Below are 230686 nucleotides of genomic sequence, written 5' to 3'. Positions count from 1 at the left end.
TAGGATCGTCACTGTGGAGGCTACCGCCAACTTGGTATCTCATGTGCAAAGTGTGATTAGAAAAGGAAGAGATAAAGAAGGAGTCAGAATTCAGAATTCAGGATTTAGAATACTATATCCATGCGACACTATCCCGTTGCGAAGTGTCTTGTAGAGTAATTACCAACCTCCTCTTTCTTGACCAGAGGCAGAGCCTCTTGGAATTCGTTCCCAGTCTTCAGACTGGGAACAAGGTTATGTTAACCAAAGTCAGTGGGTTGATTAAATCCGCCAAATTTATCAAAGCAATTTCGTCTTTGTCTAACCATCGCTAACCTTGACCCGGAAAACATGGCAGATTACTTGAATAAGTACCAAAAGTCTGATAGGAAAACCATACTAATGAGAATTTGGACTACTACTGCTGTGCTAGCTGCTTTTTGGCTAATATCTGGGGTCATCGGTTCTAAGCCAATCAACGCTACTTCTGTTTTGGTAGAAAACGCCATATCATCTCCGGCGCCAACGAATGCAAAACAGATTACTGTCAGTAACACCGAGTTTGGTCTGAAGAGAGTTGACTCCAAAGGAAACGTTACCATTTTTCAGACAACAAGAGTGCCACTTCAGGAAGGAAATACTTACGGGTGGCGGATTAAACTCAAAAACTACCAAGGTGAAGTGAAATGGCGTGAAGTCTTGTATTTACCAAAACCTCCAGAAACTTGGGGTACAGATAATGGTGAAGATTTCTCAATATCAGCAGACGGCAAGACATCTGTAACACGTCGCACACAATCGGCTCCAGAAGGTGTAATTGAGAATTTTTGGACAATCGCCGCTGGCGATCCCGTTGGTAAGCATAGAATAGAAGTCTATATTGATAACCGTTTGATCGGTACTTTCCAGTTTGAAGTTATTCCAGTTAAGTAGAAATGAAGGGCACAAGAGGCAGGGGAGCAGAGGGGCAGAGGGGCAGAGGTGCAGAGGAGAAAAACTGACTGTAACTTCTTTCTTGCTCCCCTGCTCCCCTAAAACTGAGGAGTATCTTAGAAATAGAAGTTTAATTCTTGTTGGGTGGCGATCGTGAATACAGAGGAATTCCTGCGATTGATCGAAAAGCAGCGCCCATGTCCTCAGACACTACCAAAAGGGCTGCAAGCAATGTGGTATGACAACAAAGGTGATTGGAGCAAGGCTCATGAAATAGTTGCAAATGCCAGTGATGCTGACAGTGCTTGGGTTCATGCTTATCTGCACCGCAAAGAAGGCGATTTGAAAAATGCCCATTTCTGGTATCAACGCAGTGGTCAGCCAGTATTTTCAGGAGAACTAAGCCAAGAATGGAAACAAATAACTTCTGTATTGCTAAAGAAGGTGAACGCGACGCATGAATGCTGAAGAATTAAAAAGGCGTTTTGCCGCAGGAGAAAGATATTTTCCAGCCGTCAACTTGAGTGGGGACAAGCTGATTGGAGCCGATTGCTCTGGAATTAATTTATGGGGATCTGACTTGAGTGGAGTTAACTTAGCTAAAGCTAAACTCTGGGGAGCAGATTTGAGTAGTACTAATTTAGCCAAAGCGAATTTGACCAGAGCTAATTTGAGTGGTGCCAATCTCAATGAAGCAAATCTTCGAGGAGCAAAACTCAACTATGCCAAGTTGTATGGAGCTAATCTAACTGGCGCTTACTATGATGAAAGTACGCGCTTTTCTAGAGGTTTTGACCCCATCAGTAGAAATATGCGGAAGGTGTAGGGAGCAGGGGAGCAGTAAGTTTTTCCCCTCTGCCTCTTGTCCCGCATTTCTCACAAGCTCAAGGCGTTTGATGGAGCAGAGGAGAAGTAATGAGTAATGAGTAATGAGTAATGAGTAATGAGTAATGAGTAATGAGTAATGAGTAATGAGTAATGAGTAATGAGTAAAAACTTCTTACTTCTTACTCATTACTTCTTACTCATTACTTCTCCCCGGCACTTGCGTAGGCTTTAAGAGGTGTGGTGAGAAATCAGGGTTGTGCCCAATCCCCAATCTCCTTTAAATAACTGATAAATGTTGATGTGAACCATCCAACACAGACGATATCAACATTTGTTCAAAGACTTTGGAAAGAGCAGTTTGAAAACGCTGACGATGCTTGATTTTGAAAAAGGTCGAACTATTTCTGCGTAGGCGTAGTCTGCACTTCGGCTGCGCCCTTCTCTACGAGAGGCTGCGCCAACGGCTACGCTCAGGACAGGCTCAGTGACCGACGTAGGCATCGTACCCTTGCCTTCTCGGTTATCAATAACTCTAATTGCCCGCAGAGTCCCTAACTGGATTTCTTTTTTACCATCAACTCAGAAATTCCAGTTGCACCTACGCCATTTTCAATCGCGGCTTTTGCCATCTCACCACTGGTGAACACTAAAATTACATTCAGGTCGCTGAGGTTTATCCCCCAATTTTGCAACGCTTCCTCAAATCTTTGTTGTGTACCAGATTCCCGCACCCGCATCACCCACGGAGTTTGAGTTAGTTGGCTTAAATCAATTTCTCCCCACTCAAACCAAGGGTGTTTTTGACCAACTACAATTTGCAAGCGATCGCTCCCCACCATTTCATAGTCTAAAGTATTCTGAAGTGCTGGCTTCACATCTCCTTCCACCAAACCTAAATCAAACTGTCCCATCGCTGTACCGACACAAATCGTTTCTGCATTGGCAAGAGTACAGTCAATCTGGATACTCAGGATATTGGCTCTTAAACTCACTAATTTTACTTGGTAGCCAATAGTTACCAATAGCAGTCAGACTTGCGACCCTAATTTCAATTCACTCCCCGTTGCAGATTGTTCAATTCTCGCAATCCCCTTTCTGTTAAGGAAACTTGATCGAGAATTTTCTGCGCTTCCACTTGCAGTAATTTACCCGCTTCAGCAATCTCAATATGGCGACCAATCCGATGGAATAGTTTCACTCCGTATTCTTGCTCTAAGTTGTGAATCGCTGCACTGACGGCAGGTTGTGTAATATAAAGCTCCTCTGCTGCGCGAGTAAAGTGTAAGTTGTGCGCCACAGCCAAAAATATTTTTAGCTGCTCAAGCGTCATTCCTGCCATTTATCGTATCCCTAAGACTTGATGTCAAAATTTTAATCACTTTCATTTATCATTTTGACAAATAAAAGCATTTGATTCTATCGGTTAGTTTGACTAAAGTGTAAATCAAAGCTTCGGCACGGACTTAAACGCTCCGAAGTAGAGAGCAGAGGGAAATGCCAAATGCCCAAGCATGAAAATAAGGACATCCATAAATGAGCGATTTAGCAACTGCGATTACCACAGGGATTACCGCATTCACTGCTACCAACATCGATGATATTGTCATTCTGACGTTACTTTTTTCGCAAATAAGTAAAACGTTCCGCAATCGTCACATCCTTGCTGGTCAGTATCTCGGCTTTGCGGCATTGATCTTTGCTAGCCTTCCCGGTTTCTTTGGTGGACTGTTTATACCAGAGGACTGGATTAGACTACTTGGTTTAATGCCAATAATCATTGGTATGAGCAGTTTACTAAAACGCGAAGAGGATTCACCAGAGGAAGCTGAAGAAGAAACCGAGCCGTCTTGTCCCTCTATCGTTAAGAGTTTTCTCTCTGGGCAAACTTGCAATGTCGCTGCGATCGCCTTTGCTAATGGCAGTGATAATATCAGCGTCTATGTGCCCCTGTTTGCCAACTCAGAATTAGACAGTCTGCTGGTGATTATAAGTGTATTCTTTACCCTAGTAGGTGTATGGTGTTATACCGCTTACAAGTTAACCTACTTGCCTGCGATCGCAACCTTTTTAACTGAAAATGGTAATACTTTTGTCCCTTGTATATTGATTGGTTTGGGTGTATTTATTGTTACAGAAAATGTCATTTGGACTCTTCTATCTGTAGTTTCTAGTTATATATTCTCATTAATTTTAGGTTTCAATACTCAGCCATCGAGTGAAGAACAAGAAAAATTAATTGTCTAAAATGAAGTGCATGATGAATTTTGTCACCAAAATCAATTCCCAACTGCAAAATATCTTACTTATCAACAGGAATCAAAACATGAAAATCTGGAAATCTCTGCTAATTGTCTTAATGATTGTCGCTAATTTCGCTTTTGCTCAACCTTCTTTTGCTGATAGACCAAAATTTAGCAAAAACCCTGACTATATCGAAGTCATTAAAGCTCTTAACGAACTCTCTCAGACCAAAGATACCCAAACTCAAGTTGAAAGTCTTACACCAGAAGAAATTAAAAAGAGAACCGAGGAATTAACACTGCAAAAATATGCTTTAGAGACGGGAATTAACTGGGGTCAATGTAATAACCAAACAGGTAATACCATAGCAGTTTACGGCAAAAGACCAAATGATGAAGACAATGAAGATGCCGTATACGAAAATGGTTTGTATTTTCTCGCTAATGGTCAGTCTACTAAAAAGAACTGGGATTGTGATGGCATCTATCTAGCGAATGATGCCAAAGTAGAAAATTTTACTTCTAGCCCTAATGGGCAAGGTCAAGAATTGACAGGCCCGGTTGCTCTCAAGATACTTGATGGAACTCAGTTGGTGATTAAGAAGAATCCAGATACTGCTGCGATTGAATTGAATGTTCCGACTGTGAAAGTTCTTAACAGCAAAGAGGCTAACTGGTTTATCCCAGATATATCACAGGCTCTCATAGATACACGAGTTCCTAATGCGCCTAGCAATCAGTCTTGAAATAGAAGTCCATAGTCTATTTTTGAATGAGTTTTCTAAATTTAAATAGGGTAACAGCCAAAATCAGAGGATAAACAGGATAAGCACTGATGAAAAACCTCTCCGATCTTGGCTGTTTTTTTAACGACACCTTATTACTTACACTTGCTCTATATCATCAATTACGAATTACGAATTATTCTGTCAGGCTTGTTTTATTTACATATCTGCATTAAAATAAATTTTGAATTTGAAAAAAATGTACAATCACAACAAGTATATTTCAGTAGCGCAACTATTGCGCTGGGTGCAAGTAATCTGGAAAGAGATTTCCTACTACCTCCGCATTTTTTTGATCAGAGCCGCTTTGGGGATAAGGGTATTATTGATGCAGTTAAAATTGAAACCTACAGAAGAAGATAAAGATAAAAAAAAGCCAGGACGACTGAATCCGTCCAGAATCCGAGATCACTTGGCAAATGAGCGTACCTACCTTGCTTGGATGCGAACAGGGATCGCTCTTTTAGGCTTTGGTGTTGTTATTGTACGTTTGCGTGCCTTCCATGTACCTTTAGTACCGCGTCCTGGCAACGGCTGGAAGTTAGGTTTAGTCTTCTCGCTGGTGGGTTTAATTACAGTGTGGCTTTCAACGTCACACTATTTTGCTGTTCGTCGTGATATTGAAGAAGATACTTATGAACCAACAGACCGTTGGGTGTTGCTGTTCAGTCTCGCTGTGATGATTCTTGGAACTGGGGTAATCTATTTTGTTTTTACAACTTCTTTAGATCCATTAAGTCCACTTATCCCTGAGTAATAGTATTTTTAAAATCGCACCTTATACAACTCGAATAATTCCCCTGATTTCTGCGTCATTATTTTAGCACCAGCCGCCTTAATCGTTTTTTCCCACTTAGCCAAAGGCTCTAAAAACACTTCAGCTCCCAAATAGGTTTCTAGAACTGCCCAATCTTCTGCTAAAGGCTGTTCTGGGTTGAGAACGTCAAACACAAAATGTCCACCTGGCTTTAACACCCGCTTGACTTCTGCTAGTACAGCATTCCAGTATTCGAGTGGAAAATAGCAGCTGAATCCTGTGGCGATCGCTAAGTCAAATTGCTCTGGTGGATAGTTTAACTGATGGGCTGCTCCCAACTCAACCCCTTTGAACAGCTTAGAATTCAACTGTGGCCCACGAGAATTCAGGGTATCGCGTGCCACATTACTAATTTCTTGCCCATGAAAAAATGCTTGCCAATCCCGCCAAGGATAGATTAAAAAGCTGATCCCACAGCCAATATCTATACAGTGTTGGTTTTTTTGAGGTTTAGCAATTTCCCAAAAAGGGGAAGCAATTCTCCCTGAGAAACTTCCAGCAATCCACTCGGCAAATATTGGCATCGCCTGTACTTCTGCTGGAAGTTCAAAGGTTTCACGTTGATATTCTCGGTTAAAGCGATAGGCGATTTGGGCTAATCTTTCGTCCCAGTTGCTTGATTTGGGTGAACTAAAGAGATTTTGAAACTGAGAATCGGACTTTTTAGACATTAGATTTTTGCTACTCTTTCTAAGAATTGTAGTCAAATTCGCCAAGCGATCGCCAACGTCAGGCGGGTACGCCATCGCACCCCCATCCAATCTCCTGCTAAGATTTGTCATTGGTCATTGGTACTAATGACAAATGACCAATGACAAATGACTACTACTCAACTTTTTCATACCAGATACCTACTTTCTCAAAAGCACCATAAGCAAGCTTCAAAAAATTCACTATTCTCTGTTTCCCAATTATTCCAAATTCTTTATACTCTCTAGCCTCTGCAAAAGTTAGGCGATTTTGGTCAATGATGTTTCTTTCTCTGTATGCTAACTTCGGAAAATCTATAACTTTTATCTGATATTTATTTACTATGTTCTGATAGTTTGAGTCTGACTCTAGATGCTCCCAATCATCACACAGCCCTAAATTCCTCACCAGAATATGAGGGATTTTATCACCGTAAGTATTCACTGATTGAGCAAACAGGTTGATGCTGTCGTATCCTCCTGTCGATACAAACCATTTGCAAAACAGAACTCCCTGCGAACTTCCTAGTTCAAGTAATTGATTAGATTCAATCCACCCTTGTACTGCTCTATGGGATTGTGCGGCTAAATTCACAATTACTGGTTTCTCTATCGCCCACTCAAATATTCTATCTGCCTTATTTGCCTGTCGTTCATTCTCACTAAACACAGCATATTTACATATCTCCTTATATACCCCTGCTACATCTGGATTCGATCTATCTGTCTCCACGGGTACAAATGGAATTCTCTTATCCAAACAATACTGAATCATTGTCCTGGCAAAGAGAGATTTTCCTACCCCGCCTTTTTCACCATCCACAAAATGAATCGTCGGCATTACAGCCACCTCTAATAGTTATTAAAGTCTGATATATCTTTCCCAAGCTAAGAACTTTTTGGCCATTGCCCCCAAATATTTTGGTGGTTTTATGAGAAAGTATAACCGTGATTTGGATATAGTTTTCCAACAGTCTCATTTTACACAGGCAAAGTCCGCACTTCGGCAGGCTCAGTGACCATCTGCGCGGACTAAGACAAAACAAGGGGCTTAAGCCCCTTGTTATAACCTGCTTCCGCAGGTTTTGTTTATTTAGACGCGGTTTTTAAGCGCCCTTTTAGCTGCAATATTAGCCTAAATCGAAAAGCAAGATTTCGCCGCCGATGTTGGTGCTAATTTCTAGCTGTTCTTCGCCGTTGATTTGTACACCATCACTGGCTCTGAGTTCTTCACCATTTAAGTTGACTATGCCTTGCGCTACTTGTAACCAGGCATAGCGATCGCTTTTGACTTGATGATTAACAACATCACCTGACTCTAAAACAGATGTGTATAAATCAACATCTTGGTAAATTGTCACAGCACCATCGCGCCCATCTCTAGCAGCAATTAAGCGGAGTTTGCCGCGCTTTTCTTCTAGAGGAAAAGCTTTTTGTTCATATCTCGGTGCTAACCCTTCTCGTTCGGGAAGAATCCAGATTTGTAGCAGGTGTAGTGGTTCAGTTGGTGAGGGATTAAATTCACTATGGCTGATTCCAGTTCCAGCACTCATAATTTGGGCATCACCAGGGCGAATTACTGAACCTGTACCCAAGCTGTCTTTATGCTCTACAGCACCTTCTAAGACATAGGTGAGGATTTCCATGTCACGATGGCTGTGGGTAGGGAATCCGGCGCCGGGGGCGATGCGATCGTCGTTAATTACCCGCAAAGAGCGAAATCCCATGCGGTTGGGATCGTAAAAACTACCGAAGGAAAATGTGTGATAACTATCGAGCCAGCCCATTTTAGCGTGACCACGAGAATTGCGATCGTGAATTAAGTGGGTAATTGTATTTTGAGACATAAATTTACCTCTTTGTTAATGAGTATTTAGTTAGAAAGCACTCAAGTTTGGATTTTAGATTTTAGATAGCAGAGGTTTTTTGGATTGCAGGAAAAATCTAAAATTGGCAGAGTTTGAAATCAAAATGGAATTAGCATACTTTTTCAGTAATCTAATAACTTCTTCAAGTTTAAGTATTGATTTTTATGGAGAACTTGTAGAAGATATTTGAAATTTTTTGACTTCGTTTTGAACTATTTCAATAGTAAAGTATATACATATAAATGAAAAGTACGCACTTAAAAGTGGCGTACTTACTAAAAAGATACTATTAGATTTAAGAAAGACGACTTTTCTCAAAAGTGCTTATTTTACAGCAGCAGGGGTCTTTTGAGTTTTAGTAGTACCTGCTTTGCCATTGCCATTCTCTGCTTTAATTTCTGCTACTTGCAGATGAGCTTCTAAGAACCAGAGTCGTTTGTCAATGGTGCGAGAAACTTCGGTGTAAAGATCGGCGGTATCAGCATCGCCTAATTCATCAGTTTTAGCGATCGCTTCTCTAATATGTTTAGCATAGATTCCAAAGCGGTCTGACAACGCTGTTACATGGTCTTTACCATCCAAAATATCTAAGGGATATTCTGGCAAAATGGAATTACTAGCTGCGGCGCGGGCTGTTCCGAAAGCGTATCCGCCTAAAGCTGTGACGCGTTCAGCTACCATATCGACGTACTCTTCCAATTCTCCAGCTAGTTCATCAAATAATTCGTGTAACTGGTAGAAGTCAGTACCTTTAACATTCCAGTGTGCTTGCTTTGTTTGGGTTTTTAGATCCAAAGTAGCTGCTAAGGTTTGGTTGAGAAGTACCACGATTTGCACTCGCGCTTCAGCGGGAATGTCAATACGAGTGGGGTACAAACGTGATGTAATGGTGTTGTCGCTCATAGTTCTACGTTAATGCCTTTTGCATCTAACTTTACAGATTTTGGTTGGCTGTGCGAAACTCTCTGACGACAGATTATATTAATGGCTGAATGTGTTACTGTTTATGACTATTGGTCAGATACGATGGTTTTCTATGGTATTGAATGTACCACCGAAAAGGCGATCGCGAATTACATCATTCTGCAAAAAGTCATGGGGAAAACCCACTTCAATTTGACTCACTTCATCTAAGCGTTGCAGATGTTCTGGTGAGAGGCTGACTTTTATTGAAGCTAAGTTATCTTGAAACTGCGTTAACTTACGTGCGCCGACAATCGGAATAATCACACCACTTTGAGCGCGTAACCAAGCTAATGCTACCTGTGAAGGTGTATGGCCAATTTCTGCCGCAACTTGACTAACAACTTGGGCGATTGCTAAATTCCGTTCTGAAATACTTCCTAACGCTGCATTTGCGAATCGTCCTTGTTCATCACCTGCTTGAAGAGGCTGATTATACTTACCTGTCAGCACACCACCACCCAAAGGCGACCACGGGGTTACTGCTAAATCAAAGGCTTTTGCCATCGGTAGCAAGTCCCGTTCTGGTGTCCGCTGAATTAAACTATACTCAATTTGCAGGGCGACAAACTGCGTCCATCCTTGGAACTGGGCAATGGTATTTGCTTGAGAAACGATCCAAGCGGGTGTATCAGAAATGCCGATATAAAGTACTTTACCTTGACGCACTACATCATCAAGCGATCGCAATACTTCTTCAATCGGTGTTGTAAAATCCCAAGCGTGCAACCAGAATAAATCAATGTAATCGGTATTCAGCCGTTTCAAACTACCTTCCAAAGACTGAATTAAATTCTTGCGATGGTTTCCACTGGCATTAGGGTCGCCCTTTTTGTCATTCATCCGCAAGGGAAAGGAATATTTTGTCGCAACTACAAAGCGTTCTCGTTCTTGTGCGATCAACTCACCGACAATTTTTTCACTGCTACCATCGGTATAACCGTTAGCGGTGTCAATGAAATTTCCCCCTGCTTCTGCATACGTGTCAAAGATTTTCCGACTTTCGTCAACAGATGCACCCCAACCCCAATCTTCACCAAAGGTCATGCTTCCCAAGGAGAGTTCAGAGACTCTTAACCCGCTTTTGCCCAAGAGTTTATATCTCATGAATATTTTCTCATTAATGAAAAAACTAAGCAAATACCATTCCAAAGGCATGATAACTGGAAACTGGGTGTGATGTTTGACTTAATACATCGACCTGTTATGTTAATACATCGACCTGCTATGCCAATACATCAACCTGTTATGTTAATACATCGACCTGCTATGCCAATGCATCGACCTGCTATGCCAATACATCAACCTGTTATGTTAATACATCGACCTGCTATGCCAATACATCGACCTGCTATGTTAATACATCGACCTGCTATGTTAATACAGCCTCGTTTTACTTCGCACTGGTTGAGTTAGACAAGAGCGATGCCTACGCAATTAATTCGCCACCTCATGGTAGTTTTGCTTGATAATACCTTCGTTACAATAAGCCTACGTCAAGTCAAAACAAGACATAATGACCTATACCTCGCCCAAGCTACTCACCTTTGAGGAATTTCTCGCCCAATATGGTGACAATACACGCTACGAATTAATCGACGGGCAATTAAGAGACATGGAACCTACAGGGCCACACGAAGCTATTGCAGGTAGTATTGCAGGTAGAATCTATGTCGAAATTTTTAATTCTAATTTCAACTGGCTAGTTCCAAAAACTTGTCTGATAAAACCACCTGCTGCTGAAGCGACAGCACTGCGTCCTGATGTAATTGTTTTAGATAAAGCCGAACTTAGTAAAGAACCGCTTTGGCAAAAAGAACCGATTATTTGTAACGGCAGTACTATTAAGCTTGTTGCTGAGGTTGTGAGTACTAATTGGCAAGACGATTATGCCAGAAAGGTGGAAGAATACGCTTTTCTTAACATCCCAGAATATTGGATTGTGGATTTTCGGGGCTTGGGTGGTTTGCAATTTATCGGCAATCCTAAACAACCAACCTTTACCGTTTGTCAGTTAGTTAACGGTGTGTACCAGCAACAACAATATCGTTTAGGAGATACTATTTCTTCTGATGTCTTGCCAAATTTACAACTTAAGCTAGATGACATTATGTATATTTGAAAAATAAAATTTTGCGCCCAGATCCCCGACTTCTTAAAGAAGTCGGGGATCTAAATCCAGCGATTCACTACAGTTTTCTAAGCTAGAATACCAAAGTTGTATTTATACACATCTAACAACTCAATTATTTTTATGAATTACTACGTAATCTACGACGGGAATTGTAATCTCTGCGTTACCTTAGTGCGATCGCTAGAAACCTTAGACCAAGGAAAGTTATTTCGCTACGCTCCCATGCAAGATGAGCAGACACTTTTACAGTGGGGAATTACAGCCCAAGATTGCGAACAGGGGATGATTTTAATTGATGGCAATGAACCTCAAAGACGTTGGCAAGGTAGTAATGCAGCAGAAGAAATTGGGCGGTTATTGCCAGCAGGAAGTATATTTGTAGACGCTTATCGAGCATTACCGGGGATGAAATGGGCAGGCGATCGCTTTTACGAACAAATCCGCGATAACCGCTACACCATATTTGGTAAGCGTTCTAATACATATCAATCGGCATACTGTGTTGATGGTAGCTGCAAGCTGTAGGGTAGCTTTAAAATCTCATTTCCAGCCTCTGGCTGGAAATGCAAGTCAAAAGCGGCTCTCATCTTCCATCCAGTCAAATGCCTGCAATTAACCACTAAGTGCTTAAGATTTACTTCAGAAATGTTTTCAACGTTATACCTACACTATTTTAAAAGCACTGGTCTACACAAAATGCTATTAAACCGACATTCCCACCAATAAGTAGTGCAAGGCAGGGGGCACATCCAACGCCAAAAGTAGCAGTACAAGCGACAGCACATGCAACGCCGATTAGCGCAACTACAGCCGCGGGTAATCCCAGATTTGAGAAGCAATTATTAAGGCATACAATTGGTGATGCATTGGCTTTGCTGGAGTCTAAGAAAGAATTAGTTTTACCCTGTTTCGAGTTTTGGTAACTTAGTTGTTCTATAAATTCGTTAACAGCTTTCTCACCTTGTGCAACGAAGTTTTTACCGATCAGATCAGTTCCAGCCAATTTTTCATCGAATACCCAGGCATAAGTCACCGTTCCTTGATCGTTAACGGTAATATTTGCCATCAACTTACCGTTATGCCAAAAGCGACCCTGGACACCGCTAAGAGTCTCTTCAAAGCTAAAAGCAGTTGATTCTAAAACATTTTGATTTTTGTCTATAATTTGGGTGAAAGCAGAAGCATTTTCTTGTGATTTACCTGGGTAAGTAATTGGCATAGAGACAAGTATTTCACCGCTTTTTTTCTAATGGCAATTGTTTTTCCTTCCACAAAGCCTGATTTTAATTGTGTTTTAAAAATCTTATACTCATTGAATCCGGTAACTACTCGATGAAAGCGTTTAGCTTCTTCTGGTTCTAGAATAGATAAATTAGATTCAGATTCATCCTTGTTTATTCCTTGTGCAATAAGTGCTTTGAAGTTTGGAAATCCAGAACCCACACAAAACAGAGTGCCAGCAAATATTCCGGCGTTCCTTAAAAATTTTCGTTTGCCAGAAGAAAATTTTTGCCTTCCAGATGGAATTTTCACTCCATATCGTTTAGCTAGGTTATATACTTGCCACCCTTTTTTGAAACCCAATAGCATTCCGAGTTGCAAAGCCATTTTATAACCCGTTGACACTGAGACTTTATCTTGCTTAACAGTCACAAAATAGGGCTGGTGTTCCCAACCATTTGGAAATACCTGTTCTAGTATTCCCTTAGCTTCTTCAGACGCTATGCTAAGAGTCTTTAACTTTCCCTCAGCTACTTTTTCGATAGTATGAGCAAGTGAGCTACAACTAGAACAGTAGGAATCAAAAATGAGATACCGTTTCATCAGAAACCTCCTATGCAACAAGTAATTAAATACTATTCAGCGATGATATATGTTTACTAAAACAGGAATATCGTTATCTAGTTCTTAGTTTTAGGCAACAAAAAATTTTATACAAAACTAGCTATTGAGTTACAAAGATTTTTGAGCGTTACAGTTTATACGCTGCATTACTCACGCCTTTTAACAATAGTTGATTGGAACTAGAAAAAGCAATTTCTATAATCAAGCAGATATGCTGATTTTTGAGAAATATTTCACAATCGCACTGCTATCCCTGCTTAATCCGTGTTTTCAGAGCAAACACATCTAAATTACTTTTGATCGCAACCAACGTTTAAGACCAACAAAAAAATGAGCATTTCTCGTTTGGTTTAGTTTCCAAGGCTCAAAGCGATGTTTACAAAGGGTTACACCTACGCTTAAATATTTATTTGTCAATAAACAAGCCTTAATGAGATTAAATTTGATTCTATTAAAAATACAGTATTTTTATTGAAATTATGTGACCACCTTGTAAACAAGGGAAACCACTCACAACTAATATTTGTCATTAGACTGAATTTATTCTGGTCAAAAATCCGCCTCCAGATGCTAGCAAAAAGTCTGGTAGACGAACCATTATGCTATCTGGCGTGTTTGTAAACATTGTGCAATTAATGACATTTGCGATCACCTCCGGTGGGCGGGTACGCCATCGCCACCGGAAAGGGCGGGTACGCCATCGCGCCGCAATTCGGCACAACAAACTGGAACTGATGGGAGGATACTGCGTGAAAATAGGTGCTAACTACTTGGGCAACGGAGAGTGTGAATTTACAGTTTGGTCTCCGCTATTAGATAGCGTCACAGTAAAAATTTTGACGCCAGAAGAGCAGTTAATTCCGCTCAAGCCTCAGTCTGAGGGATACTGGCACACGAAAGTCAACGATGTGTATCCGGGGACGCTTTATCGGTATGTCTTGAATGGCCAAGACAACTTTGCCGATCCGGCATCGCAGTATCAACCGGAAGGGGTACATGGGCCGTCGCAAATTGTCGATCCTTCTTTTGAGTGGACTGATGAAGGGTGGACTGGGATTCCTGTGGAGTCGATGATTTTCTATGAAGTTCATGTTGGGACATTCACCCCGGAAGGAACTTTCACCGCCATCATTCCCCGTTTACCAGAACTGCGGGAACTGGGAATTAACGCCATTGAAATCATGCCCATCTCCCAGTTTCCGGGAGACACTCATGTTGAAGCTGCTCTGACATATCGCAACTGGGGGTATGATGGCGTTTATCCTTATGCTGTCCAAAATTCCTACGGTAGTCCAGCCGAACTCAAGCAACTGGTAAATGCTTGCCATCAAAATAATATCGCCGTTGTGCTGGATGTGGTGTACAACCACTTTGGGCCAGAAGGCAACTATATGAGTCAGTTCGCGCCCTACTTTACTAAAACCTATAAAACGCCGTGGGGCGAAGCGCTGAATTTCGATGACGCCCATAGTCAGGGTGTGCGAAATTATTTTATCGAAAATGCACTTTACTGGTTGGGCGAATTCCACATTGATGCATTGCGGTTGGATGCCATTCAAGCAATTTATGACTTGGGGGCGAAGCATTTTTTATGGGAATTGGCGGAAGCAGTTCATCATTTCTCACAACAAGGGCAAAGATGGAAACGCCATCTAATTGCTGAAAGTGACTTGAATAATCCGCAAATAATTCGTCCAGCAGAATTGGGTGGATATAGTCTTGATGCTCAGTGGAGTGATGATTTTCACCACGCATTGCACACACTGTTGACAGGCGATCGCCAAGGATATTATCAAGATTTTGGGAAATGTGCTGATTTAGCAAAAGCTTATAGCGATACTTTTGTCTACGATTGGAAATACTCGCCCGATCGCAAACGATTTCATGGCGTATCTTGCCGCGATCGCCCTTTGTCACAGTTTACAGTCTGCATTCAGAATCACGATCAAATCGGCAATCAAATGAAAGGAGAACGCCTCACTCAGCGGATCTCTTTTGAAGGATTAAAGTTAGCTGCTGGCGCTATGCTGCTATCGCCCAACTTACCCCTGTTATTTATGGGAGAAGAATACGGCGAAACTGCACCCTTCATTTACTTTGTCAGTCACTCCGATCCCGATTTGATTCAAGCAGTTCGAGCCGGGCGCAAACAAGAGTTTGAAGCATTTCACTATGCAGATGATCCCCCAGATCCAGAATCGACAGAAACTTTTCTCAAGTCTAAACTTAATTGGGAATTACGCAATCAAGGAAAGCACAAAGTTCTCTGGGATTGGTATCGTCAGTTAATTAATTTACGGAAGACACATCCAGCCCTTTTAAATCAAGACCGCAATTTCATCCAAGCGAGTAGCGATGAAGAGAAAGAAGTGGTGATCGTGCGGCGTTGGTGCGAATCGAGTGAACTAATATTTGTGATGAATTTCAATTCGTCGNNNGTGACAGTGGCTCTGCCGTTTGAGCAAAATGCTAATAAATTGTTAGACTCTGCTGATACCTCATGGTCTGGGCATGGTTCTGAAGCTGCTGAACATCTGTCTGTGGGTCAAGAAGTGAAATTGCAACCTACTAGTCTAGTACTCTATGAAAAAGGATAAGAGGGAGAGTTAGAACTTAAAGTTTCAGCTTCATAACCTCAAGTTTCAAGCTAAAAGCCTCAACTTCCGAGCAAAAAGCCTCAACGTTCGAGCTAAAAGACTTAACGTTTGAGCTAAAAGACTTAACGTTCGAGCTAAAAGACTTAACGTTCGAGTTAAAAAGTTGTTTAAAAAATGGTTGGCTGTGATTTTAGGTACTTATCGATCCCCCCTAACCCCCCTTAAGAAGGGGGGAACCGGAATCAAAGTCCCCCTTTTTAAGGGGGATTTAGGGGGATCTAGAAGTTTCACTACCGTGAAGAGGACTTTTAAAAAGCTCAACGTTCAAGCTCAAAACCTCAAACTCCCTCATTTCCCTTACTCTCCACTCCAAAAAAATATGCGAATTCCCACCGCCACTTATCGAATTCAGTTTACACCTCAGTTTGGCTTTGACAACGCTAAAGCGATCGCAGCTTATTTAGCAGATTTGGGTATTTCCGATTTATATGCCTCCCCCATTTTCAAGGCACGATCCGGGAGTACACACGGCTACGATATAGTAGATGCCACTCAACTTAATCCAGAATTGGGAACAAATGAATCCTTTGATGCATTAGTTGATGAAATCCAATCCCTTGGTATGGGCTGGTTACAAGATATTGTGCCCAACCACATGGCCTATAGTAGCGAAAACGATTACTTGATGGACATATTGGAACACGGCCCAGATTCCAGTTATACCGACTACTTCGACATTTCTTGGAATACACCCTTTGGCGATCGCCAAGAGCGAATTCTCGCGCCACTACTGGGAGATTTCTATGGTGCATCCCTGGAAAACGGACACATTCAACTGCAATACGAACAGAACGGTTTAACTGTCAACTATTACAGCTTGAAATTGCCACTCCGCTTAGAATCTTACACAAAATTTATCACCTATAATTTAGGAAAACTCACCCGTACATTGGGACGCAATCATCCCGATTTTATTAAGCTATTGGGGATTCTCTACATTCTCAAAAATGTCCCTTCAGAAGTTGCGGGTAAACAGCGACAAGACCAAATTGCATTTATCAAAGGATTAGTTTGGGAACTTTACACTACAAACGATGCCATCCGCGAGTTCATTGACGAAAATATCGAAACTTTCAACGGAGAACCCGGTAATTCCGAAAGCTTTAACCTCCTAGATGAATTACTAAAAGACCAGTTTTACCGTCTCGCTTTCTGGAAGGTTGGCGCAGAAGAAATGAACTACCGCCGTTTCTTTACTGTCAACGAACTGATTTCTGTGAAAGTTGAAGAAGTGCGGGTTTTTAATAATACTCATAGCCTAATTCAAAAACTGGTTGAGGAAGGTAAGTTTACAGGTTTACGCATCGATCATATTGATGGACTTTATAACCCAATCCAGTATCTCGAAAGGCTGCGAGAAAAAATGGGTGATGTTTATATCACTGTTGAAAAGATTTTAGAAATTACTGAAGATTTGCCAAAAGATTGGAAAATTGAAGGAACATCTGGATATGACTTTCTCAACTATGTAAATGGCGTATTTTGCCAAACTGAAAATGAGTCATCCTTCGAGAAGATTTACCAGAACTTTATTGGTTCACGAGTAGATTATGCCTCAGTAGTCAAGGATAAAAAACACCTGATCCTAGAAAAGAATTTAGCAGGTGACATTGACAGTTTGGCTCTTTTATTAAAAAATATCTCCAGCAAATATCGCTATGGCAATGATTTTACCCTGAATGGATTAAAAAGAGCGATCGCTGAAGTTTTGACACTGTTCCCGATTTACCGTACCTACATTACGCCCGATGGAATTGGAGATAGCGATCGCGCTACCATTCAAGAAGTCATTAGCCAAGCCAAAGAACAAACGCCCCTATTGCAGCACGAACTGACCTTTATTGAAAAGTTAATGCTGCTAGAATTTGATAACTCTCTGACTCAAACAGAACGCGAACAGTGGATATATTTTGTCTTGCGAATGCAGCAATACAGCGGCCCGCTAATGGCAAAAGGCGTCGAAGACACCACATTATATGTATACAATCGCTTGCTGTCGTTGAATGAAGTTGGGGGTAATCCCGGTCATTTTGGGATTCCAGTAACTAAATTTCATGCCTTTAACAAGCAGCACCAAGCAACCTGGCCCCACACAATGAACACCACCGCCACCCACGACACCAAACGCGGCGAAGATGTGCGGGCCAGATTGAATGTCCTCTCAGAAATCCCCGATGAGTGGGATCAGCAGGTAAATACTTGGAGTGCCATTAATCGCGGACATCGTAGCCATCGCCACGGCTTCGCTATACCCGATCGCAACGATGAGTATTTTCTCTATCAAACCCTAGTAGGGGCGTTTCCTTTTGGCGAACACGAACATGCATCCTTCGTGGAACGAGTGAAGGACTATATAATAAAGGCAATACGAGAAGCGAAGGTGCATACAGCCTGGTTACGACCTGATAGCGAGTATGAAGAAGCTTGTACCTCCTTTATTGAGAAAGTACTCGATCCTGCTATATCCGGGGAATTTCTAGAAGCCTTTCGTCCATTTCAACAGCGAATTGCCGACTATGGAATCTTTAATTCCCTTTCCCAAACTCTACTAAAGATTACCGCCCCCGGCGTACCCGATTTGTACCAGGGAACGGAACTTTGGGAATTGAGTTTAGTCGATCCAGATAATCGCCGTCCCGTGGATTTTGAACAGCGACGTACTTACTTAAGCGCCATCCGCGAACAGGTAAAAACAGACATACTCGGATTAATTCAGGAGTTACTAAACGACAAAACAGACGGTAGAATCAAACTGTTTTTAACGGCTCAATTACTCCAAGCCAGAACGAACTATGTCTCATTATTCCAGGACGGCGATTATTTACCGTTAGAAGTTCAGGGAACCTACGCCAATCATATTATCGCCTTTGCACGGCGAGAGGGGAATCAAACAGCGATCGCGATCGCACCCCGCTTTTTAACCAGCCTCATCCAGCCAGGAGACAATCCCTTGGGCGAGTCAGTTTGGCAAGATACGCACCTGCAACTACCCCCCGGAACTTCCCCCACCTGGAAAAACATCCTAACTCAGCAACCCTTACACACCACAGAAACCCTATCTATCGCAACAGCCCTCACCCATTTCCCAGTTGCCCTATTAGTTAGCAGCGCCGAGTAAAAACAAAAATCAATCCTACGCAGAGAGAACCCTGTAAAACCTCAGCGTTCCTCTGCGCTTCCCTTCGCGACGGCAGTCGCTCATGGGGGAAACCCCCAAGACCGCGCTACCTCTCCTTTGCGTTTAAAAAATTCTAAATATGACCACTCCCCCAGCACTGACCACCGCACAGATAGACGCTGTGCGCCTCCACATCAAAAAAACGTGGAAAACCTTAACGCGATCGCACGAACACTTATTACAATCTGCAAAGGATACCAAACTAGACCACAAAAAAGACACTCCTTGGCTCGTCTACATTTCCCCCTCAGAAGATTGTCCCAACATTCAAACTGTGTTAGAGCGATCGCTATCTCCAAAAGATATGCAACAGCTAGAAATTCGCACTTTGCCATCAGAAGTAGAAGCAATTAAACAGCATGGGTTACTATACCTACCAGGCCCTTATGTCGTACCAGGTGGTCGCTTCAACGAAATGTATGGCTGGGACAGCTACTTTATATTACTAGGACTTTTGCACGATGGAGAATTGGAGCTAGCACAAAGTCAAGTCGATCAATTACTCTACCAAGTGCAACATTACGGCACTATCCTCAACGCCAACCGGACTTACATGCTGTCGCGATCGCAGCCTCCTGTACTTAGTATGATGGTTTTGGCGTTATTCCAGCACACCAAAGATGAAGAGTGGTTGAAAGCAACCGTACCGCTGCTAGAGCAATTTTACTATTACTGGGTAGTACCGCCACACCTAAATGCTGCAACCGGCTTATCCAGATTTTATGCCTTTGGGGAAGGCCCCGCGCCAGAAGTTTTGTTTTCCGAGCGAGATGAAGAGGGAAAAAGCCACTACGATCGCGTTAAGGAATATTACCAAACCTTTGAGGTTGAGGATTACGATGTCAATCTTTATTACGATCGCGAGAAAGACGAACTGACCAATTTATTTTACAAGGGCGATCGCACCATGCGCGAGTCCGGTTTTGATATTACTAACCGATTTGGCCCTTTCAGTGCTGATATCCTCCACTACGCTCCTGTATGCCTCAACAGTTTCCTGTATCAGGTGGAACGAGATTTAGCACAAATTAACCATATTTTCGGGAACGAAGAACTAAGACAACAATGGAGCGATCGTGCAGATATCCGCCGCGATCGCATCGATGAATTTCTCTGGGATGAAGAACAAGGATTATATTTCGACTATCATTTCCAGAGTGGAAAACGCCGTCGCTACGAATTTGCTACCACGTTCTATCCTCTCTGGCTGGGAATTGCTTCTCCAACTCAAGCCAAACGCGTCGTCAAAAATCTCTCTTTGTTTGAAGCCCCAGGCGGAATTTTTACCAGTACTCATGTCACGAGCAACCAGTGGGATGCCCCCTTTGGCTGGGCCCCATTGACATTAGTTGCTGTCCTGGGACTTCACCGCTATGGGTATCATGCAGAAGGCGATCGCATTGCCAACAAGTTTCTCGCTATGGTAGTTAAAGAATTCGAGCGTCACAATACCCTAGTTGAGAAATATGATGTTGAACGCTGTTCTGCCAACGTTTCCGACGAAATCACCTTTGGATATAGTTCTAACGAAGTTGGTTTCGGCTGGACAAATGGAGCGATTCTGGAACTCTTAGCAATGGGCGATCAAAAAGTTTAAATAAAAAGGCGTGAGTTTTTTTCTCACGCCTCGATCTGATCTATTGATGAATTTATTAGCCATTACGGTGAGTGCGATCGCTATGAACTAATTGATGGTGAATTAATTGAGATGGAACCAACCGGGCTACACGAGCAAGTATCTGCATTGATTGGGCGAAAGCTGAATATAGAAATTGATCGTCAGGATCTAAGCTACTTTATTCCCCATCGCTGTCTAATCAAACTCTTAGCAACAGAAATAGCTTTTCGTCCCAGCTTGGCTATAACTGTGGAAACTCTTAATTGTAGCAGCTTACATAATCAATATCTGCCAGACCGCCGCGATAAGTAGTCCAAGTAACCGCACAGGTTTTTCTTGAGGAATAACTCTCACGAAGTAAATCACTAATTTCTTGATACAAAGCATTATCTTTCCACAAACATAGCCAACCACCACCAGTTGGTAATGTAGGGTTCATTTGAATACATACACCCCTTCCTGCTACCTGAGGATTTAGATGATATTCCCGAATTGTACCAGATGCACTGTCAGCCAAAGCTGATGTATTACCCAGCATAACTAAAGCACAGGGTAAACCCAAATACTTGAAAAGTTGTGCCTTCATGAACTTTCACTCCTTTGCTATATGATTAAATGTCTAGAATAGACAAAACAAACATGTAATCTTAAACCCAAAGTAGTTTTGGTTACTCTTTTCTAATACCAAGCACAAATATAGCGTTGCGGCTTGAATTTTGAACGCCTAATGAGACTAAAACTCTGATTGATATATGATTTTTGCAAGATATCTATTCATCAGGAGCCAGAATGCAGAATGAATTGGATAGTGGCGTATTGCAATACGCCACTACTTTTGAATAAAAGGGTTTAAGTACGGAGCTAAATCTACAATTTCCTAGTTTTCTATTATATGGTTTGCCTGAATTCTCCAGTAATTACCCCCGCCTGAATTCTGAATTTTAACTCCTGTATTATTTATTAACGCCGTATCAGCACCTAATTATTATCATCTTTACGCTTATCGTAAGGTTCACCTGTAAAAGGTTGTACGCCTGTCGCAGGATAAGCGTCATCATTAGGCCCAAAAATCCGCATTGCAGCTTCAGAAATATACTTGGTTATGTTCGCAATGATGTTGGAAATAGCCATAATATTGGACTCCTTATTTTCGAGTCGCTTTAATTGTGCTACCTATACTCTAATACTGATATTCAAGCCTTGCTCATATTCTCAATATATTGAGAATATATGCAATGTTTATTCAGATAACTTTGCAATACTTTAGCTTGTCGAAAAGTCAAACTTTTCTCTTCGATTCTAATCGTAACATAGTTGTTTCTTTCAACCCATTTGGGAAAATAGCGAAGCAAAACAAACTTTCTCTGACAGGATATTGTTTTCCTTGATTACCCACCCGCTCTAATTAACATTATTGCGCACTATCACTATTAAAGAATATTAAGTATTTGATGAAGTTAGTATTAAGCTACCGATAAATCTACTGTTCTACGGCAATCTCAGACAATATACTTGCAGGGAGTTGACATTATTTATGGTAAATATTACCATAAATAAAAGAAGCATCTTGTAAGGAAGCTCTTGCATGACAACTTTGCCAGATTTGGACTATGTATATAAACAGCAAAGCCAGCAGAACGAGGAACTAAACCTTTCTGCCGATGACTACAGCTTGCTGACCGACCTTTACCAGTTAACAATGGCAGCTTGTTACACAGGCGAAGGTATAGAACAACGACGGGCCAGCTTTGAATTGTCTGTCAGACGATTGCCAGAGGGTTTTGGTTATTTGATTGCAATGGGGCTAACGCAAGCATTGGAATATTTAGCCAAAATCCGCTTTAGTTCCGCGCAAATTGCGGCATTACAAGCAACCGGAATTTTTGCTCATGCTGGCGATCGCTTTTGGTCACTTTTAGCTGAGGGAAAGTTCACGGGTGATGTTTGGGCAGTACCAGAAGGGACGGCTGTGTTTGCCAATCAACCACTGTTGCGGGTGGAAGCACCTCTTTGGCAAGCCCAACTAGTGGAAACTTACCTTTTAAATACGATTAATTACCAGACTTTGATTGCCACAAAAGCAGCCCGGTTGCGGGATGTCGCGGGGGAAAAAGCAACACTTTTAGAATTTGGTACAAGACGGGCATTTAGTCCCCAAGGGTCTTTATGGGCAGCACGGGCGGCGTTGGCGGGTGGGTTAGATTCCACTTCCAATGTGTTAGCAGCGCTACAACTAGGACAAAAGCCAAGTGGTACGATGGCACACGCCTTAGTGATGGCATTGTCAGCAATAGAAGGCACTGAAGAACAAGCTTTTAGTGCATTTCATCGGTATTTTCCGGGTGCGCCATTACTAATTGATACTTACGATACCATTGCTGCTGCCCAGCGCTTAGCCGAAAAAGTAAATTCCGGGGAAATGCAATTAACAGGAGTGAGATTGGACTCAGGAGATTTAGTTACCTTATCAAAACAGGTGCGATCGCTCCTTCCCGGTGTGCCAATTTTTGCTAGTGGCGACTTGGATGAGTGGGAAATTGCCAGATTAAAAGCTGCTGGGGCGCAAATTGATGGTTACGGGCTGGGAACGCGACTAGTTACAGGTTCGCCCGTAAACGGAGTCTATAAACTTGTAGACATTGATGGCATCCCAGTGATGAAGCAGTCTAGTGGTAAAGTTACTTATCCAGGACGCAAGCAGATTTTTCGCTCGTTTACGGGAGGTAAGGTAAAAGCAGACAGATTGGGACTCTTAGGTGAAATTCCTCAAGAAGAAGAACCTTTGTTGCAGTTAGTAGTGCAAGAAGGTCAACGGGTGCAGCCGTTAGAGTCTTTGGCAACAATTCGTCAACGTACCGCAGCCTCAGTTGCTAGTTTGCCACAAGAAACACGACGTTTGGATCGTCCTGTAGGGGTGCAGGTGGAAATTTCTACCGCACTGCAACAGTTGACAGAGGAAACTAAGAAACGAACCGCATACCCCTTCGGGGAAGCAAGCTACGCGCAGCGTCTCGTAGAGAAGGACGCAAAGTAAGATGATGAAAATTGCTTTGTTTGGAACGAGTGCCGATCCACCAACTGCGGGACATCAAAAAATTCTGAGTTGGTTGTCTGAGCGTTATGATTGGGTAGCAGTTTGGGCAGCGGATAATCCGTTTAAGTCTCATCAAACACCCTTAGAACATCGGGCGGCAATGTTGCGACTGTTGATTGCGGATATAGACGCGCCACGGCATAATATTGCTTTGGAACAAGAATTGAGTAGCTTCAGAACGCTGGAAACAGTGGAAAAAGCCAAGCTTGCTTGGGGTGAAGACGCTGAATTAACGATGATCATTGGTTCAGATTTACTGAGTCAGCTACCACGTTGGTATCGCATTGAAGATTTGTTACAGCAAGTGCAACTACTGATTGTACCGCGACCCGGATATGCAATAGATGAATCTAGTTCAGAGGTAGTGCAAAAGCTGGGAGGGAAAATTGCGATCGCTAGTCTGATAGGTCTAGATGTTTCCTCAACAGCGTACCGCGAACATGGAGATCCCCAAGCCCTCACAGCCCCTGTAGTTGCCTATATTAATCGAGAGCATTTGTACGAATGCCAGGACGTTCACCAAAAAAGATACCAACTCCGTTAAACCAACAACCTTTGGCCGATTTCAAGGTTGGTGTTGATAATGTAATTTTTTCTGTAGATACTGTACAAAATCGGCTGTTAGTTCTACTCGTAATGCGACAGCAAGAACCATTTTTAAATCATTGGAGTCTTCCCGGTACTTTGGTACGTCCAGGAGAGTCTTTAGAAGATGCCGCTTATCGCATTATGGCAGAGAAAATTAAGGTCAACAATCTCTATTTAGAACAACTGTATACATTTGGCGGGCCGAATCGCGATCCACGGGAAGCAACTGATAGTTATGGTGTGCGTTATTTATCAGTTAGTTACTTTGCTCTAGTGCGATTTGAAGAAGCCGAATTGATTGCCGATCGCATGACTGGCATCGCTTGGTATCCGGTAAAACAAGTGCCGCAATTAGCTTTTGACCATAACGAAATTCTGGCTTATGGACATAGGCGGTTACGAAATAAATTAGAGTATAGCCCAGTGGCTTTTGAAGTCTTGCCAGAAATGTTCACCTTGAATGATTTATATCAGTTATACGCCACAGTTTTAGGTGATAACTTTTCCGATTATTCTAATTTTCGAGCGCGTCTACTCAAGTTAGGTTTTTTATGCGATACCGGAATTAAGGTATCACGAGGTGCTGGTCGTCCAGCTAGTTTGTATAAGTTTGACGCCGAAGCTTTTGCTCCCTTAAAAGATAAACCCTTGGTGTTTATTTAATGCACTGTTACGTTGAGTTTAAGGTTCAAAGTCAAAGCAATTAATTTAACTCTTTACCTTAAACTCCTAACTCCTAACTCCTAACTCCTAACTAAAATGAAGATTGCGATCGCTCAAATTAATCCGACAATCGGTGATTTGCTTTTAAATGCCCAAAAAATCCTGGAGGCGGCACAACGAGCAGCATCTAGCGGTGCGCGTTTGTTGTTGACACCAGAACTTTCTTTGTGCGGCTATCCACCAAGAGATTTATTACTAAATCCTAGCTTTGTGGAAGCGATGGGCATCACTTTACAAAACTTGGCTCAGGATTTACCACCAAATTTAGCTGTGTTAGTAGGAACTGTTGAACCGAATATCCAAGCACATATTAGTGGTGGTAAAAGTTTATTTAACAGCATAGCTTTGTTAGAAAATGGCAAGGTTAAGCAAGTTTTTCACAAGCGACTTTTGCCTACTTACGATGTCTTTGATGAACGTCGCTATTTTGAAGAAGGCTTGCAAGCTAATTATTTCACTCTCGATGATATCCATATTGGCGTAACTATTTGCGAAGATTTATGGAACGATGAGGAATTTTGGGGCAAACGTAGTTATACAGTGAATCCGATTGCTGACTTAGCAATTTTGGGTGTAGATTTGATTGTAAATTTGTCTGCTTCCCCCTACACGGCTGGCAAGCAGCAGTTCCGCGAAACTATGCTCAAGCATAGTGCAGTACGTTTTCAACAACCGTTTATTTATGCTAATCAGGTTGGGGGAAATGACGATCTAGTTTTTGATGGGCGGAGTTTTGCCTTAAATCGTCAAGGTGAAATTATGTGTCGCGCTCGTGGTTTTGACACTGATTTATTAGTAGTAGAATTTGATGAAACACAGCGTGATTTGCAGTTGGGTTCTGTAGCACCTGTGTATGAATCGGAAGATGAAGAAATTTGGCAAGCGTTAGTTTTGGGAGTACGAGATTACGCCCGCAAGTGTCGTTTTTCTAAAGTAGTGTTGGGTTTAAGTGGCGGGATTGACTCGGCAATAGTAGCTGCGATCGCAACTGCTGCACTTGGTAAAGAAAATGTCCTCGGTGTCCTCATGCCCTCCCCCTATAGTTCAGAGCATTCCATTAGTGATGCTGTGGCGTTAGCCGAAAATTTGGGGATTAAGACTAATCTTTTACCAATTGGCGAGTTAATGCAAGGCTTCGATCAAACATTAGGTGATTTGTTTGCGGGTACTGAGTTTGGACTGGCTGAAGAGAATATCCAATCTCGGATTCGCGGTAATTTATTAATGGCGATCGCTAATAAATTTGGCTATCTGCTTTTATCTACTGGTAACAAGTCAGAAATGGCAGTTGGTTACTGTACTCTCTACGGCGATATGAATGGCGGGTTAGCAGTGATTGCAGATGTTCCTAAAACCCGTGTGTATTCACTTTGCCATTGGTTAAATCGCACTAATGAAATCATCCCGCAAAACGTCTTGACTAAAGCACCCAGCGCCGAACTCAAACCAGGACAAGTGGATCAAGACTCTCTACCGCCTTACGAAATTTTGGACGATATTTTGCAACGCCTGATTCACAACCACCAATCAGCAGCGCAAATTGTTGCAGCCGGTCACGATTCGGTAATTGTAGATAGAGTAATCCAAATGGTGGCACGGGCTGAATTTAAACGGCGACAAGCACCCCCCGGATTGAAAATCACCGATCGCGCCTTCGGAACTGGTTGGCGAATGCCAATTGCTAGTAACTGGGTTGGTGTCAAAAAGGCTTACCCGGCTAAAACTAAAGCTACGCTAACCTTAGTTTGTTGTGATGGACAAGATGCTCATCCGCAAATCAAGTAATTAGCACTGTTTTGCCACTCTTGGAAAACAATAATCTCAGCAAGATTCTGAAACTTTGATTCAATCAAGCTTTGAGCCTTTGTTTTCTAACAGTAACTAAAATTTATAACCACAAACTTAAAACTAAAGCTCCGAAAGGCTTTCAGCGATAGGCTTCTCCCAAACTGACAAAACAGGGTTATAACGGATGGCTTTTTAAAGGGGGTTAGGGGGGATCGAGGTTTCAGATTTTCAATGCGTAAGTCCTGGTTTATTAAAAACTTCTAAAATCTGTCTGCAAATCTGTTTGAGCTTATCCTCGATTTCATCAGAAGGCGAAGATGCGCCGACAACACTCCAGTTTTCTACCGTAGAAAGTCGCCACGCTTCGCCGCGATGATCGAATCCAGCCACCTCGACACCGATCGCACGGCGGGAATTATTGATGGGATCTTGATAAAATCGGATTTGAATTAAAATACTACGACTTCGCCAAGATTTGCTAATACCAGGAAAGTGAAAGCCAATATCTATAGAATCTGGATCGACTAATTCCCTAGTTTCCGGGTCATTTTTCCAGGGTTTTAGATCAGATTTGGCATCAGGAAACTCGAATTTGAACAAATTAACTACCGTGGCAATGTTGCTGGCGAGTTCAAGGTTCGTTGCCTGTTCAGCTGCGTTCACTAAAAAACACTCCTATATCGCATCGGCATCTTCGGGGATGTGAAGACAGAAAAACCGCCAGAAGGCTTATACGGACTGGTGTTTCAGCTTATCAAGACCTTGGAGATTTAGCAACTCTAAATCATACTTCCCTAACAATTTTCGCTACTAACAGAAGCCAAAAATCGCTTCTTGTTGGGACTGCCTAACACCTATTAAGTAATTGTACTTAAAAATTCCTCAAAAGCAGACGGAACTCTGCTCTTTGGAGAAAATATCAAGATTTTCTGCAAAATCCTTGGCTGACAAGAACGATTGACTGCGCTAGCGATCTAAAATGACACTGTGAATTGGTAAACCAAAAGCAATTAAGTTCAATATATGGTGCGTCAACGCTCGATTTTTTCATTTTTCCTAGTACTATTGGCCACATTCCTGATTAGTTGTGGCGGCCCTGGTGTTGCGGTGGCACCTCCGACTTACACAGCAGTACAACTTGAAAAAATTCAGGCTTATGTTCCTGAAATTCAGGCTGTACGCGATCGCTCAGAAGAATTGACAACTCTGATTAAAAAAGGTGATTGGATCAATGTGCGTAACTTTATACATGGCCCGATAACAGAAGCAAAGCTGAATCTGACTTATGTCACTCCCAACCTTCTACCCAAAGACCAACCCACAGCACGTCAAATAACGCGAGATTTTTTTAAAGACCTGGTTAAACTCGATAAAGCTACTAGTGCTGGCAATCCTTTAGTTGCCTTGAACCAATCCCAGGCTGCTTTCGCAGACATTGACAAATTCCTCGACCTGCTTCCGAAAACAGAAAAGAGTTAGGAGTTAAGAGTTAAGAGTTAGGAGTTAGGAGTTAAGAATTTTTAACTTCTCACTTCTAACTTCTAACTCCTCACTAAAGCAAAAGTCATGAATGTAGTTATTATCGGTTGTGGTGTAGTAGGAGCTGCGATCGCTTACGAACTGAGTCTAGTAAAAGGGCTGAAAATCACAGTTTGCGATCGCCAACCACCAGCACAAGCTTCCACGGGCGCTGCACTTGGCGTTTTGATGGGCGTAATCAGCCAAAAAATCAAGGGCAAAGCTTGGCAGATGCGACAAACTAGCATCCAACGCTATGAAACTTTGATTCCTGAACTAGAAGCTTTAACAGGTCGCAAAATCCCTTTTAATCGTCAGGGAATTCTCATGCTTTTGTCTGATTCTTCCCTAGAGGGAATGTCAGCATGGGAAAAACTAGTAGAAATTCGCCACTCTCAAGGGTGGGATTTAAAAATTTGGGATACTGCTAAACTCCAGAATATCTGTCCTCAAGTTGACCAAGAAAAAATTACTAACGCTATCTATTCTCCCCAAGATCGCCAGATCGATCCAACTGCCCTCACGTTAGCTTTAGTTGAGGCTGCCCAACAAAATGGTGTAACTTTCAAATTTGGCGTGACTGTTTTGGATGCCCCAACCTCAACACCTGAATTTTGCAATCAACTTGAGACTACAGAAGGAAAAATAACCGCAGATTGGTTTGTAATTGCAGCAGGATTAGGTTCAACACCGCTAACAGCAAAATTAAATCAGATAATTGATATCCGCCCCGTACTTGGGCAAGCGTTGCAAATGCGTGTGGGGCATCCATTAGGTAATCCCGATTTCCAGCCAGCGATAACGGGTAATGATGTCCATATTGTTCCTGTGGGCGGGGGAGATTATTGGATAGGCGCAACAGTGGAATTTCCTAGCAATGGCGATGAGATACCGCCAAATCAAGAACTGCTGGAATCTATTAGAGAACAAGCGATCGCATTTTGTCCAGAATTAGCCACAGCAAGCATTCTTCGCACTTGGTCAGGGTTACGTCCCCGCCCTGAAGGACGCCCAGCCCCAGTTATTGGTAAGTTGCCAGGGTTTAGTAACATCCTCCTAGCTACCGGACACTATCGCAACGGCGTTTTACTAGCACCCGCTACAGCTTATGCGATTCGTGAGATGATTATTTCTCAGGGAATGGGAAGTGGGGAATCGGGAAGAAGCAAGGGAGCAGGGGGCAGGGGGCAAGGGGGAGAATAAAAAATTAAAATACCTCTCTTTCCCCTCTGCTCCCTGCTCCCTGCCCCTCTGCCTCTTCCCAATGCCCAATATAGGAAAATAGCGTGTCAATAACAGAACATAAAATTAATGTAGATTCACTGGAATGGTTTTATCGGGAATCTTTACCAATCGGCAGAAGTGACTTAGCGCCTGTGTTGTTGCTACACGGCTTAGTTTCACAAAGTTATAGTTGGCGTCATATTATACCTGCTTTGGCGAATCAGGGGACAAGAGCGATCGCTCCCGATTGGATTGGTTACGGCTTTTCTGCTAAACCAGAAAAACGAGATTTTGCTTACACTCCCGATGCTTTTATCACAGCTTTAGAAGGATTTATTAAAGCGCTAGAACTTGAACATTTTTCTCTAGTTGTCCAAGGTTTTTTAGGTTCTGTAGGACTACAATATGCCTTGCGTCATCCAGAACAAATTGCTAATTTAGCTATCTTAAATACACCAATTTCAACTGCTGCTAAATTACCTTGGAAAATTAAACAAATGGGTTTACCTTTAGCAGGTGAAGTCATGACCCAAGACCCCTTATTAGTCGATCGGACACTAGAAGGCGGAAGCCGTTATCGCATAGAAGATAAGGATTTAGATGTTTATCGAAAACCATTTTTGAAAAGTTCTTCGTCTGGTCGAAGTCTCTTAGCAAGTATTCGCAATTTACAGCTTGATTCAGCTATGACAGAAATACAAACTGGCTTTAAAGAATGGCAACAACCAATTCTGATTCAATGGGGTATGATTGACCCTTGGCTACCTCTAGACATTGCCGAAACCTTTACCAATTCCGTACCAAATACTGAATTAATAAAACTTAATAACGTCGGACATTATCCTCAAGAACACTACCACGAGGCGATTTTGGAAGACCTTTTACCCTTTGTGCGTCGTAAAGATGCTCATTGAGAATATAGCTCTGGCAAAAATCGATATTATAAAAATGAATGTCAGGATTCAGGGTCAGAATCAATTAGTAGAGGGCGCAAAATCGTCACTGTAGTCCACTAAATGGAAGATTGAGTGGCAGAATTAAAATGTTGTTTCTTGTTAAAACTCATCCTTTAACGGGTGGAATATTCTGAATTCAGAATTCTGGCTCCTGACTACTTTTTATTACCATTACAAGTAAAGGAGATTATGATTCATGGCTTATTCATGGTTTAAAGCTTTTCATATTGTCGGATTTGTAGTTTGGTTCGCTGGTTTGTTCTACTTAGTACGTCTTTTTATCTATCACGTTGAAGCGAACGTTGAACCTGAACCAGCACAAACAATACTGAAAAATCAGTATCAAATTATGGAAAAGCGCCTTTACTATATCATCACTAACCCAGGAATGTATGTGACGATCGCAATGGCCATCGGTTTAGTAAGCACTGAACCAGATATTTTAAAAGAGGGATGGTTGCATATCAAACTGCTGTTTGTGGCTATTTTAATTGGCTATCATCATTACTGCGCTCGGCTGATGAAGAAATTAGCAGTAGATGAATGTCGCTGGAGTGGTCAGCAATTACGTGCTCTAAATGAAGCGCCTACAGTTATGTTAGTAGCGATCGTGTTGCTGGCTGTGTTTAAAAATAATCTACCTACAGATATAGCTGCTTGGGCTATTTTCGCCATGATTATTTTGATGGCAGTCACTATTCAACTTTACGCCAAAAAACGCAGGCAAGATAAAGAGAAATTGACGGCACAAATAGGGCAACCACAAGAACAAAGTTAGACAAAGTAAGGTAGCACAACTGTGCTACCTTACTAAACCTAGCATCACAACAATAAATGCTACCAATTAACCATTACCTCATCCTGGAAACTTTTACAGTAAATCATCCCCAGGAATTACGGTAGTGTAGAAAACATATTTGCGATTAGCGACATAACGTCGGTCTTGTTTAATAATTGCCATAAACTCTCTATGTCCCTCACGGCTACGTCCCACTAAACAACCTGCACTAGCAAGACGAATATCATTCTGGGGAAAATCAAAGCCGTAATGTTGATTCACATAAAAATTATCACCTGTATCAAGTTTGTCACCAGTCCGTTTAAAATCTTTATTGAAATCTCTACAAACAGTTATATCTCCAACTTGCACTAACGCTTCGTGAGGCTCGGCTGTGCCATGAGTACCAACAGCCCAAGCTTTGTATTGTCCAAACTGAATCCTCGCTGCTCCTTTGGAATTCATGGGTTTATAAGTGTAGTACTTCCCTGGTTCTGTAGTAGCTTCCCAGTGATCTACGATTTTGGGAACACCATTTACTACTTCAATGACAATCCGCCGATCGTTAAATTGATTGGGTGTATCACTGTTGAGAGTCCAGTCTCCATTGATACCCTCTACATAAACAATGTTATATTCTTTGGGATTGGTAAATACCTGATAACCTTTGGCTAGCATATATTTCACAATCTTACTAGCGATGTCATTGCCTAGTTTTAAGGGGGGTTTAGGAAGATCGTCTATTTTGGTTTCAATTAGTTTCTTGGCTGTGACTGCTCCTAAAAAGCCACTCTCTTCAGTCTTTATTAATTCTTGAAACTTTTTGAGAGATATCACAGAAACAGGGCCAAATTTCCCATCGGCTGGGGGTTCTAGCAAACCTAAGCCAATTAACAATATCTGAATCTGACGAGCCAAGTCTGCGTCATCAGCGATCGCCTCAAATCCCCATTTCTCATCTTTTCCCAAGAAATCTTGTAGTTTCATTATGCACCTGCTTTCATTTATTGAGTTCTAAGTATAAACATCATTTTAAAAATTGATGTCGTCTAAAACTATACTCTAAGCTGAAATATGATGTCATCTGGAGTCTGCCATGTCTACGATGACGCACATTGCCTCAATGCAATACTTCATACAGGCTACATTATTAATTAGCTCAATTGGGTTCTATATCGAAGCTCTGGCGATCGCACAACAACGGTTGGGGGCAAATCATCCCAATACAATAACCATTCGTAAGAATCTGGAAGACTTGCAGCGGAATCGTCACCCTTGATTCAGGAGAATAGTTGCTTTTGTCTCCCGTTGGTTTCAGTAATTTAGGTAATCTGCACCGACTGCATTACCCGCCTGGGATTCAAATCCTAGTCTAATAAGTAGGCAACATAATTAATTACACAATATCATTGCAAATACAGTGAAGCAAAATAATGCGATCGCAACGCCTAGAACTACTTCTCTAAGATATGCTTTGGGAATGGTGCGATCGTAATAACTGTAAATTTTTTTTGTTTATCTGCTAAATGAGTATTTGAACTCCGTTAACGAGGCTTTTAGCTCCATTAATGAGTATTTTATGTTGCTGTTAACTTCATGTTTAATTACCTCGATTGATTGTGTAAGTTAATCAAATGAATTTACTTTAAGGCGGGCAAGATGCCCACCCCACAAAATTGGATAAGGCTTACCAGTTACCTACAGATTGAGCAGTAGCACCGAGCATTGATGGATCAATTGAAATGCCTAACCCTTCAGCTACACGACGACCATAAGAAACATCTGCCCGGAAGAAGTGGCAAAGTTGGCGCATTTGGATATCTTCTCTAGCTTGAGACAGACTACCGACAATATTTTTAGCAAGACGCTCTTGCTGTTCAGGAGTTAGTAACCGATAGAGATCACCTGCTTGGGTATAATCGTCGTTTCCTTCACGATGATTGTAACGATCGACTGTGACATCACCCAAATGGTTAGGTGGCTCTGCATAAGCTGGATTTTCTTTGGGCGTACCCTCAGCACTATTCGGTTCATAGTTAGGAACGCTACCGTAGTTGTTCCCCGGTGCCATAAAGCCATCTCGCTGATAATGCATCACTGGACATTTGGGCTGGTTAACGGGTAGTTGCTGATAGTTACCACCCAAGCGATAGCGTTGAGCATCTGGGTAAGAAAAAATTCGAGCTTGCAGCATTTTGTCTGGAGAGAAGCTAACGCCCGGAACCACTGCACTAGGGCTAAAAGCGGCTTGCTCTACTTCGGCGAAATAATTCTCTGGGTTACGATTTAACTCTAATATCCCGACTTCAATTAAAGGATATTCTGAGTGCTTCCAAACTTTGGTTAAGTCAAAAGGATTGTCAGGATGTTTTTGGGCTTGCTCCTCGGTCATCACCTGAATACACATCCGCCATTTGGGATAATCTTTGTTAGCGATCGCTTCAAACAAATCATGAGTAGCATGATCGGGATCTTCGCCCTTAATCTTAGCTGATTCTTCCTCAGTTAAGGTTTGATGCCCTTGCAGCGTCTTAAAGTGAAATTTACACCAAACGCGATCGCCTTCAGCATTAATTAAACTGAAGGTGTGGCTACCAAAACCGTCCATGTGTCGATGGGTTTTGGGAATTCCCCGATCTGAAAAGAGGATCGTCACCTGGTGAAGCGATTCTGGACTGAGTGACCAAAAATCCCATTTTGCATTCTGGTCTTTGCAATTGGTTTGGGGATTGCGCTTTTGGGTATGGATAAAATCAGGAAACTTGAGGGGGTCGCGGATGAAGAAAATAGGGGTATTGTTACCTACAAGATCCCAGTTACCCTCCTCAGTATAAAACTTGAGGGAAAAACCTCTAGGGTCGCGCTCGGCATCTGCTGAACCCTTTTCTCCGCCAACTGTCGAAAAGCGCAAGAGAACTTCCGTTTTCTTGCCAATTTCAGAAAAAAGTTTGGCTTTACTGTAGCGGGTAATGTCATTGGTAATAGTCAAAGTACCATGAGCAGCCGCACCTTTAGCGTGAACAACTCTTTCAGGAATACGTTCTCTGTTGAAATGAGCCAGCTTTTCTATGAGGTGGAAATCCTGCATTAATACAGGGCCACGCGCTCCAGCAGTGAGTGAGTTCTGATTATCGCTAACTGGAATACCGTCAGCAGTTGTCAAGTTTTGGGGTTCAGTCATGGGTTAAGAAGCTCTCCATGTAAGTTAACTCAGATTGCCCACAGTACATTTTAGTCAGTAGATGGATACCTACTGATAGAACAATCTAATTCATAGTCATAACGAGTTTATATAAAAATCATACTCGATATGATTATGAATTACCATAAATTTTTTTGTATTTTGGTAAGATGCAGAGGCGATATATCTTTTCTATACTGCCTTTCAGGTATTTAAATGTTTGAGAATCAACGAGCAAACATCTGTCGCCTCAATTTGATGTTCATCAACTAGGTGAGTTTGATGAGTGATAAATAGAGGCCCTTCATCTGGAGAAGTGGTGATATTACCGTGAGAGCCACGCACCAGGGAAGCATCCAAAGGAATTACATCCATTAAGTAGCGAAAACCTAGTTGTTTCTTAAGTAACTTGAGAGCAATTTTTCCTTGAGGAAATTTTATTTGCGGATCGAGGAAAAGCTCTACAGGATCGTAACCAGGTTTGCGGTGGATATCTACAGTTCTAGCAAAATCAGGCGCTTTTGCATCATCGAGCCAATAATAATAGGTAAACCAAGCGTCAGATTGTGCGATCGCTACCAACTCACCCGATCTAGGATGATCGAGATGGTAGGCTTGTTTACCCTCTTCATCCAATACTTGCGCTACGCCTTCAGTCGCTTCTAAAAGCGATCGCACTTTCGGGATATACGCCGGATCATTCACATATACATGAGCAATTTGATGATCGGCAACAGCAAAGGCAATGCTAGCACCAAAATCGAGTAGTTCTCGCCCCAATTCCTCCCGCACAGCAATTAAACCATTTTCCCGTAATACGCGGTTTAAATCCACAGCTTTAGAAACTGGCGTAATGCCATACTCAGAAAGAATAATTACCTGAGTATTGCGTGCTTCAAAATATTTAATTAAATCCCCACAAACAGCATCAATTTCTCGTAAATCTGCTTGAATCTCTGTTTGATTGTTACCAAATTTTTGCAGACAGTAATCTAAATGTGGTAGATAAACTAGTGATAATGTCGGGCTGTAACGTTCCTCAATCCATTTTGCGGAATTGGCAATCCATTGACTAGAACTAATGGAAGTTTTAGGCCCCCAGAAATCGAACAGAGGGAAGTTTCCTAAATCAGATTGAATTTGCGATCGCACATCACTAGGATGTGTATAAATATCAGGTAATTTTCTCCCATCTGCGGGATACATTGGGCGCGGCGTAATCGCATAATCTGCTGTCGAGTACATATTGTACCACCAAAAAAGGTTGGCACAAGTGAAATTTGGATCGATTGATTTAGCTATTTCCCAAATTTTAGGAGCTTGTACTAGCTTATTAGATTGCCGCCAAAACTTCACTTCACACTCATCGCGGAAGTACCAACCATTAGCGACAATACCATGTTCATTAGGCAACTTTCCTGTTAAATAAGTAGCCTGAACAGAACAAGTCACAGCAGGTAACACTTTTTTGATGGGAACCACTTGCCCTTTATCAGCCCAAGAAGATAAAAACGGCGTATTTTCTCCTAGTAAACTGGGCGTTAATCCCACGACATTTAGAACAACTGTTTTCCGCATAGACTTAATCCTCTCTTATACCAATTTGAAAAAATAACTAGAAATGCATCATAATGCATCTCTACAGATTTAAACTCAAAAATCTAGTTCCAATCTTAATTAATTACGAATTACGAATTACGAATTACGAATTCTTTTAATACCCACTCATACTCACGCTGAATAGAAGTCGCTAAATCTATCTTCATTTCTAATGGCAATACATCCCAAGTATAAGTTTCTATTTCTAAATGTGAGCAAGCATTATTTGTCTGAAGTAAGTTTAAAACAGTCGCAATATCATCTTGCGTAGACTGCAAAATTTGATAATCATGAATAAAAATTGGGACGTGAAAATGAGTGCGCCATTCTTCAGCTAGAGATTGTTCTAAATGTGGTAATGCAGCTATTAAGTCAGGATAGTGATGGAGTGTACCATCAGTGCGACGTTCTATTACTTGGTGAAGATAAGTAGATTCTGCAAAGGGGCGTAAGCGTTCAACTATTAAGCTACGCTTTTCAACATCAGCAGGTATTTTTACTTGAATTGCTGCACTGATTTGAATTTTGCCAATCTTAATTCCTGCCGATTGCAAACGTGCAAATACAGATTCCGGTTCCTCATATTCAACTGAAAAATGGCATGTGTCATAGCAAACCCGAACGTGTTCTAGTAATTTAGTTTCTGCTAAATGTTGCTCAATATTTAAGTTTTCTGATAAATAATTACCGCCAATGGGCAATAAGCAATTTTGATAAAAATCAATTACTTCTGAGGTATTTTCAATTAATCCATCAGGCTCAGGTTCTAAATCAAGATGTAGTATCTTACCTGTTGTTTCGTGGATGCGAATCATTTCTGCAACAACTGATGCTATGTTCAAACAACTCTTTTTCAGAACCGTTTCAAAAGTTGTTTGGTCTTTTACCCACCAAGGCTTATAGGATAATGGTAGTGTAGAAATTCCACCATCAAGTCCTTGGGGTAATAGACTAGCTAAAATATGTGCCAAGTTTAATGTATAATTAACCCGTTCTTGTGTAGACCAATCTGGTGCATAAACTTGATCTTTTACCACCTGTCGATGAAATCCGCCATACGGGAATCCGTTTAAGGTGAAAACATATAAATCTTGTTGAGTCAGCCAAGCTTGAAATTGAGCTAAATTATTACTTTCTAAAAGTTGTTTTGCAGCTACATCTGATAACCTTAAGCCAATACCAAAAGGTTCTGTAGGTGATAAACGTGACTTGAGTTCGGGAATATAGTTTTCTAAATTGGCGAAAACCTCTAGCCAACTTTCACCAGGATGAATATTGCTGCAATAAGTTAAGTGAAAATTATTGTTTTTTGTAATTTTCATTTTCTCGCTTTATCCCTTGTATATGTAATCTGTTTTCTTTGACTTAAACTATTTCACAAAATACTTGCCATATATTCATGGATAAGGTCGCAGATTTATCATTGGTGTCAACTTAAGCCAAAAATAGCGTACTGATTAGGTGTTGTTCACCCGCCAGGGAATATAATAAGAGACTAATTGCTCAAGTCTACTCAAGTAGACTAAAAATTTTCGCGCTCTTTAGTCCTCTTCAGAGGACTTTAGCTATGAGACAGGGATTTACAATCCCTGGCGGACGTGAGGTTTCGCGTTAAGTTGACACCAATGCACATTTATACGCCCCTACAGCCGATTAATGGTATTACTGGGTGTGTACATTAAACTTCAAGTAACAGCAAATACTTTTGCTAACTTCATTGAAATTGGTAGCAAGATTAGAACTAATAAACCGTAATACAACCCAGCAAAACCAGATGCAACGGTTGCATCTAAAACTATTAGAGATAAAACGCCTATTTTCACGGCATTGCGGATGTTTTCGGCTATCGGTTCCCGCGCAGCTTTGATAAAGTTAGGTAAGATTCTGATAGCTAATAAAATAGCAAACGGTAGTGCTGCGATCGCAGTGTACCCTTCTAATAATCCTAAAGCTAAAACTGCCGTCAAAACTATTGCAATTAGCAGTAATGCGAGTACTCCTGTAATCTTCTTACCTCCATGAACTTCACCCTGACTAATTGCGGTGATCGCAGCAATGTAAAGAACAGGAATTAGCGCTAAATACCAACGTTCCCAAACTATTGCAGGTACTGCACTTACACCTAATAATAAGTTACTGCCACGACACAAACCCATATTTAAAGGACCAAAAAAAGGATGATGTTTGGCAAGTGAATCATATAAAAGGGATGAAAGAGCAATAAATATAGCGATCGCAGTACTCAACCAGGATACTTGAAAAGCAGCTATAATCCCGATGGCAAATAGTGTACTCCCCAATAAAGTAGCATTTTGACGAGATACGCGTCCACTAGGAATTGCTCTATTTGGTCGCTCTTTTGCATCTAAGTCTGCATCGAAAACATCATTAAAAACTATACCGCCGCCATATAAGCCAGTGGTAGCCAATAACAACCAAGCTAATGGAATTAGTATGGAAAAACTTGCTTCTCCATTCATTAATTGAACAAAAATAATCCCAGAACCAGAAGCAGCAAAACCTAGAAGAATATCCGCCCAAGCAGTAACAATATTAGCAGGACGCATCAATTCCAGATAACCCCGCCAGCTTTGAAAGTTTAAGCTTGCAACATTCACTTATCTGCCTCCGTGCCTATTAATTTCTCAAAACAAACCCGCATATTACAGATGAATAACCGAGAGACTCCATGAGTTACATTGACAACGCAAAGATGAAAATCTATCTTGCAATGCCCAATCCCCAATTCCCAATGCCCCCTTATAATTTTCTACTCAATCAACACAAAATCTGAAACTGATTTGATTCCTGGTTCTTGTCCCCGTAGCACAGAATTACCACTGAACAACTGACGCTGATCAACAGATTGGGGATTGAGCCAGTCTGAAGCTTTCATCTGCCCAGTTTGACTGTAAGCAGCAAGGGCATTTTCATAACAAACTGCTCGTACATGTTCTTCAGGAATGCCCCGATCTAACATCAACTGAGCCGTTTTCGGGACTGCCAAAGGATCGCTGATACCCCAATCAGCACTACTATCTACAATGATGCGACGAACGTTATCACGTCCCGCTACGCTATCGCATCCATACTTACGGACAACTTCTACCATCCTGGCGTTACCCATCTTCGTCTGTGGGTAAATCGTGAAAGCTGCCCAAAAACCTCGTCCTAATACTTCTTCAACGGTTTCTTCGTTATTGTGATCGATAACTACTTGTGAAGGATCTAAACCATATTCAATACAGCGATCCATACTCTTACTAGCACCTTCCTTTTTATTGCGGTGAGGAGTATGAATTAGTACTAACATATCGAGTTCTTTAGCTAATGCCAACTGTTGACAAAAGTACTTATCTTCTGCTTCTGTCATATCGTCATAGCCAATTTCACCAATGGCAACAACACCTTCTTTACAGGCATAAAGTGGTAGCAGTTCCATAACTTCAGCTGCTAGCGCTTCATTGTTAGCTTCTTTGGGATTTAGGCCGATTGTGCAGTAGTGTTGGATGCCAAACTGACTAGCACGAAACCGTTCCCAACCCACAAGACTACTGAAATAGTCTTTAAAGGAGCCAGCATTCGTTCGGGGTTGTCCTAACCAAAAGGCTGGTTCAATAACGGCGACAATTCCATATTCCCGCATTACTAAGTAATCGTAAGTAGTACGGGAACACATGTGAATGTGAGGATCGATAAACATCATGGTTTTAATGGTTGGGCATTGGGATTAGGGGAAAGGTGACAGGTGACAGGGAATAGGGAATAATCTGTAACCTATTCCCTTCTTCATTTGTGAACTGACAAGCGTTAGCATAGCTCGCACTTCGACAAAGCTCAGTGACCACCGCAGGAATCGCGGCTAAAACTGCTCCAAGTCAGATTACCTTGTTGAATGGATGACTGTAAATCTGGGTAATGAGAAAGTAATGCTTGCGCTTGGGGTAAAGGAGACTCAGCACAAGCTAAGGCTGCTGCTTCTTGATCGTGTATATCCCCATTAGCCAATACTTTTTCCAAATCTGTGATGATGGCGCTATCCGCAAACCGCCCTACAGGTCGCCAAAGTTCTGGCGTAACTGAGCGTTTAGCTGCCCAACGTTCATGGGCATAGTCTGCCAACATCCTCGCCAATTCTGGGTTAGCACGCCGATCTAAACCCCAAATTAGATGCAACGGACTGCCGACAAACACAGCCTTCAGCACCATCTGATTCCAAGCAGCATTATCTAAGTAATTTGCTGGATAAGGGTTACGTAGTGCTATAGCTTGGAATACATTACTCATATTGCTGCGGATTCCCTCAGCAGTACGGTGGCGATGTAACTCTGGATGTGGTAAAAGCGGCAAACTTTGATAAAGGGCAACTAACTCCCCCATATCGGCAGTGGAGAAGACTCGATCGAGCGATCGCACATAGCCCTCAGCATCATCGTGGGGCAAAGCTAAAAGCAAGAGTGTCCGACCTGCTTGATCTACACTCCAATTACCAGGATACCAGCCGGGAATCAGATCCTCTGCTGCTTCCAAGTCTTGAAATGTTAGCTGCAAATCCTGTTTACCTAGATAACGCGGCACAGCACTAAAAGCCGTAAAAAACACTCGTTCAGCAGCGCCGCTAGCAATCTGTGCCTGCTTCTGTTCCAACCAAGTAAAAGCTTTCTCTGAAACAGACTTTAACAGCCAGTGATGCAGTAATTTGTTTACTTTACTCATGATAAATTCAGGATAAGTTGCCCAACTTCTTTGTGACAACCAAGTATAAAATATAGCATTAAACTTGATATTTTGGGTTTGAAGCAGTGAGATAATATCTTACTGGGATCGTAACTTCATTGAATCTATAAAAATCTCATGATTTTAAATAAGATACTGTAAAGATACCATTTTGATTAGATAAATCATAAAATTATCTTACGGAAAAAAATTAGAATTTTATGTAATAATGATCTCTATTACTAACCTCAGATATCAAACACAGACATTAATATAAATTGTAAATTCATGTTAATTTGAACTTTATCTGTTAGGCAAAGACACTTCAAAAGTATGATTAGTTTATTGAATAGATTTACCTAGTAATTCATTTCAAAATTAAATTAAATAATGGATTCGTTTTGTCTATACTGCTGTTAACTTTAATTGCAATATTGTATATATTTACAGGTACTTAGAAAGTAATAATATTCAAATGGCTATTCAACAAAAAAGCGCTCTTAATCTACAACCAATTAACCAATGTGTCCGTGTTACCTTCAATTATGATGTTCACTTCACTAGAGGTCTGTTTCAGTTAGATAATCCTTTACTTGCACAAGCGATCGCCGCAGATGGGGAGACAACCCCAAAACAAGTACTAGCGGTGGTAGATGCAGGATTTTTACAATATCAAGATGGGCTATTAAAAAAATTATCAGCTTATGCCCAATGTTATGAAGATATATTAACACTGAGTGGTGAACCGATAGTAGTTCCAGGTGGAGAAGCAGTCAAGAACGATTCTAGATTTATAGAGCAAATTCATCAGCGGATCAATGCAGCTGGATTGTGCCGTCACTCCTACGTTTTAGCAATTGGAGGTGGAGCCGTCCTAGACATGGCAGGATACGCAGCAACAACGGCTCACCGAGGAATTCGGCTCTTACGAGTACCAACAACAGTATTAGGGCAAAATGATTCGGGTGTAGGAGTCAAAAACGGAATCAATGCCTTTGGTAAGAAAAACTTTTTGGGTACATTCATGCCACCTTATGCTGTCTTGAATGACTTTGATTTTCTTACTAGCCTCGACGATCGAGATTGGCGATCGGGTATTGCAGAAGCGGTAAAAGTAGCGCTGATTAAAGATGCAGATTTCTTCGATTTCATTATGACTAATGCCGATAAATTGGCTAATCGAGACATGGACATAATGGAAAGGTTAATCTATCGTTGCTCTCAGTTGCACTTAGAGCATATTGCTGGTAGCGGCGATCCCTTTGAAATGGGTTCATCGCGTCCTTTGGATTTTGGACATTGGGCTGCTCACAAACTAGAGCATTTAACTAATTACAGCCTACGTCACGGTGAAGCTGTTGCGATCGGCATCGCTTTAGATACAACCTATTCATATTTAACAGGGCAACTCTTGCAATCAGAGTGGCAAAGGGTTCTAACTACACTCAAAAAATTAGGCTTTACTTTGTACGTATCGGCATTAACAGAGCAATTAGATCAACTAGACCATCCGCATTGTCTGTTTAGGGGGCTTACAGAATTCCGCGAACATTTGGGAGGAAAATTGACAATTACCCTTCTACAAGGAATCGGAGAGGGAATAGAAGTTAACCAGGCGGATTTGTCTTTGTATAGAGATGCTATTTTTATGCTGCAAGATTGGGAACTTTTGCATTAATTTTCCCTTGGATGCAATCAGCAGAAGCGATGTTTAGCAACAAGCCCAGAGGTGGAGAGTAAGATTTTCTTCACCTTTGCCCAATAGCGATTATTTTATGCAAATATACTGCTTAATTTTTAAAGCGATCGCAACTTCGTGCTTCTAAATTGCAAAATACTTTTTAGTTCCTCTTCTTCGTCGTTGATAACGTGGTAAATTTCTCAACTTTTCTACTAAATTAAAATTATCGTGAGTTAAAAAAGTTATGATGTCTTCGCTTCCCGTCAACGACGCTCAAAAGAATTTGCAAGAGATCATCGACCAAGTTGCAGAGCAGGGGAAACCTGTGATCATTCGAGGCGATCGCGGTAATGCGATTCTGCTTGCAGAAAAAGATTGGTCTGCAATTCAAGAGACTCTTTACCTATTATCTGTCCCTGGAATGCGAGAATCTATAAAAGAAGGACTAGCAACCCCGATCCAAGAATGTGATGAGGAGTTGGATTGGTGAGTCAGCAAGCTTCTGAGGAGCCACTTGCAAACCCCGAAGCCGCGAGTTGGAGGTTGATTTACACAAGATAAGCGCAAAAAGACGCGAAGAAATTAGCTTCTAGTAACTTAAAGGAAAAGGCCGAAGAATTACTCGCAGTCCTTAAAGAAAATCCTTTTGAAAATCCTCCACCTTATGAAAAGCTGGTTGGTGACTTATTAGGTGCTTATTCTCGGAGGATAAATATACAGCATCGGTTGGTATATCAGGTCATCGAATCCGAGCAAGTAGCCAAAATAATTCGTATGTGGACGCATTACGAGTAAGTTATCTCCTCAACCCCCTTGGTGTTCACAATGAAAACCTCGATGCTCCCAAGCTTGCATATCTACATCAGTAAGTTTTGTGACATTTGAGCATTGCGGTTGAATAATTTGACTTAAAATCGCCCACAATAAGCTGCGCGTTATATCTAATCCAGTTTTAGTCCAAGATTCCCGATTACCAGGAACACCCAATTCTTGAACAATTTCTGGCTCTACCCAAATACCATGAGCGCCCAAAAGAATCTGTGCCATCCATTTAGCTCTGGGTAAATGACTGGGCGAGGTAATCAACATGACTTTATGCACTCCCCAACGGCGCAGAATTGGAATACCATAATAAAAATTTTCAAAGGTAGAATTCGCGCAGTTTTCTAACCAAACGTTTTGTAACTCTGCTAATTCCGCCTCAAAAATTAACCGTATACAGGGATCTGGGGAACCATGAGAAATTAAAATTGGGGTTTGTGGGTATTGTTTTGCTAGTTGGGCAACATAAGTTTCTCGACGAATACTGCCACCTAGCACAAAGAAGGCATCTATCGGCTGCGAAGAAGCAAAAACTAAGGTTATAGTAGTGAAAATCAGCCAAACACCCAGGACAACATACAATCCACCACTGAGTTTTTGTAACAATTGCCACAGATTAGCAGATTTTTTTTTAATAGAAATTAATGATTTGATGGTAAATTTGCGTTTCATGACTTAAGTAAGAAAAACTGATTTTATTACTGTCTAACAGTACTGCAATTCAGTGAGCAAAGTGCTATCTTATAAAAGTAATCTAGAATGCAAACATGACGCTAATTAAAGTGTCACATGCTCAGTATAGCCTTCCGGAGAAGACTAACAAACTGAGAAATCGTTGTTAATAACTAATGCGGCATTTTTGGCATCATTTAAGGATAAAAATGATGAAGGAAGATTGTTGATTCTGGGGTATAAAAACTTAAAAATTTCTGGAAAGCCTGATTGCTAAACTGTCAACAACACAATTATTCCAGCTAAGTATACATGAACCAATCTGCGAAAAGTTACTCACCGCTCCAAGTAGCCTTGATTGGTGGAGCGATCGCCACAACTGCTACCATCTCCGTGTTCGGCCCCGCTTGGACTCGTGGTGTCCGTGCTGCTCTAGCCCTACAAGACAGCCCAAAAGTGATAGTTGACCAAGTTTGGCAACTGGTAAATCATGAATATGTTGATGGTAAATTTAATCAACAAGATTGGCAAGCAACCAGGCAAAGCTTGTTGAGCAAAGACTACTCTTCTAAGGAAGAAGCATACACTGCCATCCGTGAAGCTTTACAAAAATTGGGAGATCCTTACACTCGGTTCATGGACCCCCAACAATTTGAAGCTCTAACTAGCCAAACATCTGGGGAAGTTTCTGGTATCGGCATTCGGATGGAAGTGAACGACAAAACTCAGCGCCTCACTGTTGTCGAAGCCATAGAAAATTCTCCGGCACTGAGAGCTGGGATCAAAGCAGGCGATGAAATTTTGGCAATTGATGGCAAACCCACTCTCAAAATGAAAGTGGATGACGCTTCTAAGCTCATCCGTGGCAAAGCGGGTACTCCCATCAAGCTACGATTGGGACGTACAGGGCAAAATGCCTTTGATTTGAAGCTGACAAGGGCAAGTATTGAAGTCCCAACGGTACGCTATACTCTCAAGCAAGAAGGAAATCGCCGTGTTGGCTATATCCGTTTGCGAGAATTTAGCGCCCACGCCGCAGAACAAATGCAACGAGCCATCCGCGATTTGAACACTAAGAAAGTTGATTCTTATGTCTTAGATTTGCGGGGAAATCCTGGCGGTTTGTTGCAGGCGAGCATTGAAATTGCTCGGATGTGGTATAATGACGGCGGAATTGTCAAGACAGTAGACCGTGTGGGCGGCACTGAGGAAACTAAAGCTAATCGCACTGCTTTGACAAATCGTCCTTTGGCGGTCTTAGTAGATGGTAATTCAGCTAGTGCTAGCGAAATCCTCACAGGCGCACTCAAGGATAATAAGCGGGCGGTAGTCGTAGGTGGTCAAACTTTTGGCAAAGCACTAGTGCAGTCAGTTCATGAACTCGCAGATGGTTCCGGCTTGGCTGTCACCATAGCTCATTACTACACCCCGGCGGGAACAGATATTAACCATAAAGGGATTGCCCCAGATATCAAGCTAGACTTGACAGAAGCACAAGAGCGTCAATTGGCCTCTAATCCAGATTTAATCGGAACTAAGAGCGATCCCCAATATGCTCGAGCGATCGCAATTCTATCAAATAACAACTTTGCCCAGCCGCCAGCAAATCAACCGACTCGACCCATGAGCCGCGCTGATAACCTGAAATTTTAAATTGACACGAATGATTTGTTGCCAGGTGTTTATATAGTAGTATTCCCAAATCCAGATTTTTGGAGTTATGAAAACTGCTTGATATGCCGTTCCAGGATTTTGGTTTGGGAATACTAGCTACTAATCCCATCTCCAAAATCTCAGATTTATGAATCATCAGCCAGTTGATGCAACCACCGCCACCAGATTTTTACCAATGGTGTCGGTGGTTGTTCCTATTTATAACGGTGAGGCAGATTTACCAGAGTTAATCAATTGTCTGTTGTCTCAAACTTACCCAAATGACCGGGTAGAATACTTGTTGGTGGACAATAACAGTAGCGATCGCACTCTCTCCATCCTGAAAACATCTGCCGAAAATTGCCCAATTACAATTCGCCCCTTGAGCGAAACCCAAATTCAAAGCTCTTACGCTGCTCGTAATACTGGGATTCGCGCCGCTACGAGTGAAATTATCGTTTTTACCGATGCAGATTGTCGCCCACAACCGCAATGGTTAGATACACTAATTCAGCCTTTTGTCAACCCAGAAGTGGTAATTGTTGCTGGTGAAATTTTGGCACTACCAGGCACAACTCTGCTAGAACAACACGCAGACCGTCAAGAAACTTTATCGCAAAAGCATACTCTTAACCATTCCTTTCGTCCCTATGGTCAAACAGCTAATTTGGCGATTCGACGCATTGCCTTTGAAAAAGTGGGTTTATTTCGTCCCTATCTGACTACTGGTGGTGATGCTGATATTTGTTGGCGGATTTTGGGGGAAAACATCGGGCGTTTAGAATTTGCCCCAAATGCGATCGTTCAGCACCGCCACCGCGCTACACTTCAAGAACTACAGAGTCAATGGCAGCGTTATGGACGCTCAAATCGCTATCTGCACGAGCTGTACGGTGTAGATTTAATGCGAGAGATGACACCCAAAGAATACGGTTATCGTTTGGCGCGTTGGTTATTGAAGGAAGTACCAAGAGATATTAAAAAGGCGTTGGCGCAGCAAGCCACCCTTGTAGATTTATTAAGTACTCCCATTGGTTTGTTCACAGCTAGGGCGCGTACTGCTGGACAAAGAGACGCCAAGCTACCAGAGAATGCCAAGATAATTGCTCGACTGTAACGAAGAAAAAGAGCGTTGCTGATTTAGATGTGTAAATCTTGGTATAGAGACGTTGCAATTGCTAGCCTCTACAAAGGTTTTGAAATTACGCAAAATCATTTTCATACCTGAATTCAGTAACGCCTAAGCAAAAACGTTCTTGTCAGTCCAGAAGCATTGACTGAGACCTTTATTCTTTCCTTAGCTCACAAAAGCGAATGTATCTTAAGAAGTATTTTCAAAAATAGGTAAAGCAAATATGCTGTTATTAATCTTTTAACTTTAGTACCTTGTATTTAATAAAATAAAAATTCCAGTAGGTAGGGCTTGTTACCACTTAGCACTTTAGTCGTTATTAGACAAGCTTGTGGCACTAAATAGGGCTAAAAGTTGATTGAAGCTACACAAATTTGATTGCTTCCTCATTATTGAGAGGTTCAGTTAGTAAATCAAAAACCAAGTTCTGTCATATCTATTTATAGAGTGTCCGCTCTTGCAAGTAACCTTTTCTCCTTACCTGCTCAATAGCGTCTGAAGTCTTGAAGAAAGCATGGGGTTTGCTTACCCTGCTCTTTTCATTCACAGCTACGCTTCATAGTTTTGTGAGTTGAGCAACATGATAGTGGATGGATTTAATCAACATATAGATAAATTACGCTCACAGATACAGAGACTATTAAAATGCTATGGAACTAAGCTGAACTCACCACAGGAGATGATAACAGAGGCTTTCGAGGAACTTAACACCGCAATGGAAGAACTATTGACAGCTTCCGAGGAGTTAAAGGTAACACGAGCGGCAGTAGAGAAAGAGCGCCAGCGTTACCAAGATTTATTCGAGTTTGCTCCAGATGGTTACTTGGTAACTGATATCAACGGGACAATCCAAGAGGCTAACCATGTAGCAGCAACTTTGCTTGGTGTCCAACAAAAGTATTTAGTAGGTAAACCATTAATTCTTTTTATTGCTCAACAAGACCACCAGTCCTTTAACTCTCAAATAAACAATTTGCAGGAGGTACTGAACTGGGAAATTCACCTACAGCCACGGAGAGGAAAGCCTTTCCCTGCTAATGTGAGAGCGTCTGTAGTATACGACCTTGGGGAGAAGCAACTTGGCTGGCGTTGGCTGCTGTGCAACATCAGTGAACGCAAACAAGCTGAAGAAATGTTGTACCGAGCTTACAGTGAGTTAGAAATAAGGGTGGCGGAACGGACAGCGGAACTGGTAAAAGCAAATCAGAAATTGCTAAATGAAATTACAGAACGTAAAAAAGTCGAGTCACAACTACTGCACCTTGCTTTTCACGATACACTGACGGGTCTGGCAAACCGCGTTGCATTTATGAACCGCCTAAAACATGCGGTAAATTATTCAAAACGGCATTCAGATTATCTATATGCTGTGCTATTTATCGACCTAGATCGGTTTAAGGTGATCAATGACAGTCTTGGACACCTAAATGGAGACCAATTGCTGCTTGCTATTGCAAGTAGACTAGAAATATGTGTACGCTCCATAGATACAGCGGCACGGCTTGGGGGAGACGAATTTACAATCCTGCTTGAGGGAATCCAGGATGTGTCAGACGCCATCAAAGTAGCTGAACGGATTCAGAAGGAACTGGCATTACCCTTTGAACTTGACGGACAAGAAGTCTTCATCACGGCAAGTATTGGCATAGCCTTGAGTTCGACAGTAAACTATCAACACCCAGAAGAACTGTTGAGGGATGCAGATACAGCAATGTATCGAGCCAAGATGCTAGGCAGAGCGCGTTATGAGTTATTCAACTCAGATATGTATGCTGATGCTCTAGCGAGATTGCAGTTAGAAACTGATTTGCGCCGAGCAATTGAACGCGAAGAATTTCGGGTTTATTACCAACCGATTGTTTCGCTCACTAGTGGCTCTATTATAGGTTTTGAGGCTCTATTGCGCTGGCAGCATCCAGAGCGTGGTCTGCTTAATCCAGCAGATTTTATTCCCCTAGCAGAGGAAACAGGACTAATTTTCTCCATTGGCAAATGGGCATTGCATGAAGCTTGCCGCCAGATGCAAGTTTGGCGGGTATACCATTGTCCTAAATTACTAGATAAAATTAGTGTTAATCTCTCCGTCAAGCAATTTTCTCAGCCGGATTTGATAGAGCAGATTGGGCAAATTTTGCACTCAACTGGCCTTGATGCTGGCACTTTAATGCTAGAGATTACTGAAAACGCAATTGTGGAAAATGGCAATAAGGTAACTGCCGCAATCTTGCAACTTCGAGAGATGGGCATTGAGTTATCAATTGATGACTTTGGTACGGGCTATTCCTCATTAGGTGGTCTTTATAACTTTCCGATTAGTGTGTTGAAAATTGACCGTTCTTTCATTAGCTTGATGCGTATTAATAGTAAGAATTTAGAAATTATTGAAATAATTGTCGCCTTGGCACACAAGCTAGGTGTGGATGTGCTTGCCGAAGGTGTAGAGACAAAAGAGCAACTATTACTTCTAAGAAAGTTAAACTGTCAATATGGCCAGGGACATTTTTTCTCAGTTCCGTTAAATAGCTCGGCAGCAGAGGCATTAATTATGGAAAATCCTCAATGGTAAGGGTTATCAAAAAAATTCGTAATTGATAATGACGCTCTTTGTTATGCTCATAGCAATCATGAATCATAGCTAATGGAGACTGCCTTACTGTATGGTCGCTTAGTTTGAGTCAAGACGAGCCAACTCTCCTTAGCGGTAGCCAACATGAAACCATCAACTGTTGGGATATCGCTATAGGAGAATGTCGGCAAACTTTGCGAATGGTTAATCCAGCAGCAGGGTTGACGGAGGCAGAGATGTCAACTTTAAAACCTTTAGAGGCGGTAGAGGTGAATTCAAGTTGCTCAATGCCTACCAACTTTCGCTAAATTGGAAAAAGGAAAACTCAAGGGAATTTTAAATGTCAGCACAATTGTTACTGGTGGATGATGAACCAGGGATACGGGAAGCCGTGAAAGACTATTTGCAAGAGAGCGGTTTCAGCGTTCAAGTCGCCAGTAACGCCCTTGAAGGTTGGGAATGGATGCAGATGAATACACCTGACTTAGTGATTTCCGATGTGATGATGCCTCAAGTGGATGGCTATCAGTTCCTGAAGCAACTACGGGAAGATCCCCGTTTCCAAGCACTACCGGTAGTATTTTTAACTGCTAAAGGTATGACAGGCGATCGCATTCAAGGTTATCACGCTGGTGTTGATGCCTATCTACCCAAACCCTTCGATCCAGACGAGTTAGTGGCTATAGTCGAAAATTTGCTAGCCCGCCGCGCTGCTAAGGCTGCGAGTACGGGAGATGACGCTGAAACCCCCGATCTTGCTGAACTAGCCAATCAGATTGCCCAAATAAAGGCATTGTTAACTCAAAGAAGTGCCATTTCCCAATCGCCAGCCCCTTTTAAAATTGATTTGACTCCCAGAGAACAAAGTGTTTTAAATTTGGTCGCTGAAGGGTTGATGAACAAAGAAATCGCCCGTCGCTTAGAAACCAGCGTCCGTAATGTAGAAAAATACGTCAGCCGTTTGTTTAGTAAAACCGGTACCAATAGCCGTACAGAGTTAGTTCGTTTTGCTCTCGAACACGGTCTTGCTAAATAGGGATGAGAATTCTTGTACTGCCCTTCCCTCCGGGACGCTACGCGAACGACTCGCTCAGGAACCGCGTTCGTGTCGTAGCATATCGTAGAGAAGCCGTTGGCGTGGTCACTGAGCTTGTCCTGAGCGTAGCCGAAGGGCGTAGTCGAAGTGCAGCCTCTATAAGAGTTGTATTGGGTATGGAGAAAATAGCAAGGTAGACAAGGAAGAAGGAAGAGACTTGTCCCCTTGTCTCCCTTGCCTCTGGGTAATTGATAATAGCTAACTGGCTGCTAAACCATGATCTATTACCAGTAATAGATAAAACATAAGTATTTCAGCAAATCAGGCACTTAGCTTCAGCAAAAAGCTAAAAGAAAGGTTATTTATTTTACTTTTGTCTTTTAGATTTTCATTTGATTTGCGCCTGTTATCCGATTCCCCATCTGTAAAGACACAGGGTTTTATTATTCTGCAATGTTTTGATAAAAACTCGGTAAAATGCACCCGGCTGAATTTGCTTTCAGATTCTACCAGTACCCTTTGCTACAAAGTTTTTAATAGCGGAAACTGTTCCTGGGACTTTGTGCTGCTAAATAAGACTTTCACAAGGTAGAAATCAAAATATTTTATGAAATCTACTGACTGCTTAGTTTTTATGGCAACGGGGGTATGGGATCAACATTTGATTTGATGCCCAATTCACGTTTTTCATTACTTAAATTACACCTTTAGGTTGGAGAATTTTCCGCCACATTACGCAAGCGCATTAGCTGACGCCGCATTTGAGGCGAGGCTTTAAACTCAGATACTTCCTGGGCTTTAACGGACGCTTGGAGCGTTTCTAGAAAGTCATCAGAACCTTCGGTTAAAGCATCAAGTAGCACCTGTAAGAGTTGCTCGCGATCGCTCAATAGACTCTTTTCCTCAATCAACCGGAATTTGAGATGTATTTCACACTCATAAACACCTACTTCGAGATTATTTATCTGGCGTGGTAATGCTTTGGAGTTCATAACTATTGAGATTCCTTTACTTGGTTGTCATGAGGGTAAGGAGGTAGATGTCCAGCAAAATTCTTTATATCTCTTTTGAATCCAAAGTGCTTGAATTAAGAATTTTTCTTCATCAATCACCTTTGTATTCCATTTCACTCTCCTGTGGTGTATTTTCAACCTAGATTTTCAGTGTCTAGATTTTGAGGTTTCTGTGCCAGATGTAGCTTATGGTAAGCCATAACTATTATTCAGTTTTTAAGATTCTACACAATAAAGTTTCTGTAAGAAGTTGTTCAACCTTTTTAAAGGTTTTTACATCAACTTTATGTGAACGTCAATAACAGTTTGACTTGTTACTCTAATTTTGGTATTTATACGTAAGTAACACTGCTTAGGTTTCTTGAGTTTCTTAAAGCCAGCAGTCGATGCAGCGCTATTGCGTGAAATTACTTGATGTACGTTTTTTGCAATAGAAAATTCAGGATAAATTGCTGGGCATAATTATTAATGTCAAAACTTTTGTTCTCTATAAAAAAAGCACACAGAGCGAATCATTTCTGCTGAGTGCCCTGCCCTACCGTCTTTTGGGCTTGATTGAGTCCAAAAATCTTAGCAGTAAGTCAGATTCGTAGACTAAATAAAAATACTCTACCAATTAATTTTTACAGAAAAATAATTCGACTACTGTCAGTACTAGCAGTTAAATATATCTTCAACTCATAACAGTAGTAGCAAGCTCATCAGTAAAGGTGATATTTTTACTTATGACCATTCAATGTACCCTTTTAAAACAGCATTCAAAGCTTTTAAATTGGGAGCATTCAAGCTCGGATATAAGGTCTACAATAATTTCAGTGTAATCCACGCAAATCTTACACCTTTTTATGGATAACCCGATGCTGCTCAAGTCCACAACCCGGCACATCCGCATTTTTGCAGGTGAAATTGACCGGGATGGCGATCTAGTTCCTAGTCAACAAGTCTTAACCTTAGATGTTGACCCAGATAACGAATTTAATTGGAATGAAGATGCACTGCAAAAAATTTATCGAAAATTTGATGAACTAGTAGAAGCATCTAGTGGCGCAGACCTCACGGACTATAACTTGCGCCGTGTGGGGTCAGACTTAGAGCATTATCTGCGATCGCTTCTGCAACTCGGGGAAGTCAGCTACAATCTTTCTGCCCGTGTTACTAATTACAGCATGGGAGTCCCTCAAGTTGCCATTGACGACAAACAATAAGCCAATGAGTTGGTAGCGGGCTGCCCAAACCCTTCTGTACAAAGAGTGCTGAGTTAAAAGTGTTTCGGCTGAGAGTGAAAAAACTCATAAGTCTACTTCTTAACTCAGCACTGGCTAACCCCGCCGCTGCCACTAACAGCAGTCCTCAAGAGATTCTTCGAGTCACTGCATTTATCAGGTACTTTTGCCAAAATTAATATTTGCGATTCTTAATTCTTAAATTAAAGTTAATTCTTGCTATCCTACTTATAAACTAAATAAATACCAATATTCTCTGCCTGTTAATGATGGGGTAATTTCGCAAAAACAAATCGCGCAGTTATGCTTGGGTTATGCTGTGGTGACAGGGTTGGAGTTAGTTGCTTTGGCGATGGAGAGTCACAGGGCAATAGAAGCTATGATTAGGCTGTAGGGTTGAGTTAGGAGCGTATTTTTTGGATTCGGATAAGTATTAGCACCTGCTGATATCCGCCAGCTAAAATCATCATCTAAAGTCTGGGTATGTCAAGTTTAAGAAAGATGAGCGGTCTAGATTGTCCCTACTAATGCTATTAAAGAAATTGCCAATCGCTGATCGGTGCGAAAAATATGGAAAATGACGCGGCAACGCTCTACTGTCCAAACGAAAATTGTCAGGCTGCCAACCCCCTGACTCACAAGTTTTGCCAGCGATGTTCGACGCCTCTACCCAAAAATTATCTCTGGGCTGTGGTAGATAGCCCAAGCGTGGGTAGCCCTGGAGAAATATTAGCCGATCGCTATTTAATCCTTGATAAATTTCTTCTTTTAGATACGAAGCCTGGTTTATTAGCGCTAACGCCTGAGTTAGATAATTTGCAGCCTCTAAAAGCGTACCTGAGACTGATTCCCTACCGTCTACACGTACCGCAGGTATATGGAGTGCTTTTTGTGGCTGACGGGTCTTCCCACCGAGAAATATTACTCTTAGAAAAACCGCCACTATTAGTAGATGACACTACTCAACAAGTACATTTAGGCAGCGAGTTAACCACCGCTTGGCGTGATGCAACATCAATGCGCCAACTAAATTGGTTATGGCAAATAGCTCATCTGTGGCAACCTCTTGTAAGTGAAGGTGTGGCCTCTAGCTTACTTGACTCTGATGTATTACGGGTAGAAGGATCGTTAGTCCGGTTGTTGGAATTGCGTTTTGACAGCGCCATATCACCAGAATTGCCCCAATTAGGTGAATTTTGGCAGCAGTTGGTCAGCACTGCCAAACCAGCGATCACAGAATTTGTCAATCGCGTTAGCCTAGCTTTAATTCAGGGAGAGATTAATTCCACCGATCAATTAATCGGTGTTTTAGATCGGGGACTGGCTGGGTTAGGGCGATCGCAAACACCCACGATCCAAATTATCACCAAAACCGACACCGGGCCCAGTCGTCAACGTAACGAAGATGCCTGTAGTCCCCCCAGTGGAACTCCAGTGAGCAAACCACCCCAGCCAACAGCCTTAGCAATTGTCTGTGATGGCATCGGTGGACACGAGGGTGGCAATGTCGCCTCAAATTTAGCCATTGAAACCATCCAACAGCAGGTACAGCAACTAACAAAGGTTCCTTACGACCACATAGACCCGGAAATGCTGCTGAATGACCTAGATAAGGCAGTGGCAATGGCCAATGACAAAATCAGTCAGCGCAATGACAGTGAAAATCGCCAAGGGCGTCAACGCATGGGCACGACTTTAGTCATGGCATTGCCTGTTGCTCATGAAATGTACATTACCCACGTCGGTGATAGTCGTGCCTACTGGATTACACGCCACGGCTGTTATCAAGTTACCCTTGATGATGATGTCGCCTCCCGCGAAGTGCGACTAGGTTATGCCATTTACCGCGAGGCAGTGCAACAGAGTGCCGCTGGCTCTCTCGTCCAAGCTTTGGGGATGGGTTCTAGCACTTCATTGCATCCCACATCGGGACGGTTTATGCTCGATGAAGATGCTGTTTTTCTGCTCACATCCGATGGTTTGAGTGACTTTGATCGGGTAGAGGAGTACTGGGAAACAGAAATCTTGCCGATTTTAGTTGGGGAAGCAAATATAGCAACTGTTGCCGATCGATTAGTCGAAATTGCTAATACTAAAAATGGACATGATAATGTCACCGTCGCTTTAGTTCACTATCAAGTCCAATATTGGGAACCAGAAATCACCATCCAAGCAATAATTCCCCAGAGTTATTCTGCCAAAACTGTTGATTTAGCATCCAGAGGAACAGATGCGACAGTTTTAGGCAGTCCAAACCACAAGACTCAGGTAATTCCAGATACTGAATCGGCTATTACTCGTCAATTCCCCCTACAGTGGATAGTTCCATTAATATTTGTGCTAGCAGCAGGTTTTTTAGGATTGTTCGTCAGGCAACTGCGAGGAACCTCTCCAATTTTTTCCAATCCCTTACAAACTCAAAATCCGATCCTCGAAGCAACACCTACACAGCGATCGCTTGATAACCTTTCTCCTGGTTCGGTAATTAAAACCAACAAGGCAATATCCTTTGGAAACAATCAATTTATTCCCCCTGAGACTTATTTAGTTCTTGAGAAAAAATTAAATCCCCAATCGGTTCCTGGGAATTTTCTAGTGCCTATGCGAGTCTGTGCTGATAAAACCACGCCAGGTTCAGCTAATAGTAATAAATCAGCAGTAACTACCTCAGTTGCACCAAATCCAAAAGCTTTGCCAGCAAAACTATCGCTAGACTCCTCCAAAGTAAACCCTTCGAGCTTCTCTGTTTTACAACCAGACGCACCAAATCCATGTAAAGCTGTTATTACACAACCGCCAGCGACTCAATCACCTCCACCCGTCATCAGCCCAACTCAATCAAATACTCGATAAACTTGTAAAAACCTGGAATAATAACAGGTAACAATTAGAGTAAGAAATTTACAAGGTCAAAAAAATAGAAAATTTTCACCTTGAAGAATTTTTATTTGAAATTATTTTTTTTAGCTTTTAGTTTAATGAATCCATGCCATCCCTGAATTTGGCGATCGCCCGTCTCGTAAATACTGGCACTGACAACTTCGCCATTTGGGTGGTCAAGGCTCCGTATCCCAGTGGCTATGTTTTACGTGACTGTGTATGGCCTGTTGAACTTACTCAAGTCTGGCAAGAATGGCAGCAGATGTTTGCTGGTCATGGTCGCCTAGATATTTCCCCTAACTCAACATCTCAAAAGAGCAACCCATTCCCCATAGATTGGATTTCACCCCCTTCAGGTCAACCTACTGGCCCCTACAGCAGTCGTCTGATGCAATACTTGGGAATGAATTTATGGCGCTGGGTATTTGACGGGCAAATTCTTGGTAGTCTAGAACGCAGTCGTGGTATTGCTATGGGTCAGCATACACGTTTGCGCTTTCGACTAGAAATTCGCGACCCGGATCTGATCGCTTTCCCTTGGGAAATTATGCAGCGTGAGCCTGGTCAATCGGCTATGTCTCTCTCGCAAGATTTGTTATTTAGTCGCACCAGCACCGAAGTTGAGCCTTTACCGCATTTGCGAACTGACCAGGCTTTAAGTATCTTGCTGGTTTTAGGTCATGATGACAAGCTGCAACTAGAACAAGAAGCCGCTATATTACAGCAAGCTCTTGCAGATACGCCTGGTAATTCCCAAAGATATGCACCTTGCGTAGTAAATCAACTCATTCAACCAACTCCACAACAGTTGATTGATGAATTAGAAACCAAAGAATACAATGTTTTCTTTTACGCTGGACATGGTTTGCCAGACCCAGACGGAGGATTACTGTTTTTGCGACCAGATATGCCTCTGAATGGGATAGAATTGGCGCAAGTGTTGACCCGTACAGGTGTGAAATTAGCGGTTTTTAACGCCTGTTGGGGCGCACAACCAGCTGCAATCAATCATCAAGCTATCCCCGCCAGTAGTTTAGCAGAAGTATTGATTCGTCATGGTGTGCCTGCGGTTTTGGGGATGCGCGATGAAATCGCTGACCATGAAAGCCACAGTTTTATTCAAGCCTTTACCGAAGCTTTGCGATCGCACAAGCCAATTGACGAAGCCGTAGCACAGGCTAGGCAAGAGTTGTTAACACTGTATAAATTTAATCAACCTGCTTGGACTTTGCCTGTTCTCTACCTGCATCCAGATTTTAATGGCGAACTGATTAAAAATCTGGATGAAGGTATTACCGAACTACCAGATACAGCCATTCCTGAGGTCGGTTCATCGCTTCCGACTGCAAGTTTACGATCGCTGACTCCAAAAGGTAAAACCTGGCTACTGCGTTATGGAGTTACCCGCATCGGCCGCACGAAAGATAATGATATTGTCATCCCCGAACCATCTGTATCCAAACGCCACGCCGAAATCTTCTGCCGCAACACTCTTACAGATGCTACACTAATGCGAACTTATTACTTGCAAGATTTTTCCACCTACGGGACAACCTGGTTTTTAGGCCCTAATGGCTGGCAACAAATCCTCCGAGAGGAAGTCCCTTTGAAATCGGGGATGCAGTTAAAGTTTGGAAGTGCTAGAGGTGAAACCTGGGAGTTTGTGATTGAAAACTCCTAGCGGAGCTATTGCATAAATGAATTTGAGTCTTTAGCATTAGCTTTTAAAATCTGTTTTTTTTAGAGAAAAAATCAACAGTTTTTGCGGAAATCTCCTCTTAGAACTTGTAGCTGTCAATACCACCAAATAATCATGAGGGAAGAAAATATGGCTCACAAAATTAACGGCTCAGACACTTTCCCATCTTTGCCATCTCAAGTAGATTTAGAGTTATTAGAAGCTTTACTAGAACCAGAGGATGCTAACTATCCCTGGAATCCAAGTGATGAAGAATCAGAAGCTTATTTTCAAGAACTAGAACAACAGTTCGGAATCGAAGATTTGGAGGGCGTTGAACTAATGAGGCGCTCGCAAGATTTTTACGGACATCTAGATACACTTTGGTCTAGTATTACTCCTACATCCGAGCACAATGATAACCGACAACAGGCAGTAGTGCTTAACCTTCAAGAGACATTACGGATGAATTTTTCTGCCTGTGTCCCCCAAATATTGCTCAACACCATCGCCACCAAAGCTGCTGAGATATTTGCTGCTCGCCAATTAATCAGTGAGCAACTGGTTGAGTGCGTTCAGACAGTGCTACCAGCTTGGGGAACAGAGGATCTGATCGTTTTGGCTCGTCCTTTTGCTTACGCTATGCGAAGTAGCGAATCGCAAAATGCGGCATCTGCACTCAGTAATCTTCAAAATAGCGATTGGACAGCTTTATCAGAAGTAGATAAAGCAAAGGTTAGTTTAGCGATCGCTTCTTATGCTTTTACTGAACTTAACAAGTCTCAGTCTGAAGTATGAATGGGGAGTAGGGAGTAGGGTATAGGAAAAGTTTTCATTATGCATTGTGTTCGCGTAACCCGCGCTTTGCTGTTTACTTTATTTTGAGGTGTCTTTTGCAAAGATGTTGGTTTGCCTTACGCAAAGGAAGAGTCTAAAATTAAGACTTTGTCCAAAAAGTTTAATGATTTTTATTTTTGTAAGTATATTTACTCCATAATAGATTAACAATACGCTGATTTTCAAATTAGGCCATCTATCCCAAGAGGTAAATACTCAAGCATTGGTCATTTGTCAAGAATTATTCTCCCCTGCTCCTCTGCTCTCTCTATTTTGGGCCAAGAAATCGGGTAGCAAAATTTTGCGATCGCGTCGGTGACAGCGCCCGTGCCTTGAGAATTGCTGCCATCAGAAAAGCGTAAGATAACACTCCAACAACTACCAACAGCAAGGCATTGATTGACCCTGTAGCATTCCAGAGAGCGTGGAGCGCAGAGGCGCTCAGATAACCAATAGAGAGAATTTGCCAACTTCTACTAGGTTTGAGGACAGCCAACCCGATAAAATAACCCAAGTAGCCACTATAAGCCATGTGTCCGGCTACAGAGCCTAAAATTCGCGGAATTAGCAGTTGTAAACCTGCCAGTTGACCAGCAGCCCCTATACCCACCTGTTGTGTGACATTTTGAGTGATATCAGGCACATACTGACCAAGGGTTTCCAAGAGAGTGAAGCCAACGGCAGAAGCCGTACCCAGCAGAATACCATCTAGAGGTTCCCAGATGCCGATGCGTTCTCGCCAAGGTGAAGACAACATTCTACCGATGGCAAAAGCTGCTAGTACAGGTAATGCCTTGAGTAATTCCTCCATCAACCCAGCGCCAAAAAACATCCGCACCAATAGCTCTGTGAAGGTGATAGATTCTTGGGGTGTGGGCAAGCTTCCAGGCAGGATGCCACGAAATACGAAAATAAATAGATCCAACAGCGGACTAAGCAAAATCAGGATTGTACCCAATGACGTAGCCATTAGCACCCACCAAGGCTTTTGTTTACCGCAAAGTTGGTAAACAAAATAGTAGGCTGCGAAGGCAATGTAACTTGCTACGATCACTTGATTAGCTTGGGGCCGACCGACTGTAGCGAACATCAGCACCACAAAAATTACGGTCAGTATTCCCGGTATGAGGTAAGCTTTACTAGTTAAATCTTTACCAGTGGAAATAATCGGAAAAAGCTGGGTGAAGCTAACAGAATCTGGCTGCTTTAATTGCGTGTGGTTGTGGTAGTTCGTCGCCGAAGGCAGTGGTATAACTTGGTTTACTGTTGTCGCTGACGTCAGTGAGGTATACTCGTATTCAAAAATGTATTGTGGCCCATCAGCACCTAGAGAAATGCGATCGCCTGGGTGCAATTCCTGACATTCATATAAGCGTTGTCCATTCAAATAAGTGCCATTAGCACTATTCAAGTCACAAAGCACCCAGCTAAATTTGCTATCCGGGGATAGAGAGAGGGGACGAACCACTGCATGACGACGAGATACCATTCGGTACATCATGGCATCCAAGACAACTTGGCAGCTGGGGTCGCGTCCAATTACCATCTCTTTACTGGGGGGCAGCGAGTAGCGAGATTCTGCTCCCAAAGCTGCCCCATTACCAGACACTAGCCGCAGAAATGCATTATGTCTTGCGTTTTTGCCTGTCATCGATAAGAAGTGCGTTTCTAAACTAATTCTTCACATAATTTGGCAGCAGGACTAACCTTAGCCACATTAGCAGCAGCATTGCTAAATCCACTATAGCTTCACTTACTGCTAAGAAATTTAAAATTATTAGTGCAAAATTTCAAATTGTTTCACCTCATGTAAAGAAGTATTCCATCTGCTGAGAGTTTGCCCTAAAACTGTCTTGTTAGGCGGATCAATCAGGTTGTCTCGATGCTGTACTTTTGACATCGTAGCTGCAAATTCAACCCACTGCAATTTATTAAAAAATAGTATTTTTTACTGCATTTAGTTCCATTTCAAAAATATATAATTTTTAGTCGTCTATTGTCTGTTGTTTTGCCAAAGCTCTTTTGGAGTAAGGAGTAGGGGAAGAAACTGTTATGAAGTGAACCAAAATATTTCTGGTATCTTGTCTCAAACAACTGTAGTCAGTTCTGGGTGTTCAATCTTAGTTCCAAGTACTTTGAGGAATTCTGCTAGCCAATGTGGGTGAGCAGGCCAAGCTGGTGCTGTCACCAAGTTCCCATCAACTATTGCCCGATCGACAGGGATATTAACATAGATTCCTCCAGCACTTTTGATATCTGGGCTACAAGCAGGGTAGCCAGTACATCTCTTGCCTTGCAGTACATCAGCAGCCGCTAATACCTGCAAGCCGTGGCAGATGGCAGCAATCGGTTTATTCGCTTGGGCAAAGTGACGGGTGATTTCTAGCACCTGCTGATTGAGGCGAAGATATTCTGGTGCCCTTCCTCCAGGAATGACTAAGGCATCGTAGTTTGTGGCTTCTACTTCTGCAAACGTTGCATTTAAAGTAAAATTATGTCCGGGTTTTTCGCTGTAAGTCTGGTCTCCTTCAAAGTCATGAACTGCTGTTCGCACCTTATCGCCAGCTTTTTTGTCGGGGCAAACTGCATGGACAGTGTGTCCCACTACTTGCAATGTCTGGAAAGGAACCATCACTTCATAGTCTTCTACATAGTCGCCAACAAGCATCAAAAGTTTCTTTGCAGTCATATATTTGTTACCCTTACCTATTAGTCATCAATAGTTGTTTATAGAATAGATATTAATTTAGAGTCAGCTTTTTTGGCGTTAGTTGATATACGAGTTTTTGATATATCACATCAATCACTGTGCTGTCATGTATTATTTCAGAGTGGCAAGTTAACAAAATGTAATGTATCTTAAAAAAACATAGTTAACGCCGTTAATATCATAGCCTCGACAATTCAGTAGCGCTGCCTTGACTGGGCCTGACTGCAAAGCAGGCCGGATACCAAGTTTGTCTGCATAGACGGGATTCGCGATCAATGTCGCAATTGCTGCCGCAATCTGAGTACCAGACGAGTCACCTACTAACATCATACAGTTCGTATTTTGTTGAAGATAGGCGATCGCAAATCAGTACTGCCAATTATAAACAAATCTAAATATCTGCCTCAGTTTTAGATAAAACTTTTATATTCGTAGGTATCTTCATTTGGATGAGATGAATTATTGATTTCGGATTATGGAGGGTCTAACAAAAGTTCTGGAATCAGGTCACGCTCGAAATTGATATTTTATATTGATTCAGGCAACAATTAACTATAGGAATCCGCTTTGATTATTGAATTTATCTGTTTAGGTAGGCAACAGGGAACAAATGAGACTGCGCAGATTTGTTCAGAAATCAAATATTAGTCCTATAGTTGAAGAGGTAAGGATATAGCTGCTACCTCTTGGAGACATTTAATGGACGTACTTATGCCTTCGGAGTTGTCCTCTTTTTACTACGATTTCCAACAGATAGATGTTATCAGAAAGAGGAATGTTATATTACCTAAATAATAGGGAATCCTAGATTTAAGAACCAAACAAATCTATTAGTCAGTTAGATAGGATGAACTTTCAACAGCAAGGCATTCAATCCAGCAACAATTTTTCTGTAAACCAAGCGCTAAAAGTTGATGAAGTCAGTATAAATGGTCAAGAAATTGCACATCAATTAGCAGAACCAGATTTTAAACAGTTGCAAGATAAAATTTTATTACTTATGGAACGTAATCCTTTACCTTTAATTGAGTGGAATACAGCGTTTCAAGTAATACAATGGAATCCGGCTGCTGAACAACTATTTGGATACAGCAAAAGTGAAGTACTCGGTTGTCAAGTACCAGAAATAATTGTGCCAGAAAGTGAGAGATTACAAGTCATCAAAATAATGGAGTTATTAATTGAAGAGAAAGTGGGAGGTAATAATCTCAGTAAGAACTTGACAAAACATGGAAGAGTGATTATTTGTGATTGGTGTCACACTCCTATAACTAACGTTGATGGCAAGGTAATTAGTATTGTTTCAACAGTGCAGGATATTACAAAAGTAAAATCTTTTGAAAACGCTCTGCGCGAAAACGAAAAGACCTATCAGCAAATTCTTGATGCAATTACAGATATGGTGCTGGTTAAAGGTGCTAAATCTCGAATTATTTGGGCAAATAAGGCATTCCGTGATTATTACGGTATGAATGAGGAACAGCTTCAAAATATGATTGATGCACCCTTCAACGAAGTAGATCATACCCTGCAATATATCAAAGATGATGCTTACGTATTTGAAAGTGGACAGACCCTAGAAATTCCCCAAGAGCCAGTAACTCGGTACGATGGCGAAGTACGCCTATTCCATACAATCAAATCTGCTATTCGTAACGAATTAGGTCAAACGATCATGACTGTTGGTGTATCTCGTGATATTAGCGAGCATAAACAAGCCGAGAAAGAACAGGCGAAGTTGTTGGCAATTCTAGAAGCAGCACCAGACTTTATCAGCACTGCTGACTTAACTGGGCGGGTTCTTTACTTTAATAAAGCAGCTCGCAAAATATTAGAACTGGGGGAAAAAGAATCTTTTCAGGAGAGAAATTTGTGCCAAAATCATCCGAAATGGGCAAATGATATTATCCATAATCAAGGATTACCAGAATCAGTTCGAGTCGGTGATTGGGTTGGGGAAACGGCTCTTTTAAAAGCAGATGGACGAGAAATTCCCATATCCCAACTGATTATTGCTCACAAATCACCTGATGGAAAAGTTGAATATTTCTCGACGATCGCCAGGGATATCAGCGAACTCAAAACCGCGGAAGAAACTTTACGGCAAAAAGCGGAAGATTTAGAGTGCGCTCTGAAAGAACTCCAAAGCACCCAAGCTCATTTGCTACAAAGCGAAAAAATGTCTTCTATTGGTCAATTGGTTGCTGGAGTTGCTCACGAAATCAATAATCCTACGAGCTTCATCTACAGCAATATTCAGCCTGCTAACGAATACATTAACGATTTGCTGCTTTTGATTGAGCTTTACCAAGAACATTATCCGAATCCCGTCAAGGTTATTCAAGAACAGATAGAAGCCATTGATCTAGAATTTTTAATGGCGGATTTGCCCAAGTTACTCTCGTCAATGAAAATGGGGGCAGATAGAATTAAACAAATCGTTCTTTCATTACGAAATTTCTCCCGTATGGATGAAGCGGAATGTAAAGCCGTGGATATTCACTTAGGGATTGATAGTACTTTAGTAATTCTAGAACATCGCCTCAAGGCACAACATAACCGTCCAGCAATTGAAATCATTAAGGAATATGGCAAGCTACCTTTTGTAGAATGCTATGCAGGGCAGCTAAATCAAGTTTTTATGAACATTCTGGTTAATGCTTTAGATGCATTAGAACAACGGGATGCAAAGCGGTCTATTGAACAGATGCAAGAAGCACCCAGTACTATCAATATTTTTACTCAATTATCTCCTCATGGGAAGGTCGTGATTCGGTTTGTTGATAATGGAGTAGGAATACCAGAGAATGTACTAAAAAGATTGTTTGACCCTTTCTTTACAACTAAGCCAGTAGGGATAGGTACAGGGTTAGGGTTATCAATTAGCTATCAGATTGTAGTAGAGAAGCATAAAGGAAAACTTACGTGTTTATCAATACCAGAACAAGGAACTGAGTTTCATATTGAGATACCTATTAGCTTGCCTTTAGGAGACTAAGAAGACGATAATTCAACGAATATGCTCGAATGGCAAATTAAAGCAGATGGAATTCTGCGATCGCTCTCTTAAAATTTTTGTTTTCATGTCCTGGCTGGCTAAGTTTAATTAAAGCAAAACGCTGTAAGGGTGTTAAAGCTGCCCAATTTTGCTGTGTCAAGGTTACACCTATTTCTTGAGCTTTTTCCTGAAGGCTAGCTGGTACAGTGGCAGAGTCTAGCCATGCAGGATGAGGATCAATGGGCAATTTTGTCGCTGGTGTACCTGTGCGTTGTAGAATTAATTGCTCGATATGCTGGCGGTAAGACTGAATTTCCGTTTCTGTAGTGCAAGGTAATTCGACTAAAGCTTGACGCTCGGCTGTAGTCATTTGATTCCAGTCAGGCAATTTTAACTTGATGCCACAGGTATCTAATTTACAACGCACCTGCATGGGGATGCAACGCAGAGAATCAACAAAGTCTGCTTCAAATTCAAAGAAATCTGTCATTGTTCGACAACCCCAAAGTTGATGGGGGAGTATGGGGAATAGGGAATAGGGAATGAAAAAAGTGGCAAGTTTTGTGGTGGGGTATAAATCACCATTACGAATTACTTCAACTTGCATCTTTGGAATTACTGAGACGGATTATCAAATAACTAATTGATAAGGCAAGAATAGCTACACCTAGACCAATTATATCAAGACCTCCAATTTTTTCTAAGTCAAGAATAATAATTTTTCTGGCAACAGCAATTAAAGAAGTGACAATCACTAATTCAACTTGAAAAACGTGTCTTCTTAAATAGGCTGTAATATTTTCTAGGATTTCTAAGGCAATTAAAATATTTAAAAATAAACCGAAAACCTTATACAGCGTTGTGTTAAACTTACCATAAGGTATTGTAAATAATTCTTTAAAAATAAAAACTCCTAAATCTGCGATCGCTACCAAAATTACGACCACCATAAAAATAGATAGAATTTTAGAAACTAGCACTTCTATGTTTTCAATGATGTGCATGAAGTTCTCATCTTTGGTAGCTCCTAGAATTCGCCTCACTAGTTTTCTCATCTGCTGCACCCGATTCTAAAATAAAAGAAAATCCTATAGATAAATCTAGAGGATTAAAATAATTCGTAATTCGTAATGACGCTCCTGCGTCGCTAACGCTGCGCTAACGTAATTCGTAATTCAGTTTTGCAACTCTTAGACATATCAAAAAACTTACCATTCACGCTTGTCAAACCTCTTGTTACTAGAGATTGTGACCCCTTAGATATAGTAATTGGTAACAGTCCAAATTAGAGAGTTATAAAAAATGATAATAACTATTGACTATTAATTATTGACAAAATTACCTATTGCTGGTTATAAATTACCACTTTAGAGCTACACTTTGCAGTTTACCATTGTGAGGACTGGAGTTGATAATCTTTGATGAGAACTTCCACCGAAATTGGTATCAACTGCACAGCGCAGGCTTTTAATTCTGGTTGCAGCGAATCGGGGCAAGATTCTGGATGGGTGAGGGCGTTGGCTTCAGCATTATCTGCCCACAGTGAACCCCAGTGCATAGGGACAAAGACTGTACCAGGTGCGATCGCTTTTGTTACTTTAGCAGGAAACTTGGCTTTACCCCGACGCGATCGCACTTCTACATCCATATTATCGACAATACCTAGCCGAGCAGCATCACGGGGATGAATTTCGATAAACGGTTCGGGATGCATTTTGCAAATTTTTTCAATTCGACCGGTGCGTGTTTGCGTATGCCAATGTCCGTAAAGTCGTCCATTCGTTAGCACAAACGGATAATCTGGGTCTGGCGGTTCTGCCAATCCCTTGGAGTAATATGCCCCAAATCGAGCGCGTCCATCAGGGGTGTGGAAGCGGAGATTGGTGTAGAGGCGTTTGGAATTAGGAGTTAGGAGTGAGGAGTTAGGAGTTGAAGATTCTAATTCATAACTCCTAACTCTTAACTCATAACTTTTTTCTGGGTGAGGCCATTGAGTTGGGCCTTCTGCTTGTAATTGCGCGTGACTCAGACCTGTCATATCGCAGGGACGAGTTTTAGTTAGTTTGACAAACTCAGCGTAAACTTCCGCAGAGTTAGCAAAGGCAAATTCTCTTTCAAAACCTAATCTACGTCCAACTTCGGCAAAAATTTCCCAATCGGCTTTAGCTTCTCTTGGCGGTTGGCGAAATGCTGAACACAGAGTTACTACGCGTTCAGAATTTGTCATCACGCCAGTTTTTTCACCCCACTGGGCTGCTGGTAATAGAACGTGAGCGTAGGCAGAGGTTTCTGTAGGATAATATGCGTCTTGGTAAATGGTGAAAGGCGATCGCAACAATGCCTTTTTAGTCCGCTCCAAATCTGGCATACTCACAGCGGGATTAGTAGCTGCAATCCACAGTAACCCTACAGCATCATTTTCCAACCCAGTAATCATATCCCAAGCAGTCAAACCAGGATTGGGCGAAATCTGTCCCGGCTTAAGTCCCCAAAACTCTTCAACTTCTGCACGGTGCTGAGGATTTTTCACCACCCGATAACCCGGTAATAAATGTGCCAAACCTCCGGTTTCCCTTCCTCCCATCGCGTTCGGTTGACCAGTGAGAGAAAAAGGGCCAGCTCCAGGTTTGCCAATCTGTCCAGTCATTAGGTGCAGGTTAATAATCGTTCTTACTTTAGCCGTCCCTTCTGAGGATTGATTCACACCCATTGACCACAAAGACAGTACGCGCTGCGATTCACCCCAATAGCGAGCTGCTGTTTCTAAATCTTCAATGCTGATTCCACATTGACGAGCCACTACTTCTGGCGGGTAATGGCGAATTACTTCAGCATAAGCCGGAAAGTTGCTGGTGCAGTCGTCCATGAACATCGTATCAATGTAGTTCCAGCGCATCAACAAGTGGGCGATGCCGTTCAATAAATCGATATCTGTACCGGGACGAATGGCTAAATGCAAATCAGCGGCTTCTGCGGTTGGTGTGCGACGGGGATCAACCACAATCATTTTGACTTTGCGGTTCTTTTTGTGATATTTTTCCAGCCGATTGAAAACGATGGGGTGACATTCGGCTGTATTAGTACCAATTAAAAATGCACAGTCGGTTAATTCTAAGTCTTCGTAACAGCATGGAGGCCCATCTGAGCCAAAACTTTGAATGTACCCAGCCACAGCACTAGACATACATAAGCGAGAGTTGGCATCAAAATTATTAGTACCTAGACAGCCTTTCATGAGTTTCTGGGCGATGTAATAATCCTCGGTTTGGAACTGACCGGAACCATACATACATAGGGCTTCTGGCCCTTGTGTGAAGCGGATAGTTTGAATACGTTTGGCGATGAGATCAAAAGCTTCATCCCAACTAACGCGGCAAAACTCTTGATCTAATGAGTCTCGCACCATTGGGTAATGTAATCTATTTTTATCTAAAGATTCTGCGATCGTTGCACCTTTGACGCAAACCATACCCTGACTAGATGGGTGGGCTTTATCGCCGCGCACCCGCCAAGTTGGATTTCCTTGGCTATCTCGATTAGTTGCTTTGCCAAGTTGGGCTGGAGGTGAAACTTCTAAACCGCAGCCAACACCACAGTAGGGACAGAGAGTTTTGGTAAATTCACTCATGGCAGTTGTACCATTTTGTTATTTTGATTGTGCAACCTCAGATGTAGCGCCAGGTTGAGGGTTTGTAGTAAGCAGTGGAGGCTCAGATCCCCGACTTCTTCAAGAAGTCGGGGATCTTTTTGTTTACTGCAAGGATTGCTATAGTGAGTTTTCTATTTCATCCTTGAATTGATTATTCTTCAGTTAAGAAGATAGGGTTTTTCGTTGCGGTTTCTGGTAATTCACCCTCAAATGTAGCGGCAAAGGAACCTTTTGGTTCTTTGAGGAAGAAGGCACACATAAAAGCACAGACTAGTGCAGCTAAACCCATTGTGCTAAATAGTGTTGGAGCGTCGGTTAAGCTAAAAATTGTCAGGTAAACTACGCCGCCAAAATTACCGTAAGCTCCCACATTTCCAGCAATTTGTCCAGTGGCTTCTTTCTTAATTAGGGGGACGATGCTGTAGGTTGCACCGCAGCCAGCTTGGGCAAAGTAAGCGGCAAACATTGTGACTGCGATCGCTACTGGAATCGGCCAATTACCATTAATAAAATGTGCAATCAAATAACTAACACCGATGCCGGCACTGATAATTGTCATTGTCCATTTACGGGAGCTAAATTTATCAGAAATTAAGCCACCACTGGGACGAGAAACTAAATTTAAGAATGGATAGGTAGCAGCAATCATCCCAGCTACAACATGTTCTAAAGCAAAAGTTTTTTCAAAGAATGCTGGGAGCATGGAAACAACCGCTAGTTCGCTGCCAAAGTTAGTTATGTAAGTGAATTCGAGTAAAGCTACTTGACCAAATTGAAAGCGTTCAGATGGAGCGTAAGTTTTCTTGCCAATTAGAAGTTCTCGGTTTACCTGCCAAGCTTGGTAACTTTGGTAAGCAAACAATCCTGCTAATACTAACCAAGCCAGATACATTTGGCTTAAAGTTAGGAAGTGAATGTTCTTTTGTTCCAAGCGCCAAGCTAATAAACCTAGAGCGAAAATTAAACCAAAATTCGAGACAATCAGCGCCCAAAAGCTTTTAACACTGGTTACTTCTAGAGAACCATTTTTCTTAGGTTTTTTGTAGACTTTACCTGTGGGCGTATCTTGGACACTGTTGTAATAAATTACGCCATAGATGGCTGTAATTATCCCTGTAAGTGCGATCGCAAACCGCCAGTTAGAAGCACCACCAGCGAAAAAACTCGTAGAAACTGCAAGTATCGGCAAGGCAAACTCTGCGCCAAAAGCCCCAAAGTTTCCCCAACCTCCATAAATACCTTGAGCAATTCCCATCTCCTTCGGCTCGAACCATTCGGCCACCATGCGGATACCCACCACAAACCCAGATCCGACAATTCCCATCAGCAAACGACTGATGACTAGTTGATTAAAGTCTTGCGCTAGTGCTGTCGCCAAACAAGGAACTACCGCAAACATCAGCAGGATTGAGTAGGTGATTCTGGGACCAAAACGATCCAGAAGCATACCAATAATTAGCCGTGCAGGGATTGTGAGGGCGAGGTTACAGATGCCCAAAGTTTTGATTTGCTCAGGCGCTAAACTTAGCTCTTTGCCAATGGTTGTAGCGAAGGGAGCAAAGTTAAACCAACATACAAAGGTGAGAAAGAAAGCAAACCAAGTCTGATGTAAAATGCGGTAGCGATCGCTAAATGAAAATAAGTTTTTAAGCATTCCAATCTTTCTAATTGAATAAAATACGGTGAAGAGGTAGCCAAAGTTGAGCCTTTAAGGTCGAAGGTTAAGCCTTTAAGGTCGAGGGTTAAGTCTTTAAGGTCGAAGGTTAAGTCTTTAAGGTCGAAGGTTAAGCCTTTAAGGTCGAAGGTTGAGCCTTTAGGGTCAAAGGTTAAGTCTTGAAAGTCAAAGGTTGAGTTTTACCCAATGCCGAATACCCCTAATAAGTACTAGCAGTTACCAACTAGTAAGGCTTCTTGCTTGAGTTTTGCCCCAAACTTTTGGATGAGTAAGTCTTGCAATATTGGTTGCAAATCTTCGCATGGTATGCCTTTGATGATGCAAGTTCCCAAATGGGCATCTTTGCCAACTTTGCCGCCCATATAGATGTCAACACCTTCCAAGGTTTTGCCATTTTTACGAGTTTTAGTTCCCATCAAGCCGATGTCTGCAACTTGCGGTTGTCCGCAAGAGTTGGGGCAACCTGTCCAGTGAATTCGCACTGGTTTGGTAAAGGTTAACTCTTCTTCTAAGATTTTAATCATTGCCAGGGCGCGGTTTTTGGTTTCTATGAGGGCAAAGTTGCAAAATTGTGCGCCTGTGCAAGATACTAGCGATCGCGCCAGTAAACCAGGGTTAATCGAAAATCTTTCCAGCAACGTTTCTGTTAAAAATGTTGCTAAACGTGAGTCAGCAATGTTGGGAATGACGATATTTTGCTCAACTGTGAAACGGATTTCGCCAGTACCGTAAACTTCTGCTAGACGAGCGATTTCAAACATATCTTCGGCATACAACCGACCAACAGGAATGTTCAAACCTGCGTAATTTAATCCTGCTTGTTTTTGTTTATATACCCCGATGTGGTCGCGTTTTTCCCAGTCGATTTCGTCTTTTGCTGCTGCGGGTAATAATGATTTACCCAAACGGCTTTCAACTTCTGCTCGAAACTTATCTAAACCCCATTCATCGATTAGCCACATCAAGCGGGATTTTTGCCGATTTGCACGTGGCCCATGATCGCGAAATACTTCCAAAACCGCTCTACACACAGCGACTACATCTTCAGGAGCCACCCAAGCATTTAGAGGAATCGCCGCTTCACAACGTTTAGCTGAGAAAAAGCCACCAACTATAACGTTAAACCCAAAAATTTTGTCGTGGGAATCGGCAGACGGGAAATTTTGCTCCCCTGCTTCCTTAAATGCTGGCACAAAAGCTAAATCGTTAATTTCAGCGTGAACCGAATTGTCTCGTCCACCTGCGATCGCAATATTAAACTTCCGTGGTAAGTTGCTAAACTCTGGGTTTCCTTCGCCTTTGTTGGTGAGCATATCTTGAATTTGCTGTACTAACTCTCGCGTGTCGTACAACTCATCTGCATCTAACCCCGCCACGGGATCGCCTGTGATATTGCGAACGTTATCCATCCCTGACTGCACACTGGTTAAACCAACTGCGTGAAATCTATTAAAGATATCTGGTAAATCTTCAATCCTAATCCCCCGTAATTGAATATTCTGTCTGGTAGTAATATCAGCGCAACCATCATCACCGTAACGTTGCACTACTTGGGCCAAAACACGTATCTGGCTGCTTGTAAGAATACCGTTAGGCATCCGCAACCGCATCATAAACTTGCCTGGAGTAACTGGCCGAAAAAACACGCCTACCCATTTGAGTCGATGATCGCGATCTGTTTCGTTCATCGCCTCCCAACCCAGAGCGGCAAATTTCTCTATTTCACTTTTGATGGCAAGTCCATCTTTTTCTGCTTTTAATTTCTCAAACTTATTAAGGTTAGTGGTAGTTGCTATGTCTGTCATGAGGCTGAATCTCGTTGCAAATTACTGATATGATCGGGAACTGTGGTCGTAATTTCCCAATACCAATCAATCCGTAGTTACATCAGGTGCTGTATCTACGAGGGTTAGGGAATAAAAACTTAATATTTAACTACGGCTGATTATTTTTACTCAAGAACATTCCAACGCGAAACTTCAAATCCGTGGTTAGTTAAAGAAAAGTTGTGGCCATTTACATCTTGGGAATTTGTCAAGCAGGTTTAGATAATGTTCATGTAACAATTTCGATACTCATAACTTAAGATGATTTTTTTGTTAAAATCGTATAAATTGTTACGTTTTTTGGTATAATCTTCCAAAAACGCATGAATAATATGCATTTTTTACATTAAAGTCACTAAGGAACGATGTAGAACCCTTAATCAACGGTATTTGAGATGACTAAAGCAATTTTGGAGTGCCATAGATTAATCTCAAATCCAAAATTGAATGGCAGATGTTAGCTAAAACTTAGATATTATTTCAGCAGCTATGAAACGTCGTGACTTTATTAATTGGGTAGGTTTGGGTTTGATTGCGAGTTCTCTACCTGTAGCGATCGCAGCTTGTTCTTCTCAAACAACTCCAGTATCTAAAGATTGGCAAACAGTAGGTACGTTGGCAGATTTAGATAAAACAGGTCAATTGCTGGCAAAAGACTCACCTGCTGGGCCTGTGCTGGTAGTCGGAACATCTAAAGCCGGAACTCTAACTGCTGTTAACCCTACCTGTACTCACGCAGGTTGCACCGTAGCATGGAAAGCTGATGCCAAAAAATTCGCTTGTCCCTGTCATGGTTCAGAATTTGGGGCTGACGGTAAAGTGCAAAAAGGCCCAGCGACAGAAGCGCTCAAAACTTATGCCGCCAAGATTGAGGGTAATTCTGTTGTAGTTAAGCCAACTTAGTGGAGGCAGGAGGCAGGAGGCAGGGGACAAGAGATGATAATTAAAGCAAGATATTGTGAGTAACATCAAACAGCTTTTGGTACAAGCCGAGGCAGCACATAATGCCGCTGATTGGTCATCACTAATTCAATATTTGCAACAGTTAATTTTAGGGACAGACTCGGAACATCCAGAGATAGTTAAAAATCGAGAATATCTCCTGAAATTAACACTTTCCATCTTAGAAATGGGGGATTTTCAACAACGCTGGGAAATCACCAAAGTATTGACTAACTTAGGAAATATTGCCATCCCACCTCTCGTTGAAATATTAGAAGATGAAGACGCAGAAGAAGAATTGCGCTGGTATGCAGCAAGGACTTTGGGCGAATTTAAACACCCAGAAGCGATCGCGTCAATAGTTGAATTGTTGAAAAATGATGAGGATGAAGAACTCAAAGCGATCGCAGCTACAGCACTAGCACAAATGGGTACTGTTGCCATTGCTTCACTAACTGAACTTCTATTAGACGAAAATACACGATTGTTAGCAGTGCGATCGCTTTGTTGTATTCGGCAGCCAGAAACCATTACGCCGCTGTTAAGTGTAGTGCAAGATCCACAAGCAGCAATCCGCGCCGCCGCAATTGAAGCCCTCAGCAGTTTTCATGACGAACGCGTACCGCCAGTATTGTTAAAAGCTTTGGATGATACAGCCGCCACAGTGAGGCGTGCAGCAGTGCTTGGTTTAGGTTTTCGCCCCGACTTACACCAAGCATTAGATTTAATAACGAGACTGCAACCCAAACTTTACGACTTTAATCTTGATGTTTGTTGTGCAGCCGCAGTTACCCTTTCTCGGATTGGTAGTGATGACGCTGCCAAACACTTATTTGATTTGCTGATTTCACCCCAGACACCGATAACGCTGCAATTAGAAACCATCCGCGCTTTAAGTTGGGTGGGGACGTTATCGAGTTTGGAATATTTGCAAACAGCACTGAATCAAAGCACTTCCGAGACAGTATGGCAAGAAATTGTCACAGTTTTGGGACGAGTGCAAAAACCGGAGTTAACTACACCAGCCGCCGAAATCTTACTGCAAATACTGCGATGCCTTTTCTGCGGAACGCTATGCGAACAGCAAGCTTCTCTACGAGACACTTCTCTTCGAGAGGCTTTGCCAACGCTAACGCAACATCCAGCCATAAAGATTGCTAGCATCAAAAGTGCGATCGCCTTGTCTTTAGGACAGTTAGGCGAAATGCAAGCAATTGAACCATTGATTTCGCTGTTAGGCGATTCTAATGCATCGGTGAGACTACATGCGATCGCCGCCCTGAAAAATCTGAATGAGGAAGCCACACATCAACAATTGCAGCAGTTAGCAAATAATGACGCAATCACACCAGATTTAAAACAAGGAATCGCGATCGCTTTAGCCGAATGGTAAATTTCAGTGTCAACTTTTAATCGCGTAGCGTCTCGTTAGCGTGGTCACTGAGAGGAGTCGTACCACTTGCCTACGGCACGCTGCGCGAACGTAGAGAAGTGCAACCTTTCGTAGAGAAGAGAGGATTAAAATCTTTGCTACAAACCTTTAATTATTTATGCCATCCTACTGAACTGACAATAAAAGGGGAAAGGGTAAAGGGGAAGGGGAAAAGGGATGAATAGAGTCGCCCTAACGTGGCGAGGTTTTTACCTGACCCAAAATACAAGGATTATTTCGCTTAACGTCGGGCGAGGTTTTTACCTTTCCCCTTTCCCCCTTCCCCTTCATATAAAAGTATTCCTTAAGTCTAAAGCAAGACACACCTGGAGTATGAAGTTATAAGTTCTCAGGTGAAATAATATTGTGAAGTATTCTTAATAGAATCTCAACTGCTAGCAGCATCTGGCTGTATAAAGTTTTTAGTTAAGTAGAAGTCCGACAAAAAACTAACACTCATACTATCTAACAGGAACAAAATAATTCATAATAAGTAATTAAATAAAATAGAAGAAATAGAAGTAAATACAATATTTAGTTTCTATTTTTCTGAAAAAGCGAATTTTTTCGTAGGTTCTTAATCCTGAAATAGTAATTACTGATTATGAGTTATTTTGCTTAATGTGACGAATAGTAAGTTGTTGTGATATCTTCAAATCCTTTCGACTTTTCCAGAAGAAGCTAAGTAAAACACTCTTCAATCTATCTTGTCAGAATTTACCTAATTTAGTAGTGGATTGAAGAGACAATATTGCTTTTGTAAATCAATTAACCACACAAATCTAGAACATAAAAGGAACCATAAGCATGAAGCCTTTCGATTTATCTAAAGCTGTTTTAGCTACTGTCTTTGCCATCAGTTTCGCTTCTGTATCCTTACCTCCTTCAGTTTCTGCCCAAAGTGGAGGTTCCGGCAGTGGAGGCTCCGGTAGCGGAAGCTCCAGTGGTAGCACTGGCTCAGGCACTGGCACTGGTACTGGAACAACAGGTACTGGCACTGGTGCTGGAACAACAGGTACTGGAACAACAGGTACTGGCGCTGGTACTGGAACAACAGGTACTGGCACTGGTGCTGGAACAACAGGTACTGGTGCTGGTACTGGAACAACAGGTACTGGTGCTGGTACTGGAACAACAGGTACTGGTGCTGGTACTGGAACAACAGGTACTGGCACTGGTGCTGGAACAACAGGTACTGGTGCTGGTGCTGGAACAACAGGTACTGGCACAGGTACTGGAACAACAGGCACTGGCACTGGTACTGATACCACAGGTACTGGAACAACAGGCACTGGCATTGGTACTGATACCACAGATACTGGAACAACAGGCACTGGCACTGGTACTGATACCACAGGTACTGGAACAACAGGTACTGATACTACAGGTACTGATACTACAGGTACTGGAACAACAGGTACCGATACTACAGGCACGGGCACTGATGCCACAGGTACTAACAGGAATACAGGCGTCGTAACTTCCGAAAGACCTAGCGATCGCGGTTTCAATTTTGGTTGGCTAGGTTTACTTGGTCTAGCTGGTTTAGCTGGACTGCGTAATCGCGAAAAAGTCCGGGCTTATAGCGATCCTGATGAAGTAGCAGGTTCTCGCTCCAGAAAATAGTATTTACCACACTCTAGGAGGGTACAAATTTAGTTTGTGCCCTCTATTATTTTTTTGGCGAAATTTACCGAAAAAATCGGTGCAAAGCGCATCATTCAGGACAAAGGCGGTCAAATCTGATTTACTTAAATGTCAATCATATAAAAAAAGCTGTAACAAACTATACTAAATTGTGGATAAAAATCCGTTAACTTAATAAAACTGATAAATGTAATTCAGGCTACATAAAAATGCGCCTAGAGCAGTTGCAAGCCTTTCTAGCGATCGCCCAAACTGGCAGCTTTCAACAAGCAGCGCGAACATCTGGTGTTACCCAATCGACGATTAGTCGCCAAATCCAAGCATTAGAAGCAGATTTGGGGATAGAACTGTTTCACAGAAGCACTCATGCCAAACTGACACTAGGAGGCGAACGTTTGTTACCCCGCGTTCGCAAAATTTGTCAAGAGTGGCAGACTGCTACAGAAGAATTAGCCGATTTAATCGCCGGAAAGCAACCAGAACTTTGCATTGCCGTAATTCACTCTCTCTGTGGATCTTACTTACCACCAGTGTTGCAAAAATTTTGTCATGATTATCCAGATGTGCAATTGCGAGTGACTTCATTGGGGAGCGATCGCGCCCTGAAAGTCCTCAAAGATGGATTGGTAGATTTAGCAATTGTGATGAATAATCGCTTTTTAACCACTAGTAGAGAAATGGTGGTAGAAGTACTTTATGATGAACCTATAGAAGTTTTAACCGCAGCCAATCATCCTCTAGCACAATATGAATGCGTCCCTTGGTCGGAGCTAATTCGTTATCCCCAAGTGGTTTTTAAAGATGGTTATGGGATGCAACGCTTAATCCAAGATAGATTTGAGCGAATGGAAGCTACACTCCAGTCGGCTTTAGAGGTAAATACCCTAGATGCCTTCCGGGGAGTCGTGCGCCAAGGAGAACTGATAGCTTTGCTACCTCAATCAGCGTTACTAGAAGCACGTCTTGACCCTACGCTGGCGATTCGTTCTTTAGCTAGCAATAATACTAGTGGTTTAGCAGATGGTTCGAGTTTGACTCGTCGGGTAGTTATGGTGACAACTCAAGACCGTCTGCAAATTCCTCCCATCAAGCATTTTTGGCAACTAGTGCGGGAAAATATTCCACTGCAAATTGACCAGCAGCGATCGCCTTCGTCACCTGCCATTTTGTTGGACAACGTGAGTTAACTCATGGGCAAGTAATTCCTTTCCTCCATGACTCTCTGGAGCATATTCTCCTTGACGGAAGAATATATCCTGTCCTGTAGTGAAGGCACGAGCCTGGATGGATTGGTTGAGTTGGTCAGAGCGGCTATCTGTGTGGATTTTGACACTACTAAAGTCAGTCCCAAAAGATTGTTCCATTGGTTGCCGGATATCGTCTGAGAGTGGCTGTCCGCTTCCCCGTTCCTGTTGGATTGAAGTTTCTAGATCAGATGTGGCTGCAACTCCACCACCCTGACGTTGCAGGGAAATATTGGTATCCGCCAGAGATTTCATTTGTAATTCTTCTTCTTCCTCTGGCAATGCTTCCCGTTGTAGCGAAATATTGGTATCTGCCAGAGATTTCATTTGTAATTCTTCTTCTTCCTCTGGCAATGCTTCCCGTTGCACAGACTGCTTACTTACAGGCTCACTCATCGTCTGCATTACCTGCTGTGCTACTCTATCAGCTTCCTGCTCGTAAACATCTCCTGGCTGGTTAACAGTGAGTTTTGTTTGGGGACGCAGTGATATGCGACTAATGTCGTGCATTAGTGGTTTGTTAAGAGGTTGCACCGATGGAACTGCTTGGGACGAAGCACTAGGGGAATCTAAACCAAAACCACGCGTCGGTTGTTTGAGTGCAGGTATTGAGAAGGAAGCAGTGGTTGCTTTTTTGGGCTGACTTACGCGTTCTCTCATGTACTTCTCCTGATGCCCGATCAGTCGGTGGATAAATATCTATGCTAGTTGATATCTTTAATCAGAGTACAGCGATCGCACTTTTAATACAATTCATCGAAAGTCTAAATTTTCGGCAACCCAATTTTTATAGTATCGGGCGATCGCACTTATTCAAGTTGAAGCTTCAGCAGGCGCATTATCTATCAGCCATGCCTCACCTGCTTTTTCACTGCTGCTATATCCCGTTGTATAGCCCCAAGGTGTTGCCGATACGCCCATAGCAATTAAGATACTTGGCACTAGCTTTTCATCTAATTCAGCAACCTGGAATTCGTTCTTTAGTTTCTCCAAAATAAATTGTCGTGGATATTCTGGCATCATACTTAAGGTCTCGCGACTCTTCTTCATTTCTTTCCAAATCTGATTGAAAGCAAACTTTTGACCAAGCTCCTTCCATTGCTCTTTACGTTTTCCATACTCTGCCTGAGCAGCAGCCAATCTTGTTTTGAGATCCGCTTCGCTTATTCCGCCCTTATTGTCTTTATTTTGTTGCATGAAGGCTAAAGTGCCAAGATCAAGAGAAGGATAGGTAACTTCTGCAAAATTGCTAACTTTTAAAGACCAATTATCCTTCGTGTAAATATGGTCAACACTATCTGAGGCTGTTAGGTCTAGCCATGCAATATAGTTGCTTCCTTTTTTTAACCGCAAAACTAAATCAGGACGGGTTCCACCCACCGTTACCTGTGTATCCACTGAATACTCTCCAGATATGTTGGGATGAAACTCCGAGTTTGAGTCACTCACCAATGATTCGATTACATATCCAAAGGCTGCTGCCATCAACTTCGGGCGCTTTTGCGATAAATGTTCATTCCACTTTTGAACCCAAAGTTTGGTATAACCGTTCAATTCCCCATAACCTCCTAAATTAGGTACGGTGATTGCATAGTTATATGCCTTTTGAACAGTTTCATTATAGGCTGTGAAGAAAGCCTTAGATGCCTCGGCGCTTGTTGGATCGGATTTGTCATAGGTAGCATTTTCGATATCTCGCTGGATTATAGGTTCTCTTTTTTCGCTACCTATCATTAACATCGGCGATCGCTGCACCATCGGCTTCATCTGTAATTCTTCCTCATCCTCTGGCGCTTGTTGTCGTTGTATGTCCAGAGATTTCATCTGCTGTGCGACGCTATCGGCTTCCTGTTCGTATTTGTCTTCAGGCTGGCTAATTGAGAGTTTTGCTTGGGTATGAAGTGGTATGCGACTGATATCGTGAGTCAGTGGTTTATGGAGTGGTTGTATTTTTGGAACCGCTTGGCGTGAAATTGCCGACGACTCCAAACCAAAACCGTGTGTTGGGTGTTTCAGGGATGGAATTGAGAAGCCTGTAGTAGTTTTTTTCTCTCGGCTGACGTGTTCTCTCATTTTCTTTTCCTGGTTGCCCAAGCAGTAGCTAGATAAATATTTTGCTCTTACTAACAATCTAGAATACTGCGATCGCACTCACAACACAATTTGTCGAAAGTCTAAATTTAGATAAAAACTTAAGTTCGACTTTTGGCTACTTTTGATTCTGATGCAGTACCTTTAGCCTGGATTTAGGGAGAGTTTTTTAATTTATGGACTCAAATCAGCAACAAAATCTTTTCACGTTCGATGGAGATGTTGGTGGTACTGCTGGCTACGCAGGAGTTTCAGTGACTTCTGATGCTAGGAAGGCGGCTAAAACGGCAAGTAAATATCTCAACAACTCACTGCTGCTGAACGAACTCGCAGAACGCGTATATAAACTTTTACTAGAAGACTTGCGATCGCAGCGCGAAAGACTCGGTAATTATAATTCTCAAAGGTGGTTGTGATGGCTACAGGCGCTAATAACGGCAATATTACTCACGAATTAAATTATGTTACTACTAATCGTTTCTACGTAGAAATAGACAGTTCTATTGCTGCATCTTTTGCGGAATGTACAGGATTAAGTATTCAAATTAAGAAAAATGTGTTTCAGGAAGGTGGTGTCAACGACCAACAAAGAATTTATTTAGGTCATACAGAATTTGCAGACATAACTCTTAAACGTGGAGTTACCGATCATCCAGGTTTTTGGAACTGGATGAATGCAGTTTTTGATGAAAAAAAGAAAACATCTCGACGTAATGTCAATATTCTGATTTTCAATCAAGCTTGGTGAAACGATGATGAGTTGGACTTTGATTGGTGCTATTCCTATAACCTGGAAAACACCTGCACTCCAAGCAGATGGTAAGGCTGTTGCCATTGAAGAATTAACTTTAGCTTATGAAGGTTTACAAGTTGCAAGGTCTACAGGAGGAGGCACTGCTGTACAACGGAATCAAAAAAGTGGATATTTCGTTTCTAGCTAAATGGCTATTTTTCAACGATAACTATGCAAATTATTCAATCTCCACTAGGAAACAATATTCATCCCTTGGGAATAATATCATCATTATCTACTTCTGATAGAATGGCATTGAGAAAACAGTCTCATTCTCTGCATTCACGAAGTAATTTTCTTAGTCCCATACAAACTAAACTACCATTAGTTAAATCCTCTAAAATTTTCTTATCTCGTGAACATGAAGCATCGATACAACCATTAATAGGTTGGGATAATCAAGATATAAATAGTGATTTGCCATTGCTTGAATCTGATTTTTTTGATTCAATAGCTCTCTCAGAAAATAGTCATGTTAATAATAATGAATTAGTAAAAGACAGTAATCCAGAGATACTGCCAAATCGGATTGATAAAAAAACGAGTGATGATACCTCACAACAACTAAATATTAAAGATAAATCTAAATCAAAAAAAAGAAATAAATCTCAAAAGCCACTTGAGAAGAAATCCAAATCCAAAAAAGCAGTTAAATCATCTGTGGCTAAGAATAGTGTTCAAAGCGATGTTAATATTAATAGTCATGAAAATAGCTTATTAACATCAGATGATCCTCTGTCTGTTGAGGCTAATTTGGCAATACCCACATTGCAACTGGATAAGGCTGTCGTTGATGATTCTCTAGCTTTGCCGTCAGCGCTTACCTCACCCGATCTTGATGATGCACCTACTTTACTCCATCCTTTTGCGAATGATGAAAATACTGCAAGAGATCATATTGCTGTACCTAATTCTGAGTCTTCAGTTGCAAAAAATCCTATTGCACTACAACAAGAAATTGATTCCAATGTTTCAAATGAATCTCCAGCGAGTATACCTGTTCAGTTAACACCTACCTTAGCCAATATTGAAGACACACCTAATTTATTCAGAAACTCTGATAATAATGAAGCGTTAGTAATTTCAGAGTCACAGTCTGCTATGGTGGTTAATGTCTCAGATATCTCAGCAAATCTGACTTCACTACAACGTGACAGCTATCCTGAGAGTACTAATAGCGAGTTTACAGAAAGTCAGCCCATTTTAGTACCACCTGAGATTGTTGAAATACCAACAATTACTCCTACATTAACTGAAATTGGTGAAACTGCGATCGCACCACTTACCGCCACATCACCTGAGATTGGTGAAACTGCGATCGCACCACTTCTGACTACATCACCTGAAATTATTAAAACACCAACAATTACCGCCACATCACCTGAGATTGGTGAAAGTGCGATTGCACCACTTCTGACTACATCACCTGAAATTATTAAAACACCAACAATTACGGCCACATCACCTGAGATTGGTGAAACTGCGATCGCACCACTTCTGACTACATCACCTGAAATTGTTGAAATACCAGCAATTAGTACAACATCACCTGAGATTGGTGAAACTGCGATCGTACCACTTCTGACTACATCACCTGAAATTATTAAAACACCAACAATTACGGCCACATCACCTGAGATTGGTGAAACTGCGATCGCACCACTTCTGACTACATCACCTGAAATTATTAAAACACCAATAATTACTCCTACATCACCTGAGATTGGTGAAAGTGCGATCGCACCACTTCTGACTACATCACCTGAAATTATTAAAACACCAATAATTACTCCTACATCATCAGAGATTAGTGAAAGTGCGATCGCACCAATTAGCGCTACATCATCTGAGATTGTTGAAACACCAACAATTACCGCCACATCACCTGAGATTGTTGAAACACCAGTAGTTAGTACCATATCGCGTGAGATTGATGAAACAGCGATCGCACCACTTACCGCGACATCATCTGAGATTGTTGAAATACCAACAATTACCGCTATATCATCAGAGATTAGTGAAACTGCGATCGCACCATTTTCCGCTACATCGCCTGAGATTGTTGAAAATGCAAGTATTTTCAGGGAAATTATTGACAATGAACAAATAGTAGAATCAGAATTTACCTCTGCGGTAACAAATGAAGAAAATCCTGAAATATTAACCTTTGTTGATACCTCAGATAATCTCACCTCCCCACAAAATGAGGTAAACACACTACCTCAAATTGAGCAAAATGCGATCGCAGAAAATTTGCCAGCGCCTAAAGGTTATGCTACTGGTGGCCACGTAACAGATTCCCGTGTTGAAAATCGTCAGCAGATAGCACCCTCAGATACAGTACCCGCAATGCTTACACCTGGGGAGTTTGTGATTAATACTAGAGATGCACAGAAGAATCTACCCCTACTACATCACATCAATACGGGTGGAACACCGCACGATATTATCCTTCCAAGTTTACAGACATCCAATCCCACAGAACCAGAAGAAGAAACTTCTCCAGAGACTCCGACTAAAGTCGATTCTTTTTCAGACACTTCATTACAACTAAAAAGCGCTGAGACTGATTCACCTAAGATATCCAATTCTTTAATTCCTTCTTCCTTGGGATTGAATATTAATAAACAGAAACTTTCTATTCTCAATTCTCCAGAGATTCATACCCTTCACAATGAAACAATTGATGTAGGTGAATCCTCACCCCAATACTCATCACCTCCCCTGATTTTCCGAAAAGCAAATTCTACCACGAATACATCTTCCCAATGGTCAAATACACCTTCTCAATGGTCAAGTGTGGAAGATTTGCTAAATGGAAATGATGATGAATTCACTAGCTTTAATTTTAATGATGGAGAATCTAATAGCCAAAATCATGAATTTTCTCATGCTTCAGAATCACCACAAGTTTTTGCTAAACATCTTCCTTCAGCTAGAGGCTTTGCTGATGGCGGAGAAGTTACTCCACCCGACATATCTAGAGAAATAGCACCAGTAACTGAGACGATAGAGAGCGCATCCTCATTTTCTCAAGAAGATGATAAAGATGATACAGCCGATCTTGAAGCTCTAGCTCGTGAAGTTTATAGCAGATTACGACAACGGATAGAAATTGAGCGAGAACGTCATGGTGGTTCCTCTGGTAGATTACCTTGGTAAATTTGTATTCAAGAATTAATTTTAGGAGAATATTCAAATGGCAAGTCCAGCAATTATTGTTATTCAAAAGCGTCAACCGCAACTTGAGAAAGCCAAACTTGTAGCTTATAACGGTGAAGCGCCAGATATTGAATTAATGTTTAATCCTACAGATATTACTTTCGCTCGGACTGTTAAGTGGGAAAGTAAGGATGGTAATAGAGGAACTACTCTACTTCCGAAAGTAAACTTTTCTGGCGTTGAACCTTACAAATTTACGCTCAAACAGTTACTTTATGATACTTATGAAACAAAAGAATCGGTGATGAAGAAATATATAGATAATATTAAAAAAGGTGTAGAAACTATCAGTAAAGCAACTGACAAGCGACCACCTGTTTATATATTTACGTGGGGAAACGAGTATTTTTATTGTGTAATCACGAGTTTAACCTACACTTTAAATATGTTTTTGAGTGATGGTACACCAGTAAGGGCACTGGTAGATATAGCCTTGCAAGAAGTAGATAAGAATAACCTTCCTGGAGGACGTGAATCTGCTTCTACAGGCGATGCTCGTGCGGGAGATCCAAAAGGACAAACACTGAGTAAAACAAAATAAGTAATACCAATTTGAAAAAAGAATGCGACAAATAGACCATTTGTAGAGACGCGATGAATCGCGTCTTTAGCCAAAGAGGTGTTACTGAACATTCCATAATTTATAAAGTAATAGTTATGCCTGCAAAAAAAAGTCTTTATTTAAGCGAACCTAAAATACAAATAGATGGAAAACAAGCTTCTCCTGAATTAATGAAGGATTTGTTGCAAATCACAATCGAAGAAAGCCTTCATTTACCAGCTATGTTTACGCTAGTAATCCATAATAGCTATATTCCCGCATCTGACCGACCAGAAAACAAAGCTTGGCGACATGAGCCTTTATTTAAAATTGGGAAAAAAGTGAAATTGGGTTTTACTTCTAGTACGACTCTAGATAATAACTTCCAAGAAGAAGTAGGAGAATTCCTCATTGAAGGCGAAATTACAGCGATGGAAGTTAACTTCAATGAAAAATCTGAAGCTGATATCATTGTTCGCGGTTATGATATTTCTCATCGTCTGCACAGAGGTCGTTATAATCGTTCTTTTTTAAATAAAACTGATAGCGATATAGTCAAGCAAATAGTTAAAGAAGTAGGCATAAAGCTTGGCAATATAGAGGCAACTGGTGAAGTTCATAAGTATGTCTTTCAAGAAAATCAAACCAATATGGAGTTTTTGCGAGAAAGGGCTGCCCGCATTGGTTTTGAGTTATTTATTACAGAGGAAAAAGTCAATTTTTGCAAACCAAAAACTCAGGGATCTTTATCATTAAAATGGCTAGTTGATATTAATAAATTTAGTACCCGCGTTACTAGTGCTGAACAGATAAGTTCTGTAGAAGTACGCGCCTGGGACTATACCCAGAAAAAATTAATTAGTGGAACCGCCAAGAAAGAAAAGCAAATAACCGAGACAGGTAATCGGCTAGGAAGTAGTACTAGTAATGCATTTTCTAATCTTAAGTCTCCCAAAATGATTGTTGTAGATAAACCTGTTGCCAGTAAAAAACAAGCAGACACAATGGCTCAGGCTTTGTGTGATGAACTAGGGGGAGAATTTGTTTATGCAGATGCCAAAGCAGAAGGGAATCCTGAGATTCGTCCTGGACGGGTTATTAATCTTGAGGGTATGGGCGATCGCTATAGTGGTAAGTATTATGTTACAGAAACCCGCCATTTCTTCAGTCAGCGCGTTTATGAAACTTATTTCAGCGTGCGGGGACTACGTTCTGGTAGCTTATTCACAACTCTATCTCCAGAAAAACGTCTCCAACCATCTGAGACTTTATTAGTCGGAATTGTCACTGATAACAAAGACCCAGAGGCATGGGGTAGGGTGAAGGTTAAGTTTCCCACGCTCACAGAAGAACATACAAGTGACTGGGCGAGAGTTGTAGCTGTGGGAGCAGGCCAAAATAGAGGTTTTGACTGTTTACCAGAGGTAAACGATGAAGTTTTAGTAGGTTTTGAGCATGGCGATATCCACCGTCCCTACGTTATTGGCGGAGTATGGAATGGCAAGGATGCACCACCAGAAAAAGTAAGGGATTCAGTTACAAGTGGTGTAAGATTACGCACCATTAAAACCCGTGTAGGTCATACTCTACAATTTGTTGAAGAAGATAAAGGAAGTAGTAAAAAAGGTATTCGTGTAGAAACTGAATACGGTCACAAAATATATCTCAATGATAGTCAAAGGTGTATAGAGATTGAAACTAAAGGCGGTCATAGAATCAAAATGGACGACATGGGTAAATCTGTTTCAGTGGAGTCAAAAGGTAATCTGTCATTGGATGCTGTTGGAAATATAGACATTTCAGCCAAGGGTACGATTACAGTTAAAGGTGCGTTGATTCGACTTAATTAATTCGTAATACTTCGACTTCGCTCAGTACAAGTTCGTAATTCGTAATTTTTGACGAAAACAGTTAATTAAAAAGACTATGGGAGGTTGTGATGGGTAGACCAGCAGCAAGAATTACCGACAATGTGGCGCACCCCTTACCCCCAGTTTTAACAGGAGGGCCGGGTAGTCCGAATGTGTTGATTGGGTCTTTACCTGCGTGGCGGGGTGTGCTTGCAGCAGCAGTACCAGGTTTGCAGTCTGCTAAAACATCTTCTGATATAGCTATCAAAACGGCTGAGGCTGCTACCCTAGCGGCGGCTGGTACGCCAGGCGCGCCTGCTGCTTTAGCTGCTGAACAAACTACAAAGACAACGGCAGCTGCTACTATGGGTAGTGCGATCGCAGCAGCAGCAGCCGGTGCTGATATTCATAATTGCGCGACACCATTGCCTGTCCCTCCTCACGGCCCTGGGGTTGTGATTGACGGTAGTCAGACTGTGTTAATTAACAATCTACCTGCATCTCGGATGGGGGACACTGTTTTAGAAGCATTAGGGCCACCGAATAAAATTATCAAAGGTAATCCTACTGTTTTGATTGGCGGCTAATTGGAGAAGTAGAGAATATGAGGGAGAGGAGAGTTGGAACTTTATCCGAAATTTTGTCAGGATTAATAATCAATCTGCTTTCAGGACTTTTCTCCTCATCAGTCACCTATCCTAGTTTCTTCTCCCAAAATAATGCCTTGCCCATCTGGGGATTTAGCTCATAACCACTGAATCCGCACGCCTTGTATGCTGACTGGGCAACATGATTTCCTTCCAGTACCTCTAGCGTGAGTTTGCAGCAACCCAAATCAAACGCGATCTCCTCCGCTTTCTGTAGCAGCAGTTTGGACAAGCCTCTACCACGGTAGGGTAAAGCAACGATGACATCGTGAATATTAAGTAATGGCTTACACGCGAACGTAGAGAATCCTTCTAAGCAGACAACAAGCCCTGCGGGTTCGGCATCGACAAACGCAAGAATTACATGAGCCGCTTTTCTTTTTGCAAGCTCTGCTGAGAGATTTGCTTTAACGTAGTCCGACAAACCTTTACCACCACCCATCGGGTCGAGCGCATACTCATCCATTAATTGAACCATAGCGTCCGCATGAGCAGGCATACTCAGGTCTGCTTCAAAAATTTCAATCATCTATTAATTCTTGATTCTTCAAATATTGGCATAACATTTCTGGTCAGTGGCTACCGACAACCCTAGTTTGCGATCGTTTATCTGAATTACAGCAATTTTCATGTATTTGAACTATCTGTCATAAGGGCACAGCATTGCTCATTGGTGTCAACTTAAGGTTAAAACTCCTTTCAAACCTCGTTTCCAGCCAGAGGCTGGAAATGCTANCTCATGGCGGCTCTGCCGCCAGTAAGGAAGGCGGAGCCTTTAGGATGGCATTCCCAGTCTCAGACCGGGAACGAGGTCAGATATGATCTTTAAAAGCTTCTTCTAGACTGGCTTTTACCTTAAAGCATTAGGGCCACCGAATAAAATTACCAAAGGTGATTTTACTGTTTTAATTGGCGGCTGAGTACATTGAAGGTGGGGACTTCCGCGGGGCTATTTTACTAGATTATTTTTTCTGTATTTTCAGTGAATTTAGATGACTTATTACGTTTGAGTGCTGAAAGTGCGCCCAGAGTACTTAAGGCAAGTAAGCTAACAATAGAGGTGTGTTCGGGGACGGTAACTATAGTTGCAAAAAAACTAATGGGTAACTCACTATCTTCTAGTCCGAAATTTTCATAACCTGGTATAAATGGCGGTGCGGAAAAAATCTCTAAATAACCTGGTGTCGGCAAAAAACTAGCGAAAAATGGACTAGAATAATTTCCAAGAGAAGTGGAATAGCCAAAACCGTCACCCGTTAACTGTTGAGTATTAAGACTAATTAGATTGTCAACATTAAAAGGTTCGTTTCCTGGTATCGGAGTTCCGGCAGGTTGCAGACTAGTAATTGTTTCACCATTTCGTGTACCAGTAATTCCCAGAATCTGGTAAAAACCTAAATCGTCAGGACTGTCATTAGTGGTGAAAGTACCGCTGGCCGTGATGTCAGTACTAGTATTAGAATAATTCCAGTTCCAATTTAGAGCAGAGGCGGCTTGCATTGTCCCAAAAACTAATCCAGATGTAGCAGCAATAGCTGTCGCAGATAGTAAAGCTAGATTTTTCATGGAGATTGTTAGTGCAATTGCTTTCCAAAGGCGAACCCGATTCTTGGAAGTTGAGTTAAGCTACGGCGCAACCCAAAACCAATGGCAGTTTAGCACCAAAAATACAGCATATAGCAAAGTGCGGAATGTGGGTTAAAAGTTTTTCTCCCTGTGCCCCTCGCCTCTTCAACCTCGACCTTTGGCGAATAGGCTTAAAGCCTTTGTGCCGATATCTTTGAAGATATCCATGTAACAGCTGTCTAAGTGCCAGATATGGTTTATGGTCGCGATCGAGCCTATTTGGGAACAGGTTGGGCTTATCCACTGCATTTAAGTGTGCAAGGTGGGATACAACTTAGCCGTGAAGATCAAAAAGTTAAGGAATCTATTTGGATTATCCTCCGCACGGGAGTAGGTGAGCGGGTTTATCGACCTACCTTTGGTTCGCGCTTGTCGGAACTGGCGTTTGCACCTTTGAATAGCGATACCCTACTGCGAATTCGTCTTTATGTCTTGGAAGCTTTAGAAGTTTGGGAACCACGCATTACTATCGATGAAGTTGTCACCGATCCCGATCCAGTGCGTGGCAGAGTGGACATCATCATCAATTATCGGCTCAAAGACAGTCCCGATATTTATAGTTTTGTTTATCCTTATTATTTGGTGTCAGCTGGGGAGGAATCGTGAACTTTGATTTTTTACCGAAATTACCTTCTTCCAACTTAGACGATCGCGCCTTTGATGATTTGGTGCAAGAATGTATTATGCGTATTCCTCGCTACTGTCCAGAATGGACTGACCACAATCTCAGCGACCCAGGAATTACGCTCATTGAGTTATTTGCTTGGTTAACTGACCAAATGTTGCTCAGATTCAACCAAGTACCTCGAAAAAATTATGTCGCTTTTTTAGAATTACTAGGTATTCGTCTCCAGCCTCCCGCCCCAGCCCGCACAGAATTAACTTTTTATTTAAGTGCTGCACTACCTGAAGCCTACACGATTCCCGCAGGATTAGAAGCTTCAACTATCCGCACTGAAACTACAGAAGCGATAACTTTCAGCACAGATTCTCCTTTAATTATCGGCAAACCCCGCATCCAACATTTTTTAACTGCCCAAACTACCGAAGATATTCCCCAATCTCTGCGCGAAAGAGTCACAACTTCCTGGACTCGTCAATCTAACGGTTACTGGACAGGTAATGAACAACCGATTTTTGAAGAGGAACCCCAGCCTGGTAATTGCTTTTATTTAGCAATTAATTCTGACGATCCTTTAGATGCTAATGTTTTAGAAATTATTTTCCAGGGAGCTGCGGCTACTCCTGCTGGGATTAACCCCAATCAACCACCCCGCAAGTGGGAAGCCTGGGATGGGGAAAATTGGCAATCAGTTTTATTGCAAGAATCAGATGATAAAACTCGCGGTTTCAGTTTTTATGAAATCGCCCAAGAGGGTGAAAACCCTTCTCAAGGTGCAGAAGTACGTCTGCATTTACCTCAAATTTGGCCTGTGGCTAATTTTACCTCTTACCGAGGTCGCTGGTTGCGCTGTAGCTTTGTAAGCACAGAATCGAATGAAACTGGTTACAATCGTCCGCCACGAATTATTGGTTTAGCAGTGCGTTCAATTGGCGGTACTGTTAGGGCTAGCCATAGTACGCTGATTCAAGATGAGCGATTGGGAATTAGTGATGGTACACCCGGTCAAAGTTTCCAGTTACAAACAGCACCAATTTTAGAACGCCGAGAAGATGAGTATATTTTAGTTACTCCGGCTGGTGGTTTGCCGCAAAAGTGGACTGAGGTGAGAGATTTTGCTGATTCTGGGCCGCATAACTTCCATTACACCATCGATTCCATCACTGGTACAATCCAATTCGGCCCTCTGATTCGAGAACCTAGCCAACTTAAACAACAAACTCAGGTAAGAACGCGAATCCAGCAACCATCACTGGATGACACATCTGTACAAGTTCTGGAAAATAATCAGTCGGAACATCAATATGGGGCAATTCCTCCCCGTGGTGCAGAGATTAGGATGGTTAGTTATCGTACAGGCGGCGGTAGAGAAGGCAATGTTCAAACTGGGGCAATTCAGTTTTTGAAGTCTGCATATCCATACATTGCTAGTGTGGTCAATCGCGTACCAGCAATCAATGGGGCGGATGCAGAGTCACTGGAACAGGCTGTGATGAAAGCTCCCCGCATCCTCCGCACGCGCGATCGCGCCGTCACTGCCGAAGATTTTGAAGTTTTAACTCAACAGGCGGGTGCTGGTGCGATCGCTCGCGTCCGGTGTTTGCCAGCAAATTCTCGCAGACAAGCTGGTATAGTTAGTTTACTGGTAGTGCCTTATGCAAACACAGATGCGATCGCCCAAGGCAATGGCATGACACCAGAAGATTTTGCCCTCAGTAATGCCCTGCAAGAGCAAATTTTGAGTTATTTAGATGAAAGACGCTTATTAGGGGTACAAGTAGAGTTACAAGAGCCGAATTACGTAGGTGTTTCGGTACAGACAGAAATTGCTTTAGAGCCAGCATACAATAATCCTTTTGCCAGCGAAGAAATTCGCCGGAATTTAAGGCGATCGCTATATAAATATTTAAATCCCTTAACTGGAGGAATCGACGGCAAAGGTTGGCCATTTGGGCGACCAGTTTATACATCAGATATTGTCGCATTACTGCAACAAACCCCAGGCGTGCGTCATTTAGGCCCCGTCTTGCTATTTCCCATCCGCAAGCAAGGAGAAAATTGGCGGCGACAACCATCACCAGAACAATTGATCGATCCGGGATCGGAAGGTTTGATATGTTCTTGGGCTGATACAAATCTGCGTTCCAATCACGACATCCAGATAATTCGTAATTCGTAATTCGTAATTCGTAATTTGTCATTTGTCAGTAGTTCTTCTCCCCCAATACCCAATCCTATGGTTCAAAGTCGCTCTAGTCCAGGTGTAAGCATTCAATTAACGCCAATGCAAATTCCCGAAGCTTTACCTGTGGCAGGTTTAGCATTTGCAAATGCCGAAAATATTGATATAGCTGGACGTAGTTTGCTTTTGCATCCTGGACATCCCAGCGAGATGATTGTGCAGGTGCAAAACTTAGAACAACGTCCTTTGCGGGTAAGCTTAAGCGTTGAGGGAAACTTCCCATCCCAATGGTGTCAGATTGGCACAGAAGGTAGTGAGATACAGCCTCGCGGACAAATGGATGCTGTTCTCCACTTCTCAATTCCCGACACATTTTTTGAAGACCAAGAAGCAATTTCCCCTGGAAAAAAAGACAAACTAACACTCAATTTTCGCAGCCTAATTACTCTACACATAGACCCAGGCACGGACAACGAACAAATCGAGAGAAGCGAGTATTTCGATTTATACATCCGTCCCTACACTGCCTACATGGAATTCTTGCCAATTTTGTATCGGGAGGTGGACTTTATTGGTCGCTTCATGAAAATATTTGAGCAAGCTTTTCAACCAATAGTTGATAGTTACAACGTCATGTGGGCAAACCTCGATCCCTTGACAGCACCGCAAGCATTACTACCCTTTATGGCTCATTGGGTTGCTTGGCAGGTAGATTCCGTTTGGGATCTCCAGCAACAACGGCGTTTAATTCGCCGAGCCGTAGAACTTTATCGCTGGCGAGGAACTCGTAAAGGATTGCGTCTCTACTTGCATCTTTATACTGGTTTACCGTTAGACGAACATTTACCGAATGAAGCTGATAAACATATTAGTATTACAGAACCTTTTGGCCCAAGTTTCATTATCGGAGATGCACAATTAGGAAATGCAGTTTTAGCAGGCGGACAACCATATCATTTTATAGTGCGTTTGCGTTCAAATATTTCTAGTGGCATCATCAACGAAGAACTTATTCAAAGAATCATAGAACAAGAAAAACCTGCTTTTTGCACATACGAATTATCTATCGAAACTCCTTCTAGCCAATAAAATTTTAAACTTCTTCTCCCTGACCTCTGCCTGAGCTTTTCTTAATTTTGAATTTTGAATTTTGAATTAATTATGTCCCATCCTTTCCCACCTCCACCAATTAAATCCTTTGAACGCCTGCAAGCAGCAGACGGCTTACTAATTAATGCGGAACGCTGGCGCACAGCCCATGAATATCACCGTAATCGGCAAAATGCTCAATATCAAAGTTTAAATCAACCAGGAATTGTCTGCGGTTTAGGCGTGCGAGATGTAACTGCCCCAAGCCAAGTTGAAGCTAGATATCGAGATGGACGTTGGGTACAAATTCAACCTGGGATTGCAATTGATTTAGCAGGTAATCTAATTGTTGTACCGACTTCTTATGATTTTCCCATCGATTTAGAAGTAGTAAGTTCTGAACCGCTCATGATTTACTTAGTAGTTAGCTATGTAGATCCCGATGAATTGCGGCGCGGACAGCAAAGAGATATTGTTCAAGAGACTTATCGAATTGACCAAATAAACTCTACACCAGCCAGTTCAGAAATAGAAATATGTCGAATACTCCTACAACCAGGACATACTGACATTACCCAACCTGCGGATGCTTTTTTCCCTGGATATAATAATATTGATTTGCGTTATCGTCGTCAGGCACAAATGCGTCCTCAAGCACTTGTATGTATGGCGCAAGCGACTCATAGCGATCCTGAATGTGCGCGTAATTTTTTCAGCCTTTCATATTTATTACAAGCAGTAGAACCCCTCTATCCAAGTTTGCGAGGGGCTGATGAACCAGGTCAGGTTTCTTTAGCAGAAAATATCCAAGACTATGACATCCTTTATCTCACAGGTGGACAAGCAATATCTTTAAATAGTCTCGAATTTGAATCTCTCAGAAATTATTTGAATTTAGGTGGTGTGCTTTTAGTTGATGCGCCAACAAATGCTAATCCTTTGATTGAAAGTACTCAAGCTTTGGCACAACAGCTAGAGAGTCCTTTAAGACCTTTAGAAGAATTGCAACGGAGTCATCCTTTAAGGACAAAACCTTTCTTATTTGCTGCTTTACCAATGGTTAATCAACAGCAAATTAAACTGTTAATTGGTGGAGGAATTATTTTAGTAATTGGAGATTTGGCAACTGCTTGGGGATTGGATAGAGATTTAAGTTTACCCAGATTGACCATTCGGACAGCCCAGGAATTAGGGATTAATATTCTTCATTATGCTTGGAAGCGGCGACAGTTAATTGGTTTGCAACAGGAAGATAATTCCGGGCAGTGGTGAAAGCCAAGTTAGTAAGATTATTGAGTTTGGTTGTTTGCGATCGCACTATTATTTTTATCATGTTCAAGTTCTCTCATTAGAGAATCAAAACCACTGGTGTTGTTTCCACTTTGGGCAAATAAAGACCGAATTTTATTAATTATCGCATTCATGCTATTGGAGAAAAAGCGACCGAGATTATTAATAAAGTTTTTCAGTTTTTCAAAAATCGTCACATCTACAGTAGAATACTTATTAACAATTGGATATACAATTTTTCCTTTTTCTGTTTGATAGTATTCTTGTTCAGGCATCAACATTGATGTGAGTGGTTGCACCTGTTTTGCCATATCAGCTTCGGTTCGTTTATTGCTGAGGAATAAAACATCGTAAACTTTTCCGTTCCAGCTAGCCCAATAATGGTTTTGGAAGAACCATCGTTTACCATCATCACAATTGGGCTTTTTCCCTTGGTATGGGGTTACTCCAGCTTCACTCAAAAAAGGTTTGGCGATACTTTCAATTGAGATTTTTTCAATGCCAAAATACTCTTCTGCAACTTTTTTAAAAGTACGGGCTAATGTCTGACAATCTCCTTCTGGAGAGCCTTTTAAGAGCGTTTCTGGACTCTTGCTTACCATTGTGTATTGAAATTGGATATTTACAAAGTTTTTGAAAAGTTGTTCCAGGATTTTATCTTGTGGTAATGTGTCATCTATACCATTGACTAGTGTTTTGGCTAGTGAATATTCTTGTAAAAATTTTTGTTTTTTATCTGCTGAGTTATTTGCTGCTAATATTTCTTCAGACTTTGCTTGTTCGTTCTGATTAGCTTGTATCGTCTGCTGTGCATCCTGGTTTTGCAGAGGAGATCGATTAATTTGGTTGACTACAGAAGTAGCGACACTATCCGCCTCTTGCTCATATCGATCTCCTGATTGACCAATAGTCAGTTTTGGCTGTATTTCTCTTCTTGACGCGCTATCAGCACGTTTTATCGCCATTTTGCTCAGGTTATGACCAAACTGCGAAGAGTGTTCCTTACCTTGCTGCAACGACTCATTCATCTTTGTTTGCAAAACAGTGAGTCGCTCTTGTCCCTCTGGCGTAATAGTGCCATGCTTAGCTTGTATTTGGAGTTTCGTTGCCTCAAACTGATATTGTTGAAATTTCTGATTTTCTACCTTTGCCTGTACTATAGGCTTGTTGGAGCCAAGTTGAGAGTGGGTAGTTAATAAATGTGATTGCAACTGACTTTGCTTTGGCGAATAAGCGGATGAGTCAGCTTTTTTGTGGATTTGTAGCCGTTCTTTCATCGCTAGTTTTAAAAGTCAATAGTGGGTAATCTATATATTATGTCACTTACTTAAATATCCCCGACTTCTTAAAGAAGTCGGGGATCTGCGGATTGCAATAATTTCTACTGGCTTAAGAACGCCGTACATTTAAGCAACACCATTCTTTGCGTTTCCACAGGGTAGCGACAACCCAACCATTTTCTTCTAAAGCGTCAGCAACAGCTTTAGATTGTTCTAGTAAAATACCACTGAAGATCGCCCAAGTTTCAGGTTTAGCGATCGCACTCATTTCTGGAACCAATTCAATAATTACATGAGCCAAAATATTGCAGACAATACCATCCACTGGGCTTTCAATTAGTTTTTTCAAAACGTCTACACTTCCCTGTGCAGGTAGTAAACGTTCTGAGCTAATATTATTCAGCGTACCATTACTGATAGTTGATTGCACCGCCAAAGGGTCAGTATCCACTGCATAGACTTTCTCAGCACCCAATAGCAGCGCCCCAATGGAAAGGATACCAGAACCACAGCCAATATCCGCAATTACCAGATGTTCATGTTTGCCACTATTACCCACAAACGACTGCGAAACTCCACTTAGCCGCATTTCCAGCGATTCCAAACATAGCTGAGTGGTGGCATGGTTGCCTGTACCAAATGCTACACCAGGATCGAGGCGAATTACTAATCGTTCCGTTGTTTCTGGTAATGGTAGCCAAGCAGGGTTAATTAAAAAGCGATCGCCTATTTCCTGCGGATGCCAATATTGTTTCCAGCTAGTTGCCCAATCTTCCTCGTCAATTAACTGCCATTGCAAAGAAGGAGATGGAATTCCTACACAGATAGCATCTTGACGCAGCCACAGCGACAGCGCTGCCAAATCTAGTAGCTGCGTTTGAATTGTCGGCAGATAAGCCCTTACTAAAGATGAATTTCCTTTATTTTCACTAGCTGTACCACGACAACCAAAATCTTCCAGTCGCCAGAAGATCGATTCTTCTAGGTCTGGCTCACATAAAATATTCAGTTCCCACCAGGTGTTTGCCATTTTTCAGAATTCAGGAGTCAGAATTCAGGAGTCAGGAGGAATTATTTATTCTGACTCCTGGCTCCTGACTTCTGACTTCTAAAGTGTTACTGTATATGCGTCTCGGATACCAGGGACTTTTATAATCTCATCCAAAATGCCCTCTGGTAAAGGGTCATCTATACTCAGAGCCATGACGGCATCACCACGGACGATTTTACGACCTACTTGCATACTGGCAATATTCACATTAAAACTGCCGAGTAGGGAACCAAGTTTGCCGATAATCCCCGGCATATCGCGGTGCAGGGTAAACAACATATATTTGCTGGGTGGGACGTTAATCGGGAAACCGTCAACGTCGGTGAGGTGGATTTCCCGCTCACCCAATAAAGCACCTGTTACAGAATGAGTACCTAAAGTACCCGTGGCTTCTAGATGCAGTGTGCTAGCATAGTCTCGAATGGAAGCATCGCGGGTTTCAATTACCCGAATTCCGCGTTCTTTGGCTTCTATGCTGGCATTTACGTAATTTACTCGTTCCCGCAAAGCTTGGTAAAGTAGTCCTTTGAGGGCAGCGACGATTAAAGGTTGACTTTTGTTGGTCGCGAGTTCCCCTTGCAGTCGAATATTGAGTACTTCTACCCGTCCGCCAGCTAGCTGTCCTACCAGATTACCGAGAGTTTCTGCTAGTTGCATGTAGGGTTTGAGTTCTTCCAACACATCGGGGCCGAGTCCGGGAATGTTGACGGCTGAACGTGCTGGTAGTCCTAAAAGGACATCGCGAATTTGTTCGGCAACATCAATGGCCACATTCACTTGAGCTTCTGTAGTAGAGGCTCCCAAGTGGGGAGTGAGGATAACTTCTTTACCTAGCGATCGCAATTCCGATTCACCCAGTGGTTCTGACTCGAACACATCCAAAGCTGCACCGCCGATTTTACCCGCTTTCAGAGCTGCTGCTAAAGCTACTTCATCAATGATCCCACCACGAGCGCAGTTGATAATCCGGGCTGTGGGTTTCATCTTTGCCAAGGTTGTGGCATTGATTAAGTGGGTAGTTTCTGGGGTTTTCGGGATGTGGAGGGTGATATAGTCTGCTTGTTGGAAGAGTAAATCTAGCTCCACTAACTGACAGCCAATTTGTTCGGCTCGTTCGGTAGAAATAAATGGGTCATAAGCTAGGAGTTTCATCCCCATTGTCTTAGCTACAGCAGCAACATGGGAGCCGATTTTACCCAAACCGACAACACCGAGAGTTTTTTTGTAGACTTCCGCGCCAACAAAACTATTGCGATCCCACGCACCGCGTTTCACCGAGGCGTTAGCATCGGGGATGTGGCGAGACAAAGCCAAAATCATTGCTAGCGCGTGTTCGGCAGCGGCAATTGTATTTCCCTCTGGAGAATTGACTACCACGATTCCCCGGCGTGTGGCAGCGGGAACATCCACATTATCCACACCCACACCCGCACGACCGATGATTTTTAGCTGGGTGCCGGCATCAATGATTTCTTGAGTAACACGCGTACCAGAGCGAATCATCAGCGCGTCATACTCACCAATAATTGCGATCAGTTCCGCTGGTTTTAGACCTAGTTTGACATCAACGGTTGCAACTTGCGAAAGAATGTCAATTCCAGCTTGGTCAATCGAATCAGAGACAAGAACCTTAGACATGATTACTTCATTTAAAGCTACAGGTTTTGCTGCACAAGACTTTTTAGTTTAGTCTTTATCTGTCGCAATTCAGCAAAAATTATTCGTTTGAATATCGACTTAACCTTAACNNNCACTATCTGGTGGTGGTANNNAAGCATGAGTTGCTTTCGGTGGATACTGCCTCCTAAGTATTTAAGGTGAGTGGCTATTTGCATCATCCTGTCGCTAAATATAAAGCATGAATAGCACCAAGCACCGATATATTTATTAATAGTTAAGAGTTACCAAAATTTTATCGGCTGAAGCAACTTTCTGAGTGGGGTAAAAAATACCTGGATTCTTGACTGGGCTGCAACTTTAGATCGGGCAATGCTATAGATAACCACGAAACGAGCGAGTAACTATTATATCTATCAAATCTTGGCTATTTCTAGATACCACAAGTGGTATCCCTTAGTCAAAGCAAAATATTGCAACTTTTATCCCGAACAGGCGTTTCAATTCACCAACCGATCGGCTTTTGATTTGTTCGTATCGCATATTACCATTAGCTTTATGGTAAAACCTCCATTTTACCATAAAAGATTTGTGCAATAGTCTAAGGAAGTCGTGAAAGCTTTCTGAGAAGTTTGATGTTCTCTTGAAGATGAATAAAGCTCAATTAACTAAAAATAGTTACTTCCAAAAGATTGAAGGCAAACAGAATCGTATCTATCTTTAGAAAAGATAACCTTTATTTTTTATTCCTAAAGATTAAAGTTAATCAGGGCAAATTGTAGATAAAAAATATATTAATAGTCTTGTATGATTTTTTCAGTAAGGTTAGCCCTAAAAAACAACAATAAATAAAAGAACAAATGCCTAGACTTGTAGGACAACGCTCTAATACTGGAGCGAATATCACCAGCTTAATCATTCTGCTGGCAATATTTGGGGTACTTTCCGAATACTTTGGTGTGATTGATATAGTTCCCGGCTTTGGACGAGAAGGACAATATTTTCAACTGAAATTTCGGACTACTAACGAACAAATAATTCAACAACCAAATCAATAAAAAGACCAGGGATATATAATGCTTAAAGGTACTGATATTCTCGATAAAGTGGTCGTCACCTACGACACAGGTAAGAAAATTGTCCGAATCATCGATTTAATTGTCGATCGGGAACGCAATCAACTTTTGGGTTTTCTAGTTGCAGAGAAGGGACTATTTCGAGACGCAAAAGTGATTCCTTTACAAGAGGTACAAGCCATCGGGTCAGATGCGATCGTAGTTAAGTCGAAAAAATCGGTTGTGAAGGCACATCGTGTTCCTGTAATTAAAGAGATTCTGCACCAAAATATCGTCCTNGAAAAAAAGAAAATTCTAACTACAGAGGGACTTTATCTCGGTGGATTGGTCGATTTGTTCTTTGATGAGCATAGTGGACTGGTGGAAGGATATGAAGTTTCTGGCGGTGTATTTGCCGATGCTTATTCGGGGCGATCGTTTGTTCCTGCTAGCGAAACACTGAAAATTGGTGATGATGTTGCTTTTGTACCTCCAGAAATTGCTCAATTGATGGAAGAACAGGTTGGTGGTATCCGAGGAGCCGTTCAGGCAACTGGAGATAAATTGCAGGACTCGGCCCAGACTACTAACCGCAGACTGCAAACAGCAGCTCAAACTGTGAATGAACAACTACAAAGCTCGGTAGAGAAAGTGAACCGCGGGCTACAGTCAGCAAGCCAGAATGCAGGTGAGCAATTGCAAGCTGCAACTGATGCTACTAGCAGCAAACTACAAGACTTCAATCGAGATGCAACTGCTTCTCTGACTAACAATTTGGTCGATCCTGCCGAACAAAAAGTATATGTGATTGGCAAGCGTCTCGAGCGGGATGTGTTGACTCCAGATGGGAATGTACTGCTACTAAAGGGTCAAGAAGTTACCCTAGTAAATGCAGAAGCAGCCGATCGCCTGGGCATCCTTGATGAACTCTATCGAGCCACGGGTGGCAGTCTGACTGCCAACATCAGCCGCAATTTACAAGCAGCAACAGCATCTGTTGGCAATCGAATTGGCAGCGTAACTCAGAGCAGCGCCGCTAGTCTGCGTTACTCAGTTGATTCCTTGGCAGCAAATGTAGCGATCCAGCAGGCAAGAGGGCGTAGAGTCCTGCGAACAGTGCGTACTGACGATGGCTTAATTATTGCGGCATCTGGGCAGATTGTGACAGAATCCCTTGTCGATCGCGCTCAGATTTACGGTAAAGAAGCAGAATTGCTCAACGCTGTCGGTCTGAATCTGGCAACCGCAGTCCGTTCTACTGCAAGTGACAGATGGTTAGAAAACAAAGTTCAACTGGACGATCGAGTAAGCATCGCTCAAGAGAATCTCAACACTTTCTGGCAAGCCTTGAAAGCGAAGGCAGAAAAGTTACAAGGACGCAGCAGACAGGCAATGAAAAATCAACGGATTGAACAAGCATTGGGTCGTCCAGTTACCCGTGTCATTCTTGACCCAGAAGACAACGTGATATTGAATGTAGGTGAATTGATTACACATCGCGCCGTCAGCCAAGCTGAAACAAGTGGAGTTCTGAATATCTTACTAAGTTCAGTCTATAGCAAGGAGCCACAAATCTCTGACAAAGAGTTACGTGCTTCAGAACATGGAACAGCAGCCTTAGTGCATCATGGTAATGGGCGATCGCAACTTGAATCCAAATCGTTCTTGTGACTTTGGCCATAAAATAATCAAAAAGGTCAAGATATTTATTTATCGTCTGCAAGTAAATTAGGTAGAGAACTTCCAACAAATAAATTACCCAATCTTGTGGGGTGGGCAACATGAGCGCCCTTTTATATGGGCGCTCATGTTGCCCACCCCACAAGAAGTAGTTGAGTATTTTTTTATTTGGAAGTCCCTAGAACAAAAATATGCACTAACGACTGATTTCTGCGAAGACATCGCTAGCAGATAAATCGCTATAATTCTGGTGAGCCAAATATCCTTTGAGTTTTGGGGAAACCAGCCATGTTAGAGTACAACTTGCCAAGGTACTTGCCCTCAGCCGAGGAACTACCAGACTCTGATGAAACGCCTGTGGATAATGAACTACAAGAATTAATACCAGGCTTGCTGAAGGCGATCCTGCTGATACTTTGGTCAGAACGCATGGACTGGTTGTTTGGCATAGATATGGGTATTTATTATCACCCAGATAAACCACCAATTGTGCCAGATGGGTTTTTGAGCTTAGGGGTAGAGCGGTTTTATGATGAGGAACTGCGTCCCAGTTATGTGCTGTGGGATGAAAATGTTGTACCGATTTTCGTGCTAGAAGTAGTTTCCCAAAATTATCGCAAGGAATATACTACTAAATTGGCTGAATATGAGGCTTTGGGTGTACTTTATTACGTAATTTATTCCTCTCGTCGCCGCCGCAAACCGCATCTGGAAGTACATAAGTTAGTTAATGGTAAATATGAATTGCAAGAGGGAAACCCTGTTTGGCTACCAGAAATTGGCTTAGGAATTGGTTGCGAAAGGGGCAACTATTGCGGCGTAACGCGGGAATGGATGTATTGGTATGATGAGCAAGGACAACGGTATCTCACGCCCGCAGAACAAGTCAAACAAGAGACACAACGCGCTCAACAAGAGACACAACGCGCTCAACAAGAAGCACAACGCGCTCAACAAGAAGCACAACGCGCTCAAATTGCAGAACAACGGGTGCAACAATTGACGGAACAATTAAGAGCGCTGGGAATAGATCCAGATAATCTGGATTAACTGAAATATTTTGCAATATTTTCAACAAGAATGAAAATCAGGTTTTTCAGATTTATGCATTTTCCATAAATCAAGATTTACTACTGCAAGCTGCCAGTAAAAAACTATTGCTTTTTAGGAATAACGTTCCTGATTCCACTTTTAGAGCCAACAGTATCACCTTTGTAACGAGGGATAATATGAATACTGGCGTGCATAATATTTTGACCTGCGGCTCGATTGATGTTCATTCCTATATTAAAGCCATCAGGTTCAAATTCTACTTTGAGAATTTCTTGTACTTTGTTAACCATGAACCAGCAAGCAGATTGTTCTTTAAATGGTAGTTCAAAATAACTGCCAACATGACGTTTGGGAAGAACTAAAACATGGCCTTTACTTATAGGATAGCCATCAAAAATTGCATAAGCAGTTGCTGATTCAGTTAATAGTTTGAGACTTTTACGAGGATTACAAAATATACAATAATTAGATGAATTGCGTTGATGGTTATAGTGAACATATTCATAGACTTCACGATGTTCATCTAAACAAACTGAAGTAAAGGGAAGTTTGACAATACACTGATAAGTAGGTTTTTTGTGAACGTAATGTTCTCTAAAACCTTGTTTCTTGAGATCCCTTCTTACAGCATAATAAGCTTTGCCTCCTGGTTTTAATAAATGTGATACTTCCATAAGAACCTTAGTTTGTTCTTCAGTCAATAAAACATTTAAAACATAAAAGCAAATTATTGTATCAAATTTAGTATCAGGATATTCTGGAAAATAATAAGGGTCATAACCTGTAATATCACAACCTTTTTGGCGCAATATTTTAACATCATTACCAAAGCCACAACCAAAGTCTAGTATTTTGCCTTGTAGAAGGTTTTGATTTAATAAAAACTGTGCCGGAAATGATAGATAATTTCTTTCGATCGCAGTAAGATGGCTGAATTGATTTTTTTGCTGTTTCATAGAATTTTGGTGCTGATGTCCCAAAATTATTATTCCCAGCATCTCTTTAGGTTATGCGATGTCTACAACGGGCTACGCCTACGCATCAGGGTCAATACCTAGCTCACGTAACTTAGCTGCTAATATATCAGCACGTTGACGTTCTTGTTCAGCACGCTGGCGTTCTTGTTCAGCACGCTGGCGTTCTTGTTCAGCTTGTTCGCTGCTCCACAACAGCAAATTTCCTTCTGTATCCCACCAGCGCAGCCAATTCATGGTTTGACATAATCTTTCACCTTGCCAAATTCCGAGAAATAACTCTAACTCAGGAATCCAAAAGCGTCCATTGGCGTCTGCTTGCTGCAAGGTATATTGTCCATTTTGCAAGCACCGTAGTTCTATGCTTGGTTCGTAAGGGTCGTAGGTTACGTAAGTTGGAACTTGGAGAATCTTTTCGTAATAATAGAGTTTACCGTAGGGCGGAGTTGAGCGGACTGATAATTCTCCACCTTCTGTGTCTGAGAGAAATTCCATCACTACAGCTACAGCAGCGCCTTCTAAATTTGGGGTGTAGCTGCGACGAACTACATTTGTTCCCACAGACTGTACTTGAGGGACATAAAACCAGTCTGGTGCTTTGACAACGATTTTTTTGTTGACTGTGGCTACAAGTCCAAAATTAGAGCCAATCAGCATTTGAGGTTGGATGCGTCCTGTGCTTCCCAAAGCATCGGTAAGCGCAGCAGCGATCGCGGGTTGTTGAATATTTTCCACTGGCTCGTCGGGTAAAATGAAGTCGGCTGGAAGTGCTTCCCAAGTAACAATTGGTTCTTTTTGGATGGGGTTAACTTGTAGAACCATAAAATTATTCCTAATATCCATGCATAGTATATTAGTTATTTTTAACAAATCTTCAGCCAGCATCGCTTTTAAGCTAAAAATCTAGAAATCTGGAAAGATTTCTTTGACAGGTGTATATACTCGTAGTCAAGCACTTAGCAGGCGTGAGTATGATAGTTGAGTGGTTCACTCTCTGGATAGGTCAAAAAACGGTTGGATTTCTTGTCAAAACTATTATCAGCGAAGAATTTTTCAAAGATTTAGTCAAGGACTACGCTAAAGATTTTCTCAAACATATCTTTAATAATGCTGTAACTGCTCCCTTTAAAGAAGAACCGCTTCAAAAAGCTGTTGTCATGGCGCTGACCGAATTTTTGCAACTGATGCAACAGCAGTTAAAGGTTCGTTGCAAACTTTCGGAAACTGAAATTCAAAATTACGCTGAAGATATCAATCAATTTATCCGTGATAAGTCGGTTAAAGAAATTCTTGGTCAGGCTTTTGATATTAAATGTGATTATATAGATTTTAAAACACTAGCAGATAGTTGGAAAAGACTTCAACTCCAACCTTTACCACCTAAATTTAACTGGCAAACAATTACAGAACAGTATCTCATACAAGTTCAAGATATTCTTTCGGATTCAGAAGAATTACGCTATATCTTGGAACTTCAAAAATTATCCAGTATTGATAAGACTTTAAGAGAAAACGCTGATATTCCCAAGGATTTTAATTTACCGCGATATTTAGAAACTATTCGCGAACGCTACGGCAATCTGAAGTTAGATAGTTTAGAAACTACAGCCCGCGAACATCCGGTAAATTTATGGCAAATGTTTATCCCGCAAAATGTGCGGCAAGTTTATCAGGTTTTACCAGAACTGCCTAAAGAACATCTCCGCAGACTACAAGAAAGTAAACAATTAGATGCGGAATTTGAAATAGAAAAATTTCAAGAAGAAACAGAACGTTATCAACGCACTTATTTTGAACAGCCAATCCGTTCAGTATTAGATGTTATTCGAGATAAGCAACGCAAGAATTATCTAGTTATTTTAGGCGATCCTGGTTCCGGCAAGTCTACATTGTTGCAATACCTAGCATTAGATTGGGTAGAAAAAACTCTCGAACAGAATGATTTTAATCTGCCAATTCCTTTGCTGATTGAATTACGCAATTATATGCGCGATCGCGATGCGGGTAGTTGTAATAATTTCCTTCAATTTTACCATAATAGTCCCAATTGTTTTTATCACCTCAATCAGCATAAATTGCATGAGCAGCTAAAGGCTGGTAACGCTTTAGTCATGTTTGATGGTTTGGATGAAATCTTTGAATCGGCGAAGCGGGAAGAAGTAATTACCTGTATTCATCGCTTCACTAATGAATATCCCGATGTGCAGGTAATTGTCACTTCTCGGATTATCGGCTATAAGCAGCAACAATTGCGAGATGCAGAGTTTCGCCACTTCATGTTGCAAGATTTAGAACCAGCACAGATTCAAGATTTTATCGAACGTTGGCATGATAAAACTTTTACTCAAGCCGAAGAAAGAGATAAAAATATCAAACGTGAGCGTCTACAAAGAGTAATTAATGAATCAAAAGCAATTTCCGAACTAGCACAAAATCCTCTGCTGTTAACCATGATGGCAATTCTCAATCTCAAGCGAGAATTACCCAGAGATAGAAGCGAACTGTATAAAGATGCTTCAGAGGTTCTGCTGCATAATTGGGACGAGGGACGCAATTTAAAGCCGGATGAACGTCTGGACATTATTGATTATAAAGATAAACAGGCAATGTTGCGTCAAGTTGCTTACCTTATGCAAACCAGTGAAAAAGGTTTAGCTGGCAACATTATCTATGCTGATGATTTAGAAGCAATCTTCACTAAATATCTGCAAAGCATACCAGTGAGTGATGCCAGAGATAAAGCCAGACGGTTGATGAAACAACTGCGCGATCGCAATTTTATTTTATGTTTCTTGGGTGCAGATTACTATGCCTTTGTGCATCGGACTTTTTTAGAATATTTCTGTGCTTGGGAGTTTGTCTGGCAGTTTGAGAAGGAACGCAGCATTACAATTGAGTTTCTCAAAACTGAAGTTTTTGGCAAACACTGGCAAGATGAAACTTGGCATGAGGTATTGCTGTTAATCGCGGGAATGATTGATGCGAAATTTGTTGGTGAAATTCTTGATTACTTAATGGCGCAAGATGGCGAGGAGGAAAAATTTATTAACTTTTTTCTAGCGGCTAAGTGTCTTGTAGAAGTGAGAAATCGCTCGGTGATTGAATCAGTGGCTAATAAATTGCTTTACAAGCTAAAAGACTTAACTAAATATGACCTCTGGTATTATTATGAACCCTATGATGATGAAGAAGAAACTGAGCTAGTTCAGAAAATTCGCACTCAAGCAGTTGCAACAGTTGCCGTAGTTTGGAAAGATAACTGGGATACCTTACACTGGCTCAAAGACCGTGCCACTGCTGATGATAATGAGTATGTGCGAGGTGCAGCCATCCAAGCATTAGCTAGCAATTTCAAAGATGACCCGGACATCGGCTCGATTCTTCAAGACCGTGCCACTGCTGATGATAATGAGTATGTGCGAGGTGCAGCCATCCAAGCATTAGCCAGCAATTTCAAAGATGACCCGGATACCCGCTCGTTTCTCAAAGACCGCGCCACTGCTGATGATGATGAGGATGTACGATATACAGCCATCGAAGCATTAGCCAGCAATTTTAAAGATGACCTGGATACGCATTCGTTTCTCAAAAACTGCGCCACTACTGATTATGCATGGGATTTGCGATATGCAGCTATCGAAACATTAGCCAGCAATTTTAAAGATGAGCCAGACACTCACTCGCTTCTCAAAGACCTCACCACTGCTGAGAATGAAGAGTATGTGCGACGTGTAGCCATCGAAGTATTAGCCAGCAATTTCAAAGATGAGCCAGACACTCACTCGTTTCTCAAAGACCTCACCACTACTGAGAATGAAGAGTATGTACGACGTGCAGCCATCCAAGCATTAGCCAGCAATTTCAAAGATGAGCCAGACACGTGTTCGATTCTCAAAAAGCTAACCACTGCTGATAATTATGAGGATGTGCGATATGCAGCCATCAAAGCATTAGCCAGTAATTTCCCAGATGACCTGGACACCCGCTCGATTCTCAAAAACCTCACTACTGCTGAGAATGAAGAGTATGTGCGACGTGTAGCCATCGAAGCATTAGCCAGCAATTTCAAAGATGACTCGGACACCCGCTCAATTCTCAAAGACCGCGCCACTGCTGATGATCAATGGGTTGTGCGACGTGTAGCTATTGAAGCATTAGCCAGTAATCTCAAAGATGACCCGGATACCCGCTCGATTCTCAAAGACCGCGCCACTGCTGATGATCAATGGGTTGTGCGACGTGCAGCCATCGAAGCATTAGCCAGCAATTTCAAAGATGACCCAGACACCCACTTGTTTCTCAAAAACCGCGCCACTGCTGATAATCAATGGATTGTGCGAGGTGCAGCCATCGAAGCATTAGCCAGCAATTTCAAAGATGATCCGGACACCCAGTTATTTCTCAAAGACTGCACCACTGCTGATAATCATGAGGATGTGCGATATACAGCCATCGAAGTATTAGCCAGCAATTTCAAAGATGACCCGGATACCCGCTTGATTCTCAAAGACCGTGCCACTGCTGATAATGATGGAGATGTGCGACGTGCGGCCATCGAAGCATTAGCCAAACACTTCAGAAATAAATCTGAGTTGTTTGAAATTTACTACAACTGCGCTGTCAATGATCCCTTTGAGCGTAAGCAAGACTATGAAATCAACCCTCGGCGCATTGCACTGGAGATAATTATCAAGCAATTTCCTCAACATCCCCAGACTTTGCCACTGTTGCACGACAAAGCAGAGAATGACCCAGATGAGGAAGTGCGGGAGTTTGCTCAACAGAAGTTGGCAGAATTAGAGAAGTAAAAGAGTGTATGAATAAATATGAAATATATAATCGTTATTCAGTGGTTTGATGAGGATGAGTGTTTTATTGTGAGTCTTCCTGAATGGGGAGAGTTTTGTCATACTCACGGAGATACTTACCAAGAAGCTTTCAAAAATGCTCAAGAAGTTTTAGAAATGCTGATTGAATCATCTTTAGCTGATGGTCAACCTCTACCAGAGCCAAAAACACTAGAAAAGTCTTTAAAATAATTCGTAATACTTCGACTCCTTTCGACTTCGCTCAAGGCAAGTCGCTCAGTATAAGTTCGTAATTCGTAATTTATCAAATTAGAGAAGCATACGGCGATGCCTTCACGATAGGCATCGCGGATTTTAGATTTAATCTAATCTAAAATCCCAAATCGAGTTACCGATTCACCGCCGCTGCTTCTCTTGCTGCTGCTGCTTGATCTGGGTGAATACCCAAGCGGGTGAGATTAATGCGACCTTTGTTATCAATTTCGCGCACTTTGATAATCACTTCATCGCCTACCGCTACTTCATCCTCAACTTTGCCAACGCGGTAGTCAGCTAGTTGAGATATGTGAATCATGCCTTCTTTTCCTGGCAAAAATTCCACAAATGCACCTATCGGTATAATCCGAGTAATGCGTCCTGCATAGACATCCCCTTCGTGCAGCTTGCGGGTCATGCCTTGGATGATATTTCTGGCTCTCTTGGCCTTGTTCTCATCCACAGCGGAAATTGTCACGGTGCCATCATCTTCGATGTCAATTTTTGCACCAGTTTCCTCTGTGATACCCTTAATAGTCTTGCCTCCAGCNCCGATGACCAAACCAATCATGTCTGAATCAATCTTGATTGTTAACAGACGTGGAGCATAAGGTGAGGTTTCAGTCCGTGGCGTGTCAATGCACGCGAGCATTTTCTCCAGAATGTGCAACCGGGCTGCTTTGGCTTGGTGGACGGCTTGGGCAATAACTTCCAAAGACAAACCGGAGATTTTCATATCCATCTGCAAGGCGGTAATCCCGGTATCCGTCCCGGCAACTTTGAAGTCCATGTCGCCCAAAAAGTCTTCAATGCCTTGAATGTCGGTCAGGACTCGTACTTCGTCGCCTTCCTTAATCAGACCCATTGCCGCGCCACTAACGGGTTTGAGAATTGGTACACCAGCATCCATCAAGGCGAGGGTGGAACCGCAGACTGAACCCATTGAGGTGGAACCGTTGGAGGAAAGTACTTCCGATACGATACGAATCACGTAGGGAAATTGTTCTTTGGACGGTAGCACAGGTATTATCGCTCGTTCTGCCAATGCCCCGTGACCAATTTCGCGCCTTCCTGGGGCACGCATTGGCTTGGTTTCTCCAACTGAGAACGGCGGGAAGTTGTAATGATGCAGATAACGCTTGTGCTGATCTAGCTGCATGTCATCGTTGAGGTTTTGAGCATCCCCAGGTGTACCCAGAGTACAAGTGGATAATACCTGAGTTAGTTCCCGGTTAAATAAACCGCTACCGTGGACTCGCTTTGGTAAGACATCAACTAAACACGAAACCGGACGCACTTGATCGAGTTTACGACCATCAACGCGGACGTTATCTTCAATGATTTGTCGCCGCATGAAGTGTTTGGTAATATCTTTAAAAGTGTTACCAAGTGCCTTCTTATTTGCAGTTGCAGCAACTCGAATGGGGTCTTCTTCTGGCAGTTCGGTAATCGTCGCGGCAATTTCATCCTTGACGACATCTAAAGCTGCATCGCGTTCGGGTTTGGTCAAACTAAATTGAGACAAGATTTTCTTAATCTGACCGTTGGCGCGATCGCGGATATAATTTTCTAGCGTTTGGTCTACTTCTGGTGGTGCTTCTTGCACTATTACTAGACCCAATTCTGCAATTAAATCTTGCTGCGCTTTGATTAAATCCCGCACCGCTTCATAACCAAAGTCAATCGCTTCGAGAATATCTCGCTCTGGCAACTGATTGGCTCCCGCTTCCACCATGATCACGCCATGTGGTGAACCTGCTACTACCAGATCCAAATCTCCCGCTTCGGTTTCTGCATAAGTGGGGTTAATAATGAAATCATCTCCCACTAAACCAACCCGCACTGCTGCCATTGGCCCATTAAAAGGAATCTGGGCAATCAGGGTAGCAATGGAAGCGCCTGTAACTGCTAACACATCGGGTGGAACTAACTCGTCCATCGACAGCGTTAAGGCAATAATTTGCAGGTCATCCCGTAACCATGAAGGGAACAAGGGACGCATGGGACGGTCTATTAGACGGCTGGTGAGAATTGTTTTTTCTGGTGGACGACCTTCGCGCCGCATGATCCCGCCGGGAATCCTACCAGCGGCATATAGCCTTTCTTCATAATCTACAGTAAGGGGAAGAAAATCAATGCCTTCTCTGGCTTGCGATCGCGTAGCCGTTACTAAAACGGATGTGTCCCCTGATTCTATCAAAACCGACCCACCTGCCTGGGGAGCTAATAGGCCTACTTTCAGTCGAATATCCCTGCCATCGAAGGATATTGACTTATCAACTTCTGCCATTCAGTTTTTTTTCCTTCTCTTTCGCTATTCTCTTTCTGTGGCAATCCTAACATTTATGCCCTATGGCTGACTTCTAGTACATACAAAGATAGACAAGTCATTCAACCCAAAGTGTGATACAGGATTAGCGCCTCTACCACCTGCCCATTCTCTAGCTTCGCCGCGCCCGGAATTCGCCCAATAATCTCAAATCCTAACGACTGCCAAAGTGTAATTGAAGGTATATTAGTCTCAAAGACCAAATTAAACATCACTGCTTCGTAGCCAAGGTTTGCTGCGATCGCAAGCATAGCCTCTCCCATGAACCGTCCTAAACCTTGACCGCGTAACCCAGGTTGTACAATAAAACCAGCGTTGCAAATATGGCTACACCGACCGGGAAAGTTTGGCTTTAAATTAAACGCCCCTAATATTTCTTTTGGCTTGTGTGTAGGATCTACAACAGATGTCCTGACAACAAAGGCATCCTTGCTTAACCAGTAAGCTGAAAATTCTGTAGGAGATAGAGGTTGCTTTTGGGGATAAGTTTTACCTTCAACAATTACAACATTGAGTAACGATCTTACAACCTCTTTTTCTTGAGGATGCATATAATCCAGTTCCACTAACATCCCGTTCTTTAAGGCTTTAATTAGGGGAAAATTCATTATTAACAATGTTTATGTGGAATAATTAATTAAATATTTATTATACAAGAAAGTTGGGCAATAAATCTTATTGAGAAGATGCGAAAAGCAGAATAACTTTGATTTTAATTCTATAGTTTTGGGAAAATCTGAGTAGTTAGAAAATGGCGATTTTACACTGTAATTGGTTACTAAAAAATCAAAATGGTTGTTTATTTATTTGGGGGGAAACTTGGCGATCGCCACGAGTAAATTTAGAGTCTAGTGGATCTGGAGATATCTCAGTACATCCATTGGCAATGACATCAGTTGAGTTGAGTGAGTGGTTGCGTTCTCAGAATATGGCAATTACCAACTTCATCCAAAAACCCCAAGTTGCGTTTGCCTCTGGTGTTGGCAAAGCGATCGCTACTACTGGGCGAACCCGCAAAGCCGCCAGTGCGCCTGAAATCAGTTTGCCAACGCACTCCCAAATCATTGCCCTACCAACTTATATCCCAGAAAGCAGTGATGAAGGAACAACAGCGATTTTTCCTGTACATTCTGCCAGCTTGGGGGAAAATACAGACTCCCCACAATATCTGCAACCGTGGCGAGTTGAGGGTTTTTGTCTCAACCCCAGCGAAGCAGTAAAATTTCTTTCTGCTGTTCCCTTAAATGCTGCTAAAGGGGAAGATGCCTTTTTGGGTGGAGATTTACGCTTTTGGTCACAGGTTGCCCGATGGAGTTTAGATTTAATCTCACGGTGTAAGTTTTTACCAGCAATTGACCGACAATCAGATGGTGCATTTGCTGCCAAATGGCAAGTACTTCTAGATAGCGCTGTAGATGGAACCCGCCTAGAAAAATTTTCTGCAACCATGCCGTTGGTTTGTCGCACTTATCAAGAGGGACTGGGGACTGGGGACTGGGGACTAGGGACTGGAGAAGAGTTTTCCCAATCCCCAATCCCTAATCCCCAATCCCTATTTTATGTAGACTTCCCAGCCGAACCTCAAGAATTACTTTTGGGATTTCTCAACAGTACGATAGATGCCCAAGTACGAGAAATGGTAGGTTCTCAACCTCCAATTGAAGCTAAGGCAATCGCATCTTTACCACCTGGGGTACGACAGTGGTTGCAAGCCTTAACTAGTACATCTGGCACTGTCAATGCAGATGCCATTGAAGTAGAACGACTGGAAGCGGCACTCAAGGCTTGGACTATGCCGCTACAATACCAATTAACTCTTAAAACTCTATTTCGTACCTGTTTTCAACTGCGTTCTCCAGAGTCCGGTGAAACAGATTGGACGTTAGCATATTTCCTGCAAGCGGCTGACAATCCTGAGTTTTTAGTGGATGCGGCAACTATTTGGAACAATCCAGTTGAACGATTGGTTTATGAAAATCGGACAATTGAGCAACCACAGGAAACATTTTTGCGAGGTTTGGGTGTAGCTTCCCGATTATATCCAACAATAGTAGGCAGCTTTGAAACCGAATATCCCCAATCTTCTCGTCTCACCCCCATACAAGCTTATGAGTTTATCAAAGCTGTAGCTTGGAGGTTGGAAGACAGTGGTTTAGGAGTAATTTTGCCTCCCAGTTTGGCAAACCGTGAAGGATGGGCAAATCGTTTGGGTTTGAAAATTACTGCCGAAACCCCAAAAGGAAAGCAGGGACGTTTAGGGTTGCAGAGTTTACTAAATTTTCAATGGCAATTGGCAATTGGCGGACAGACTATTTCCAAAGCCGAGTTTGATAAACTTGTGGCTTTAAATAGTCCCCTAGTGGAAATTAACGGCGAGTGGGTAGAATTGCGCCCCCAAGATATCAAAACAGCCCAAACCTTTTTTACCACTCGCAAAGACCAAATGGCGCTTTCACTGGAAGATGCCTTGCGTTTCAGTACAGGGGATACCCAAGTAATTGAAAAATTACCAGTGGTTAGCTTTGAGGCATCTGGGGCATTGCAAGAGTTGATTGGGGCGCTAAATAATAATCAAGCGATCGCACCTTTACCGACACCAGCAGGCTTTAAAGGACAGTTGCGACCCTATCAAGAACGAGGCGCTGCTTGGCTATCCTTCTTGGAACGTTGGGGCTTAGGTGCATGTCTCGCTGACGATATGGGACTCGGTAAATGCGTAGCGAATGATACTCTAGTAAATGCAAGTGGACTGTTACGCACAGCCGAGACAATCTGGACAACTCATGCTGGAGAAACAGAATTTGACGGCGAAGGATTTTGGGCTAACCCTAAAGAACAATTACTAGTTAATTCCATAGATGAAAAAACTGGCAAAATTGTCCAGGCTAATGTTAGGCAGTTGTATCGGCAGCAAGTCTGCGAGAAATTACGAAAAATCACGCTAGAAGACGGTAGCAATATCACAATCACTCATCGTCATAAGTTGCTGACAAGTAAAGGTTGGACAAATAACTTACAGGTGGGCGATTACGTTTGTGTCCCAAGTAAAACGCTCTGGAATGGACAACCACAAGACCCTGATTTAGTCAAGTTTCTTGCTTGGCAGATTGCTGAAGGGCATGAACTACCCGATGTGGGAAGAGTCACAATATCCCAAAAAGACACCAGAGTATTAGAGGATCTACTCCAGACTTGCCAACGCATTCAAAAGCGCTATAACCTCAAAATTAACAGCCCTAATATCTCTACCTTCCCTAACAGAGTTGCTTCTCTTCGAGTTAATAGCCAAGCCTATCGGGAATTCTTAGAAGCTAAAGGTTATATTTGGGGAAAACTATCGGCAGAAAAATCTATTCCGCCCTTCATTATGCAAGCAGACTTGGATAGTGTGCGGATATTTTTACAAAACTATTTCGATGCTGAATCTGCTGTTGTTTTTAGTATGCGGAGTATTGAGATTTCTACAGCTTCAGCTTTACTAATTCAGCAACTTTCTGCACTGTTGCGGCGCTTCGGCATTTGGTTGCGAATATCGCCCAAACTGAAGTGTGCCACTAATGGAACTCATACTTTACGCACTTACTATATTGGTGTAATTGGAGGGAATTCTGCCCGCAGATTTATCCAAGAAATTGGTTTTAATAACTTAGAAAAACAGAGCAAGTTAGAACGAATTTGTCAACTGGTCAGTAACACAAATATTGAAGGAATTCCTGCTTCTGATATGGTTGCCCAAACAGTCATAGCAACGGGACTCCCATTGCGGCATTTTGGGATGCACAACACTGTTTACATTAATGGTTCACAGCAATTTTCTAGAGATAGTTTACGGCGAGTAATAGCTGGGATGAACCGTATTATCAGTGGAGAAGCCCAAGAACAGTATCAGCTACTCAAACCTTCCAAGTGGACAACTCAAACCCTGACAGCATATAGCAACCTAGATTTAGAACAGTTGAGCTTAACAAGACAGTCTTTGCAATGTCTTCTCGACCAAGAGGTATTTTATTGCCGGATAGAATCAATAGAAGAGATAGATTATGATGGATGGGTTTATGACTTTGAAGTTAGCGAACATCATAATTTTGTCGCTAACAATATTATTTGCCATAACACTGTCCAATTCATTGCTTTTCTGCTGCACTTAAAAGAACAAGATGCACTAGAAAATCCAACACTGCTAGTTTGTCCAACTTCGGTTTTAGGCAACTGGGAAAGGGAAGTCAATAAATTTGCACCAAGCCTGAAAATTTTGCAATATCACGGTGACAAACGCCCAAAAGGGAAAGCGTTTTTAGAAGCCGTGAAAAAGCACGATTTAATCGTTACCAGCTACTCACTTCTTCATCGAGATATCAAATCATTGCAAAGTGTATCTTGGCAGATAATAGTTTTAGATGAAGCCCAGAATGTGAAAAATCCAGAGGCGAAGCAGTCAAAAGCAGTGCGGGAATTAGAAGCTACATTTCGCATTGCATTGACGGGGACACCCGTAGAAAATAGACTGCAAGAATTATGGTCTATTTTGGATTTTCTCAATCCTGGGTATTTAGGCAATAAGCAATTTTTCCAGCGTCGATTTGCCATGCCAATTGAAAAGTATGGTGATACGGCTTCTTTGACTCAGTTACGTTCATTAGTGCAACCATTTATACTGCGGCGATTGAAAAGCGATCGCGACATAATTCAAGATTTACCAGACAAGCAAGAAATGACCGTATTTTGCGGTTTAACTGGTGAACAAGCTGCACTTTATCAACAAGTTGTAGAACAATCTTTAATAGAGATTGAATCTGCTGAAGGATTGCAACGTCGGGGGATGATTTTGGCTTTGTTAATCAAACTCAAACAAATCTGCAATCACCCAGCCCAATATTTGAAACAAGCGACATTAGAACAACATAATTCAGCCAAACTTCTGCGGCTAGAAGAAATGTTAGAAGAAGTTTTAGCAGAAAGCGATAGAGCTTTAATTTTCACACAGTTTGCTGAGTGGGGTAAATTACTTAAACCCTATTTAGAAAAACAGCTTGGGCGAGAAATATTGTTTTTATATGGTAGCACCAGCAAAAAACAACGTGAGGAAATGATCGACCGTTTTCAACACGATCCTCAAGAGCCGCCAATTATGATTCTTTCTCTGAAAGCGGGTGGTGTCGGACTGAATTTAACACGAGCAAATCATGTATTCCACTTTGATAGATGGTGGAATCCAGCCGTGGAAAATCAAGCCACAGATAGAGTATTTCGGATTGGTCAAACCCGGAATGTGCAAGTACATAAATTTGTTTGCACAGGCACTTTAGAAGAAAAAATTCATGACATGATTGAAAGTAAAAAACAACTAGCTGAACAAGTTGTAGGTGCTGGTGAAGAATGGTTGACCGAAATGGATACAGACCAACTTCGGAACTTATTACTACTCGACCGCAGTGCAGTGATTGATGATGATGCAGAATAAGTTCGTAGTAAGGACTCTAGTCCTTAATTTGAGTGCTAAAGCACTCACTACGAACCTCATAAAATTAATAAGACAGACTACTAAGTTTTTAAATTGATTATGACTAATTACACATTACAAGCAAGCCGCGAATGGTGGTCACAACAATGGCTAGATTTGCTAGATTCCTATCGCTTTAAAAAGCGTTTAGAACGTGCGAGAAATTATGCTCGTCAAGGAAATGTTCTCAGTATTGAATTTAAAGGTGCAAAAGTATTAGCTAGGGTGCAAGGTAGTGAAGTAGAACCTTATAAAGTTTCCCTTTCCCTTGAACCTTTTAGCGATGAGCAATGGGGTTATGTAATTGAAACCATGTCCCAAAGGGCAATTTTTGCTGCCAAGTTACTAGCAGGAGAAATGCCACAAAATATAGAAGAAGTGTTTACGGCTAATGGTCTTTCGATATTTCCTTTTACCCTTGGTGATGTCCAGAGTAAATGCTCTTGTCCTGATAAAGCAAATCCCTGTAAACACATTGGTGCGCTGTACTATCAGTTAGGCGATCGCTTCAGTGAAGACCCCTTTGTACTATTTCAATTGCGCGGACGTACCAAAGAGCAAATCATCAGTGATTTACGCCAATTACGTAGTGCCAATAAGGAACCCAATACTACAGAAACGCCTGATGTTCAACAGTCAATTCCTAATAATAAATACTCTATAAGAATTGATTACTTTTGGCAATATAATGAGCCACTAGAGTCATCCTTGGTAGTTATTGCGCCGTCCACGAGTGAGATGGTATTAGATGTATTAGGAGCAATCCCCCTTGCGAAGGAAGAGGAAAGCGCAGTAAATTCAACTTCAAGTGATGTGGTAATGAAGTATTTAAATACAGTTTATAGAGATGTGAGTCAAAAGGCTTTTTTAACAGCGATGAATGTGGGAGGAAATTGATAATAATTCGTAAATTATGTTAACTGGGTAGTTCACCCTTCCCGCCTTTTTTCACCCATTCCCGAACCGCCTGACGAATTGCCCGTCTGCCATTTGCCCGATTTTGCTCAATCAGTTTCGGCAGATCCCGAATTGCTAAAGTAGGAAACACCAGACTCTTCTCTGACTCGACATATTCCCCATTTTGCAGGAGATAAATCTTGAGTTCACCGGAATCATAACACCAGAGTTCTGGTACTCCCAGGCGGGCATAAATGGGAAAACGATTTAAAGACTTACTGGTAACATCAATTTCCAGTGCCAAATCAGGCGGTGGGTCTTGTCTCAAGTCCAGATCCAATCTACCCCGAACCGTAGCTTCATTCTGGAAATAGAAGCAGTTATCTGACTCTAACCCTGCCATTCGGCTTTCTCGTTTCCAAGTAGTCGAGCCATAACTTTCATAGTCTAAATCCAGCACATCAGCGATTTCTTTGACTAAATCACTAATTACCTCTTTGTAATGTTCGTGTTCAGGTAAAGGTGTCATAATTTCCAAAGTAGTGCGATCGTAAGCTAACCGTGCTGCCCGATGCTCCCCCAAGTCTTTTAGAAGATTTTCAAACTGTTGCCAGCTAATGTCGTAAAGCATTACTCGGTCTGCTCGATTCTTGGCGACTGTCATTGTTACGACCTCCAGAATGTTTTATTGTCCAAACTCAAGCCTAGCCTGTTCTACCAAATCAGCGGTAACAACCTCTTGAACTGCTTCACGAGCTAGCTGTTCAATTCTGGCTTTAGCTTGAGAGCGGACAAAAAAGGGAATATTTTGTAACTTTTCCTTAGCTTCAGATGTCCATCGCAAAGCATCAATAAAATTGGCATCATCATTCATAGATTAGTTACCTTGGCAAATCGCTCACTTTAATCAATAGATTACTAATTTTCCTATAAAAAAAGCCCTTGCTTTTATGCAAGAGCCTTTAAATTACTTAATTGTCAGTGATGAAATAAACTTTACAACCTAATCTAGGTCGTCCATGAACATCACTGGCTCAGTGTCACGGTTAATTCCTTTCTCAAAACCACCAGCCGCAGCCCGTGCGCGACCAGCGTGCCACAAGTGACCAACTAAGAAGAAGAATCCTAGTACGAAGTGAGAAGTCGCCAACCAAGCGCGAGGAGATACGTAGTTGAAAGAGTTAATTTCAGTAGCCACACCACCCACGGAGTTCAAAGAACCCAGAGGAGCGTGGGTCATGTATTCAGCGGCGCGACGAGCTTGCCAAGGCTGAATATCATTCTTGATTTTTTCCAAATCAAGACCATTAGGACCACGTAGAGGCTCTAACCAAGGGCCACGGAAATCCCAGAAGCGCATGGTTTCACCACCAAAGATGATTTCACCAGTTGGAGAGCGCATCAGGTATTTACCTAGACCAGTAGGACCTTGGGCAGAACCGACGTTAGCACCCAAGCGTTGGTCACGAATCAAGAAGGTCAAAGCCTGAGCTTGAGAAGCTTCTGGACCAGTAGGACCGTAAAATTCGCTGGGGTAAACGGTGTTGTTAAACCAAACATAGATGGAGGCAATGAAGCCCATCAACGACAGAGCGCCCAAGCTGTAGGAGAGGTAAGCCTCACCAGACCAGATGGATGCACGACGTGACCAAGCAAAAGGCTTGGTAAGAATGTGGAAAATACCACCAGAAATTAAGATAAAGGCAATCCAGATGTGACCACCGACCACATCTTCTAAGTTATCGACGCTAATAATCCAGCCTTCGCCACCAAAGGGAGACTTGATTACATAACCGAAGATAACTGCTGGGTTCAGTGTCGGGTTGGTAATAATCCGAACATCACCACCGCCTGGTGCCCAGGTGTCATACAAACCACCAAAGAACATTGCCTTTAACACTAAAAGCAATGCACCGCATCCCAAAATAATTAGATGGAATCCGATGATGTTGGTCATCTTGTTCTTGTCTTTCCAGTCATAACCAAAGAAAGAAGAATATTCTTCTAAGGTTTCTGGGCCACGAACGGCATGATAGATACCGCCAAAGCCAAGGACGGCTGAGGAAATTAGGTGGAGTACACCAACAACAAAGTAGGGGAAGGTATCGATAACTTCACCACCAGCACCAACACCCCAGCCCTGAGTGGCGAGGTGAGGTAACAGGATCAAGCCCTGTTCGTACATTGGCTTTTCAGGAATGAAGTGAGCGACTTCAAACAAAGTCATCGCTCCAGCCCAGAATACAATCAAACCAGCGTGGGCAACATGAGCGCCCAGTAGTTTGCCAGATAGGTTGATTAAACGTGCGTTACCAGACCACCAAGCAAACCCAGTGGATTCTTGGTCGCGTCCAGCGCCGCCTAAGATATTTGGTCTATTAGAGAGCGTTACCACGTGGTAATACCTCCTCAGGGAATACAAATTGTTCGTGGGGTTGATCTTGAGGAGCCATCCAAGCGCGGATACCCTCGTTCAGCAAAATGTTTTTGGTATAGAAGGTTTCAAACTCAGGGTCTTCCGCCGCCCGCAATTCTTGGGAGACGAAATCATAAGCCCGCAGGTTGAGTGCTAAACCGACGATGCCGACGGCGCTCATCCACAAGCCTGTGACTGGCACGAACAACATAAAGAAGTGCAACCAGCGCTTGTTAGAGAAAGCAATCCCGAAAATCTGTGACCAGAAACGGTTTGCTGTCACCATTGAGTAGGTTTCTTCCGACTGGGTGGGATTGAAGGCGCGGAAGGTGTTAGCACCATCACCGTCTTCAAACAAGGTGTTTTCTACTGTCGCACCATGAATAGCGCACAATAAAGCACCACCCAATACACCCGCAACACCCATCATGTGGAAGGGGTTGAGTGTCCAGTTGTGGAACCCTTGCAGGAATAGCAGGAATCGGAAAATTGCAGCCACCCCAAAGCTGGGTGCAAAGAACCAGCTTGATTGTCCCAAGGGGTACATCAGAAATACGCTGACGAATACTGCAATGGGAGCGGAGAAAGCCAGAGCGTTATAAGGACGTATCCCTACTAGACGCGCAATTTCAAATTGCCGTAACATGAAGCCAATCAAACCGAAGGCTCCGTGTAGGGCAACGAATGGCCACAAGCCACCCAGTTGGAACCAACGGGTGAGGTCGCCTTGGGCTTCTGGTCCCCACAACAGCAATAGGGAATGTCCCATGCTGTCGGCGGGGGTGGATACTGCTACTGTCAGGAAGTTAGCTCCTTCTAAGTAGGAGGAGGCTAATCCGTGGGTGTACCAAGAGGTTACGAAGGTGGTGCTTAGTCAGCCAACCGCCTAGTGCTAGGAAGGCGCAGGGGAATAATAGTATCCCTGACCAACCTACGAATACGAAGCGATCGCGCTTGAGCCAGTCGTCGAGAACGTCAAACCACCCTCTACTAGGGGCGCGTCCAACTGCGATGGTCATCGGACTAAAATCCTCTGTTTTTACTAAAATTGCAACGTTTCTAGGGCATTACGGAAAGCCAATGTAACCGACTGCCATGAGGAATTAACGTTTTTTTTGACAATCTCAACTGCTTTTAAGTAACTGAGATTCTGAGAGCTTACTGACTAGTTAAGTCATTATTTCTCAGGGTTATGACATTACACGTACCATCGGCTAGTAATCTAGCTTGTGGTAACTTAATGATTCTTAACTTATCACACTACTCAGGGTTTTTGCCTGATACACAGAAGCAAATTAGGCATGAAACACGAACCTTATAAATAATATGAATATCAGAAATTTTACAATTTGACACAACTTTTCTCAGAAATCTGAAAAAATTTAATGTAGATAGACGTAGGTAGGTAACTCATTTCAAGAGGTCAAAAAGAGGCAGAGAGAGGGTAGCAGGGAATAAGGGGGGCAGAATGGCAGGGAGAAAGAATTTTTATCAGCCATTGAGTAAAAAAATAGTACAACATTCCCTAAAAAATTATATCGGTAGCAGGAACATGGAAGGGCGCAGTTGAGTTTTTGTCAACGATGTTTGGTAAAATGGGGATAGTCACTTCGCCGCCACGGTCGTTGATACACCTCTGAAAAACCTATGTGAAACGTTAGACAAGGAGAAAGGAAGTTGGCATATCTTGACTAATACAAATAGCCTCAGTGGTTTGTCCCGTAGTACAAGTAAGCCAGCATTATCCGGGACAGTAAAATTTGTAAGGTACAAAGTGAAAAATTTATAGTCTGCGGCAGGGTTCCCGTGGACTTCAAACATAGCTCTGGGTGCCTCCTAAGCAATAGCCGGATTGGCACAGGAACCCACCACTCTATGCAAAAGCATTCAGTGTGCGAGTATGTGACAGCGAGTATCTCACGGGCAATGGTAGTTCAATGACGACATCAACAACGATTAACAAAGGCGATCGCCTCCTGCACCAAAATGTTCTCGGTTCTCGTCGGTTCAGTAACTACTGGTGGGCAACTATCGTTACCTTGGGAGCAAGCGGCTTTTTATTGTCTGGAATATCCAGTTATTTAAAAGTTAATTTACTCATAGTTTCCGATCCCACTCAACTGGTATTCGTCCCCCAAGGATTAGTGATGGGGTTATATGGTGCTGCTGGCTTGCTATTAGCCACATACCTGTGGCTAGTGATTTTATTGGATGTTGGAGGCGGTTACAACGAATTTAATCAGGAAACTGGCGCAATCAAAATCTTCCGCTGGGGGTTTCCTGGTAAAAACCGCCGAATTCAGATTGATAGCCGCATAGAAGATGTCCAATCTGTACTAATAGACGTAAAAGAAGGTCTTAACCCCCGTCGCGCCCTCTATCTACGCATTAAGGGACGACGAGATATACCCTTAACACGGGTTGGACAACCCTTATCTTTAACAGAGTTGGAAACAGAAGGCGCAAAGTTAGCCCGCTTTTTGGGAGTGTCGTTAGAAGGACTTTAGGAAATTAGGGTATAGGGTAGAGGTTACAGGGTACAGATTATTCCCTATCACCTGTTAGCTGTCACCTCTCCCCTAATCCCAATGCCCCTGAAAACGATAAGATACTCTGGTTAAATCGGTAACAGGCAATGCGGTTAAAAATTTCACAATTTTTGCTTTCTCTTGTGGTTATTAGTGCCTTGATGTTGGGAGGATGTTCAACACAGCAAGTCGCTTCTAATAGCTCTTCTCCAAACTCGACTGCTACCTCGGCAACAAGCGAGGCAAGCACCAAGGCAACTACTGAAGCAACTTCTGTATCTCAAACTATTAGTGAGAGTATTCCTGGAATAACAGATTTACCAAGACTAGAAGGCAAGGCTACTGTGGTAATTACGGTTAAAGGTTCGCCGATTACTATCGAAGTAGACGGCACTAATGCCCCAATCACAGCTGGCAACTTCGTAGATTTAGTGCAAAAGGGTGTGTACGATGGTTTAGCTTTCCATCGAGTTGTGCGCGAACCCCAACCGTTTGTAGTTCAAGGGGGTGATCCGCAAAGCAAAGACCCAAAAGTTCCAGCAGATAGACTGGGAACAGGTAGCTATATTGACCCAAAAACGGGAAATGCTCGTTATATACCTTTAGAAGTTAAGCCCAAAGGTTCAGATACTCCGATTTACAATAAACCATTTGATGCTACTGCTCAAGCTGTCGTATTGCCCCATAAACAGGGTGCAGTAGCGATGGCGCGATCGCAATCACCAGATTCCGCTTCTGCCCAGTTTTACTTTACTTTAGCGGATCTAGCATTTTTGGATGGTAACTACGCCGTATTTGGCAATGTCACTCAAGGCTTCGATGTAGTAAACAAAATTCAGCAAGGCGATCGCATTGACTCCGCTAAAGTTACTCAAGGTGCTGAAAATCTGAAAACACCAGGACAGTAGGAGGAAGAGGCAGAGGAGCAGGGGAGCAGGGGAGCAGGGGGGCGAGGAAGGTAGTAAAAAAACTCTTAACTCTTAACTCCTCACTTTTAACTCCTAACTCATAAATTGGTCAAAATTGTTGTTACTGGTATTGGTCTAGTTTCTGCCTTGGGTGGAAGCTTAGAGGATAGCTGGCGAAATTTAATCGCAGGTAAATCTGGAATTCGGTTACATCAACCATTTCCAGCATTTACACCATTTCCTCTAGGTTTGATTGCTCAACAACCATCTGAGTTGACAATGTTAACTCAGATGGTTGTTGCTTCTGCTTTACAAGATTCTGGGTTAGTTGCACCTTTAGCTGATTGTGCTGTAGTCATTGGATCGAGTCGCTCTTATCAAGCGTCTTGGGAAATGCTAGCGCGGCAAATGTATAGTGACGCGAAAAATTTTCCTGTGTCCTCTTTTGGAAATTGGCTAGATACATTACCTCATTTCAATGCGATCGCAGCTGCAAGACAAATCGGTGCATCTGGGATAGTTTTAGCACCAATGACAGCTTGTGCAACTGGAATTTGGTCTATTGCCCAAGCAGCTATGCTTATACAAACTGGGCAATGTCAACAAGCGATCGCAGGTGCAGTGGAAGCACCGATTACACCTTTAACTTTAGCTGGATTTCAGCAGATGGGTGCTTTGGCAAAAACTGGGGCTTATCCCTTTGATTTGCACAGAGAAGGCTTAGTCTTGGGCGAAGGCGCGGCTGTATTTGTCTTAGAATCAGCAGAGTTGGCAAAGCAGCGTCAAGCAAAAGTGTATGGTGAAATTCTCGGTTTCGGCTTAACCAACGACGCATATCATAGTAATTCACCAGAACCCGAAGGGAAAAGTGCGATCGCTGCTATCAAACAATGTCTAGAACGTAGTTGTCTATCACCAAGCGATATCAATTACATTCATGCTCATGGTACAGCTACCCAGCTAAATGACCAGATGGAGAGCATGGTAATTCAGCGTATGTTTCCCCAAGGCGTGGCGGTTAGTTCCACCAAGGGAAGCACAGGTCATACACTAGGGGCATCTGGAGCAATAGGAGTAGCTTTTTCTCTCATGGCGCTAAAGCATCAAATATTACCGCCTTGTGTAGGATTGCAGCAGCCAGAATTTGATTTAGAGATTGTTACAGCCGCGCGTCTAAGTAAAATTAGGCAAGTTTTATGTTTGAGTTTTGGCTTTGGGGGACAGAATGCCGCGATCGCCTTAGCAAGGTAAAAACTTGTGGGTTTAACTATCTGACCAACATAATATATAAATTTTGATGAAGGCACACACAGTCGCGTGCTCTTATAAATGATGATTTTTGAATAAATTTCATATATCAGAATATAAAATATAAAACTGTAACAAAAAATACAAAAAACTTGTTTTCCCAGAAAAAAAGGATAAGCTTAGGTACAGATGATATCCGGTTCGCAAAGATACCGTGATTAGGAGAAAATTTATGATTTCAAAATCCTCGTTGCTGTCAGAACCTGCTTCTCCAGCGCATATATGCCCCTTTGACCAAGCCTGTAGTTACTTAGAAGCGGCAGCTAAAGAATTAAATTTAAATCAGGGTTTGCTAGAAATTCTCAGCCACCCGCGTAAAGTTGTCACGGTTTCCATTCCCGTAAAACTAGATGATGGGGAAATACAAGTTCTCGCTGGACACAGGGTACAGCACTGTGATGTCTTAGGCCCCTACAAGGGTGGAATTCGTTACCATCCGGCTGTGACATTGCGGGAAGTATCCGCTCTAGCAATGTTGATGACCTGGAAATGTGCCTTGTTAGGTATTCCTTATGGTGGTGGGAAAGGTGGCATTGCTATAGATCCCAAACGCTACAGTGTTGGCGAATTAGAGCGAATCAGCCGCCGTTATATCAGCGAGTTAATTAAAGATATTGGGCCTTCCGTAGATATTCCTGCGCCAGATATGGGTACTTCTGCCCGTGAGATGGCTTGGATGATGGACACTTACTCTGTAAATGTTGGTCATGCTGTACCAGGAGTTGTAACTGGAAAACCCCTTTCGATTGGTGGTTCTCTGGGACGAGAAATGGCAACCGGACGTGGCACAATGATTATTGTCCGTGAGGCATTAGCAGACCGAGGTAAATCCTTAACAGGAGTGCGAGTAGCTATTCAGGGTTTCGGTAACGTCGGCTGTGCCGCAGCAGAATTACTATATGAAGCAGGCGCGAAAATCATCGCTGTTTCAACTGGTGCTGGGGGCATATTCTCTGAAGCTGGTCTTGATATTCCCAAGTTAAAAGTCTACGCGGCTGAAAATCGTAAGAGTATTGTGGGTTTCCCGCAATCTGTACCAATTAGCAATGCAGATTTATTAACTTTACCCTGCGATGTCTTAATACCAGCGGCTTTGGAGAACCAAATCACTGAAGAAAATGTGAACCAAGTGCAGGCGCAGATTGTGGCAGAAGCGGCTAACGGCCCGGTTACTCTTGAGGCTAATTTGGCGTTAGAGGCGCGCGGTGTGACAGTGCTACCGGACATCTTGGCGAATGCTGGCGGTGTAGTAGTCAGTTATTTAGAGTGGGTGCAGGGTCTTTCTTACGTATTTTGGGATGAGGAGCGCGTCAACCGCGAAATGGAACATTTGATGGTGCAAGCCTATCGCAAGGTGATTCATCAGTCGGAGGTACGGCAAATTTCTTTAAGGTTAGCAGCTTACACACTGGGGGTAGGTAGAGTAGCTCAAGCGTTGACTGACAGAGGTCTTTATCCTTAATCTTTGGGCATAGACAGCAGTTTTTAATTAAATAGATAACATATAAGGGCACAATATTATAGTTGTGCCCTTATTATGTTATGAATAGTCGGTGTTTCTGTTAAGCGATCGCTACAACATAACTAGTAGTTCGCCAAGGAAACTTGGCAGGGTAAAGGAAAAAGGTTCTCATTCCTTCCCCTTTACCCTTTCCCCTTTTCCCAGTCCAAACATAGCAATTTTGGGTTGGCAGACTACTAGTGGTCTATCGCATTATGACTCGCCAGAAGGTGCAGCAGCGTGGATTAAATCTGGCTTCTCGTCATTAGGAGGACGCTTAATAGTTTGATCTGATGTGGGACGTTGATGGCGATGGCGAGTTTGTATCTGCACAGGTTGACCAGTTTCAATTGACTGATAAAGTGCTTGAATGATACTAACATCAATCAATCCTTCCGTTCCAGATGGCTCTGGCTCTTTATCTTGCAGAATACAATCAGAGAAGTAGATAAATTCAGCTGCTAGTTGATCGCGATCCTTAAAAGTCCGCTCTTGAGTTTCACCATTAATTGTTAAATAATGCTTGATTTCTCCTTGCCAAGGATATGCAGGTTCTACCCGTAAATCGCCTTGAGTCCCTACAATCTGATAAGTTGAAACACTTGCCCCTCCAAAGCTACAGGTAAATGTTGCCAATCGCTCATTAGAGAAACGTAATATAACACTAGCCATTTCTTCCACTTCGCTGAAGCGTTGTTCCCCGTTATTGGCAGCTACAGCAAATACTTCAATTGGTTCATCTTGAAATAGGTAACGTGCAGCATTAATGCAGTAGATGCCAATATCATAGAGCGTGCCACCACCTGTAACATCTCGTAAACGAATATTGCCTTCTTCTACTTCCTGGGTAAAAACTGAGTTGAAAATTCGTGGTTCACCAATTTGCTTTGTACGTAAAATTTCAACTGCTTGTAAATTAGCTTCTTCTAAATGCAAGCGATAGGCAATCATCAGCTTCACATTATTGTCATTGGTAGCTTTAATCATTGCCTCACACTCTTCTTCTGTTACTGCCATTGGCTTTTCACATAACACATGAATTGCCTGATTGGCAGCCCGTACAGTGTAGTCGCAATGCAAGTGATTAGGTAAGGCAATATAAACTGCATCAATCTCGCCGCTTGCCAAACAGTCCTCATATTCTTCGTAGGAGTAAGTATGCTCAATACTATACTTTTTACTCAGTTCTTCGTTTTTAGTGGGGTCATCTGAAACTAGTGCCACTAATTCTGAGTTTTCAGCCTGGGCAAAGGAAGGTAAGGCAGCTTGTTGGGCAAACCAACCTAAACCAACAACGGCGTAACGAATTTTGTTCTTACCATTTGTAGCAGTCATTTTTGTACTCTTTGATGAAGGAATATTTGGGTAATTTTAATGCCCTAATTACGTGGAAATTATGGCTAACTATTTATGCAAACATTTAGAACAAATGTATTCCTACATTGCTAATGCAGCTTCCACATTTGATGTTAACTTAGCTTTAGTTTCTTGAAACTCCTGTCCCAATTCAGTTAGTTCTCGATCGCTCATACATTCGCGCACAGCATTAAAAATTTCGCTTTCTTCTTCTTCTACATGATGCTCAAGTGTTTCCTTCAATTCGCTCATTTTTTCTTTAAACTCAGGTTGAGTAGGCTTAAGCGCTTTAATTTCTTCTAAAATAACTGAAACTTCTTCATGTTCTTCTTCAGCTTCTTCAACATATTGTTCAGTTTCTTCGTATTCTCGCAAAGCTGGGTAGAAAACTAACTCTTCAGTTCTTGCATGTAATATCAATTCTATATAGATTTGATTGAATTGCTCAAACAACTTTGCCCCCTTAACTTTTTCTGCTTCTGCAAAAAGTTTCTCAACTTGGCGATGTTCTGCTTCAATTAATGAAAGAATATCTGTTGATTTAACTTTAGTTTTAGCCATTTTTACCTCAGTAATAATCGATTTATCAGGCTGATATTTGGAGGTTAATGAATGGGAACTCGTATATTCTCAATGACTTGGGAAATGAAAACCTCATTCTTTGAGTAAGCTTTAATTTAGACTTAAGGAATATTTTCGCTATTGCACCTTGACTGAAATTCATAACCTCAGCATGATGGATGCTGAGTATTTACCATTAACAACTCAAAACTACAGCCCAAACCTCAAACACCAGTTGAAGATTCCCACACGGTACACTACTAAACTGCTCCTGCACCTTAGCTAGACTTTTTCGATTTTTGTTGAAACACCAAAGCTGACAGTGAAACTGTTAGTGGTATAAGTCTTGAACACAACTAAGTACAGCTTTGCGTAAAAGCGTAGCGTTTTTAATACAAGCGGATGTATTAACAAGGCCGTCGATGTATTAACAATGCAAGCCGATGCATTGGCATTGTAGTGTATTGCCAAATTTAATTCGCTACGAATTAATGAAATGCTGTACTAAGTTCTGCTTGTCTTTGATGTTACAACAGAAGTGACAATCAGTTACTTATGTTAACTTTGCCTAACTTTGCCTAATGGAGGGGTGCGAGTCACGCTGAGTTGGCGTTTACCCTCAGTCGATTTGGCTAAAGAAATTCATCCACGCCGAAACCGATTAAAATAAATACGCAACTTGGGCTTCCAATTGCATAGAAGCTCAATTGAAGCTCAATTAAAAAAATAGTAGGAGTTTGGCTATTGTATGGTGACACCAATAATACAACCAGCAACTCAAAGTTTATACGACGAAGATTATTATCTGTGGCTGAGGACAACTATTAATCAACTTCGCGCTGGACAGTTTTCTGCGGTTGATTTAGATAATTTGTTAGAAGAATTAGAAACTATGGGTAGGAGCGAAAAGCGAGAGGTCAAAAGTCTATTGACTCGACTTTTGGAACATCTGCTTAAGCTCATATATTGGGATAGGGAACGGGAGCGAAATGAAGGGCATTGGAAAGGCGAAATCAGGACATTCCGTAGAGAGATTAAAGAGCGACTTCAAGAGAGTCCTAGCTTAAAACCTTACATTTTAGAAATATTTGATGAATGTTATCAAGATGCAAGGACAGAAGCAAGCGATCGCTCTCAACTTGCCATTGACATATTCCCCTCTATACCCATTGGTTCTTTAGAACAAATCTTAGATGAAAATTGGTTTCCTGAATATAACCACAATCATCACGGTAAACCCGATTAAAATGAATACGCAACTTGGGTTTCCATAGGAGTATGCAGACGTGCAGCCGGACTTAATAGGCTTGGAAATTAGTAAGGGTGAACTAAGACGTTTGACTGGGTTCGATCCAGAAGACGTTTTTCGACCCTCGGTTTTGCGAGATGGCAAAAAGCGATTAGGGTTTTTTATCAGTGAAATGCTGGTGACGCTGGCACTAACGCCAATCATTGTGGGCTTTGTTTACGCGTTTATTATTCTGCCAACTATTGGTTCTTCAATTCGACTAGGAATTCTTTTACTAATTTTAGTGCCAATGCCGATATTAGTGGGGCGATGGCTATGGCGACAATTAACCTGTCCTGAAGGACTGACAATACTTTTAGATGAAGTTGATAAATATCATGACCTGGTTGCTGCCATCGATATCAATGACCAATTAGCAGCATCAGGAAACATAGAAAGCAGTATCCACGATCGAGATAAAGTAACCTCCGCCCTACAACTAATTAGAGAAGATTTAGTCCGCGCTCTGAAAACGGAACGAATTTTGCGGGATAATAAAAAATTGCTTGCTAATAACCAAGAGTTATTTGTGAATAATTTAGCCAGTCTGCGAGCTTTAGAAGTTAGTAGTCAAGCAGGCGAATATGCTCAACTGCTAAATCAATCATTGCAAATTGCGATCGATGTGCAAGCAGAAATCAGAAAATTGCAGAAAGGCTAAGAGAATGTTTGTAAAAGTGGCTACACGAGACTTTACCTGCCTCCACAGGTTAGAAAACCCTTGATTTTGATAGTCCACCTCCGTGAATTAAGCTTTGTGTAATAGTGATTTCTACTCGCCCAACACTTTCCCAGAAAACAATCGCCCCGTTGACTTAAATGAGCAACAAACCCAAAATAATTGTCCTGGATGATGACCCTACAGGTTCTCAAACAGTCCACAGCTGCTTGCTGCTAATGCACTGGGATGTGGAGACTTTACGCCGTGGGTTGCAGGATGATTCGCCGATTTTCTTTGTGTTGACTAATACTAGAGCGCTAACGCCAGAGTCAGCGGCATCTGTCATCAAAGAAGTTTGCCAGAACCTGAAAATCGCTTTGAATGCTGAAGAAATTGACGATTTTCTAATTGTCAGCCGTTCTGATTCTACTTTGCGGGGACATTATCCGATTGAAACAGATGCGATCGCCCAAGAACTTGGCCCCTTTGATGCTCATTTTCTCGTACCAGCATTTTTTGAGGGGGGACGCATCACCCGCGATAGCGTGCATTACTTGATTATTGGCGGTGTACCCACCCCAGTCCATGAAACTGAATTTGCCCGTGATTCAGTCTTCAGCTACCATCACAGTTACTTACCCAAGTATGTTGAAGAAAAGACTCAAGGACGAATTAGTGCCGAAGTTGTAGAAAGGTTTCTCCTGGCCGATATTCGCGCTGGTAGTTTGGAACGATTGTTACAATTTAAAGGTAATCAGTGCGCTGTTGTAGATGGTGAAACTCAAGCCGATCTCAACCGCTTTGCAGTCGATATATTAGCAGCTGCAAGTCAAGGCAAACGCTTTCTATTTCGCAGTGCAGCAAGCATTTTAACGGCTTTAGCTGCTTTACCACCCCAACCCATTGCCGCCGAAAACATGGCGCAGTATGTGCGCCAAGGCAAACCAGGTGCGGTGATTGTTGGTTCCCATGTGAAAAAGACTACCCAGCAATTAGAGGCGCTGTTGCAAGTAGAAGGAACTGTAGGAATCGAAGTGAATGTGGCGCGATTACTTGATGAGACAAATCAATCTGCGGCATTATTAAGTGAAATCCAAGAAAGCACACGGGCGGCACACGAAGCTGGCAAAACACCAGTGGTTTATACTAGCCGTCAGGAACTAAATTTTAAAGATGTCAAGACACGATTGGAGTTTGGGGAAAAAGTTTCAAGTTTATTAATGGATATTGTGCGCGGTTTACCATCTGATATAGGATTCTTAATCAGCAAGGGTGGCATTACCTCAAACGATGTCTTGAGTACTGGACTAGCTTTAACTTCAGCCCGTTTACTCGGTCAAATTTTAGCTGGTTGTTCAATGGTGTTAACGTCATCCGATCATCCCCAGTTTCCTGATTTGCCTGTGGTGCTGTTTCCAGGTAATGTCGGCGATGCTGATGCCTTGGGGACAGTTTATCAGAGGTTGACGATGCCAATTTGAGATTTTAGACTTCGGCTACGCTCAGTCGAACGATTTTAGATTAAAGAGTTTTTTGGTTAATGTCGGACTAATATTCCGCTACGCCAACACCCCTTGTGGTCACTGAGTCGGTCGTTGTGTGAGTGACACAAATCCAAAATCCCAGTTGCGCTGTCAGCGCACCAAAGGTGCGACCCAAAATTGAAAATCTGTTGTCTTTTGGCTAGTACTGCATGACTTCTGATTCTGCGATTCCCAATCTAAAGTCAAATTCTGCACTTCCTAATGCAGAATCAAACTCTATCCTTTCAGAGGTAGAGGTAAATCCTACTATTTCTGATGTAGAGTCAGATTCTATCCTCCCGGATGCGGAGTTAAAATCTGTCCTTCTTTATTTAAAATCAAATACTGTTCTTGGAGATGTAGAGTCAAATCCTGCTAACCCAGATGTAGAGTCAAGTCCTGATGCCGGATCGGATTTTATCCTGACTGACTTAAATCCTGATGAGTTAGCATTACCAGGGCATCGTGTAAATGACAATAGTCAAGTCCAGTTAAAAAGTAAGGAGGGACGACTTTTATTAATTTTGCCTTCAGAATCTCAAGTATCTGCCTCAGAACTTACTTGGTCTGATATTTGGCAGCAAATCAGGCAACGTCTGAGTGCAGGCGATCGCTTCCGGGTATCTAATACACCTGTGCATTTAATGGCACAAGACCGTTTGGTAGATACCAGACAACTCCAAGAACTCGCCGAAGCTTTGAGTGAAGTCCAACTCCGACTGATATCTGTCTCGACGAGTCGGCGGCAAACTGCGATCGCTGCTGTCACATCTGGGTATTCAGTAGAACAATTACAGCCCGTAACTTCCCTGAGTACAGAGCCAACAGCTACAGCGATCCCCCAAGAAGATGCCCTGTATTTAGAAATGACAGTCCGCTCTGGAGTAGAAATTCGTCATCCTGGGACAGTAATTCTCTTGGGAGATTTAAACCCAGGTGGTATTGTAATTGCAGATGGAGATATTATTATCTGGGGTCGTCTGCGTGGAATCGCTCATGCTGGGGCTGGAGGCAATAGTGAGTGTCTGATTATGGCCTTGCAAATGGAACCAACCCAACTGCGGATTGCAGATGCTGTCGCTAGAGCACCAGAAAAACCGCCAATGCAGTTTTCTCCAGAGGTGGCACATATTACGCCCCAAGGAATTCGGATCGCTAGGGCAACTGATTTTTCTAGAAACCAATTTACCAAAAGCAATCAAGAGCCATAAATATTTACTTAAAGAATGAAGTATATAGGTAAGGATGAAATAAGACAAATATTCATGCCTCGCCCTCATCAGGGAGAACAGATATTTCTTCATACTTGATACGATACTTCATACTTTATACTGCAATTTACTGTTTTATATTTCCTGAACCCTCATTGACCGCATTTCTATCATGACTCGCATTATTGTGATTACCTCCGGTAAAGGAGGAGTGGGTAAAACCACAGTTTCAGCAAATTTGGGTATGGCTTTAGCCAAAATGGGGCGTCAAGTTGCTTTGGTTGATGCGGATTTTGGTCTGAGAAATTTGGATTTGCTCTTAGGGCTGGAAAACCGCATCGTTTATACTGCGGTAGAAGTTTTAGCCAGAGAGTGTCGATTAGAACAAGCCTTGGTGAAAGATAAACGCCAACCCAATCTCGTACTCCTGCCTAGCAGCCCAAAATCGCTCTAAAGATGCAGTCACACCCGAACAGATGAAGTTATTGGTGAATGCACTAGCACAAAAATATCAGTATGTGATTATTGATAGCCCTGCCGGGATTGAAAATGGGTTTAAAAATGCGATCGGCCTGGCCAAAGAAGCGCTAGTTGTCAGCACACCCGAAATTTCCTCAGTTCGTGACGCTGACCGAGTAGTGGGGTTACTAGAAGCACAAGGTATCAAGCGTGTTCATTTAATAATTAACCGCATCAGACCCTCAATGGTGCAAGCAAATGATATGATGTCAGTGCAAGATGTTCAAGAACTTCTCGCCATTCCCTTGATCGGGGTAATCCCTGACGACGAGCGTGTTATTGTATCTACCAATCGCGGCGAACCCTTAGTGTTAGCGGAAAATCCATCTTTAGCTGCCACAGCCTTTGAGAACATTGCTCGTAGATTAGAAGGGGAAAGTGTCGAATTTCTGGAGATCGACTCGTCCCAAGACAGCATCTTCGCCCGCCTACGAAGGTTGTTCAGGACAAAGATTGTCTAACTTACTTTTCCAGTCTCCGCGCCAGACCTATTCGTAATGATTGAACTTCTAGAAAANACTTTTTTTCGCGGCCCTGATAGCAGTCGAACTCAAGTTAAACGTCGCCTGCAATTGGTGATTGCTCACGATCGCGCTGACTTAGATCCTCAAACGTTGGAAAAAATGCGGAAGGAAATCCTAGATGTAGTCTGTCGCTATGTAGAAATTGAGACAGAGGGCTTGGAGTTCTCCTTAGAAAGCAACCAACGAACCACAGCTTTAATCGCCAACTTGCCCATCCGCCGGGTGAAGGGTGCTATACCTGAATGGGAAAGAGGTGATAAGCCTCTCTAGCTTTAATTTTAAGTATTTCTATTTATGATGTAGTCAAATTATTCGTTCGTAGTCAGGACTAAAGTCCTGGCTTGAGGACTAAAGTCCCCACTACAAACTGCTTTTTATAGATGGTTTGGCAAATATTATATTGCAGATTGAAAATATGAATTTGTCTCACCAAAACAGTAAAAATTGAAGATATCCAATCTCTGTCACTCTCCGAAAACACAGATAAAAAATCCCGTTGTCAGCAGTGATAACAACGGGAGTATGTAAAGTTTTTTATAAACTATCGGTAGGCAACTTGTGGGCCTGCCCAAATTTCTGTCACCTTTTTACCAAAAGTAATCGGTCGATCGTTGTCTGTTGTAGTGATAGTCTTGCCATCATTAGCAACTTGCATTAATGGCCAGTTTTCCTCGCCCAATTCCCCTGCACGGAATAACACATGCTCTGGTTGGCTTTTACTCCAACCTAACAATACGGCAATTTTTTCATGTTCTTCCTCACTAACAGGAGTGACTGTGTTAGCGTGATTTTTTTGCCGATCCCAAATCACTGCACTATCTGTAGAATCACCTGTGTTAAATATACCTTCAAACTTGCGTGCTAAGAAGCGATCGCCTTTTTCTGACCAGCTAACTGGAACTAATACCCCAATTTTACCGCTCGGATCATTTTCTTCTGACGATTCCCCCTTTACAGCCTTTACCTTTAATAAAGGATCACTAACTGGAGTCGTTGAAGCCATCACCCACAATTTCTTAGTGTGCATATCTTGGACAAACATCATGCTGGTGACACGGCTGTTGTACATTTGGGGTTTTACTTCCAGTTGCACTCGACTATAAACAGCATATTTACCATCTGGAGAAATCACGGGTACGCTGCGATAGTGACGTACTCCAGAACCACCATTAGAAGCAATAGCTTCTTGAGTTGCTGTAATCCATTTCCAAGGAATCGGATGAGGACTGTTGATGGGATCTATTTGTTCTGCTTGGGACTCATTAGCTGTTTCCACAACAGGTATTTCCATCGTTGTGGTTGATTGAGATTCTCTAATAGCTGGTGCTACTTGAGTTGCTGTCAATGATTCTGTAAAAGACTTTTCTCTAGAGAGATAATTTTCTTGTCCCCTCAAAGACTTGACATTAGCAGCTTTAAGTTTGCGTACTAAATTAAGTTGACTAACAGGAACATCTGTTGATGGTGCGAGTTCAACTGCTGCCAAAGAATCGGGAACAGTTACATCACTTAAATCTAAATCGCTGCTTGAGAGATAATTATCTACTTCAGTTGAAGACTCAATTTTATTTTCTGGTAATACTTGCGGTTCCTGAACAGCAGTACTTTGTGTTGGCACAGAGTCAAATTCTTCTGTTATCGATTTGATTTGATCTGTTTTTAATGTTTCAGCTATCTCAGGTTCCCCAACTAAAGCTATTTCCTTTGATACAGAGTCAGATTCTCCAGGCATCGAAGTTAGTTTATGTACTTCGGATCTTACTGGGATCGAGTGAGCCGATGCTCCTAATAAAGGTGCAATTAGGATCGCAACGACAACATAATTGAGAAATGGTTGGGTGCGGAACCATCCTGACAGCAAAAGGGGTTTAAGCATTTGTAGACTCTCTAGAGGGGGCAATTGCTATGTAAGAAGCAATACATCAACAGCAATGGGGCAGGTGGTAGTTATATGTATAACAAGAAACTAAAACTAATGACGAAATAATATCTTCAAAGTTTGCAGAGGTTTACAAAAATTAAGTATCATTGTCTACACCTTTTCTTAATTAGGTACGGAATATTTTTTTGCAAAAATATGCGAGTATAGTAAATATGCTGAGAACTCAGTAATTACTACACGATATATAATGTTCCTATACCCAAACACACCAAAAATAAGTCTTGGTTAAGGAATATTTAGGATATAGTTTGGGGAATGACGCTGGCGAACAAGAGTTAGATAACTCAGCTATCGGGGATCGTACTAACGATCGCTAGTACACACCAAATAAGCTACGTTACACACTAAATATAACAGCGCAAACCCTCATGATGGTAAACGTGAGGCGTTAATTAAAAACCTGGGAAAGCAGACGCATAATACATCATACTCAGAAGATATTGCTATCAGCAACCCAAAGTTATAAATTGCTATCTAAACTACAGAAGTAGTTAGAAGACTCAATAGTTTTTCGGAAATTCAACTACATTTAAAGTTAATTTCGGGAAGACGATTGGGAACACAACAAAATTCACTCGGTAGATGCTCTAGCGACTCGCAAAGAAAAACCACTAAGTGATTAGTTTCACTAGAGGCAAATGCGGNNNATANCTAGCTTTTACCCTTGTCAACTTAACTATTAAGTTAATCAAGCAGCCTTTGGTTTCATGAATACGAAAATATTGTACCACCAAACAGCCAATATTATTTACAGCTAACAACTGTATTTTGCAACTNGCGTCCTGAATACAGAAACCTGCTAGATGCTGGCTTAATGAATTCTGTTTCAACATGCAACTTAAATGTTGTCAGTTATGAGGGGCGCACTTACGATTAACTAATAGACCTCTTGCACAAATGCAAAATTCGCCCTCATCCCCCAACCCCTTCTCCCAATTTTGGGAGAAGGGGAGCCAAATTCAAAGTCCCTCTCCCAAGCTTGGGAGAGGGATTTAGGGTGAAAGCTCATTGATTGATGCAAGAAGTCTAATGACTAACGACTAACAACTACTAAATTATTAATGAAAATTGTATTTTTTGGTACACCTCAATTTGCTGTACCCACCTTGGAAAAATTATTGAATCATTCAGAATTTGAGGTGCTAGCGGTTGTCACCCAACCAGATAAACGCCGGGAACGCGGAAATAAACTTACGCCAACACCAGTAAAAGCGATCGCAACTGCTCACAACTTACCAGTATGGCAACCCGAACGGGTGAAAAAAGACACTGAAACTTTAACCAAACTTAAACAATTAGATGCAGATGTGTTTGTTGTTGTCGCTTATGGACAGATTTTATCGGCAAAAATCTTGAAGATGCCAAAATTAGCTTGCATTAATGTGCATGGCTCGATTTTACCCAAATATCGCGGTGCAGCCCCGATTCAGTGGTGTTTGTATAACGGTGAAAAGGAAACGGGGATCACCACCATGTTGATGGATGTGGGGATGGATACCGGCGCAATGCTCCAAATAGCCACTACACCGATTGGATTACTGGATAATGCCCAAGATTTAGCCGACAAACTAGCAGAAATCGGTGGGGATTTGTTGGTGGAAACTCTGTTGAAGTTAGAACGTAAAGAAATTCAACCAATTCCCCAAGATAATTTAGCAGCTACTTACGCCTCTCTGATTCAAAAACAAGATTATGCTTTGGATTGGTCGAAAAGCGCGCTCCAATTACACAATCAAATCAGAGGCTTTTACCCTAACTGCACGGCTACCTTTCGTAACAACCTGTTGAAAATCACCGCTTCGGTTCCTCTTGGTTCTGTAAGCGATGTCTGGCGACAAGCCGCTCCGCGTCTACGCGATCTCCCACCAGAATTGCAAGAATTGGTTAATAGATTGCCTGATTTGTCAAACGTATCAGATAAACCGGGAGTTGTAGTGAGCATTGTAAAAGGAATTGGTGCGATCGTCCAGACTGGGGAAGGTTTATTGCTGTTGCGAGAAGTTCAGCTAGCCGGTAAACGTCCCCAGTCGGGATGGGATTTTGTTAATGGTACCCGCTTAACTGTAGGAGAAGTTTTTGGTGCCGGAAGCTGATGGGGATGGAGGAAATGAGGGAGAATAACTTTTAACTCCTCACTCCTAACTCCTAAGACTTTTCATAAAAACGGCAAGATTCGCAAGGGCCATCTGGGTTGACTGCACAGCGAATGAGTTCTGAATGAGCATTGTAGCAGCAGGTGGCATCACCGATTACCCAACGTCCCGCTACCAAACTTTTCTCAGATGGTCGTTTAGCAGACTGTACATAAATGACAATATTATGCAAACGGTAGCGCCCAGCTTGAAGTTTATATCTATGACGGCGCTCTAAAACCGCGTAGGTTTTACCTTCAAAATCGAGATAGTTTCCGGGTTGAGGTGTCCAATCAAGTTGCACCCTACCGAGGGACTCACGTGGGTGAGTCAGAATCACCTCGGTTGGTAAAGAGTCTGGCTCCATAAGCTGATGTTATTTGATTTACATTATAAGGATAGTATCGCGATCGCTTTCTTTAGCTTACCGAATTTAAATTACAATTATTGATTCACTCTTCGCGTCCCTAAAGATTATGGCAACCAAAAGTTAGGTAGGATAGATTTGCCCAAGTCACGCAAAGTTTGATTGAGCGATCGCGCCACTTGGATATGCGCTTCATCCTCTTCTACAGCTAAAATCTCAGATGGCTGACCTTCTCCCAAATAAGACACTACCAAATTCGCTGCCTCCAAACCAGTAACATAAGCTTTTTCCTGCGACCAGGAACCATGACGGTTCACAATCCAATCCCCACTCATAAACACATTCTCAAAACTTGTCTTCGCGGGCAACATATAACGATAGCTGCCAGGTGCAAAGTGAGTCACCGCTTGAGGTAGCCGAATTACACTACTATCAATAATCTTTGCTTCCTGAAAGGCTGGCACACAAGTTGCTAAATAACCCTGAACGATTGCTAAAATCTCTTCATCACTCAAATTGAGGAACTGATTCGCATGATAAAAATCAGCTTCAATCACTGTTCCCAGCTCATCCCGATATTCATCATGTAGAGCATTCAAATCAAAAAACGTCCAACCTGTACTTGCGTCGAATCCAAAACAAGCATTAGAAGGACGAGGAATATCAATTTTACGGTCAAACCATATTCGCGTGGCTAAAACATCAATTGCTCCTAAATTGCTCAAATTACAGAATTCTTCACGACTTTGTAAGCTAGGGCTAGTTGAGACAATTTTCTTCATCCCGGTGATTCCAACGGCAAAAATTACGGCATCTGCTTCAATTACTTCATCACCACAAACCACACCCTTGACTTGATTACTATCAACAATTAAGTCTGTAACCCGACGCTTCGGCAACACTCGCGCCCCAGCTTTTTCAATACGTTCCACCCAAGGACGAAATATCTTTTCTCCCACAGTTCCCCGACACCAAACCACATCAAAATCGGGTTGATGAGCAAGAATAAAAAAGTAAAGCATCCCTAAAGTTGCGGCGGCTGAACACTGTTCGCCAGGGGCAAATAAGCCCACTAATAACATCGGTTCAAAAGCCTCGCGGTAAAGTCGTGCAGAAACGTTAAAGTCTTTGAACAATTCACGGGCAGTTACAAAATCATAGCGCCGCCAAGCTGCATCGGAATTATCAAAATCAACGACAGCATAAAGTAAAGGCAGGGCGCTAAGACGATCAATTAGTGGCAGCCGCTTAAACTGAGTGTAGAGAAAAGTTCCTAGTGGGGAGGGTAGTCGCGGTAAATCTTGAAAAATCGGTGATTCAACTTCCAAACCTGCTGGCGAATATTGCGAAGAACGAGTCCAAGTAGTAAAAGGATTAATTTCTAATTCATTAATTAAGGAAAAAATATTTCTGTAAGGATACCAGAACCCATGAATGCCAGCTTCAACAGATTTTCCGGCTGCCGTTTGCCAACCTGCCACCAATCCACCGGGATAGGGGCCTGCTTCCAGAAGTGTCACATCATAACCTTGTTTTGCCAAATGATAGGTTGCTCCTAAACCAGCCCAACCAGCACCTACAACTACCACACGTTTTTGTTGTAACCCTCCTACCATCGCAGCCTCCAATTGTTGCAGTCCATCAACTAATGTATACGAAGTTGTGTTTTGATCGAGCAAGGGTTGTCATTATAGCGGTTTTCACTTGGATGCAATAGGCGCTTTGCTCGCACATTCCATCGAATTTAAAATAGTTATAGACTTTAAAAAAGGCTTAGGGAAAGCGGTTCAGTAAAAATCACTTGCGGTTAATGCTGAGTTAAGAGTATAACAGAAAACAGACTTCACTATTGATGAGGATAATCATAATGTCTCAATTAGCAAATGTAAAATCCAGTCTAAATGACTTTGAATTACGAGATGGAATTTATTTTCCTAGCGACTATGAACAATTAACTAATACTCAACATAAAAAAACATGGGATGCAATTGGTAAAACATATTATGGCTCCCAAAAAATTGAGAAAGTTGCAGCGACATCGCCCATTAAACAAGATTACACTCTGCTAACTGGTACGCCTGGAGGTACTTGGAACAAATTTCCGTTGAATAAATCTGTCGGTTCTATTCTAGAAATTGGTTCTGGTTATGGTCGCGCACCTTTACATCTCTCGAAAGCGAAAAATCTCAAATGCGAGAAATATTACGGTATTGATATTTCTGAACCTTTATTGCGGCGGCTAATCAAAGTTAAACAAGAATACAATTTTTTCCCAGAAGCGGAATTTAACTTGATTTGCACTTCTGCTGAAACATTGCCTTTAGAAGATAATTCTATAGATTTGGTAATTTCTAATTGCGTTTTTATGCATATTCCCGATGCCCAATTAAGAAATTTATTGGCTGATATCTCTCGTGTGCTAAAACCTGGTGGAATTTTTGTGTTTAATCATTCTTTTCACAATAAGTCTTGTCCTTCTCATATTATCCATAATTTTATCAGAAGGCTGAACCCATTTGTGAGAAATCCAGTTTACCTCAAGCAATATTCAGCTGCTGAAATAGAAGAAATGTTAGCTACTGCTGGGATGAAAACGAAGTGTCCAGAATACATTGTCGAACCAACAGCAGAATATGCGATTTTGCCGGAAACCATCAAAGGGATTCCGGTGCCGTTTGCTAATGCTATCAATAGGAGTCTCAAGCCATCCGATAATTTAAAAGAAACTTTGGCTTACGGTTTTAGTGCCTACAGTACAAAACTGGATTAATTAAGAAACTCTCTGATTGTTACAATGAACTGAATACAAATAATCTACAAAAGCACAACAATGTTGTGCTTTTATTTTTACAATAAATGCCTATGAACTTTAGTTTTTTCTTTTTTGCTTTGAGTTTGATTATTTAGTCTAAACTCCAATTATCACAAAGACGCGATAAATCGCCGTCTCTACAATAATCAGTCTTTTGTTTTGACGGCGATTCATCGCGTCTCTTACCTTAACCAAACAGTATTGATATCACTTCTAGTTATGGGAGGATTAAGGTTGCCCAATGAAGATTAGATTCGCCAAAACTTGTACTTTTGTTAACTCGCGCACGAGACGTTGAGCTTGATGTTTATAAAGTGGTATTGGCAATACTCTAGGCAAATTATTCATCCATTCCCTAGCGGTAGTAGAACTACATCCTGTAATTAAAACTATCTCTTCAGCACCATACATAATGGAATTTGTAGTTAGAGCTTTTTCAATCTGCACGCTCCATTGGCGAGGCAGCATTTCACCCCATTCAATTCGCTGCAAACTACTGCTTGTGGCTAAAACAATCAAGCGATCGCCAGCATCAAGCTTAACATCATACCAGGGCATTAAAGAGTAATTGTCTTGCTGATATTTTTGGTAGAGAATCGGTACAACACTGTAGCCAGATGCTATTTCAGATAAAAGCAACCCATTCAGGGTATCGCCATCTTCAATCTTGTATTCCGTCACCATGACTATTTGCTCATTCAAGTGAAACAAGCTCAGAACATTTTCTCCAAAAGCAGCACAAGCAAAAACTTCTGCCGACAAAGCCGCACCACATATAACTTGAGCATAAGGGAAGAGAGGGGCGACATTATCACTAAATTGGCGGTCTTGAGAGCGGATAATCAAGGTAGTGGCGGGGTTCATTGCATGAGCCATCAAACCAATTTCCAGATTTTCCATATTATCGTCCCCAACTAAAATAATGCTTTTAGCATGGGAGATATTCGCCTTAATGAGTGCTTCGGTAGCATTACCAACGACAAGGGGCATATCGGGTAAAGTTTCTTGGTCGAGAGTGGTAGGATGAATTCCTACTAAGGGTTGGTTGAGTTCTTGCAAAAGAGCAGCTACTTTCTGTCCCAAGCGATTTAAGCCAATAATTATCAGATGGTTGCGTTGTGGTATGGGAGGACGGGAATTGAAAAAATGGAATTTTGAAGTGACCAGAGCATCAGTCAGCAGCGCATATAATACTCCCACGAAAGCTTGACCTGTCAACGTCATTCCCAGGCTAAACAACCGCAACCACCAAGGGATAGCGTCTGAAGGCTTTGATTGCGCTGCAAACTCAACACCACCAAATAAATCTCCGTATCCTCCCAAAAGCAAAACTGCTGTTGCATAGAAAGCTTCTTGGATGGTGATGTCAGGATAATATAAGCGGTAAAGAATTATTCCAACAAGCCATAGGATAAGTACAGTAATCGCATAGATTGTTGCAATTCGCCGGATTTGATTTTGGCTTTGGTAGTAAGATTGCCAAAATTGCACTATTTTATCCTTGAGATTTTTCGCTGTGATGCCTTGAATAAACTTTTGCCACTGCCACTTTTGGGTATGAGATTGTCGATGTTGCTCAGAGAAAGCTAAATCGTATGCCACATCAATGTAAACTAGAGTGTCTCCTACCTGCACTTCTGCCTCTGGGTTCCAGCCAAACAATTCTTTGAGTGGTTTAGATGAAACAGGTTTGTGGCTCAAGATGCGGCGAGTTGTCAGATTGAGTCTATGTACTGGCTTGCCATTACACCAGCTATCCTTCGCTTGTACCTGGTGCTTTATCACTTGCAATAGTTGCCCTTCTAAGGTGAAATATCCAATAGCTTCAGAACCAAGGGCTGTCAGAGCAAAGGCGTGAGCTGAAAGATGAGTAGGTTCAAAGGCAACAAAATTGCCGAGATTTTCCCACAAGAGTTTGTTGAAATTTTGTTTGTCAGAACGTACAATCAAGCGGACATGCGGATTAAGACGGCGTGCTGCAAAGGCAGCTTCTATATTTATCCGCTCATTTCTGGTTACTAAAAGTATTGAACGACACTGGCATATACCTGCCCGCTCTAAAACACTTGACTGGCGACAGTCTCCTACAATCAACTTTTCTAGTAAGTTAGGTACTTCCGGGACTTCCCAATGTTCGGGCTGTACATCCTCTATAGCGCTGACTTTAACATCGTATTCCTTGAGGATTGCAACGCAATGTTGTCCTAAACTTTTAAGTCCGCATACTAAGAAAAGGTCTTGGGGTTTTTTTTGATTGCTGGTAGGAGGGGGATGCACTTTCTGTTGACGGTAGCATTAGATACTGCTAACAGTATGTGTTTGCAAGGATTTTTACACTTCGGTAAGAAAACTCCAAGAAATAAATTATCCAATCTTGTGGGGTGGGCAACATGAGCGCAATATAAACTGGGCTCTCGTGTCGCCCACCCCACAAGAGTTAATTAGAGATTTTTTATTTGGAAGTGCCTAATTCCCAATAATTTTAACAGTTGGTTTCAAGATAAGGATCAAATGATCACAAACCGTATCGAATTCTGATATTTGATACCCAACTGAACGCGAGTTTTGTTGAAAGCTTGGCTAGTTTTTGGGATTTTCCTGATTGATTGTGATGTAATTTACCAACTTTTCCCGACATATTCAAGCTAAAGTTGGTAAATTAGGGATTAGTTGAGCTAATTCTTCCCTACGCAACTATGCCATTGGATTTATCGCCTCTTTGGATATCACTTAAAACTTCATTACTTGCCACATTTGTTACCTTCTTCTTGGGTATTGCTGCTGCCTACTGGATGCTGGGATATCGTGGCAAAGGTAAATCGTTGATTGAGGGTATCTTTATTGCGCCTCTAATTTTACCGCCCACAGTTGTCGGGTTCTTGTTGCTGCTATTTTTTGGCAAAAATGGCCCTGTAGGGAAATTTATGGGGGCTTTTGACTTCAGCATCGTCTTTACTTGGTATGGTGCGGCGATCGCAGCTACAGTAGTTTCTTTCCCTTTAATGTATAAAACTGCACTGGGAGCCTTTGAACAAATAGATGGCAACTTACTGCGAGTAGCTAGAACTCTTGGTGCAACTGAAACTACAATCTTCTGGCGCATCAGTTTACCCCTAGCAGTACCCGGCATTGTCGCCGCCACAATGTTAGCTTTTGCCCGTGCTTTGGGAGAATTCGGTGCAACGTTGATGCTGGCTGGTAACATTCCCGGACAAACGCAGACAATCCCAATGGCGATTTATTTTGCTGTGGAAGCGGGAGCAATGAACGAAGCGTGGTTTTGGGCGATCGCAATTATGCTGATTTCTCTCTCTGGAATTATTGCAGTCAACTTCTGGCAAGAATTGAGAGAAAAGGGGAGGGGGCTTGCCGTGAGCGTAGTCGAACGGGAGCGGGGAGCAGGGGGAGAAATTCTTTATACTCCGCAATCTAGCTTTGAATATGGTGGATTGTTTGTCAACATTGAAAAAATACTTCCTAGCTTTGATTTAAAAGTTGCTTTTACTACTGATGAGCAACCCTTGGGATTATTGGGGGGTTCTGGTGCAGGTAAGAGTATGATTTTGCGCTGCCTTGCGGGGATAGAAACGCCCACAAATGGCCGCATAGTTTTAAATGACAGAGTTTTGTTTGACTCAGAACAAGGAATTAATGTACCCAGCCGCGATCGCCGCATCGGTTTTTTAGTGCAGAATTATGCGCTTTTTCCACACATGAATGTGGCGCAAAATATCGCTTTCGGCTTGGCCAAAAAACTATCTGCTGGGAGTATTCGGGTACAGGTAGAGGAGCAACTAATAGCGATGCAGTTGCAGGGATTAGGCGATCGCTATCCGCACCAACTCTCTGGGGGACAACAACAACGAGTAGCCTTAGCAAGAGCATTGGCAAGTCAACCGGAAGCATTACTTTTAGATGAGCCGTTCTCGGCACTTGATACACATCTGCGTAGTCAATTAGAGCAGCAAATGACAGAAACTCTAGCTGATTACCAAGGTGTGACTCTATTTGTCACCCATAATATGGAAGAAGCTTATCGGATTTGTCCGAATTTATTGGTATTGGAGCATGGTAGAGCAGTTCATTATGGTAGTAAACATGAGATTTTTCAGCATCCTGCTACCGTTAGTGTTGCTCAACTCACTGGATGCAAAAACTTCTCCCATGCTGTTCTCCAGTCATCACAACAGTTGGAAGCGATTGATTGGGGTTGTACTTTGCAAGTAATTGAACCAGTCAAGAGCGAATTATCTCACGTCGGCATTCGTGCCCATCAGTTTATTTTTACCAACGACTCATCACAGGAAAATACCTTTCCTTGCTGGGTAGTACGAACTAGTGAAACACCCCATAGAATGACATTATTTCTCAAATTACATTCGGCTGGCAAGAATTCTCAAGATTACCATCTGCAAGCTGAAGTCTTTAAAGAAAAATGGGCGACGATGAAAGACCAGCCTTTTCCTTGGTATGTGCGTTTAGATCCGCTGCGCTTGATTTTGATGGAGTGAACGCAGAGATAGAGGTAATATGATATCCTGATGGAATCGTTAGCTTATCGGATAGCAAAGCCTATTCTCTCTATTTTATTTTATCGATTCTATCCGTTTGCAGCAAGATTTAGACTCGGAGGTGGGATTGGGTTCTCCTTTATTTGGCTCCACCAGGATTGATTGTCATACCAGAGTAAAGCACAAGTGCAATGGAAAATGCGATCGCTCTCTCCACAACTTCTACATTGTCTTAATTCAAATAAAAATAGAGGGGCGATCGCTTTTTTGCTGACATCTTAATGCTTAATGAGACTCGATAAACTGTTCAATTGCAGACCGAACTTCAATGTTTTGCTTTTTAAAGGCAACTTCTCCGTACTCAAGATAGCATTCAGCTGCCTCTATCAGGTCTTGACATTTTTCGGGATTGTCCATCTCTTCGGTGATGCATTTATAATTCTTGTCGTCCTTTTTTAAAACGTACTTATTATAGGGCTTCTTTAACTTTTTCTTCGGTCTACCTGATTGTCTTGGTTCAAACTGTTCGTTTAGATCGAAATCCAAACGCAGATAATTTTCACTACCTATGCTATTAAATATGCGTCGAGAAATATAGTTGGAATTTTCCGCAGAAGGGTCTAGGAAAATATTTGGTATATTCTTTGCCCAATCCAGGAGTCCCCATTTTTTGATCTCGGAATATTCATATGGACGAGTTGTTCGACCAGTTCCAATGGAGAGAACAGCAATTTCCTCTATCTTGGGTCTGGTTTTACCTTGGTCATTTATTTGCATAGATAAAGCATGGGCGATCGCAGCCAACTCTGGGTTATTAGCCGCTACTCCACCATCAATGTGCGGAAGAAACTCCTCGGAGTTGCGGCGGAGTTCGTAAGGAGGGAAAAATGTTGGTGCTGAAGCTGTGCATATTTTCCATAGTTCAGTCTTGTTCTTATAGTACCATTCTTTATCGTCGTCATTCGCAAACCACGTTGTGTTTCGGGATAAAACGTCATACGCAAGGATCAAGAGATTTGGCTGCTTGATATCTGCAATTGTCGGGCATTTTCCCTGATGAATTAAGTTTCTTTTTAAGACCTGAGCCAACCCCTGTTCTCCCCGCTCGTGGGGATATAACACATAACCTCCGAGAATTTGACTCAACCACCGCCATTTTCGCTGCTGACGTACCGACTCTAGGAAGATATCTTTTCCTTGTTCTTTGTAGACGTTAATCAGTTGTTGAGCTTCCATCTGACAGGCAATTCCCGCAGCCAGAATTGAACCAGTGGATGTCCCAGCAATCAAGTCGAAATATTCATGTAATTTCTGCCCATTTTTCTTTTCTTTCAGTGTTGTCTCTATCTTCTTTAAAATTGTTGCGGATATAACTCCACGGATGCCACCCCCATCTAAGCTGAGAATTTTAAACGTCTTTGACATATCCAATTCCTTGTTAATTTAGTTTGTTCTGTATCTCTGACGATATCCAAAATCAATTTCTGAACTTTTTGAGTTCGAGACATTTTTTCCCAACCCAATCCACCCCACCAGCATCAAACACAAGAAGCATTTCGTACACTCTGATGCAACCACTGATTGACAATTTGACATAACTTTTGACCTGGTAGTGTATCCAATTGGTGCAAAATTAATGCCTTCAATTCCTTATATCGCTAGGCGTTTAAGCATAAAATGTGGTCTGAAAGTCAAATTATGAGGTACTGGTGGATGCCGCAAATATAACATCTACATCTAGGCACATCCCCAGTAAAATCACTTGCCTTAATTCCAGAATATTAAATTAATGTGAGTTCGATAGTTACAAAAAGGCAAAGAGTTTGCTAGATATGAAGCGCGAGAAACTAGGCAGGTAATAACGTATTCACAGTTAGTCCGGCGACTGACAGATTCCTTGACAACATCAGTGCTGCTTTTAATCGCTCTGCTATTGGTCTAAATACTATTACTGACTTTAACAAATCCTAAGGTACTGGATAAAACTACCTTTAGGTGATCGCTTCTAATTCCGAAACTATTTTAAGTAATATTAATTATTTCTCAAGTATTGGTTTAGACTTGCATCAACTGGTAATTTTAGAAGTCCTTACTTCAAGCGCCCAGACCCCAAGGAGTCTGAGCGCTTGAATATTAGGTTGCAGAGAAACTTCTGCTAGTTAGGGAAATTATGCGGGCATCATGTGCATACTTCTGCAAGACTCTGCACACTTACGGCAAGCGGCAGCACATTCCATCATTTTGGCGTCATCGCTCATCATCTCACACGCCATTGCTGTGCGATCGCACATTTCCGCGCAAAGCATACAAGTGCGTTCCATGAACTCAGAACCGCTCATCATCATATTCATGCACATCATGCACATTTCAGAGCAATCGCGCATCATACTCATCATGCTCATCATATTCTTGTCCATGTGCTGACCACCTTTACTCATGCAATGAGTCATGGTTTCCATGCACATTTTATGACAATCCATACAAACATCCATGCAAGTCTGCATTTCTGGAGTCATGGTTTCATTCATCATCATCATCATCATCGGAAATACCTCCTGATTTTTTGATGCATAAATAGTGTCCTTTTAAGGACTACTCATCACATTAGTCCTATCCTTTTAAAGAGTCAATGGGGTTTTTAATCCAGAATTTTTAAGCCTACTATCCCGATATAATTACCGGAAAATTGAAGGAATTCTACAGTCGTTTAGTGTTGTTTTTCTGGGGAATACTATACATTAAGCCTTAGAAACCCTCGCTTTAGAGTGGGGTTTAATTTGACAATTCAAATTTACGTCGGGGATCAAAAGTTAGAGTTAAATTTAACTCGAAAATAATGTTATTTTTTTTAACAAATGAATGCCTAGACTAAGCATTTGTAAATTTATATTAACCTGTATTTTATTAACTTATATTAATTTGAAGAGATATGTCCTGGAAAATTCGTAATTCATAATGGAATTTCAACTGCACTTCAAATAAACTTTCCTCAAAAAAGTAATTTTCACAACTTACATAAGATATGATGTCGGTTATAGATTTGATTCTAATTTGAGTAAGCGATCGCTAGCTGCTTTTAATGTCTCAGGTCTTTTGCTAAAGCAAAATCTGATCAATGAATGTCCTTTTTCTGGTTGGCTAAAAAAGCTGGAACCGGGAACTACAGCGACACCAATATTTTTAATCAGATGGTAAGTGAATTCAACATCTGTTTTATAGCCAAATTTGGAAATATCTGCAAGAACGTAATAGGCTCCTTTGGGAACGAAATAGGGAATCCCAACTTGGTCTAGAATTTGTAAAATGCTGTCTCGCTTCTGGTGATAAAGTTTCGCTAGTTCTTGATAATAGGATGGTGGCAATTGCATGGCGGCAACTCCGGCTCGTTGCAATGGTGCAGGTGCGCCAACGGTGAGAAAATCATGAACTTTGCGAATTGCTCCTGTCAATTCAGGGTTTGCTAGAATGTAGCCGACTCGCCATCCAGTGACGCTGTAAGTTTTGGATAAACCATTAATAGTAACGGTACGTTCTTCCATTCCAGGAAGAGTCGCTAGGGCAATATGTTGAGTGCCATCATAGAGAATATGTTCATAAATTTCATCAGTGAACGCTAACACATCCCATTTTTGACAAAGTTCAGCAATTAGGGTGAGTTCTTCACGGGTAAAGACTTTACCTGTGGGGTTATGGGGTGTGTTGATAATAATCGCTTTGGTATTGGCATTGAAAGCTTGACGCAACTGTGATTCATCAAATGTCCAATGAGGAGGATGCAGTGTCACGTAGCGGGGTATAGCACCAGCTAAAATCGCATCGGGGCCGTAGTTTTCATAATATGGCTCAAATACAATTACTTCGTCACCCGGATTGACTGTCGCTAGCATCACAGATGCCATTGCTTCTGTAGAACCACAGGTAACGGTGATTTGGGTTTCGGGATTGATATCTAAGCCGAGATACCAACGGACTTTATTAGCGATCGCATGACGAAATGGGCGATCGCCCCAAGTAATGGCATACTGATTAACATCTGCCTCTATCGCCTGATATGCTGCCTGTTTCAATTCTAGTGGACAGGGAAAATCAGGGAAACCCTGCGCTAGATTCACTGCATCATGTTGCAGTGCTACCCGCGTCATTTCTCGAATCACCGACTCTGTAAACTGTTCTGCCTTCGCTGATATCTTTTGCCGCCCAATCTTACTCACCACCATACCTCCGTATTGCCGTTAACCGAGAATTTCTACAAACCCGATAAAAACCATAATGCTGATAGATTTATCGTAGTATACTCAAATTTCCGATCTAGAGGGAATGCAACCTTATAATCTATATACTTAATTATTGAGATTAATAGTCAATTATTGAAGTACCGATCCAGAATCATCATGAAATCTTTGCACCGTCCCGATCTGTATAGCTGGTCTAATTTCAATCCGGCAAGAAATATTGATTTCAATGGGATTGCCTGGATTCGCCCAGATGGCAACATCTTGATTGACCCAGTAGCCCTATCAAACCATGATTGGAATCATCTAAAATCCCTCGGCGGTGTGGTTTGGATTGTGCTGACGAATTCTGAGCATGTCAGAGCAAGTAAAGAAATTGCCGATCAAACTTATGCCAAGATTGCTGGCCCCATTGCAGAAAAAGACACTTTTCCTATACCTTGCGATCGCTGGCTATCTGATGGTGAAGAATTTGTGCCAGGACTGGAGGTGATTGAACTCAATGGTTCTAAAACTCCCGGTGAGTTGGCTTTGTTACTGGAAGAGACAACTTTAATTACAGGGGATTTAGTCCGGGCACGTAAAGCAGGTAGCTTAACGATTTTACCAGATGACAAACTGCTGAATCGAGAAGAGGCTGTAGCTTCTGTTCGCAGGTTGGCTCAACTAAGTCGGGTAGAAGCAGTGTTGGTGGGGGATGGTTGGCCAGTCTTTCGAGATGGACGCGATCGCTTAAAGGATCTGGTAGCAACGCTGTAAATAATTAGGGTAGCACAGCTAGCTATGCTACCCTACAGGCGATTATGGTTCAAATAGATAAAAAGGCTGTCAGAAGAAAATCAAACAACACCCTATCATGGTAGTTAGTAGCATTTATGTCTGATAGTTTCTTTTTTGCCATAAAAGAATATCAGGTAAGTAATATCCTGATTTCCTGACGGCAGAATGCGAAGGCTTTTAACGATCAATCTAGTTGGAGAACGCTGATGTCTAAGGAAAGAAAAAGTAATAAAGAAGCTAAAAAACCTAAAAAAGATCCTAAAGACAAAAAGGAGAAAAAAGAGCCAAACAAATAGACTAATTTAGGTAAATATCTTTAGCGAAGACCAAGAGTTGCACTTTCCTAAATTGACAATATTTCGTCCAGTAGCACTGAGTAGGAGAAGTTATTGTCAAAAGTTTGTTCACCCTTGGTCAAGCTCCAAAATCTGATGATTTAGGTTGTGTATGCGATGTCACGAGGGTCTACGCCTACGCAACTTAATCAAGCAGGAGTAAACTTCAGCGAAACACCGTTCATACAATAGCGCTTACCAGTGGGTGCAGGACCATCATCAAAAACATGACCCAGATGACCACCACAGCGACTACAATGCACTTCAGTTCTGGTCATAAACAACGACTTATCTACAGTAGTGGCGATCGCACCTTCAATTGGATTAAAGAAGCTAGGCCAGCCAGTACCACTGTTAAATTTGGTGTCAGATGTAAACAGTGGTAGTTCACACGCAGCACAATAATAAGTACCCTTGTCGTATTCCTTATCCAATGGACTGGTGTAAGGGCGTTCAGTCCCATGTTTACGCAATACATTAAACTGTTCTGGCGTTAAAATTGTGCGCCATTCTGACTCTGGTTTGGTAACTTCAAATCCACTCTGAGAAGTTGTCATTGCTTGTGACCCCCAATTGATATACCTTGATAACAATGCTGTGCCGACTATGACTGCACCAGCCTGTAAAAAATAGCGTTTGTCCATATATCTATTATTTTCTATTTTCCGGTTCACTGGCCAATCAATTCCAGTACGGGATTCCCTACATGAATGACTATAATCAGCGATCGCTCTGAATTAGCCCTGATAAACTGATTAAAATTAGCTAAGAAACAACAAATTATTTTTCAGCCAAATACTAGGTGGAAATCCGATCTATTTGACCTGATTTTTGGACAATAGCAAGTATAGTTTTCAATTGGAGCATAAACTACGGTCAATCATCATCTTCATCAGAGGTGGTGAAATGCTGAGTAGTCCCGTGTTTACCATGACTCGTCATAAATACAAATGCGCGATTGAGCCGCTTTACCCCACTGAGGGTAATCAGAGTCAGTAAGCCTCCCAATAATCCCATTTGCCATAGACCACAACCAATTGCAGCCCCCAAGCCAGCAGCAGTCCAGACACAGGCGGCTGTAGTTAAACCCTTTACTTTTGGTGTTGCAGATTTTCTCGGAGACTCTTGTAAAATCAGTCCGGCTCCGAGAAATCCAACCCCGGTAGCTACACCTTGAATTGTGCGACTCAGTGCATTGGTAGCAGCATAAGGACTCTCGCCCTCAGCCTGCAAAGGAATCATCACAAATAATGCTGCTCCCATACTCACGAGCATGAACGTTCTCATCCCTGCTGGTCTACCTCCTTGCTGACGGTTAAATCCAATCAAGCAACCAACCAGGAGTGCCAAAGACAATCTAAACGCTATATGTGGCCAATCGTTGGCACTAATAAACATCGGCCCCATTGCCTTATTTCTCCTAGAGATAGAACACAATTTTGCACCTATTGGCAGTGGGCTGGATGGCTACCCACTTTTGTAGCTGAAAAGTTAAGCACAGCAAATCAATAGGTTTTTAGTACGTTAAAGTTAATTTAACAAAAGGTTATGAATAAGTAAATAAGTATACACAAACCCACCATTCCTGGATTCTTCCTAGAGACAGAAAGAGGGTAAGGGAGCAGAGGAGCAGGGGAGAAGTTGCAGTAAGTTTTTCCCCTCTGCACCTCTGCCTCTTGTGCCTAATGCCAATACCCAACGCTAGTTTTTTGACTAATATACATTGGTCTGATAGGAATACCGGAGTTTTCTGAAAACTTCTTGCTTACTTAAATAGAATATGTGATACTCTAAAAACTACAAATAAAGTACGGTATTTCTATCGAATTGCCGGAGTTTAAAAGGACAGGATTCATGCAGCTACTATGGTTCATCCCAACTCATGGCGACGGACGTTACCTTGCAACTGCTACAGGCGGACGGGCAGTAGGCTTTCCTTATCTGCGGCAGATTGCCCAAGCGGTGGATGACCTTGGTTATACAGGGGCATTGCTGCCTACAGGCCGCTCTTGCGAAGATGCTTGGATTGTCGCGTCAACCTTGGTATCACTAACCCGACAGATGCGTTTTTTGGTGGCAATTCGTCCCGGCTTGGTATCACCTGGAGTAGCAGCACGGATGGCGGCAACTTTTGATCGCCTCTCTGGAGGACGCTTGCTGATTAATGTCGTGACCGGTGGCGATCCCGTGGAGTTAGCGGGAGATGGCTTGCATTTGGATCACGATCGCCGCTATGAATTAACAGATGAATTTTTGACAGTATGGCGAGCGATCGCTAGTGGAGAACAAGCCAATCTTCAGGGTGATTATCTCAATATTCAAGATGGTAAACTGCTTTTTCCACCTGTTCAAAAGCCATATCCGCCCTTGTGGTTTGGCGGTTCCTCTCCTGTTGCTCAAAAAATTGCTGCCAAGCATGTAGATGTTTATCTAACTTGGGGCGAACCACCGGCACAAGTAGCCGAGAAGATTGCAGCAGTTCGCAGACTTGCAGAAGCAGAAGGCCGGACTTTGCGGTTTGGAATTCGCCTACATGTGATTGTGCGCGAAACCGAGAGTGAAGCTTGGGATGCGGCGAATCAATTGATTAAGTATGTGGATGATGAGGCGATCGCTAAAGCCCAAAAAGCTTACGCCCGGATGGATTCAGTTGGGCAACAGCGAATGACTCAATTACACCACGGTAATCGTGAGGCATTAGAGATTAGCCCGAACCTGTGGGCGGGAGTCGGTTTAGTGCGGGGTGGTGCAGGAACAGCCTTAGTCGGCGATCCCCAAACCGTAGCTGCCAGGATATTAGAATATGGAGATTTAGGTATTGAGTCCTTTATCCTCTCTGGCTATCCCCACCTAGAGGAAGCTTATCGAGTTGCAGAACTTCTATTTCCCCATTTGCCATTAGAAAATTTACCCACAATGGAGAAGCAACACGTCTTAAGTCCATTCGGCGAGATTGTGGCAAATGAAGATTTCCCTAAGCAAAAGCTTCAAGAAAGAGCAACGTCCATATCCTAGTAGTTATGAACTAGGAGATTAATAGCTATGCTGCACCAACAAATCGACCAAAAAATCTCAGAAAAAGAAGCGTGTGTATTGCGTCGTCAGTTGGGAATACCTAACAATAAACGCTTGTGGGTGCTAGCTTGCATGGATGAACGTTTACCAGTGGAGAAAGCATTAGGAATTGGTGAAGGAGATGCTCATATTTTCCGTAATGCTGGGGGGTTAGTGACGGATGATGCAATTCGATCAGCGATGTTAACTACACAGTTTTTTGGCACAAAAGAAATCATCGTTATTAATCATACCGAATGTGGCATGATGACAGCATCAGTTATGAATACCAAAACCACAAAACATACTGAACCCGTTTTAGAAATTGGGAGTTTAATTGAATGACAAATATTCTAGCGATCGCAGGTAGTCCAACCCATCCATCTAGAACCTATGGTTTGGTCGAGTACACTGCCAAGCTTTTACAACAAGAAGGCTTGCATGTAGATATTATTTCAGTTCGGGATTTGCCTGCTGAAGATTTAGTTTTTGGACGATACGACAGCCCTGCATTAGAACAGCCGAAAGCTTTATTAGCAAAGGCAGATGGTGTGATTATTGCCACCCCAATTTACAAAGCAGCTTATACAGGAGTGCTAAAAACATTTCTAGATTTGCTACCACAAAAATCATTAACAGGTAAACCCGTGTTACCAATTGCTTTGGGTGGAACAATCGCTCATTTATTGGCAATTGAATATGCCCTAAAACCTGTGTTATCTGAATTAGGAGCGCGGCATATCCTAGCTACTATTTATGCGGTAGACAAACAAATTCAACGCCAAGCTGATAATAGTGTCTTGTTAGATGAGGAAATTGAGCAAAGACTCAAAGACGTTCTCAAGGAATTTGTGAAAGCTGTAGAATATGATGCCGCAGCGCCTCAAGAATTGGTTCATGCCAATTAAATAATCAAGTTTATACCTCCGTTTGCTTGTAGCAGAGGGGTAATTTTTACCCATCTGTTACTTTTTTTAAAGTTAATCAAAGCTACATAACTTTACTTTCATAAATTGCACTTTTATTGCAATATTACAATTATTTATAGACTATGCTCATACTTATCTCACAACTTCTATAGTCTATTCAACTAACACCGCTATAATTTATTATTTTTTCTATAAAATATCTTGTATATATGCAAAATGTCTCCTAACTCTACTTGTAGTAGATGAGTTAAATTTACTCATCTACTACTTTCTCCACTTAAATTTAAAAGTTTATCACCAAATTCACAAAATTATAGATTGAATAAGGCTAATACCTTAACTAACCAAAGCGCGATCGCTCTTAAGACAAGAGATCACAACTTTATTCAGCTTTAACAAAGCTCAACTTTTTACCCAGTAGATTATTAGTCATAAACGTTAAAGTTGCAGACTGCGGTAAAAAGTTTATTGTAAATGAGTAGCGATCGCCTGAAAAACAAACTTTCTTTTATTTGGCACTAATTACAAGCTGTCGTTGGTGCAACCAGCCGTAGGAATCTAAAGCCACCGATTAATGGCAATGCGCTTTTTTGGTCAGGTTAGCCAGTAAATTAGAAGTAGGGCGTAAAAAAATAAACTCAATGAAAGCGATGTCTAACGACAAGCCGCAAGGCGTCTGCGCTTCTGAACTTGCATCTATCGTCGGTGAAGAAAATGCTATTTGCCTTTGGGAAAATATCGAACTCAGTCAGCAAAAACGTATCCAACAGGCTATAGCTTCTGGAAATTCACCCAGTTGTATTGTCTATCCCAGCAGCCAAGAACAGCTAGCCGCAGTCATTACCACGGCTCACGCAAATAACTGGCGTGTCCTTCCCTGTGGTAGTGGCAGTAAACTTAGCTGGGGTGGTTTAGCGAAAAGCATTGATGTTGTAGTTAGTACAGAACGCATCAACCAATTGATTGAACACGCTGTTGGCGATTTGACTGTCACCGTAGAAGCTGGGATGAAGTTCTCCGATTTGCAAGCACTTTTGGCAAAATCGCGGCAATTTCTCGCCCTTGACCCCACAGCACCAGAGTCGGCAACCATTGGCGGTATTGTTGCCACAGGTGATACAGGTTCTCTGCGGCAACGCTATGGTAGTGTGCGCGACCAGTTATTAGGTATTACCTTTGTCCGTGCTGATGGAGAAATCGCCAAAGCTGGGGGAAGAGTAGTTAAAAACGTCGCCGGATATGACTTGATGAAGTTGCTTACGGGGTCTTATGGGACATTAGGCTTTATTAGTCAACTAACCTTTCGCCTGTATCCGTTAGCCGAGGCATCAGGGACGGTGCTACTAACTGGTAAAGCTGAGGCTGTATCTCAAGCGGCTGATATCCTTCGAGGTTCGGCGTTAACACCAGTTCAGGCTGATTTGCTATCAGCTAAATTGGTGTCTAGTTTAGGATTGGGTGAAGGGCTGGGATTAATTGCTCGGTTTCAAAGTATTAGTGAGAGTGTTAAAGAACAATCAAACCGAGTTTTGGAAGTTGGGCAAAAGTTAGGGTTAAATGGAGCAATTTTTGCCGATGGTGACGAAGCTAATCTATGGCAGAGATTGCAAGAACGAATCCATACTACTGCTACAGAATCGGTAATTAGCTGCAAAATAGGAGTGTTACCTACTGCTGCTGTGGAGATTTTAACTCAAGTGGAGTTGGGTTTAATTCATATTAGTAGTGGTTTAGGTTTGTTACAATTAGAGAGTAAAAATCAAGTTTTGAAAATCCGCGATGAGTTAGGCTCTGCTGGAAGCAATCGCACTCAAGCTAATCAAGGTTTTTTAACAATTCTGTCAGCACCAGTTGGGGTTAAAGAACAAATAGATGTTTGGGGTTATACGGGGAATGCTTTGCCGTTGATGCGCCGTATTAAGGAACAGTTTGATAGTAAGAATATTTTAAGTCCTGGTCGCTTTGTGGGTGGGATTTAGTTTTAAGAAAACGAACCGCAGAGACACAGATGACGCTGAGATAGAGAGGGGAAAAAGAGAAATATGCAAGTTTCAAAAAATTCTGTTAATAATACGGCTAGTTTAAAGAATTTGAAGGGATTTGATGAGAGTCATCCGCCTGATCCGAAGTTAATTGATAGTTGTGTACATTGTGGATTTTGTCTTTCGACTTGTCCCAGTTATCGGGTGCTGGGTAAGGAGATGGATTCTCCTAGAGGACGCATCTATTTAATGGATGCAATTAATGAGGGTGAAATTGCCCTCAATACGGCAACAGTAGAACATTTTGATTCTTGTTTGGGATGTCTTGCTTGTGTGAGTACTTGTCCTTCGGGGGTGCAGTATGACAAGTTAATTTCTGCAACTCGTCATCAAGTTGAACGAAATTATCCCCGCAGTTTACCAGATCAGTTTTTTCGTCAACTGATATTTTCTCTGTTTCCTTATCCCCATCTTTTACGGGTTTTATTAGTTCCATTATTGGTTTATCAAAAGTTAGGATTTGCTAAGTTATTTCGGGCTACGGGTTTACTGAATAAAATATCGCCCCGTTTGGCAGCAATGGAATCAATTCTGCCAGAAATTACTCTTAAATCTTTTCAAGATAATTTGCCTAGTGTGATTCCTGCTAAAGGTGAAAAGCGGTATCGAGTTGGGGTAATTTTGGGTTGCGTCCAACGGCTGTTTTTCTCACCTGTAAATGAAGCCACAGTGCGCGTTTTAACAGCGAATGGTTGTGAAGTTGTGATTCCCAAATCTCAAGGTTGTTGTGCGGCGCTTCCCGAACACCAAGGACAAACAGAACAGGCAAAAGCTTTAGCAAGGCAGATGATTGATAGTTTTGCCAAGACGGATGTCGATTTTGTAATTATCAATGCTGCTGGTTGCGGTCATACTTTGAAAGAGTACGGTCACATTTTAGAAGACGACCTCGAATATCGGGAAAAGGCAAAGGATTTTGCAGCTAAAGTTAAAGATGCTCAAGAATTTTTGGCAACTGTTGGATTAACAGCGAAACTTTCACCACTGACTGATAAACCATTGAATTTAGTTTATCAAGATGCTTGCCATTTATTACATGGGCAAAAGATTAGCGTCCAACCACGTCAGGTGTTGCGACAAATTCCAGGGGTGAAGTTAAGAGAACCAATAGATGCAGCTTTATGTTGTGGCAGTGCTGGGGTTTATAATATGTTGCAACCAGAAGTGTCTGAAGAATTGGGTCGGCAAAAAGTAGAGAATTTGTTGAATACTGGTGCTGAGTTAATTGCTTCTGCTAATCCTGGATGTACTTTGCAAATTACTAAACATTTGCAGTTGCAAGGTAAGAAGATTTCAGTTATTCACCCGATGGAGTTGTTAGATTATTCGATTCGCGGTGAGAAGTTGAAATTGTAGACGTTTGCTAGCTGCGTTGTGCATTTACTTTTGTCCTCTCCTGTTAAAGGCAGAAAATCACAGGTAGGGGCGCACAGCTCTCATTGATGTCAACTTAGTTTAACAGAACGTTCTCATTTCTACTTACAGCCTGAGCAGTCATGGTTGCTAAGACAGACCAATTGCAAAAATACATCTTGAGGTAAATTACTAGAAGGAGTCCTTTCAAGGTGAGTAAAAATCTTGGTCAACAAATCCTTTTGGATTTTTATTCTGTGTGTTCTTTGGCAAAATTGGTAAAAAAATATGGCGTTGATAGATGCGGTATGAAACCATTGATAATTCGTTCAAAATAGGGCGAAATCATCCCATTATTCAGCAAACCAAAAAAAATTATTTCAAACCGGAGCTGTGCAGAGAACACAAAGAGAAAAAAGATTTTTGAAGTTACCTTGAAAGGGGTAGTTCTTGTAATTACAGTCTCAGCTTTTTTGTACCTTTTTAACCCGTCGAACTACTAGGAAACTAGATTGTTGATCTTAAGGCATAACGAATGCCGTTGGTTGTCAGATCACGTGAAATTAATTGAATTCTGCACTGAACCATAGTTTGACAAGGAGTGATGGACATGGCATCTATTAACGGTACCCTTGGTAACGACAATCTGATTGGGACTCTAGAAAATGATTCCATTTTCGGCGATCTAGGTGATGACATTCTTGATGGTGGTGGTGGTGGTGGTGGTGATGAGTTTGTTTTCAACAATGTAATTGATGTCCTCGTTTTTGATCGTGGACTGTACGTCTATAGTACTGATGGTTTTGACATCATTAAAAACTTCTCTCAAACTGGTAATAGTGTTGCAATACCTTAGCCAAAATAAGAGGATGAGGAGAGAGGGCCGATGTAGTAGAGTTATTGTCTCTCACAACGACAACTCAAAAACTACAATCAGCCCATGTCCGATATCTTATCACTGCTACAATGCTTGCTACCGCAGATAAACGCTACGACGATGCGGCAATTGAACCAGATAATCCTGGCTATGTTAGCGATGAGCGGACGAGTCACGATGTTGGGAATTTCCCGTTGGGCAGGCATTGGTGGTAGTTATCGGACGATGTTGCGGTTTTTTCATACAGTAATACCTTGGGCTACATTGTTTTGGCTATTTTTCCGCAAGCATTTGTTCCGTGCGAATGAGGTATATTTGCTTGCAGGAGATGAAGTTGTAGTCAGTAAATCGGGTAAAAAGACTTATGGATTAGATAGATTCTTTTCTAGCCTAGCCAATAAACCGATATCAGGATTATCTTTCTTTGTATTATCATTAGTGAGTGTTGAACAGAGGCACTCGTTTCCGATTCAGATAGAACAGGTAATAAAGAAAGATACTCAAACAAAAAGTACCTCGACAATCGAAAAACCAAACAAAAAAGAAAAGCGTGGGCGTGGACGACCAAAAGGAAGTAAAAACAAAAATAAAAAGGAAGTGATATTAACATCTGAATTAATACTAATTCAGAAAATGATTGGTTCACTATTCAAGTTATTAGCTAACTCTATTTCCCTCACCTACTTGGTAGTAGATGGTCATTTTGGTAACAACAATGCTTTGCAGATGGCACGTCTTGTCAACTTGCAGATAATTTCCAAATTGCGCCATGATTCAGCATTATACTTCCCTTATGAAAATCCTGACTCCAGTAAGCGCTCTCGTCGTAAATACGGTGATAAGCTAGACTATCGTAATATACCTGACAAATACTTATGTAAAAGTGCTATTGAGGATGATATTCAAACTGATATTTATCAAGCCACTCTTATTCACAAAGAATTTGCCCAAGCTCTCAATGTAGTGATTTTGGTCAAAACCAATCTTAAAACTAATGCTTGCAGCCATGTAATTATTTTTTCTAGCGACCTAACTCTGTCATTTGAAAAAATTATCGACTATTACAAACTCCGTTTCCAAATCGAGTTTAATTTTAGGGATGCCAAGCAGTTTTGGGGATTGGAAGATTTTATGAACCTGAGCCAAACTGCCGTGACTAATGCTTCTAATTTAGCATTTTTTATGGTCAATTTATCCCACCATCTTCTCGCTGATTTCCAGCAACTCAATCCCGGTTCTGGCATTATTGACCTTAAGGCTTACCATCGTGGTTTTCGATATGTTCGTGAAATGTTAAAAATGCTTCCCGAAATCCCTGAGCCTATTTTATTAACCCAGATTTTTGCCAAGCTTACTTCTTTAGGACGTATTCATCCCGTTTCCACTGGCGTTGAACCCTCGTAAATTGGCAGAGGTATTGAGTGTTGATGATAGTGTTATCAGTATTGACCCTGTAAATCACAACTATAATCATGTAAATATAAATACAAGTACAGCTTCACCTGTTGCCGCCCAACCTAGACCAGAAAAAAGCGAATTCATCTACGGCACTATAGGTTCTGACACAATCCAAGGGACATCGGCAGACGAGATTATTTATGGTTTAGAAGGTAACGATGTACTGTATGGCAACGGTGGTTACAATATGTTGTATGGTGGTTCAGGCAATGACAGTCTTTACGGTAATAAAAATAGTAAAAATAGTAACATTAACGAACTATACGGTGGTTTAGGCAATGATTATTTGAATAGCGGAGAACGCAGTTTTGGCAGCATATTGTATGGCGAAGAAGGCGATGACATTTTTGATGGCATGAATGGGACTGATAGCCTAATTGGTGGAATTGGCAATGACACTTATATGACTTTTGTATTCGAGTCTGAGTACAATTTAATCACCGATCAGTTTATCAATAATATTGCAAGATATAAGATTACAGAATACTTGAATGAAGGAATCGATACGGTTAAGTCTTCGTCCTACTACAAATTGGGTGACAACCTAGAGAATTTGGTTCTCACAGGTAGCAAGAATATTAATGGCATAGGCAACGCCCTAGACAATCGAATTGAGGGGAATGTCGGTCACAACTTTTTGGTTGGCGACGATGGCAATGACTACTTGCTTGGCTATGGGGACTACGACATTTTGGTTGGTGGGGCTGGTAACGACACACTCGAAGGCGGTGCTGGTAACGACTTTTTAAATGGGGGTTCTGGTAGCGATACACTCGTTGGTGCTGCTGGTAACAACACACTCACAGGCGATACTGGTGCTGATACATTTGTCTTCAACTTCCGGTCTGAAGGCATTGACATCATCAAGGACTTCAGCTACACGCAGAGCGACAAAATTCAGATTTCCACAATTGGGTTTAGCGCTACTTCGACTAACGAGTTTACTTACAACAGCAACACTGGTGCTTTGTCATTCCAGGGAACCGAATTCGCCACTCTTGAGAACAAGCCTTATTTCATACCTAGTCTCGAAATTGAGCTTGTCTCCGACGGTCTAACCTCTTCAATTAGCTTGGTCTTGTAGTGCCTAACCAAACCCAAATTTAGACACTACATTCCCAATACTGTTCGGTTAAGCATTTTTAACTTGGAGTTGGGTTTTGGGAAAAGGTTAAAGATGTTTCTTTCTTCTTTTCTCCTTAACCGAAAAGTATTGACTACACTCTAAAAACAATGATCCCACTTAGAGAATTTCTAGGCTGGATATTAATTGAGCATGGCTATTAAGTTACTACGCTGTCGAAAATTTCCTCAGTTTCATCAATAATTATCTAGTCACTTGATAAAACCTTTACAAATCTCCTTTAAGGCGACTTTTACCGTGTTCTCTCAAAGCTTATTTCATCAGTGGTGGCAGTTGAGGTTGGCAAGTTTATTAACTTTAGTTACAGCGATCGCAGCAGCCAACGAGTGTGCTTTAGCCCAGATAGTACCCGATAACACATTAGGTCAGGAAAGTTCTGTTGTTACACCTTCTCCTAACTTTGACCGGATAAATGGTGGAGCAATTCGGGGGGTCAATCTATTCCACAGTTTTGAGCAGTTCAACGTTAAAGAAGGAGGACGAGCTATTTTCATTAATCCGAATGGGATTGAGAATATTATTAGTCGAGTGACAGGGGGTAAACGCTCCGAGATTTTCGGCAGGCTCGGTGTCTTAGGTAGTGCTAACTTATTTCTGATTAATCCATCGGGGATTATCTTTGGGCCGAATGCCCAACTTAATATAGGAGGTTCGTTTGTAGCAACAACAGCAAATGCCATCGGGTTTGGTGAGCAAGGCTTGTTCAGTGCCTCAGTTCCTAATTCTCCTCCACTCCTAACGGTCAATCCTTCAGCTTTGCTATTCAATCAAATTACCAAATCGATTACCAATCAATCTACAGCAGGTCTGCAACTTTCTGCCAATCAAAGTTTGTTGTTGATAGGTGGTGATGTGAACTTAGAAGGGGGAAAATTGTCCGTTCTCAATGGTCGAGTCGAATTGGGAGGATTAGCAGGAGAAGGAACGGTAGGGCTGAATATAGATGACAAAAATCTGCGTTTGAGTTTTCCTGATAATGTAGCGTTAGCAGACATATCCCTCACCAAAGGAGCTACAGTCCAAACCAGTTTTGAACGAGGTGTCGGTTCTCAACTAGGCACTGGCGATATCCAGATACAAGGTAGACGTGTCACAATCGCTGATGGTTCACAGATTGTAGCTAATAACACAGGAGCCGAACCCGGAGGGACACTTATCGTCCGCGCCTCCGAGTTGGTAGAAGTCCTTGGAGCAAGCCGTCTGTTAGCTGAAACTTATGGTGCCGAAACTGGTGGAAGTTTGACGATTGACACTAGGAAGTTGATTATCCGGGATGGGTCAGAGATAGCAGCTGGTACTTTTAACTCCGGACAGGGGGGGACTGTGACTGTAAGAGCCTTTGATTCTGTGGAACTGAGTGGAACATCGGCTGATGGTGCTAATTTTAGCAGAATCATAACTCAGACTGATGGTGTCGGAAATGCTTAGGTTCGGTAAACATTGAAACTGGGCAATTGATTGTTCAGGGTGGGGCACAAATCTCAACTGCTAGTGCTAAGACTAGTTCCGGACAAGGAGGACTGTTGTTTGTAAAAGCCTCTGATTCGGTGCAACTAATTGGAACATCAACATCAGCTGATAACCCGACACCTAGTGGTCTGTTTGCTTTGGGGGAAGGTTCCGGCAAACCTGGAGACTTGACGATTGAAACTGGCTTATTTATTGTCCGGGATGGGGCGAGAGCCTCAGCTTCCAATTTAGGCTCGGCTCAGTCGGGAGGGAGGTTGAGTGTGACCGCTTCTGAATTAGTGCAACTGATTGGAACATCGGCAAATAGTCAGGACAGAAGCGGCTTGCTTGTTGGAAGCGCAGGTACCGGATCTGCCGGAGAATTGACAATTAAAACTGCGAAATTGCAAATCCTGGATGGAGCATTTGTGTCTGCCCGTACTGTCGGCGAGGGGCGAGGAGGAAGCGTAATAGTGAATGCTTCTGACTCTATAGAGCTAAATGGCACCTCAGCCGACGGTCTGCCCAGCCTCTTGACAACTGAAACCGCAGGCGTGGGAGATGCCGGAAATTTAACGATTGAAACTGGGCAGTTAACTATCAAAGATAGCGCACAGATAACTAGCAGTAGCACAGGACTTGGAAAAGCAGGTGATTCTAAAATACAAGCAAGCTCTTTGAGTCTTAACCAGGGAAGTATTACCTCGCAAACGACATCGGGTAATGGAGGAAACATCACACTATCAGTAAAAGACTTCTTACTGCTGCGGCGTGGTAGTGAAATATCCACTACCGCAGGCACAGACCAGAAGGGTGGCGATGGTGGCAACATCAATATTAACTCCCCCTTTATTGTCGCCGTACCAAAGGAAGATAGTAACATCAGCGCCAACGCCTTTACTGGTAGGGGCGGTAGAGTTGACATCAAAGCTAGAAGTCTCTTTGGCATTGAATCCTGGCCCCATCCAACTTTACTCTCAGACATTACCGCCAGTTCTGAACGTGGCATAGCTGGTGTCGTAGAAATCAACACACCTGATCTAGACCCTTCTCGTGGCTTGATTGAACTACCCACAAATTTTGTTGATTCGTCCACGAAAATTGCTCAAGGTTGTTCTAATAGAGGGCGACAAACAGCTAGTCGCTTTATTGCCACCGGACGCGGAGGATTGCCCGAAAGCCCCAATGAACTATTACGGGGGCGGGCAGTGCTCGTGCCGTGGGTAACGCTTGACTCGACTTTGGGAAATCACTCTCAAGAGGTTTCTGCATCTACTGTGTCTTCTGTGACTATTGAGCAACCGATAATCGAAGCTCAAAAATGGGTTGCAGATGGCAAAGGTAATATTCACTTGATTGCCGAGGTTTGGGCAAACATCCCTGTTGCTTTTTCTTCGCCATTCACTGCCTGTGCCCAGTAGTAAACCAATTTGAAACTTATCAAAGCAACTACCAAGGCACCCACAGCAAAGTGTGACCTTAACACTTACACTCTGTTTTTATTGGTAGCAATCTTTGTATCCAGGTTGCACACGTTTAGCAGAGATTATTAAAGATTTGTCACATGATAGTGTCAACAGATTTTTTTCTGTCAATACGTAAGTTCTATTTTGGTCGAACTTATTGAGCATCAATGCCGCAGCCGTAAGCCATTTTGACATAACGAGGTTTTGTAGAGCGACACCAAGTCCTATCGTTACCAGCAACGGGATTAGTTGCCAGAGATTGAGTATCGAGGGCTGTTTCTGGCAATAGCAGGTAATTATCTTTCCCGCCTCCATCAACAAATAAGCCTAATGTCAGCATCAACTCTCGCAAACCACTAACACCCTCTAACCGGGATTGTCCGTAAGCTGGTTCTAATAAAGATAGATAAGTGTCATCGCCGTGCTTATCCCAGAAAACTCCGATACCGTTAATATCTCCCGTACCGAAGGTCATTAAGCTGCCGTTATACCAATCGTTTCCGGCACTATCTTCAAACCAGCCAATGCTCCAGTCGCGACCATTGCCTAAACTTTGCATAATGATACCTGTATAGCGATCGCTTCCTCCATCATCTTGATAAACTCCCACACCAAAATGCGGCGAACTTCCCAAGCTGTACCAGCTCAGCATCGTGGTAGTCATCACCAGCCTTGTTACCAAAAAGCCCAAGCTATACCAGTAAGCTGTACCTTGACCGTAAACCTCACATTCGTAGCGATCGCTTCCTGCGCCATCGACTAACATCCCTACACCTCCAGCCCAACTGTGACCTTCTGTATAGTCTGCACGTCTTCCCAACCCTGCACCTTGGATAAAATGGACGTGCCTTTTAGCTCCAAATGGGCCGCCGTTGGGATATTTGTCTTCTAGTCCAATGTATTTATCGTCACCTACACTATCTAATAGCAGCCCCACTCCTTTAGTAAAGCCATAGCCTTGACCGTACCTGTAGAGAGAATAGCGATCGCTGCCTTGATTATCGATCAGCAGTCCTGAACCAAAAGTACCACTACCTTGTAAATTACTAATGCCTTGATAAGTGTCTTGACCTTGGGCATCGTAGAGAATGCCAGTACCAAAAATACCTACGCCTTGACTGGCGTATTCGGCCTCATAACTGTCATCACCTTGTAAATCTACCAGCAATGCGTAGCCGAAGATACCAGCCCCAAAGCTGGGAATTTTCCCCGGTGGGCTAGAGTAGCGGTCTTTGCCAGCTAAATCTAAGGTGACGCTGACACCATGAGCAATATTTTTAGTAGCAGCACCGCCAGAGTAAGTATCATTACCTTCAACATCTACAATCAACAGGTAATCGTCAGGGGAATAGACTCGATCGCCTTTACCACTGAGAATAATTCGACCTTGGGGTGTATCTATGCTGTAGTTGTAATTTCCTTGCAACAAATTAACTGGGATTTGGCTTAATTGACTTTGCATTTCACCAACAGCGGCCGCTGTTAAAATTGCTCCTGTGTTGAGTATTTTAAAATCAACGTTGTCTAAAAGAGATTCAATTAACAGTACCTTTTCTGGGCTAGCATCTACTTCTTCTGCGGCTTCTTCTTGCACAGTTTTAATTGCGTAGTTAAATACTTCGGTGTAGGTACGATCGGCATCTAGTTGTAATTTAGCTAGCGATCGCAACAATCCCACTTGTCTGTAATGCAGTGCATCTGGTACTGTGAATAAAAACTGTGCTACCGCAGAACGTAGCTGTGGTGGCAAAGCTTTGTATTCAGTAGTTTTAAAATTATCAGCAGGTTGAGTGCTTAGTTTGCTAAGAGCAACAGCTAAGGCATCATCACCCAGCTTTTGTACTTGCTGTTTGTATTTTGTCAGCAAATCTCTGTTTAATTGGAGACTCACACCCCCTTCGATTCTTTTGTAGGCACTGGCAGCGAGTTGTGCTAAATCAGATTTAGCTGCAAGTAAATCTTGAGTAATGGTGCGGGTGTAAGGACTGATTTTCCAAGGGTTATCGAAAAACACATCTAGCAACTTGACTCGATATTTATCACTGCCCCAGAGATCCATGTCTTTCATATCCAAACGGACATCCTCTGGAGTTAACTTAGCAGCAGCTAGGGCTTGGCGAAATAGTCCTCCTTGTTCGCTTAAGTATCCTATAGTTGTAGCGTTAACAGGGGATAGGTAAAATACAAGCAAACAAGTCAAGGTAAATTGAGCAATTGCAAAAAAAGACTTTGGTAGCGATCGCCCAAATTGTTGCACAATTTTTAGTATCATGAAAATCTTTCTATATGGCGTAAATACCAAATTTTATACTCAAAAACTCCGCAATTTACCAGATAACAAAACCTCCATAGTCCGATTGCTACCATCTACTGTTAATAGCTCGATCTAGTTGCTTTTGCTTGACAAGCGTCACTCCCAGGTTAAACCGTAAAGACTGCGATCGCTCTTGAGCAAAACTTTGCGATTTACTAACTCTCTGGAATCACGGTTGTCATAGATATTTAGGACTTACGCACTTAGCTGAGATATTGAAACTAAGAATGAAAAATAGTACAACGCCCCATGCTCAATGACAAAATTCCCAAAAAATGGTTAATTTTGCTTACAGTGGCTTTGATATCTGCCTTGTTGCTGGCGATCGCTTCTTCTGCCTCAAGTATTTATTTATATGGCAGCAGTAATAATAATATCAAGGCAGATGCAGCAATTGTTTTAGGAGCGGCAGTTTGGAAAGAAGAACCATCTCCTGTTTTCAGAGAGCGAATTAACCACGCCATTAACTTATATAAAAATGGATTTGTTAAGACAATAATTTTTACTGGCGGAGTTGGCGAGATTAATGAACCAGCGGAAGCTATAGTTGGGAAAAATTATGCGATCGCACAACAGGTTAAAGCTGCTGATATCCTAATTGAGACTCAATCTCGCACAACTCACCAGAACCTCAAAAATGCTTTGGAAGTGGCGAATGCTCACCAATTAACCAAGTTTCTTATTGTCAGCGATCCATTGCATATGAAACGAGCCGTATTGATGGCACGAGGCTTAGGAATGGATGCACATTCGTCTCCTACACCTACTACCCGCTATCGCAGTTTTCGCAGTCAGATGGAGTTTTTGAGCCGAGAAACCTATTTTTACTTGGTCTACTTAGTGTTTAAAATATAGCCTTAGCGGACTGCAAATAAAAATGCCCAAAATTAGAAAATAAAGCTGTAACCTTTTACCTGTATAAATTAACTAATATTATCAACCCTTGTAATTAGATAGTTTCGAGGCGAAAACGCTTAAATGCTCTAGCTGCTTCAGGAATTAGCTCAATGTACCAATACCCATTCGTTTCATCTGCAAACCAATTAACTATTGCAAGTGCTGGTTGACCAAATTCATCATCTTTTACTCCAAAAAATTTGCAAAAGCTTGCACCTAAATGACCAATTTGTCCAGGAGAATCACCAACATATCCAGCAGCTTCAGATAACTCCCAAGTACGTAATCTGCGATTATCTTTCATAAAGTAACAATGCTGATAAGCTAATCAGCATTTAAATGGCAACATAACCATTATTTCCTTTGTTCTTTATATTTCGATGCCACTTAATGACTAACTCACCCTGATTCAATAGCTTATCAAGTATTGACTTCAACTCATCTACTGATTGGAATAGACGATGTGCAATGTATTCTTTACATGAATACCAGACTAATTCGATGATATTATAATCAGGACTATACGCAGGTAAAAACTCTAGTACAAAATGAGGGAGTTCTTGGGCAATTTTAGTGAGAATATCTTTCCGTTTATGAAAGCTAGCATTATCTAAAATTAAAATAATCTTAGGGCCATACTCCTGAAAATTCTCAGCACTATTTCCCTGCTCTATCCACTCTTGTTTAATGAATTCATTTAGCTGCTGTAACTGTTCATAAAATATATCTCCCTCACCTTTTTTTATAAAAAAGCATACTCGTTTTCGATCGCCTTCTCGAATCCCTCCCATGACATTAACCCGACCACGGCGACGTTGACCTGTAAGATTTTTGCGTTTTCCTCGCTTACCCCAATTTTTACGGCGAATTACACGTAAACTAAAACCGCTTTCATGCCAAAACCATACCTGCATCCGCTCTGGCTGCTCTCTCGCTATCATTAAATATTGACCAAGTTTATCTTTAAATTCTGCTCTTTTTATTGGATCTTGTTTATCTTCTAAATCATACTTAGCCCAAATATAACTATACTTTTTTCGCTTTAATATCCTCCTAACTTGAGAGCTACTTAAATCAATCCCTGTTTGCTCTGTTAAATATGTAGCTAATCTCTCTGCTGTCCATCGACCAAATTCATAACCAAAATCCGATGGTTCTTTATCAACTGTTTTTAATAACAGTTCAATATACTCAGGAGTAGCTTTTCGGTTATGTTCGTACTCTCTTTTGTTATGTAAAGTTTTTAGGTCATCTGGATCTCCATGCATACACCAATATGCTACTGTTCTAGATGAACAGCCTAGAAATCTAGAAATTTCTTGTTGTGTTCTGCCGTCATTTTGGAGCAGAATAATTAAAATTCTTTCCCTTACGTGCGGTAGTTCGCTCTCCTTAAGAGCCTGCTGTAGCTGAGTAATTTGTTCCGAAGTTAAAAAGTTTTTGGCTGGTGGTGGCATAGTTAATTTCAATCGACTCTGCATTTATATTATGCAGCTTAAATGCCGATTAGCTTACAACTTATCCAAGATAGCTTTATGTCCTAGAGTGAATCCCTGAGAATTTGAGTAGAATGCCTCTAGATATTCTTCTTCTGAAAAAATACAACGTTCAGCATATTTAACCACTTTATTATTCCCCTTTTCATTTGCCAGAATACCAACATTAACTTTGTCACAAAGATATTGCTATTAATCTTAGAGAAAAACAAAGCTTGATGCCAACGGCAATATTTACCAATATCTCAGGTTTGAGATTGTCAAATCGCAGCAAGAGGTTTACGATCCCTTTGCTGCGATTTTAATCTTAATTGCGTGTAGCTTCCAGTAGGCGAGAAAAATAGAAGCGAGTCTTCGTCATTGCCCGTCGTTGTAAAGAAAAGCCATTACTTTCCAAGATTTTCACCACATCAGCCTCACGATGCAGATATGCACGAGTGGCTTTACTTGGCCCAGGAAAGAAACTGCCAATTTTCTTGAGTATACTCAGGGCGCAGGTCTTCGGCGCAAAACTGAGAATTATCCGCGACTGTGCCAAAGAACAGAGGTGAGATATCATCTCATCGGCTTTTTCTTGAGGGTAATGGATGAGAACATCTAGGCAAATAACGGTATGGTAGCTACCACTCAACGATTCCAAATCCTGCACGGCAAAAGTAGGATTTTCGGTATTTCCCAAAGTTTGCTTGGCTCTATCTCTGCCTTCTTCTACCATTTTTTCCGAAATATCGGTGGCATAGACTTTGGCACCATCTACAGCCAGGGGAATACTGAGACTACCGACACCACACCCAGCATCACAGATTGATAGCTCTGGTAAATTGTTATCAGCCTTCAGCCAACCGAGAACTGTATCCACAGTTTGCTGGTGTCCATTGCGGATGTCTAATTGGACTTTGTTGACTTCGCCATCGCCGTAGATTCGCTTCCAACGGTCAAACCCTGTGGAATTGAAATACTCGCGAACAATCGTTTTGTCGTCGGCTGCATTCATAAACTTCGATTTTTAGGGGTTCCCAATGCTTAAAATTATCATTGATAGGAACCCATAAGAGCGGTCTTCCAGATTTTTCCAGATGATAGTTGGCCGATAAGCAAGGATACTTACGTACATAAAGTAACCCAGGCTATCGAATTCCAGTCCAGACGCGCAAAATTGAAACTGTACTGGCTTAACAAGCAAAAGACTGAATTTGACTTCGGTTTTATGGCTTTTAGATATACCTTTTGCCCATAACAGCGATTTACTTTTAAATAAATCACTAAATCGCGATATTTATATAATTACTTTGGAATCAATCTATATTACCAAATTTAATGTTGTAATTGCACAAGCTGTTGGCATTATTTTTCCGTTTAAATCATTGTTCAGCTAATATTTGTTTATTTTAAATGAAAACTGCTATTTTTCTATGGTTTCACGATTTACGATCGCTAAATACTATTGATAGCTATTTAAATACCCATAATTTTTGCAGCCTCAAATCTCATCGAGATCTATATCTATGGATATAAAAAATACCTCCTTAAGATAGAATTGAATTGCGATCGCAACAATTATGCTGTTAAAGATTTAATTATATGTAATCAATAAAACGGAACTATACAAAAAAAATTAAGTAAAATTTCGTATGCCTTTTGTACATCTACTATCTAGGCTGATTTATTACACATGACACTGAACTCGCTCACAGACAGTCCTATTGTTGCATTTACAATTCTTCTAACAGTAATCTTTACTGTCCCTCCGATATTTGAGCGACTGCGACTACCTGGATTAGTGGGTTTGTTAGTAGCAGGCGTAGTCTTGGGGCAAAATGGACTAAAGTTATTGAATTCTGAGTCTGAAACAATCAATCTGCTCTCGGATATTGGCAAGATTTATTTGATGTTCGTGGCAGGTTTAGAAATTGACTTAGAGCAGTTCCGTAAAACTAAAAACCGCTCAATTGGGTTTGGCATTCTAACATTCTTAGTACCACTAATTGCTGGCATTGCTGTTGGACGTTTATTCAATTTTAGTTGGAATACCTCTGTCTTAATTGGTTCTTTACTGGCATCTCATACACTCTTAGCGTATCCAATTGTGAGTCGTTTGGGAGTAGTAACAAATGAAGCTGTAACCGTCACCATTGGGGCAACAATTTTTACTGACACTGGTGCTTTGTTAGTGTTGGCAATTTGTGTGGGAATTCATGGAGGGCAATTCTCCGCCTTGAGTTTAGCGACTTTATTAGGAGGATTAGCAATTTACTCTGCTGTTGTTCTATTTGGCTTTGACTGGGCGGGAAAAGAGTTTTTTCGCCGATCTGGAGATGAACAAAGTAACCAGTTTTTGTTTATATTACTAGCATTATTTTTGGCATCTGTCGGAGCGCAGGTAATTGGAATTGAAAAAATTGTTGGTGCTTTTTTAGCAGGTTTAGCAGTCAATGACGTTCTAGGACGTAGCCCAGTCAAAGAAAAGATTGAGTTTATTGGCAGTGTTTTATTTATTCCTTGTTTCTTTGTGGACATGGGATTATTGATTGATATTCCTGCATTTATAAGAACTCTCAGTTCAGTTTGGTTGACTGTGGTAATTGTAGTAGCTTTGATTGGCAGCAAATTTATCGCGGCATTCTTAGCCAAACTTTTATACCGCTATAATACGGCGGAATTGCTAACAATGTGGTCGTTGTCACTACCACAGGTAGCAGCCACACTAGCAGCAGCCTTAGTTGCATATCAAACTAGAAACCCTGTAGGTGAGCGATTAATCAATGAAGGTGTTTTAAACAGTGTGATTGTTCTCATGCTGGTGACTGCAATTTTGGGCCTCATAATAACAGCACGATTTGCTTCTTCATTGCAGCTTTCTCAGACAGATTTTGAAACAGATAGTTTGGCAACTTGGTGGGAAGGTAATGAAACTCAATTAGTAGAGCAAAAACCATATCCATTTACTGTAGTAGTACCAATATACAACCCTCAAACGCAACGCTATCTAATAGAAATGGCAGCACTACTGGCTAGTCATGAATCTGGAAAAATTGTGCCATTAGCTATTACTAGGGCACATATTCACATGGACGATCCACAATTAGTAACAGCGCTCGATCAGAGTCAGCAAAGATTAAGTTTAGCTAGAGAAATCAGTCAAGAATTTGATGTAGAAGTTTCACCTGCAAATCGGATTGACGATGATATAGCTTTGGCAATTAGCCGCACAAGTCGAGAACAAAACGCTAGTTTAGTGGTGATGGGTTGGTCGCGGACAACAGGTTTACGTGCCCGCTTATTTGGTAATGTCATTGATAGCGTGTTTTGGTCTTCTCACTGTCCAGTTGCAGTTACACGCCTCTTGAGCAGTCCCAAGACAATCCAAAGAATTCTTGTACCAGTTGGAGACTTAACACGCCAAACCATTGGTGCTTTAAGGTTTGCCCAGATTTTGGCTGATGTCAATCAGGCGGAAGTTGTGCTGTTACACGTATGCGATCGCAAATCACCCCCAAATCGAGTAGAAAGATTTGTATCTCAATTGTCTGATATCGCTTCTAAAAGCCAGTTACAGGTGAATACGAATATCCAAACAATCAGGGGTGATGATGTCGCTAGAGTCGTAATTCGGGAAGCTCAGGCGTTTGATTTAGCAGTATTACGTTCCGTTCGTTATCGCACAGCCGGAGGATTAGCAGTCAGCGAAGTGACAACGCAGATGATTCAAGAATTGAAATGCTCAATTGTGTTATTGGGAGAGCCGAATTCGTAATGTGCGAGTCAACGCCAGTAAAAAGGGAAAAGTAAAAATACTTGCGATCGCTTTTGTCTGTGTGATGGGAATCGACAAGAGCGATCGCACAACCCAGGAATTATTCTGGCGGCGGCATTTTTAACTTTATTGTCCATTGGGGGAATTGCCACTGTGATTGTGGCGATTACAGGTTTAGTTAAAATAAATACTCTATTCCTCCTGCCCCCTGCCTCATAATACTAAGGTGATTGATTTAACACCCACTTCAACCATTGTCTAAAAGAACTTACAACATTCAACCTTTGGACTCCAGGCGCACGAACTGCGGCCAGTCCATCAACAGCGACTAATGCGGCGTACTGCAAACCCAAAAAACTATCAACTGCGGCATAAGGGCCACCTAAAGTGATAGCTCCCGCAGCATACATTTGACCTCGATCGCTACGCATTTCTACCAATTCAAAATTGTTCGCTACAGTCAATCGCCCCAGGTGATTGACTGGGAGATTGTAATGTTTCACCAAATCCGCTAAGAGGGGATTGGTATCTACTTTGGCATCTAGTCCAGTAGCATCAACAATAAAGTCGGCTAGCAATTTCATTTCCCCAAAGCTTTGTTCTCGGATACGGGTAATAGTCCGGTTTTGGGCATCTCGTTCTACATCCAGAACCTCTCCGAAGGTAATTTGATACCAGCCTTCGCTTAACCCTTGGGCAGTAATTTGCTGCCAGTCTTGGCGGTCGGCGGTGGTAGTTCCACCCCAGTCTGCTAGTAAACGCTTGCGTTCATCGGGACTGGCCTTTTCTAACATTGCCCGGAGTTCGCCGCCCCAACAGGCTTTTGGCCAGTTAAAGGGTTGAAATTCGTAATGATTTTTGACTAGGCGCTGAGTATTTTGAAATTTGTTGCCTTGAGGTTTAGGCGATCGCATTAAGTGCAAAACTGCAATATTCCGATTTCGTTTTCTGGCTTCATAAATCCGCTGCACAATCCGCGAAGCCACAATTCCCCGCCCCCGAATCAATACCGTACCACCATGTTGCTCTAGTTGCTCATAAACATGATCGTGAGCTTCGTAAGCATTAACTACAGATTTAAAATCTTGATATTTTTCTCTATAAGCTTGCAAATCTGGCAAAAACTGAATTGCTGGATATCCAGTAGCTAAATGTAAATAACGACTAACTAAAAAAGCATAATTTCCTGGACCGCGAGAATAGGCTACGCAATATCTGCCATCATCGGTTTTGCGAATTACCCTAACTCGCCCATAACGATAAATTTGATTCCAGTCAATGCGCTTCGTCTCCCTGTCTATGGAATCAAAGACATTACCCGCACGGGGAGTATAAGTTTCTGCAAATGTTGGTTCAGCAAACACTTGCCATAAATACTTGAATGCTGACTTTATCTCTCCCTTGCTTAAGTCTCCCCAAGCTTCCCGCAAGGCATAACTAGGCCAACCCCAAATATTATCGGGACAAGAATCAGAATTAGAACGCAGTCTTTCATATAAGGGAATTTGCGAATTCAGACAGAGGCGCTTGTAACGGGCATAAGGTTCCGCCTCTAATCCCAAAGCCACAATTTTGTCAGCACGCACACCACTAATTCGCAGCAAATCAGCCCAAACAAAGCTACCCAATCCCGCCCCGATCGCTAGATAATCAGATTCATCTACCGGTAATCCCGTAGCATGAAGTGCTTGCACAGAGACTTTTTGCGCCTGAAACGCCAATGGCGGGAAATTACTTGCCACGGGCGCTAGCGGCTGAACTACAGGCAAACTGGGGTCTGGGCGATTGGTATTTGCGTTGAAGTGAATCGTTGAAGGGGCGCTAGTATCTGGTTCAGCGGCGTTAGCACCAAATGTCACTGCAATCAAATACGGGCCAATTTGCAACGTATCGCCATTAACTAGAACACTGCGCGTTTGTGGTTGACCATTGACATAGACACCGTTAACGCTACCTTGATCAATCACTACTAAATGATCTTGTTCCCAGTCAATTAGGGCATGGTAGCGAGAAACTTCATTACTGTTAAGTAGCATCCGAGAAACCCGCACTCCCCTGAGTTCAGCAGGTAAGCGAGCAAATTCTCGACCAAAAGCGATTGGCATATTCAACAGTGGTTCTCGCCGTTCACCCGTCGCCGGTTCGTCCCAACTCAATTGGATTTGTAAGTCATTTGTCATTTGTCATTTGTCATTTGTCATTGGCTTTAATAGTCACCGTTCGTTCTCCTCTGCTCCCCTGCTCCCCTGCTCCCCATTCCCTAACTCCTAACTACCAACACACTCACAGCCGCAGCTAAAGATGTTCCACACCAATGACAGCCAATTTGTAGATTCTCTCCTGGGGAAACTTTATGACATTTGGGGCATTCTAAGCCATAAACTCCTAGCGGTGGTGCGGGGGGTGTTTGTGGGTGATGGTGATGTCCGAGATTTACTGCTGGATTGGGTGGTAGCAAAATCGTTGCTGGAATGCTACCTGTGGAAATGCTTGTAACATTGAGTTTTATTTGTCCCAAATTGATACTAGTGCCCTCAGTTAACGGCATTTCACCTTGGACTAATTGCCGTCCATCGATAACGGGGGGATTTTGCGATCGCAAATTCCTGATATAAAAGCGTTGTTGCTGGTGATGAAAAAAGATTTCAACGTGGAGTCCAGACACAGTAGGATGACTCAGAACAATATCGCACCGGATGGGATCGCGACCGATGCGGACAGTGCCATGATTTTGACTTGGCTGTTGTTCGTAAATATTCTGAGTTTTATCTTGACCCGCATCGTGCCACTGTAAAGTTAGTGCGTTCATGGTTCTAACTTCGTAAATCGTATTTAGCTACTTCAACATCTTCCTGTGCGATTCCTAACATGATTGAGTAGGTGCAAGCAAGCATTTAGAAAAAACTTCAACAAGCTTTATCTATCCGACGCTAATTTATCAGCAATGCGTGTAGTTTCTGGTAGCCGATATTTGGGCGTACAGCGCAATACATAGTCAATGGCTGTCGGTAAACTAATTCGATGACCACTGGAGATGTACAGTGGTTTTACTCCTGTGCGCGATCGCAAAACTGCCCCAATGGTTTCACCGTTATATATTAGTGGTTGTGTGCTGCCTTTGGTTTCTGCCAATTCTTCATGCTTACCTATCAACCTCGACTTAGCTACACCAATTGTCGGCATATCTATAAGTAACCCTAAATGGCTAGCTATACCTAATCTGCGCGGATGAGCAATTCCTTGACCATCACACAGAATGATATCTGGTGTTGTTTTAACCTTTTCCAGGGCATCAAGGACGGCTGGAATTTCCCGAAATGAGAGAAACCCAGGAACATAAGGAAAGGTTGTAGGACGATGTGCTAGGCTTGTCTCGATTACTTGCAAATCAGGAAAACTCAGCACTGCAACAGCAGCACGGCTAATTGTTCCATCAGCTTCAAAACCCATATCCACTCCAGCAACGTACTGGATGGGTTCTTGCAGTTGATCCTCAGTAATTACTTGATTTTGCAGCGTTTCTTGGATAACTATGGCTTCTTCTAGCGTTGAAGGCCAAGCATGATCTCGGTAAAATTTCATATTGAAAATTGGAATTAACTGATTAATATTAATCCTGTTAATTTGGCAAGCACAAAAACAAGAGTTTTTGATGTTGATACAGGGAAAATATATTTTTGTAAAAGTCTGTAAATGACTATCTTTATACTAAATATTTTAGCCCAGGTTAGCTGATATCTTGCATCACAATGTTACTTAAGGCTGTCAAGAGGGAATCCTGAGAATATAAGTGTATTTTTCTAGATTTTCTCTTTTACTGGTTATGACACAGCCAAATATTCTAAAACTTGCAAAACAGGGAGATGCAGAAGCGATCGCATCTCTGATGAACCGTCACCTACACCCCAAAAGGATCAACGCAAAAGTTGCCTTACAAGATGCTTGCTTAGAGGTAACGCTAGAATCTGCCCAAGTACCAAATCAGCAAATTTTAGTTGCATTTATCCGCAAAGGGTTAACAGCTTTAGGGGCTGCATCTATTGAAAGAGTCAAAGTTTATGGACAACAAACATATAAGGAGTTTCCAGCTTGGAGTAAAGAGTTTGATTTGGGCATGGTAGAAGATGATTTAGAACCAGTAGATAATGAACATTCTTCTAACAATCCTCAAATTCTAACTATTTGTATTAACTTCAGTGGCGATACGGCACAGGGATTAACAAACCAAGATTTTGAATTTATTGCTAATCAAATCAGTACTGATATTTTATCCTCTTGTACTGACGTTTTTATTCAAAAAGTAAGTATTAGTAATGGTAGTTCTGTGATTACAAAGGAACGTTAGTATTTAATTCACTTTACATAATCATGTAGGAAACAGTCTCCAATGTGGTTTTTTACAAGAGATATGACAAATCCAGCTCAACTAACTTTAAATATAGGAAGATAAAAGTTCCGATAATGTTGCTTATAAGTGTAAATAGGGAATCATAAGATAGACAATAATTTATTTTTTACATTTATAGGTTATGACGCAGCCGAATAATCAGGAAGTTATTAAGCAAAAATTACGAAAATTTTACTGGCCTTTATGGTTTCCTTATCCTAGCTCTTGGTTAAAAGCATTGATTTTAAACTTATTGTTGAGCACTATTATATTTGTACTCAAGAACCCTGGAAAGTTAGGCTACCATATCACATATATTGTAAAAAGCTCGGAATTATTTGCTATATTTACAATACTGTTAATGCTATCTCCAATTCCTATTATTTCTTTTACTCACCACTTATTACACTTGCTCATAAGTCGGTTTATATCAGTAATTCAGGCACCAGAAATAGGTAGAACAAAAGGGTTATTACCAGGAATAATGAGTTGGTGGGAAGGATTGTACGCTTGGCTTGTAATTACAATTTCTACACTGGTAGCAGCTTTTTTTTGTACAATGCTTCTACCATTATTTTATCAGAGCTACGACAGACAAATTGAATACTATACACAAATACAAAATATCAATAATAGTATAGTATTAATGTTTGGGCTATTCTACATTTCTACTGGCGCACTGATTTATCAAATTGAATATTTGGTAAGACATCGAATAATATCTGCTTATTCTGGCAATAAAGAAAAAGATACAAGTAAATCAAATATTAATTTAAATTCAGAGGAAGAAGTTGATAGATTGCACCAAGAAATGGGTTTGCACAAAATAAAATCGAATATTTTATCGAATAATGAACAAAATATAATTATCGAGACTCGACGGAAGGATCGTAGTTTAAATAAAAAGTTGTTGTTCGTTTTTATAATATTTTCAATTTCTCTAGGAATCTACTTTTATTCAAGATTTTCAGAAAGACTCCCCCTAACTTCTAAAAGTTCAACACAAATACCATCAAAGCCTGTATTAGTTACACCCTCACCAGTAGCTTCAGAATCGCCGACTGTGTTACTCCAAACTGATACATTCCGAGAGGCAGTAAGTAAAGCAATTAATGCAGCTAACCTGACTCAATCAGCAAAATCTCCAGATGAGTGGAAGACAGTTGTGAGTCAGTGGGAAGCTGCGATCGCACTTCTGAAAACTGTGCCATCTTCTAGCCCAAGTTATGTAGTAGCCCAACAAAAAATTAAAGAATATCAAATAAATCTCAACTACGCTGAAAAAAATTCCCTTGGTAACAAGTAATGCGATCGCACCTCAAAGCTAAACTAGAAAAAGGAGTCTTAAAGAAGCTACAAGGCTATATCTAGAAGAATGTCCTTTGCTCGACACTGAAATCTATGCTTTAGAAGGATATCCGATTAATTCTCCCTAGCTAAAATTTTATAATAAAAGTTATTTCGCTCCCGAAGCCAATCATGACAGAAGGAAAAACGCGGCGTAATTTCCTAATTACTAGCATTGCTGTAACTGGAGGTATTGTGGCAACTAATGCTTTTGAGCAAAACACTACCAACACTGCCACACCGCCATCAACTATGCCAGAACGGGTACTGGGACGCACGAAAGTAAATCTGCCTATCTTCGGCTTTGGAGCAGGACAAATGCCACTATCCGGCGGCGAAGGAAAAGAGAGTGATGCGACAGCAATTATTCAAAGAGCGCTGGAACTTGGCATTCGCTACTTTGATACAGCAGCTACTTATGGGCCGAGTGAAGATTATTTAGGCAAAGTGCTACCACCCCATCGCTCAAAGCTGTTTCTAGCAAGCAAGACCGATCAAAGAGATCGGGATGGTGCATGGCGAGAATTGGAGCGATCGCTTAAACGTCTCAATACAGATTATCTCGATTTGTGGCAGTTGCATCGTGTCTCTTTTTCGGAAGAACTCGACACCATTTTTAGTCCATCTGGTGCAATTAAAGCTTTAGAAGAAGCTATAGAACAAAAATTGGTGCGTTTTGCTGGGATCACCGGACATCACGACCCTCAAGTAATTGCTGAAGGGTTACGTCGCTACCCTTTCCACACTACACTGATTCCTGTGAATGCCGCCGACAAACACCACCCACGTCCATTTATCCCAGTGGTTCTACCAGTTGCTCAAGAAAAAAATGTTGGTGTGATTGCGATGAAAGTCCCGGCTTATGGTCGGCTGTTTAAATCAGGTGCGTTGACAGGTATGGAGGAAGCTTTAGGTTACACACTGTCTCAGCCTGGGGTTCATTGTTGCGTGGTTGCGGCACAGACAGTTCCACAATTAGAAAATAATGTCAAGATAGCGCGGGCTTTTGTACCTCTCAAAAAGGAAGAATTGACAGCGATCGCAGGGCGGGCTGCTAATGTCTGGGAAGATAGTACATTCTTCCGTGCTTGGACTTAGCCCGACTAAAAAATGTCCAAATCAAGCCGCAAACTATCAAATAAAGCCAAATTTTATAGTGTACAATGCCCAAATTCATTTTCCGATGGTCAATGAGGGTTTAACGATGACGAAGCCCAACTTTAGCAAAATGTCCCGACAAGAACTTAGAGCGTATATTTTANNNCAACGGACAGGGAGCTTAGGACAGCAANNNAATCACAAAGTACGCTGTNNNAGACGCATTTCCCGCAAACTGTCCNNNCGGCTTTGGCAACTGATAGCTCATCGTGAAGATGATGAAGCGATTGAAGCATTGATCGGGCGGAGAAATCCTAATAATATCATGTCCGCCAAATTACCCATAATAAAANNNCCCCACCCCCAACCCCCTCCCCGCCTGCGGGGAGGGGAGACAAAGCACAGCTTTGGCGGGGTGGGGTTCTTCGGGTTTAATAAGCAATCAAGGGGACATTATAATTCAACATATCCATTCCCTGAGACTAACGAGGATTTGAGGGCAATGGAAGAGATACTCAAGAAAAAACTGGGTAGTAGTGGAGAGGCTTTTTAATTAGTTGAAAGGTTTAACGATGGGTTTAGATAGTGAAATCTTGCAGATATTACAACTTACTAATCACACTGATAATATTGTGCCGCTTGCGACATATTAAATTGTAATAGCTTCTCCTCTCCCAACTGGTATCCCAAACTCGGCTTAAAAGGCGAAATATTCAAACTGCGAATAATTTCTGACGCCACAGCCTTTGCTAGTAACGGTGGTACAGAGTTACCAACTTGTCGAAATCCGTGCCATTTAGTTACATGAAATCTAAACCAATCGGGGTAAGAATGCAATCTCGCCGCTTCCCTGACAGTGATACAGCGCGGCGTAGATGGATGAATCGGTCTCGGAGATGTGAAGGAACCCCTATACTTATCTGTTCCCGCTCTTAAAGTATTACAGACACCAGCAGGATGTAGCTTATGAAAACGACTAATTTTTTCTCTTTCGCCTTGTTGAGTCTCCAGAAAACGTTTAACAGTTTCCTCAGAATGTTTGGTTCTTAAACTTGAAGAAAGTATTCGCAAATCATATTCTCGTTTGTAAGAATAATCATCATTTAGGCATTTGATACCGCGAAGTACAAGAGCATATTTACTAGGCTTTTCATAGTCTGCAACAACCCAATCTCTTGTTAGTAACTCTGGATATTTTTCTATTTCAGGTAAATCTCCAATTGCCTCCCATACTGTAGGACTCGATGGAATGTCAGATATTTTTTTAGAATTTAAATTATTTAGTAAAGCTTGTTTAGTAATCGGCTGAGGATATTTCGGTAACTCTACATCCTCCCTTGCACCTATGAGAAATAATCTCTCACGGGACTGTGGTACTCCGTAATTTGCAGCGTTGAGAATTTTATAATTTTCTTCTACTTGATAGCCGTGAATTCTAAAATCGCTAATTAAAGCTTGGAGAATTTGTTTATGTTCGCCAACTGTGATTCCCCGGACATTTTCCATCACAAAGAATTTTGGTTTTAGTTGCAAAACCAGGCGATGAAAGTGAAATACCAAAGAGTTTCGAGGATCGTCAACAGCCCGTTTACCAATTAAAGAAAATCCTTGACATGGTGAGCCACAAATAACCACATCAATTTCGCGACCGCCAATCTCAGACCGATTCCTAATTTCTTCCCCGGTGGTATCTACAACACTTTTACATAACACTCTCGCATAAGGGAAGTTAAACTCATGGGTTGCACAGTGGATCGGGTCGATTTCCACAGACGCTAGCACATCAAAACCAGCTTGCTCAAAGCCAAGAGTCATACCGCCCGCGCCAGCAAATAAATCAACTGCGATCGCTCTTTGTTTTTTCATCTCATAAGCCATGACACCCCAATCTAATTCGTAATTGATAATGACGCTCGAAGACTCGCTAACGCTGCGCTAACGTAATTCGTAATTACCCTATGTATAAATGTGGGTTTCGGCAAAAATAGGTGGTTCGCACTTAATTTTACTCATAAATAAACTGATTGATTCTCTATTTTTAATTACGAATTACGAACTACGAATTACGAATTATTTAGTCGCATTTGCAAAATTTCTTGAGCAGCGCGATCGCAAACCCCAACTTCTCCTAAACTTTGCCGCATTTCTTCATAATCTAGCAAAGTTTGCTCTCTGCGACTGGGATTGAGTAGCAGTTCCATCGCTGCTTGGGTAATATTTTCTACTGTGGCTTGCTCTTGTAAAAATTCTGGCACAATCGGCTTCATCACGACTAAATTAGGTGGCGATGCGAAGGTTATTGAACCTTTGAGGATTTTACGAGCGATCCACGCAGTCAAACGACTAAGGCGATAAACTACAACCTGTGGCACATTTAACAGAGCAAGTTCTAGATTGACAGTACCAGATTTGCTAATAGCTAAATCAGCAGCGGCAAAAACTTCCATTTGTTGGCCTGATAGAACTGTAGCCCGCAAACCGTAACGCTCAATAGCCTCCTCGATTGGCTGTCTATAAACTTCCAGCGACAGTGGAATCCAGAAACGAACTTCAGGTAATTTCGCTTGAATAGTTTGGGCAGCTTGAAAAATTACTGGTAAAAGATATTTTAGTTCTTGGCGGCGAGAGGCGGGGAGAAGTGCGATCGCAATTTCTTCTGATGCAATTCCCAGTGTTGCACGAGCTGCTTCCCTAGTAGGAGCATCTTGCATTCGGTCAACCAAAGGATGTCCCACCCAACTAACTTTTGCGCCTTTCTCGCGAAAGTAACGGGCTTCTTGTGGAAAGATTGCCAACAGCTTATCTGTAAAACCAACAATCCGGTTAGTCCTCCGCAAACTTAATGACCAAGCCCACTCTTGGGGAGCAATATAATACACCACAGGCACATCTGGCAGATGCTGTTTCATATAAGTCCCAATTTCCAGATTGGGAGTCATATAATCGATCAGCACTACCAAGTCAGGTGGATTTTGCTTTAAGGAAGCGATCGCTTGACGTTGCACCTGAAGAGTCGGTAAAACATAAGGTAGCCCTTCTAGAATACCCATTGAGCCAATACTACTGGTATTTCCCAACAGAATTGCCCCAGCCTCTACCATTTTTTCGCCACCCAGCGCCACAATCTCTAATTCCAACCCAATCGCCACAGCTTGACGCTTCAGCGCTGAAATTAGTAGCGACCCTTGTAAATCGCCAGATACTTCGCCAGTGCTGATAAATATCCGCATTTGATAATTAAAGTTAGGAGTTAGGAATTAAAAGTGAGGAGTTAAAAGTGAAGAGTTAGGAATGAGGAGTGAAGAGTTAAAAAATGTAATTTATCAACTCATAACTCATAACTCCTAACTCCTAACTTCTAACTCACGATTCATCACTTGCGCCTTTTTTCCCTTTACTGGGAATCAAGCCACGTCTTCCAGGCATCTGAGAAAGTAGAAGGAAGCGTCGCAGATGCTGCAATTCTTCGCTATCCCCTAACAATTCCAACTGTTCCAAAGCATCCTTAAAAGACAAATTAGAACGGTAGAGAATGCGGAAGGCTTTTTTCAGCATAAGCAAATCTGCTGAGTCCATACCAGACCGTTTGAGTCCGACAAGATTGAGGGTTCGTACCCGCGCTGGATTTCCTTCCACTAGCATATATGGAGCCACATCCCGGTCAATACGTGCCATACCTCCCACCATTGCTTGTCTACCAATATGCACAAATTGATGGACACCTAAAACTCCACTGAGCCTAGCGCGTGACTCTATATGGACATGACCAGCCAACGCCACAGAGTTAGCAATCACTACTTGGTCTTCAATGACGCAGTTATGAGCCACATGGACATAAGCCATCAACAGATTACCATCACCAATTATTGTCGCTTCACCAGCACCAGTAGCGCGGTTAATGGTAACGTACTCACGAATCAAGTTGTTATCACCAATTTTGACCCAGGTTGGTTCTCCTACAAACTTCAGATCCTGGGGTTCCATGCCGATGGCTGCACCTGTAAAAATCTGATTTTGCGCCCCAATTTCACAAGGCCCCTCTAGCACTGCATGAGCGCCGATTATTGTTTCAGGGCCCACTTTGACATGCGCTCCAATCACAGCATAGGCACCGACTTGCACTGTATGGTGAAGTTCCGATTTCGGATGAATTACAGCAGTTGGATGAATTAGCGTTTTCAAGGGTGAATCTCCAGAACTGTCTTAATAATCCAGCGCCAGGCGGGGTTTTTGAGGCAGCGCGTTACTCTGGTTAAGAGAGTTGTATCGACTACCGCCCCATTGAGGCGACTGGCGTTGTTGAGTGTGAAATATTTCAGTGAACGAAAGTGTCGGGCAAAGCAAGTTAAGTGTGTTTGTGAGTGCGTCTCGTAGAGAGGGCGGCGAAAATCAAGAAATTATTCAGATGCTATTGTGGATTTTTTAACTGTTATCCTGAAACAGGATTCAGTAGGGGCATTTCACGGCTATACCCATACCACGAAAGCAAACTTTTAGCTAACTAAAGAAAACATTAATTCCCCTTCACAAGCAAGTTGACCATCAACTTCGGCACGACCTTGCATCTTACCGAAACGACGTTGTTTTACCCATAACAGTTCCACCGTCATGACTAGTTGATCTCCCGGCACGACCTGGCGACGAAAGCGAACTTTATCGATACCAGCGAAGACGAACAGCCCGCCTTCTACCGAAGACATTTGAGTTAGGACAATGCCTCCAACTTGTGCCATTGATTCAACAATTAGCACCCCTGGCATCAGTGGACGTTCAGGGAAATGTCCTTGAAAATGGGGTTCGTTGATAGTGACATTTTTAACCCCAACAGCTTTTTTACCTGGCACGTAGTCAATTATTTTGTCTACAAGTAAAAATGGGTAGCGATGGGGTAGCAATTTCTGAATTTCTTCAGATGTGAAAGTTGTTTTTATCTCAGAACTGATTGTAATCTCATTTATACCCTGTGGTTCAGTAGATGTCGGTGTAGTCGTATCGATGGTATTCACTTCAGTGAGGATTGACATTGGCCGTGTAGTTGATTTTTTATCTAAAAGTTGAGTAGGCAGGCGTATATCCAAAGCCTTAATAATCCTGGATTTTAAGCTTTAGTTCTAATCCCAAATCTAAAACCCCAAATCTAAAATTCTTTGAGCCAGTTGAATGTGTAAATTATGGCTGGCTTTATACGCTAAAAAATGAGCACGAGGAAAAGTTCCTAGTAAACTCAAATCTCCTACTAAATCCAAGATTTTATGACGGACTGGCTCATTTGCAAATCTCAACGGTGGATTTAGCCAGCCTTCTGGCCCACAAACGAGTGCATTATCCAAACTGCCACCTTTAATTAACCCTGTTTTTTGTAAGTGTTCAATTTGATGCAGTAAGCCAAAAGTACGCGCAGGAGCAATTTCCGTAGCAAAGCTAGCAGAAGCGTTTTCTAGTTCAGCTGTTAGTGACCAACTATGCCATTGATTACCAATAGCAGGCAGGTCAAAATCAATACCGTAACTAAAGCGGGTTTCTTCTGCTGGAAGGGCACATACAAAGGCATCCCCTTGATAGACCCATATTGGTTCTGTAATAGCCAAGGGAACTTGGTTGTTAACGGGTTGTGAGACTAAGCCAACTTGGGCAATATTAGCTGTCCATACACTTGCTGAACCATCTAAAAGTGGAACTTCTGCACCATCAATTTCAATCCGGGCATTATCCACGCCCATACTCGAAAGTGCTGCCAACAAATGCTCTACCGTGCGAACATATACCTCACCCTTACCCAACTGAGTTGAGAGAACAGTGTGATTAACTGCTGCAACTTGGGCTGGAATTATTGGCAAATCCGGTAAATCCACCCGCACAAAGTAGCGTCCACTTCCCGCCTCGGCTGGTAATATCCGCACCTGGGTATTCACACCGCTATGCAGTCCCACCCCTATTTGGGTGATTTGATCTGCTAGAGTGTGCTGTCGCATAGCCGAAAAGTTAATATATTTCCTTTAGTATTGTTCATCGTCTGTTTTGGTAAAATCCCTGATATTCCCTGAAAAATGTCATTAGTCCCTTTATCGGAACAGTATTGAGGTAAATGTAACAATTAGCAAGCTAATCCAGAAAAGTTATGAGTTAACAGTGAAAAGTGAGGAATTAAAACTCATAACTCCTAACTTCTAACTCCTAACTGGTTAAAATCTTTCGCCAATACCGAAATTAATCCGGCTATCACCATCATCGTTGATACCGTAATCAATCCGAATCGGCCCCAGTGGAGACTGGACGCGAACGCCAAGACCATAACCATAGCCACTGCCATTTTTGTTCAACACTTCAGCAGCCCTAGTACTAGTTCCCAGGTCACTACCGAGATCAAAAAATAGTGCGCCGCTAACTACTGAAAAAACTGGAAACCGATACTCAACTGATGCTTGCACATAAGAGCGTCCACTACCTAATGCTCCTTCTTCATAACCCCGAACGGAGTTGCTACCCCCAAGGGTAAAAGCTTCGTAGGGAGGCAAGTCACCGAGGATAGTTCCTGCTTGCAAGTTAAATGCTAAGGTTTGTGCCCCTTTGCTGAGGCTAATCAGCTTAATGGGTAAATATTGGCTGTAGCTACCCCGCAATCTGGTGAGGAAGATGTTGCCTAGCCCCACAGGGACTGACTGATCGACTCCAAAGCGGAGATAAGAACCACTAGTGGGTTGCAAGGGGTTATTACGGAGATCGCGCTGTGCCCCCACTTGTAACAGTAGTAAATCGTCTTGACCGCTGCTAGAGAGGGTCAGTGGAATTTCATCACTCAGGCGGTTTCCAGTATCATCATCAAATACCGCTCCTGTTTTTCTCAGATTGCCATCACTATCACGGGCGGAAACTCGTTGATACTGTAAGCCCGCTGAGGCAGTCCAGACAGAAGTTTTATAAGGATTGGCAGACAAGGGACGGGTAAAGGTGACACCGCCACCTACACGGAGAATGCGGGGGCGATCCTGAGAATCTACATCAGTGGGATTACCAGGATTAAACGTCCTAATGTCTTCATCTTTACCATCGAAAATCAACGAAATAGAACTGCGACGGAAAATATTGGTTGTGTAGGAAGTCCGGTAAGGATCTCCTGCGATCCAGGGGTCGGTAAACCGCAAGTCAAACAGCAGCTCTCGTTCTCCTACCTGTATTTCTGTCCCCAGTTTTTGGTTCCTACCGTTCAGGTTTTGCTGTTGATAGCTAACTGTTCCAAAAAGTCCGCTAGCAGAGCTAATCCCTGCCCCAGCAGCAATAGAACCGCTACTGCGTTCAGCTACATTTACTACTACATCCACCTTGCTGGGATCAGTACCAGGGTCAAGGGACACATTCACATCTTCAAACAGTCCTAATCCATACACGCGCTGTAGGTCTTTTTGCACTGTGTTGCGATTGAATACTTGTCCTGGCTTCAACTCAACTTCTCTGGTAATGATGTACTCCTGTGTCCGTCCGCGAATTGGTTGTCCCTTTTCGTCTGTTTCCTGACCATCTTTATTGCGGAACCGGACTCTAATGTTTTCTACTACCCCTTCTGCTACTTGTAAGGTAACAACTCCGCTTTCAGAAACTTGTGGCGCTCCAATTACGTTAGCTAGTACGTAACCTTTGTCTTGATACCGCTTGTTTAACTGCTTGATGCCTTCTTGCAAGTCACGCAAGTTGAGGATTTTGCCATACTGCTCCTTAAAGACTTCATCCACAGTATTAGCTGGGAGTACAGAAGCAACACCAGTGCCAGGATTGGCTTGCACTTCTACTTTACTGAGAACGGGGTTAGGCTGGACAACAAAGCTCACCCGCACTCCCAAGGGGGTATCTTCTGGCGCTGCTTGGACGTTGGAGAAGAAGCCAGTACCAAAGATGGCGTTAATATCTTCTTGGAGTTGGCTGCGGGTGGTCGTTTGTCCTGGTTGGGTACGAATTACTCTATAAACTTGGTTTTCCAGTTCTGGTAATAGTTGGCCAGTCTGGGATCTAACTACTACTTCCGATACCAGTACGCGGGGGTCATTGGCTTCTGGGGCTGTGTTGGGTTGAGTATTACCTGGAGTTGTCGGTGGGTTAACATTCTGGGGACTGGGAGTAGTGCCTGGGAATGGCGCAGGTGTTCTTTCTTGACTAGCTGGGGGGGAAATTTCTGGAGCGGTTGATGGTTCTGGAGTTGTGGGTAATAAAGGTTCCGTTGTCGGTGGATTGACATTTTCTGGGACTGGAGTGGTCTCAGGAGTTGGGGAAGGCGTTGGTTGTTGAATTTCTGGCGGTGGAATATCTGGAGCCGGAGACGGCTGTTGAGTAGGGCTGGGATTGATTTCAGGGGTTTGTGCAGTTGTTGGCGTTGTGGAAGTTGGCACAATTACCTCTGAGGTTGCGCTCGCTGCTGGGTTGGCAGGGTAAATTGCAACGACGCGGGATTGGGTACGCTCCGCCTCTATAACTCCTGTGGATTTAGGTCGAGATTCTAGACTTTTACTAGAGTTAACCTGACCAGTGTCCTTTTCTGGCTGCTGATTTGTTTCTAGTGTCAAAACTTCTGTTGTCTGTTTTGAACTGTTGGCGGTTTCTGCATTTGCACTCAATGAGCCACCCAAAGGGGCTGCAATTGCTACTGCTGCCAGCAATACGGGAGATAAACGCATTTTACTTATATTCCTCTTCACGACCACACACACACCATCACAAGGCAATAATGCCCTTATCTCAAAGGTAAAACTCAAAACATAATTTTTTTCTTTTGCTTTTTTACTTTACAAGGCAAAAGGCAAAAGGCAAAAGTTAAATATAATTCCTTCTCACCTTTTGGTTTTTACCTGGTTAACTTGTAGTTTCTACTGCTTTTAGCACTCTTTGTAAGACCTCCTGGTAGGCATCCTCTACATTTCCTAAGTCTCGGCGAAAGCGATCTTTGTCCATTACCCTGCGGTTTGAGTCTTTTTCTGCGGTATCCCACAAACGGCAGGTGTCGGGGCTAATTTCATCTGCCAAGAGCAACTGCTGTTGTGAGTCCAAACCAAACTCTAGTTTGAAGTCTACTAGGGTAATGCCACACCGCTGCCAAAAGTTATTGAGAAATTCATTGATTTGCAATGCTAGATGGGTAATTGCGTCTACTTGTTCCGCAGTCGCTAGTTCTAGCAGGTACAGGCGATCGCGTGTCAACAAAGGATCTCCTAATTGATCGTTTTTATAATAGAACTCAACCAAAGGCTGTTTCAGAATTGTACCCACTGGTAAACCTGTTTGCTGACACAAACTGCCAGCAGCAATATTTCTGATCACCACTTCTAAGGGTAAAATCTTTACTGCCCTCACCCGCATTTGATTTGGGGCAGGACTATCGATAAAGTGAGTCTTTATACCATAAGCCTCCAACTGTTTAAAAAGCTGGCTGGAAATGCTACAATTAATTTTTCCTTTCCCTTGGATGTTGCCACGCTTTTGGGCGTTAAACGCCGTGGCATCGTCCTTAAAATCAGCCAACAAGACTTCTGGATCGTCCGTTGTATAAAGAATTTTTGCTTTGCCTTCGTATAATTTGGAATTAACAGACATAGTGGCAGGTAGTGTTTTAGGCGATGGACAAAAATTGTCCTTTGAGGCTTCACCATTTTATCTTTAGTTATTAACTATTAGCCATTGGTGATTATTTAAGAGGAAGCAGGGGCAGGTTAAAATAATTAATAACCAAATACCTAGCCCAATTTTCTCCTCTGGATCGCTGCCTAATAGCTAATTGCCAAATATTTAGAACAAAATCTCTAACTTTTAACAGAGGACAATTAGCTTTCGTGTCTAGTATCTTCATCTAAGTAGTTTTACTATCAGAATTTTAATTAGTTTTGAGAGAATAAGTTACCAAGGCATACTGATATGTAATAATAATTTTTACTTAAAGGTTTCTTTCGATTGCAGCTAATTACAATTTGAACTTCATAAATTAAGATGAGATAAATTGACAACCGTGAGGAAAATCAAATATTCTCTCTAGCTCCTTTAGCGATTTGTCTGTAATATTTAACACACAAAATTTTTCAAGCTTTATCTTCTAGTCTCAAAATCTGAATTAACCAATTCCCGATCAACAATTGGAAAAGGAGTCGGATGATCTGATTTACCTCAATCTGACAAAAGTAAAGATTAGGTTAGCTAGTAATTCAGCTTCCGAAACTCAAACACAAGGTGAATTGAATAAATGGATAAAAAAATAGTGAACAAGGATGATTTTCTCTTCCCTCGCGGTCGCTACTACGGTCAAGTTAAGCCAGAAAATTTGGTTTTTAATGCAAATCTCCAGGAATTTGCTCAACGAGTAAGTTACATTTGCAACTTAGAAACAGGCGGAAAAGTGCCTCCAGGTGCAGCTTACGAACAAATAAAGGATCTGTGGAAACAGTTGAAACGNCTCAAAAAAGAGCTAGGAATTGGCGAAGATCCGTTTCAAGATGACCAGGGAGAGACTAAAGATTGAAGGGGAGATAGGAGAGATGGGGGAGACAAGGAGAATAAGCAATGACAAATGACAAGTGACCAATGACAAGTGACCAATGACAAGTGACCAATGACTACTTAGTAAGCATTGTCCAAATACCATCCCAGGACTCTGGGGGCGGCGTTTGTTGATAATTACGCGCACGCTCTAGGTGGATATCAACAGCTTGGTCTTGAGGTTGGATAGATTTGGCGGACTCGAAACAAGCGATGGCTTGTGAAAAGTTGCGCGATAAATAAGCAGCGCGTCCAGTATGATAGTGAAACAAAAACTCTTGAGTGTTGGCATCTAACTCAGTAGTGCGATCGCCAATTAACTCGTAGATATTCACGGCCTGGTGTTTCCCTTTGACGCGGATTTTATCTAACTGGCGCACCCAAATGCGATCGCTGCACAGTTGGTAAGTAAATTCACTTAAAATAATATCACAACCATAATCTTTAGTTACCGTTTCCAAGCGCGAACTTAAATTTACACCATCTCCAATTACGGTGTAATCCATCCGTTTGCGAGAACCAATATTACCCGAAACCACATCCCCAGAACTAATCCCAATGCCAATACGAATTTGCGGCTGTGCCTGGATAATTCGCCGTTGGTTAAATTCTTCTAAGCGGCGTCTCATATCTAACGCTGACTGTATAGCCCTCCAAGCATGATTTTCTGTCAATGGTAGCGGCGCACCAAATACCGCCATTAAGGCATCACCAATAAATTTATCGAGAGTGCCTTCGTGGTTAAAAACCGCCTCTACCATCGTTTCAAAATACTGATTGAGCAGCAATACCACTTCAGCTGCACCGAGATTTTCTGTAAGTGTTGTGTAGCCACGGATATCAGAAAACAAGATAGTTACTTCCTTCCGTTCACCTACCATTAAAGCATCTTCCCCCAATGCCATAACTTGTTCAGCGACATGGGGTGTCAGATAGCGGGACATGGTAGTTTTCATCCGTTTTTCCTGAGTAATGTCTTCTAAAACCACCAAACCACCACGTACACCGCCTTCTGGGTTAGTCAGGGGATTAACAGTAAGATTGATATTGCGCTCTAATGTTTGTACCTCATGAGAAGTGAGAAACTCAGATTGGGGAGTCAGAGGTTGATTCCAGGGAATAAAAATATCGGGGTTAGTGCGATCGCACAATGCTAAAATCGAGTGATAAGTACTGAATGCTAAGTATTGAGTTTCACTTTTAACTCCTAACTCCTCATTCATAACTTGATGTACTCCCAGTATCAAACTTTGCTCTGGCACATAATGTTTAGCTCCAGTTTTGAGACTATCTTCTAGTCGCATTTGGAGATTTTCAATTGGCACAACTTCCCAAACTAGGCGACCAATCAAATTTTGTTCCCACAAAAGTTTGTTGTTTTTACTATTAGCGTCTCCTATCGGACAACCCAGCAACTCTAGGGCTGCATCATTAATCGTGACAATCTGTCCCGCCATATCTGTAGAAATCACAGCATCTGACAGACTTTGTAAAATATCTTTTTGATACTGTTTTTCTAACAGCACATTTTCAAACAGCCGAGCATTTTCTAAGGCAATTCCTGCCTGATTATTAAAAGCCCGCATAAACTCTTCATCAGAAGCAGTAAAACTACTTTGTTGCTTATTAATTAATTGTGTAACGCCAATCAATTCATTTGCAGAATTAAATACTGGTAAACATAGGATATTGCGAGTTATATAACCAGTTTTTTTATCTATAGTCGGGTCAAAGCGGGGGTCTTTATAAACATCAGAAATATTTAAGGCTTCACCAGTGGAAGCTACATATCCAGCAATGCCACGATTAGCAGGAATGCGAATTTCTATCAAGTTTGTGCCATCTGCTGCCACTGCAACTTTCGTCGAGAGTTCGTTTAGCTCTTTACGATATAAAAACAGTGTACTGCGGTCTGCTTGCATTAAAATTCGGGCTTGTTCCATGACTATCTGCAAAGTTGCTTCTAAATCTAAACTTTGCCCCAGTGTCTGAGTTGCCCGCAACAAAGCCGTTGCGCCTCTTTGATTACGAGCCGCTACATAAAAAGATTGGCAGCTTTCCAAGATAATACCAATTGAAGCCGCAAAGTCTCGAAAACGTTCTTCATCATCATGATTAAACGGAACATTCCCGGTTTTATTAGCTAGTTGCACTACCGCTACAGTCTGGTTTTTGCTACTGATAACGGGCATACATAAAAGATTACGGATTTTGTAGCCCATTTGTTTTTCAAGTTCTGGGCTAAATAGGGGATGAGTATAAGTTTCAGATATATTGAGATATTGACCTGTACTAGCAACATGTCCAGGGATACCCACGGTAATGGGAGTACGAATTTCTAAGAATTTTTGGCTATTATCTTGAGGAACTTTTGACCACAGTTGACCTTTGTCATAATCAACTAAAAAAATGGCTGTATGTTCTGCTTGGAGAATTTGACCAATTTTGAGTGTGATAGCTTCTAATACTTTCTCCAACATAGTTTCTAGAGCTTCATTATTGATTAGTTCAATAGCTCTCAAAAATTGCTGGAACTCAGCAGTTATAAAGTCGAGTAAGCAAACAAATTCATTAACAGATAAGTCTTTGACGCGACGCAGTAGGGCATGAGCACGATTAACTTGAGTTAGTTCAGTTAATGTAGCCAAGACGCTGCCTGAGTTGGGGAGTGTCATGGTAATTTTAGATTTTAGATTTTGGGCATTGGGATTAGGGAAGAGGTGACAGGTGACAGGTGATAGGAAATAACCTGTAACCTATTCCCTTTTTCACTCCCTACTTCCTACTCTCCGATTGTGCCAACTGTTCAGAAAATATCACCTTTTGATAGTAATCTTGTAGCTGTCTGGTGGCAGCTGCCCAACCCCAACTTTCTGCTTCCTGGCGGGCATTTTGACGGATGGTGTCTCGTTGTTGTTTTTGTTCTAAGAGTCGAACAGTAGCAGCTAATGCTCCTTGAATATCTGCTGTTGGCTCAAAAAGATATCCATTTACGCCATCTGTCACAATATCAGGAATTCCCCCGGAACGGGCTGCTACCACGGGACAGCCAGCAGCCATCGCTTCTAGTAGCACTAAGCCTAGTGTTTCTGTACGGGAAGGAAAGATGAAGGCATCAGCACTCGCAAAGGCAGAACCTAACTCTTGCCCCATAAGATAGCCAACAAAATAAGTATTTGTGCCAGCAAAGTGTTTTTGCAATGCTTGACGGTGCGGCCCATCGCCAACCAATGCCAATCGCGCTTGGGGAATTGCTTCTAAGATTGGTTTGATGCGCTCAATTTCTTTTTCAGCGGAAAGCCGTCCAACGTAAAGTAGCAATGGACTTTCTGGATGATTTTGTGATAAATGCGATCGCATCTCTACATTAGCTAAATCGGGGTGAAATAATTCTGTATCTACCCCACGCTGCCATAAATCTACACGTTCAATACCATGCGCTGTTAATTCCTCCACCATTGCTGTGGAGGTACACAGATTTAAAGCTGCTTGATTATGAGCGCCTTTCAGTAGTTCCCAAAGAAAACCTTCCAGCATCCCCAAGCCGTAATGCTGGAGATATTGGGGTAAATGGGTATGATAAGAAGCCACCAAGGGGATTTTGAGGATTTTGCTATAAAATATACCAGACAAACCCAAAACGGCTGGATTCACGACATGAATAACATCTGGCTTAAACTCTTCTAAAGTGTAACCAATGGCTGGGCGGGGTAATGCCATTTTTAATTCTGGATACAATGGCAGAGGAAAGCCACTAACGCCGTAAACTTTAGCGCCTTTGTGTTCTGTGATGCCTCCATCAGGGGCAATCACCAATACCTGATTACCGCTGCGCTGGAGATGATCGACAGTATGGCGCAGGCGCGTTACAATGCCGTCAACCTTGGGTAAAAAGGTTTCGGTAAATAGGGCAATTCTCATAAAAAACTATTCAGTCCAGGCAGATAATCTCAGCTTAAGAGTGCATTTTGCTATTAAACACAGAGTAAACTGTCTCGCGTCCTGTAATCAATTCTGCACAATCAAAATAACTGTAGTAAACAGTAAATTTAGTAGTAGCTGGAAGATACGCCTGATGAATAATAAATAGTTGGTCGCCATATTGTGCTAAAATATGACGACCATTTTTAGACCCACGATTTACTGGGGTTTATTTTAATTTCTGTGCCAAGAGACTTTAGGCAGAATTTGTTTGTGATCTACTCGTGTCTGATACTTGATGGCAAAGTTTAACAGAGAATCGAGGAGAGAATCAGAGAGCAGGTGAGGCTGCAAACCTAAATCAAGCAATTTTGTATTTTTAGCGTTGAAGTAATGTTCTTCCTTCTCGACTCTGGGATTATCTAAATGATTGATTTCTACGTTCAATCCGATAGCGTTACCAGCTTTTTTCACCATCAATGCCAATTCGCCAACGCTGAATTGTTCGGTAAATTGATTAAATACGCGGAATTCACCAGCTTCGGCAGGATTAGCGATCGCTAATTCTACACATCTGACTGTATCCCGAATATCCAAAAATCCGCGAGTTTGTCCACCTTTACCGTAGACAGTTAACGGATGTCCAATTGCTGCTTGAATACAAAAGCGGTTCAGTGCAGTACCAAACACACCATCGTAATCCAGCCGATTAATCAATAGTTCGTCTATCCCCGTTTCTTCGGTTAAAACGCCATAAACTATACCTTGATTTAAATCAGTTGCCCGCAATCCCCAAATCCGGCAAGCAAAGTGGATGTTATGACTATCATGGACTTTGCTTAAGTGGTACATCGAACCGGGCTGCTTGGGATAAGGTAGGGTATCCTTGCGTCCATTGTGTTCAATGGTTATATACCCTTCTTCGATGTCAATATTGGGTGTACCGTATTCGCCCATCGTTCCCAGCTTCACCAAATGACAGTCGGGGAAATCTTCCCGCATGGCGTACAGCAAGTTCAACGTACCAACTACATTATTGACCTGGGTAACAACTGCGTGTTCTCGGTCAATCATGGAAAATGGGGCCGAACGCTGTTCGCCAAAATGCACCAGAGCATTTGGCTGAAATTGCTGTAATGTTTTATGGAGAAACTCGTAATTCGTAATATCGCCGATGAACAAGTCGATCGATTTACCTGTCAAATCTTGCCAGCGCTGGAGACGTTGTTGAATTAGTGCGATCGGAGTGAGAGTTTCGACACCAAGTTCATTATCCCAGTGCCGCCGCACCAAACTATCTAGAATTCCAACTTCATAACCTCGATTGGAAAGGTAAAGAGCAGTTGCCCAACCGCAATATCCATCACCACCAATAACCAGGACTTTCATCTTCACCAGTTTTTACTCGCTGATAGCTAAATCTATCAGGTTTCTGTACCCTCTTAATCATTATTCTGGGGGAGATGTGGATTTTGGAGGGAGATGAGGGAGATAAACAAAACTCCTAACTCTTAACTCCTAACTCAGCATTCCTAACACCCAACGCTCCATTAAAACTTTAAAATCCGATACTGGTGGGCAATGTAATAAAACAAACGATAGTAATTTTGAAATTCTTGGCTCTTACTCCGTCCCTGTAAATGGTATTTCACTTGACTTTGAGTTAGCGTCAGTGTCATCGAACTTACTCCTCGTTCGACTTCTACAAGCATTACCCCAGCTACTCCTTGAGCGGTCTGAAAGTTGGATTTTATCTTTTTCATGGACTCTGGATCGTTTGGCAGCTGATGACTTGCCCACCCGCGAATTTCCACTGAGTTATCCTGTGGTGAAATAAACGCAATTCCATCACCATTTTCTGAGGCTACTAAAGAAGTCCAATTACTCGGATATAGAAATTCAAAGCCATAACGAGAGTTGCTATAAGTTTTCCAGGCGATCGCTCCGGCATTAAAATCATTTACAGTACAACCCCACAGCATGATTAACAGGGCAATGACTCCGCTAACGCTGGCGGCAAGCCGATAAATTCTTCGCCCCAAACTAGAGATTCTATTAGCAGTAGCCATTTACATTACACATTTTGCCAAAGTTACTGATTTTATAGAAATACCAGAAACTCTGAATATTGCACTATTCTCAATCAGCTAACTAGTAGTCTGCCACATCAATTTTAAGAGATTCGTAGTGAGCGATAAATCGCTCAATTTCAAGGGCTAGAGCCACTAGTGATGAACCATAAAGCATCATATTATGGTGCAAGCAAACCCAGATGTAAACAAATGTAACAAAATTAGCGTTAAAACGCTTTACTGTCTTGACAACCAATAAAAGAACCGATAACTTGATATACATACCCGGGTAAGACCGTTAAAGAGTTATATGCAAACGCAAACTAAGCAAAAGGTCACTTTGTATTTATCGCCAGAGTTGCACAGAAAACTGAAGATTCGTTCAGCAGTTGATTCCGAGCCAATGTCAGAACTTGCCGAACGTGCCCTTGGTTTTTACCTATCCAATCAAGAATTGGTTGACGAGTTAGAAGATTCTTCTTATGGGCGGACTCATAGAGTTTACTCATGCCCAACTTGTGATAGTTCGCTAGTCTTACGTGATGGGGAACTGGTTACTTTAGGCAATCAACCAGGAGTAGTTGGTCAAGAGCATCTTTCTCTCGATGAGATGGATGAAAGTGAAACCAATCCCAAGGGTGAGGAAGAGTTAGTTCCTTGCTAAATAAATAGATATTTATGATTCGGTTTTCTTCACCAGAAGCAATGTCTCTACTGTCTCTATAAGGTCTCAAGTAGGTCGAAGTATGAACGAAGAGCTCAAAATCCTAATTCAAGCTCAATACCCTTTAATCTACCTTGTGACCTCCGAGGAAGAGCGGGCCGAGCAAGCAATTTCCACAATCGCCCAGTTATTAAAGCCCCAGCGTCGAGTATTTGTTTGGACAGTAACACACGGGATTGTTGAGTATGGTCAACCCCGGAATGTCACCCAACATAATACCGTGTCTCCAGAGGCGGCGATCGAGTGGATCATCCGGCAGAAAGAACCAAGTATATTTATTCTTAAAGATTTACATCCTTTTATAGATGCGCCTGCAACTAATAGATCGTTACGCGATGCGATCGCTAGTTTCAAAGGTATGCAAAAGAACATCATTTTGATGTCCCCAATGCAACAAGTACCTATAGAACTGGAAAAGGAAGTTGTTGTTCTCGACTTTACATTGCCAGATATGGCTGAGTTGAATAAAGTCTTAACTCACCATATAGAGCAAAATCGTGGTCGGCGGCTGACAACAGAAGCCAGAGAAAAACTTCTCAGAGCTGCTTTGGGTCTAACTAAAGATGAAGCGGAGAAAGTCTACCGTAAGGCACAGGTAACTAAAGAGCGTTTGACGGAAGATGAAGTAGACATCGTTTTATCTGAGAAAAAGCAACTAATTCGGCGCAATGGCATCTTAGAATACATTGAAGAAGATGAAACGATTGATGCTGTAGGTGGCTTAGAAGAGTTAAAAAGATGGCTCAAGCAACGCTCCAACGCTTTTACAGAAAGAGCGAGAGACTATGGTTTGCCTCAACCAAAGGGGATGTTAATTTTAGGAGTTCCCGGTTGCGGTAAGTCATTAATTGCCAAAACTACTTCCCGACTGTGGGGTTTACCACTGTTGCGGTTGGATATGGGGCGAGTTTACGACGGCTCAATGGTGGGACGAAGTGAAGCAAATCTGCGAAATGCCCTGAAAACAGCAGAATCTATTTCCCCAGCAATTTTGTTTATCGATGAATTAGATAAATCCTTTGCTGGTAGTGGAGGTTCCTCAGATTCTGATGGAGGGACTTCTAGCAGAATCTTCGGCTCCTTCCTCACATGGATGCAAGATAAGAAATCACCAGTGTTCGTGATGGCAACTGCCAACCGAGTAGAACGTTTACCTGGTGAATTCTTGAGGAAAGGACGCTTTGATGAAATTTTCTTTGTCGATCTGCCAACACCGGAAGAACGGCAAGATATTTTCAATATTCATCTGACCAAACGCCGTGAAGACATCTCTCGATTCGATCTTGAGCAACTAGCCAAGATGTCTGATGGCTTTTCTGGGGCAGAAGTTGAACAAGCGATCGTTGCGGCAATGTATGAAGCTTTTGCCCAAGATCGGGAGTTCACCCAACTAGATATTATTGCTGCACTGAAGGCAACTTTGCCGCTGTCTCGAACGATGCAAGAACAAGTAACGGCTCTGAGAGATTGGGCCAGACAGCGCGCACGCCCCGCAGCATCCTCCGTAGCTGAATATCAGCGAATGGAGTTTTAAAAGCTTTCCTCTGCCATCCCAGGGGGAAAGGCTAGCTGAAAATGCTAGCAGTTATAAGAAAAGCCGCATCCTGTTAAGCGCGGCTTCGCCCAAAACAAACCGTTGTCGTTTTTCTCAATCTTCTCATTGGAGGAAACCCAAATGTCTCACTTTAGCACCCTGCGTACCAAAATCACCGATGCCGAAATCCTCAAGGCTTCCTTGCGCGACCTCGGCATCAGCGTAAAGACTGAAGCTGATGTCCGTGGTTATAACGGTCAGCGTGTCCGTTCTGACATCGTTGCCGTGTTGGAAGGCGAATATGACCTCGGCTGGTCTCGCAATGGCGATGGTTCTTTTGACCTAATCGCTGACTTGTGGGGCGTTGCTAAGAAGCACAACCAAACCGAGTTGATCAACTCAATCAACCAAAAGTATGCCGTTAACAAAACTTTGGCTGAAGTAAAACAGCGCGGTCTGCAAAACGCCAATGTGAAGTTGGTATTGCAATAACAATTTCTCTGCGCGTTCCCAAAGCTGCACGGGTTAACCATATAAATAGCGGTTAGCCCGCTTTTTTATCGGGACTGAGATTTATTTCTCAGTCCCGATTTTATTTTTGTACAAGGTTGCCTTTACAAACTAGAGTATTATGCTACGGAGAACGATGAATTATGTCTAATTTTTGCAACTAAACCTCCAGATGTAAAAGAACAGGAGTGGTTGCTAGTCATATTTAATCAGACTAAAGGTGAACGGTATTGGAGCGTTCATACTGGGAGCTTAAAGCAAGTCTATTACAAATGGGCAGAAAAAATAGGAGTTCTTAAGTCTAAATAGCAGTAAGTTTATAAGTTGGGTTAAGGTTGTGCCTAATCCACTAATTTTGATGACTTCAAATCTTCACGCCATGTAAAAATAATTTGCTCCTCAGCTTGCCTAAATTCAATATTAAATTTATCAAATACAACTTCTCGACCTAAAAGCAATTGTTCTCCGCCTGTATTGGTTTGCAACCATGCTACAGGAGTAATAAAATTGTGTTCATCAATTGTCATTTCGACATTACGTAAAACGTACTCAACTCTGCCCCCTATCGTTTCTGCCAACAAAGTTGATTCAGAGTCAGCCAAAGCATAGCCTAAATCTTGACCAACTTTTAATGAAATTAAACTTAATTCAGCACCAGAATCTACTAACATTGTTGTATTAGATTCTATATCTCCGTGTTTTAAAATAACACTATAATTTGGTTGCCAATCATGGCGAGCGATGCTGCGAAAGCGAATTGGTAAAATTTCTATGGAAGCAGTGCGACGCGGAACTAGATAAATTAAAAAAGGCTGTTTTGCAGCATTAGCTAATGCTAAAACTTCACGTAAGTTTTCGCTGTGAGCAATTATTCCATTTGCATTGTAAGCAATATATTGGTTTTTATATAAATCTAATAACATCTGGCGGTTCCGATTTAACCACTTGAACATTTCATCTGTTTCTCTTTTAGTGGGAGTTGTGTTCATATATTTAATGTTGTCCATGTATGTGGAATATCTCTGGCACTATTTTAATTGTCTGCTGCAAGAGGTGAGCTACCAAACCTGACTAAATCTAAATCTAAAATAAACCCACCACTAGAAGTAAAACCCTTTGTATCAATTTGCTTGTTGATGGTAATGCGCGATCGCATCGCCGGAGATCCACTTTTGCGCCTATAGCTTAGACTGAGAGAAAAGCTTAGTATCGATGAATCAAAGTGTAAGTGGTACTCCCAGCCTGGAAGAACACACTCATCAAAATCCTGTTGCTACGAAACAACAGGTATTTAGGAAGCAACTAATTGTCCTTACCTTGGAAATGCTTCTAGCATTACCTCTGGGTTTACTCCTCGCAAAGTTCCAAATTGGCAGGATTGCCTGGATATTTGGCGGGATTGCGGCTGGTACTCTAGTTCTCCAAGGGTGTCGAATTTTTTATCAATATTCTCCCCAACCTAACCGCACTGCTAGAAAAGTGGGAATGGCACTTGTCGGCTTAACTGTCGGCGCTTCCAATGCCCACGCTAATATAGCTAGTATTGCTTCTGGTATTCCTATATTTATTTTTCTTACCTTATTTCTGCTGCTGAGTGGAGGCTGTATTGGTTACATTTACTCCCGCGCCAGCAAAACCAACCTATTTACAGCAATGCTGGCTACAGTCCCTGGTGGTGTAGGAATTATGGCAGCGATCGCAGCCGATTACAATAAAAATGTTAGTTTGGTTGCCTTAGTTCAGGCGATTCGCGTTACCTCTGTAGTTGTTTTAATTCCCCTCGTCGCGAAAACATCAACTGGTAATTACTATCCGCAAACACTCCCAATCAACACTGCTTGGCTTAATCTCGATTTATCTCAACTAGAATTACTCTTGTTAGTACTCATAATCACTGGATTAGTAGTTTATCCAGCTATATTATTTAAAATTCCCGCTGGCGATTTCTTTGGTGCATTGTTGATTGGTATCGGGTTTAATCCTTTGCTACATTGGCTGCCTTTTGTGGGTGATATTAGCTTTAGTCCGCCACCAATAATAAACTTATTGGGTCAAATGCTCTTGGGAATTACTATTGGTGAATATTGGGGAGATAAACCCAACTTTAGAAAGCGGACTGTCGCCTATGCCTTGATGTCTGTAGGAATGACTCTTGTAGCCGGAGCGATCGCTGCTATACTTGCGATGCAATTAACCTCTTGGGACTGGTTAACCTGTCTTTTAGTCACAGCGCCAGGAGGATCGGCAGAAATGATCCTGGTTTCCCTGGCATTGAATCATAATGTTGAAATTGTCACAACTGGCCATTTAGTGCGACTAATTGCAATTAATAGTTCCCTACCGCTTTGGGTGTTTTTGTTTCGCCGTCTGGATGAGCAACTTTCAGAACCAGTTTAATTCTGCTGAAAAATAAAGGTCAAAAGCCCAAATCAGTGAAAATCCCTAAAATGTTAACTGTATAAAAGGAAATCATTAATTAGTTTAGGTTTTGAGGTTAGTCAACGAGCATAAGTTTTTTGCCAGAGCGAGCGATCGCGTGGAATTTGATCCAGATTGTTTACCAGGATTCCGAGCGGCGTTCCACCCATCACACATAACTAAACAGATTTTCTGTCAAAACAACTTTAGCAAATACGATACACTGAGTGAATTACTCAGCTTTTAATCATGAAAATACAACGCACAATTTACTGGAACAAGCTGACAGAGATTCAAGAACTAAAAGAGTTTTTTGAAGAAGATTTCCAAGGATTTAAAAAGCTCATAGAAGATCGCATTGAAGAGTTTGAAAAATTTTCTGATGACGCTCTAGATAAATTTAGCAAACTGCGGGCGTTAGAAGTAACTAATGGTTGCACTCAATGGGGATTTCGTCGCGGCGATAAAGAATGTTTGTCTGTAGAACAGACCCGTGAATGTATGAATCTAGTCATGGGTTTTATGAAACGGACAGAATTATATTTCCCTAGTGAGGGCCAAATTGAATTTGACGACGAACAAAAAGCATTTATTCAAGCAGGGCGATCGCTTTACAAAGATGCATTTAAAAACAATGTTAAGGAGTCAGAGCGTGAATACTACGCTGCATCAACAGCCCAGTTTATTGTCTATGGGCATGAACGTATGGAACGAGCTATGGCATTAGTCAAGCAAGATTATGAAACTCTCTTTTCGCCCTACTACATTGAACGAGGACAAAAATATATTGTTCCCTATTTAAAAGGGTTTGAATAGATATAGGACTCATATCTGATTTTTGAACAAATTTTCAGATAAAACCCTTATAAAACGGGCTTTTCAGTCTCAGTATGTTTTCAGAAATCAAATCGGAGTCCTATATCTCCGAAATATATACAGCGAATTTCAAGTTAGTGAGGTGCGCAAGTTAAGTCTCAAAGCCAGGTATAGTATAAAGCCTGTTTTACTTCTGTTAGCGCAGCGGGGCGTAGCCCATTCTGACTCTTCTCTACGAGACGCTCCGCGAACGGCAGGCTCAGGGCATCGCTTCTGAATTCTGAATTCTGAATTCTGAATTCTGCTGTATATAAATCGTCATTATCAATTACGAATTATTTTGACGCCTCTGAACCAGAACAATCAAATAGATGTAAACCTAAACGTTGGGAAAGTTCTTCACAAACCTTTACCCCCCGCACACTATTACCACGCACATCCAACAACGGTGAAAAAACTCCAATGCCCATTTTATTGGGTACAACGGCAATAATCCCACCACAAATCCCGCTTTTCGCCGGAATCCCAATTTTATAAGCCCACTCACCTGCAAAGTTGTACATTCCACAGGTATACATAACACTCAGAATATCTTTGATGTAACGTTTATCTACGGCCCGTTCTTTGGTGATGGGGTTAATACCTTTGTTCGCCAGAGTAGCCGCCATCACTGCTAAGTCTTGACAATTCACCATCACAGCACACTGCTGGAAATAAAGATCAAGCGCTTCTTCAATGTTTCGGTCAATCATGCCAAAGTTGAGCATCAAATGCGCCATTGCGCGGTTACGATGCCCTGTACTCCGTTCTGAGGTAAAAACTGAAATATCAACGAATACGTCGCGCCCAATATATCGCCGAAACATATCCAGCATTCGGTTAAGGCGTTCGGTGGGGCCGGAACCTTTGATTAAACTAGTGGTGGCGATCGCTCCAGCGTTTACCATTGGATTATAAGGTCGCTTCGATTGCTCATCCAAAACAATCGCGTTGAATGCATCCCCCGTCGGTTCTACGCCAACTCTAGTTAAAACATAATCTAATCCATGATCTTCTAAGGCAAGTCCATAAGCAAACACCTTAGAAATTGACTGAATAGTAAAAAGTTGCTCGTAGTCCCCAACCTTGTAAACCTGACCATCTACTGTCACAATGCAAATGCTGAACAAATCCGGGTTTGCCTTTGCCAGTTCGGGAATGTATTTCGCTACTGCACCCTCCCGCAGAGACTTGTACTGGGAATGCAACTCGTTGAGAACAGCTTTTAATGGCGATGGTTCTATTTCTATATCTCCTTGATTTGTCATTAGGCTGATGGCATTTCCCAAAATACCTACTATATATAGAAGAGGTGCAGCTGTACATCCCTACTGTTACAAAGATTTTGTCAAAAACAGCTTGCTCCAAAAAATCATACTTGAGCAATTACTGAAGATAAACAAGATAATATGTAATTTACATTACATGCAACATCTGTTGTTTAAGCGATCGCAAAGTTTTCTTAATTTTTAAGTCATTAATCCTGAAAAATATTAATTTGAGTATTGTCCTTTTTTTTATACTCAGCAATACGGTCAGCGAAAGTTATATTTATCACCAATACTAGTCTAGTTGTGGAGAATGAAAGTAATGATTGATGTAAGTAGAAAAAACTTTGAAAAAATATATCAGACTCAAGCTAACTCGCATAATTTTTTAAGATGTAACTCATATCACCACTTACTCATAGTTAAATCTAAATATTTCATTAAATAAATGATTTTAAGCATTTATGCCGTTGCTATTTAATTAAAGTTATATTACCTTCTTATAGGAAATAGCCAAAAAGTATGTGTTCTAGAATACACGGGTAGTTGCGAGCCTTTAGAAGTGATGTGAATAAGGTATCGCCACTTTAGTGTGAAATAAGCGTAAAGTTTTTTTAAGAAATTTTTGACTTACGGAAAAAAGCGTTACATAGCCAAAGTCCGCTTTTGAGAAAGGTTTCGACCTTAAAATTGGAATGGGAATTTGAGAAAGTGGACGATAGTTACGCTAAAACCCTGATCCCCAAGCCAAAAGGTTCGTGTTAGTCTGTTGCAGTTATAAAGAACAAAGTGAAAACGGAACGAGTTCGAGTTTTTCAAAAGGGAAATCACTTTAATTAGTGATAAATCCCACAAGTTATAAAACTTTAAGTTCTACAGTCGCTTTCAAAAACGGACGCATGAATCAAAGACATTTGTGGACTATTGTTGCCCTGTTTCTGACTGTTTTGGGAATACCATCAGTCGGTTGCACTCAAACCACCAAGGGGAATGCGCTAGCATCCCAAAAATCACCTGCCCCTGATGTGGTTAAGGTGGGAGAGTACCAATCAACAGCAGGGAAACAAACCTTGGATGCTGTGATTACAGAAATTCATCCTCACGACATTAGAGGACGTAAGGCGGCAACCCTTTTTATCAAAAATATACCTGTTCTCACCTTTTTGAGTTCTGTATCAAATACGAATCTTGAGACTAAAAAAGTTGGTGCAATTGGCAATACTGGGGGCGTACAATCGTACGCCCTTATTGCTAGCAATTCATCCAATGCGTTAAATACTGGGAACGTAATAGATGCGAGTAACCAGATTAGCTCCGCTGACAATGACCCGGTTCAGATAGCTGGTGTAATAGCAGCTAAGATCAACCAGTTGAATCGGGAAAACGTGGACGGGAGTAAGATTACCGTCAGTTGGAAAGCAGGGGAAAAATCTACTGCTAATCAAGCGCAAAACAAAAGCGTTCCTGTCCAACAAAATGGCGATCGCTATGTAATCAAAATTAATGGCGAAGAACTGGTCGAAATCAACGAAGGTACGCGACTAGCAGATACCACCAACAATCTGGCGCAAGATGCATTGCAAGCAACCAATCGCTTGCGGAGACTACTAGGCAATGCATCTCCTATAAAAGAGATTGCGAATTTACCAGTCCGTCAACAAATATCAATACCAAAGCTGCCTCAACAGGTTGCCGTCGGAGTAGTGCGATCCACCTTGAGAGGTGTAGCTTCTTTTTATGGCTATGACTTTGCTGGTAATCGCACCGCTAGCGGCCAGAGATTCAACCCTGAAGCAATGACTGCTGCTCATCGCAGCTTACCCTTTGGCACAAAAGTTCGTGTCACCAATACCCGCAATGGTCGTTCTGTAGTGCTGCGGATTAATGACCGAGGCCCATTCATTCGAGGTCGAGTCATTGACGTATCTACTGGCGCGGCTCGAATTTTGGGAATGATGGGCAGTGGCATAGCACCAGTACAGATTGAAGTCTTAGGGAAATAATCTAGTAGGTTACAGGGGAAGATTATTCCCTATCACCTGTCACCTATAACCTTTCCCCTAACCCCAATCCCAGTTCCGTATCACTTAATTCCCCTAGTTCAATCAACTCTTCCCTCTATTTCGGATATAAACTAACGGGGGAGGGATCGATAAGAACTAGGGGTATTTTTGTGCGCCTGCTGACAACAGTCGCAGCTTTACGCTGCTATTTAACTAAACGCTGCTCAGAAAACAAGCTAATTGCGGTTGCTGAGGATCTGAGACTAGATGAGATGACTGGCTGGTATCAGACGGCAGTCGGTCTGGTGCCAACGATGGGAAATTTGCATCAAGGTCATTTAAGCTTGATCCAACGGGCGCGGCACGAAAATTCTACGGTGATTGTGAGTATTTTCGTCAATCCCCTGCAATTTGCTCCTAACGAGGATTATCAACGCTATCCCCGCACTTTAGAGCAAGACCAACAACTTTGCGAACAAGCTGGGGTAGATGCCATTTTTGCACCGACTCCGGAAGAAATGGCAGTTCCTCAGAAGAGTATACAAGAATCAAAGGTTACACAAGTTATCCCCCCATCTGCTATGATGACAGGCTTGTGTGGTCGTTCTCGGCAAGGTCACTTTCAGGGTGTCGCTACGATTGTTACCAAACTTTTCAATTTGGTACAGCCTGACCGTGCCTACTTTGGTCAAAAGGATGGTCAGCAACTAGCAATTATTAAACGCTTAGTAGCTGACTTAAATTTGCCAGTAGAAATTGTTGTTTGTCCAACAGTACGGGAAGCGTCGGGTCTGGCCTTCAGTTCTCGCAATCAATATTTGACTGCAACGGCAAAAGAGCAAGCAGCAGTCTTATATCGTGGCTTGCAACGAGCTGAAGCTGCATTCATTGCAGGCGATCGCAATAGCAACAAGTTGATAGCAGTGGTACAGCAAGAAGTGGCAATGGTCAGCACGGTCTCAGTGGAATATATTGAATTGGTTGAACCGACTACGTTAATGTCTTTAGAAAAAGTTGAGGAGGAAGGAATGTTGGCGATCGCAGCTCGTCTTGGTGCTACACGTTTGATTGACAATCTCATATTGCGCGATCGTCAACCCATCATCGCCATTGATGGCCTAGCTGGTGCTGGAAAATCTACAGTGGCGCGGCAAGTGGCAGCAAATCTGAGTTTAGTGTATTTAGATACAGGAGCGATGTACCGTGCTGTTACTTGGTTAGTACTGCAAAAGGGGATTGCTATTGACGATGAATGTGCGATCGCCGAATTAACTAATCAGTGTAAAATTGAATTGACTCCCACCCAGGATTTACAATCGTCCGTGCAGGTTTGGATTGATGGTACTGATGTTACCCAGGTGATTCGCACGATTGAGGTAACATCAAAAGTATCGGCGATCGCGGCACAAAGCGCTGTCCGTCAAGCACTGGTTAAACAACAGCAAAGCTGGGGTAAAAGAGGTGGTTTAGTTGCTGAAGGTCGGGATATTGGTACTCACGTATTTCCCGATGCCGAAGTTAAAATCTTCTTAACCGCTTCTGTCAGTGAACGTGCCCGTCGCCGCCAGCAAGACTTTAACACCCAAGGTCAACCCGAAGTGAGTTTAGAGCAGCTGGAACACGACATCGCCGAACGTGACTGGAAAGATAGTACACGCAAAGTTTCACCTTTGCAGAAAGCAGCAGATGCGATCGAACTTCAAACTGATGGTTTGGACGTGTCTGAAGTCACTGCACAGATTGTTAACTATTACCAACAACGTTTATCTCAGTGTTAATTACTGCTATTTGCTGTTAGTTTTCTAGTTTCAAAGGGTGGTGGGTGAATGATTATTTACTTACCATCCTTAAAACTGTATTTAAACAGGACTGATATCATGTCCGCCAAATTACCCATAATAAAATAACCCCACCCCCAACCCCCCTTTCAAGGGCAGGCTTTTAGGCTTTCGATAAATAGTTGAGAATGTTCTCAATTATTGAACGTAGTTTTAAGTTCTCAGACAATGGTTTTGGTTTTAAAATCCCAAAAATTTGTCTAATCAAAAAAACCTGCCCCAGAAAGCCCCAACCCCCCTCCCCGCAGGCGGGGCTACGGCGTACACACAAGTCGAAAAATCCTCTACAGTGAAACTGTCACGCCCACCCATATCCCGCCCAGAACTGAAGTTCAGGGCTGATAGCGAAACTCCACTGAAAGTGGACTAAATAATTAATTCAGTCCACTTTCAGTGGACTTGGGCTATGAAACTCGGAATTCATTCCGAGGCGGGATCAAAACACAGTGCGAGATTCATTAATAAAGAAAGATATGGCTGCGGCAAGACTTGTGTGTACACCGTAGGCAGGCGGGGTGGGGTTCTTCGGGTTTAATAAGCAATCAAGCGGACATGATATGACGCAAAATCATGAAAAAACGAACCGCAAAGGAACAAAAGTTTCAGAGAGTTTTTGCGTAAGTCCTATTAAAAAGAAAATAGATAATTTGACTATTGGCTATATTATTTGAAAATTAACACTTATTAAGTGTTAATAGATTTTACATTTATTTAAATATTATTAAATCATCTCGCTTTCGACTGATTTTGCAAATCGTAATTAATCTTACTAAAGATAGAAGTATTAAAGCTTTAATTGCTAAATGCTAGTTAGTTATTGGCCTTTCGCTAGAAGATATTAGTCATTTTTATTTATAGTCAAGAATTACTATTGATTTGACTTATCACCAAAGTACTTTGTTTCCGTCTTCACTTGATCTACACTTTGGTAGTAGAATGACGATGTTAAGTTTTATGTTTCACTAATCAAAGACATAAAACCCCTACAAATAAAAGCTATTAATTTACCCAACTTTTGCAATAGCTTAAAACTGGAAACCGAGTAAAGAGAGGATTTGACACAATGGCATTTGTACAGCCCCCACTACCCTTTGAAAAAGATGCTCTAGAGCCTTTTGGCATGAAAGCTGAAACTTTCGAGTATCACTACGGCAAGCATCACAAAGCTTATGTAGACAACCTCAACAAGCTCACTGAAGGTACAGAACTTGCTGATAAGTCCTTGGAAGAAGTAATCAAAATTTCCTTCCAAGACTCCTCTAAGGTGGGAATCTTCAACAACGCTGCCCAAGTTTGGAACCACACTTTCTTCTGGAATTCTTTGAAACCACAAGGTGGTGGCACACCCACAGGTGAACTCGCAGCCAAAATCGATAAAGATTTTGGTAGCTTCGACAAGTTCAAGGAAGAGTTCTCTAACGCGGCTGCAACTCAATTCGGCAGTGGGTGGTCTTGGCTGATCGATGATGGTGGTACGCTAAAGGTGATCAAAACACCAAATGCAGAAAATCCCCTAGCTCATGGTAAAAAGGCACTCCTAACCTTGGATGTTTGGGAACATGCCTACTATATTGACTATAAAAACGCCCGTCCAGCGTTCATCAAGAATTTCCTAGAAAACTTGGTCAACTGGGATTTTGCTGCTGAAAACTTGGCTAAAGCTTAATTACTTGGCCAAAGAAAGGCAGAGGGCAGGAGGAAAGAATTTATTTTTCCTCTGCCAAGAGGGTTTCAAGCCCCTAACAGTCACGACAGTAGTCAGTCAAGTTTAAATTGATGGGTAAGCGAGTTCGTAGTAAGGACTTTAGTCCTTATTTTCTAAGCACTTTAGTGCTTACTACAAACCCGTAAAACTAGCTTAGACATTGTACTAGTATCGTGGCTGTTTTTGGTTAGGCGTTGAGGGGGATGGTGGATAAATCAAAATATATGGATAGCAAAGAACTAGCGCAATACATTGAAGCAACGAATAGCATCTCTAAACCTTGGGTATTAGTACAACTGCGCCTCAAAAAATTGCAAGAGCGTCGAGCCACCCTGACAAACGATGTTTATACCAAAGAATTAGAAGATATTTACCAAGACTTGATGAACTTGGGTGAATGGTGGCGCGGTATTGAAGATGAGGTATTTTAAAGTGAGGAGTTATGAGTTATGAGTTATGAGTTTTCCTAACTTTTAACTCCTAACTCCTAACTCCTAACTTAAAACACAACCTGATGGCTCAAGCTCTCGATCAAGTCGATTACGATACTCTCGATGCTGCAAAACGACGCTTCATCGATGCCGCCAAACGCACACTTGGCTTTGCAAGCGCTTATGGCATCGTCCCCGCATCAGGTCTGGGAGCAAGTGCTAACGCTTTCAGCTTCAATCTTGCTCCGTTTCTAGAGGCGGGGGCTAGAGAACTTTCGATGACACTTGTGCCCGAAGGACTGGGCACCGCAGACGATACCCGCCCTGACGACCTTTCCGAAGAAGAACTTAGACGATTCTGGTGGAATATTGGGATTAAGATTATCTCGTGTCTGACGAACGATGCCGCAACTTCAGGTATGCAGACTATACTTCTCGGTCTTTATCTGCCATCGAGTACTCCCGAAACAATTTTTACCCCCGCTTTCCTTGATGGATTTCTGGATGGAGTAGTTGAGGGCTGTAAACGAGTCGGGTGTGTCTATCTTTCAGGGGAAACTCCTCAACTAAAAACCAAGATGATTCCAGGGCGGCTCGACATCGCCGGCTCGGTTTTTGGGGTTATGCCCGCTGGTGTCGCTCCCATTGATAGCTCGCGTCTGGATGCCGGAAATACTATTGTTCTGGTGGAAAGTTCAGGCCCCCATGAGAACGGCTTTACGCCACTGCGAAAGCTTGCTGAGTCGCTCCCTGATGGCTACAGAACAAAACTTCCTAGTGGGCAGGAGTTCTGGGAAGCGATGAATGCTGCGTCGTATCTCTACACGCCCCTTGTACAGGCAGTGCTTGGCGAAGGAATTCGTCCCACGGCGATGGAGAATATTACTGGTCATGGCTGGCAAAAGCTGATGCGGTCGGTGAAGCCACTTCGGTACGTTATCGAAACGATGCTCCCAGTACCAGAGATATTTACATTTGCTGAGAGTCATCTTGAGGGCGGGGTCGAGACGATGCTTTCGGTGTTCAATTACGGTGCAGGATTCGCATTCTATACAGAGTCGGAGCAAGATGCAGAGAGAATTGTCCTGCTTGCAAGAGAACATCAACTTTCGGCTGTGATTGCCGGAAGGGTTGAAGCGTCTCTTTCCCGCGAGGTAGTGATAAAACCCCTTGAAGTCACATTGAAGGGAGATTCTTTTGGAATTGCGCGAGGGGTATAATCCAACCCAAGCGTAGGCATAGCCCGTCGTAGACAAAGCTAGTTTTCTCGAAGTTATTTTAGACTCACTTATGCGATGCCTGCGGTGGGCTACGCCTACGCTAAAGTCATTATTGCTTAGAAGAAAGCTGTAATTACTGAGAAGAATAAAGTTTTTTACACACAAAATAAATTTGCATTTCAGGCTGAATAGAGATAATTACTCTACTAAACCTTTATCTTATAAGTCATTTACCACAGATGCTATAGACGCATTTATGAAAATTTGGATGTAATATTTACTACTGCTTAACAGTAAAGTAGTTTGTATTACCCATGACTACTGAGATTAAGATTTGCTAACGTAGTCTTAACATATTGAAAAATTCGCTGAGAAAGCTGAGAAAGTAGCAGCCGATACTAATTTTTAGTGTTGGTTGTTTCTCATCCAGAGATGTGGCATTTTGGTGTGTTAAAAAAATATGTTTTTCTTCAGAGGGGGTTATGGTTGTAAATTTGGCCCGTACTACAGCTTCGGCAGAACTTTTAAAGCAAGTATTCCGTAACATTGATGCACATAGTTGTCCAAAGTTATTCAACTTTCACATGCACACTGTCTTCTCAGATGGCAAGTTGCAGCCGAGTGCATTGATGGAACAGGCGATCGCTATTGGGTTAAAAGGGTTAGCCATCACCGATCATCATGGTATTGTAGGCTATCAAGCAGGCCTTGCTTGGTTAGAAGATTGGAAGTGGAATAATCCTCATGCAATAACTCCTCACCTGTGGAGTGGCGTGGAAATCAATGCCAACCTTTTGAATATAGAAGTTCACATTTTGGCTTACGCTTTTGCCACAGAACACCCTAGTATGAAACCCTATCTGCAAAGAAGGCCAACTACAGGGCAAGAATATCAGGCAAGTAACGTGATTGCCGCTATTCATGAAGCTGGGGGATTGGCAGTTCTGGCTCATCCAGCTCGTTATAAGCGATCGCATTTCGACTTAATTCCAGCTGCAGCCTAAAAGGGCATTGATGGCGTGGAAACTTTCTACGCCTACAATAACCCTAACCCCTGGCAACCCAGCGTATTGGAATCAGAACAAGTGCAAAAGTTGGCTGATGAATACTTTCTTTTCAATACCTGTGGTACTGATAGCCACGGTTTGAGTCTGCTACAACGCTTGTAAAGATGAATCAATTTGTTTAAATCTCCTGGTTCAATCTCCCAGGAGGTTATCTTTTTTTTGGATACTCAATAGTCAATTTGTTTTAGAGTTAATTTCAAGAGATTTAGAAGCTATCATGATTGTCTCTTTGGCAGCTTTTTCTTTACGTTCACTATAGCGGTCTGTGAGATAATCAACTTTGTCACGCAATAGCAAGGTAAATTTGTAAAGTTCTTCCATCACATCGACAACGCGATCGCGGTAGGGCGAATCTTTCATAGTCCCATCTTCGTTAAACTCCTGATATGCTTTAGCCACTGAAGATTGATTCGGGATAGTAAACATCCGCATCCAGCGCCCCAGAATTCTTAATGTGTTGACAGCGTTAAAAGACTGAGATCCACCGCTTACTTGCATAACAGCTAAAGTTCTCCCTTGAGTCGGACGAACGGCTCCGATACTGAGCGGAATCCAGTCAATTTGGTTTTTCATAATGCCAGAAATTTGACCGTGCAACTCTGGGCTAGACCATACCTGTCCTTCTGACCACAAGCTTAATTGACGCAACTCCTGCACCTTTGGGTGGCTGTCAGGTACGCTACCATAAATCGGCAGTTCACGGGGATCGAAAAACTTTACCTCTGCCCCAAATTCTTCAATGATGCGTGCGGCTTCTTCTGCCAAAAGCCGACTATAGGAACGCTCACGCAGAGAACCATATAAAAATAAAATTCTGGGGGGATGGTCAAATGTATTCATAGAGCTGGGATAGATAAGTGTAGAGCTACAGACAGAAGACAGGCTCCTTATTGACAGCACGCCCCTGTGCTGACTTCAGCAGGTTTAATATCCCGCACCTGTGAGTCACCCAAAACTTTATAAATTTCCCAAGGTGCGCCATCTGGGTCATGCACCCACACCTTATCTTGAAGGGCATAGCAACAGGTCACTTGCTCTTCTCGTCGAGTTTCTAGCCCAAGTTGTTGCAGGCGTTCGCTTGCAGTGACTACTTCATCTGCTGTCTCGACTTCTACACCCAAATGATTGAGAGTGCCAGCTGCCTCTGTATTCTCAATTAGTACTAACTTCAGAGGAGGTTGAGCGATCGCAAAGTTAGCGTATCCAGGGCGGCGTTTTGCAGGTTCAGTACCAAAAAGCTTGCTATAGAAATCAACCGCAGCATCGATATCACTAACATTCAGGGCAAGTTGAATACGGGACATGATATTTCTCCTTATATCGATACTCATCAATATTTACAACTATCTATATATTGCCAAATTATATTGATGAGTGTCAATATATAAATATGAATTCTTCAACCTCAACTTCAACTTGTTGTCCTTTTCTGCTGCAAGAAGTGTTGCAGCCGGATGAAGCCGCTCAGATTGCTACGCTATTTAGAGTGCTGGGCGAATCGGCTCGGCTACAGTTGCTCAGTTTTATTGCGGTTCAGCCTGCACAGGAAGCTTGCGTTTGCCAGTTGGTAGAGCCACTTGGTTTATCACAACCCACTGTCAGCCATCATCTTAAAGTATTGTATGAAGCAGGATTGCTTCAAAAGGAACGACGCGGTACTTGGATTTACTATCGGTTAGTACCAGAGCGGTTCGAGATATTGCAGAAGGTGCTAACGCTTCCAAAATCAAAATGAGATTGAAAGCAGTATTCCCTCAACGACGGCTCCAATCACCGAACCTACTCCCATAGGAGCAACAGTATTGCTCAAAGCTGCGCGGTCTGTAAACGCCCCTCGAATGGCATATTTAACAACGCCCACCAGCACGATTGGCAAGCTTATAGTGGTTAATGATACAGCTTTATAGGGGCTAGGTCTAGTACATCTGGATCATTGTTTTAGTCTCCATCTCCTGCTTTCCAAGCGATCGCTTTGCTCGGTTCGGGATCGGGTAGCTTCAGAGTAATCAATGCTGCTGCTAGTACAAAGAACATGGATGTCCACAAACAGCCCACTAACCCGAAAAACTGATATATCAAACCTGATAAAACAGTTCCAGCTAATCGACCACCTGAATTGGCCATGTAGTAAAACCCAACGTTCAGCGCTACCTTGTCATCATCAGTAAAAGCCAACACTAAATAAGAGTGAACTGCTGAGTTGAAGGCAAACACGACGCCAAAAATGAGGAGTCCACCAACGATCGCAATATTTGCAGGTATATTTAGTTGGAGAGCAAGAGCGATCGCTGCTGGAACTGCTGTTAAAGTAAATGTCCAGAATTGGATGGTCTTTGATTGTGGCGGACGACCAGAACCAAATCGCTGAATCAGTGTTGGTGCTAAAAACTGAATAACGCCATAACCAATCACCCAACAAGCTAAGAATCCACCAACCTGATAGAATGACCAACCCAAAATCTCACGCAAAAATACTGGCAATCCCACAACAAACCACACATCTCTAGAGCCAAAGAGAAAAAATCGAGCAGCAGAAAGAATATTAATCTCTTCACTCTTAGAAAACAGTTGACTAAACTTGACTTTCTTCTTGATTTTGCCCATCCCTTTGGGAAGCATTAACCCAGAAAACATAATCAGGGAAAGTCCCCCTGCCATAATCCACAGGGAATTGATGAAGCCAACCGCAGCCAAAAGAGCGCTACCAATAAAGAAGCCAACTCCTTTGAGAGCATTCTTAGAACCCGTCAACACCGCTACCCATTTAAACAAAGATGATTGGGCATCTTGAGGTACCACCAACCGAATGGCACTTTTAGAACTCATTTTGGTTAAGTCTTTCGCAATCCCAGAAAATGCCTGTGCCACCATCACATAAACAACAGCAATCCACTGTACCCAATTTGGATTGAGGAAAGACAGCATAACTAGAGAAAAAATCTGTAATCCAATGCCGCTATAAAGTGTTACCTTCAATCCAAACTGAGAACCAATCCAACCGCCCAAAAAGTTTGTGACAACTCCGAAGACTTCGTAGAACAGGAATAGAAAGGCAATTTGTATCGGTGTATAGCCAATTTGGTTGAAGTATAGCAAGACCAACATTCGCAGGGCACCATCGGTAAGGGTGAAACCCCAATAGGCGAGGGTGACTAGGATATAATTCTTGAAATTGGCACTATGAGCTGTAGTAGAAGCCATGAGGGAAGAGAGATTTAAACGCAAGGGAACGCAGAGTTAGCGCAAAGGCACGGAGAGTATTTCTAAATGAGAATAGTTCACGCCTTCAGATTCAAAGCCACTTTACGGGCGAGTTCAACCATTCGGTTGGCATAGCCCCATTCGTTGTCATACCAAGCCAGGATTTTTACTTGCGTCTCATTTACCACCATTGTTGAGAGAGCATCAATGATGGAAGACCGAGGATCGTCTTTGTAGTCGATAGAGACTAAAGGACGTTCCTCATAGCCCAAAATTCCTTTAAGCGGTGCTTGTTCGGAAGCTGTTTTTAGCAAACTGTTAATCTCTTCTACGGTTGTGGGTCGCACAACTTCAAATACACAGTCTGTTAAAGAAGCATTGAGCAGTGGTACTCGTACTGCCAAACCATTGAGTTTGCCGTTGAGTTCGGGATAAATCAACCCGATCGCAGTTGCCGATCCAGTAGTGGTAGGAATCAGAGATAGACTCGTAGCTCTTGCCCGACGCAGATCCTTATGAGGAGCATCGACGATAGTCTGAGTATTGGTGTTGTCATGGATTGTGGTGATAATTCCATGTTTAATCCCCAAACCTTCATGGATCACCTTTACTACTGGGGCTAGACAGTTAGTTGTACAAGAAGCCGCAGTTAACAGATGATGCTTTTCCGGCTCATAAAGTTGGTCATTAACTCCCATGACAATATTCAAGGCTTCTTCCTTCACCGGAGCAGCCACAATTACCTTCTGTACTCCCCGCTTAAAATACGGATCTAGGGTGGCGGGAGTTCTAAACTTGCCGGAGCATTCCAACACGATATCAACACCCAACTCTTCCCAAGGCACATCTCCAGGTTGAGAATGTTCGCTAAAGCTCAGAGGTGTACCATCAATGAGAATGCGTTCTCCTTGTGCTTCTACTTCTGGAGTCCAACGCCCGTGGACAGAATCAAATTTGAGCAAATGAGCGGCTGTTACTGCCCCACCTTTGATTTCGTTAATATGGACAAATTCTACTTCTGGCCAACCCCATGCAGCACGCAGAGCAAGCCGTCCAATCCTACCGAATCCATTGATCCCAATCCGAATTGTCATTAATTTTCCTACCGCTAATTAACAAAATGTGATTTTGTAGTTCAATACTCTAGAAATTGCATTAAAACTACTTTTGAAAAGGTAATAATTTTGGCTCTTCAGCTTCGCTCTCTACTTGTGTTGTTACCACTAACAATTGGCAGGTGAGCTATGTTATTTGTTTAACTCGCTCTAATTCTTGTAGAAAGTTATGTTGGGTTTCTCGCAGTTCTATTTCGGGGTTTGCACGCCCAATTGTCTTGATTGCATCGTTATAAGATGAGCCACTACAAATCAAATAAGAAGCTAGCATTGTCCCTGTTCGCCGTCTGCCATTGGTGCAATGAATTGCAACACCATTGCCAAGGTTATTTTGATTGTCAACGAAATTTTGTAAATCCTGAAGTTGCTTCTGGTTGGGTGTCGTGCCACCTTTAATTGGCAACCAAAGATAAGGAATGTTTGCTCGTTGATACAAATCTAAGTTAGAGGGGTCATCCATAACAGAGACAATTGCTTGTATACCTGCCGTGTATAACTCTGTCAATTCCTCTGCTATGGGCTTACGAACACCTGCTAGTTTCCCTGGAATCACCCACCACAAGTTTTCTGAAATCGGTTGAATTGATTCATGTTCCATTAGTTTGAGCAATTAACGAGGACTAATTAGTACAGGCAGTTCTATCAATGAAGATCAGCTTTTACTTTGATTACACAATCTTTGACTCTAAAGATTGTGGTCATTTTAAGACACCAAAACAGCGCGGATCTTGCAATGTTGCTTTTTCCGGTTCCCGTGGAAACCAAGCTGCTGTGCGCTTACAAAGCTCAACCAGCATCAACATTACTGGCACTTCAATTAAAACACCTACCACTGTAGCCAGTGCTGCACCTGAATTTAAACCAAATAGCATCACAGCAGTGGCAATAGCAACTTCAAAATGATTGCTTGCTCCAATTAATGCCGCGGGTGCAGCATCTTCGTAGGATAAATTCATCTTCAATGCTGCTACATAACTAATCAAGAAAATGAAATTAGTTTGGATAAATAGTGGTACGGCAATTAATAAGATATGCAAGGGATTTTTAACAATTAATTCGCCCTTGAATGCAAATAGCAGTACCAATGTTAGCAAGAGAGCAGTAATTGAAACTGGAGTCAGATACTTTAAAAATCGTCTTTCAAACCACTCTGTACCTTTGTATTTAAAAATCCAATAACGGCTGTACATTCCCGCCACTAGGGGAAATCCAACATAAATTACTACTGATAAAACAATAGTTTGCCAGGGTACGGTTAAATCATTCGCCGCTAATAACCATCTACCCAATGGTGCGTATAAGAATAGCATCGCCAGAGAATTTACTGCCACCATTATTAAGGTGTGTCCCTGGTTGCCGTAGGAAAGATATCCCCACAACAGTACCATTGCTGTACAAGGAGCAATTCCTAGTAAGATAGTACCAGCAATATAAGAGTTTGCCAGTGCTACTTCGCTACCGCCAATGATCTCAGTTCCGGTAATCAAAGGACGAAATAACCATCCTAAGAAAAACTGAGCAAATACTACCATTGTGAATGGTTTAATTAACCAGTTTACTACTAAGGTAAGAATCACAGGTTTTGGGGCGCGGATAGCATTTGCTGCTTGTGTGAAGTCAATCTTCACCATGATGGGATACATCATGAAAAACAAACATACTGCGATGGGAATAGACACTTGATACACACTCATTGCATCAAGAGCCACCGCTATCCCTGGAAACAATCTACCTAGTGCAATTCCGACAAAGATACACAAAAATACCCAAACGGTGAGATATTTTTCAAAAAAACTTAGATTGCTTCCTGCTTGTATCCGGGCTGTACTACCTTGTGAATTCTGACTCATGGGAATAAACCTAAAAATAAAAGAAATTGCTAAAACTTAGCTTCTTTTCGTAATAACTCACCAATTGTCAAGTTCATTTCTGCTTCTCCTTCAAATACTGTTCCCACTTTGCCTTGATACAAGTGAACGTAATTGAGGCGTTTGCTGTCATCTGGTAAAGGTATATAACCCACAGAATTTGCTATTGTTGGGGCTTTATCTATGTAAAATTCGACAAATTTGTTTACTAATTCTTTGTTTTGGTTATCCCGAAAATTAACGTAGATAAACAAAGGTCGAGCAAGGGGCTGATACTGAACTTTCTCTACAGTTTGACGTGATGGCAGTACTGCACCTTTGCCGTTGTTAATTGCCAGCGCTTTTAATTTATTTTGGGATTTTTCGTAATAGGCATAGCCAAAGTAACCCAAAGCATTTGGATCTTTACTGATGCCATCCACCAATACTTCATCATCTTCACTGGCTGTGTAGTCATTACGACTGACTCTAGCTTTACCTACAGTCGCTTCTGTAAAATAGTCAAAAGTACCAGACTTTTTCCCAGCACCATACAAATTAAGTGGGCGATCTGGCCAAGATGCACGTACTTGGTTCCAGCGAGTGATTTTCCCTTGGGCTGAGGGTTCCCAAATCTTTTTCAATTCTGCTACTGTGATGTCTTTTGCCCAATTGTTTTGCGGATTGACGGCGACGGTAAGCGCATCAAAAGCAATGGGAAACTCCATATACGTCACACCATTTTTTTTGCAAGCTTCCATCTCTGCCTTCAAAATCGGTCGAGAAGCGTTGCTAATATCGGTTTCTCCATTACAGAATTTCTCAAACCCGCCACTAGTACCAGAAATGTTAACTGCAACCTGCACCTGATTCTTTGGATCGGCTTGATAGTCTTTAGCGATCGCCTGCGTAATCGGATAAACTGTGCTGGAACCATCAATTTTTATTGTTGTGGTTGCAGCCTTAGCAGAATCCCTTACCTCTGTTACAGAAGGTGACTGCTGAGTTTGAGCGGATGGGTTGGATGTGGATGTTGCTGTGCAACTAGTTGTCAAAGCCAACAATCCTACTGCGTAGGCGTAGCCCAAACCAGGCATCGCCAATTTCTTTGCTGTTGTCTTCATAGACGCCATCCCTGTAAGTTATCTCAAGAGCATATCTTTATCATTTCAAAAAAAATTGATTTGTCAATACTTACAAAGGTAGATGGAAACAAAACATTACAAAAAAAATTGATGGATTTTTAACTCTCGCAGGGGGGACGAATAGGTAATATGGGGCTAAAGCGGCGGAATTCTGCTAAATACTGCTCTAAGGCAACGAACTGCGGTAGATTGAGGCTGTAGTAAATCCAGCGCCCTTCTTGACGAGCGCGAACTAAACCCGCTTCTTTCAGGGTTTTGAGGTGAAAAGACAGTTTAGATTGAGTGGTTCCCAGGTGGTCGCACAGGTCACAGACGCATAGTTCTTGAGAGCGTAGCAGTTCTAAGACCTGAATTCGTAGGGGGTCAGATAGGGCATGAAAGCCAGCAGCGATCGTGTCAGGAGTAAAGGTGCTATTAGGAACCATCAAATTTTATTGAAGTATTTCTTTATGGTAAAGTCTAAATCATCGGTTCAACAATACCTTTACCGAAAAGAAAAGGTCAGTCTATAGTCGATTCTTAGTTGGAATTACAATCATTGAGAAATAGGGTACTTCGGCTGGATCGACTTCATCTAGGGGGATGATGCGTTGCTGTGATGTTGATGCCCGCTCAATATATCTTGCTCGTGACGCTAGCCCTAATTTATGCAGAATATCTCGTACTTTAGTAAAGTGACGACCTAGTTTCATAATTGCGGCTGCATCGGTCATCAGCAGATGTGTAGTCAGTTCTTCTGCTGGCAATGGGGCGGGTAAGACTGTGAGGATATCGGTGTAGTAGGTGAAAGGTACACCCAAGGCTACCGGACAAGCCATCAGTGAAGAAACTCCGGGGACAACTTCTGTTTCGTATTGGTCACATAGCCGCGTGAACAGGTACATGAAGGAACCATAGAAAAATGGATCGCCCTCACATAACACTACGACATCTCGACCGGCTGCTAAATGGTCGGCGATTGGTTGAATTTCGTTGTCATAAATAGACTTGGCCTTTTCTGGTTCCAAAGCGCGGGGGAGGTGAAATAGTACCTCGATTTGATTGCCAGGAAGATATTGCGCCACGATCGCTCTAGCAATACTTTCTTTATCTGTAGCTGATTGATAAGCTACCACAGGAGCCGCACGTAATAGCCGCAGCGCTTTCAGAGTCAATAGTTCGGGATCGCCTGGGCCGACACCAATTCCATAAAGACGACCTTTGGGTTGCATATTCATTCTTCCTCCGTTGCCAGGGCGTTAACTGCTGCTGCCGCGATCGCACTTCCACCGCGCCGACCGTGTAAGGTTAAAAATGGTACATTTCTGCTATCTGCTGCCAGTGCGGCTTTTGATTCCGCTGCACCGACAAACCCCACTGGAAAGCCCAAGATAATCGCAGGTTTGGGCGCTCCTGCATCGAGTATTTCTAACAGCCTAAACAGTGCTGTGGGCGCATTCCCAATTGCAATTACTGAGCCTTCCAGGTGCGATCGCCATAATTCTAGGGCTGCCGCTGACCTTGTAGTACCCATACGCTGGGCAAGTTCTGGCACTTCTGGCTCGTTGAGGGTACAGATAACTTGATTGTTTGCAGACAACCGTCGTCTGGTAACGCCATCGGCAACCATTCGGCAATCGCACAGAATTGGCGCTCCATTTGCCAGTGCTGCCCTTGCGGATTGTACTGCTGTTGGTGAATATCCCAAGTCAGTGACAATATCCGTCATCCCACAGGCATGAATTAGACGCACAGCAACTTTTGCTACATCGGGTGGCAATACATCTAGGTTCGCTTCTGACCGGATGATTGCAAAGGAATTACGGTAAATCTCGTTGGCATCTCGGATATAGTCGGACATNNNATTTTGGATTTTAGATTTTAAATTTTGGATTGATTTGTTAGTTAGTATAGATACTTCTTTTTTAATAGAAGAATACCTAATNNNATTAACCGCAGAGGCACAGAGAACGCAGAGNNNGAGAAAGGGAGGAATCAANNNTCTGTATTTATCTGTGGTTCCATTTTCTAAGTGTTTATTAAATAATTGCTGTAATTGTGCTAGTGCATATCGATTAGCAAATTCTCCAAAGGACTCATCAGAATTTAAACGTTGAATTTGATATACATATAGCATCCGTCCTATTAATGCAGGTAGTTCGGCAAAAGTTACATATTGATATAGTTCACGCCCGAATTTCTGATTGCTGTCACCAACATAAATGTGATATCCCTCTACAGTTTCATTTTCAGCTTCAATGGTGACGCCGAGGAGAGTAATGTCACTTTTGCTATGCTGGGCACAAGATTTTTCACAGCCAGTGAAGTGGATATTAACTGGGTAATCGAGAGTAACGCGAGTTTTAAGATACTCTGCCAATGCCAACGCATGACTTTTAGTGTCAGTGGCAGAAGCGGCGCAACCCTTTTTTCCAGAACAGGCAACTAATCCAGCCTTGATATTGGTTGCAGAAGAATCTAATTGTAATAAAGCAATTTCACTTTGGACATCAGCAACCCATTGCAGAGGAATATCTGTAAGGAGCAAATTTTGCCAAGGGGTTAGCCTGAGAGTTCCACTGCCGTATTTTGCTGCTAAATCTGCTAAACCCCGCATCTGTTTACTTTCCAATCGGCCCAGGGGCAAGACGACACCAATGTAAAATAAGCCTTGCTGACGTTGTGGATGGATGCCAATATGCTGATATTTCGCATCTGACCGCTCCCCNAACCCCTCTCCTGCAAGGAGAGGGGAGAATTCCTCCCCCTTCCCGCGTCGGGAAGGGGGTTGGGGGGTTAGGTCTTTTCTTGTCTTACTGCATAAAAGAGAAAAAGGTAAACGCTGCTCAACTTTTTGGAGATAATTTTCACAACCCAAAGTATTCAATAACTCTCTCAAACGTAGCCGCCGCTGACTCGTAGTATGACTATAAGCTAGATAGACATCCGCCAAAGCTGCTAAGACGGGCAAACAGTCCTCTGGTGGTAACAAAATTCCCGTATCGCTGGGGGGTTGACCCTTCTCGCCGACACTCAGATAGAGGCGAAAGTAAACATTGTCGTTAAGTAAGACAGCTGCAAAGGCGATATCATTCAAGCGATCGCACACCTGAATTATTCCACCACCATCAAAGCAAACGCTAAATTTTGCCGATAGTCCCGAAAGCGCCGGATGTGCTGCAATATAATCATCCCAACTTTGGACAAAGGGACGAGTGTCGATTAATTCTTGGGGATCGATACCAGCAGTTGGACTGGTCATAATATTGCGGATTTGGTCTACAACAGTATTGTCAGAACCCAATCCCATATTTTGTAAGTACTTCAGAACCTCAGCATTTATCCCCGTGCGGATTTCACGGACTTGCAGGTTGGCTCGATTAGTCACATCTAGATAGCCGCCACCGTGCTGTTCTGCTATATCTGCGATCGCACGGCACTGCTGACTACTAATAATTCCACCAGGTATTCTAACGCGAGATAATATCCCATCTGCGGCGGGAGTAGCATAAAACAAGCCAGGACAAGTGGCAAATCCAGAAACCAAACTTAGAACTCCTTCCCCGTGCAACGCAGGGAGTAGACGGTGAGTGTGTCTTGAGGACATCCTGAGAGTTGGCATTCTGACTTGGGTCATCCCATCACAGCTGCGGCACAGTCCCGGAATTTCACCGGAGTTTCCCAACTCCCAGCTTGAGTAATTTAGATTTTGTTCAGGTTATAGATTTCAACCAGACATCATCCAGATAATCATATTACATTACTATAGCCAGAAATTTTAACTAAGCTTATCCACTACCGATCGAAAGATATAGCTCTTGAAGCTATAGCAATCCGAATGGACATTCGTAATAAAATTGACTTTCAGTTAAGGCTATGCAGTGCTTCGAGCGTCGCATATTGATTCTGACTCCTGACTTCTTCTTCAATAGTTATTAGTTTTCCTGGTGCTAAACCGCCAAGTTAGGATGATTGCAGCGATCGCTAAACCAATAGCCAATCCCCACCAAAGACCAATAGCTCCAGATCCCAACGAGATCCCAAAAGTATAACCAGTGAATAAACCAACACACCAATAAGCAAAAATGCCAATCAGCATCGGAATTTGAGTGTCTTTGAGTCCGCGTAATGCTCCTGCGGCAGTAACTTGCACACCGTCAACTATTTGAAAAATGGCCGCGACTGCTAGCAATTTCACCGCAAGGGCAACCACATCTGCATTGTTCTGATTGTTGATGTCAATATAAAGAGAAATAATTGACTTTGGTACTAGCCAAAATGCAATGCCTACTACACCCATAGCTAAAGCTGCAATGGCAATGCCTACATATCCAGCTAGACGACTGCCAACTAGGTCATTCTGTCCGGCTAACTGTCCAACACGAACTGTTGTCGCTAGAGAAATGCCTACTGCCATCTGGAATGATATCGAAATTGTTTGTAAAGCAATTTGATGGGCAGCGAGGGCATTTGTTCCCAATTGTCCAATCAACAAAGTGACAACAGTGAACAGTCCGGCTTCGACCGTAATCAGACCCCCAATGGGCAATCCAACCTGCAAAATCTCGCCAACGATTCGGCGATGCTCTAGAGGAAAAGCTTTGTGAGACGAAGATCGAAAAATACCGTAAACTGCAAAGCGAGGCTGATTATATATATAAACTGCCAAAGCCACAAACATACTCCAAAGTGAAAGTGTGCTTGCCCAACCAATACCAGCTAAACCCAGCGCCGGGAATCCCAGTTTGCCAAACATCAGCACATAGTTAGCTGTGATGTTCAACAGAGTACCCAAAACCACTGTCACCATGACTAATTGCGGTTGCAACAGAGCAGAAAGAAAGCTTTTAAGTACTGCAAAGCCCAAACCAGGAATAAAACCCAGTGCGATCGCTCTTAAATAAATCTCTGCTAGTGCTACTGTCTTAGCATCCTGTCCTAGTAAAAGTAGTAAAGCGCCTCCATTGTAAAGTAGCAATGTAATTGGTATTCCTAGCACCAGAGATATCCTTAGTCCAAGCCGGACAATTGTGCCAACTTTTTCTTTATTTCCGGCTCCGTATGCTTGGGCAGCTAAGGGACTGACAGCAGAAACGATACCAGTAAAAATCAACAGAGAAAAAGTAAAGATAACAGTTCCCAAACCTCCAGATGCAATGGTTTGACTTCCCAACCAACCCATCATTACCGTATCCACAAAACCAGTAGCAGATTGAGCCAGTTGTGCTGCTGCCAAAGGTACGGCTAACATGAGACATTTTTTAACTTCAGAAAACATATACAGCTGATAACCCGATGTGAAGAACAAAGGGTTTTTCCAAAATCTAAACCCATGTTCAGGAGATATTGCTCCTGGGAACTTGAATCTATCTTAATGGAATCAGATTAAATCTGAAGAACCCCACCCCGCCAAAGCTATGCTTTGTCTCCCCTCCGCGCTCTTCGGGAGGGGCTGGGGGTGGGGTGCAATGACTGTGGAAATCATAACTAATTATACGGACATGATATAAATCTGAAAATCCCCATACCAGCTTTGAGTGTCACAAATAATTTCAATGTTTTGGCAATCATCTTGAAGCTACGTTAAAGTAAACAGTTGCAGTTAAAAATGGATTTATATGCGCTTACCAATTGCAATTAGTGCTGTTTTAGTGGCATCTTTAGGTTTTAGTGCACCTGTAATATCTCAACCTTCTCCTATACAGGTAGCCAAAACGCCCGCGCCTAATAGTTTAGCCTTAGAACAATTTAAGATTAATTACCGATTATGGAGACGGCAAAAAATCTCTAACTATCGCTATGAATTCACTAGAAGTTGCTTTTGTTTACCTAAAGCCACAGAACCAGTAATTATTAAAGTACGTAATCGAGTCACAAGTTCTATTACTTATAAAGCAACTCAACAGCCAGCTGATGCAGAATTGTTTAAACAATATAATACAATTCCTAAACTCTTTGACATCATCAGGGATGCGCTGATTCGGAAAGCAGCAAACTTGACTGTACAATACGATCCAATACTTGGTTATCCAACTCAAATTAACATTGATTATAATAGCCAGATCGCTGATGATGAAATATTTTTGACAATTAGCAATCTGCAAAAAACTAATTAACTATAGCTAGGGAGAGCATTCTTTGCTACAACAGTGCTTAGGGATCTGCGGGTTAATAGTGTCCCAACCCTCAACTGTCGAGAGTTGAGCGCAGCGATGCACTGAGCGCAGTCGAAGTGTCGAAAATCGGTTTTTTGGTACTTTATTTTCACGCAAGTCCCTTAATTGATTCAGCATATCTTGCTTGCTCTTGAATTGTTGGGCTGAAGCATTTAAAGTCTTTCAATAATACCATCGTCACCCATCATTTTTGCGACTTCATCCATAATTTCTTTACTGCTATAGTCTGGCTTAGATGGATCTATTGGTTTTAACGGACGAAAAATAGCTAGCTGAGATTTTGGAGTCAGCATTTGTTGTAACTCGCTTTCAGGTATACCAATTTTTTCTTCAAACATCAGTTCAGCACCATGTTCTAATTCATCATGAATCACATCGAGATGCCGTAAGCCTCTATAAGTAAAAGTTACGGTTTGACTTTTGGGATTGAGATATGTGCTGTTCTCCTGATAACCAAGTTCTTCGGCTTTCTCAAAAGCCTCTTCTGGTGAAGAAGCACGGACAAGAACAATATTTACATGAACAACATTATGTGGATTTCCCTCAACGTTACACTCGATCACCAATTCAGCGATATACCACTCTGCATCCTTTGGAATGTATGCCATTGTTTATAAAACCCAAAATTTATAACAATAATGCTATCACTGACTATTCAGTGGTTTTGTTTGAAAGGATTTTTGAAACTCATCTCACAGATTATGCTGGCTGAAAACCAACATACGCTAAATAATTCAAAAATGACAATAAATCAATCTTGGCGCGATCTACGTGTCGGCGATCGTATTTGTATCTTGCAATTCCCACAAATACAAATGCTTGAAAATACAAAGCAACTATACCAGAGACTTATTGCCGAGCGTGCTATTTTGAGGATTTGGGAATTGCTATATGTACTTTCAATTACATTTGCGTTCATCAAGTTTGTGAATTTTGAACTATATAATTACTAAACTTAAGTATTAAATAAAATGATTACCAATAGTTTAGGAAAAGCAAAAACGTGAACCGTTTCAAAAAGCTATCCTCAATTGCGTTCCTGTTATTAGCCTTCATTTATCCATCTACTTTGGTTGAAGCCAAAGAGAATACTCGCAATGATGTTCTCAATGAGCAGAGTATTGACGTACAAACAAAATTAGTTGGAGAGCAAAGTGAAGAGTTTTTGTTAGCTCACCGACGGACTCGACGACGTTATCATAGACGGCAACGAACTGGAAGATATTATTATCAACGCCAGCGGAATCGACGACATTATTATAGACGACGCTATCGCTCTATACGTTATCACGGACAACGATATCGTCATGGAGAATGGGAACTTGTGCGCGATCGTCATGGACGATTAATGTATGACTGGCAACGTTAATAGTAAACTTTGCATCCAATTTTTCTAGAGAATGTTTATGCGTAAATCCTAATGTAAACAATGCCAAAAATTGATCGCAAGTATAATGACAGAGGCAGCTAGAAACTAAATTTAGATATATGCGATCGCTAAATTAACCAATCTAAGGGAGCTTCACCTCAGTTTCAACAAAATAACCCAGATGCATTAACCTGAATTTTCCGGCACTTTGAGTTTTTGCATACGTGGAGATCGCACATTTATCTGTTAACAAATCCTAAAAGTGCTTTGATAGTTTTTTCGCAGGATGATTAAGATATAGGTATTTGACCTGACGGGTGTCGATACTCATGGTGCAAGACCAGATTTTGCTGAATGATTGGCATGTAATAGCGCGATCGCAAGACCTCCAACCTGGAACAGTTCTGCACAAGCGTTTATTAGGCTCAAATATAGTGCTTTGGCATAATGGCGACAAAGTTTTAGCTTGGCAAGACGTTTGCCCTCATCGTGGTGCCCGTCTTTCTCTAGGATATGTTAATAAAGAGACTCTTGTTTGTCCTTACCACGGTTTAGCCTTTAATAGCGAGGGAAAATGTGTACAAGTTCCCGCTAATCCCGAACAATCGCCCCCCGCCCAAGCTTGTGTTAAAACTTACCAAATTCAAGAGCGTTACGATCTGCTTTGGGTTTGTTTAGGGACACCAAAACAAGACATAGCTCCGTTTTCTGAGTGGTACGATCCAGTCTATCAGAAGATTTTCTGTGGCCCTTACTACTATCACTCTAGCCCTCTGCGGGTGCTGGAAAATTTCATCGATCCGGCACACTTCCCAATTATGCATTCGGGATTATTTGCCCACGCCAGTCATCCTGAGTTGACGCACTATGAATTAGAGTCTCTTCCAGATGGGATTAGTTTCAAATGTGGTTTGTGGGAACTAGATTTTAATTCCGGTAATCCTCTTTCTGCACCACTGATTTTCAACACTTACGATTACCGTATTTTTCGTCCGCTAGTGGCATATTTTAAACTTGGGCCTGGAGATCATCGTTTAAATATTTTCTATACAATTACGCCAGTCGATGAAGATGAGTGCGTGGTGCAATATTGGTTAATGGTAAACAGTGTCCGCGAACTAAAAGTGGAAGTGTATCTAGATATTCAAAATCAAATTGCTAGTCAAGATATCGCCATTGTCGAGTCCCAGCAGCCCCGACGCTTACCTTTAGATTTGCAATCAGAAGTACATTTACCGAGCGATCGCTATTCTATAGCATACCGGAAGTGGCTCAAACAACAGGGTGTTACTTTCGGCACTATTTAAAACTTGACGATGCTTATCATTATGATTAAGAAAAGATTTCGATAAAATTGATTTAGAAACCAACCCCCTGAAAGAGTTGAAAAAACGGTAGATTGTTAATTCCTCTACCGTTTTTTATGTATGTTGAATGCGGTACTGAAAAGTCAAGTAAAATTTTTACTTGCTTTCGTATCAAGGTGAATTTTGGGTATTTATTGATCCACAGGTGCTAATTTTAAAGGATACAATGGCTCAGATCCATTTAATTGCCAAATTCTAAATACCAAAACAGCAGCTACAGTTAACCACACACAAGAAAATGATAAAGTCATTCCTGCTATAGGATTAGTTTGCCAATAAATTGCCGTCACCACTATAGCAGATAACCAAGGGCCTAAAATAACTACAGGTACAGCAGCACCTAATCTCCGTTCGACAGTAAAAATCGTATTCCAAGTATCCCCTAAAGCCAGATGTACCACAAACAAAATTAAAGGCAGCACTAAAAACTGGTGATTCATTTGCTGCCAAACCAATACAGAAGAAATTACCCGCAAAACGGCAATTATCATCCAAACTATGGGAAATACTAAAGGTGGAGGCGACCATCTTGGTCTGATTACCTGGTCATAGGTCTGACGAGAACGAGTATTATCTAAAAGAGAAAAAATTCGAGAACGGATACTTAATAGAGCAAAAAATAATCCAGTCAATAAAGTGCTAACCCAACTGGGAAAAGAAGAATTGTTATCAATGAACATTACTAATTTTTCCATTCCCAGTAACACGAGACTCATGACTAATATTTGTAGGATAGTCCCTAGTGTATAAGCTAAAACTGCTCTGATATCTAGTTCTTGTGTAGTAGCAATTGATGTGTTTAGAGACTGTTGTTGATTCCCAGGTTTTACCCCCATCACTGTATTAACAAACTGTTCAACTATTCCACTATTCTTGGATTTATTCATAATTAACAGATGGCGCGTAGTTAGTAATTAGTATTAATAAGTCATTATATGATATTCTAATAGTTAAAAATAATTTGGTTAGGCTCTTTTAACATCAGAGTTTATAAGTTCCGAATCTAATGTACAGTCTCTCATAACTGATATTGAGGAAAAAACGTGGAATTTCAGAAGTTATTGTATATTTTTACTCTAGTAAATATTGCTACATTTGCTCTGAGTGTACCTGTATTTGCTCAAATCGCGCAGACTCCCTTTAATTCTGCACAGTCAAGTTGTCGTGCAACTAAAGTAAATACTCCAATTTTCAAAGAACCTTCAACATCATCCCATGCTATCAGAATATTGTCGGCTAAAACAAGAGTTACTTTAGCATATATCCCCGTTAGTGGAGATAGATTTGTCAGAATTAAAGCTCCAACTTCAGGGTTTATTCAAACTGCTGCGCTGAGGTTTTGTCAGCCGAATAACAACGCTCAAAATGTATCGAGTAAACCTACTATTGGCAGTGTATGTCGGCAACTTGTACGACAGGAAACTATACGTCGCCAACCAAGTACAAAAGAACCTTTTATTACAACACTTTCTCCAAATACAGTTGTGTTTGTGAACTTGGTTACAGGTAATATAGTTAAGTCATATAAATCTGAAAATTACATTTGGGTAGAAATCGACCTTTCCAGAAGTTTCCCTGGAGAGTTATCTGGTAATGGTTGGATGGTTAATACTGACTTAGTGAATACTCCTGGATTAAGCAGTCTGGCTTATTGTAGTTAAGTATCTGTATCTAGGCATAAATAAATTTATTGTTTGTAGTAAGGACTTTAGTCTTGATAATCCTTGCTCTAAGCGATAAATCGCTCACTACAAACTAGGAGTTTATTTTATATTTAATTATGTCTACCTACTTCAATACCTTAGCCAAAATAAGAGGATGAGGAGAGAGGGCCGATGTAGTAGAGTTATTGTCTCTCACAACGACAACTCAAAAACTACAATCAGCCCATGTCCGATATCTTATCACTGCTACAATGCTTGCTACCGCAGATAAACGCTACGACGATGCGGCAATTGAACCAGATAATCCTGGCTATGTTAGCGATGAGCGGACGAGTCACGATGTTGGGAATTTCCCGTTGGGCAGGCATTGGTGGTAGTTATCGGACGATGTTGCGGTTTTTTCATACAGTAATACCTTGGGCTACATTGTTTTGGCTATTTTTCCGCAAGCATTTGTTCCGTGCGAATGAGGTATATTTGCTTGCAGGAGATGAAGTTGTAGTCAGTAAATCGGGTAAAAAGACTTATGGATTAGATAGATTCTTTTCTAGCCTAGCCAATAAACCGATATCAGGATTATCTTTCTTTGTATTATCATTAGTGAGTGTTGAACAGAGGCACTCGTTTCCGATTCAGATAGAACAGGTAATAAAGAAAGATACTCAAACAAAAAGTACCTCGACAATCGAAAAACCAAACAAAAAAGAAAAGCGTGGGCGTGGACGACCAAAAGGAAGTAAAAACAAAAATAAAAAGGAAGTGATATTAACATCTGAATTAATACTAATTCAGAAAATGATTGGTTCACTATTCAAGTTATTAGCTAACTCTATTTCCCTCACCTACTTGGTAGTAGATGGTCATTTTGGTAACAACAATGCTTTGCAGATGGCACGTCTTGTCAACTTGCAGATAATTTCCAAATTGCGCCATGATTCAGCATTATACTTCCCTTATGAAAATCCTGACTCCAGTAAGCGCTCTCGTCGTAAATACGGTGATAAGCTAGACTATCGTAATATACCTGACAAATACTTATGTAAAAGTGCTATTGAGGATGATATTCAAACTGATATTTATCAAGCCACTCTTATTCACAAAGAATTTGCCCAAGCTCTCAATGTAGTGATTTTGGTCAAAACCAATCTTAAAACTAATGCTTGCAGCCATGTAATTATTTTTTCTAGCGACCTAACTCTGTCATTTGAAAAAATTATCGACTATTACAAACTCCGTTTCCAAATCGAGTTTAATTTTAGGGATGCCAAGCAGTTTTGGGGATTGGAAGATTTTATGAACCTGAGCCAAACTGCCGTGACTAATGCTTCTAATTTAGCATTTTTTATGGTCAATTTATCCCACCATCTTCTCGCTGATTTCCAGCAACTCAATCCCGGTTCTGGCATTATTGACCTTAAGGCTTACCATCGTGGTTTTCGATATGTTCGTGAAATGTTAAAAATGCTTCCCGAAATCCCTGAGCCTATTTTATTAACCCAGATTTTTGCCAAGCTTACTTCTTTAGGACGTATTCATCCCGTTTCCACTGGCGTTGAACCCTCGTAAATTGGCAGAGGTATTGCCTACTTAGTAGCTTATTTCGCTTAATATATCCACCTGGCATGAGTTTCTCCTGACTGTCTAATCGGTATATTTAAGCTCATGGACTAAGAATTTTGTTAGGATTCAAGCTTTCAAATTTGTTTTATATACCAATCAGACAGTCAGATATTCTAAACCCTTAATCTTAACGTCTATTGTCCGCTTCTACCCTAATCCTCTCGCGGGGACAGCGCCAATTTGCACCACTCGCACCACCAAGACCAACGTTTGTGCAACCTTGGGCTTCCATTGCATCGTCTGAGACATTCTCAGGCTTGTAGAATCGCCAACGACCTTTATCATCCGGTCCTGACTCTGCTCTGAGTTGCCGTGTAGAGGCTCCGTAACGATAATCGCGATTCCGAGAATCATCATCATCGTAGCGAGAATCACGACTACGAGAATCACCATCCGCTTCTACCCTAATCCTCTCGCGAGGACAGCGCCAATTTGCACCACTCGCACCACCAACACCAACGTTAGTACAACCTTGGGCTTGCATTGCATCCTCTGAGACATCGTTAGGCTTATAGAATCGCCAACGACCTTTATCATCCGGTCCTGACTCTGCTCTGAGTTGCCGTGTAGAGGCTCCGTAACGATAATCGCGATTCCGAGAATCATCATCATCGTAGCGAGAATCACGACTACGGGAATCACCATCCGCTTCTACCCTAATCCTCTCGCGAGGACAGCGCCAATTTGCACCACTCGCACCACCAACACCAACGTTAGTACAACCTTGGGCTTGCATTGCATCGTCTGAGACATCGTTAGGCTTATAGAATCGCCAACGACCTTTATCATCCGGCCCTGACTCCGCTCTGAGTTGCCGTGTTTGTGATATCAGCAAAGGAGTAGTAGTGGGTTTAATTTTTTGTTGTGCAAAAACTGATGAATGTTCCGTAGTAATGGAAGCTATACTCAAGAGGATGCCACAAGCAGCAAAAGTCACTAATTGAGACAATCTACTTATCTTGGTAAAATGCAACATCAACATAAGTTACTCTGATTGTTGGAAATATTATCTGTCCTGCGGGCAAGGGATAAGACAGAGGGCAGAAGGGAAGAAAAAATTTTTAATGTATGCCTTTTTGCCTTGCCCAAATTTACTTTAATACCTGCACTAAATCAAATTATTTAGTGGTCTTTAATTACAGTTTGTTTAAATGCCTGTAATTACTTTTTACCTTCTGCTTTCTTCAAGAAGTTAAATAATAGTAGTAGGATAAACCACATTTTAGTTGAATTTGTTTAAAATATATATAAAGCAAAAAGCCGTAATAAACCGAAACTTTTTGACGTATTGAACTTCTTTCTGAATGCTTTTTTTCGTTTGATTGAAGCGATCGCTGATATCCTTGAGATTGTCTAGAGTTGTTGCTAAATTTGGGATGCTAACTTCAAACGGAATAGTTTCTTCAGCCCGTTTTCCTGCTTTGGCAATACCCAGTGGCTTTTCTCCAGAAGGATAACCCCAAGGTATCAAACTAGTGGGTCGATACTTAGAAGAATCAGAAATAATAGCGGTGGGCTATGTCTACGAATAAGCAACCCTTGCCCGTAAAGCTCCCAACTTAAATGCTACTATTGCCACATTCAAAAATCTCAATCAGGCAGTGCCAAAGAAGTATGAGCTTCTGATATTCAGTTGGGCAATAGTTCTCTATGGTTATACTCTCGTTTAATCGCTTGCAGCGTCTAACAATTCGGTTTGTGCTAATCATTGTGGTGACGATCGCAATGGTGTTTGGCTGGGGTGCGATCGCCCACAGTCAACTGGCCTCATCACCCACCGCCGCTTCTAACGATCCGCACAAACCCCCTAAAGGCGTCACCCGTCTCGGTGAATATGAAATTGCCAACGTGAATTCACCACTAGACAAAATCCTTTTATTTAAGGTTGTCTCTCCCACTGTTTTTAATCGCGACCAACCCCCGGAGGGAAGTCTTCCTGTGGAAGTACGTGCTGAAGAAATTACGCAACGGCTGATGCGAGCGCTCGATAGAGCCGACAAAGCCAAAGAAACTCCCATAATTTCTGTTGCCACCCTGAATAACCGCCTAATCCTCCAGCTCAATGACGATCAAACGACCCGTTCTTTAAGGCTGGTGACAGTGACAGAGCCAGATGCTGACTACTATGGGAAAACACTGGAGGAATTGTCCCAGGAGTGGCAAAAAATATTACAAGCAGAA

General features: G+C 42.0%; 195 protein-coding genes, 7 pseudogenes and 1 riboswitch (2 of these 203 cut by a window edge). Of the genes and pseudogenes, 108 read left to right on the top strand and 94 right to left on the bottom strand.

Translation table 11 applies throughout. The annotated features are described in order from the left end of the window. Positions 1-43: the 5' end (the start) of a WD40 domain-containing protein gene (locus tag QUD05_RS22640; protein ID WP_289798043.1), read on the bottom strand. 3548 nt of this gene lie to the left of the window's left edge; the window shows 43 of its 3591 coding nt (coding positions 1-43); the start codon lies at positions 41-43; its stop codon lies off the left edge, out of view. 338 nt (positions 44-381) lie between these two features. Between QUD05_RS22640 and QUD05_RS22635 the strand changes: the two genes are divergently transcribed. The 3 genes from QUD05_RS22635 to QUD05_RS22625 all read left to right on the top strand — a co-directional run bounded on the left by QUD05_RS22635 (position 382) and on the right by QUD05_RS22625 (position 1738). Next, on the top strand, positions 382-912 hold the full coding sequence (locus QUD05_RS22635) for a PM0630 family protein (protein WP_289798042.1): 531 nt from the start codon (positions 382-384) through the stop codon (positions 910-912). Positions 913-1065: 153 nt separating this feature from the next. Then, positions 1066-1380, top strand: a complete 315-nt coding sequence (locus QUD05_RS22630) for a hypothetical protein (RefSeq protein WP_289798041.1) — start codon at positions 1066-1068, stop codon at positions 1378-1380. Further along, positions 1370-1738, top strand: coding sequence for a pentapeptide repeat-containing protein (locus QUD05_RS22625; RefSeq protein WP_289798040.1), 369 nt, complete (start codon positions 1370-1372; stop codon positions 1736-1738). The genes QUD05_RS22630 and QUD05_RS22625 overlap by 11 nt, the downstream gene beginning before the upstream one ends. 279 nt (positions 1739-2017) lie before the next feature. On the opposite strand, the pseudogene QUD05_RS22620 reads toward QUD05_RS22625, so the two are convergent. Continuing rightward, positions 2018-3070: pseudogene (locus tag QUD05_RS22620) on the bottom strand (LysR substrate-binding domain-containing protein). A 203-nt stretch (positions 3071-3273) separates the two neighbouring features. Between QUD05_RS22620 and QUD05_RS22615 the strand changes: the two are divergent. From QUD05_RS22615 to QUD05_RS22605, 3 genes are all read left to right on the top strand, one after another. Continuing rightward, positions 3274-3984, top strand: coding sequence for a cadmium resistance transporter (locus QUD05_RS22615; RefSeq protein WP_289798039.1), 711 nt, complete (start codon positions 3274-3276; stop codon positions 3982-3984). A gap of 79 nt (positions 3985-4063) precedes the next feature. Then, a complete protein-coding gene (locus tag QUD05_RS22610) occupies positions 4064-4726 on the top strand; it encodes a hypothetical protein (protein WP_289798038.1) in 663 nt (220 codons plus the stop codon). Between the two features lie 238 nt (positions 4727-4964). After that, positions 4965-5522: a YidH family protein gene (locus tag QUD05_RS22605; RefSeq protein WP_322638384.1), complete on the top strand. Its 558-nt coding sequence runs from the start codon at positions 4965-4967 to the stop codon at positions 5520-5522. An 8-nt stretch (positions 5523-5530) separates the two neighbouring features. Here the strand turns inward: QUD05_RS22605 and QUD05_RS22600 are convergent, their stop codons facing one another. From QUD05_RS22600 to QUD05_RS22580, 5 genes are all read right to left on the bottom strand, one after another. Then, positions 5531-6253: a class I SAM-dependent methyltransferase gene (locus tag QUD05_RS22600; protein WP_289800052.1), complete on the bottom strand. Its 723-nt coding sequence runs from the start codon at positions 6251-6253 to the stop codon at positions 5531-5533. A gap of 154 nt (positions 6254-6407) precedes the next feature. Further along, the gene (locus QUD05_RS22595) at positions 6408-7094 is read right to left on the bottom strand and encodes a P-loop NTPase family protein (RefSeq protein ID WP_289798036.1); all 687 of its coding nucleotides are present in this window, start codon (positions 7092-7094) and stop codon (positions 6408-6410) included. Between the two features lie 307 nt (positions 7095-7401). Next, positions 7402-8118 (bottom strand): pirin family protein, encoded by a 717-nt coding sequence (locus QUD05_RS22590; protein ID WP_289798035.1) that lies wholly within the window; start codon positions 8116-8118, stop codon positions 7402-7404. 345 nt (positions 8119-8463) lie between these two features. Continuing rightward, entirely contained in the window at positions 8464-9042 is a 579-nt protein-coding gene (gene dps / locus QUD05_RS22585; RefSeq protein WP_289798034.1) for a DNA starvation/stationary phase protection protein Dps, read from the bottom strand. A 114-nt stretch (positions 9043-9156) separates the two neighbouring features. Continuing rightward, positions 9157-10209, bottom strand: coding sequence for an aldo/keto reductase (locus tag QUD05_RS22580; RefSeq protein ID WP_289798033.1), 1053 nt, complete (start codon positions 10207-10209; stop codon positions 9157-9159). A 72-nt stretch (positions 10210-10281) separates the two neighbouring features. Between QUD05_RS22580 and QUD05_RS22575 the strand changes: the two genes are divergently transcribed. From QUD05_RS22575 to QUD05_RS22565, 3 genes are all read left to right on the top strand, one after another. Beyond that, complete coding sequence (locus tag QUD05_RS22575; protein ID WP_289798032.1) at positions 10282-10518, top strand: hypothetical protein; 237 nt, start codon at positions 10282-10284, stop codon at positions 10516-10518. A gap of 100 nt (positions 10519-10618) precedes the next feature. Beyond that, complete coding sequence (locus tag QUD05_RS22570; RefSeq protein WP_289798031.1) at positions 10619-11224, top strand: Uma2 family endonuclease; 606 nt, start codon at positions 10619-10621, stop codon at positions 11222-11224. A 132-nt stretch (positions 11225-11356) separates the two neighbouring features. Beyond that, positions 11357-11761 (top strand): thiol-disulfide oxidoreductase DCC family protein, encoded by a 405-nt coding sequence (locus QUD05_RS22565; protein WP_289798029.1) that lies wholly within the window; start codon positions 11357-11359, stop codon positions 11759-11761. Positions 11762-11909: 148 nt separating this feature from the next. Here the strand turns inward: QUD05_RS22565 and QUD05_RS22560 are convergent, their stop codons facing one another. Further along, positions 11910-12455, bottom strand: coding sequence for a hypothetical protein (locus QUD05_RS22560; RefSeq protein ID WP_289798028.1), 546 nt, complete (start codon positions 12453-12455; stop codon positions 11910-11912). Then, the gene (locus QUD05_RS22555; RefSeq protein WP_289798027.1) at positions 12395-13060 is read right to left on the bottom strand and encodes a hypothetical protein; all 666 of its coding nucleotides are present in this window, start codon (positions 13058-13060) and stop codon (positions 12395-12397) included. The genes QUD05_RS22560 and QUD05_RS22555 overlap by 61 nt, the downstream gene beginning before the upstream one ends. A 770-nt stretch (positions 13061-13830) precedes the next feature. Here QUD05_RS22555 and treZ point away from each other — a divergent pair. The 4 genes from treZ to QUD05_RS22535 all read left to right on the top strand — a co-directional run bounded on the left by treZ (position 13831) and on the right by QUD05_RS22535 (position 20846). Then, positions 13831-15678, top strand: a complete 1848-nt coding sequence (gene treZ, locus QUD05_RS22550) for a malto-oligosyltrehalose trehalohydrolase (protein ID WP_289800051.1) — start codon at positions 13831-13833, stop codon at positions 15676-15678. 379 nt (positions 15679-16057) lie between these two features. Next, a complete protein-coding gene (gene treY, locus QUD05_RS22545; RefSeq protein WP_289798026.1) occupies positions 16058-18856 on the top strand; it encodes a malto-oligosyltrehalose synthase in 2799 nt (932 codons plus the stop codon). 139 nt (positions 18857-18995) lie between these two features. Next, positions 18996-20513: a trehalase family glycosidase gene (locus tag QUD05_RS22540; RefSeq protein WP_289798025.1), complete on the top strand. Its 1518-nt coding sequence runs from the start codon at positions 18996-18998 to the stop codon at positions 20511-20513. A 105-nt stretch (positions 20514-20618) separates the two neighbouring features. Beyond that, positions 20619-20846: a hypothetical protein gene (locus QUD05_RS22535; RefSeq protein ID WP_354666184.1), complete on the top strand. Its 228-nt coding sequence runs from the start codon at positions 20619-20621 to the stop codon at positions 20844-20846. Here the strand turns inward: QUD05_RS22535 and QUD05_RS22530 are convergent. Then, positions 20794-21120, bottom strand: coding sequence for a hypothetical protein (locus tag QUD05_RS22530; protein WP_289798023.1), 327 nt, complete (start codon positions 21118-21120; stop codon positions 20794-20796). The genes QUD05_RS22535 and QUD05_RS22530 overlap by 53 nt on opposite strands. A 392-nt stretch (positions 21121-21512) precedes the next feature. Then, a complete protein-coding gene (locus QUD05_RS22525; RefSeq protein ID WP_167306193.1) occupies positions 21513-21665 on the bottom strand; it encodes a hypothetical protein in 153 nt (50 codons plus the stop codon). Positions 21666-22119: 454 nt separating this feature from the next. Here QUD05_RS22525 and QUD05_RS22520 point away from each other — a divergent pair, with 454 nt between their 5' ends. The 4 genes from QUD05_RS22520 to QUD05_RS22505 all read left to right on the top strand — a co-directional run bounded on the left by QUD05_RS22520 (position 22120) and on the right by QUD05_RS22505 (position 26724). Further along, complete coding sequence (locus tag QUD05_RS22520) at positions 22120-23568, top strand: nicotinate phosphoribosyltransferase (protein WP_289798022.1); 1449 nt, start codon at positions 22120-22122, stop codon at positions 23566-23568. Between the two features lie 4 nt (positions 23569-23572). Then, on the top strand, positions 23573-24172 hold the full coding sequence (locus QUD05_RS22515; RefSeq protein WP_289800050.1) for a nicotinate-nucleotide adenylyltransferase: 600 nt from the start codon (positions 23573-23575) through the stop codon (positions 24170-24172). Beyond that, positions 24133-24879 (top strand): NUDIX hydrolase, encoded by a 747-nt coding sequence (locus tag QUD05_RS22510; RefSeq protein WP_163929288.1) that lies wholly within the window; start codon positions 24133-24135, stop codon positions 24877-24879. Before QUD05_RS22515 ends, QUD05_RS22510 begins: the two co-directional genes overlap by 40 nt. A 96-nt stretch (positions 24880-24975) precedes the next feature. Continuing rightward, the gene (locus tag QUD05_RS22505) at positions 24976-26724 is read left to right on the top strand and encodes an NAD+ synthase (protein ID WP_289798021.1); all 1749 of its coding nucleotides are present in this window, start codon (positions 24976-24978) and stop codon (positions 26722-26724) included. 231 nt (positions 26725-26955) lie between these two features. Here QUD05_RS22505 and QUD05_RS22500 read toward each other — a convergent pair whose 3' ends face one another. Beyond that, the gene (locus tag QUD05_RS22500) at positions 26956-27390 is read right to left on the bottom strand and encodes a Tery_1686 family protein (RefSeq protein ID WP_289798019.1); all 435 of its coding nucleotides are present in this window, start codon (positions 27388-27390) and stop codon (positions 26956-26958) included. A gap of 360 nt (positions 27391-27750) precedes the next feature. Between QUD05_RS22500 and psbQ the strand changes: the two genes are divergently transcribed. The 4 genes from psbQ (at position 27751) to hemJ (ending at position 31203) form a co-directional block, all read left to right on the top strand. After that, a complete protein-coding gene (gene psbQ / locus QUD05_RS22495; protein WP_289798018.1) occupies positions 27751-28206 on the top strand; it encodes a photosystem II protein PsbQ in 456 nt (151 codons plus the stop codon). A gap of 87 nt (positions 28207-28293) precedes the next feature. Continuing rightward, positions 28294-29448 (top strand): NAD(P)/FAD-dependent oxidoreductase, encoded by a 1155-nt coding sequence (locus QUD05_RS22490; protein ID WP_289798016.1) that lies wholly within the window; start codon positions 28294-28296, stop codon positions 29446-29448. Between the two features lie 83 nt (positions 29449-29531). After that, the gene (locus tag QUD05_RS22485) at positions 29532-30383 is read left to right on the top strand and encodes an alpha/beta fold hydrolase (RefSeq protein ID WP_289798015.1); all 852 of its coding nucleotides are present in this window, start codon (positions 29532-29534) and stop codon (positions 30381-30383) included. Positions 30384-30621: 238 nt separating this feature from the next. Then, positions 30622-31203 carry a protoporphyrinogen oxidase HemJ gene (gene hemJ / locus QUD05_RS22480; RefSeq protein WP_289798014.1) on the top strand — a complete coding sequence of 194 codons (582 nt, stop codon included), beginning with the start codon at positions 30622-30624 and terminating at the stop codon, positions 31201-31203. Positions 31204-31296: 93 nt separating this feature from the next. On the opposite strand, the gene QUD05_RS22475 is transcribed toward hemJ, so the two are convergent. After that, positions 31297-32190 carry a peptidoglycan-binding protein gene (locus tag QUD05_RS22475; RefSeq protein ID WP_289798012.1) on the bottom strand — a complete coding sequence of 298 codons (894 nt, stop codon included), beginning with the start codon at positions 32188-32190 and terminating at the stop codon, positions 31297-31299. Between the two features lie 109 nt (positions 32191-32299). Here QUD05_RS22475 and QUD05_RS22470 point away from each other — a divergent pair, with 109 nt between their 5' ends. Further along, on the top strand, positions 32300-32482 hold the full coding sequence (locus QUD05_RS22470) for a hypothetical protein (protein WP_289798011.1): 183 nt from the start codon (positions 32300-32302) through the stop codon (positions 32480-32482). A gap of 408 nt (positions 32483-32890) precedes the next feature. Here the strand turns inward: QUD05_RS22470 and QUD05_RS22465 are convergent, their stop codons facing one another. From QUD05_RS22465 to QUD05_RS22440, 6 genes are all read right to left on the bottom strand, one after another. Then, positions 32891-34384 (bottom strand): catalase, encoded by a 1494-nt coding sequence (locus QUD05_RS22465; RefSeq protein ID WP_289798010.1) that lies wholly within the window; start codon positions 34382-34384, stop codon positions 32891-32893. Between the two features lie 204 nt (positions 34385-34588). Further along, positions 34589-35962, bottom strand: a complete 1374-nt coding sequence (locus QUD05_RS22460) for an alkaline phosphatase family protein (RefSeq protein WP_289798009.1) — start codon at positions 35960-35962, stop codon at positions 34589-34591. 110 nt (positions 35963-36072) lie between these two features. Further along, entirely contained in the window at positions 36073-37305 is a 1233-nt protein-coding gene (eboE, locus tag QUD05_RS22455; protein ID WP_289798008.1) for a metabolite traffic protein EboE, read from the bottom strand. A gap of 363 nt (positions 37306-37668) precedes the next feature. Then, positions 37669-38601 carry a UbiA-like protein EboC gene (gene eboC / locus QUD05_RS22450; protein ID WP_322638398.1) on the bottom strand — a complete coding sequence of 311 codons (933 nt, stop codon included), beginning with the start codon at positions 38599-38601 and terminating at the stop codon, positions 37669-37671. A 152-nt stretch (positions 38602-38753) separates the two neighbouring features. Then, the gene (locus QUD05_RS22445; RefSeq protein ID WP_289798007.1) at positions 38754-39689 is read right to left on the bottom strand and encodes a TatD family hydrolase; all 936 of its coding nucleotides are present in this window, start codon (positions 39687-39689) and stop codon (positions 38754-38756) included. A 131-nt stretch (positions 39690-39820) separates the two neighbouring features. Further along, positions 39821-40699, bottom strand: coding sequence for an EboA family metabolite traffic protein (locus QUD05_RS22440; RefSeq protein WP_289798006.1), 879 nt, complete (start codon positions 40697-40699; stop codon positions 39821-39823). A gap of 475 nt (positions 40700-41174) precedes the next feature. Between QUD05_RS22440 and QUD05_RS22435 the strand changes: the two genes are divergently transcribed. The 3 genes and pseudogenes from QUD05_RS22435 to QUD05_RS22425 all read left to right on the top strand — a co-directional run. Next, positions 41175-42377, top strand: coding sequence for a 3-dehydroquinate synthase (locus tag QUD05_RS22435; RefSeq protein WP_289798005.1), 1203 nt, complete (start codon positions 41175-41177; stop codon positions 42375-42377). 247 nt (positions 42378-42624) lie between these two features. Then, positions 42625-42870 carry a type II toxin-antitoxin system Phd/YefM family antitoxin gene (locus QUD05_RS22430; RefSeq protein ID WP_322638400.1) on the top strand — a complete coding sequence of 82 codons (246 nt, stop codon included), beginning with the start codon at positions 42625-42627 and terminating at the stop codon, positions 42868-42870. 83 nt (positions 42871-42953) lie between these two features. Further along, positions 42954-43175 (top strand): annotated as a pseudogene (locus QUD05_RS22425) (Txe/YoeB family addiction module toxin); the annotation flags it as partial. A gap of 9 nt (positions 43176-43184) precedes the next feature. Here QUD05_RS22425 and QUD05_RS22420 read toward each other — a convergent pair. After that, entirely contained in the window at positions 43185-43874 is a 690-nt protein-coding gene (locus tag QUD05_RS22420; protein ID WP_289798004.1) for a YdcF family protein, read from the bottom strand. A 312-nt stretch (positions 43875-44186) separates the two neighbouring features. Between QUD05_RS22420 and ctpB the strand changes: the two genes are divergently transcribed. The 5 genes from ctpB (at position 44187) to QUD05_RS22395 (ending at position 50261) form a co-directional block, all read left to right on the top strand. Next, a complete protein-coding gene (ctpB, locus tag QUD05_RS22415; RefSeq protein WP_289798003.1) occupies positions 44187-45527 on the top strand; it encodes a carboxyl-terminal processing protease CtpB in 1341 nt (446 codons plus the stop codon). 148 nt (positions 45528-45675) lie between these two features. Continuing rightward, entirely contained in the window at positions 45676-46644 is a 969-nt protein-coding gene (locus QUD05_RS22410; RefSeq protein WP_289798002.1) for a glycosyltransferase family 2 protein, read from the top strand. A 694-nt stretch (positions 46645-47338) separates the two neighbouring features. Next, positions 47339-49225: a sensor domain-containing protein gene (locus tag QUD05_RS22405; protein ID WP_289798001.1), complete on the top strand. Its 1887-nt coding sequence runs from the start codon at positions 47339-47341 to the stop codon at positions 49223-49225. A gap of 104 nt (positions 49226-49329) precedes the next feature. Next, positions 49330-49533: a hypothetical protein gene (locus QUD05_RS22400; RefSeq protein WP_289798000.1), complete on the top strand. Its 204-nt coding sequence runs from the start codon at positions 49330-49332 to the stop codon at positions 49531-49533. A gap of 32 nt (positions 49534-49565) precedes the next feature. Then, positions 49566-50261, top strand: a complete 696-nt coding sequence (locus QUD05_RS22395) for a response regulator transcription factor (RefSeq protein WP_289797999.1) — start codon at positions 49566-49568, stop codon at positions 50259-50261. Positions 50262-50968: 707 nt separating this feature from the next. Here the strand turns inward: QUD05_RS22395 and QUD05_RS22390 are convergent. After that, positions 50969-51253 (bottom strand): Npun_R1517 family heterocyst differentiation transcriptional regulator, encoded by a 285-nt coding sequence (locus tag QUD05_RS22390; protein ID WP_094350942.1) that lies wholly within the window; start codon positions 51251-51253, stop codon positions 50969-50971. Positions 51254-52119: 866 nt separating this feature from the next. Between QUD05_RS22390 and QUD05_RS22385 the strand changes: the two genes are divergently transcribed. The 4 genes from QUD05_RS22385 (at position 52120) to QUD05_RS22370 (ending at position 57853) form a co-directional block, all read left to right on the top strand. Then, positions 52120-52479 carry an NAD(P)H-quinone oxidoreductase subunit M gene (locus QUD05_RS22385; protein WP_094350943.1) on the top strand — a complete coding sequence of 120 codons (360 nt, stop codon included), beginning with the start codon at positions 52120-52122 and terminating at the stop codon, positions 52477-52479. Between the two features lie 588 nt (positions 52480-53067). Further along, complete coding sequence (locus QUD05_RS22380; RefSeq protein ID WP_289797998.1) at positions 53068-55350, top strand: protein phosphatase 2C domain-containing protein; 2283 nt, start codon at positions 53068-53070, stop codon at positions 55348-55350. A gap of 133 nt (positions 55351-55483) precedes the next feature. Next, positions 55484-57058 carry a CHAT domain-containing protein gene (locus tag QUD05_RS22375; protein ID WP_289797997.1) on the top strand — a complete coding sequence of 525 codons (1575 nt, stop codon included), beginning with the start codon at positions 55484-55486 and terminating at the stop codon, positions 57056-57058. Between the two features lie 147 nt (positions 57059-57205). After that, on the top strand, positions 57206-57853 hold the full coding sequence (locus tag QUD05_RS22370; protein ID WP_289797996.1) for a hypothetical protein: 648 nt from the start codon (positions 57206-57208) through the stop codon (positions 57851-57853). Positions 57854-58160: 307 nt separating this feature from the next. Here QUD05_RS22370 and QUD05_RS22365 read toward each other — a convergent pair whose 3' ends face one another. From QUD05_RS22365 to QUD05_RS22350, 4 genes are all read right to left on the bottom strand, one after another. Then, the gene (locus QUD05_RS22365; RefSeq protein ID WP_289797995.1) at positions 58161-59543 is read right to left on the bottom strand and encodes a PrsW family glutamic-type intramembrane protease; all 1383 of its coding nucleotides are present in this window, start codon (positions 59541-59543) and stop codon (positions 58161-58163) included. A 126-nt stretch (positions 59544-59669) separates the two neighbouring features. Continuing rightward, positions 59670-59792: a hypothetical protein gene (locus QUD05_RS22360; RefSeq protein WP_289797994.1), complete on the bottom strand. Its 123-nt coding sequence runs from the start codon at positions 59790-59792 to the stop codon at positions 59670-59672. 186 nt (positions 59793-59978) lie between these two features. Then, positions 59979-60581, bottom strand: coding sequence for a DJ-1/PfpI family protein (locus QUD05_RS22355; protein ID WP_289797993.1), 603 nt, complete (start codon positions 60579-60581; stop codon positions 59979-59981). A 150-nt stretch (positions 60582-60731) separates the two neighbouring features. After that, positions 60732-60932 carry a hypothetical protein gene (locus tag QUD05_RS22350; protein ID WP_289797992.1) on the bottom strand — a complete coding sequence of 67 codons (201 nt, stop codon included), beginning with the start codon at positions 60930-60932 and terminating at the stop codon, positions 60732-60734. Between the two features lie 517 nt (positions 60933-61449). Between QUD05_RS22350 and QUD05_RS22345 the strand changes: the two genes are divergently transcribed. Next, entirely contained in the window at positions 61450-63600 is a 2151-nt protein-coding gene (locus tag QUD05_RS22345) for a PAS domain-containing sensor histidine kinase (protein ID WP_289797991.1), read from the top strand. Positions 63601-63637: 37 nt separating this feature from the next. Here QUD05_RS22345 and QUD05_RS22340 read toward each other — a convergent pair whose 3' ends face one another. From QUD05_RS22340 to QUD05_RS22320, 5 genes are all read right to left on the bottom strand, one after another. Further along, entirely contained in the window at positions 63638-64090 is a 453-nt protein-coding gene (locus tag QUD05_RS22340) for a nitrate reductase associated protein (protein WP_289797990.1), read from the bottom strand. Between the two features lie 106 nt (positions 64091-64196). Beyond that, the gene (locus tag QUD05_RS22335; protein WP_289797989.1) at positions 64197-64655 is read right to left on the bottom strand and encodes a phosphate-starvation-inducible PsiE family protein; all 459 of its coding nucleotides are present in this window, start codon (positions 64653-64655) and stop codon (positions 64197-64199) included. A gap of 332 nt (positions 64656-64987) precedes the next feature. Then, positions 64988-67228 carry a molybdopterin oxidoreductase family protein gene (locus tag QUD05_RS22330; RefSeq protein ID WP_289797988.1) on the bottom strand — a complete coding sequence of 747 codons (2241 nt, stop codon included), beginning with the start codon at positions 67226-67228 and terminating at the stop codon, positions 64988-64990. 172 nt (positions 67229-67400) lie between these two features. Beyond that, complete coding sequence (locus QUD05_RS22325) at positions 67401-68903, bottom strand: NarK family nitrate/nitrite MFS transporter (protein ID WP_289797987.1); 1503 nt, start codon at positions 68901-68903, stop codon at positions 67401-67403. A 230-nt stretch (positions 68904-69133) separates the two neighbouring features. Continuing rightward, positions 69134-70729 carry a ferredoxin--nitrite reductase gene (locus tag QUD05_RS22320; protein ID WP_289797986.1) on the bottom strand — a complete coding sequence of 532 codons (1596 nt, stop codon included), beginning with the start codon at positions 70727-70729 and terminating at the stop codon, positions 69134-69136. Between the two features lie 510 nt (positions 70730-71239). Between QUD05_RS22320 and QUD05_RS22315 the strand changes: the two genes are divergently transcribed. The 4 genes from QUD05_RS22315 to QUD05_RS22300 all read left to right on the top strand — a co-directional run bounded on the left by QUD05_RS22315 (position 71240) and on the right by QUD05_RS22300 (position 75958). Continuing rightward, complete coding sequence (locus QUD05_RS22315) at positions 71240-71653, top strand: QcrA and Rieske domain-containing protein (protein WP_289797985.1); 414 nt, start codon at positions 71240-71242, stop codon at positions 71651-71653. 52 nt (positions 71654-71705) lie between these two features. Continuing rightward, the gene (locus tag QUD05_RS22310; RefSeq protein ID WP_289800047.1) at positions 71706-73085 is read left to right on the top strand and encodes a HEAT repeat domain-containing protein; all 1380 of its coding nucleotides are present in this window, start codon (positions 71706-71708) and stop codon (positions 73083-73085) included. An 846-nt stretch (positions 73086-73931) separates the two neighbouring features. Then, complete coding sequence (locus QUD05_RS22305) at positions 73932-74750, top strand: WGxxGxxG-CTERM domain-containing protein (RefSeq protein ID WP_289797984.1); 819 nt, start codon at positions 73932-73934, stop codon at positions 74748-74750. A gap of 230 nt (positions 74751-74980) precedes the next feature. Next, positions 74981-75958 (top strand): LysR family transcriptional regulator, encoded by a 978-nt coding sequence (locus QUD05_RS22300; protein ID WP_289797983.1) that lies wholly within the window; start codon positions 74981-74983, stop codon positions 75956-75958. Here QUD05_RS22300 and QUD05_RS22295 read toward each other — a convergent pair. Both QUD05_RS22295 and QUD05_RS22290 read right to left on the bottom strand, forming a co-directional pair. After that, positions 75926-76675: an eCIS core domain-containing protein gene (locus QUD05_RS22295; protein WP_289797982.1), complete on the bottom strand. Its 750-nt coding sequence runs from the start codon at positions 76673-76675 to the stop codon at positions 75926-75928. The genes QUD05_RS22300 and QUD05_RS22295 overlap by 33 nt on opposite strands. A gap of 153 nt (positions 76676-76828) precedes the next feature. After that, on the bottom strand, positions 76829-78088 hold the full coding sequence (locus tag QUD05_RS22290; protein WP_289797981.1) for a hypothetical protein: 1260 nt from the start codon (positions 78086-78088) through the stop codon (positions 76829-76831). A gap of 194 nt (positions 78089-78282) precedes the next feature. On the opposite strand from QUD05_RS22290, the gene QUD05_RS22285 reads away from it, so the two are divergent. The 7 genes from QUD05_RS22285 to QUD05_RS22260 all read left to right on the top strand — a co-directional run bounded on the left by QUD05_RS22285 (position 78283) and on the right by QUD05_RS22260 (position 85099). Beyond that, positions 78283-78522: a hypothetical protein gene (locus tag QUD05_RS22285; protein WP_289797980.1), complete on the top strand. Its 240-nt coding sequence runs from the start codon at positions 78283-78285 to the stop codon at positions 78520-78522. Further along, positions 78522-78854: a phage tail protein gene (locus QUD05_RS34145; protein WP_354666148.1), complete on the top strand. Its 333-nt coding sequence runs from the start codon at positions 78522-78524 to the stop codon at positions 78852-78854. The genes QUD05_RS22285 and QUD05_RS34145 overlap by 1 nt, the downstream gene beginning before the upstream one ends. Before the next feature lie 4 nt (positions 78855-78858). Next, positions 78859-79047: a phage tail protein gene (locus tag QUD05_RS34140; protein WP_354666147.1), complete on the top strand. Its 189-nt coding sequence runs from the start codon at positions 78859-78861 to the stop codon at positions 79045-79047. Between the two features lie 23 nt (positions 79048-79070). Then, entirely contained in the window at positions 79071-82061 is a 2991-nt protein-coding gene (locus QUD05_RS22275; protein WP_289797979.1) for a hypothetical protein, read from the top strand. 37 nt (positions 82062-82098) lie between these two features. Continuing rightward, complete coding sequence (locus tag QUD05_RS22270; protein ID WP_289797978.1) at positions 82099-82662, top strand: CIS tube protein; 564 nt, start codon at positions 82099-82101, stop codon at positions 82660-82662. Between the two features lie 116 nt (positions 82663-82778). Further along, a complete protein-coding gene (locus tag QUD05_RS22265) occupies positions 82779-84512 on the top strand; it encodes a VgrG-related protein (RefSeq protein WP_289797977.1) in 1734 nt (577 codons plus the stop codon). An 89-nt stretch (positions 84513-84601) separates the two neighbouring features. Next, positions 84602-85099, top strand: coding sequence for a PAAR domain-containing protein (locus QUD05_RS22260; protein ID WP_289797976.1), 498 nt, complete (start codon positions 84602-84604; stop codon positions 85097-85099). Between the two features lie 106 nt (positions 85100-85205). On the opposite strand, the gene QUD05_RS22255 is transcribed toward QUD05_RS22260, so the two are convergent. Both QUD05_RS22255 and QUD05_RS22250 read right to left on the bottom strand, forming a co-directional pair. Then, positions 85206-85688 carry a GNAT family N-acetyltransferase gene (locus QUD05_RS22255; protein ID WP_289797975.1) on the bottom strand — a complete coding sequence of 161 codons (483 nt, stop codon included), beginning with the start codon at positions 85686-85688 and terminating at the stop codon, positions 85206-85208. Between the two features lie 428 nt (positions 85689-86116). Continuing rightward, on the bottom strand, positions 86117-86725 hold the full coding sequence (locus QUD05_RS22250; RefSeq protein WP_289797974.1) for a PEP-CTERM sorting domain-containing protein: 609 nt from the start codon (positions 86723-86725) through the stop codon (positions 86117-86119). Here QUD05_RS22250 and QUD05_RS22245 point away from each other — a divergent pair. The 5 genes from QUD05_RS22245 to QUD05_RS22225 all read left to right on the top strand — a co-directional run bounded on the left by QUD05_RS22245 (position 86724) and on the right by QUD05_RS22225 (position 91950). After that, entirely contained in the window at positions 86724-86861 is a 138-nt protein-coding gene (locus QUD05_RS22245; protein WP_289797973.1) for a hypothetical protein, read from the top strand. The two genes, QUD05_RS22250 and QUD05_RS22245, sit on opposite strands and share 2 nt — an antisense overlap. Positions 86862-86977: 116 nt before the next feature. Further along, positions 86978-87391: a GPW/gp25 family protein gene (locus QUD05_RS22240; RefSeq protein ID WP_289800046.1), complete on the top strand. Its 414-nt coding sequence runs from the start codon at positions 86978-86980 to the stop codon at positions 87389-87391. After that, positions 87388-89586 carry a putative baseplate assembly protein gene (locus QUD05_RS22235; RefSeq protein WP_289797972.1) on the top strand — a complete coding sequence of 733 codons (2199 nt, stop codon included), beginning with the start codon at positions 87388-87390 and terminating at the stop codon, positions 89584-89586. The genes QUD05_RS22240 and QUD05_RS22235 overlap by 4 nt, the downstream gene beginning before the upstream one ends. A 57-nt stretch (positions 89587-89643) precedes the next feature. Next, positions 89644-90678 carry a phage tail protein gene (locus tag QUD05_RS22230; protein ID WP_289797971.1) on the top strand — a complete coding sequence of 345 codons (1035 nt, stop codon included), beginning with the start codon at positions 89644-89646 and terminating at the stop codon, positions 90676-90678. 72 nt (positions 90679-90750) lie between these two features. Next, on the top strand, positions 90751-91950 hold the full coding sequence (locus QUD05_RS22225) for a DUF4159 domain-containing protein (protein WP_289797970.1): 1200 nt from the start codon (positions 90751-90753) through the stop codon (positions 91948-91950). Positions 91951-91967: 17 nt separating this feature from the next. Here QUD05_RS22225 and QUD05_RS22220 read toward each other — a convergent pair whose 3' ends face one another. The 3 genes from QUD05_RS22220 to serA all read right to left on the bottom strand — a co-directional run bounded on the left by QUD05_RS22220 (position 91968) and on the right by serA (position 95937). Beyond that, positions 91968-93245: a hypothetical protein gene (locus tag QUD05_RS22220; RefSeq protein WP_289797969.1), complete on the bottom strand. Its 1278-nt coding sequence runs from the start codon at positions 93243-93245 to the stop codon at positions 91968-91970. Positions 93246-93357: 112 nt separating this feature from the next. Continuing rightward, positions 93358-94278 carry a 50S ribosomal protein L11 methyltransferase gene (gene prmA, locus QUD05_RS22215; RefSeq protein WP_289797968.1) on the bottom strand — a complete coding sequence of 307 codons (921 nt, stop codon included), beginning with the start codon at positions 94276-94278 and terminating at the stop codon, positions 93358-93360. A gap of 78 nt (positions 94279-94356) precedes the next feature. Then, positions 94357-95937: a phosphoglycerate dehydrogenase gene (gene serA / locus QUD05_RS22210; protein WP_289797967.1), complete on the bottom strand. Its 1581-nt coding sequence runs from the start codon at positions 95935-95937 to the stop codon at positions 94357-94359. A gap of 839 nt (positions 95938-96776) precedes the next feature. On the opposite strand from serA, the gene QUD05_RS22205 reads away from it, so the two are divergent. The 3 genes from QUD05_RS22205 (at position 96777) to QUD05_RS22195 (ending at position 99701) form a co-directional block, all read left to right on the top strand. Continuing rightward, positions 96777-96974 carry a hypothetical protein gene (locus QUD05_RS22205; RefSeq protein ID WP_289797966.1) on the top strand — a complete coding sequence of 66 codons (198 nt, stop codon included), beginning with the start codon at positions 96777-96779 and terminating at the stop codon, positions 96972-96974. A gap of 18 nt (positions 96975-96992) precedes the next feature. After that, positions 96993-98642, top strand: coding sequence for a PRC-barrel domain-containing protein (locus tag QUD05_RS22200; RefSeq protein ID WP_289797965.1), 1650 nt, complete (start codon positions 96993-96995; stop codon positions 98640-98642). 297 nt (positions 98643-98939) lie between these two features. Then, a complete protein-coding gene (locus QUD05_RS22195) occupies positions 98940-99701 on the top strand; it encodes a Uma2 family endonuclease (RefSeq protein ID WP_289797964.1) in 762 nt (253 codons plus the stop codon). A 104-nt stretch (positions 99702-99805) separates the two neighbouring features. Here the strand turns inward: QUD05_RS22195 and QUD05_RS22190 are convergent, their stop codons facing one another. Next, positions 99806-100660: an HIT family protein gene (locus QUD05_RS22190; protein ID WP_289797963.1), complete on the bottom strand. Its 855-nt coding sequence runs from the start codon at positions 100658-100660 to the stop codon at positions 99806-99808. A gap of 78 nt (positions 100661-100738) precedes the next feature. Continuing rightward, a complete protein-coding gene (locus tag QUD05_RS22185) occupies positions 100739-101500 on the bottom strand; it encodes a Uma2 family endonuclease (RefSeq protein ID WP_289797962.1) in 762 nt (253 codons plus the stop codon). Between the two features lie 149 nt (positions 101501-101649). Here QUD05_RS22185 and QUD05_RS22180 point away from each other — a divergent pair, with 149 nt between their 5' ends. Together QUD05_RS22180 and QUD05_RS22175 are read left to right on the top strand one after the other, a co-directional pair. Then, positions 101650-105486 (top strand): HEAT repeat domain-containing protein, encoded by a 3837-nt coding sequence (locus QUD05_RS22180; RefSeq protein WP_289797961.1) that lies wholly within the window; start codon positions 101650-101652, stop codon positions 105484-105486. A gap of 18 nt (positions 105487-105504) precedes the next feature. Further along, on the top strand, positions 105505-105717 hold the full coding sequence (locus QUD05_RS22175) for a type II toxin-antitoxin system HicB family antitoxin (RefSeq protein ID WP_289797960.1): 213 nt from the start codon (positions 105505-105507) through the stop codon (positions 105715-105717). Between the two features lie 157 nt (positions 105718-105874). Here the strand turns inward: QUD05_RS22175 and QUD05_RS22170 are convergent, their stop codons facing one another. Further along, entirely contained in the window at positions 105875-108031 is a 2157-nt protein-coding gene (locus tag QUD05_RS22170; RefSeq protein WP_289797959.1) for a polyribonucleotide nucleotidyltransferase, read from the bottom strand. A gap of 101 nt (positions 108032-108132) precedes the next feature. Beyond that, positions 108133-108678 carry a GNAT family N-acetyltransferase gene (locus QUD05_RS22165; protein ID WP_289797958.1) on the bottom strand — a complete coding sequence of 182 codons (546 nt, stop codon included), beginning with the start codon at positions 108676-108678 and terminating at the stop codon, positions 108133-108135. 143 nt (positions 108679-108821) lie between these two features. Between QUD05_RS22165 and QUD05_RS22160 the strand changes: the two genes are divergently transcribed. Both QUD05_RS22160 and QUD05_RS22155 read left to right on the top strand, forming a co-directional pair. Next, positions 108822-113531 (top strand): sll1366 family intein-prone helicase, encoded by a 4710-nt coding sequence (locus tag QUD05_RS22160; RefSeq protein ID WP_289797957.1) that lies wholly within the window; start codon positions 108822-108824, stop codon positions 113529-113531. 99 nt (positions 113532-113630) lie between these two features. Beyond that, the gene (locus QUD05_RS22155; RefSeq protein WP_289797956.1) at positions 113631-114467 is read left to right on the top strand and encodes an SWIM zinc finger family protein; all 837 of its coding nucleotides are present in this window, start codon (positions 113631-113633) and stop codon (positions 114465-114467) included. 19 nt (positions 114468-114486) lie between these two features. Here QUD05_RS22155 and QUD05_RS22150 read toward each other — a convergent pair whose 3' ends face one another. The 4 genes and pseudogenes from QUD05_RS22150 to psbD all read right to left on the bottom strand — a co-directional run bounded on the left by QUD05_RS22150 (position 114487) and on the right by psbD (position 117902). After that, positions 114487-115131, bottom strand: a complete 645-nt coding sequence (locus tag QUD05_RS22150; RefSeq protein ID WP_289797955.1) for a Uma2 family endonuclease — start codon at positions 115129-115131, stop codon at positions 114487-114489. A 21-nt stretch (positions 115132-115152) separates the two neighbouring features. Continuing rightward, on the bottom strand, positions 115153-115341 hold the full coding sequence (locus QUD05_RS22145) for a PCP reductase family protein (RefSeq protein ID WP_289797954.1): 189 nt from the start codon (positions 115339-115341) through the stop codon (positions 115153-115155). A 129-nt stretch (positions 115342-115470) separates the two neighbouring features. After that, positions 115471-116862: a photosystem II reaction center protein CP43 gene (gene psbC, locus QUD05_RS22140; RefSeq protein ID WP_289797953.1), complete on the bottom strand. Its 1392-nt coding sequence runs from the start codon at positions 116860-116862 to the stop codon at positions 115471-115473. Continuing rightward, positions 116846-117902: pseudogene (psbD, locus tag QUD05_RS22135) on the bottom strand (photosystem II D2 protein (photosystem q(a) protein)). Before psbD ends, psbC begins: the two are co-directional and overlap by 17 nt. Positions 117903-118820: 918 nt before the next feature. Between psbD and QUD05_RS22130 the strand changes: the two are divergent. The 4 genes from QUD05_RS22130 (at position 118821) to QUD05_RS22115 (ending at position 123089) form a co-directional block, all read left to right on the top strand. Then, on the top strand, positions 118821-119390 hold the full coding sequence (locus tag QUD05_RS22130; protein ID WP_289797952.1) for a photosystem I assembly protein Ycf4: 570 nt from the start codon (positions 118821-118823) through the stop codon (positions 119388-119390). 128 nt (positions 119391-119518) lie between these two features. Continuing rightward, positions 119519-120319, top strand: a complete 801-nt coding sequence (locus tag QUD05_RS22125) for a peptidylprolyl isomerase (RefSeq protein ID WP_289797951.1) — start codon at positions 119519-119521, stop codon at positions 120317-120319. Between the two features lie 105 nt (positions 120320-120424). Continuing rightward, complete coding sequence (locus tag QUD05_RS22120; protein ID WP_289797950.1) at positions 120425-121570, top strand: beta-ketoacyl-ACP synthase; 1146 nt, start codon at positions 120425-120427, stop codon at positions 121568-121570. 229 nt (positions 121571-121799) lie between these two features. Beyond that, entirely contained in the window at positions 121800-123089 is a 1290-nt protein-coding gene (locus QUD05_RS22115) for a Glu/Leu/Phe/Val family dehydrogenase (RefSeq protein WP_289797949.1), read from the top strand. Positions 123090-123341: 252 nt separating this feature from the next. Here the strand turns inward: QUD05_RS22115 and QUD05_RS22110 are convergent, their stop codons facing one another. Next, the gene (locus QUD05_RS22110) at positions 123342-124463 is read right to left on the bottom strand and encodes a Gfo/Idh/MocA family protein (RefSeq protein ID WP_289797948.1); all 1122 of its coding nucleotides are present in this window, start codon (positions 124461-124463) and stop codon (positions 123342-123344) included. A gap of 102 nt (positions 124464-124565) precedes the next feature. Further along, complete coding sequence (locus QUD05_RS22105; protein WP_289797947.1) at positions 124566-125045, bottom strand: hemerythrin domain-containing protein; 480 nt, start codon at positions 125043-125045, stop codon at positions 124566-124568. Between the two features lie 748 nt (positions 125046-125793). Between QUD05_RS22105 and QUD05_RS22100 the strand changes: the two genes are divergently transcribed. From QUD05_RS22100 to minE, 6 genes and pseudogenes are all read left to right on the top strand, one after another. Further along, positions 125794-126291 carry a DUF29 domain-containing protein gene (locus QUD05_RS22100; RefSeq protein WP_289797946.1) on the top strand — a complete coding sequence of 166 codons (498 nt, stop codon included), beginning with the start codon at positions 125794-125796 and terminating at the stop codon, positions 126289-126291. Between the two features lie 40 nt (positions 126292-126331). Beyond that, positions 126332-126994 (top strand): hypothetical protein, encoded by a 663-nt coding sequence (locus QUD05_RS22095; protein WP_289797945.1) that lies wholly within the window; start codon positions 126332-126334, stop codon positions 126992-126994. A gap of 158 nt (positions 126995-127152) precedes the next feature. Then, on the top strand, positions 127153-128475 hold the full coding sequence (locus tag QUD05_RS22090) for a four-carbon acid sugar kinase family protein (protein WP_289797944.1): 1323 nt from the start codon (positions 127153-127155) through the stop codon (positions 128473-128475). 212 nt (positions 128476-128687) lie between these two features. Further along, positions 128688-129728: a septum site-determining protein MinC gene (minC, locus tag QUD05_RS22085; protein ID WP_289797943.1), complete on the top strand. Its 1041-nt coding sequence runs from the start codon at positions 128688-128690 to the stop codon at positions 129726-129728. Between the two features lie 172 nt (positions 129729-129900). Further along, positions 129901-130708, top strand: a pseudogene (gene minD, locus QUD05_RS22080) (septum site-determining protein MinD). Between the two features lie 36 nt (positions 130709-130744). Further along, positions 130745-131041 carry a cell division topological specificity factor MinE gene (minE, locus tag QUD05_RS22075; RefSeq protein ID WP_289797942.1) on the top strand — a complete coding sequence of 99 codons (297 nt, stop codon included), beginning with the start codon at positions 130745-130747 and terminating at the stop codon, positions 131039-131041. Positions 131042-131312: 271 nt separating this feature from the next. Here the strand turns inward: minE and QUD05_RS22070 are convergent, their stop codons facing one another. Further along, complete coding sequence (locus tag QUD05_RS22070; protein ID WP_289797941.1) at positions 131313-132647, bottom strand: hypothetical protein; 1335 nt, start codon at positions 132645-132647, stop codon at positions 131313-131315. A gap of 1127 nt (positions 132648-133774) precedes the next feature. On the opposite strand from QUD05_RS22070, the gene fmt reads away from it, so the two are divergent. Then, entirely contained in the window at positions 133775-134806 is a 1032-nt protein-coding gene (gene fmt, locus QUD05_RS22065; protein WP_289797940.1) for a methionyl-tRNA formyltransferase, read from the top strand. A 52-nt stretch (positions 134807-134858) separates the two neighbouring features. Here the strand turns inward: fmt and QUD05_RS22060 are convergent, their stop codons facing one another. Together QUD05_RS22060 and QUD05_RS22055 are read right to left on the bottom strand one after the other, a co-directional pair. Then, the gene (locus QUD05_RS22060; RefSeq protein WP_289797939.1) at positions 134859-135212 is read right to left on the bottom strand and encodes a DUF6464 family protein; all 354 of its coding nucleotides are present in this window, start codon (positions 135210-135212) and stop codon (positions 134859-134861) included. Between the two features lie 107 nt (positions 135213-135319). Continuing rightward, positions 135320-136828: a hydroxysqualene dehydroxylase gene (locus QUD05_RS22055; RefSeq protein ID WP_289800045.1), complete on the bottom strand. Its 1509-nt coding sequence runs from the start codon at positions 136826-136828 to the stop codon at positions 135320-135322. 251 nt (positions 136829-137079) lie between these two features. Here QUD05_RS22055 and QUD05_RS22050 point away from each other — a divergent pair, with 251 nt between their 5' ends. Beyond that, positions 137080-137982: a class I SAM-dependent methyltransferase gene (locus QUD05_RS22050; protein WP_289797938.1), complete on the top strand. Its 903-nt coding sequence runs from the start codon at positions 137080-137082 to the stop codon at positions 137980-137982. Positions 137983-138252: 270 nt separating this feature from the next. Here the strand turns inward: QUD05_RS22050 and QUD05_RS22045 are convergent, their stop codons facing one another. Then, positions 138253-140301 carry a potassium channel family protein gene (locus tag QUD05_RS22045; protein WP_289797937.1) on the bottom strand — a complete coding sequence of 683 codons (2049 nt, stop codon included), beginning with the start codon at positions 140299-140301 and terminating at the stop codon, positions 138253-138255. A 419-nt stretch (positions 140302-140720) separates the two neighbouring features. Here QUD05_RS22045 and modB point away from each other — a divergent pair, with 419 nt between their 5' ends. Then, complete coding sequence (gene modB, locus QUD05_RS22040) at positions 140721-142535, top strand: molybdate ABC transporter permease subunit (protein WP_289797936.1); 1815 nt, start codon at positions 140721-140723, stop codon at positions 142533-142535. 285 nt (positions 142536-142820) lie between these two features. Here the strand turns inward: modB and QUD05_RS22035 are convergent, their stop codons facing one another. From QUD05_RS22035 to QUD05_RS22025, 3 genes are all read right to left on the bottom strand, one after another. Next, positions 142821-143960, bottom strand: coding sequence for a patatin-like phospholipase family protein (locus tag QUD05_RS22035; protein WP_289797935.1), 1140 nt, complete (start codon positions 143958-143960; stop codon positions 142821-142823). Positions 143961-144703: 743 nt separating this feature from the next. Next, on the bottom strand, positions 144704-145075 hold the full coding sequence (locus QUD05_RS22030) for a four-helix bundle copper-binding protein (RefSeq protein WP_289800044.1): 372 nt from the start codon (positions 145073-145075) through the stop codon (positions 144704-144706). A 492-nt stretch (positions 145076-145567) separates the two neighbouring features. Next, positions 145568-146752, bottom strand: a complete 1185-nt coding sequence (locus QUD05_RS22025) for a pyridoxal phosphate-dependent aminotransferase (RefSeq protein WP_289797934.1) — start codon at positions 146750-146752, stop codon at positions 145568-145570. A 174-nt stretch (positions 146753-146926) separates the two neighbouring features. Between QUD05_RS22025 and QUD05_RS22020 the strand changes: the two genes are divergently transcribed. After that, entirely contained in the window at positions 146927-147526 is a 600-nt protein-coding gene (locus QUD05_RS22020; protein ID WP_289797933.1) for an MBL fold metallo-hydrolase, read from the top strand. Positions 147527-148031: 505 nt separating this feature from the next. Here QUD05_RS22020 and msrB read toward each other — a convergent pair. Both msrB and QUD05_RS22010 read right to left on the bottom strand, forming a co-directional pair. After that, positions 148032-148526, bottom strand: coding sequence for a peptide-methionine (R)-S-oxide reductase MsrB (gene msrB / locus QUD05_RS22015; protein ID WP_289797932.1), 495 nt, complete (start codon positions 148524-148526; stop codon positions 148032-148034). 232 nt (positions 148527-148758) lie between these two features. Then, the gene (locus QUD05_RS22010) at positions 148759-149289 is read right to left on the bottom strand and encodes an MgtC/SapB family protein (protein WP_289797931.1); all 531 of its coding nucleotides are present in this window, start codon (positions 149287-149289) and stop codon (positions 148759-148761) included. 447 nt (positions 149290-149736) lie between these two features. Between QUD05_RS22010 and ssuD the strand changes: the two genes are divergently transcribed. From ssuD to QUD05_RS34490, 11 genes and pseudogenes are all read left to right on the top strand, one after another. After that, on the top strand, positions 149737-150897 hold the full coding sequence (gene ssuD, locus QUD05_RS22005) for an FMNH2-dependent alkanesulfonate monooxygenase (RefSeq protein WP_289797930.1): 1161 nt from the start codon (positions 149737-149739) through the stop codon (positions 150895-150897). 27 nt (positions 150898-150924) lie between these two features. Beyond that, entirely contained in the window at positions 150925-151281 is a 357-nt protein-coding gene (locus QUD05_RS22000) for a beta-class carbonic anhydrase (protein WP_289797929.1), read from the top strand. Further along, positions 151278-151844, top strand: coding sequence for an NADPH-dependent FMN reductase (gene ssuE / locus QUD05_RS21995; protein WP_289797928.1), 567 nt, complete (start codon positions 151278-151280; stop codon positions 151842-151844). Before QUD05_RS22000 ends, ssuE begins: the two co-directional genes overlap by 4 nt. A 662-nt stretch (positions 151845-152506) precedes the next feature. Further along, positions 152507-153844 carry an FAD-binding oxidoreductase gene (locus QUD05_RS21990; RefSeq protein ID WP_289797927.1) on the top strand — a complete coding sequence of 446 codons (1338 nt, stop codon included), beginning with the start codon at positions 152507-152509 and terminating at the stop codon, positions 153842-153844. A 63-nt stretch (positions 153845-153907) separates the two neighbouring features. Then, complete coding sequence (locus tag QUD05_RS21985; protein ID WP_289797926.1) at positions 153908-155263, top strand: (Fe-S)-binding protein; 1356 nt, start codon at positions 153908-153910, stop codon at positions 155261-155263. 607 nt (positions 155264-155870) lie between these two features. Continuing rightward, positions 155871-156116 carry a hypothetical protein gene (locus tag QUD05_RS21980; RefSeq protein ID WP_289797925.1) on the top strand — a complete coding sequence of 82 codons (246 nt, stop codon included), beginning with the start codon at positions 155871-155873 and terminating at the stop codon, positions 156114-156116. 84 nt (positions 156117-156200) lie between these two features. Further along, a complete protein-coding gene (locus tag QUD05_RS21975; RefSeq protein ID WP_289794346.1) occupies positions 156201-157541 on the top strand; it encodes a transposase in 1341 nt (446 codons plus the stop codon). Then, entirely contained in the window at positions 157528-158679 is a 1152-nt protein-coding gene (locus QUD05_RS21970; RefSeq protein WP_289797924.1) for a calcium-binding protein, read from the top strand. Before QUD05_RS21975 ends, QUD05_RS21970 begins: the two co-directional genes overlap by 14 nt. Before the next feature lie 339 nt (positions 158680-159018). Beyond that, the gene (locus tag QUD05_RS21965) at positions 159019-160167 is read left to right on the top strand and encodes a filamentous hemagglutinin N-terminal domain-containing protein (RefSeq protein WP_289797923.1); all 1149 of its coding nucleotides are present in this window, start codon (positions 159019-159021) and stop codon (positions 160165-160167) included. A 26-nt stretch (positions 160168-160193) separates the two neighbouring features. After that, positions 160194-161609 carry an S-layer family protein gene (locus tag QUD05_RS21960; RefSeq protein ID WP_289797922.1) on the top strand — a complete coding sequence of 472 codons (1416 nt, stop codon included), beginning with the start codon at positions 160194-160196 and terminating at the stop codon, positions 161607-161609. A gap of 18 nt (positions 161610-161627) precedes the next feature. Next, positions 161628-161772, top strand: a pseudogene (locus QUD05_RS34490) (IS701 family transposase); the annotation flags it as partial. A 36-nt stretch (positions 161773-161808) separates the two neighbouring features. Here the strand turns inward: QUD05_RS34490 and QUD05_RS21955 are convergent. Then, entirely contained in the window at positions 161809-163926 is a 2118-nt protein-coding gene (locus QUD05_RS21955) for a hypothetical protein (protein ID WP_289797921.1), read from the bottom strand. Positions 163927-164217: 291 nt separating this feature from the next. Between QUD05_RS21955 and QUD05_RS21950 the strand changes: the two genes are divergently transcribed. After that, positions 164218-164823 carry a YdcF family protein gene (locus tag QUD05_RS21950; RefSeq protein WP_289797920.1) on the top strand — a complete coding sequence of 202 codons (606 nt, stop codon included), beginning with the start codon at positions 164218-164220 and terminating at the stop codon, positions 164821-164823. Positions 164824-164917: 94 nt separating this feature from the next. Here QUD05_RS21950 and QUD05_RS21945 read toward each other — a convergent pair whose 3' ends face one another. The 3 genes from QUD05_RS21945 to bchM all read right to left on the bottom strand — a co-directional run bounded on the left by QUD05_RS21945 (position 164918) and on the right by bchM (position 167355). Beyond that, complete coding sequence (locus tag QUD05_RS21945; protein ID WP_289797919.1) at positions 164918-165169, bottom strand: hypothetical protein; 252 nt, start codon at positions 165167-165169, stop codon at positions 164918-164920. A 31-nt stretch (positions 165170-165200) separates the two neighbouring features. Continuing rightward, the gene (locus tag QUD05_RS21940) at positions 165201-166322 is read right to left on the bottom strand and encodes an IS630 family transposase (protein ID WP_289797918.1); all 1122 of its coding nucleotides are present in this window, start codon (positions 166320-166322) and stop codon (positions 165201-165203) included. Positions 166323-166668: 346 nt separating this feature from the next. Beyond that, entirely contained in the window at positions 166669-167355 is a 687-nt protein-coding gene (bchM, locus tag QUD05_RS21935) for a magnesium protoporphyrin IX methyltransferase (protein ID WP_289797917.1), read from the bottom strand. A gap of 678 nt (positions 167356-168033) precedes the next feature. Here bchM and QUD05_RS21930 point away from each other — a divergent pair. Beyond that, a complete protein-coding gene (locus QUD05_RS21930) occupies positions 168034-170115 on the top strand; it encodes a cation:proton antiporter domain-containing protein (protein WP_289797916.1) in 2082 nt (693 codons plus the stop codon). Between the two features lie 8 nt (positions 170116-170123). Here QUD05_RS21930 and QUD05_RS21925 read toward each other — a convergent pair whose 3' ends face one another. The 4 genes from QUD05_RS21925 to nfi all read right to left on the bottom strand — a co-directional run bounded on the left by QUD05_RS21925 (position 170124) and on the right by nfi (position 173697). After that, the gene (locus QUD05_RS21925; protein ID WP_289797915.1) at positions 170124-170252 is read right to left on the bottom strand and encodes a hypothetical protein; all 129 of its coding nucleotides are present in this window, start codon (positions 170250-170252) and stop codon (positions 170124-170126) included. Positions 170253-170336: 84 nt separating this feature from the next. After that, positions 170337-172295, bottom strand: a complete 1959-nt coding sequence (locus tag QUD05_RS21920; protein ID WP_289797914.1) for an FHA domain-containing protein — start codon at positions 172293-172295, stop codon at positions 170337-170339. A gap of 80 nt (positions 172296-172375) precedes the next feature. After that, on the bottom strand, positions 172376-172924 hold the full coding sequence (locus QUD05_RS21915; protein ID WP_289797913.1) for an FHA domain-containing protein: 549 nt from the start codon (positions 172922-172924) through the stop codon (positions 172376-172378). 107 nt (positions 172925-173031) lie between these two features. Beyond that, positions 173032-173697, bottom strand: coding sequence for a deoxyribonuclease V (gene nfi, locus QUD05_RS21910; RefSeq protein ID WP_289797912.1), 666 nt, complete (start codon positions 173695-173697; stop codon positions 173032-173034). 241 nt (positions 173698-173938) lie between these two features. On the opposite strand from nfi, the gene QUD05_RS21905 reads away from it, so the two are divergent. From QUD05_RS21905 to QUD05_RS34485, 4 genes are all read left to right on the top strand, one after another. Then, positions 173939-174460: a hypothetical protein gene (locus QUD05_RS21905; protein ID WP_289797911.1), complete on the top strand. Its 522-nt coding sequence runs from the start codon at positions 173939-173941 to the stop codon at positions 174458-174460. 184 nt (positions 174461-174644) lie between these two features. Further along, entirely contained in the window at positions 174645-175808 is a 1164-nt protein-coding gene (locus tag QUD05_RS21900) for a hypothetical protein (protein WP_289797910.1), read from the top strand. A 173-nt stretch (positions 175809-175981) separates the two neighbouring features. Beyond that, a complete protein-coding gene (locus QUD05_RS21895; protein WP_289797909.1) occupies positions 175982-176947 on the top strand; it encodes an aldo/keto reductase in 966 nt (321 codons plus the stop codon). After that, positions 176907-177500, top strand: a complete 594-nt coding sequence (locus QUD05_RS34485; protein WP_502911407.1) for a DUF6887 family protein — start codon at positions 176907-176909, stop codon at positions 177498-177500. Before QUD05_RS21895 ends, QUD05_RS34485 begins: the two co-directional genes overlap by 41 nt. 59 nt (positions 177501-177559) lie before the next feature. Here the strand turns inward: QUD05_RS34485 and QUD05_RS21890 are convergent, their stop codons facing one another. The 7 genes from QUD05_RS21890 to purC all read right to left on the bottom strand — a co-directional run bounded on the left by QUD05_RS21890 (position 177560) and on the right by purC (position 186523). Beyond that, positions 177560-178813, bottom strand: a complete 1254-nt coding sequence (locus QUD05_RS21890; RefSeq protein WP_289797908.1) for a DNA cytosine methyltransferase — start codon at positions 178811-178813, stop codon at positions 177560-177562. Between the two features lie 197 nt (positions 178814-179010). Further along, positions 179011-180177 (bottom strand): lipid-A-disaccharide synthase, encoded by a 1167-nt coding sequence (gene lpxB / locus QUD05_RS21885; protein WP_289797907.1) that lies wholly within the window; start codon positions 180175-180177, stop codon positions 179011-179013. Positions 180178-180310: 133 nt separating this feature from the next. After that, the gene (gene lpxA / locus QUD05_RS21880; protein WP_289797906.1) at positions 180311-181129 is read right to left on the bottom strand and encodes an acyl-ACP--UDP-N-acetylglucosamine O-acyltransferase; all 819 of its coding nucleotides are present in this window, start codon (positions 181127-181129) and stop codon (positions 180311-180313) included. 311 nt (positions 181130-181440) lie between these two features. Beyond that, complete coding sequence (fabZ, locus tag QUD05_RS21875; protein WP_289797905.1) at positions 181441-181971, bottom strand: 3-hydroxyacyl-ACP dehydratase FabZ; 531 nt, start codon at positions 181969-181971, stop codon at positions 181441-181443. 99 nt (positions 181972-182070) lie between these two features. Further along, a complete protein-coding gene (gene lpxC, locus QUD05_RS21870) occupies positions 182071-182919 on the bottom strand; it encodes a UDP-3-O-acyl-N-acetylglucosamine deacetylase (RefSeq protein ID WP_289797904.1) in 849 nt (282 codons plus the stop codon). Positions 182920-183129: 210 nt separating this feature from the next. Then, positions 183130-185610, bottom strand: coding sequence for a BamA/TamA family outer membrane protein (locus QUD05_RS21865; RefSeq protein ID WP_289797903.1), 2481 nt, complete (start codon positions 185608-185610; stop codon positions 183130-183132). Between the two features lie 175 nt (positions 185611-185785). Beyond that, positions 185786-186523 carry a phosphoribosylaminoimidazolesuccinocarboxamide synthase gene (gene purC / locus QUD05_RS21860; protein WP_289797902.1) on the bottom strand — a complete coding sequence of 246 codons (738 nt, stop codon included), beginning with the start codon at positions 186521-186523 and terminating at the stop codon, positions 185786-185788. 640 nt (positions 186524-187163) lie between these two features. Here purC and QUD05_RS21855 point away from each other — a divergent pair. Next, positions 187164-187439, top strand: a complete 276-nt coding sequence (locus QUD05_RS21855) for a DUF7219 family protein (RefSeq protein ID WP_289797901.1) — start codon at positions 187164-187166, stop codon at positions 187437-187439. A 94-nt stretch (positions 187440-187533) separates the two neighbouring features. On the opposite strand, the gene QUD05_RS21850 is transcribed toward QUD05_RS21855, so the two are convergent. The 4 genes from QUD05_RS21850 to QUD05_RS21835 all read right to left on the bottom strand — a co-directional run bounded on the left by QUD05_RS21850 (position 187534) and on the right by QUD05_RS21835 (position 193446). Next, on the bottom strand, positions 187534-190131 hold the full coding sequence (locus QUD05_RS21850) for an adenylate/guanylate cyclase domain-containing protein (protein ID WP_289797900.1): 2598 nt from the start codon (positions 190129-190131) through the stop codon (positions 187534-187536). Between the two features lie 100 nt (positions 190132-190231). Next, the gene (locus QUD05_RS21845; protein ID WP_289797899.1) at positions 190232-191377 is read right to left on the bottom strand and encodes a glycosyltransferase family 4 protein; all 1146 of its coding nucleotides are present in this window, start codon (positions 191375-191377) and stop codon (positions 190232-190234) included. 234 nt (positions 191378-191611) lie between these two features. Beyond that, positions 191612-192766, bottom strand: a complete 1155-nt coding sequence (locus tag QUD05_RS21840; protein WP_289800043.1) for an NAD-dependent epimerase/dehydratase family protein — start codon at positions 192764-192766, stop codon at positions 191612-191614. A 161-nt stretch (positions 192767-192927) separates the two neighbouring features. After that, the gene (locus tag QUD05_RS21835) at positions 192928-193446 is read right to left on the bottom strand and encodes a hypothetical protein (protein WP_289797898.1); all 519 of its coding nucleotides are present in this window, start codon (positions 193444-193446) and stop codon (positions 192928-192930) included. Between the two features lie 313 nt (positions 193447-193759). Here QUD05_RS21835 and QUD05_RS21830 point away from each other — a divergent pair, with 313 nt between their 5' ends. The 3 genes from QUD05_RS21830 (at position 193760) to QUD05_RS21820 (ending at position 196199) form a co-directional block, all read left to right on the top strand. After that, positions 193760-194113 (top strand): slr0373 family blue light stress response protein, encoded by a 354-nt coding sequence (locus tag QUD05_RS21830; RefSeq protein ID WP_289797897.1) that lies wholly within the window; start codon positions 193760-193762, stop codon positions 194111-194113. Positions 194114-194195: 82 nt separating this feature from the next. Further along, positions 194196-195707, top strand: a complete 1512-nt coding sequence (gene ycf46, locus QUD05_RS21825; RefSeq protein ID WP_289797896.1) for a stress-responsive protein Ycf46 — start codon at positions 194196-194198, stop codon at positions 195705-195707. 141 nt (positions 195708-195848) lie between these two features. Then, complete coding sequence (locus QUD05_RS21820; protein WP_094350625.1) at positions 195849-196199, top strand: DUF1257 domain-containing protein; 351 nt, start codon at positions 195849-195851, stop codon at positions 196197-196199. A gap of 359 nt (positions 196200-196558) precedes the next feature. Here QUD05_RS21820 and QUD05_RS21815 read toward each other — a convergent pair whose 3' ends face one another. Next, entirely contained in the window at positions 196559-197224 is a 666-nt protein-coding gene (locus QUD05_RS21815; protein WP_289797895.1) for a retropepsin-like domain-containing protein, read from the bottom strand. A gap of 26 nt (positions 197225-197250) precedes the next feature. Further along, complete coding sequence (locus QUD05_RS21810; protein WP_289797894.1) at positions 197251-197373, bottom strand: hypothetical protein; 123 nt, start codon at positions 197371-197373, stop codon at positions 197251-197253. Between the two features lie 56 nt (positions 197374-197429). Between QUD05_RS21810 and QUD05_RS21805 the strand changes: the two genes are divergently transcribed. Then, on the top strand, positions 197430-198614 hold the full coding sequence (locus tag QUD05_RS21805) for an AbrB family transcriptional regulator (RefSeq protein WP_289797893.1): 1185 nt from the start codon (positions 197430-197432) through the stop codon (positions 198612-198614). 270 nt (positions 198615-198884) lie between these two features. After that, on the top strand, positions 198885-199451 hold the full coding sequence (locus tag QUD05_RS21800; RefSeq protein WP_289797892.1) for a hypothetical protein: 567 nt from the start codon (positions 198885-198887) through the stop codon (positions 199449-199451). Positions 199452-199786: 335 nt separating this feature from the next. Here QUD05_RS21800 and glsA read toward each other — a convergent pair whose 3' ends face one another. Continuing rightward, positions 199787-200767 carry a glutaminase A gene (gene glsA / locus QUD05_RS21795; protein ID WP_289800042.1) on the bottom strand — a complete coding sequence of 327 codons (981 nt, stop codon included), beginning with the start codon at positions 200765-200767 and terminating at the stop codon, positions 199787-199789. 890 nt (positions 200768-201657) lie between these two features. Between glsA and QUD05_RS21790 the strand changes: the two genes are divergently transcribed. From QUD05_RS21790 to QUD05_RS21765, 6 genes and pseudogenes are all read left to right on the top strand, one after another. Further along, positions 201658-202761 (top strand): septal ring lytic transglycosylase RlpA family protein, encoded by a 1104-nt coding sequence (locus QUD05_RS21790; protein WP_289797891.1) that lies wholly within the window; start codon positions 201658-201660, stop codon positions 202759-202761. A gap of 170 nt (positions 202762-202931) precedes the next feature. After that, the gene (locus tag QUD05_RS21785; protein WP_289797890.1) at positions 202932-204539 is read left to right on the top strand and encodes a bifunctional pantoate--beta-alanine ligase/(d)CMP kinase; all 1608 of its coding nucleotides are present in this window, start codon (positions 202932-202934) and stop codon (positions 204537-204539) included. Between the two features lie 1123 nt (positions 204540-205662). Beyond that, positions 205663-206265, top strand: a complete 603-nt coding sequence (gene sodB / locus QUD05_RS21780) for a superoxide dismutase [Fe] (protein WP_094350617.1) — start codon at positions 205663-205665, stop codon at positions 206263-206265. A 263-nt stretch (positions 206266-206528) separates the two neighbouring features. After that, positions 206529-206735, top strand: coding sequence for a hypothetical protein (locus QUD05_RS21775; RefSeq protein WP_069070599.1), 207 nt, complete (start codon positions 206529-206531; stop codon positions 206733-206735). A gap of 83 nt (positions 206736-206818) precedes the next feature. Next, positions 206819-207955, top strand: a complete 1137-nt coding sequence (locus QUD05_RS21770) for an AIR synthase related protein (RefSeq protein WP_289797889.1) — start codon at positions 206819-206821, stop codon at positions 207953-207955. Positions 207956-208437: 482 nt separating this feature from the next. Further along, a pseudogene (locus QUD05_RS21765) lies at positions 208438-209124 on the top strand (PHP domain-containing protein). A gap of 72 nt (positions 209125-209196) precedes the next feature. Here QUD05_RS21765 and arsH read toward each other — a convergent pair. Then, positions 209197-209862 (bottom strand): arsenical resistance protein ArsH, encoded by a 666-nt coding sequence (arsH, locus tag QUD05_RS21760; protein ID WP_289797888.1) that lies wholly within the window; start codon positions 209860-209862, stop codon positions 209197-209199. A 47-nt stretch (positions 209863-209909) separates the two neighbouring features. Further along, positions 209910-210326, bottom strand: a complete 417-nt coding sequence (locus QUD05_RS21755; protein ID WP_289797887.1) for an ArsI/CadI family heavy metal resistance metalloenzyme — start codon at positions 210324-210326, stop codon at positions 209910-209912. Between the two features lie 86 nt (positions 210327-210412). On the opposite strand from QUD05_RS21755, the gene QUD05_RS21750 reads away from it, so the two are divergent. Further along, entirely contained in the window at positions 210413-210757 is a 345-nt protein-coding gene (locus tag QUD05_RS21750; RefSeq protein ID WP_289797886.1) for an ArsR/SmtB family transcription factor, read from the top strand. Positions 210758-210960: 203 nt separating this feature from the next. Here QUD05_RS21750 and arsJ read toward each other — a convergent pair whose 3' ends face one another. The 10 genes and pseudogenes from arsJ to QUD05_RS21700 form a co-directional block, all read right to left on the bottom strand. Further along, entirely contained in the window at positions 210961-212223 is a 1263-nt protein-coding gene (arsJ, locus tag QUD05_RS21745; RefSeq protein WP_289797885.1) for an organoarsenical effux MFS transporter ArsJ, read from the bottom strand. Between the two features lie 77 nt (positions 212224-212300). Then, positions 212301-213317 (bottom strand): ArsJ-associated glyceraldehyde-3-phosphate dehydrogenase, encoded by a 1017-nt coding sequence (locus QUD05_RS21740; RefSeq protein WP_289797884.1) that lies wholly within the window; start codon positions 213315-213317, stop codon positions 212301-212303. Between the two features lie 148 nt (positions 213318-213465). After that, on the bottom strand, positions 213466-213936 hold the full coding sequence (locus tag QUD05_RS21735; RefSeq protein ID WP_289797883.1) for a phosphatase domain-containing putative toxin: 471 nt from the start codon (positions 213934-213936) through the stop codon (positions 213466-213468). Between the two features lie 100 nt (positions 213937-214036). Beyond that, the gene (gene arsB / locus QUD05_RS21730) at positions 214037-215188 is read right to left on the bottom strand and encodes an ACR3 family arsenite efflux transporter (RefSeq protein ID WP_289797882.1); all 1152 of its coding nucleotides are present in this window, start codon (positions 215186-215188) and stop codon (positions 214037-214039) included. Positions 215189-215217: 29 nt separating this feature from the next. Next, complete coding sequence (locus tag QUD05_RS21725; protein WP_289797881.1) at positions 215218-216309, bottom strand: PstS family phosphate ABC transporter substrate-binding protein; 1092 nt, start codon at positions 216307-216309, stop codon at positions 215218-215220. A 119-nt stretch (positions 216310-216428) separates the two neighbouring features. Next, entirely contained in the window at positions 216429-216755 is a 327-nt protein-coding gene (locus QUD05_RS21720; protein WP_289797880.1) for an ArsR/SmtB family transcription factor, read from the bottom strand. Between the two features lie 81 nt (positions 216756-216836). Continuing rightward, positions 216837-217541, bottom strand: coding sequence for a precorrin-2 C(20)-methyltransferase (locus QUD05_RS21715; protein ID WP_094350610.1), 705 nt, complete (start codon positions 217539-217541; stop codon positions 216837-216839). 2 nt (positions 217542-217543) lie between these two features. Beyond that, entirely contained in the window at positions 217544-218170 is a 627-nt protein-coding gene (locus QUD05_RS21710; RefSeq protein ID WP_289800041.1) for a precorrin-8X methylmutase, read from the bottom strand. A gap of 177 nt (positions 218171-218347) precedes the next feature. Continuing rightward, a pseudogene (cobG, locus tag QUD05_RS21705) lies at positions 218348-219916 on the bottom strand (precorrin-3B synthase); the annotation flags it as partial. A 1-nt stretch (position 219917) separates the two neighbouring features. After that, positions 219918-220001, bottom strand: a riboswitch (adenosylcobalamin-variant (AdoCbl-variant) riboswitch). 233 nt (positions 220002-220234) lie between these two features. Then, a complete protein-coding gene (locus tag QUD05_RS21700; protein WP_289797879.1) occupies positions 220235-221560 on the bottom strand; it encodes an MATE family efflux transporter in 1326 nt (441 codons plus the stop codon). A gap of 367 nt (positions 221561-221927) precedes the next feature. Between QUD05_RS21700 and QUD05_RS21695 the strand changes: the two genes are divergently transcribed. Beyond that, positions 221928-222425, top strand: coding sequence for a DUF6174 domain-containing protein (locus QUD05_RS21695; protein WP_289797878.1), 498 nt, complete (start codon positions 221928-221930; stop codon positions 222423-222425). A 212-nt stretch (positions 222426-222637) separates the two neighbouring features. Here QUD05_RS21695 and QUD05_RS21690 read toward each other — a convergent pair whose 3' ends face one another. Beyond that, positions 222638-223093 carry a DUF4288 domain-containing protein gene (locus QUD05_RS21690; protein WP_289797877.1) on the bottom strand — a complete coding sequence of 152 codons (456 nt, stop codon included), beginning with the start codon at positions 223091-223093 and terminating at the stop codon, positions 222638-222640. 395 nt (positions 223094-223488) lie between these two features. Between QUD05_RS21690 and QUD05_RS21685 the strand changes: the two genes are divergently transcribed. Then, positions 223489-223854 (top strand): hypothetical protein, encoded by a 366-nt coding sequence (locus QUD05_RS21685; protein WP_289797876.1) that lies wholly within the window; start codon positions 223489-223491, stop codon positions 223852-223854. Positions 223855-224183: 329 nt separating this feature from the next. Continuing rightward, complete coding sequence (locus QUD05_RS21680; protein WP_289797875.1) at positions 224184-225161, top strand: aromatic ring-hydroxylating dioxygenase subunit alpha; 978 nt, start codon at positions 224184-224186, stop codon at positions 225159-225161. Between the two features lie 191 nt (positions 225162-225352). Here QUD05_RS21680 and QUD05_RS21675 read toward each other — a convergent pair whose 3' ends face one another. Beyond that, on the bottom strand, positions 225353-226108 hold the full coding sequence (locus tag QUD05_RS21675; RefSeq protein WP_289797874.1) for a TspO/MBR family protein: 756 nt from the start codon (positions 226106-226108) through the stop codon (positions 225353-225355). A gap of 156 nt (positions 226109-226264) precedes the next feature. On the opposite strand from QUD05_RS21675, the gene QUD05_RS21670 reads away from it, so the two are divergent. Both QUD05_RS21670 and QUD05_RS21665 read left to right on the top strand, forming a co-directional pair. Then, a complete protein-coding gene (locus QUD05_RS21670; RefSeq protein WP_289797873.1) occupies positions 226265-226882 on the top strand; it encodes a hypothetical protein in 618 nt (205 codons plus the stop codon). Positions 226883-227110: 228 nt separating this feature from the next. Then, entirely contained in the window at positions 227111-228451 is a 1341-nt protein-coding gene (locus QUD05_RS21665; protein WP_289794346.1) for a transposase, read from the top strand. 181 nt (positions 228452-228632) lie between these two features. Here the strand turns inward: QUD05_RS21665 and QUD05_RS21660 are convergent, their stop codons facing one another. Both QUD05_RS21660 and QUD05_RS21655 read right to left on the bottom strand, forming a co-directional pair. Next, positions 228633-229454 (bottom strand): hypothetical protein, encoded by an 822-nt coding sequence (locus tag QUD05_RS21660; RefSeq protein ID WP_289797872.1) that lies wholly within the window; start codon positions 229452-229454, stop codon positions 228633-228635. A 273-nt stretch (positions 229455-229727) separates the two neighbouring features. Next, on the bottom strand, positions 229728-229976 hold the full coding sequence (locus QUD05_RS21655; RefSeq protein WP_289797871.1) for a hypothetical protein: 249 nt from the start codon (positions 229974-229976) through the stop codon (positions 229728-229730). Between the two features lie 179 nt (positions 229977-230155). Here QUD05_RS21655 and QUD05_RS21650 point away from each other — a divergent pair, with 179 nt between their 5' ends. Then, on the top strand, positions 230156-230686 hold the beginning of the coding sequence (locus QUD05_RS21650) for a mechanosensitive ion channel domain-containing protein (RefSeq protein WP_289797870.1). Its footprint extends 1263 nt past the window's final position; only the first 531 of its 1794 coding nucleotides appear in the window; it begins with the start codon at positions 230156-230158; its stop codon lies beyond the right edge, outside the window.

The organism is Nostoc sp. GT001 (assembly GCF_030382115.1).
GTDB lineage: Bacteria > Cyanobacteriota > Cyanobacteriia > Cyanobacteriales > Nostocaceae > Nostoc.
This window is presented reverse-complemented; position numbering and strand designations above follow the sequence as displayed.

Coding starts and splice junctions, on each gene's coding strand:
- QUD05_RS22635 (WP_289798042.1), top strand. CDS start 382: ATGAGAATTTGGACTACTACTGCTGTGCTAGCTGCTTTTTGGCTAATA.
- QUD05_RS22625 (WP_289798040.1), top strand. CDS start 1,370: ATGAATGCTGAAGAATTAAAAAGGCGTTTTGCCGCAGGAGAAAGATAT.
- QUD05_RS22615 (WP_289798039.1), top strand. CDS start 3,274: ATGAGCGATTTAGCAACTGCGATTACCACAGGGATTACCGCATTCACT.
- QUD05_RS22610 (WP_289798038.1), top strand. CDS start 4,064: ATGAAAATCTGGAAATCTCTGCTAATTGTCTTAATGATTGTCGCTAAT.
- QUD05_RS22605 (WP_322638384.1), top strand. CDS start 4,965: ATGTACAATCACAACAAGTATATTTCAGTAGCGCAACTATTGCGCTGG.
- QUD05_RS22600 (WP_289800052.1), bottom strand. CDS start 6,253: ATGTCTAAAAAGTCCGATTCTCAGTTTCAAAATCTCTTTAGTTCACCC.
- QUD05_RS22590 (WP_289798035.1), bottom strand. CDS start 8,118: ATGTCTCAAAATACAATTACCCACTTAATTCACGATCGCAATTCTCGT.
- dps (WP_289798034.1), bottom strand. CDS start 9,042: ATGAGCGACAACACCATTACATCACGTTTGTACCCCACTCGTATTGAC.
- QUD05_RS22580 (WP_289798033.1), bottom strand. CDS start 10,209: ATGAGATATAAACTCTTGGGCAAAAGCGGGTTAAGAGTCTCTGAACTC.
- QUD05_RS22575 (WP_289798032.1), top strand. CDS start 10,282: ATGTTTGACTTAATACATCGACCTGTTATGTTAATACATCGACCTGCT.
- QUD05_RS22570 (WP_289798031.1), top strand. CDS start 10,619: ATGACCTATACCTCGCCCAAGCTACTCACCTTTGAGGAATTTCTCGCC.
- QUD05_RS22565 (WP_289798029.1), top strand. CDS start 11,357: ATGAATTACTACGTAATCTACGACGGGAATTGTAATCTCTGCGTTACC.
- QUD05_RS22560 (WP_289798028.1), bottom strand. CDS start 12,455: ATGCCAATTACTTACCCAGGTAAATCACAAGAAAATGCTTCTGCTTTC.
- QUD05_RS22555 (WP_289798027.1), bottom strand. CDS start 13,060: ATGAAACGGTATCTCATTTTTGATTCCTACTGTTCTAGTTGTAGCTCA.
- treY (WP_289798026.1), top strand. CDS start 16,058: ATGCGAATTCCCACCGCCACTTATCGAATTCAGTTTACACCTCAGTTT.
- QUD05_RS22540 (WP_289798025.1), top strand. CDS start 18,996: ATGACCACTCCCCCAGCACTGACCACCGCACAGATAGACGCTGTGCGC.
- QUD05_RS22530 (WP_289798023.1), bottom strand. CDS start 21,120: ATGAAGGCACAACTTTTCAAGTATTTGGGTTTACCCTGTGCTTTAGTT.
- QUD05_RS22525 (WP_167306193.1), bottom strand. CDS start 21,665: ATGGCTATTTCCAACATCATTGCGAACATAACCAAGTATATTTCTGAA.
- QUD05_RS22520 (WP_289798022.1), top strand. CDS start 22,120: ATGACAACTTTGCCAGATTTGGACTATGTATATAAACAGCAAAGCCAG.
- QUD05_RS22515 (WP_289800050.1), top strand. CDS start 23,573: ATGAAAATTGCTTTGTTTGGAACGAGTGCCGATCCACCAACTGCGGGA.
- QUD05_RS22510 (WP_163929288.1), top strand. CDS start 24,133: ATGCCAGGACGTTCACCAAAAAAGATACCAACTCCGTTAAACCAACAA.
- QUD05_RS22505 (WP_289798021.1), top strand. CDS start 24,976: ATGAAGATTGCGATCGCTCAAATTAATCCGACAATCGGTGATTTGCTT.
- psbQ (WP_289798018.1), top strand. CDS start 27,751: ATGGTGCGTCAACGCTCGATTTTTTCATTTTTCCTAGTACTATTGGCC.
- QUD05_RS22490 (WP_289798016.1), top strand. CDS start 28,294: ATGAATGTAGTTATTATCGGTTGTGGTGTAGTAGGAGCTGCGATCGCT.
- hemJ (WP_289798014.1), top strand. CDS start 30,622: ATGGCTTATTCATGGTTTAAAGCTTTTCATATTGTCGGATTTGTAGTT.
- QUD05_RS22475 (WP_289798012.1), bottom strand. CDS start 32,190: ATGAAACTACAAGATTTCTTGGGAAAAGATGAGAAATGGGGATTTGAG.
- QUD05_RS22470 (WP_289798011.1), top strand. CDS start 32,300: ATGTCTACGATGACGCACATTGCCTCAATGCAATACTTCATACAGGCT.
- QUD05_RS22465 (WP_289798010.1), bottom strand. CDS start 34,384: ATGACTGAACCCCAAAACTTGACAACTGCTGACGGTATTCCAGTTAGC.
- QUD05_RS22460 (WP_289798009.1), bottom strand. CDS start 35,962: ATGCGGAAAACAGTTGTTCTAAATGTCGTGGGATTAACGCCCAGTTTA.
- eboE (WP_289798008.1), bottom strand. CDS start 37,305: ATGAAAATTACAAAAAACAATAATTTTCACTTAACTTATTGCAGCAAT.
- QUD05_RS22445 (WP_289798007.1), bottom strand. CDS start 39,689: ATGATGTTTATCGATCCTCACATTCACATGTGTTCCCGTACTACTTAC.
- QUD05_RS22440 (WP_289798006.1), bottom strand. CDS start 40,699: ATGAGTAAAGTAAACAAATTACTGCATCACTGGCTGTTAAAGTCTGTT.
- QUD05_RS22435 (WP_289798005.1), top strand. CDS start 41,175: ATGGCTATTCAACAAAAAAGCGCTCTTAATCTACAACCAATTAACCAA.
- QUD05_RS22430 (WP_322638400.1), top strand. CDS start 42,625: ATGATGTCTTCGCTTCCCGTCAACGACGCTCAAAAGAATTTGCAAGAG.
- QUD05_RS22420 (WP_289798004.1), bottom strand. CDS start 43,874: ATGAAACGCAAATTTACCATCAAATCATTAATTTCTATTAAAAAAAAA.
- ctpB (WP_289798003.1), top strand. CDS start 44,187: ATGAACCAATCTGCGAAAAGTTACTCACCGCTCCAAGTAGCCTTGATT.
- QUD05_RS22410 (WP_289798002.1), top strand. CDS start 45,676: ATGAATCATCAGCCAGTTGATGCAACCACCGCCACCAGATTTTTACCA.
- QUD05_RS22405 (WP_289798001.1), top strand. CDS start 47,339: ATGATAACAGAGGCTTTCGAGGAACTTAACACCGCAATGGAAGAACTA.
- QUD05_RS22395 (WP_289797999.1), top strand. CDS start 49,566: ATGTCAGCACAATTGTTACTGGTGGATGATGAACCAGGGATACGGGAA.
- QUD05_RS22390 (WP_094350942.1), bottom strand. CDS start 51,253: ATGAACTCCAAAGCATTACCACGCCAGATAAATAATCTCGAAGTAGGT.
- QUD05_RS22385 (WP_094350943.1), top strand. CDS start 52,120: ATGGATAACCCGATGCTGCTCAAGTCCACAACCCGGCACATCCGCATT.
- QUD05_RS22380 (WP_289797998.1), top strand. CDS start 53,068: ATGGAAAATGACGCGGCAACGCTCTACTGTCCAAACGAAAATTGTCAG.
- QUD05_RS22375 (WP_289797997.1), top strand. CDS start 55,484: ATGCCATCCCTGAATTTGGCGATCGCCCGTCTCGTAAATACTGGCACT.
- QUD05_RS22370 (WP_289797996.1), top strand. CDS start 57,206: ATGGCTCACAAAATTAACGGCTCAGACACTTTCCCATCTTTGCCATCT.
- QUD05_RS22365 (WP_289797995.1), bottom strand. CDS start 59,543: ATGACAGGCAAAAACGCAAGACATAATGCATTTCTGCGGCTAGTGTCT.
- QUD05_RS22360 (WP_289797994.1), bottom strand. CDS start 59,792: ATGTCAAAAGTACAGCATCGAGACAACCTGATTGATCCGCCTAACAAG.
- QUD05_RS22355 (WP_289797993.1), bottom strand. CDS start 60,581: ATGACTGCAAAGAAACTTTTGATGCTTGTTGGCGACTATGTAGAAGAC.
- QUD05_RS22350 (WP_289797992.1), bottom strand. CDS start 60,932: ATGATGTTAGTAGGTGACTCGTCTGGTACTCAGATTGCGGCAGCAATT.
- QUD05_RS22345 (WP_289797991.1), top strand. CDS start 61,450: ATGAACTTTCAACAGCAAGGCATTCAATCCAGCAACAATTTTTCTGTA.
- QUD05_RS22340 (WP_289797990.1), bottom strand. CDS start 64,090: ATGACAGATTTCTTTGAATTTGAAGCAGACTTTGTTGATTCTCTGCGT.
- QUD05_RS22335 (WP_289797989.1), bottom strand. CDS start 64,655: ATGAGAAAACTAGTGAGGCGAATTCTAGGAGCTACCAAAGATGAGAAC.
- QUD05_RS22330 (WP_289797988.1), bottom strand. CDS start 67,228: ATGAGTGAATTTACCAAAACTCTCTGTCCCTACTGTGGTGTTGGCTGC.
- QUD05_RS22325 (WP_289797987.1), bottom strand. CDS start 68,903: ATGCTTAAAAACTTATTTTCATTTAGCGATCGCTACCGCATTTTACAT.
- QUD05_RS22320 (WP_289797986.1), bottom strand. CDS start 70,729: ATGACAGACATAGCAACTACCACTAACCTTAATAAGTTTGAGAAATTA.
- QUD05_RS22315 (WP_289797985.1), top strand. CDS start 71,240: ATGAAACGTCGTGACTTTATTAATTGGGTAGGTTTGGGTTTGATTGCG.
- QUD05_RS22305 (WP_289797984.1), top strand. CDS start 73,932: ATGAAGCCTTTCGATTTATCTAAAGCTGTTTTAGCTACTGTCTTTGCC.
- QUD05_RS22300 (WP_289797983.1), top strand. CDS start 74,981: ATGCGCCTAGAGCAGTTGCAAGCCTTTCTAGCGATCGCCCAAACTGGC.
- QUD05_RS22295 (WP_289797982.1), bottom strand. CDS start 76,675: ATGAGAGAACGCGTAAGTCAGCCCAAAAAAGCAACCACTGCTTCCTTC.
- QUD05_RS22290 (WP_289797981.1), bottom strand. CDS start 78,088: ATGAGAGAACACGTCAGCCGAGAGAAAAAAACTACTACAGGCTTCTCA.
- QUD05_RS22285 (WP_289797980.1), top strand. CDS start 78,283: ATGGACTCAAATCAGCAACAAAATCTTTTCACGTTCGATGGAGATGTT.
- QUD05_RS34145 (WP_354666148.1), top strand. CDS start 78,522: ATGGCTACAGGCGCTAATAACGGCAATATTACTCACGAATTAAATTAT.
- QUD05_RS34140 (WP_354666147.1), top strand. CDS start 78,859: ATGATGAGTTGGACTTTGATTGGTGCTATTCCTATAACCTGGAAAACA.
- QUD05_RS22275 (WP_289797979.1), top strand. CDS start 79,071: ATGCAAATTATTCAATCTCCACTAGGAAACAATATTCATCCCTTGGGA.
- QUD05_RS22270 (WP_289797978.1), top strand. CDS start 82,099: ATGGCAAGTCCAGCAATTATTGTTATTCAAAAGCGTCAACCGCAACTT.
- QUD05_RS22265 (WP_289797977.1), top strand. CDS start 82,779: ATGCCTGCAAAAAAAAGTCTTTATTTAAGCGAACCTAAAATACAAATA.
- QUD05_RS22260 (WP_289797976.1), top strand. CDS start 84,602: ATGGGTAGACCAGCAGCAAGAATTACCGACAATGTGGCGCACCCCTTA.
- QUD05_RS22255 (WP_289797975.1), bottom strand. CDS start 85,688: ATGATTGAAATTTTTGAAGCAGACCTGAGTATGCCTGCTCATGCGGAC.
- QUD05_RS22245 (WP_289797973.1), top strand. CDS start 86,724: ATGGAGATTGTTAGTGCAATTGCTTTCCAAAGGCGAACCCGATTCTTG.
- QUD05_RS22250 (WP_289797974.1), bottom strand. CDS start 86,725: ATGAAAAATCTAGCTTTACTATCTGCGACAGCTATTGCTGCTACATCT.
- QUD05_RS22240 (WP_289800046.1), top strand. CDS start 86,978: ATGGTTTATGGTCGCGATCGAGCCTATTTGGGAACAGGTTGGGCTTAT.
- QUD05_RS22230 (WP_289797971.1), top strand. CDS start 89,644: ATGGTTCAAAGTCGCTCTAGTCCAGGTGTAAGCATTCAATTAACGCCA.
- QUD05_RS22225 (WP_289797970.1), top strand. CDS start 90,751: ATGTCCCATCCTTTCCCACCTCCACCAATTAAATCCTTTGAACGCCTG.
- QUD05_RS22220 (WP_289797969.1), bottom strand. CDS start 93,245: ATGAAAGAACGGCTACAAATCCACAAAAAAGCTGACTCATCCGCTTAT.
- prmA (WP_289797968.1), bottom strand. CDS start 94,278: ATGGCAAACACCTGGTGGGAACTGAATATTTTATGTGAGCCAGACCTA.
- serA (WP_289797967.1), bottom strand. CDS start 95,937: ATGTCTAAGGTTCTTGTCTCTGATTCGATTGACCAAGCTGGAATTGAC.
- QUD05_RS22205 (WP_289797966.1), top strand. CDS start 96,777: ATGCCTAGACTTGTAGGACAACGCTCTAATACTGGAGCGAATATCACC.
- QUD05_RS22195 (WP_289797964.1), top strand. CDS start 98,940: ATGTTAGAGTACAACTTGCCAAGGTACTTGCCCTCAGCCGAGGAACTA.
- QUD05_RS22190 (WP_289797963.1), bottom strand. CDS start 100,660: ATGAAACAGCAAAAAAATCAATTCAGCCATCTTACTGCGATCGAAAGA.
- QUD05_RS22185 (WP_289797962.1), bottom strand. CDS start 101,500: ATGGTTCTACAAGTTAACCCCATCCAAAAAGAACCAATTGTTACTTGG.
- QUD05_RS22180 (WP_289797961.1), top strand. CDS start 101,650: ATGATAGTTGAGTGGTTCACTCTCTGGATAGGTCAAAAAACGGTTGGA.
- QUD05_RS22175 (WP_289797960.1), top strand. CDS start 105,505: ATGAAATATATAATCGTTATTCAGTGGTTTGATGAGGATGAGTGTTTT.
- QUD05_RS22165 (WP_289797958.1), bottom strand. CDS start 108,678: ATGAATTTTCCCCTAATTAAAGCCTTAAAGAACGGGATGTTAGTGGAA.
- QUD05_RS22160 (WP_289797957.1), top strand. CDS start 108,822: ATGGCGATTTTACACTGTAATTGGTTACTAAAAAATCAAAATGGTTGT.
- QUD05_RS22155 (WP_289797956.1), top strand. CDS start 113,631: ATGACTAATTACACATTACAAGCAAGCCGCGAATGGTGGTCACAACAA.
- QUD05_RS22150 (WP_289797955.1), bottom strand. CDS start 115,131: ATGACAGTCGCCAAGAATCGAGCAGACCGAGTAATGCTTTACGACATT.
- QUD05_RS22145 (WP_289797954.1), bottom strand. CDS start 115,341: ATGAATGATGATGCCAATTTTATTGATGCTTTGCGATGGACATCTGAA.
- QUD05_RS22130 (WP_289797952.1), top strand. CDS start 118,821: ATGACGACATCAACAACGATTAACAAAGGCGATCGCCTCCTGCACCAA.
- QUD05_RS22125 (WP_289797951.1), top strand. CDS start 119,519: ATGCGGTTAAAAATTTCACAATTTTTGCTTTCTCTTGTGGTTATTAGT.
- QUD05_RS22115 (WP_289797949.1), top strand. CDS start 121,800: ATGATTTCAAAATCCTCGTTGCTGTCAGAACCTGCTTCTCCAGCGCAT.
- QUD05_RS22110 (WP_289797948.1), bottom strand. CDS start 124,463: ATGACTGCTACAAATGGTAAGAACAAAATTCGTTACGCCGTTGTTGGT.
- QUD05_RS22105 (WP_289797947.1), bottom strand. CDS start 125,045: ATGGCTAAAACTAAAGTTAAATCAACAGATATTCTTTCATTAATTGAA.
- QUD05_RS22100 (WP_289797946.1), top strand. CDS start 125,794: ATGGTGACACCAATAATACAACCAGCAACTCAAAGTTTATACGACGAA.
- QUD05_RS22090 (WP_289797944.1), top strand. CDS start 127,153: ATGAGCAACAAACCCAAAATAATTGTCCTGGATGATGACCCTACAGGT.
- minC (WP_289797943.1), top strand. CDS start 128,688: ATGACTTCTGATTCTGCGATTCCCAATCTAAAGTCAAATTCTGCACTT.
- QUD05_RS22070 (WP_289797941.1), bottom strand. CDS start 132,647: ATGCTTAAACCCCTTTTGCTGTCAGGATGGTTCCGCACCCAACCATTT.
- fmt (WP_289797940.1), top strand. CDS start 133,775: ATGAAAATTGTATTTTTTGGTACACCTCAATTTGCTGTACCCACCTTG.
- QUD05_RS22060 (WP_289797939.1), bottom strand. CDS start 135,212: ATGGAGCCAGACTCTTTACCAACCGAGGTGATTCTGACTCACCCACGT.
- QUD05_RS22055 (WP_289800045.1), bottom strand. CDS start 136,828: ATGGTAGGAGGGTTACAACAAAAACGTGTGGTAGTTGTAGGTGCTGGT.
- QUD05_RS22050 (WP_289797938.1), top strand. CDS start 137,080: ATGTCTCAATTAGCAAATGTAAAATCCAGTCTAAATGACTTTGAATTA.
- modB (WP_289797936.1), top strand. CDS start 140,721: ATGCCATTGGATTTATCGCCTCTTTGGATATCACTTAAAACTTCATTA.
- QUD05_RS22035 (WP_289797935.1), bottom strand. CDS start 143,960: ATGTCAAAGACGTTTAAAATTCTCAGCTTAGATGGGGGTGGCATCCGT.
- QUD05_RS22030 (WP_289800044.1), bottom strand. CDS start 145,075: ATGATGATGATGATGAATGAAACCATGACTCCAGAAATGCAGACTTGC.
- QUD05_RS22025 (WP_289797934.1), bottom strand. CDS start 146,752: ATGGTGGTGAGTAAGATTGGGCGGCAAAAGATATCAGCGAAGGCAGAA.
- QUD05_RS22020 (WP_289797933.1), top strand. CDS start 146,927: ATGAAATCTTTGCACCGTCCCGATCTGTATAGCTGGTCTAATTTCAAT.
- msrB (WP_289797932.1), bottom strand. CDS start 148,526: ATGGACAAACGCTATTTTTTACAGGCTGGTGCAGTCATAGTCGGCACA.
- QUD05_RS22010 (WP_289797931.1), bottom strand. CDS start 149,289: ATGGGGCCGATGTTTATTAGTGCCAACGATTGGCCACATATAGCGTTT.
- ssuD (WP_289797930.1), top strand. CDS start 149,737: ATGCAGCTACTATGGTTCATCCCAACTCATGGCGACGGACGTTACCTT.
- QUD05_RS22000 (WP_289797929.1), top strand. CDS start 150,925: ATGCTGCACCAACAAATCGACCAAAAAATCTCAGAAAAAGAAGCGTGT.
- ssuE (WP_289797928.1), top strand. CDS start 151,278: ATGACAAATATTCTAGCGATCGCAGGTAGTCCAACCCATCCATCTAGA.
- QUD05_RS21990 (WP_289797927.1), top strand. CDS start 152,507: ATGAAAGCGATGTCTAACGACAAGCCGCAAGGCGTCTGCGCTTCTGAA.
- QUD05_RS21985 (WP_289797926.1), top strand. CDS start 153,908: ATGCAAGTTTCAAAAAATTCTGTTAATAATACGGCTAGTTTAAAGAAT.
- QUD05_RS21980 (WP_289797925.1), top strand. CDS start 155,871: ATGGCATCTATTAACGGTACCCTTGGTAACGACAATCTGATTGGGACT.
- QUD05_RS21975 (WP_289794346.1), top strand. CDS start 156,201: ATGTCCGATATCTTATCACTGCTACAATGCTTGCTACCGCAGATAAAC.
- QUD05_RS21955 (WP_289797921.1), bottom strand. CDS start 163,926: ATGATACTAAAAATTGTGCAACAATTTGGGCGATCGCTACCAAAGTCT.
- QUD05_RS21950 (WP_289797920.1), top strand. CDS start 164,218: ATGCTCAATGACAAAATTCCCAAAAAATGGTTAATTTTGCTTACAGTG.
- QUD05_RS21945 (WP_289797919.1), bottom strand. CDS start 165,169: ATGAAAGATAATCGCAGATTACGTACTTGGGAGTTATCTGAAGCTGCT.
- QUD05_RS21940 (WP_289797918.1), bottom strand. CDS start 166,322: ATGCCACCACCAGCCAAAAACTTTTTAACTTCGGAACAAATTACTCAG.
- bchM (WP_289797917.1), bottom strand. CDS start 167,355: ATGAATGCAGCCGACGACAAAACGATTGTTCGCGAGTATTTCAATTCC.
- QUD05_RS21930 (WP_289797916.1), top strand. CDS start 168,034: ATGACACTGAACTCGCTCACAGACAGTCCTATTGTTGCATTTACAATT.
- QUD05_RS21925 (WP_289797915.1), bottom strand. CDS start 170,252: ATGGACAATAAAGTTAAAAATGCCGCCGCCAGAATAATTCCTGGGTTG.
- QUD05_RS21920 (WP_289797914.1), bottom strand. CDS start 172,295: ATGACAAATGACTTACAAATCCAATTGAGTTGGGACGAACCGGCGACG.
- QUD05_RS21915 (WP_289797913.1), bottom strand. CDS start 172,924: ATGAACGCACTAACTTTACAGTGGCACGATGCGGGTCAAGATAAAACT.
- nfi (WP_289797912.1), bottom strand. CDS start 173,697: ATGAAATTTTACCGAGATCATGCTTGGCCTTCAACGCTAGAAGAAGCC.
- QUD05_RS21905 (WP_289797911.1), top strand. CDS start 173,939: ATGACACAGCCAAATATTCTAAAACTTGCAAAACAGGGAGATGCAGAA.
- QUD05_RS21900 (WP_289797910.1), top strand. CDS start 174,645: ATGACGCAGCCGAATAATCAGGAAGTTATTAAGCAAAAATTACGAAAA.
- QUD05_RS21895 (WP_289797909.1), top strand. CDS start 175,982: ATGACAGAAGGAAAAACGCGGCGTAATTTCCTAATTACTAGCATTGCT.
- QUD05_RS21890 (WP_289797908.1), bottom strand. CDS start 178,813: ATGAAAAAACAAAGAGCGATCGCAGTTGATTTATTTGCTGGCGCGGGC.
- lpxB (WP_289797907.1), bottom strand. CDS start 180,177: ATGCGGATATTTATCAGCACTGGCGAAGTATCTGGCGATTTACAAGGG.
- fabZ (WP_289797905.1), bottom strand. CDS start 181,971: ATGTCAATCCTCACTGAAGTGAATACCATCGATACGACTACACCGACA.
- lpxC (WP_289797904.1), bottom strand. CDS start 182,919: ATGCGACAGCACACTCTAGCAGATCAAATCACCCAAATAGGGGTGGGA.
- QUD05_RS21865 (WP_289797903.1), bottom strand. CDS start 185,610: ATGCGTTTATCTCCCGTATTGCTGGCAGCAGTAGCAATTGCAGCCCCT.
- purC (WP_289797902.1), bottom strand. CDS start 186,523: ATGTCTGTTAATTCCAAATTATACGAAGGCAAAGCAAAAATTCTTTAT.
- QUD05_RS21850 (WP_289797900.1), bottom strand. CDS start 190,131: ATGACACTCCCCAACTCAGGCAGCGTCTTGGCTACATTAACTGAACTA.
- QUD05_RS21845 (WP_289797899.1), bottom strand. CDS start 191,377: ATGAGAATTGCCCTATTTACCGAAACCTTTTTACCCAAGGTTGACGGC.
- QUD05_RS21840 (WP_289800043.1), bottom strand. CDS start 192,766: ATGAAAGTCCTGGTTATTGGTGGTGATGGATATTGCGGTTGGGCAACT.
- QUD05_RS21835 (WP_289797898.1), bottom strand. CDS start 193,446: ATGGCTACTGCTAATAGAATCTCTAGTTTGGGGCGAAGAATTTATCGG.
- QUD05_RS21830 (WP_289797897.1), top strand. CDS start 193,760: ATGCAAACGCAAACTAAGCAAAAGGTCACTTTGTATTTATCGCCAGAG.
- ycf46 (WP_289797896.1), top strand. CDS start 194,196: ATGAACGAAGAGCTCAAAATCCTAATTCAAGCTCAATACCCTTTAATC.
- QUD05_RS21820 (WP_094350625.1), top strand. CDS start 195,849: ATGTCTCACTTTAGCACCCTGCGTACCAAAATCACCGATGCCGAAATC.
- QUD05_RS21815 (WP_289797895.1), bottom strand. CDS start 197,224: ATGGACAACATTAAATATATGAACACAACTCCCACTAAAAGAGAAACA.
- QUD05_RS21810 (WP_289797894.1), bottom strand. CDS start 197,373: ATGCGATCGCGCATTACCATCAACAAGCAAATTGATACAAAGGGTTTT.
- QUD05_RS21805 (WP_289797893.1), top strand. CDS start 197,430: ATGAATCAAAGTGTAAGTGGTACTCCCAGCCTGGAAGAACACACTCAT.
- QUD05_RS21800 (WP_289797892.1), top strand. CDS start 198,885: ATGAAAATACAACGCACAATTTACTGGAACAAGCTGACAGAGATTCAA.
- QUD05_RS21790 (WP_289797891.1), top strand. CDS start 201,658: ATGAATCAAAGACATTTGTGGACTATTGTTGCCCTGTTTCTGACTGTT.
- sodB (WP_094350617.1), top strand. CDS start 205,663: ATGGCATTTGTACAGCCCCCACTACCCTTTGAAAAAGATGCTCTAGAG.
- QUD05_RS21775 (WP_069070599.1), top strand. CDS start 206,529: ATGGATAGCAAAGAACTAGCGCAATACATTGAAGCAACGAATAGCATC.
- QUD05_RS21770 (WP_289797889.1), top strand. CDS start 206,819: ATGGCTCAAGCTCTCGATCAAGTCGATTACGATACTCTCGATGCTGCA.
- arsH (WP_289797888.1), bottom strand. CDS start 209,862: ATGAATACATTTGACCATCCCCCCAGAATTTTATTTTTATATGGTTCT.
- QUD05_RS21755 (WP_289797887.1), bottom strand. CDS start 210,326: ATGTCCCGTATTCAACTTGCCCTGAATGTTAGTGATATCGATGCTGCG.
- QUD05_RS21750 (WP_289797886.1), top strand. CDS start 210,413: ATGAATTCTTCAACCTCAACTTCAACTTGTTGTCCTTTTCTGCTGCAA.
- arsJ (WP_289797885.1), bottom strand. CDS start 212,223: ATGGCTTCTACTACAGCTCATAGTGCCAATTTCAAGAATTATATCCTA.
- QUD05_RS21740 (WP_289797884.1), bottom strand. CDS start 213,317: ATGACAATTCGGATTGGGATCAATGGATTCGGTAGGATTGGACGGCTT.
- QUD05_RS21735 (WP_289797883.1), bottom strand. CDS start 213,936: ATGGAACATGAATCAATTCAACCGATTTCAGAAAACTTGTGGTGGGTG.
- arsB (WP_289797882.1), bottom strand. CDS start 215,188: ATGAGTCAGAATTCACAAGGTAGTACAGCCCGGATACAAGCAGGAAGC.
- QUD05_RS21725 (WP_289797881.1), bottom strand. CDS start 216,309: ATGAAGACAACAGCAAAGAAATTGGCGATGCCTGGTTTGGGCTACGCC.
- QUD05_RS21720 (WP_289797880.1), bottom strand. CDS start 216,755: ATGGTTCCTAATAGCACCTTTACTCCTGACACGATCGCTGCTGGCTTT.
- QUD05_RS21715 (WP_094350610.1), bottom strand. CDS start 217,541: ATGCAACCCAAAGGTCGTCTTTATGGAATTGGTGTCGGCCCAGGCGAT.
- QUD05_RS21710 (WP_289800041.1), bottom strand. CDS start 218,170: ATGTCCGACTATATCCGAGATGCCAACGAGATTTACCGTAATTCCTTT.
- QUD05_RS21700 (WP_289797879.1), bottom strand. CDS start 221,560: ATGTTAGCCGTACCTTTGGCAGCAGCACAACTGGCTCAATCTGCTACT.
- QUD05_RS21695 (WP_289797878.1), top strand. CDS start 221,928: ATGCGCTTACCAATTGCAATTAGTGCTGTTTTAGTGGCATCTTTAGGT.
- QUD05_RS21690 (WP_289797877.1), bottom strand. CDS start 223,093: ATGGCATACATTCCAAAGGATGCAGAGTGGTATATCGCTGAATTGGTG.
- QUD05_RS21680 (WP_289797875.1), top strand. CDS start 224,184: ATGGTGCAAGACCAGATTTTGCTGAATGATTGGCATGTAATAGCGCGA.
- QUD05_RS21675 (WP_289797874.1), bottom strand. CDS start 226,108: ATGAATAAATCCAAGAATAGTGGAATAGTTGAACAGTTTGTTAATACA.
- QUD05_RS21665 (WP_289794346.1), top strand. CDS start 227,111: ATGTCCGATATCTTATCACTGCTACAATGCTTGCTACCGCAGATAAAC.